This window comes from Pseudomonas sp. NFACC45 (assembly GCF_900113505.1).
In the GTDB taxonomy this organism is placed as follows: domain Bacteria; phylum Pseudomonadota; class Gammaproteobacteria; order Pseudomonadales; family Pseudomonadaceae; genus Aquipseudomonas; species Aquipseudomonas tehranensis.
In genome coordinates, this window is the sequence record NZ_FOPO01000014.1 from 1 (window position 1) to 189,598 (window position 189,598).

Here is a 189,598-nt window from a genome sequence, read left to right on the forward strand (position 1 = left end):
CATCAGTTTGCACCGCAGGCCCTTATTGAAGGCGTCGGCGGTTCGGCGGCAGATCAGCTCATGGCGGTGGGAACATCCCTGCTTCGCACGTTGTTGAGCCCCGACGTGCGCAGTGTCGAAGCCATGATCATGGCCGACAAGACGAATCAAAAGTCGTTAAGCAAGCGCCAATACGAAGCCGGCCCTGCCTATGTCATTGCCCAGATCGAGGCACTGTTGCGTCAGTTGCACGCGAAGGCGGTTCTGAACGTGCCCGATCCTCTCCAGTCCGCCCGCTTGTTTGCCGCGCTTTTCAAAGATCCGATCTCCTGATTATCGCGCTCTTCGATGAGGTAAGAGCAGAGGACAACAATGAAATCGAATCCTATTGCCGGTCGGCCGTCGCCATCATCAACGTTGCTACAATTGAGCCGCGCCTAAACCGACAGCGTCCCGGTAAAAGGAGCCTTGGTTGTTATGATGAAACAAGCTTAAATATCCCTCCCTCGAACTCCGCCCGCGATAAACGCTCAAGCAAATCGGCATCCAATCTCGAATCCTCGGGCCGGTACAATCGAGTCCGCCTCAGCGCCTCCTCCTGATCAATATGGGTGCCCAAGAAAGCCCACACCACGCGCGTGCATACTGGTGCTCGTTGGTCAGTAGCCGATACGCCTAGCTTCAGTCCATTGAGCCGAGACAAACGGCTTTTGTAGCTAGGAATGAGGATGGTCTGGGTGATCTCATTGCTCGTCAGGGTTTCGTAATCGAGAAGAAACATTCGGTCCCGCAGGTAGTAGGCAATTCCCTTGTAAAGATATCGCTCAAAGATTTCCTCTCCCGCCTCAATCGTCTGCACTCGCTCATGACGCTCATACACCACCTGTCCAGCTTCCTCACGCAGATGGACCAATGAGCAAAGTACTTGGCTTGGTTCGCTCATGGCGTAGTAGTACTCGTGGTAGTACCCCAGCAAGGTCGAAAACCGATCCGACGAGCATTTGCATAGATGGTCGAACATTCTCATCGAGGCGCTCAGCGGTACGGCCGAGCGCGAGCGCGATTGGACACCAATAAGAGGGAGAAACAGCTCGGTTGGCAACGCGATCTCGCACTCCTCCACGCCAAAGAAATCACAAATGCGCTTGAGGTTGTAAGGCGTGGGGCGACTGCTGCCGTTCAAGTACTTGGTGAACTGCCCTCGGTTGATCTTCAGTTTTCGGCACACCTCCGCGACAGATCGGTAATGACAGCATAGGTGGTACAAGTTTGACGAAAAATGATCAGACATACATGAAGGCTTTCAATCCCAGAGCGACAAGCCCATTAAAGTAGCAGCAACTCGCATCAGATAATGGCGTTTGGAGCACTTGCTTATGAGAAGACATTAACGAAATATTGCGCTCGCAAACCTTCGCGAAACCTCTTCACGTAAGTCACTGCAACATATGGTAAGGAATACCACATGCACGAAGTCACAAACGACTTCCTCTCAGGGAAAGATTTAGTTGCTGTCAACTTCATACCCGTTTCAACATGTGTAATGAATACGCAACTTTCTACAAACCGTTTCTGCCTATCGCCCGCACTGCAACCCCATCATGCTCAATTCATGCATCAGCTGGGGCATCAAAGTGACAGTGCCCTGGCAGTGAATCCATATAGGGTCTGGCCTGATATCCGGCGTCTTGGAGTACCCGCTCATAACACCGACGCTCCGCGAGCGGCGCAAAGTCGCCCCCCCCAACACAAAGTCTAGAAACCATCAGCCGTCCACCAGTTAAACGGGTAACTGCCATGACGCATTGAATCTTTCGTCGCTCCACAGTCTGCAGTTCCATAGACGGACATTGCACGCTATGGAAAGACTCATGATTCAACATGATCAGCTTAACGGCACCAAGGCTTACTACCGTGTGTTAGAGACGGCAATTCGATCTAACAGGCTGCCTGAACAACCAGCATGTATTATTGAGTTCATTGCACCCATGACACATTTGCAAACAGCTAAAGCACTTCAGTCGCCATCCGTTGCCCTGATAGTCGGTCAACTGGACGCCGCCACTCGTTACACAACATCACTCTGGGCAGTACCGCTCACGCCTGATCAGAACAAATCGACTACCTCCCAGCTTGGCACCAGCACGCTTAATCCAGACCCACGGGTTAGGGAAATCTACCTGAATACCATCGGAGGTCTGTTGACCGTGATGCTGGGTCAATCCCCCAGCGGTGTTCGCTATTCGACGTTCAACACCCTCATGTCGGTCATCAGCGCTCTGATCGCCTTCCATGGTGACCGCCCTGGCATTAGCGCACCCGCACTGCGGAAAACGTTCGCTGACGTTAGGCGCCATTTCTGCAAATGACTATGACGTGACCACCGCAAACAAAACCGCTCATTAGCGGCGCTCGTTTGCCCCGAAGAAACCATTACCCGTGCGCCAACAGGCGCGGTCCATCGTTAAGGAGTGTCCATCATGCCTACGCATATTGATTCGCAACCTCCCCTTCATGAACGCCGCATATTGCGACTTTCAGACGTTGAGCAGAAAACGGGGCTCAAGCGCTCATTCCTCTACAGCCTAATGAACCTCGGTAAGTTTCCAAAATCCGTTCGCCTGGGCGTCCGGGCCGTAGGCTGGGATGCCGAGGAAGTCGACCAATGGATTGCCGATCGTTTAAGCGATCGCGGCTAAGGAGTTACGTGAGCGTGGCATCCACCTATCCCACACAAGATGAAGCATCCAAACAAAATTCAAAAGCGCCTTGCGAACGAGCTGCCTCGGCATGCCCGAGCGATCCAGAGGTCGAGATGCCCCTGATCGTCACACTGGACTGCTTGAAGCCCTACGACCTGGACCCGAGGGTTACGCGCAACCCAAAGTACGATGAAATCAAGGCGTCCATTCGTCAGCGTGGGCTTGATGCGCCACCCCCAATCACCCGACGGCCAGGTGAGCCTTATTTTCGGGTTCGCAACGGGGGCAACACGCGGCTGTCGATACTGCGTGAGCTCTGGTCTGAAACAAAGGACGAGCAATATTTCCACCTGAACTGCATGTTCCGCCCCTGGCCAGAACGCGGTGAGATCATTTCACTGACCGGCCATCTGGCCGAGAACGAAATGCGCGGAGGCCTGACATTTATTGAGCGCGCGCTCGGGGTTGAGAAAGCCAGGGAGCTCTATGAGCTTGAAAGCGGTACTTCTCTTTCCCAGTCAGAGCTGTCCAGGCGGTTGACCGCGGACGGCTACCCTGTCCACCAATCCCACATTAGCCGTATGCGAGATGCGGTTCACTACTTACTGCCGGCCATCCCCAACGTCCTATATGGAGGACTGGGCCGCCATCAAGTCGAGCGGCTGGCCGTGCTGCGGCGAACCTGTGTCAAGATTTGGGAGGAGCACGCAAAAACAAAAATCCTGACCATCGATTTTGCGTCCCTTTTCCAAGAAGCGCTGATGTTGTTTGATGGGACCACAGCCGACTTTTCCATCGACCGCGCTCAGGATGAGGTCATTGGACAAATGGCTCATTACTTGGGCGTTGACTACGACACGCTCGCACTAGCGTCTGAGGCAGGCGAGAAGCGTGAGCAGGCATTGACTCATGTTCCGATGAAGGCCTCCCTGCCCTGCCCACGAACAGCGACAGCATTGGATACCGGGCTCGACCGTCCAGCCGTCCCGTCTATCCTGGCCGACTCTGCAGCAAAAATTGTTCAGGCAGTCAAAGAGCCCAACCTTCCGGAGGTATCTGATTCTGATCGCCTGCAGTCCATCCAAGCGTTGGTGGCCAGACATGCTGGCGATGGCCCCTCATTGGCATCAGACGTCCTGCCGTTTGCGCAGGGTAGCCTCTTCCCCATTTCGGACATCTGGAACATTGATCCGGCACTGGATGAGCCACAGCGTCTGCGAATTCACATCAGCCAATTCGCTCGTGAAATATGTCAGGACGTTGCCAAGGCTGACGTCATTACTGAAGTGGATGAAGGGATCGGCTTCCGCTGTTGCTTCGAAACGGTACCCGAACATCCGTCACCGTTAACTTTGGTCGCCTTACTGGAAACGTTGACAACCAATTCCTCTGCATCAAGCGTCCCGTTGGAAATCGGCGCTCTACTGTTAGGTACCACACAACCGGATGCCCAGGCATGCCGATTGAGTGACGCCAATCTGATCAAGTTGTTTCGCTTAATTCGTTTAGCCCGACGCTTGATTGACCTCAAATCAGAATTTGGCACTGATCAGGACATGCATACCAAGGAGGAATTATGACGACGCCCCATCCGATCAACCAAGCCGTTATAGCCCAGGCGCTGCATGATCTGCGCAACGGCCAACTCAGACGCTGCAAAACCATGGGATTTGCTGATGAAGATTTGGCCGCCCTAAAGGAGCCCGGGCTGATCAGCGTTCTGCTCAATGCTCGTGTGCCTTGGTGTACGGTCCAGATCAACCGTGGTGTGCTGCAGAAGATCCTCGGTCAAGCAGAAGACGTCGACTTGGAAATCTCCAGTATTGACCGCATGCTGCGCCTGGGCGCCAGTACGGAGATGGTCAGTAGATTCTACGGTCTGACTCATCAGGAAGTGGCCCTGCGCCGAAACATTTTGGGACTGCCCAAGCGTAAAGGCCGGCATCACGTCCTCAGTGAAGCACAAGACACACTGCTCTGGGAGCGTTGGCATCCTCAATTCAAGGCACGAAAAATTTCGGTGGATGACGACCGGGCCTTACTGGACCTGACGCTTGATCTGGCAGAGGAGCTTTCGTACCCGGCCTCCGTGATTTGGGCATCTCTGCGTGATTGGATCGATCAAGGGTTGGTCTAGCGCGGTGAAAAGCTCGGACCCCAAACCTCTCTCCTCCGTACTTGATAGCGCCCTGAAGAGTTTGTGTGCCCAGAGCACGCAAGGGAATGGGGACGGTTTCCTGTTCAGTGGCAACCGCCATGAAACCGTCCCCAGGGCGTTGCTTCTTGACCAGCGTTTGACCCCGCTTGAACGCAATGCCTGGCAAGTTTTTCGGCTGCTGCTCAACGACGACGGAGTCACCGCTTTTCCGACCTATGACCAGTTACGTAAGTACCTGGCCTCCGTACCCTGCGGCGCCCTGGCCTCCCATGAATCAGTTGCGAAGACCTTGACACTCCTGCGTCTGACGAGGTGGTTGAGCTTGGCCCGCCGACGGCGAGACGCCCGTACCGGACGTGTGCTCGGTAACTTGTATGTCCTGCACGATCGCCCTTTGACGCCCTTTGAAGCTATGCAGATCGATCCCGAATACATGGTATTGGTCAGCCACACGCTCAAGCACGCCAATAAGGGTATTCAGCGCGTCGGATTGGCGGTGCTCGAAGAAATTAGCCATGACCCCAGTGTCCAAACTCAATTGCTGCCCAGCCATCTACAGGTTTTAGCTGTGCGTCTACAACAAGCGCAGACCACCGATGTGACGCCAGATATGCAAACCGAAGAACGTACCCCTGAAGCTCTTCGGAAACTAAACGCCCAGTCTTCGGTATCCGAACCGAGGTCCAAAGCCCCGCCGGACCACTCTCTTCGGCATCCGAAGCCTGCGAGTACGTTAAGTACAAAAGCGTTAAAAATACTACGTACTGGCGAGAGTTCGCAGGCAGGTTCCGAGCTGATTCTCCCTACCCGCTTTTCATCGCTCACGTCCACACAGCAAGCGGGTGCCAAAGTGGCCTTGCAGCAATTGCCCGTCGAGTTGCGGCAGGCAGTTCTGGATGAATGGGCGGCTCGGTGCCGAGAAGCCCATATACGCAATCCGGCCGGCTACCTATTTGGCATTCTGCAGAGAGCATTGCAGGGTCAATTCACCGTCTGGGCAGCCAAGGAACAAACGCCTGAATCGAGCGGATCGAAGCCCAGCCCCAAGCAAACTCAGAAAACGGAACGAGATCCTGCCGTCGCTCACGCCTACCTAGACGAACTCAAGGGTCTGTTGAAGGAACGATAACAGTAAGCCTCTGAAGCTATCCCCTGGGGATAGCTGCCGCCCCTACCTTCGCAGACACCAATCAGGCTCGCACAGCCTGCGCTTTGTTCAATGACAGAGTCCCGCCGTGCCGCAAAGCTGGGCGCCCTCCCACAGTCCCTGAGTGACTTCCCATGGCGAACGACCTGCAACTGAACCTCGGTACATTGCGCAGTAGCGTGCAATTGACCCTGCACACCCATCACGCATCTCGCATCTGGCACGGGCGAGACGCCTCCCAAGGCCGAGCAACGATCATCGGCCTGAACGGTTTCATTGCCGTCATGAACAAAATGAAACGTGGCGCGGAACTGGATGACCCCTACGCCGACGTCTGGATGCTAAGAATCGAAGACAAGCTCAACGCTACCAAAGACATCCTCAAAGCCTTGAATGAGCAGGTGAACCTGGCACTTTCGGAAGTGCCTTCCGCCTTGAGCCTGGGCGAGAACCTCAATGTGCAGCCAGTCAAATTACCACTCTTCGTCAACGCTCAACTTGGCTTCATGGCGGTGTATCTGTTGGCGGACTATGACGACCTGGCGCGACGTCTGATCCTGGCTCATCACACCGCATTGATTGATCGCTCCAGCTTAGAACGCTGGCTTAACGAAGGGGCGCACGCTTTGCGAAGCCTGTTCAGCCTGGCTCAACAGTACAAATCATCCGGCTTGAACCGTGAGGATTATCAGGCGAATACCCCCCTGGCGATATCCGCCAAAGAACGTTTTGGTGAGATTGATCAAGACATTCTGGAAGGCACCCGTCGCTCACGCTTTGCCCCGCCCTTGGTGCGCCGGCTCACGATCAGCGCCCCTCAAAAGGATGAAGAAAAAACTCTGGACGTCGCCATCGACAGTGAAACGCTCAGTCCTCATGAACCTGCCTCCTGCGCTCGGGAGCAGCCAGCAGAGGACGAGCGCTGATGGCCTTGCACTATTTCAAACCCTTGGTTCATTCAGAGCTAGAGCAACTGCAGCATGCGGCCTACCTAAAAGGCCTTTTACAGCCTTTTAAAGGTAAGGGCTGTTTGGAGGACTGGGCCAGCGATTGCCATGCACTTCGTGACGGTCTGATTGAGCTAGCGCAGACAAGAATCCTGACCCAGGCTCGGCGTTATCCCTTCAACCTGCTGGCGGCCCAGCTGACCCGACACAGCACGGGGGCCGGGACGACTTTTCTGCGCTGGCGTAACCCCGACCGCACCAACATGGGGGTGTCCCTCTGGCAGCAATGCATTGAACACGAGGCCACCCCCAATCTGCTGATTGACGATCTCTACGCACTGGAGCAACAGCGGATCGTGCTGAATATGCAAATCAGCATGAGCCACATCCTGGCCCGCCAAGCCAATGACTGCGCCATCAAGATGTCGCACGCCGAAGCGGTCTATCAACGCTGCATTCAACAACGCGCCCTTGTATAAGCGAGCCCCTCATGAGCACTCATTTTTTCGGTGAAGGTAATATTGGATCGGCGCCCGAATTTCGGGAATTCAACAACCGCAATGACGAGCCCAGGCGTCTGCTGAGGCTCAATGTTTATTTCGACAACCCTGTTCCTGTCAAAGACGGCTATGAAGATCGAGGCGGCTTCTGGGCGCCGGTTGAAATCTGGCACCGTGAAGCAGAACACTGGAGCACGCTGTATCAAAAAGGCATGCGGGTGATGGTCGAAGGACGCTTGGTTAAGGAGGAATGGGCCGATGCGGATGAGAACGCACGAGTGACGTTCAAAATCGAGGCGCGGCGCGTGGGCATACTGCCCTACCGAGTCGAACGGGTCAGATTGGGTGGCAAATCATCTGCCGCCGCCGATGGCGATGACCATCCAAATTGATTCTTGAAACCGCGAGAGCGGCTGGCCCAGTCGTCAGTCGCTCTTTTGCGCCAAAACGCTCGCAACCCCTACTGCGTCGTGAGCGTCCACTGACGTCCATCCTGTCCCAGTCGGCGGCACATGACGAATTCGCTGGTGCAAAGACCGCTGCGCCCATACCTGGCTCAGGGTCGCCTCTGCCGACTGATCATCAATACGCTCTGATGCAGAATCGCTTTGAGAGTCGCGCGCACCGTCTCCCCTCATGCATCTTCCTGCCCTCTCAACTGCTTTGCTGGGCATGACATGCGACTCTTTCTGTGTGAAAAACCTTCCCAGGGCAAAGACATTGCCAGGGTACTTGGCGCTCGACAACGTGGCAGCGGCTGCTTCAAAGGCGTGGGTATCAGTGTGACCTGGTGCATCGGACACTTGGTCGAAGCGGCACCACCTGAAGCTTATGATGAACGCTTCAAACAGTGGTCGCTGGACCATCTGCCCATCATTCCGAGCTCGTGGCGTGTCCAAGTCAAAGCGAACACGGCGGCTCAGTACAAAATCGTCAAACAGCTACTGGCCCAAACATCTGAATTGGTGATCGCCACTGATGCTGATCGCGAAGGCGAGATGATTGCTCGCGAGATGCTTGAGCTGTGTCAGTACCGCGGTTCTATCCAACGGCTGTGGCTGTCAGCACTTAACGAGGCCTCCATCCGTAAAGCCCTGGGTCAGTTACGACAGGCAGAAGAAACTCAGTCCCTCTACCATTCTGCCCTCGCCCGCTCACGAGCGGATTGGCTAATCGGCATGAACATGAGCCGACTGTTTACACTCCTTGGCCGCCAGGCAGGGCTCAACGGGGTGTTGTCGGTGGGACGTGTGCAAACGCCGACCTTACGCTTAGTGGTTGATCGGGATCGCGAGATCGAACGATTTGTACCAACGCCTTACTGGGTTATCCAGGTGAAGCTTGAAGTACTGGGGCAAGCGTTTACAGCGCAGTGGGTGGCGCCCGACACTACCACTGACGAAGCAGGCCGGTGCATCAGGCAAACGGTCGCTTTGCAGGCGCAGCAGAGCTTCAGAGCGACAGGGTTTGCACAGGTATTGGAGGTTGAGACGCAACGAACTCGAGAGGCACCGCCGCTACCCTTCGACTTGAGCACCTTGCAAGAAGTTTGTTCAAGACGCTTGGGCTTCGGCGTGCAGGAAACACTGGACATTGCTCAATCGCTTTATGAGACCCACAAAGCGACCACCTATCCGCGCACAGACTCAGGTTACCTACCCGAAAGCATGTTGCTCGAGGCAAAAGCGGTCTTCGCTGCACTGATAAAGAGCGATCCTGGCGTGGGCCCTTTGGTGCAATCCGCCGATCCCACGCTACGCTCCCGGGCTTGGAACGACAGCCAAGTCAGCGCGCATCACGGCATTATCCCGACACTTGAACCGTTTAATCGGTTGGCCTTAAGCGAACACGAATGCGCGGTCTATGAGTTGATTAGGGCCCGTTATCTGGCGCAGTTTCTGCTCCATCATGAGTACGACCGCACTACCGTGCGGCTCACCTGTGGCAACCATGTATTGAAAGCCCATGGCAAACACGTCGTGGAATCAGGTTGGCACCGGGTATTGGGTAGCGAATGCCCCCCCAACGACGACGAAGCGTCGCCACGCAGCCAAGCGCTGCCAGACCTCCACTCGGGTGTGTGCTGCAACATGGCGAACGTGGAGCTAAAGTCCCTCAAGACTCAGCCCCCCAAAGCTTATACCCAGGGTGAGCTGATCAAGGCCATGAAAGGCGCGGCCAAACTGGTGACAGACCCAAGGCTGAAGCAGGTTCTCAAGGAGACGACAGGCATCGGCACAGAAGCCACAAGAGCTAATATCATCAGCGGTTTGCTGAGCCGAGGGTATCTGTACATCAAAGGGCGATCTGTACGGGCTTCTGAGGCGGCCTTCACCTTGATTGATTCGGTACCTCCCGCCATAGCAGATCCGGCCACCACCGCCATCTGGGAGCAGGCGTTCGACATGATCGAGGCCGGCCAACTGACGCTCGAGGATTTCCTCGCAAAGCAAACCGCCTGGATCAGCCAACTGGTCGAGCACTACCGTACGACGACCTTGGCGCTCCATAGCCCCGGCGGCCCGAATTGCCCTTTGTGTGGGGCGCCAATGCGTCAACGTGACGGCAAGCACAACAAGTTTTGGTCCTGTACACGCTACCCAGAATGTCGGGGGGCTTTACCCATCGCCTCGCAAGAGAGAGCGTCCCCACGCCACCGAAAGCCGCGTCGTTCAAAACCTGGAAACTCCTGAACGACCTTGCCCAAGCTCGCTTCTCCTTCTGAAACAGCGAGCGCGCCCAAGCCGAGCAACAGCCGGTGGCACGGAGGAACACATCGTCTGAGCTGTGCCTACAGCATGATGGTTCAGTAGGACAGTGCTGCGCTGAAGGGTCCCCTGATCGCCTCCCCGGGGCGATCAGGAGACCCTTCAGGGTGGACATAATCGATACCGGACCCCGCCGGTCAAACAACGAGCTCCTTTTGTACGCGGATGTGTGCCTGACGATACCGACCCACGCCACGAAACGGGTCGGGTGAGATGCTTGTGAAGGCGCCTGGCCTGACGACCGCCAAGCCCGGAACAGCCCCACGGGTGGCCTCCCTGTTCAAGCCGAAGGTCGCCTTCGGCGCCTTTGTCCTTTCTCCCACTTTGCGCCGTGCCTGACACCGCTCGGGCACAGAAATGCGCGCCTGCAAAGGACATACCCCTATGATTCAAACCTCCTCGCCACTGCAATACGCCAGCGTTTGCAGCGGGATCGAAGCGGTGACTGTCGCCTGGAAGCCTTTAGGTCTCACCCCAGCTTGGTTTTCCGAAATAGCACCGTTCCCTTGTGCGGTGCTGGCCCATCACTACCCAACCGTACCTAATCTAGGCGACATGAAGCGACTGGCCCTCCAAGCACTCGACCGAGCCATTGCTGCTCCTGCCATTCTGATTGGAGGCACACCATGCCAGGCATTCAGTGTGGCGGGTTTTCGTGAAGGCTTGGCAGATGCTCGAGGAGCTCTGTCTCTTACATTTGTGGAGCTCGCCAATGCGATCGACCAAGTCCGAATGCAACGAAAGGAACCTGAAGCCATCATCGTCTGGGAAAACGTTCTCGGCGTGCTCACCGATAGAGGCAACGCCTTCGGATGTTTTCTCGCAGCATTGGCTGGCGAAGAACATGAACTCGTCTCCCCAAGGGAGACTTGGTCGCACGCAGGTGTTGTGTTTGGCCCCCAAAGAACAATCGCGTGGCGCGTCCTGGATGCCCAATATTTCGGCCTGGCCCAACGACGCCGTCGCGTGTTCCTTGTCGCAAGTGCTCGTGTGGGATTCGATCCCGCCGCGGTACTTTTTGAGCGCCAAGGCCCGCGCCGGGATAATGCGCCGCACCGCACGCTACAAACGGAGACTGCCTGCCCTGTTGGCGCTGGCCTTGCAGCCTTAAGTGCCCCCTTCCGCGCCGTCGCGTTCAACAATGCCTATGGCATGGCCAACGGCCAAGGCGGGGCTGAGGCAGCGTTGGAGTGCTGCCCAACACTGACCTGCAATCACGACGTTGCGATTGTGGTGTGTGGCACAGCACATAGCTCCGTCTGTGCAACCTCAACTCCCCATCTGCTGCACCAAGACGTTATCGCACGCAGCAGCTGCCACGTGCGTCCTAGAGCCAGGCGCCTGCTTCCCATTGAGTGTGAGCGCTTGCAGGGGCTACCCGATAACTACACACGCATTCCCAGGCGTCATTACGCAATAAGGCGCATCAGCCATCGTCGTCCTCCGGACATGTGGGAAGCCACTCACAATGGCTGGATGCTGATGGCTGCTGACGGCCCCCGTTACAAGGTCATAGGCAACTCAATGGCCGTCCCCTGCCTGACTTGGCTTGGTAAACGTTTGCTCGATGTGCTTAGAAATCCGGAGTCTTTCAGCGAGGTATTGATCACTGACAGGCAGGCTAAGAAAAACCATTCTTGACCACGCAAGACTGATCACTGATCAGCGCATGCCCAGGCAGCTAGGGTCTTCAAAGCTGCGTCGTGAAATGTTTCACGCTGGCCCCGTCCCAGTCCGCCCAGCATCGTTTCTTGCGGACGTGCGCCTCCAAAGGCGCTGATGCCTGTCTTTCGCCGTGAGGGTTACCCACACCTTTCACTTAAATCAGATCCAAGGAGTCATTAGCATGAAAAACGCTCCCATTACTCAACTGTCGTCCCTGTCCCAGCCTAAGCCCGCCGCACATCTTGTTGATGTCGACAATACCGCAGCCGCTTTTTTCTTCGCCTGGAAACAAGGCGTGGACTTAGCCGGTTTCACCTATTTTGGTGACGGTTCTAAAGCAGGCTTCAATAAGGCCAATTGCCGATGGGATCTGCGTCCCATCCTGCGAATGGTCGATAAAAACTTCGAAGTCCTGAGCAATCAGGAACGGGTATTCCTAGCTGCGATGGTGAGCTTCCATGACACGCAAAAAGGTTGTGAGTTGCTCAAGCAGGCGGGGGTCAAAGGCCTGGCTGATCTGGGCCTTTTAGACCCTGTACAGCGAGACATTATTGCTTCGCTGATCCTTCATTACCACGGCTGGTAATCAGCCTCTGTATTCACTGGGGCCTGGAAGTTTTCCCCACTTATCAAACCAATCACCCATCGGGGGCGACTGCCCCTTCGGGAGAGGCGCCTCCATCGTTATTCCTAGCCTGGAGGCATGTCATGAATCCTACGTTTGATGAAACGACCTATTTTGACCTTCACATCACTGGACTGGGTTATCTCAATCGCATTCGTGAAGTGAAGCTCAAGAAAGGTGAATCATTCCTAGCTTGCGACATCGCAGCGCTCAATGGTCCGACCGACTGCGCTGAGTATCGGCGTTTTGACGTTCGTGTCACAGGCGAAGATGCTCAGGTACTGGTACGGCGCTGTGCCAGAGCCGTTGAGTTGGACCGTAAGGTCCTGGTTGGTTTTCGTCTGGGAGATCCCTGGGTCGATACGTTCACTTACTCCAAAGGCATTAACCAGGGACAGTTGGGTGTGAGCTTCAAGGCCCGATTGCTCTTGTTGAACTGGATCAAGATCGACGGTGTTTTGGTGCATAAGCGCGAACCTTCGAATCAAGACAGCCTGAAATCCGAAGCGACAACTCAACCAGTGAATGCAACTCCTCCATCACTCGAAGAGGACTTTGCATTCTGATCTCAGATCCGGCTACGGGTCTTGGTTTTTCCTCAACGTCTTCATTCAACGTCGACGTTTGAAGCTCCCCCCTCCCTCGTAAGCCATGACGCCCGAGGGGGGTGTCATGGCCCCACTTTTTGAATAGGAAGCAGACCATGATTGTTATCAAATTTGGAGATTCGGCCAAACCCTGGTCCGAGCACGGCGCTTTGGTTATGACCCCTGGCGTTGATGCACTGATGAGGACGAAACGATTAGATCCGTTCCACTACTTCGGCCGCCACATCTTGGGCGACTGGGGCGATATCTGTGATGAAGATCGTCAGCTCAATGAAGATGCGCTGCAATCGGGCTATCGTCTGATGTCTGCCTACGATGTTGAACCTGGCTTGAGATTGTGGGTTATCACCGAAGCTGATCGTACCGTGACCACCATTCTTCTGCCTGAGGAATATTGAGGCCTGCGGCCAGACCTCTCTAGCACTTCAGTTAATCCTCGCAACGGCCTCCTCGGAGGCCGTTTTCTTTGATGGCATTGAAACAGGTAACGGGTCATTACCTATTGATGGCTGCTACTGAGGCATCTGCTTGAGATCGTTCGCATATCCCATTCAGGAACTCCTCGTATGCCCGCGATACAGATACGTCTGCTGCCCTTCATGCTGTTCACTCACCTAACCCTGACTGCGTGCCTCTCTACAGAACGAACTTCCGTAGAACAGGCGGTACCGAGTGTGCCCCAGCCCTCTTCCGACCACTCCATCCCCGTTCAACGATATGGTCGATACACCCTGGTCGAACTGGCGCCGCACGTCGCACAACAAAACCTTCTGCTTCAAGTGATCGATATCGATCTTCCCGGCAATTGGTCCATCTCAGTTGCTGATGCGCTGCGCTATGTCCTTTTGCGCTCGGGGTATCGACTTTGTGATCGCACACCAGAAAACGCGGCACTGTTTGCCCTACCCCTCCCTGCACCTCACCTGAAGCTCGGCCCTGTTCAACTTCGCGACGCGTTACAGACGCTGGCGGGGCCAGCCTGGGCGCTGCAAACCGATGATCATCTTCGTCTGGTCTGCTTCAGTCCTGTTGTCGGGACTGCCAAGCCCAGCCCTACAGCACAAGCGGCAGTCAATCTGGAGGTCACACCATGATATACGCCACCCTTCCTGGACCTCGCTTGCAAAGTCGCCTTAAACGCTGGACACCTCCGCTTGTATTGACGCTGATGAGCTGCGTGCTCGCTTCTCATCAGGTGTCGTTGTCGAAGCTGGCCCAGGGTCTGAGCGGTTACCCTGACGTTAATCGCCTGGAGCATCTTGAAAGTACGGTGTTAGGGCTAGAGCAATCTGTCCTCCAAGTGCAACAGACGGCGAGATACGTACCGAATCGTAACGACCTGGAGGCTCTGCAGGTTGATCTGAACAAGCGCCTGGCAAACTTGGAGAACTCCTCAGCAACACATACAGCGCAGCAGGATCTGCGACCATTGCTGCAACGATTGGAGCGGCTCGAATCCAGCCAGAAATCAATCACTCAAACTCCCACTCCCAAACAAGCCAAGCCCTCTATTCAAAAACCGAAGAAAGGCGCAGAGCCTAGCTTCCAGATCTTGGGTCTGGAGCTACGAGGCGCAGTGCAGTTTCTGTCTGTCGCACCAGTAGGTGTTCAAGCGCTGGATCAAAGCCAACTTTTGAGGATCGGCGATACCTATCTCGGCTGGAAGCTTGATCGCCTCGACGAGCAGACGGCGGTGTTTTCTGCCAACGGCATCACACACCGACTGAACATTCGATAGGGGTGGCTATGTTCCGCTTGCATTTACTGCCCTTGCTGGCCCTGTCGCTATGTTGTGGGGTTCAGGCACAACACCTCACTCCGAGTACCCTCGCGGGGCTCAAGTCCAAGCCACAAAACGATACGACAGCCTCTCTTGAAAGCGCTTTGTTGGCTCAACAATGGGGTTTGGAGCAAGAAGAATACGACCGTTTCACTGCACTGATGCGCGGCCCACTGGGTACGTACTCCCCTCACCTGGACCCATTGAGCGCTCTGGGGATCGAGGCCCGAACTGATGCGGAACGGCAGCGCTATGCCCAGCTTCAGGTTGAAGCTGAAGCTGTACGTGTCGAGAAGTTGCTCTCCTATCAACGTGCCTATGACCAAGCATGGAAAAACCGATTTCCGGGGATGGTATTGATCAATCCTCCTCCGTTGCACAGTCCACTATTGACCAAGACCGCCGGAAGAAAATCTGTCTTCGTGCGCCTTGACTGTACTGAATGCGAGCATCGGGTCAGGCAACTCCAAGTCTCTGGAACAGCGTTCGATCTTTACATCGTTGATAGCCAACATGACGACAACGGCATTCGTCAGTGGGCCCAAAAAGTCGGGATCAGGCCCATCAAGGTTCGAGACGGAACCATTTCAATCAACCATGACAAAGGACGCTGGATATCGATCGGTGATGCCGGGGAACTGCCGGCTGTGATGCAGGAGGTCAACGGCAGATGGTTGCGACAGTGAATACTTGCAGTTCATTGCTGCGCCTCCTGAGCTTCGCCACTCTTTTTGAGATGGGTTTTGCCGAAGGGGCCGTACCCGTTCTGGAGCCTCCCCCAGCCTACGGTTTAGCTGCGCAGCGAATGGGAGTGCCTGCGGAGCTGTTGTTTGCAGTGGCATTACAGGAAAGCGGCATCATGCTGCGTGGCCAACGACTGCCATGGCCCTGGACGCTCAACGTTGCAGGGGGCTCCCGTTACTTTTACAGAGAATCTGATGCCTGCGACACGCTTCAAAGAGCCCTCAAGCAACACCCTACCTTACAAATAGACGCCGGACTGACCCAGATCAACCTGGGTCACCAACGCCATTTTTATCGGCACCCTTGTGAGTTGCTGCGACCTCATCGAAATGTGGAGGTTGCCGCCACCATCCTACGTAACCATCACCGCCAGGGCGAAGATTGGCTCCTGGCTGCTGGCCGTTATCACCGTCCGGCAGGCGGACCGTTGGCTGCACGCTACCGACATCGCATCCGCAAACACCTGGACCAATTGGCTTCAAAGAGGAGACTGCAACCATGAGAAATGCTGTTGTGTGGATATGCATTCTTTTAGCACTCGATTGCACTCCATGCATGGCGGACAGAGCGATGCCTCAGTACGCAGAGGACCGCTTTCGCGAAGACGACTTACTGCCGGTTCGCTCCAAAGCCTTGTCCCCCGGAACCGTTAAACGCAGGCTCCTGAACGCCTCTGGTTTGCCGGCGTTCTTCCTGATCGGAGACGACGCGCTTTCACGATCTTGGCTCAGGCAGCGACTGCCCCAACTGACCAGGCTCAAAGCCGCTGGGTTGGTCGTTAATGTGGAGTCCAACGCGTCACTCACCCACCTTCGTCAATTAGCGCCAGGTCTTACCTTGTCCCCCGTATCCGCTGATGATCTGGCCCAACGACTGCAACTTCAGCACTACCCCGTTTTAGTCACGGCTAGCAGTATCGAGCAGTAGCCATGACGCACAACCATGGCATTGAAACGCTGCTACGACCGGCGGTGGAGTTGTACAGCGTCGCTGCATGCAGCTCCGGGGCGATTCTATGTATCTCGGCACCGTGGTCATTGGCCTTGGCGCCTGGTATCGGTGCAGCCGCGGCCTGCGCCTTCGCGGTTCTAGGCGTCATTCGCCTAAACCAGGCATGCACCGTTTTGCGCTATCGCAGGCAGATGAGGCGATTGCCACGCTATATGATGACCAGCCGTGAAATCCCAGTCAGTCATCAGCGCCTGTTTGTGGGAAAAGGATTTCGTTGGGATCAACGCCATACCCACCGACTGATGCAGACTTACCGACCGGAATTCCGACGTTATGTAGAACCCTCGATTCTGCACAAGTGGGCACGCCGGCTGGAAGCAAGACTTGAATTTTCCTCTCACCCGTTGAGCCAGCTCCCCCGTCTCACTGGCTGGGACCATCCGCTGAACCCGATGAGACCATTACCGCCAGTGGGGGGTATGCCACGGCTCCATGCTGTAGAGCTTCAAGAGTTGGATGTCACCCTCCCCTTGGGTGAGAGGGTCGGTCACACGCTGGTGCTAGGCACAACTCGAGTTGGAAAAACTCGACTTGCCGAGCTATTCATCAGCCAGGACATTCGTCGCGGCGAGGTCTGCATCGTTTTTGATCCAAAGGGTGATGCCGAGCTGCTCAAGCGCATGTACGTTGAGACCCAACGTGCAGGTCGCGATGACGAATTCTATGTCTTTCACCTAGGACAACCCACAATCTCAGCCCGATACAACGCCATCGGCCGTTTCGGGCGTATCACTGAGGTGGCATCCCGAATTGCCGGACAACTATCCGGTGAAGGTAACTCTGCTGCTTTCAGGGAGTTTGCCTGGCGCTTCGTCAACATCATCGCTCGTGCCCTGGTTGAACTGGGCCAACGTCCGGATTATTTGCTGATCCAACGGCACGTGATCAACATCGACGCGCTGTTCATCGAATATGCGGCTCACTTCTTTGCCGAAAAAGCTCCCAAGGCTTGGGACGTCATCGTGCAACTGGAAGCCAGAATCAATGAAAAAAACACTCCGCGGCACATGATGGGTCGTGAGAAACGGGTCGTGGCGATTGAGCAATACCTGGCGCAGGCACGCCTGTATGATCCTGTGCTCGACGGACTGCGTTCAGCCGTGCGCTATGACCGGACCTATTTCGACAAGATCGTCGCCTCCCTACTGCCTCTGCTGGAAAAACTCACCACGGGTGAGATCGCCCATCTATTGGCTCCCGACTACACCAATCTGAATGACTCGCGACCGATCTTTGACTGGATGGAAGTCATGCGCAAACGTGCTGTCGTTTACGTTGGCCTCGATGCACTTTCGGATGCCGAGGTGGCCTCTGCCGTGGGCAACTCCATGTTTTCGGACCTGGTGTCTGTGGCCGGTCACATCTACAAGTTCGGGGTGGACTTTGGGTTGGATAAAGCAGTGCCAGATAAGAAAATCCCCATCAACCTCCATGCCGATGAATTCAACGAGCTGATGGGAGACGAATTCATCCCGATGATTAACAAAGGTGGTGGTGCCGGGATTCAGGTCACGGCCTACACCCAGACGCTCAGTGATATCGAGGCACGAATCGGAAACCGGGCCAAGGCGGGCCAGGTCATCGGCAACTTCAATAATCTGTTCATGTTGCGCGTTCGTGAAACGGCCACAGCTGAGTTACTCACCAACCAGTTGCCCAAGGTGGAGGTGTATACGGCGTCGGTGATGAGCGCTGCTACCGACAGCTCAGACCCGCATGGCAACACTGCCTTCACTTCAAATACCCAGGATCGAGTCACCGCGACCTCAGTACCCATGATTGAGCCTGCCCATGTGGTCGCCCTGCCCAAAGGGCAGGCCTTCGGATTGATTGAAGGCGGTCAGCTTTGGAAGATTCGCATGCCACTCCCGGCACCAGATCCCGATGAAGTGATGCCCAGGGACCTCCAAATGATGGCCAGCTACATGCGTAAACGTTACGTCGCGGCGGATGATTGGTTGAATTTGGCAGCCGAGCTTTATCAAGATGCCCCACTGCCAACGGATTTACTCGAAGAATCTGCACCGTCTGAGCAGACCGAAGAATGAGCGAACCGTCATCGACAGCGCAACGTCAGCAGCGGCAGCAACAGGGATTTGTGTTCGGTTTGATTACGCTGCCCTTCCGGTTTGTCGCTGTGTTGTTTGGATCGCTGCTGCTGAACATCGTAATCGAGTGCATCGGTATGTATGCCTTCTGGCCTGAAGATGGCTGGCGGCATTCAAGACAGATGTTTGAATATGAGCTGACCCAATTGTCCAGTGACTTCAAACGCAGCGCATTGGTGCAAGAACCAGGTCGCAGCGCCAATGCAATTGTCCAGCTGGTGTATGACGGTGTGCTGATCAAAACCGGAATCATCAGGTCCCTGAAAGAAACATCGGAGGGTGCGGCCCGAGCCCACGCTGAAGCGACTCACCAGCCTCATTACTACATTGCGCTGCTGTATATGCACCTGGAAAACAACCTGATCGCTGCGGCATTTTGCGTCCTGGTGTTCGTCGTTCGGCTGATGGTGCTGTTTCTCTCAGTGCCGCTGTTGTTTATGGCGGCCTTCATCGGCTTGGTGGATGGGCTCGTACAACGTGACATCCGTCGCTTCGGTGCAGGTCGTGAGTCAGGCTACGTCTACCATCGAGCCAAGGCCTGTGTGATGCCGTTGCTGACATGGCCCTGGGTCATTTACCTGGCGCTGCCGGTGAGCTTGAATGCTGCCTGGATTCTGTTACCTGGTGCGATTCTTCTGGCAATCACTCTTTCCCTAGCAGCCAGTAGATTCAAGAAATATCTCTGACCGCTGCTAGTGATATATCGCTGATCAATAGGGGTTTCTCCCATGACGTATTGATCGCAGCATCAGTACGTCCCCCCTAGCACTATCGAGCCGTCTGACTGAACGAGCTCAACCATGATCACTCCCTCACCTCCAACACTCACAAAAGCTACTGGCCTGCTCTTCGCACTCCTAGGAGCAGCCACTGCAACAGCCAATCAGATCGTTGATGAACATACCCGCCTAGCCACCGTCCTTCGCGAGCTGAAGGCTATCGAGCGGCTCGTCGCTGCCGATGATTTCATCAAAGCCCCCGAGACGGCTCGCTATCACTTTGACTATGTCCGTTTACGTATGGATATCCATCGTGTCAGTACGGGAATCAAAGACTACCTGTCTCCCAAGCGAGCCTCCCCTCGCGACGCCGGGGCGTTGTACGGCAGTTATTTCGATGAAACGGTGCCTCATCAATGAGCACCGCCCAGATCGCTGCTTTTCAAGCAAACGGTGGCTTCTCACCTTCAATCACCGCCCTGGTTCTGACTTCAACCGTCTTTGCGGTGCTGTTGCTCTGGGGCACCTGGGCTATACGAACCGCCTATTCCGGCTGGGCTGAGCAACGGCTGAACCAACGCCAGTTCCTCGGCGTGGTGATCCGTTTCATGGCGATGTACCTGGCCCTGACCTACCTCCTCCTTTCGTAAGCCAATGGAATCTTCCATGAACTTTTATCTCTCGTGCTCCAAAAGATTCACTGTCGTACCAGCCCTTTGGACCAGCGCACTGCCCTCCTTGGCTTCGGCCAAAGGCAAGTTACCGACGATGGAGGACCCATCCCGCGGTGCGGGCAAAGGCATCATGGATACGATGCAAAACTATGGCTACGACATCGTGATGCTCGTGGCGCTGCTAGTGGTTGCTTCCATGTTCATCGGTGTCTGCTATCACGCTTACACCCGTTACTCCGAAATTCATACAGGACGATCTACCTGGGGTCAGTTCGGCCTGAGCATCGCGGTGGGTGCAGTCATGCTGGTGGTCGGCATTTGGCTGCTGACCAAAGCCACCGGAATTTTGTGAGGACGACGCACCATGGAGTCTCTACAGAGTGCGCCTAAGGCCACCATCACCTTCCTGCCCCACCGCTTGAATCGACAACCTGTTGTCGTTCGAGGATTGACCGCAGATGAACTCTGGATCTGCACCGGATTATCAGCGGCAATTGGCCTGATTCTGGGCGTACCGCTAGTCTGCCTCACCAGCAGCATCGCCATGGTCCCCACCATGATCGTACTGTCGATTGCAGCCGGACTCTTCTTCGGCGGAGGGTTATTACGTCGACAGAAGCGCGGTCGACCGGAGACTTGGCTTTATCGACATCTCCAATGGAGGCTCGCCACAAAATACCCTCACGTGGGCCGCCAATTGGGTATTCATGGACTCATTACCTACTCCGGCTTCTGGGTAACGCGTCGAGGTGACGCATGAGCCGGTTTAAAAATGAGGTCCTGCACCTGCAATCTCATGTCAGGACGCTGAGGCTCTGCACTGGTGGGTTATTTCTCGTTGTCGTCGGGTTAGGCGCCGGATGGTGGAGTGCCCCACGAGATTTAACCATCCATGTCCCCCCGGACCTGCGCTCTGGCAGCACTCGTAAGTGGTGGGAGATCCCTCCCGAATCTGTCTACGCATTCACCTTCTACATCTTCCAGCAGCTCAACCGCTGGCCCAACGACGGTGAAGAAGACTACAGCCGTAACCTGCAATCACTGGCGGCCTATCTGACTCCGGCGTGCCGATCGTTCTTTCAACAGGACTATGACCAACGCCATCGATTAGGTGAGCTCAGAAAGCGTATGCGCGGGGTGTATGAGATTCCTGGACGCGGCTACGGGGACGACCCGGAAACCCGAGTCAAAGTAATCTCAGACAATGATTGGCTGGTCACCTTGGACATCAATGCCGATGAGTACCACGGCGCCGAGCAGGTTAAGCGTGCACTCGTTCGCTATCCCATCAAGGTCGTACGCCTCGACATCGACCCGGAGCTCAATCCCTTCGGACTGGCCCTGGATTGCTACGAAGGCACGCCTCAACGCATAACACTGCCCACGTCCTCAACACCTGCTACACGATCCCTGGACCGTCCGTTGGGAGATGCCCCATGAATCCATTCGCAACGTCCGTTGTGCTGGGGCTAACGCTGATTCTTCCCCTCTTCAAATGCCAAGCAGTGGAGCTAATGCGCTGGGAGCGGCTGCCTTTGACAGTCCCGCTGGCTGTTGGCGAAGAGCGCGTGCTGTTTGTTGAACGTAACGTACGGGTCGGTATGCCGGCCGGGCTGGGAGATCGCTTACGAGTCCAAAGTGCTGGAGGAACCGTGTACCTGCGGGCCAATGAACCGATCGAGCCGACACGTTTGCAACTACAAGACGCGGCAACGGGAGAGCTGATTCTCCTGGATATCACTGCTGAGGTAGCTCAAGCGGGTCAGCCGCCGTTGGAAGCGATAAAGATCGTCGAATCCCCCATAAACCCAGCACACACGAAAGATGGCCATTCCGAGACGACTGCCTCTGTCCATGAACCTGTACCACAAACACCGGTACCAGTCGTGCTGACCCGGTATGCAGCCCAAAACCTGTACGCACCGCTTAGAACTGTAGAACCTTTAACCGGCGTCAGACCCGTTAACCTGCCGGCCGATCTTTCGCTCGACCTATTAATGCCTAGCCTATCAATCAGTGCCAAAGCGCTCGCTGCGTGGCGGTTGGATGATTACTGGGTTACGGCCATTCGGCTCAGCAATCAAACCCAAGCTCATGTTGATCTGGATCCTCGATATCTGTTGGGAGATTTCACGACGGCCACCTTCCAACATCAGTTCCTTGGCCCCAGGGGCACTCCCTCAGACACCACGGTGCTGTACCTCACCACTCGTGGACAAGGCATTGCGGCTGCGTTGATTCCCACGATTAGCCCGATCGATGCCGCCCTGAACCTGCCTCAAGCACTTGGAGCATCGCCGAAGGAGAGACCAAATGAAAAGTAACGGGCTGCTCAAATGGTTAATGGTTCCGATGGTGCTGCTTGTGGTGCTGATCCTTGTGAAAGTGTTCTCCAATAAGCCCTCCCCAGCCGAACCGCCAGAGTTAGAAAGCCAGCTCACCGCCGAAGAAATGAAGGCACTGGGGCTGGAGGGCGACACGCCAAGCGATACGGTGGCCACACTGGTTGCTCAGGTCAGGCAGCTTCGGGCGGAGTTGAAAAGAACCATAAGCGAAAACGAGCTTCGCACGGCTGCACCCGAATCGTTGGGCCAATTCACAGATGTCATCGAGCAACGCATTCAACTCGCGCTGGAGAATGAACGACAACGAATCCAGGAGGAAAAAAGCACTACCAATGACGGTAACGCTGAGACTCAATGGCTTCTACAAGATCTTCAACGGCAGCTGAGTACCTTGCAGCAGCCGGATGATCCGTCGGACCTGCCGCTGGGACTAGGCTTGCAGGATGGCGACGGCACGGCATTCAAGAACGGTACTCGCTGGATTGAGCCCGATGATGCAATACCAAAAGAATCTGCGAACACCTCCAACGAGCCGGGTTTCAGCTTCCCGACACGTTTCGGTCCCGCTCAGAACCCTCTGGGCGATATAGCAAACAATTTCGCCACACGAGCTATCGGAGACCCTGGTAGCCGGCAGCTGAAGCCCACCTATACCGTTCCATCCAATGCCACGCTGATGGGTTCCGTGGCAATGACAGCGCTCATTGGAAGAATCCCCATCGACGGCACCGTTAATGACCCCTACCCGTTCAAGGTACTGATTGGGGCCGACAACCTGACGGCCAACGGCATTGATCTCCCTGAGGTCGCAGGTGCTGTCGTCAGTGGTACTGCGTCGGGTGATTGGACACTGTCTTGCGTCAGAGGTCAGATCCGCTCCATCACCTTCGTTTTCCACGACGGCACTATCCGAACCCTACCGGGTGACAGTCGTGAGGAGTCTGCTGGACAGTCCAGGAGCGACTCAAATCATCAGCAAGAAGGTCTCGGCTGGATCAGTGATCAACATGGCATTCCGTGTGTATCGGGCAAACGGCGAAGCAACGCTCAGCAGTATTTGGGCTCACAGGCCCTGATCACGGCCGCCGGGGTTGGCGCAGCCTCTTTGATCAAGTCAGACAGCACGACCCTCTATGCCGGCAATGGCGGCGGTGCAATGGGGACCGTAGGGATCTCCAGCGGTGAAGCCATGAATCGATTACTGGCCAGCGGTGTGCAGGACATCTCGCAATGGGTCAACAAACTCTACGGACAAGCCTTCGCCGCCGTGTACGTGGAGCCTGGCGCACAGATCGCCGTTCATATCGAACAACCACTGACTCTCGACTACGAACCTCAAGGACGCAAAGTCGATCACACCCTCGGAGGTCGCCATGACACCACGGACCTGGATTGAAGCAATGGCGGCTGCGCTGGCCGTTATCGCGCTGACTGGATGCGCAACCAATACTCAAGACCTGCTCAGCCATGACGGCAGCACCATGTTGGAGGTCTGGAATCGACAAACAACCGGCTCGCGTAACGGCCAATCGAGTCAACGATTGCTTGAGGCGCGGCAAGCCTTGAGACGTCCGCTGACAGAACCTTTGGTGTCCTCCTTTTCGGCTCCCTATACACGGACCGCACAAAACGAAATCCAGCGTCAGTTCCATCGGCTACCCAATCCGGATCTCGTGATGTACGTCTTTCCTCACCGGGCTGGCACAGAAGCCGTACCGGTGCCTGGGTACAGCACCGTTTTTCCACTGCACCAACGTGTGCAATACGCCCTGCCTGGTGAACGCCTGGAGGACTACTGATGGCCTGGTTTTTTTCTCAGGACACATGTCATGAGTCAACGTCGGAGCCTACGGAACAGGATGCCTGGAGCCGGCACATTGCGAAACTCGCTGAGCGAGGTATTGCGGGGCCCGGTGGCTGGCACAACAAACCCGTAACTGAAGCAGACGACACCACCTTTTACGACGTGGCGCCGTCCTTTGTGGAGCGGCTGCCATGGGTTGAATTCCTGCCCCAATCCAAGTGCATGCTGCTGGAGGATGGCGTTTCAGTTGCGGCCTTTTTCGAGCTGATGCCACTGGGTACCGAAGGCCGGGAAACCGCCTGGCTGTTGCAGGCCAGGGATACGCTCGAAAACGTGTTGCAGGACAGCTTCGACGAACTGGACAGCAACCCATGGGTGGTGCAGCTCTATGCCCAAGACGAAACCAACTGGGACGCTTACCTGAATACGCTGGGTCAGTACCTTCGACCACGAGCACGAGACAGCGCCTTCAGTGATTTCTATTTACGGTTCTTTGCTCACCACCTCAAGGCGATTGCCAAGCCTGGGGGACTCTTTGAGGACACCACGCTCACTCGTCTACCCTGGAAGGGAAAGAATCGGCGGGTACGAATGGTTGTTTACCGACGGGCCTCCGTCGCGACATCCAGAAAGGGCCACTCCGCAGAACAAGCCCTGAGCAATGTTTGCGATAGGCTGACGGCCGGCTTGAGCAGTGCTGGACTCAAGACGCAACGCCTTGAGGCAAAGGATATTTACGACTGGCTACTGCGCTGGTTCAACCCCAATCCCACGCTTTTGGGGGATGCGGCAAGTGATCGGGACAGGTTCTATCAGTTAACCGCCTACCCTGAGGAAACAGCCCCCGGGGAAGTCGAATTGGCCAGCGGCACAGACTTCTCTCAACGTCTGTTCTTCAGCCAACCTCACTCTGATGCAGCCCACGGCACATGGTCCTTCAACAGCATGCCGCATCGGGTCATGTTGATGGACCGTATGCGCTCAGTGCCCCACACAGGCCATTTGACGGGTGAGACGCGCAAGGGTGATGCCATCAACAGTTACTTCGACCAGATGCCAGAAGACACCATGATGTGTCTGACCTTGGTGGCCACACCTCAGGATGTACTGGAAGCTCACCTCAACCACCTCAGCAAGAAATCCGTGGGTGACACACTGGCCTCGGAGCAAACCCGCCAAGATGTCCAGCAGGCTCGATCAATTATCGGATGCGCTCACAAACTGTATCGCGGATCCCTCGCGTTTTTCCTACGTGGCAAAGACATTGCGGAACTGGATGCCCGCGGCTTGCAATTGGCCAACGTGATGCTCAATGCCGGATTGCAGCCAGTACGAGAGGACGACGAAGTAGCCCCCCTCAATAGCTACCTACGTTGGCTGCCGTGTGTCTTCGACCCGGCCAAGGACAAACGGCAGTGGTACAGCCAACTGATGTTCGCACAGCACGCGGCGAACCTGGCCCCGGTGTGGGGCCGCAGCCAAGGGACGGGGCACCCAGGCATCACATTCTTCAATCGCGGCGGCGGTACCCTCTCCTTCGATCCGCTGAACCGCCTCGATCGGCAAATGAATGCCCATCTGTTTTTGTTTGGGCCTACCGGTTCCGGCAAGTCAGCGACGCTCAACAATATTCTCAACCAGATCACTGCCATTTATCGACCACGGTTGTTCATCGTAGAGGCCGGCAACTCCTTTGGGCTGTTTGCTGAGTTCGCCAAGCGCCTGGGCCTGACGGTGCATCATATGAAGCTCTCGCCCGGGGCCGGCGTAAGCCTGGCGCCGTTTGCAGATGCTCGTCGCTTGATTGAAACGCCTGAGGAAATCGAGACATTGGATGCTGAGCGGCTAGAGGCGACGGTCGCTCCTCAGGAGGGTGATGAGCAGCGAGACGTCCTTGGAGAGTTGGAGATCACGGCGCGTCTGATGATCACTGGGGGCGAAGACAAAGAAGAGGCTCGTCTGACCCGGGCAGACCGTAGTCTGATTCGTCAGAGCATTCTCGACGCGGCACAACGCTGCACCGATGAGCATCGATCCGTGCTGACTCAGGACGTGCGCGACGCATTGCGTGATCGTGGCCGAGACACTGGCTTGCCTGAGTCGCGGCGGACGCGATTACTCGAGATGGCTGAGGCCATGGATCTGTTCTGTCAGGGGCTGGATGGCGAATTATTCAACCGCCCCGGTACTCCTTGGCCGGAGGCGGACATTACCATTGTCGACCTGGCCACCTTTGCTCGTGAGGGTTACAACGCTCAACTCTCCATTGCTTACCTTTCGTTGCTCAACACAGTGAACAACATCGCTGAACGTGACCAATTCCAGGGTCGGCCCATTATCAACGTCACGGACGAAGGACACATCATCACCAAGAATCCCCTGCTGTCACCCTACGTCGTAAAGATCACCAAGATGTGGCGAAAACTCGGTGCCTGGTTCTGGCTGGCCACACAAAATCTTGACGACTTACCCAAAGCCGCAGAGCCAATGCTTAACATGATCGAGTGGTGGATTTGCCTGAGCATGCCACCTGACGAAGTCGAGAAGATCGCGCGTTTCCGCGAGCTCAGCCCTGCCCAAAAAACGATGATGATGTCAGCCCGCAAAGAGGCTGGAAAATACTGCGAAGGCGTCGTGCTCTCCAAGTCGATGGAGGCGCTCTTTCGCGCCGTGCCACCTAGCCTGTATCTAGCCATGGCCATGACCGAACCTGAGGAGAAAGCTGCGAGGTTCAAGCTCATGCAAGAACATGGAATAAGCGAACTCGATGCCGCCATTCTAATGGCAGAAAACATAGACCGGGCTCGAGGAATTGAACCGTTACAATTTCATAGCGATGGTTAACACCATCATCGTGGCGACCATTCTCCATACTGTGTGAATCTCATGCCCCCAAGCCTTCAAGAGGTCAGTCAATGAGCCGAGTACAAGCGTCTCTTTCAGAGGCATCGTTGCCAAAAATCGAAGTGTCTAAAGACGGGAAGTATTTCAGAGTGGACTGGGACTATCAGGAAGCGCCTGAAAGCCGTGTTCTCTTTGATAATCAATTCTTGGACGGGTACCTATGGGGCGTGATCTCCTCGCTCCGTATCGCTGAGAAAACTATCAGTTGCGCCACCCCTAGGACGGGGACAATCAGAAGATTGGAGCAGGACGTGGCTTTACGACTTGCGGATCTTTTGACGGAAGCGCTCCACTCAACAGTGGCCAAAGAAAGCTTGCGAATGAATCGACAGGCTAGCTGACCGCGTGCCAGACACCCAGATGAGCGCTCCTCCATTTAATACTGGTCCACGCCACATGGGTGATCGAGCCGAGGGACGATGTTGAAGTACGAATGAAAAGTGGGGAGCTGTCAGGACGGTTTAAATCGGGACAGCGACCTTCATTCTCATAACAATGATCCGGCAACGACGTGTCACCTCTGACACCCTTAGCAACTGCCCAGGTAGCTCTGGTCCTTAAGGCTACGGCGCAGCGTCACTGCGCAGACCAAAGTCTTTCGCTGAGCATCCTTTTTAGCGAATCTCCGCTCAAGCGGTGGTGGATGCACCTTTCTCCCTTCCGAGTCAGCTCGGTCTTCTATTTCACACAGTCCCTTGGGGTTTCCGCCCTTTGGGACGGGAGCCTCTTTTCGTCAACGGAGTCTCCCATGACAATAGTTTTTCCACCGGCCCAGCCCTCCATTCAAGAGAATGAACCCTTTAATCATGATGACCTGCTGGTCGAAAAAGCGATCTCCATTCTGGAGCAGCGTATGTTCAAGCGCGGTCCTTACCTCGAAAGGCCGCACGACGTTCGCCAATATTTAAAGCTCCAACTTGCAGGGGAACCTCAAGAGGTGTTTTCTGCGCTTTTCCTAGACAGCGCTCATCGAGTGGTGGCCTATGAACCGCTGTTCTACGGCACCATTGACTCGGTGAGCGTCTATCCAAGACGGATACTGCAACGCGCTCTGGAGCATAACTGCGCAGCGATCATCGTCGCCCATAATCACCCGTCTGGCGAAACTCACCCGAGCAACGTGGATAAAGAAATCACCAAGGTGCTAAACGACCTGCTGCCAAGGCTCAATGTCCGTCTGTTGGATCATTTCGTCATCGGAGAAGGTGAGCCCTACTCTTTCGCTGAAGCTGGCTTGCTCTGAACTATCAGGCAGCCTGATCCTTCCTCTACCTCCTAGCCGAAGCGCCCTTTCAGGGCGCTTTTTTTCTGGGTTAACACCTATGCGGGATGCAGCTGAATCCGTTTTTCGCGGGTATGGGCTTCCGACCATTGATTCACTGCGCAGATAACCCTGCACAGGATCAACTCATGCCGTACTACCGCTCGACAACCTTTCGCTTCATTGCAGTCACTCTGGCCGTCGGACTTCCGCTCTCTGCAAACGCTTTGAATACCGCAACCATCACTGCCTCCAGCTTGTCGCCAGATTGCATTGCCTATCGCGTGGTAGGCATTTGTTACTGGCTCTTCTGCACCCCACTCGGATGCAGTGTTAAAACCTCTTCGAAGATTCACCACTACGTCCCTGACGCAGTAGTGTCGAGCTACAGCACCACTGGCGAGAACCCTTGGACGGAAGTACGAGCCATGAGCTCAGCCAATGCCTCTGCCCAGGGCGGCGGCGATGGCAGTGCAGGTATCAGCCATGAAAATGATCTCGCCAAATTTAAGAATGCCGATGTAATCGGCCATCCTGGCGGAGCCACCTTCAGCCAGTTTGCGGGTCAGTCGGGATACTCCTGTCCAGGTGCTGGGCAGCTGTTGATGCCTTACTTCTTGAGCACCTTGGACAGCGTTGCCTGGCGCTACAACATTCCGGAGCTGGTCTTCCCTGAGTCTGTCACGCCGGGTATGAGAGAGATCGGCAGTCGCGCTGCCGGAAACCTGTGGGGAGCGGTCTATCCCCGTGGAGGTTTTTTGCATGGCGTCGACGACTACAAAAGCGCAGCTGTTGTCGCTCAACGCGCGGGAGACATCGTCACCCGTCGAGGCCAGGCACACGTATACCAGCCGCTGCTGGGCTCCAAGCGGGATGGATACTGGCCAGCCGGGCCGCTGAAAGAAAGTGATGCAAGCACCGGGAAATGGCAGGAGCTGATGCCCAGCCAATCCCCAACCTGCGTTGTCTTTCCTAACAACGCTGTGCATGTTCAATCACCACGTGGTGACTACGCCTGGGCCCTCTGGCGACCTTACAGCTGCTGCGAACGCAAGGGGCAGATCTTCCTGGGCAGTACCGATTTCGCAGGAGCAAGCGAATGAAAACAGCCCACTTTCGCGCTCCAGTCTCACCTCGTTCCGTCACCAGAATCGTCATCACCACCCTCCTTCTCACGGCCCACAACGCATACGCTGCTCAAACCCAGATCAATAAAGACGGCATCAATCACAGCGGTTCGATTGGAGACGATGTGCTCTACAGCATTGGCGGCGGACGTGCTGTGTCCATGGGGGGATCGGCGTCCATGGACAGCATTTCGGTGGGGGCCGGCTGGGACACCAACTTGATCTGCGGCGACATGAGCCTGGACACCACGCTGCAGAACCAACTCAACGGTGCCACACGCGGCTTCAAATCCATCATGGGCAATATCATCCAGAACGCTACCAGCGCAGTAGCCTCTCTCCCAGCCTTGATCATCCAGCGTGCTGACCCCGGTCTCTACAACCTACTCACCAACGGCATTCTCCAAGCACGGCTGGACTTTGACCGATCCAAGTCGACGTGCAGAGCTGTCGCCGAACGAATGGCCGATATCGCCGGCGGACAGCTCGGCTGGGGACAATTGGCCGAAGGGATGGCACTGAGTCATACCGTCAAAAACCACGACGCCGTTGCGGCGGTTGAGCAGGCCGAGGCCAATCGAGGCAACAACGGCGTCCCCTGGATTGGAGGTCAGTCGGCTGGAGGCAAACGACAACCGCCCATCAAAGTTGTCTCTGACGTCACTCGCGCCGGTTTCAACTTGCTCAATGGCCGTGACGCCGGCAACCGTACCCCTGTCCCCAAAAACAGCTGCGGCAACCGCCTAAGTTGCCAGACCTGGTCGTCACCCCAGGAGGCCGAAGCCTGGGCAACCCGTGTCCTGGGAGAACGAGAACACCAGACTTGCGACAACTGCACCAAAACTCAAACCAAACCTGGCGTAGGTCTCACTCCACTCATCCAGGAGGAGTACGAAGCCAAGCTGCAAGTCCTTGATGCCTTGGTCAAAGGCAACAAGCCCACTTCCGCTGAACACCTCATGGCAGCGGGCAGCCAATCATTGCCCATCACCCGCGGCGTCATCGAAGCACTGCGCGATGAACCTGATCAAGACTTGCTGGCAAAACGTCTTGCCTCAGAAATAGCCCTCTCCAGCGTCCTGGAAAAAGCTCTGCTGCTGCAACGAACCTTATTCACCGGGCGCAAAGAGCCCAACGTGGCGGCCAACCAACTGGCTCAGCAAGCTATCAACACCGAAAGCGAATCCCTGACTCAGGAAATCAACAACCTCAAAACCGAACTCGAGCTGCGTCGCACCCTGGCGAGCAACTCACCCATGATGCTGATCCAGCGTCAGAGTGAACGCGCCGCTGCCTCTCGCGGTGTTTATCAGGGGGATCCTGTCCGCAACCGCCTGGATCTGATCCAGCAGGCGGTACCGGAGGGCCAATCTCGATGATGCGTCCATCAAAGACACGGCTTGTAATCGCTCACCTGGTTCTATGGGGCGTCATCCTTGGCCTGGCATTCATCGTCGTCGGATTGCTAACCCTGGAAGCGGCCAACGACTTGAACGGTTGGTACTCCTGGCTGGACAAGAACAAAACAGCCCTGCTGATCTGGCGGCTGACCCTATACGGCGCTACTGCGGTGGCGTGGTACCGAATGCGTCAGCGCCTGGCCCGTCGCGGGCTCACAACCGAACAGCATCGACGCCTGCTGTGCGCCGAGGTCACCGCCATGGGTGTCCTCACACTGCTTGAGTTGTTAGCCGTCACCGACGAAAGCCGGCCTTGGACACGCCCATGACGCTCTATACGAACGATTATCTGGAGTATTACCTGACCCTGGTCGGATGGATCGTCAACAACGGAATATGGGAGATGCTCGTCGCTAGCGGAGTCTTCACCCTGCCTTTCCTGGCGATCATCATTCAGGAGTGGCTCAGGGCCCGTAGTGAAGGTGCTGACGAAGGCAACAAGGGCGTACTCTCCTCGCTGCGTATCGAAAATCGGGTTTGGGTCGCCATCGTCGTGATCATGTTCGCGGGCGTACCGTTCATTGATGTGGACTTGAACACCATTGAGTTCGACGACACACGCTCTACACAGTGCCAGGTCAACGTGGCCACACCTCAGGACACGCGCTGGTCCAACACGTTCACCACGCTGAACAACCAAAGCGCGAAGGTGCCCGTTTGGTGGTTCTTCATGCACTCGTTGTCCAAAGCGCTGACGAGCGGAGCCGCTGCTGCGATCCCCTGCGGTACAGATCTGCGACAGATACGCATCGACATCGATGCAGCGCGCATCGACGATCCTCTCCTGGCTCAGGAAGTGGCTGACTTTAGCCAAGACTGCTACGGCCCGGCCCGGGCCAAGCTGTTCATGAACCGGCCTACGTTGAGCGAAGCGTTGATGGATGACATCAACTGGATTGGCTCAAAATACTTGCTCGATACCCACGGTTACTACGACGCGTACCGCTCAAAAACACCTCGCAGCCGCTGGCCCTACAACAGCGCACGTGATGCAGGCCTTTTGCAGGTTCCGGGCGGTGGCGGCTATCCGAGTTGCAAGCAGTGGTGGTCAGATGTCGGTCACGGACTACGGGGCAGGCTGCTGCGGCAGGTTGATCCCAATCTACTGTTTCGACTGACCCAGTGGGCACGCTTCCTCAGCATGGCCCAAGCCGAGGACGCCGTTGTTCGGTCCGTCGCTTCACCACGTCAGCAGACGCTGAACCAAGGCCAAGTCTATTCCAGCTACGCAGGCCAGATCGACATGAGTGCCTCCAACCTGACCGCACGCTTAGCCTCAGATCTGGGCCTGACCGTAGGTGCAACGGCGTACTTCCCCGCGATGGATGTCGTACGCCAAGCCCTGCCCATGGTCCTGTCTTTTCTGAAGATGGCGCTGACCATCAGCATCCCACTGATCCTGGTCATCGGCACCTACGAGCTCAAAGCACTGGTCACCATCAGCTGCGTGCAATTCGCCCTGTTCTTCGTCGACTTCTGGTTCCAGCTCGCACGCTGGCTCGACAGCACCATCCTCGATGCCCTCTACGGCTGGAACTCACCCCACAGCAATTTCAACGTACTCCTAGGCGCGAACAACTCTTTCGGGGACATGCTGCTGAATTATGTGATGGGAGCATTGTTCATAATGTTGCCGACATTCTGGATAACTGCACTTTCGTGGATAGGTATTCGCGCAGGCGGATTGGTTCAAGGTCTTGCCCAAGGCTCTTCAGATGCGAAATCACAAGGTGCAAAAGGTGCAAACATTGCTTGGAACAAATTCAAATCATAACTACGACACCTCATCTGGATCATGAGGATCTATTCGCACGCCAGATTGATCATAAATGCCGAAGCCTGATGGTCCATTCTTCCAATCAGCATTCAAATCGTCTGTGCCGCGAGGGCTGAATAGGCCGCTAGCTCCTAATAAAACAAACATGCCAATTATGGTTATCCAAAATGCAACGCACAGCAGAGCGATCAAGACAACGGCCTGCAAACTCACCCCAATCATCCGACACAGAACATAAGGAATGCCCGCTCGTTGTAGGCAACGCGAGAACCTATCCAGAATCCGCGAGTATCCCTTCCAGCATCGTCCGAGGTAATTGCCGAATTTTTCTGCGCTCGAAGATTGCTCCTGCTCGCTCATCAACATCTCCTTTGCCCGTAGTGTCCCCTGCTGTGCAAAGGAGTCAAATGGCAGCTCCATAGCCTACCGCTCCCTCAAAAGGTAAATGGGAAAAAGGGGTAAACCAAGGGAATGGAACAGAAGGGGAAAGGCCCTACCCGAAAAGCAGAAAAGGCCTTCCTGCAAACCCAGTCGAAAGGATCAATCATGTTCTCGCTGTTTCATCGCAAGTCACGACCCGCTCCAAAACACATCGATTCAACCGAGCCAACGGCACCTGCAGGACTGACACGTCCTCAGTCAGCAAAGTCTCTCTTGGCCACACCGCGCCGGGAAAAATTGCTGAAGCTAATATGGCAGCACACCGCCGTCTCCCGCCCACAATTCAACGAGATCTACCTCGACCCGATCAGCCGCTACGCCGAACTGGTTCAGCTCCTTCCCGCCTCTGAAAGTCATCACCACGCATACCCCGGCGGCATGCTTGATCATGGGCTTGAAGTCGTTATCTACGCGTTGAAGCTAAGGCAATCTTATCTGCTTCCCTCTGGTGCTCAGCCTGAAGTACAAATCATCCAGGCTGAGGCCTGGACTGCCGCCCTTGTATACGCGGCCCTGGGCCATGACCTGGGCAAGATCGCTGTAGACGTGCATGTCGAGTATGGTGACGGCCGTATCTGGCACCCCTGGCAGGGACCACTCTCAGCCCCCTACCGTGCGCGCTATAAAAAAAACCGCCAATACCGACTCCACGGCATCGTAGCCGGAGTACTCATCCATAAGATTCTGAACAGCGAAATAATGGATTGGCTCAGCACCTTCCCTGAGCTATGGATAGCTTTGATGTTCAACTGCGCAGGACAAAACGAACATGCGGGCGAGCTCGGCATTCTGATCTCAAAAGCGGACCAGGCCTCAGTTGCTCAAGCACTCGGCGGTGACCCTACCAAGGCCATGGCAGCCCCCAAACATGCTCTGCAACGTAAGTTGTTGGAAGGTCTGCGCTATTTGCTAAGCGAAGAACTCAAGCTCAATCAGCCTCAAGCCTCAGATGGCTGGCTTACTCAAGAAGCCCTCTGGCTGGTCAGTAAAACCGTCTCAGACAAACTACGCGCTCATCTGCTTTCGCAAGGTGTCGATGGGATTCCGGAGCAAAACATCGCCATTTTCAATGTGCTCCAGGAGCACGGCATTGCCCTCCCCAACACCAATGGCAAAGCCATCTGGAAAGCGACCGTCACCAGCGAAACAGGCTGGTCCCATAGTTTTACGTTCCTAAAGCTGTCCCCAGCCATGATCTGGGACCGTGAAGAGCGTCCAGACGTATTCACAGGCTCGGTGGCGGTTATACCGCTAGAGAGCGCCACAACACTCTCCGACGACGCTTCTACCCACCCTCAAGCTCCTCCCTCAGTCAGGGAATCGTCGGCTGGGTCGCACATGCCCCCTACCCCACCATCAAACTCAATCGCGATGGATTCATCTGCACCGAATTCACTCGATTCACTCATGGATCTTTTTGGTGGGCCTCCGGCACTACCCGATAATTTCGCCCCGCCATTTGAAGAGGCTGACCATTCGCCATCTGATGCGTCTCCCCAGGGCAGCAAGGCCGTTGAGCTGTCCGGCGCTCATTTCATGGAGTGGCTGACCAATGGGCTGCGATCTCATCGAATTATCATGAATGACGCCAACGCCCTGGTGCATACAGTCAGCGACACCCTCTATTTGGTGACCCCAGGCGTCTTCCTACGCTATGCCCAGGAACATCCCCATCTGGCACGCATTGCCAAGAAAGAAAAGCTTTTGGACTGGGAGTGGATTCAAAAGCGGTTCGAGGAATTGAAGCTGCATCGGAAGCAACCCAACGACCTGAACATCTGGATCTGCGAAGTCAGTGGTGCGCGCAAAACCCGAAGGCTGTACGGATACCTACTCAAGTCGCACGAAGGACTCATGAACGACCTGGCGCTGAACAACCCTTACCTCAAGCTGCTGGATTCGATGCCGAGGAAACGCAAGACTCCAACTTTAGGAAACACTCGGTAACCGGTTTTTGGGTTGACAGCCAACCGCCAGGGAAGCAATTTATGTACGCGTTCTGCTGACAAAGTCAGCTACATGCCCAGCCGCCAAGGATCTTTCAGACGGCGCTACGGAGATTATCCGTAGGATCCTTCCCAATGACCGCTTCGTTTCCTGCAGTGCGGTTAGGTCGACTTAACGGTCGATTCGGAAACACAGTATTTCTCACCCACGACGGGCCTTTTCCCGTCGTGGGACAAGGCCCTAATTTTTTTGGAGGCCTTAATGAAAATGGAACTGGCTCTGTACCAAGCGTTGATGTCGATCAGCGTCCCTGAGCAGAAAGCCCATGCCGTAATCGAAGCATTGGAGTCTGACATGCATACCTTTCTAGCAACCAAAAGCGATATCGCTCAAGTGAGGTCAGAGATCTCTCAGCTTCGTTCAGAAATTTCGCACCTTGATGTAAAGCTGACAGTCCGCATGGGCGTCATGCTCTCAGCCACGATTGGTATCTTGATCACAGCAATGAAATTTATTCATTGATCCCTCGATCACCTTGGATGTACTGAAAACCACCTGTCCATGACAGGTGGTTTTTCTATGCGGCGCTAGCTGCTGGATAGCTCTGCTGTCGCACTGCAGCCGATTTTCTGGGACAACTGCCCTTTCTTCGCTTTCAGCTCTGTCTGGACGTCCTGAGGCAATGCGCTCCAGAGGGTCAATCCCGAGCGCACCTCGATTTCATTTACCGCCACCTGGAAGTCGCAGAAATTGGCGGAGCGCGGTGTGCTCTGCTCCATGATGAATGCCGCGTACAGTCCATTTTCAGGCGTGCTGCCAGTGAAGATGACCTTCCAGTATCCACTTGGGATCGTATGGACTTTGTTTGTGCCTGGTAGCGAGCCGATGTACTTTTCGTAGAGAGGGCCCGTGATCACGTAGACAGCATCAATATCAGGTGCCTTGCTAAGGCTGCGCTCTTGATCCTCCAAGCGTGCCCAGGCGCCTTGATTCAAGTCCGCTTTTTGAGGCGTTATGTTGGTGAGATAGTTCAGCGTTTGCCAATCCGATACACCGCCCATCGAAGCAAGGTTCGCTTGGTGGCCCCTGTCTATTTTCAGAGCGACGCTGGCTCCTTTGTAATCGACTGGGCTCAGTGTTTGGTCAGCAGGAACGTCCGGGTCGGTTTTCCAGTTTCTCGAACGCCCGCTGGCTGGGGTTTCCTTGGTGATTTTGTAAGCGACCCAGTGCGCGAACTTCGTGGAGCCGTTGTTGTTTAGCGTATAGGCCTGCCGGTTGAGCGTGACATCGCTTCCACCGGATGGGCAGCCGACTGCGCAGCTGTCGATGGTTGTCGGTTGGGTGAGGAGGCGCTTGGGTGTGCCAGGGGCATCTGTTGGTCCAGGGGTGGTGCAGGCAGCTACCAGTGGGAAGATGAGGAGTGAGGCCAGTTTTATGTTGTGCATTCCTTGCATTGAGGTTGTTTCCTGGAAAATGGCCCGTGAGCATAAGGATCAATTTCTAGCGAAACCACTCCTGTAGCCTTTCAAAGCGTGTATTAGAAAGTCATTGCCCGTTTTCCGACATATGCCCCGGGCTTCCGACATGATGAGCTAAGGTGCCCCTGCCCGGGTTCATCCACGGTCATGCGTTAAGCAGATCACAAACGCCACATTTTTTTACATCCCACCTAGCCGCACGAATTAACAAAGCTGGGACCAGTGCCGGTTCTAGGCGACTATGCAATCCTTCATAGGCAGCAATCAGCGAGGAGCAGATATGCGCAGACGACTGCGTTCGGCCCAGAGCTGACGACGGCAACGGGCAGAAATCGGCCAAAAACGGTCCTTAGTTTTGCCCTGAAAAGCCCTAAGCGAAAGCTAACTACAGACAAAGCACTTAGTGCGGGCGCATCTTGTGCCAATGATGGATCGGATGGATTGGTCGCTGTACCCAGCGCCCAGCTTGCTTAGCACCGCTTTCTTTGTCCTTCCTGTAGCAAATATTTAGCAACCGCAGCATGGCGTCTTTCAGCCGTGCGGCGCTGGCTGAGAATTACACCGAGATTGTTCATGCGATAAGGGCTGCGTCGCATATCCGTCTCAGCGCAGGTTACAAGGTGCTTTGGGCCGTATGCGGACGCCAGGGTCTGATAGTAAAGCAATAAACTGCTTCTGGATGCACCTATGCGTGTAAGCCATTCCTGTACGAACTGTGTTTCAAATAGCGCTAGGCTTTATATTAGCCCGTTCCAAGTGACGAGCATGAATCTCATCAAGTAACCAGGGATGCCTGCCCAAATAACGGATCATCGCATCGCTCATCCTTTTGACCTCGCTAAATGCGTTTGGTCCCCATAGAGCAACCTGACTCGCAACAAACCTTTCATGAGTTTCGAGCTGGACCAGAATTGCTGACCGGGTCAAATTGACACTCCGCTTGAGCGAGAGGAACGCATCCGCAACGTCTGAATCATCGATGCGGGCGTAGCTAATCTCTTTTAAATCCTCAAGGGCTATGTCCAACAAATTCGAGTGATATTTTAGCATTGGCGGGGTGGGCGCCCCCTCCAGGATGTACCGACTTGCCCCCGCGATCACCTCGCTCGCATAGGCAGCGACTCCATGAGCTTTCTCCATATAACCGTAGCCCTCTAGAAGCTTGTCCTCCTTTTGCTGCCACACTCCTCGCCGTGCAATTGCGATGGCGGCCAATATAGCACCAATACTTCCTATGCCTTGCACCCACGCCGCCATGTCTTTGAGCGATCCGGCAGCTTCTAGAACTACCCAGAGCCCCCAGCCCAAAACACCCATCGAGAGAAAACTCCATACCACCCAGATAGCGGCAAGCTTCATTCCTTCAGGAATTTGTAGCGCTTTCATCATCGACGCCTAATGGTAAAAATTGGAGCTTGACTGGGTTTCATCCACCGGTCCAGCACGGCCCCCTTCACTTGGTCCCGAGAGAGCTATCACTGTGTGGCTGTCCACTCAATTGGGTTTTGAACGTTTCAGGCAATAGACCGCACAGCATAGGCGCCGCATAAAGCTGCGCTCTGTTGCGCCCTTCGAATCTAGCGATCACCGGCAAGATGCACATACGAAGCGTATTGAAGACTGCTAGTATCTGCCGGCTACCACTATGCCCCCTCACCTAAGCTCAGGGCCATGATAAGGTAGCCTCAAGGAAGATCGTTACCATCCAACAGGGCGCCGAACGTGGCTTTAGACCAACGAATTTTTTGGAAAAACGAGAGGATCGCCTTCCTCGCCTTAGCCACTCTGAAGGGTGTTGGCTTCTGGACGCTGCATCAGCTTGCCACATCTAAAGCGGGTTTCAAAAATACGTTCAAATCCAATTTTGATAAATATATAAAGCTAGAAGAAGGTGCGGTTACCCCTTTAGCAGAAATCAAGAAAAAGCTATGGCAACGCGGCATCAGGATATTAGAAGAGCTGGCCAAAGAAAACATTGCATTAATATTCCACGAAGAAGATCGCTTTCCTGCGAAACTGAGAAACATCCATGACGCTCCCCAATGGCTCTTTGTGCAGGGTAATTTAAGCATCCTTAACACTGAATCCATTGCAATTGTCGGAACAAGAAAGCCCACCGAAGAGGGCATGTTTCTTACAAGGCTAATTCTTGCGACACTTTATAAATCTCGCTTTTCTACTGTAAGTGGTTTAGCACTTGGCATCGACCAACTTGCTCATCTCGAATCTATAAAATACGGACTTCCCACGATAGCTGTCTTAGGCACAGGTATCAGAGAAAGCTATCCAAAGGGGTCCGAGCCTATTCGCAAGATGATTCTTGAAAGCGGCGGCGCAGTTATCACTGAATATCTGCCTACTCAAACCTATAGCAGTGAAAATTTTGTAAGGCGCAACCGAATACAAGCCGCACTATCCAACATTCTTATTCCTGTCGAATGGAAAATTAAAAGCGGTACAGCTCACACCGTAGGATTCGCCGCAAAATATAATAAAAAGATAATCAATATATACTTACCAAAAACCTTACAAGCTCGCCCCGAGATAATATTTTCAAGAAACACCTATGGGGCAACTGAATATGAAATGCCTTTAGAGATCCCGGAACTCTTAAGCACAATTTCGTCACCTCTTGAAGAAAGCGCTACGCCAACTATCGAGCCCAACGGCCAGCTAGGCCTTGAACTTTAAGCAAGGATGCAGTTAATGCCTAAATTAAAAGGTGTGATTCTGAGCATTGAGGATGTACTAGTTCGACAAGGACCGGGAGATCCTTTGATTTTTTCTGAAGTAACGAAACTCATAAAATACTTAAAAAAAACCGGCACTCAGTTCGTCGTCATGACGAATAGGCAATGGACGACAGATAATGGCGCTCGGCCTCTTGTAGACGCGCTCAAGGAGGTTTGGGGAGAATTCACTTATTTGTGTCGTGCGACAGATGGCCGGATACCTGCAAAGCCACGCGCAGAAGCAACCGAATACGTCCTAAATCTAATGAACTGGAAGAGCAATGAGGTTTTGTATATCGGCGCGTCCGAAAGTGATATGCAAACAGCTGTAAACGGAGGACTATTATTTCTCAGGGCGACCTGGTACGCCAACAAAACCGACTACGGATTTGAATTTGATGCACCTAAAGACATTGCTAGGTTTATAGACACGTTCTGTTTCAGAGACCATTTATGGTGCCATGAAATACATGATGACAGCTTTGAGTATTACGCGCTTGCCCCGTTCAGCACTATGAAGGCAGAGTATACTCTATATTCCGAGGATGCGAGAAAAGCCGCAAAACAAGGTCTAGGTCATCCTGACTTTTGGGTGGGCGCCATAGTTTCGAGCCTTTACTTCAGTGGAATTCACAAACGCATAAACTACATTACAGTATATCCAGGCCACAAAGCAGGCTCAGGGAATGAAGTAATGAACGACGCGATGGCAATTTTTGGGAAATGCTTTAGAAAAAACTATCTTCCAGACCTGATAGTACGTCACACCACCGCGCAGAAATCGCAAACTGCGCGTAATCAGGGCATAGCTGTTGACCACCTTAACCAACTCAACACTATCGTACTTAATAGAGCCCCAATGAAGACAGCCACTTCAAGATATAAAAGCCCACCACTTGGTAAAGGCAAGTCGATTCTTATCATCGATGACATTTGCACGCGGGGTTACTCACTCGAAGCTGCTCGAACTTTTGTAGAGCAAACAGGGGCTAAAGCCATTCTTGTATCATGGCTCAAGACCATAAACACAGACATTGTCGAGCTCTCTCCATTTAACAAATTCGACCCTTACAAGCCTGCAACCTTCAGATCTCAGCACGTCCATAAAATACACTCGTACTATGAGAACATAGTCGACCACTTAGCCCCCGGTGAACTATCCAAGATTTTTGCACATTACAAAAACTGGGAATGGCCAGCATAATTAGCTATTTTAAGTCCTATACCATAATCAAACTTAACCTCTTACGGTTCTCGGCAGATCCAACATCAGGATCTGCTACAGCTTTCCAATAAGCTTCCTTCCGCTGAGAATCATCTACAGGACACCTGCCACAGCTGGTCAAGCCTGGTCGTGTAACTTTGGCTCATCATTTCCCGAGGCATGCCCCAGTCTGGATTCACTGGCACGCTCGCAGATCGTAGCGTTCCTCTACCCCAGCGTCCGTTAATCTGGTCCAACACCGTCATCGGTTTCGTGGCGTCGGTAGGCTGAGAGATCGCAAACAGATCGTCGGTGTACTCCCCCTGTCGGCAGAGATTCATCAACAGCACCTCAGCCTTGCTGTAGTTGAACCCCGGCCGGAAAACCCGGTCGAGCGCCTCAACCGCCGTTTTGGTCAGCAGCCGCACATCATCAGTCGGGTATGGCAGATCAATCAGCGCGCCATTGGCATACTTCGCCTCCTCCGGATTGAACATGCCGGTGCGGATGCTGACGCGAATCTTCTTGCACAGCGACTTCTGCTCCCTGAGTTTTTCCGAGGCACGCATCATGTAGGTAGCCACCGCTTCCTTGATGAGTGCCAGCTCCGTGAGCCGCTTACCAAACATCCGACTACAGCAGATTTCCTGCTTCGGTGGGTCCGGCTCATCCAGCTCCAGGCACGGCGTGCCGGCCAGCTCCCGGGCGGTCTTCTCGATCACCACGCTGAATTTCTTGCGTAGCGTCCACGGGTCGGCCTTTGCCAGGTCCATCGCAGTCTTGATGCCCATGGTGTCCAAGTGAAGTTTCATCTTGCGACCGACTCCCCAGACCTCGGACACGTCGGTGTTGCGCAGCACCCAGTCGCGCTTGAACGGGTCGCAGATATCGACCACGCCGCCCGTTTGCACCTGGAGCCGCTTGGCGGTGTGATTCGCCAGCTTCGCTAGGGTTTTGGTGTGAGCGATCCCTACCCCGACTGGGATGCCCGTGCAACGCAGCACGTGGCTGCGAATCTTGCGGCCAAGGGCATCCCGGCCGTCGATGCCAGTGAGATCCGCGAAGGCTTCATCAATGCTGTACACCTCAACCGCAGGCACCATCGATTCAATAAGCGTCATCACACGCTCACTCATATCGCCGTAGAGCGCGTAGTTTGAAGAGAACGGCACAATCCCATGCTGACGCAGCGTGTCCTTGATCTGAAAGTACGGCGCGCCCATTTTCACGTAGGGCTTGGCGTCATAGCTGCGAGCGATCACACAACCATCGTTGTTGCTCAACACCACGATGGGCACCCGGGCCAGGTCCGGACGGAACACCCGCTCGCAGCTGGCATAGAAGCTGTTGCAATCGATCAGGGCGAAAACCGGCTGGGCTTTAGACATGGCTGCGCACACTGCAGGTGACAACGCCCCAGATAAGCAGCTCATCGCCCTCAAGCACGTACCTCGGTGGGTACTTTGGGTTCTCCGAATGGAGGATCACCTCCCTGCCCCGAATGCACAATCGTTTACAGACGGGCTCGTTGTTCAACAACGCCACGACGATGTGTCCATGCACCGGCTCCAACGCCCGGTCCACTACCGCCAGATCTCCTTCAAAGATTCCAGCACCTTGCATGCTCTCCCCGGCAATCGAGACCAGATACACATGTGGGGCACGGATATTCAGAACCTCATCCAATGAGATATGCGCTTCGATGTGATCCGCCGCAGGGGATGGAAACCCGGCAGGTACACGAAACGAACACAAGGGCAGCTTCAAGCCACCCACGGCGATAGGACCGAGAATTGAAAAGCTCATGACGCACGACACCAAAACAACTGTACGAACATACAGTTAACGTTGTACAAGTATGTCGGTCAATTTGTATAGGAATTATCAGACAAGCGGAATCGGAAGGACGGAGGCTAGGTACGTCTTCCCGATTTGAAGGAGGTGCCAAGCGTGTCGCTAACTTGGTACTCAAGACCGATGAGCTTTCCCATCTAAACGATCAACCACCGTGAGCGGCAGGATCAAGCGACTCAGGTTAATTTCAAAATGCCATTGCTTTTTCTAAACGCTGAACTAGTGTCACATCGTACTGGACGCGCTACAGAATCGTAGACGCTTGATCTGCCCTAGGTCATGGAATGAAGACCAATCATGAACATGAAAATGTTCAAACCGCTGTGCATACGATGTGTACGTGGGGCCCAAGATGGCTCTGGTTCACAGGGAGGTGCTTATGGTGGCTTCAGGTTTAAAACTTCAAAAAATAATGTTGAGTATCCAATGGATTGATACGAAACATTCTCCATTTTTCCGCGATCTTATCGGCCCTCGTGCCTCTCGACTCCAGTCCACCAAGCACCAGAACTGAGCATGCGCACCATGCGCGGTTTGAGCATGTGCTTGTTGCTGCTACCGGGCACAATGGTCGTGGCCGACTCAGCGCTTCGTTTGTCAGCTGGGTGTGCTGAGCAAACTGCAGATCATCTGCTGGGGCTTCCAGCGGTTACTGAAATCCCGTTACCCAATCATCTGACAGACAAAGCCGAACTTGGCAAAAAACTCTTCTTTGATAAGCAACTGAGTTCCGATGGCTCGATCAGTTGCGCCACTTGTCACAGCCCAGAACGCGGCTTTATTGATGGTTTGCCACGTGCTCAGGGCATTCATGGTCAGTTGGGTACACGCAATACCCCTACCCTCATCAATGCAGCATATGCCAGCACTCAGTTCTGGGACGGACGACGCGAAAGCCTCGAGACGCAAGCGACGGATCCCCTCTTTAACCCAATCGAACACAACGTAAAGGATGAGGCGCAGCTCCTCCAAACCATTCGGCAGGACAGTTACTACGCAGCGGCTTTCGAGAAGGTATTTTCGACAGCCCCTGAGGCATTAACGACCATGCAGGTTGCGCAAGCTATTTCTGCCTACGAGCGCACCCTGGTGGCAGGTAACTCTGCGTTTGATCGCTACCTCTACGGACACGACAAAACGGCCCTGGCGACAGATGCTTTGCGCGGCCTGGCGCTATTTCGTGGTCGTGCCCAATGCGAGCAATGCCATGTCATCGGCGAGACCAGCGCATTGTTCACCGATCAACAATTTCACACCCTGGGTGTTGGATTCAGGTATCTGGCGGATCGCTTGGCTCCAGCGGCGATTCAATTTGCAAAGCTGACTGCAACGGAACGCCAGGCTCTCGTGCAATCTGACCCTGCCTCGGCCGAGCTGGGTCGTTTCAGCGTCACTCTCAATCCAATCGATCTCGGTCGCTTTCGCACTCCCAGCCTACGCAATGCGGCTGAGACAGCGCCCTATATGCACGACGGCAGCGTTGCAACGCTTGAAGAAGCCGTAGATCTGGAAGCGTATTACCGCAGTATCCAAGCCAGTCGCCCTTTGGTTCTGACACCGACGGAAAAAAACGATTTGGTGGCGTTTCTCAAAGCCCTGACCAGTCCTCATTTCAAGCAAGACCCTGCATGTGAATCAGCCCACACACAACAGAACCGAGGATAGGGATATGTCGCAGCAAGTGTCGGAGTGGTATCGGCTCGTTGTGATGACAGGGTGGATGCTGAGCATGGCGTTTACCGGCCAACTCTCTGCCGCCCCTACGGTGACCTTAACGACGCCGGCAAGTGGCGCCTCGTTTATCGTACCAGCGACAATCAGCTTGGCCGCAAACGCAGCTACAAGTGTTGGAAGCATTTCAAAAGTAGAGTTCTATCAGGGTACCACCCTACTGAGCACGGCCACCCTTGCGCCATTTGCTTTCAAGTGGACGAATGTTTCACCAGGCACCTACAGCCTCACGGCCAAAGCCACAGACTCCCAAAACGTCTCCACAACCTCGCCCGCCGTCAGCATCACTGTAGGCACCGGTTCCATTGGTTATAGCTACGACGTGGCCGGTCACCTCGCTGGCGTCACCAATAGCACGGCATCGGCTGAATACAATTACGACGTGGTAGGTAATATCACCGCCATCAAGGCCTATGCTGCGGGCAATCCCAGCATCTTGACCTTCTCACCCGTGCGGGGTTCGGTCGGCACAACCGTCACCATTGACGGTAACAACTTCAGTAGCACGGCAAGTCAGAATACCGTGCAGTTCAATGGCGTAACCGCCAGCTCAGTGACCATCGATTCCAGTTATCCGAACCGTCTGACCGTGGTGGTTCCAAGCGGCGCCACTACGGGATCGGTCAACGTGACCACGCCGGCGGGCAGTGCCACCTCGACGGTCAATTTCACCGTTGCAGCGAGTCCAGCTCCTACCATTTCAAACTTGTCACCGATTATCGGCACAGCCGGCACCGCGCTGACCATCTCAGGAAGTAACTTCCAGAGCGACAAATTCAAAGAAAAAGCGATTTTGAACAACAGCCCGTTGATCATCACTTCCACCAGTACAAGCACCATCGCAACGAGCATTCCCACCAAAACCATGGGCGGTAAAGTCAGTGTTACCACGGCCTATGGCTCGGCCGTCAGCGCGCAGGATCTATTCATTCCGCCCTCTCCATTGCTAGCGACGGACATTCAATACATGGATCGTCTGGCCGTTGGGGTGAGCAAGACAGCCAGTATCACCACCGGGGGTAAAAAGGGACTGCTTCTCTTTGATGCCACACAAAACCAGCGCTTTTATCTGAATGTAACGGGGGCGACCTTTTCGGCTTGTATTACCCTCGCCATTTACACTCCCGATGGCAGCCTCCTAACCACTACGCCATGTTCCTTCTCCCCTGGCGATATCGACACCACCTCATTGCCGTCCGCCGGCACCTATACAATTTTGATCAACCCAAACAGTAACGCCACGGGCAATGTCACCCTCAAACTGTATGACGTGCCGCCAGACTCAACTGGGATCATGAGTATTGACGGCCCTGACGCCACACTGGCATCGGCCTCCGTCGGTCAAAACGGCAGCCTGACGTTCAGTGGCACCGCCGGCCAACGTATCTATCTCAGTGCCACCAATTCCACCTATCCCCGCAGTGAAGGACTCAATCTCTATAAGCCGGACGCCAGCGGGAATGCCAACACCAATAACGCCAACATCATCTATAGCAATCCTTGGTCGACAGGTTCCTACACGGACACCCTGACACTTCCGGCCACGGGCACCTACACCATCTTTCTCAACCCGAACGGCGCAGACACCGGCAGCATGACGTTCCACCTGGTCAGTGTGCCTGCGGATGCCACAGGTACTATCAGCGTCGGTGGGAGCGATACCACCTTGACCACCACCGTTGGCCAAAATGGCAGCCTGACTTTCAGCGGCACTGCCGGGCAACGCATCTACCTCAGCGCCCCCAATTCCACCTATCCCCGCAGCGAAGGGCTCAATCTCTATAAGCCGGACGCCAGCGGGAATGCCAACACCAATAACGCCAACATCATCTACAGCAGCCCATGGTCAACGGGCTCCTACACGGACACCTTGACGCTCCCAGCGACCGGCACCTACACCATCTACCTCAACCCTAACGGGGCTGACACCGGCAGCATGACGTTCCATCTGATCAGCGTGCCCGCTGATGCCACAGGCACGATCAGCATTGATGGGGCCGACGCCACCCTGACCACCACCGTCGGCCAAAATGGCAGCCTGACCTTCAGCGGCACTGCCGGGCAACGCATCTACCTCAGCGCCCCCAATTCCACCTATCCCCGCAGCGAAGGGCTCAATCTCTATAAGCCGGACGCCAGCGGGAATGCCAACACCAATAGCGCCAACATCATCTACAGCAGCCCATGGTCAACGGGCTCCTACACCGACACCCTGACGCTCCCAGCGACCGGCACCTATACCATCTACCTCAACCCGATCGGCGCCGACACTGGCAGCATGACGTTCCACTTGATCAGCGTGCCCGCTGATGCCACAGGCACGATCAGCATTGATGGGGCCGACGCCACTCTGACTACAACCGCCATTGGCCAGAACGGCAGCCTTACTTTCAGTGGCACCTCCGGCCAACGTATTTACCTCAGCGTACCGAACTCAACCTATCCCCGCAGCGAAGGGGTCAACCTCTATAAACCGGACGCCAGCGGAAATGCCAACACCAACAGCGGCAACATTATTTATAGCAATCCATGGTCGACAGGTTCCTACACGAACACTCTTACGCTTCCGGCTACGGGCACCTACACCATCTATCTCAACCCTAACGGGGCTGACACCGGCAGCATGACATTTCATCTGACCAGTGTGCCGGCAGATGTAACCGGCACAGTCACGATCAATGGCTCAGCCTTTACCGTCACCACAACGGCAGAGGGACAAAATGCCAGTGTGACGTTCAGCGGTACATCGAGTCAGGTGGCAACGGTTCACCTGACCACTAACAGTATTGGCAATGTGACCGTCACCTTAAAAAGACCCGACAACACAGCCCTTACATCGACGACGTCCAGCAGCTCCAGTTTTAATTTATCGCCTCAGACTCTTCCCACCACCGGCACCTATACGATCTATGTCGATCCGTCCGCTGCCAATGTGGGCTCCATTAGCGTCAGCGTGACCAATCCTTGAGGTAATACACCATGAAAGGGAATTACTCCGGTTGTGGTGCATTCTCTAAAACCAAGATCTGGTTACGGCAGATGACACATTGCTCGTTACTGCTGATTGCCTGGCTTGCGCTAAGCATGATGAATTCCCAAGCGAGCGCCGCTTCGGCAATTGGCGGCGCTGCTGGTAGCGTGCCTACGCGTCACGCAGGTGAAGCCGCTACGTTGTTGCCTGATGGACGTTGGTTGCTCAGCGGAGGTTCGGAAAAAGGCGTGACACTCGCGACATTGACCGTGGTTGATCCAGTGACAAACACTGAAACGCTGTTCCCGGGCAACCTGAATACCCCACGCCAGGACCATACGGCCACCTTGCTGCCCGATGGAACAGTACTCATTTTTGGCGGTGTGGGTGCAGACGGCAGCACACTTAGCCAGGCCGAGCGCATCAACATTGAGAAACAGCAGACCCAATTTGTTACCGGTGCGGCCTTTACGCCTCGCTCTCGGCATACGGCTACCCTATTGCTCGATGGACACGTTCTGTTAGTCGCAGGCTTGTCACCTCAAAAAACGACGGTGACTAGCGCCGAACTGTGGGATCCACGTACGGGGACGGTGAATACGCTACCGGTTAGCTTATCGACTGCCCGTTATTGGCATACCGCGCAAACATTGCCTTCCGGTTCCATCTTGATCCAGGGCGGCAAAGACCTAAGTGACAAACCAGTGGCGGGTAGCGAGCTTTATGACCCGTCCGGGCAAAAATTCTCTTCGCAGGAGGAGAACCGATCCGGCTTGCCAGCGACGTCAACCTCCCTGCAGGGTCCGCCAGAAACGCAAGCCAGTCTGCCTGCGGCTAACGCTAACGCTGTCGGTCTCAACAGCTGGATCAGCCTGCATTTTTCCAAGCCGATGGCAGTGACGTCGCTGAACAGCAGCACGATGACGGTGATCGGCCCAACCGGGCAAATCAGCGGCCGAGTAACGCCTGTAGAAAACGGGCAAGCAGTGTTTTTTGTCCCGACGCAGGAGCTATTACCCGATACGCATTACAGTGTGTTTGTCAGCGGCGCCACAGATGCGAGCGGCACTCAACTTCCACTGGCGGGGTACACCTTTACTACGCAGGCCCTGACCGCCAACAGTGCATCAACCAGCCCCCCCCCCTCTAGCACTGTTGATGAGCAAACCAAGCCGCTGGCCCCACCTACCGACTCTGAGATGGTTAACGCCGGCCCTGAGGACTGGGTCCCCGGCCATGAGCATTTAACCGGTGACTGGCGCGCCAAACGTCCACCTTCTCCTTTGCAGGACCTCCCCCCTTTACAAGCCCCTTTGGGAGTCACGGCACTGGCGGGCCAGGTGCTGTTGATGAATGGAAAGGCAGCTGTAGGTGTGAAACTAAAAATGGGAGAGCTAACCGCCGTTACGGACGCTACTGGTCGCTTTCTCCTGAGTGGTATCGGTACCGGAAATCAAACGCTCAGAATCGATGGCTCTGGTGCCAACAAACCAGGTCGTCAATATGGATTTTTTGATGATTTGGTCGTCATCTTTGAGAATGGCAAAACCCAGTCCCTGCAATACACCATTTGGCTGCCCCGTACCGACACACAACACGCGGTAAGCCTGCCATCTCCGACAACAAGTGAGGTGACTGTCACCACGCCTCATATTCCAGGTTTGGAGTTACACATTCCCCAAGGAACAGTCATCCGCGATATCGACGGCAAGGTAGTCACCTCGGTCAGTATCACCGCTATCCCTGTTGATCGGCCGCCATTTCCGCTGCCCACACACGGCATCCCTGTGTACTTCACTATCCAACCAGGCAGCGCGAATCTACAAGCTATCGACCCAAAGAGTTTTAAAGCGGCACAGATCATTTATCCCAACTACAACAGCCGCCCGGCCGGCTCCGCGATGGACTTCTGGACTTACGACCCCGTCTATAAAGGTTGGTATGTCTATGGTGAGGGGCTTGTCTCACAAAATGGAAAACAAGTTATTCCGGGAGATGGGGTTGGCGTTTATGAGTTCACTGGAGCCATGGTCAGTGTGCCGTCTCTAGCGCCCGCAAAGAATCCAACGGCCGGTGGAGGCAGCCAATTGCTGGGGGTTGCTTCGAGTGACAAGGCCGAGCCAGTGGATACGTCCACGGGCTTGTTCACATACCCGCACACCGACCTGGTTGTCACCGATACCCTTCCACTGATCTTAACTCGCACCTACCTCTCCGAGGACACGCGGTCACGAGCCTTCGGCATCGGTACCAATCACGTCTATGACATTTTCATGGTCGGCGATACCAGCCCCTGGACCTATCAGGATCTGATTCTTTCAAACGGTGAACGCATTCACTTCAACCGGACTTCGTCGGGTACCAGTTACGGGGATGCTGTGTACCAACACAATGGGTCACCCTCGGATCGATTCCAGGGGGCAACCATCTCATGGGTCGGCGGCACATGGCCGTGGCTGCTCAAGCTCAAAGATGGCTCAAAAATGTGGTTCCCGGACGCAGAGAACAACACTCGTCTGCAAAATGCAGCGATGACCCAAGCCATGGATCGATTTGGTAACACGGTCACACTGACACGAGACTCCCTTAACAACTTGCAGCGAGTGACATCCCCCAATGGGCACTGGATAAGTTTCACCTATGACTCCAGCGACCGCATTACGCAGGCCAGTGACAACATGGGCCGCACAGTCAGCTATACCTACGACAGCAACGGAAATCTTTGGAAGGTCACTGACGCCAATGGAGGCGTAGAAACCTATACCTATGACAGCTCCCACCAGATGCTGACCATCACACGACCCAACGGCAATGTACTGCTGAGCAACAGTTACGATGCCAATGGCCGGGTCTCACAACAAATTCTTGGACCTGGGAGTTCCGTTGCAGGCACCTACCAATTTGCGTACACCCTCAGTGGCAGCCAAGTGACCCAGACGGACGTAACAGATCCCCGCGGTAATATCGAACGCTTGGCATTCAATGGAGCAGGCTACGTCACAACGAACACCTATGGCCTGGGTCAACCCGAACAACAAAGCTATAGCCTCCAACGTAACGCCACCACCAATTTGGTGACCTCCGTCACTGATGCCTTGGGTCGAGTGACTGGTTATGCATACGATGGATTGGGCAATCTCACCAGCGTGACCCGGCTACAAGGGACCTCGCAGGCAGTGACGCAGAGCTATACCTACGACTCCACCTTCAATCAACTCACCAGCTATACCGATGGACTCAGCCATACCACTAACTACGGCTACGATAGTTTGGGGCGTCTGACGCAAATTACCGATCCCTTGGGCAATACTGTGAAATTCACATCAGATAGCCAAGGGCGCTTGACACAGATCACCGACCCCATCGGAGCGAACACGACCCTGAGCTATTCTCTTGGAGACCTTGCGAGCGTTACCGACCCACTAGGGCGAACCACCAGCTACTTCACCGACAACGTAGGGCGCGTCATGGCAATAACTGACGCCGTGGGGCGTCGTACCATGACGGAATATGACCCACTGGACCGTAAAATCAAGGTTACGGACCCGTTAGGAAGCGTGACCAACTTTGCTTATGACACGAACAGTAATCTCCTGAGTGTCACTGACGCTAAGAACGGAGTGCATGCGTACACCTACGACGCTCGCGATCGCCGAGTGTCTTACACCGACCCACTGAACGCGACGCAAAGCTACGGCCTCGACGGCCTGGATAATGTGACACAGTGGACCGCCCGCAATGGCGTGATCGCCAGCTACACCTATGATGCCTTGAATCGGCGCACGCAATCAGCTTTTGGGCAAACCTTGATCGGCAGCGGCCCGTCGTTGACCGCACCCGATGCCACCGTTGGCTACACCTTCGATGGTGGTAACCGTCTGACGCAGGTTGTGGACACCCAGGGCGGCACAATCACCCGCGGGTACGATGATCTGGATCGCCTGCTCAGCGAAGCAACACCGCAAGGCACCGTCTCCTACACCTACGATGCTGCTGATCGTCGTACCAGCATGACGGTGACAGGCCAGCCCTCGGTTAACTACACCTATGACGTCGGCAATCGTCTGACCAATCTGAGCAACGGCAGTCAAAGCGCGGCCTTCACTTATGATGCGGACAGCCGTCGTGCCACCTTGACGCTGCCCAACGGGGTGACCGTTAGTTACGGTTACGATAATGCCGGCCAGTTGATCAGCCTCAGTTACGCCAAGGGCGGCACCAACCTTGGCAATTTGAGCTACGGCTACGATGGCGCCGGTCAGAGAGTGCAGCTTGGCGGCAGCTTGGCCCGCACCACCCTCCCCGGCGCTGTGAGCAGTACCAGCTACAACGCGGCTAACCAATTGACGGCCTGGAGCGGCGCCTCCTTGTTGTATGACACCAACGGCAACATGACCAGTGACGGCAGCAATACCTACACTTGGGATTCGCGTCAGCGCCTAAGCACGCTCACGGGCACCGTATCCGGGAGCTTCAGTTATGACGCGGCCAACAGGCGCAGCCAGAAAACGATTGCCAGCCAAACCACCAGCTATGTCTTTGACGGCCTCAACCTGGTGCAAGAGCTGACCGGTACTGTCACCCCCACGGTCCAGGCCAATCTACTCACGGGCGGTTTAGATGAAGTACTCAGTCGCACCGAGGCCAGTGGCAGCACCTACAGCTACCTGACTGATGCACTGGGTTCAACCCAAGCGCTCACCGATGGCAGTGGAACATCCACCACGCAATACACCTATGATCCTTATGGCCAGACCAGCAACAGCGGCTCCGCCAGTGCCAATAGTCAGCAGTACACCGGTCGGGAAAATGATGGATCGGGCCTCTACTACTATCGTGCGCGGTATTACTCCCCTAGCTTAGGTCGGTTTATCTCGGAAGATCCAATTGGTCTTGCTGGAGGAGCTAATACCTACTCCTATGCTGGCGGGGACCCCATTAAAAAAACAGACCCATTGGGCTTATATGAATTAACTTTAACTGGAGGGATCCACATACCAATTGCACCAGGACTTGCTATTGGTCCGGTAGCCTCTATCGCCACCAAAGACATTAGTCAATTTCCAAACTCTAGTCTTGGTATTCGTCCACTACAGGCAGAGATTGCCCTTGGGATAATAGCGGACTATGGGGCGGCTTTCGGAATCTCTGACATCAGTGGCACAGGAGGAGCATGTGAAGGATATTCCATCAATGTTGGTGTTGGTCGCTTCCTCGGCATCCAAGTGGTCTTAAGGACCTCTCAAGATACATCGAGATCTGTAGTAAACCCATTCAGATATGTAGATGGAGTTTCCTTAGGCGCTGGTGCAGGCATATCCCTCCCAATAAACATAACTAGAGGTTTAAAATGAACTCAAACTCAATAAGCCTATTGCTTCTATCGGCAATTGCCTTGGCATTTTTACTTACAATATTCATCCTCCCTAGGCGTAGGGCCCCTGAAGAGATAGGAAAATCAGCGATTCACGAAGAAAAATGCTTCGTCTACTGGAAACTTAAAGCTGGGTTTATTTCGATGTCCAGCTCCCCCTCCAGACTTTCACTTTATAACGATTTTTTTATAGTTGCACTTATTAACCCAACCAAAATACATTACTCACAAATAAAATCACACTCTTACAAGGCAGGCCTATTAGGCAACTCACTAAAGCTAAACCTCACAAATGGAAAAAGTCTGGTAATCCATTCAAAAAACGCTAAAAAAATACAATCCATCATAGAGACCACCTAAAATAACCAAATACACCTCTAAATACTACAACTAATAAACACCCCAATTTTAGGTCAACTTCAAACTATAGATCATCTCTTAGAAAAATTCAAAACCCAGACACTGGGAGCCATTGCTAGGCACACATCAAAAAGACCACGAGCATTGTAGCTAGCAGATTAGTTATTGAAACGCTTACCGCTTAAATCGCTTATAGGGACGTATCTGGTTGCTCTTCCCGCTGCTGCCAAAACCAGCGTCCGCTTAGGGGGTGGAAGTGGTCACTCATGAACGTATGTCTCTGTCCGATACCGCCCGATCTCGGCCGAGGACAGTTATCGTAACGCAGGGGCCACTACCTGCCTCCTAGCCGCTCGAAACCTAGCTACTGACAATGAACTCGCCACAACTCGCCCAACTTGGTCGTATAGCTCTGACTCATCATTTGCAAAGTGTCCTTGATCTGAAAATACGGCTCGCCCATCTTCACGCAGGGTTTGGCCTCGTAGCTGCGCGCAATCACACAGCCGTCGTTGTTGCTCAGCACCACAATGGGTACTCGCGCCAGGTCCGGACGAAACACCCGCTCGCAGCTGGCGTAAAAGCTGTTGCAATCGATCAGAGCGAAAACCGGCTGGGCTTTAGGCATGGCTGCGCACGCTGTAGCGTGATAACACCCCAGATGACCAACTCATCACCCTCGAGCACATACCTGGGCGGGTACTTTGGGTTCTCCGAAAGGAGGATCACCTCCCTGCCCCGTACGCATAACCGCTTGCACATGGGTTCATTGTTCAGCAGTGCAACAACGACGTGCCCATGGGCCGGCTCCAGTGCACGATCTACCACCACCAGATCACCTTCAAAGATTCCAGCCCCCCCTGCATGCTATCCCCGGCGATCGAGACAAAATAAACGTGCGACGCACGGAAACTGTACGAACACACAGCTAATCTTGTCCAAGTTTTCGGGTCAATTTGTATAGGAACAATCTGACACGCGGAAACACCAGGTCGGAAATCCATCAGCGAATCTCAGGCAATAAAAAACCCGACGCGGAGGCCGGGTTCCCACCTCTTAAAAACGCAGCCCCAAATGAGAGGATGGAGAACTGACAATAAGAATGTGAGGAGCACGATATTGCCAAAATGGTGAAAGCTTAAGCAACAGGATCGGCCTGAGAAGGTGGGCAGCCTTCACTAGTTAAAACTCACCGATTCAGGGCTTCATGGCTCGATGAAAATGGGCCTGTCTGCCAACCGGCAACAAGGCAACAAGGCAACAAGGCAACAAGGCAACAAGGCAACAATGAGGCCGCATGTCCCTGAAGGACATTCTAGCGATGTCGAAATCGCACGCCATCAACCAGCTGGAACACTGCTGATCAGTTAGTAATCACACCGTGGAAATCGAGCTACTCCGGGGCACGTAGAGCTTTATCCACAGATATACCCACGCTTTTCGTGAATAACTTTACGGCTCGCTTCCGAGAGCCATCTCGAAAGCTGCACGCGCCACAGACGGTTGATTTTCAGTTATCCAGGTTCTCTGCCAGAAATCCAACCAGATCAAGAGGACTTCGGCTGTCGATTACCTTGTAGATCAGGTCGCGTTTGCTGCGCGGCAACTTCTTGACCACGCTCTTCGCTGAAGCCCTGACGGCCTCGTCTGTTCCATGGATACGCGCTGCCAGGAGCAGCACGAGCGTAGCGTCAGTAAGGTTCATTGCTAGACCCAAAAATGATGCACCGCAGTGTACCCACTCTTCTCTTCTCCATACCAATCAAGAAGACGTACCACGTCAGGCGTCATCGCGCCTGGCGGACGACATGATTGAAGTATCCGACATCTGCATGACGTCGTAGATGGGCAACCGCATCTGCCAACGCTTGATCACAAACGCTGAGCCCACGCCTAAGCACCAAATTCCAGGCAAAAAAAAGCCACTCATCTGAGTGGCTTTTTTCTGAATCTTGGAGCGGGAAACGAGACTCGAACTCGCGACCCCGACCTTGGCAAGGTCGTGCTCTACCAACTGAGCTATTCCCGCGTCTTGGTGTGGCGCATTCTATAGACTCAGAATACGCCGTCAACCCTTTGATTCAAAAAAGTTTTATTTCGGGTCTACGTCGGTGCGCAGATGTGGCCAGGCGGCGCGTAGGTACTGGACCATTGACCACAGCGTCAGGCCTGCGGAGATCAGCAGCAGTGCATAGCCCAGCAACACCCAGAAATTGAAATTGGCCGGGTTACCCAGCAGGATCACCAGTGCAAGCATTTGCGCGGCGGTTTTCCATTTGCCGAGGTTCGAGACGGCGACTTGAGCGCGGGCGCCCAGTTCGGCCATCCATTCGCGCAGTGCCGATACGACGATTTCGCGACCGATGATCACTGCCGCCGGCAAGGTCAGCCAGAGATTGCCGTGTTCCTGTACCAGCAGCACCAGGGCCACTGCGACCATCAGCTTGTCGGCCACAGGGTCCAGGAAGGCGCCGAAAGGCGTGCTCTGCTCCAGGCGTCGGGCCAGGTAACCGTCCAGCCAGTCAGTGGCGGCGGCGAAGGCGAAGACCGAGGCGGAGGCTACATAGCTCCAGTGGTACGGCAAATAGAACAACAAAATGAAGATCGGGATGAGCAGGACGCGGAGTACGGTAATCAGATTTGGGATATTCATCGGCACAACTGGCTGCGAGGTTGACGGGCATTCTACTCGCTATGCAGGCTTGCATAAATCGACTCAGCGAGCTTTTTACTGATACCGGGAGCTTTGGCTATCTCTTCGATGCTGGCACGAGACAGCTCCTGCAATCCACCAAAATGTTTCAATAGATCGCGACGTCGCGTTGGCCCGACCCCTGCCACCCCTTCCAGCGTCGATGTGCGGCGGGTCTTGCCCCGGCGAGCGCGGTGTCCGGTGATGGCAAAACGGTGAGCTTCGTCACGGATCTGCTGGATCAGGTGCAGCGCCGGGGAATCCCCTTTCAGGGTGAACTCATGGGCCGCATCGTTCAGGTACAAGGTTTCGAAACCGGCCTTGCGGGTTGCACCCTTGGCCACGCCCAGCAGGATCAGGTCGGGGACCATCAGCTCATTCAATACGTCGCGGGCCATGGACAGTTGGCCTTTGCCGCCGTCCACCAGCAGGATGTCCGGCAGCTTGCCCTCCCCGTCCTTGAGCTTGCCGAACCGGCGCATCAGCGCCTGATGCATCGCCGCATAGTCATCGCCCGGGGTCACGCCTTCGATGTTGTAGCGCCGGTAATCGGACTTGATCGGCCCCTCCGGACCAAACACCACACAAGACGCCACGGTCGCTTCGCCACTGGAATGGCTGATGTCGTAGCACTCCAGCCGCTGCGGTGGCTCGTCCAGGTTGAGGACGTCGGCCAGGGCATCGAACCGTGCCGCCACATGCTGGCGGTTGGCCAAGCGTGCGCCAAGGGCCTGCTCGGCGTTGGTCACGGCCAGTTGCTGCCAGCGCGCCCGGGTGCCACGCACGCGATGGCTGATGGTCAGTTCACGACCACGAAGCTTGTCGATGGCCTCGACCAGGGCCGGGAAGTCATCGTGGACCACATTGACGATCAACTCGGCAGGCAGGTCGCGTTCCGGGCTGCTGATGTAGTACTGACCCAAAAACGCCGCCATGACTTCGGCGACGTCCTCCTCGATACCCACCTGGGGGAAGAAGTTCTTGCTGCCCAATACCCGGCCGCCGCGCACGCTGATCAGGTGAACGCAGGCGCCGCCCGGGTTGATGAACGCGGCAATCACGTCAACGTCGCCGCTGCCGCCTTCCATGCTCTGCTGGTCCTGCACCCGGCGCAGCAGCCCGATCTGGTCGCGCAGCTCGGCGGCCCGCTCGAATTCAAGGTTGACCGCCGCATCTTCCATCGCCGCTGACAGCTCGTCAGTCAACGCGTTGCTGCGCCCCTCAAGAAACATCACCGAGTGCCGCACGTCTTCGGCGTAGACCTCTGGCTCGACAAACCCGACACACGGCGCTTTGCAGCGCTTGATCTGGTATTGCAGGCAGGGTCGGGTACGGTTCTTGTAATAGCTGTCTTCGCATTGGCGAACGAAGAAGGTCTTCTGCAGCAGACTGAGGCTTTCACGGATCGCCCCGGCGCTGGGGTACGGACCGAAATACCGACCCTTGGCCTTCTTGGCCCCGCGGTGAATGCTCAGGCGCGGAAATGCCCCGTCCGACAGAAACACGTACGGGTAGGACTTGTCGTCCCGCAACAGAATATTGTACGGCGGCCGCCATTCCTTGATCAGCGTCTGCTCGAGCAGCAAGGCCTCGGTTTCATTGGCGGTGATGGTGGTTTCGACTTGCGCGATGCGCCCCACCAGGGCGGCGGTCTTTGGTGCGAGACCGGTTTTACGAAAGTAGCTGGCCAGACGCTTCTTGAGGTTCTTGGCCTTGCCGACGTAAAGCAGGCGCGCATCGCTGTCGAACATGCGATAGACGCCTGGGCGGCCGCTGCACGTGGACAGGAAAGCACTTGGATCAAACAGTTCAGTCATTATCAGGCGCTGGCATCGACCATGCCGTGGCGCACCGCCAGCAGCGTCAACTCGACATCGCTGCTGATCGACAGCTTCTCGAAGATTCGGTAACGGTAGGTGTTGACGGTTTTAGGCGACAAGCACAGCTTATCGGAGATGATCTGCACCTTTTGGCAACCGACAATCATCAAGGCAATCTGGATTTCCCGCTCCGATAGCGCATCGAAGGGCGACTCATTGGTCGGCTGGAACGACTTGATTGCCAACTGCTGGGCAATTTGCGGGCTGATGTAACGCTGACCGGCAAATACCAGGCGAATGGCCTGGACCATCTCGTTCAGACCGGCGCCCTTGGTGAGATAACCCGCAGCGCCCGCCTGCAACAACCGGGTCGGGAACGGATCTTCTTCACACACGGTCACCGCGACCACCTTGATGTCCGGGTGGCTGCGCAGCAGTTTACGCGTGGCTTCAAGACCGCCGATGCCTGGCATCTTGACGTCCATCAGGACCACGTCGGGTTTCAGTTCACGCGCCTTGATAAGGGACTCTTCCCCGGATTCAGCCTGGCCAACTACCTGCAGACCGTCAATATCAGCCAGCATTCGTGTAATGCCCGTACGGACGAGATCATGGTCGTCGACCACTAACACCCTAATCAAGCAGACACCTCACGATTTGGTCTTATTTGGGTTGCCCAACACCTTAGCAAAAACCATCCGACAGACCTAGCGCAAAGGGACATATAAAAGTTACAACGCGTCTTTCAGAGGCGCACTCTGCGCGGCCTCAAGCCCTGGCATCCCGCTCCATCCTCAGGAAACATTCATCCTCGCCGACCACCCGCAAGCCCAGGCGCTCGTAGAGCACCCTGGCCGGATTGTTCTTGAAAACCGTCAGGCGCAGAGCCGGGCGTCGCTCCTGCACCACCATGTCCCAAACCTGACCGATCGCCCAAGTGCCGGCACCCTGCCCCCGAAACGCCTCGGCAATCTGTAGCTCCCGGATATACAACGCCCGCGCATCACGACTAAGGCTGACAAAACCCAGCGCTTGCCCCTCGCGGCAGATGATCCAGTTCTGGCGAATGATCCAGGCCAGATCGAATGCTTCGTCCTGCCATAACAAATCGTGCTGCAAGTAATAGGGCAGCATGTTGACGCACGTCAGTTGCCGGGCAAAAGCGATGTCCTCGGCCGTTGCCGCACGCCACTGGAAATTCATGGGTACCTCGTCAAAGCGTCGCCACCGACACGACTTGCCCTGCCCAACCATTGGCATCGCGGCGGGCAATCACCAACAGCTCACCCGGACCTGGGGCCGCCGCAATCAGCGAGCCGTCAGGGCCCCAGATCGCGCTGCGGCCGGCCGACTCCCAGCCACCCGTGATGCCACCGTGATTGGCCATCAGGACCGTCATGGCATGTTGCTTGGCATAACCTTGCAACAACGTCGTATCGGGCAGGTAACCACCCTCGGTGATCAATACGCCAGCTGCATACAACGTAGCGCCCTGTCCGGCCGCTGCGGCGGCATGGCTGGGGTGAGAGAAATCGGCACACACCGCCAGCGCGATATGCTCCTGCCCCATCTGCAACATTGAGCCGCCATGGCCCGGGGCGAAAGCGACTTCTTCCCCAGGGTGCAAATGTTGCTTGCTGTACACCCCGAGGGAGCCGTCGGCGCCGAGCACCAATGCGCCGATCAATACCGGCGCGTCTACCGCCAGGCGAATCGGCATGCCAACCACTGCGGTCAGGCCAAGCTCACGCGCCAGATCACGCAACGGTTGCAGTACGGCATCCTGCGGCGGGATAGCCAGGTCCGCCGCCAGGCCACGTTCGTAGCCAGTGAGTGACAGTTCGGGAAATACCAGCAACTGCACATTCTGTTCAGCGGCTGCCTGCATGAAACGCTGATGACGCAAGAGATTGGCGTGAACATCCCCCGCGATGGAAATCGACTGGGCGGCGGCGAAGGCTGGAGCGATCATGGATATCCCTGGAAGGCAGCGCGAGCTTGAAGTTTGTCACAAAGCCCGTCGGACTCAAGCCAGAATGAACAATCCATAGCCACGATAGAATTTTCTGATTGAACCGGCCCGCCCTGCTCGAGTAAGCTCAGGTCCATTCATCGGAGACAGACCATGTTCAACACCCTCGCATCGCTTCAAACCGCCAGCGCCCAGCGCTCGGTTGCGGCTGCCTGGGCGAACAGTGTTCAGACTCCGGTCAGCTTTTATTTTGGGTATTGGTTTAGCCACTGGCGCGCCTGATACCCAACCGGCGCCCAATTTAAACGGGTCGCCTTCCAGAGTTTTCTAACCCCCGGTCGGCCTCCCGACCGGGGGTTTTGTTTTTTCAGCCCCACACATTTTTGCGACACCCGACAAACTTGAGGATTGAGCCATGAACGACGCCACTTATTACCGTTACGACAGTTTTTCCGCCTGGCGATTTACCAGCCACCGCTCGGGCCAGCCTGCCGCCTCCGATCGGTCACCTACCGGTGGCAAGCCTCAGTTGCGGGCCAATACGGCCAATTGTCGAACACCCCAATAGGGCCGGCGCGCGGGAATGAACCCGCTGTCCGCCCAGGAAACCAGATCATGAATTCGTCCGTCTCTGCTTTGCCGCTGTCCACGCTCAACCCCGCCAATGAAGCCCTGACCCTGCGTCTGCCCAGCTCATTGCAGCTCAAGCAACAATTGCCCCTCAGCTCGGCGCTGAGCCAACAGGTCAATGCCCATCGCCAGGCAATCCGCGCGATCCTCGACGGCGAGGACTCCCGTCTATTGGTGATTGTCGGCCCCTGCTCCATCCACGACCCGAAATCGGCCCTCGAATACGCCGCCAACCTCGCTCGCCTGGCCCATGAAGTCAGCGACAGCATGCTGCTGGTGATGCGCGCCTACGTGGAAAAACCCCGCACGACCGTAGGCTGGAAAGGCCTGGCTTACGACCCTGGCCTGGATGGTAGCGATGACATGGCCGCCGGCCTGACGCTGTCGCGAGAGTTGATGCGCGAGATGCTCCAGCTTGGCCTGCCTGTAGCCACCGAACTGCTGCAACCCGTGGCCGCCAACTATTTCGATGACCTGCTCAGTTGGGTCGCCATCGGCGCGCGTACCACCGAATCGCAGATCCACCGGGAAATGGCCAGCGGCCTGGGCATGCCGGTCGGTTTCAAGAACGGCACGGACGGCGGCGTGGGCATCGCCTGCGATGCCATGCGCTCGGCAGCCCACCCTCATCGACATTTCGGCGTCGACAGCCAGGGGCATCCGGCGATCATCCAGACCCAGGGCAACCCCGACACTCATCTGGTGCTGCGCGGCGGCCATCGCGGGCCGAACTATGACCGCCAGAGTGTCACGCAGATACACAATGACCTGACCCGCCTGAAAATACCGGCCCGGATCATGGTGGATTGCAGCCACGCCAACAGCGGCAAAGACCCGTTACGGCAGCCGCAGGTGTTCAGCGACGTCCTAGAGCAGCGCTTGCAAGGAAACCGCTCCCTCATCGGCATGATGCTGGAAAGCCACTTGTTCGAAGGTTGCCAGTCGTTGGGCCCGTCGCTGCGTTACGGCGTATCGGTGACCGATGGTTGCCTGGGTTGGGCATCCACCGAGCAACTGCTGCGTCAGGCCCATCGTCAGCTGGTGTCGGCCTGAATCCTGAAAGCGCCCTCCCCAGCGAGGGCGCTCAGCTTTTTGTCTCGGAGCGAACTTGGACGGTGACCCACTCCGAATGCTGGCTCACATCGTCCAGGCGCTCGACCTGATAAAACAAGTGCACCGACCTGCCGCGCTGGTCCTGCCAGAACGCCGCGGGCACTACAAAGGTCAGCGCTTGACCTGCCGTCGCCGCGGTGATTTCGCGCTCGGCGACATGCGCGTAATTGCCGTTGCACTGCAGCCAGACCAGCTCGCCAGCCTCAAGCCCGGCTCCGTCGATGACGACACTCACCCCTTCCTGTAACCCGTCGACATCCAGCCCGCCCTCGTTCAATCCCGTAATCCACGGCGCTTTCAGCGCAGGACGTCGCAAAGGCCCCAGGTGCAACGACAGGGGCTCGGCGCGGCGCACCGAATGTCCGCGCCTGACGACATAGGTCAGGCTCAGGCTTTGACCCGCGTGAGGGGCAATCAGCGAATGATCGATCCAGAACGCTACCTCGCGGCCGACGGCATGAGCCTCGATATCCAGCACATCGCGCCAAACGGCCTTGGAGTCGTTGCTGGCAATCAGGATCAACCGGTCGCCGACGGCCATTCTGGAATAGGGCCTGATGGTCACGTACGTTCCTTCGGGCACCCGCGCCGGATCCAGGCTGCCACCCACGGCATCGTTGGCAACGGCGGCCGGCAGTTGCAAGGGAACATCGCCGATATCCAGTTGCAAAGGCTGGGAAACCAGCGCGGCCGGCAGGCGTTTGCTCGTCACCTGGTAGCTGATCTCCAGCGAACCGCCATCCAGCTCGGCGATATGCGGCTCGCGCACGACAAAAACGACCTCTCGCCCCACCTGTCGCTCCGTGATGAACCTTCGCACTTCATGTCGATAGGGCTCGGCATCTGAGTTAAGCCCATGCCAGAACAGCAGCACTTCATCGCCGCACGTCATCATTGGATAGGGCTTGACGGTGATGACGACCTTGCGCCAAGCGGGGTTGATCACCCCTCCCTTGGCCGCTGCCAGAGACGGTGGTGGCAATTTCGTCAGGGGTGCGAGCCGGGCTCGCGAGGCAGATGGATAAGTGGTCATACATAGGCTCCAGTCCTTGGATAAAGGCACCGCCTTCACATCGCGGCACCCGATGAAGCCATTAAACCTCGACCGTCCCAAACCCACAGTCAGACAAGACGACCGCGGGAGTGGCCTGGTGCCCGTGAAGTTGTAGCCGCAAGCGCCAAGGGCTATCGGAAGTATCCCGATACGCTCAGGTCCGTCCGGTTTCCAATCTGACCCTTCCCACTTCTTCTATTCCGTTTTCAGCAGATCACTGCGGTTTCTTCCTACACCGCCCAGCACAAGCCTGCATTAGAGTGTGGTCGCGAATTCAATAGGAACCTCTTCGAAAAAGGTACGAACATGCAACGGAATGCAACCACTCAATTTCCCATCCTGCTGGTCCATGGGTTGTTCGGGTTTGACAGGGTCGGCGGCTTCGAACTTTTCCACGGGATCAAACAGGCATTACGCGCCGCCGGTGCCCGGGTGTTCATCCCCTATTTGTCGGCGACACATTCCAATGAAGCCCGTGGCGAACAACTGCTGGCACAGATCGATCGGATCCTGAGCGGCACCGGCGCCACCAGGGTCAACCTGATCGGCCACAGCCAGGGCGCGCTGGCCGCCCGATACGCCGGCGCTGTTGCCCCCGACAGGGTGGCCTCGGTGACCTCGGTCAGCGGCCCCAATCATGGCTCCGAACTGATTGACTTCCTCTACAAAGCCCTGACCCCGGGGCGCTTGCCAGAGCATGTGGCGGATAGAGTCGCCACGCTTTTTGCAGACTTCATCTCGTTGCTGGGCGGCCAAACGCAACTGCCGCACGCCGCCATTGCAGCACTGGCGGCGCTGACCACCGAAGGCGTAGGCGCGTTCAATGACAAATACCCCCAAGGCCTGCCCAAACACTGGGGCGGCAACGGAGCACAAAGGGTCAACGGGGTGCGCTACTACTCATGGAGCGGCACGTTGCCGGACTCCGAGAACGGCGCATGCAATGCGATGGATCCTCTGCAGGGTTTTTGCAGGGCCTTTTCCGAGTACTTCATCACCGAAGCCGGGCAGAACGACGGCCTGGTGGGACGCTTCAGCTCGCACCTGGGCAAGGTCATTCGCTCTGACTATCCACTGGACCACATGGACGCCATCAACCAGACAGCCGGTTGCAGCCGCAAGGGTACAGACCCGGTGGAGCTTTACGTGCGCCACGCCGAACGCCTGCGCAAAGCCGGCCTTTGATCGACAGACTCAAGGTTTTGACGCATTTTTGACAACAACCGGTCAGTGATTCCGGTAGGCTCAACACCTTTAAAGCTATTGAAAGGAATTTTACCCATGGCCAAAGCCACTGCCCGCCACATCCTGGTTTCCAGCGAAGAAAAGTGCAACGAACTCAAGGCCCAGATCGAAGCCGGCGCCGATTTCGCTGAAGTCGCCAAGACCAACTCCTCGTGCCCGTCCAGCCGTCAGGGCGGCGACCTGGGTTCGTTTGGTCCAGGCCAGATGGTCAAGGAATTCGACACCGTGGTATTCAGCGCCCCGATCAATGTGGTGCAGGGTCCGGTCAAGACCCAGTTCGGCTATCACCTGCTGGAAGTGACCAGCCGCCAGGACTGATCCCGGTTTATCGACATAACGGCCCGCCCTTCGGTGGGCCGTTGTGTTTGTGTCAGGCCAAGGGGCTAGCGATCAAGGCGTAGCTCGCGTACAAATCGTGGTCATCTATCACCCGGCTTTAAGGCTGACAATGCGACTGGCGTTCCCTTCACTGCTGTTCACTGCCGTGGTCCTGCTGACAGGTGCCGCCGGTGTGGATGCCACACCGCAACATGCCCTGACGGTGTATGGCGAACCGGCCAAGTACCCCCAAGGCTTCAGCCACTTCGCCTATACCAATCCCCAGGCCCCCAAAGGCGGCACCATGCGCCGCTCGGCCATCGAGATCGGCCATTTCGACCACGTCCTGCCCTACATCGACAAAGGCATCGGCGTCAGCCAGATCGACGGAATGCTGTATTCCCCGCTGGCTCAGCGCTCGCTGGACGAGCCCTACACCGTCTATGGCCTGGTGGCGCAGAAGATGGAACGCGCCGACGATGGCCTGTCCTTGCGCTTCTACCTCAATCCCAAGGCCCGGTTTGCCGATGGTAAGCCCATCACCGCCGAGGACGTGCGCTACACCTTCGAGCTGTTGATGACCCAGGGCAGCCTGCGGTATCGCACCCAGTTCGCGGCCGTCAAAGGCGTCGAAGTGGAATCCGAGCACACTGTTCGCTTCGACTTCAAGAACAACGAAAACCGTACCCTGCCCCTGGACATCGCCACACTGCCGGTCTTTCCCGAACACTGGTGGAAAACTCGCGATTTTGCCAGTGGAGGTGGCTACGAAGCACCGCTGGGCAGTGGCCCCTATCGGGTGGGCCGGATCGACTCGGGGCGCAGCATCACCTTCGAGCGCAACCCCAACTGGTGGGGCAAGGATCTGCCGGTCAGTCGCGGGCTCTACAATTTCGACCATTTCAGCATCGAGTATTTCGGTGATACCGATGTGGCGCGGCAGGTCTTGCGTGGCGGCGCCTACGACTACAATCGCGAGTTCTCCGCCACCGGTTATTCCATCGGCTATGACAGCCCGGCCCTGCGTGACGGTCGCCTGCAAAAGGCTCACTTGGCCACCGAGGCGCCCCAGACGGCCCAGGGCTTTGTGTTCAACCTGCAAAAACCGCAGTTCCAGGATCGGCGTGTCCGCCAGGCCCTGGCCATGCTCTGGGATTTCGAGTGGAGCAACCGCCAGATGATGCGCAACCTCTATGTGCGCCAGCAGAGCTTTTTCTCCAACACCGACCTGGCCGCCCGGCAACTGCCCGATGCCGATGAACTGGCGATTCTCGAACCGTTGCGAGGGAAAGTACCCGAGGAAGTCTTCACCCAGGTATTCCACGCGCCGAAAACCGACGGCAGCGGCGTGATCCGCGACAAACAATTGCAAGCCTTGGCACTGCTGCAACAGGCCGGCTGGAAACCCGATGGCGACCGCCTGGTGAATGCCGACGGTGAACCGCTGAGTTTCACGTTCCTGATCAGTCAGAACGGCCTCGAACGGCTGTTGCTGCCCTACAAGCGCACGCTAAAACAGATCGGAATCGACATGAACATCCGGCGCATCGACGCCTCCCAATACGTCAACCGCCTGATGAGTCGCGACTACGACATGATCATCACCGGCTACCCCGTCAGCACCTCGCCGGGCATGGAGCTCTACAACTACTTCGGCTCGGCGGCGGCCAACGATCCGGGCGCGAACAATTACATGGCCCTGCAAAATCCCGCTGTCGACAGCCTGATCGACGGCCTGGTCAAAGCCACCACCCAAGGCGACATGCTCCGCCATGCCCACGCCCTGGACCGCGTGCTGCAATGGAATTACTACTGGATCCCCAACTATTACCCGCCGGGCAGCTCCACCGTCTGGTGGAACCGTTTTGGTCGACCCAAAGTGCAGGCTAGCAATGACGAAGCCATCGAGAGCTGGTGGGAGATGAGCACCACGCCACTGACCAACGAGCAGATGGCCGCCGAACGCCTCAAACGCGGCGCCCCTGGAGGGCGGCATTGATGTGGGCCTATATCGCGCGGCGCTTGCTGCTGATCATTCCAACGCTGGTGATCATCCTGCTGGTGAACTTCGTCATCGTCCAGGCTGCTCCGGGCGGGCCGGTGGAACAGGCCATCGCCCAGCTGCAAGGCATCGGCGGCGCCAGCGTCGGCAGTTCGGGCAATGCCATGACCGGCAGTTCGCGAGCCAGTCGCGGCCTTGATCCACAGCTGATCAAGGACATCGAAAAACAATACGGCTTCGACAAACCGGCCCACGAGCGTTTGTGGTTGATGCTCAGCAACTATGCCCGGCTGGACTTCGGCAAGAGCTTCTTTCGCGGCGCCACCGTGACCGACCTGATCCTGGAAAAGCTGCCGGTGACCATTTCCCTCGGGCTCTGGGCCACGCTGATCACCTATCTGGTGTCGATCCCCCTGGGCATCCGCAAGGCCGTGCGCCATGGTTCGGCCTTCGATGTGTGGAGCAGCACGGCGATCATCATCGGCTATGCCATGCCGGCATTTCTGTTCGCCATGTTCCTGATCGTGATATTTGCCGGCGGCACGTCGTTGAACTGGTTTCCGGTGCGCGGGCTGGTGTCGGACAACTTCGAGTCGCTGTCGACACTGGGCAAGATCACCGACTATTTCTGGCACTTGGTCCTGCCGGTCACCTCGTTGGTGATCGGCGGTTTCGCCACCTTGACGATCCTGACCAAGAACTCGTTTCTCAACGAAATCACCCGCCAGTACGTGGTCACCGCGCGGGCCAAGGGCATGAGCGAACGACGCGTGCTGTATGGCCATGTGTTCCGCAATGCGATGCTGCTGGTGGTGTCGGGGATTCCCCAGGCGTTCATCAGCGTGTTTTTCGCCGGCTCCTTGCTGATCGAGGTGATTTTTTCCCTCGATGGCCTGGGCCGCATGAGCTATGAGGCCGCGGTGTCTCGGGACTATCCGGTGGTGTTCGGTTCGCTGTTCATCTTCACGCTGTTCGGCTTGCTGATCAAACTCATCGGCGACCTGTGCTACACCCTGGTGGACCCGCGTATCGACTTCGCCGCGAGGAACGCCTGATGTTCAAGTTATCTCCCTTGGGCCGTCGGCGTTTTGAGCGCTTCAAGAAAAATCGCCGGGGTTGGTGGTCGCTGTGGCTGTTCATCGGCCTGTTCATGCTGACTCTGGGCGGCGAATTGATCGCCAATGACAGGCCGCTGGTGGTGAGTTACCAGGGGTCGCTGTATTTCCCGGTATTCAAGCGCTACACCGAACAGGAATTCGGCGGGCAGCTGCCGTTCCAGGCCGATTACCGCAGCAGCTACGTGCAGGATCTGATCCACAAGGACGGCGGCTGGCTGTTGTTCCCGCCGATCCCGTTCAGCGACGACACACCCAACTACGACCTGAACCAGCCAACCCCAAGCCCGCCCTCCCCAGTGAACTGGCTGGGCACCGATGATCAGGCCCGGGACGTGCTGGCCCGGGTCATATTCGGGGCACGGGTGTCGATTCTGTTCGCCCTGGCCCTGACGGCCATCAGCGCGCTGATCGGCATCACCGCCGGTGCGTTGCAGGGTTACTACGGCGGCTGGGTGGACCTGCTGGGGCAACGCCTGCTGGAGGTCTGGTCGGGGCTGCCGGTGCTTTATCTGCTGATTATTCTGTCCGGCTTCGTCGAGCCGAATTTCTGGTGGCTGCTGGGAATCATGGCGCTGTTTTCCTGGCTGGCCCTGGTGGACGTGGTGCGCGCCGAGTTCCTGCGCGGGCGCAACCTTGAATACGTCAAGGCTGCCAGAGCCCTGGGTCTGTCCGACCGCAAGGTGATCGTGCGACATATCCTGCCCAACGCGATGAACGCCACCCTGAGTTATCTGCCGTTCATCCTCACCGGGGCGATTTCCACCCTCACCGCCCTGGACTTCCTCGGCTTCGGCATGCCGGCGGGCAGTGCGTCGCTGGGCGAACTGATCGGCCAGGGCAAACAGAACCTGCAAGCGCCGTGGCTGGGCCTGACGGCGTTCTTCACCCTGGCGCTGATTCTTTCTCTGCTGGTGTTTATTGGCGAGGCGTTGCGCGATGCGTTCGACCCCCGATCCTGAGCCACGGCCATGAAGCGGAACCCTGAGATGAGCGACAACCTGATCGAAATCCGCGACTTGAGCGTGGCCTTCAACGACCAAACCGTGGTGCGCAACCTGTGCCTGGACATCCGCCCCGGCGAATGCCTGGCCCTGGTGGGCGAGTCAGGTTCCGGCAAGTCGGTCACGGCCCATTCGATCCTGCAACTGCTGCCGCAAACCGGCAGCCGTACCACCGGCAGCATTCGCTATCGCGGTCAGGAACTGGTGGGCGCCGAGGCCAGGGTCCTGCGCGAACTGCGAGGGGACCGGATCGCGATGATCTTCCAGGAGCCCATGACTTCGCTAAACCCGCTGCACAGCGTCGAAAAGCAGATTGGCGAAACCCTGATGCTGCACAAGGGCCTGGGCGGCAAAGCGGCGCGTCAGCGCATTCTGGAGTTGCTGGCCCTGGTGGGCATCCAGAAACCCACCGAGCGCCTCAAGGCCTATCCGCATCAACTCTCCGGCGGCCAACGACAGCGGGTGATAATTGCCATGGCCCTGGCCTGCGAACCGGAACTGTTGATTGCCGACGAACCGACCACCGCGCTCGACGTGACGGTGCAACGCAAGATTCTGCTGCTGCTCAAGTCTTTGCAGCAACGACTCGGCATGTCATTGCTGCTGATCAGCCACGACCTGAACCTGGTGCGCAGCATCGCGCAACGGGTGTGTGTGATGAAGGCCGGGGAAATTGTCGAACAGGCGCCCTGCGAAACACTCTTCAGCGCACCGAAACACCCCTACAGCTGCGAGCTGTTACGCGCCGAGCCGGAAGGTGAAGCGCTACCTCGAGACGAACGCGAGGAGGTGTTGCAAGTGCAGGATCTGCGGGTGAGCTTCGCCCTGGGTGGCGGGCTGTTCCAGCGCAAGGAATACTTGCGCGCCGTGGACGGTATCAGTCTGGACGTTCAGCGCGGCAAGACCCTGGGTATCGTCGGCGAATCCGGCTCCGGCAAGTCGACTCTCGGCCAGGCGATCCTGCGGCTGATCGAATCCGAAGGCAGCATACGCTTCCAGGGACAAGCCCTTGATCATCTGTCGCAGAAAGACCTGCGACCGTGGCGCAAGCAAATGCAGGTGGTGTTCCAGGACCCGTTCGGCAGCCTCAGTCCACGGATGTCGGTGCAGCAGATCATCAGCGAAGGCCTTGAGATCCACAACTCGTCCAGTTCCGAGCAATGCGAAGCACAAGTGATCAAGGCCCTCAAGGAAGTCGGCCTCGACCCGCAGAGCCGCCATCGCTACCCCCACGAGTTCTCCGGCGGTCAGCGCCAACGCATCGCCATCGCCCGTGCGCTGGTGCTCAAGCCGGCCCTGATCCTGCTGGACGAACCGACCTCAGCCCTGGACCGCACCGTGCAGAAGCAAGTGGTCGCCCTGCTCCGCCACCTCCAGGAAAAGTACGACCTGACCTATCTGTTCATCAGCCATGACCTGGCCGTGGTTCGCGCTCTGGCCCATGACATGATCGTGATCAAGGACGGTAAAGTGGTTGAGCGCGGCGCCTGCCGTGACGTGTTCGACTCGCCTCAACACCCCTATACCAAGGAGCTGTTGGCGGCGGCATTTGTGCAGTAAACCCTGATTCGCTCAGGCGCCACGTCGTTGATCCAGCGCTTGAGCGAATTCACCCATCACTTCCACAACCTGCTGCGCGCCTCGATGAATATCCAGAATGACAGTGCCGGCCTGGTTAGCCAGTTTCACGCCCTGCTCTGCCTTGAGCGTGCTCGATTGCATGCTGCTCACCGCTTGCCTGGCCAATTCACGGTTCTTGGCGACGACCTGAGTAATGGCCACGGTTGACTGACTTGTCCGTCGCGCCAGGTTGCGCACCTCATCGGCCACCACCGCAAAACCGCGTCCCTGCTCCCCAGCGCGAGCCGCTTCGATGGCGGCATTGAGGGCAAGCAGATTGGTCTGTTCGGCGATGCCGCGGATGGCGTCGACGATGCTGCCGATTTCCTCGGACTGCGCACTCAGGGCCGCTATCCCGGCAGACACCTGCAGAAGTTCATCAGCGATGCTTTGCACCACCGTAACGGTTTGCTGAACCACACACGTGCCCAGCCGGGTTTGCTCATCGGTCTGCCGGGACGTTTCGAAAGCAAGTCCCGCCGCTCTTGATTCGCTTTGGCGCTGCTCGACTTCGCGAGTGCTGTCGGTGGCGAACTTGACCACTCCGTACAAACGCCCCTGGGCATCGTAGAGAGGATTGTAGGTCGCCTGCAGCCAGACAGTCGCGCCTCGATTGTCGACGCGTTCGAAAAGGCCGCTCTTGTACTCTCCGCGATTGAGCCCGGCCCAGAAGCCACGATAGGCTTCGCTCTGGACCTCGCTTGGCTTACAGAAAATCCGGTGGTGCTGGCCTCGAATCTCTTGCAGGTGGTACCCCATGACGCTCATGAAGTTGCCATTGGCATTGACGACCTGGCCGCTCAGATCAAATTCGATAACCGCCATGGAGCGGTCGATCGCTTGCATAAAGCTGGTTTCGGCCTGGGCGCGCAACACCCGCTCGTTGATATCGCGAACGAACATGATGATGCGCTGCACCCTTGCATGCTGATCGAGCACGGGGACACAGCTCGCTTGCACCCACAGCCAGCTTCCATCACGCCGCAAATGCAGAAACTGGCTGTCGACAGAAGAGCCCTGACCCAACTGCTGCCATAACGCTGAGCACTCGGCGCTGCGTGAATAGGCAGGCTCACAAAACATCGAATGATGCTGGCCGAGGGTTTCGCTAAGTGAATACCCCATCATGTGCAAAAAAGCCGGGCTGACCTCGAGTACCTCACCCGTCAGGGTGAACTCGATGATCGCCATGGCCTGATGCAAAGCCGTTCGTTCGGCTTCAAGGATGGCCTGTCTGGCCTGGGTTTCGTGCAAGGCGTCCTGATGCTTGCGAGTACGAATGAACATGGATGGCGCTCCCGGTGGCTTTGAATGCGTGGCCGTCACAACACGAAGGCAGAGATGCCCATCGCTAGATAGCCGCCATTAAGCCACTACTGCGGGAATAGTTGTACAGATTTTTAATTATGTATAACTATCAACAACCATCCCGATCTCTATGACACCACCCAAGCCAATCAGCACCAGCCCATTTTCCAATGCTTGCTGTCGCGTAGTTCACGCCAGTCGAGCAGCGCCACACGGCCGCTATATACAGCCTCAATCTCAACCTGAACGGGCGTTCCCTGCTCATCACAGAGCAGTTGGGTGACGAGAAAATGCTTTTCCCGATCGGTTGGCTCGCAGGCCGTCCATTTGGAGAGCTTGAGCTTGTGTGGATTGATTTTATTCATAAATGCGCTCATAAAAATGTACAGACTGAAAACAACTGTACAACTTTATCGATCTGCCCACTACTGAGCAGATCCGTCGACGCTCAGGGTTTGACCTCAACGCTCGCCATGGCAAAGAATGCCGGCGGAGTATTGCCGGGGCAGCCCCTCCCGGCATAATGCCGCTCTTTGGCAACCCCTTTGATCGGAGGATGCCGGCAAATCCCACCTTCTGGAAATGCCCGATGAACCCCACCGAAAGCCTCAAGGATTACAAGCGCGTGCGCACGCTGGCGATCCGTTCGTTGTTCGAGATCATCGAGCAGTCCAGCGAAGGCACGGTGATTGTCGACCGTGACGCGAACATCGTCTGGATGAACGAACGTTATGCCCGGCGCTTCGGCCTGAACTCGGCCCAAGAAGCCATCGGCCGAGCGTGCGAGAGCGTGATCCCCGGCAGCCTGCTGCGCGAGGTGGTGCGCACGGGCCGGCCTATTCTGCTGGACATGCAGGACACGCCCAAGGAGCCGCTGGTGGTGATGCGCCTGCCGATCCACGACAGCGCGGGCGCGGTGATCGGCGCCATCGGTTTTGCCTTGTTCGATGAACTTCGCAGCCTGTCGCCGATGCTCAAGCGCTACCTGAGCATGCAGGAAGAACTGGCCTCCACCCGCTCGCTATTGCGGGCACGCCAGACCCGCTACAACTTCGCCCATTTCATCGGCACCAGTCGCGCCAGCCTGGAGGTCAAGCGTCGTGCCCGGCGCAGCGCCAGCGCCGATTCACCGGTGCTGCTGCTCGGTGAAACCGGGACCGGCAAGGAACTGTTGGCCCAAGCGATCCACGGTGCTTCGCCGAGGGCGCACAAGGCGTTCGTCAGCATCAACAGCGCGGCAATCCCGGAGGCCCTGCTGGAAGCCGAGTTCTTCGGCACCGCCCCGGGGGCCTTCACCGGCGCCGACCGCAAAGGCCGCGCTGGCAAACTGCAGATCGCCCAGGGCGGCACACTGTTCCTGGACGAAATTGGCGACATGCCGCTGCCGCTGCAAAGCAAACTGCTGCGGGTCTTGCAGGAAAAAGAATACGAACCGGTGGGCTCCAACGAGGTGCTGCAAAGCGACGTGCGGATCATCGCTGCCACGTCCATGGATCTGGAAGCGGCGATCAAACGCGGAGAGTTCCGCGCCGACCTGTATTACCGCCTCAACGTGTTGCCGATCCAGGTTCCGCCGCTGCGCGAACGCCTGGATGATTTGCCGGCCCTGAGCGAGGCGATCCTCGAAGAACTGCGCAGCCAGCACGAACTGGACCGCGACGCACTCGAGCTGCTGGCGCAGCACGCTTGGCCGGGCAACATCCGGGAGCTGCGCAATGTGCTGGAACGAACCGCGCTGCTCAGTGACGACCTGCTACTCACTGCCGCCGATATTCGAGCGGCCATTGGGACTTTCACGCCGGTCGCCCGTACGTTGAATCCAGATCAGGAACCGCTGCCGCAAGAAACCTTCAGCCAGGCGCGGGCACGATTCGACCGCCATTTGATTGAAACCACCCTGGCGCAGTGCGGCGGCAAGGTGACCGAAGCGGCCGAGCGATTGGGGCTGGGAAGATCGACCTTGTACAAGAAGATGGTGGCGTTGGGGATTGCAGAGTCTCAATAAAGAGACTTACATCTCTATTTTGAGATAAAACAAGATCGCAGCCTTCGGCAGCTCCTACGCGGCATTTGCAATGCCTCTGTAGGAGCTGCCGAAGGCTGCGATCTTTTTAGTGTCTCAACTAAGAGAAAATTTTCATTATCTTTTTAAAAAAATATAAATAATTTCTTATATTTCAATAGCTTACACACCTGGCACAAAACTCGCTAAAGCCCCTCCCACCGTTTCACCACAAAAATAACAATCCAGGAGACACACCATGAGTGTGATCATTGCCTTGGCAGCCCTCACGCTGCTGATGGTCGCCGCCTACCGTGGCTACAGCGTTATTCTTTTTGCCCCCATCGCCGCCCTCGGCGCCGTCCTGCTCACTGATCCTTCCGCCGTCGCGCCTGCCTTCACCGGGGTGTTCATGGAGAAGATGGTCGGCTTCATCAAACTGTATTTCCCGGTGTTCCTGCTCGGCGCGGTGTTCGGCAAGCTGATCGAGCTGTCGGGCTTCTCCCGCTCTATCGTCGCGGCAGCGATTCGCCTATTGGGCACGCGCCAGGCCATGTTGGTGATCGTACTGGTCTGCGCTTTGCTGACCTATGGCGGCGTGTCGCTGTTCGTCGTGGTGTTCGCGGTGTATCCGTTCGCCGCCGAGATGTTCCGCCAGAGCAATATTCCCAAGCGGCTGATCCCGGCCACCATTGCCCTTGGCGCGTTCTCGTTCACCATGGACGCCCTGCCCGGTACGCCGCAGATCCAGAACATCATCCCCAGCACCTTCTTCAACACCACCGCCTGGGCCGCGCCATGGCTGGGTGTGATCGGCACGATCTTCGTGTTCAGCTTCGGCATGCTGTTCCTGCAACGCCAGCGCAACAAGGCCCAGCGCGTCGGCGAAGGCTACGGCACCGAGCTGCGCAACGAGCCGGAGACCGCCGAAGACATCAAGCTGCCCAATCCCTGGCTCGCCATTTCACCGCTTCTGGCGGTCGGGATCATGAACCTGCTGTTCACCCAGTGGATTCCCCAGTGGTATGGCAAGACCCACAGCCTGGCATTGCCGGGCATGACTGCACCGGTGACCAGCGACATCGCCAAGCTCACCGCGATCTGGGCCGTGCAGGCCGCGCTGCTGGTGGGTATTGTGCTGGTGCTGCTGTTCGCCTTCAGCACCATTCGCAGCAAGCTGGCCGAAGGCAGCAAGAGCGCGGTGGGCGGTGCGCTGCTGGCGGCAATGAACACCGCCTCGGAATATGGTTTCGGTGCGGTCATCGCGTCCTTGCCGGGCTTTCTGGTGCTGGCCGACTGGCTCAAGAACATCCCCAATCCGCTGGTCAATGAAGCTGTGACCGTGACCCTGCTGGCGGGCATCACCGGTTCTGCTTCGGGCGGCATGAGCATCGCCCTGGCAGCGATGTCCGAAACGTTCATCAGTGCCGCCAACGCCGCCAACATTCCCTTGGAAGTGCTGCACCGCGTCGCGTCCATGGCCAGCGGTGGCATGGACACCCTGCCCCACAACGGCGCGGTGATCACCCTGCTGGCGGTGACCGGCCTGACCCACCGTGAAGCCTACAAAGACATTTTCTGTATTACGCTGATCAAGACCCTCGCGGTTTTCGTGGTGATCGGTGTGTTCTACGCCACTGGCATAGTGTGAGGTTCTTATGACAACTCTTTCCGGCAAAACCGCCCTGGTCACCGGTTCTACCAGCGGTATCGGCCTGGGCATCGCCCTGAGCCTGGCCAAGGCCGGCGCCAACCTGATCCTCAACGGCTTCGGCGATGCCTCGGCGGTGATCGCCGAGGTGAAACAGTTTGGCGGCAAGGTCGGCCATCATCCCGCCGATGTCAGCGACCCGGCGCAGATCGCCGACATGCTCGCCTACGCCGAGCGCGAGTTCGGCGGCGTGGACATCCTGGTGAACAACGCCGGGATCCAACACGTGGCCGCCGTGGAAGATTTTCCGGTGGAGCGCTGGGACTCGATCATCGCCATCAACCTGTCCTCGGTGTTCCATGCCACGCGCTTGAGCCTGCCGGGCATGCGCACCAAGGGCTGGGGGCGGATCATCAACGTCGCCTCGGTGCACGGCCAGGTCGGCTCGGTGGGCAAGGCCGCCTACGTCGCGGCCAAGCACGGGGTGATTGGCCTGACCAAAGTCGTCGGCCTGGAAACCGCCACCAGCAACGTGACGTGCAACGCCATCTGCCCTGGCTGGGTGCTGACACCGCTGGTGCAGAAACAGATCGACGACCGCATTGCCACGGGTGTCGATCCGCAACAGGCGCAGCATGACCTGCTGGCCGAGAAGCAGCCTTCCCTGGAGTTCGTCACCCCGCCGCAACTGGGGGAACTGGTGCTGTTCCTGTGCAGCGAAGCCGGCAGCCAGGTACGCGGCGCGGCGTGGAATATTGATGGTGGGTGGTTGGCTCAGTGAATTTTTTGCGATCCCTTGTGGCGAGGGGATTTATCCCCGACTTGTGGGAGCAAGGCTTGCCCGCGATGAACGAAAACGCGGTTTAGCTGTTAAACCTCGGCGCGGCCATCGCGGGCAAGCCTTGCTCCCACAGATAAATCCCCTCGCCACAAGATTGGGTCGTTCTATAGTTTATTTGTACATAAAAACAAGAGGCACCCCATGTCCGACATCCTCTGGCAACCCACCCCCGATCGCATCGCCCAGTCACGCATGGACGCCTTCCGCCGGTTCATCAACGAGCGGCATCAACAGCAACTGAGCGATTATCCCGCCCTGCACGCCTGGAGCATCGACCAGCGTGAAGCCTTCTGGCAGGCCATCGTCGACTTCTTCGAGATCCGTTTTCAGCAGGCGCCCCGCGAAGTGCTGGTGGAAGGTGAGCACATGCCCAGTGCCCAGTGGTTCCCAGGCGCAACCTTGAACTTTGCCGAACACCTGTTACGCCGCCGTGATGACGCCGCGGCTGTGGTGGCGATCGATGAGCACGGCGATCAGGAACAACTGACCTGGGCCGAACTCGCCGCCCATGTCGCCGGCCTGCAAAAGAGCCTGCAAGCGGCGGGGGTGAGCAAGGGCGACCGGGTCGCGGCGTGCATGCCCAACACCTGGCAGACGCTGGTGGGCATGCTCGCCACCACCAGCCTGGGGGCGATCTGGTCGTGCTCCTCGCCTGACTTCGGCACCCAAGGCGTCATCGACCGGTTCGGCCAGATCGAGCCCAAGGTGCTGATCACCTGCGCCGGTTACCGCTACGCCGGCAAGGTCATCGACCAGCGAGCCAAGGTCAACGAAATCCTCGAACGCCTGCCTTCGCTGCAGCAACTGATCATCCTGCCCTACGCATGCCCTAACGCCCACGTCGAAGACTTCAAGACAGCGGCCAGCGTCGCGTTGTGGAGCGACTTCTACCGCTGTGGCGGCGACCCGGCGTTCGTCGACGTGCCGTTCGATCATCCGCTGTACATCCTCTATTCCAGTGGCACCACCGGCGTGCCGAAGTGCATCGTCCACAGCACCGGCGGCGTGTTGCTGCAACACCTCAAGGAGCATGGCCTGCATGTGGACCTTGGCCCGGAAGATCGGCTGTTCTACTACACCACGTGTGGCTGGATGATGTGGAACTGGCTGGTGTCGGCCCTCGCCGTGGGCAGTGCGGTGGTGCTCTACGACGGCTCACCGTTTCACCCTGGCCCCGAGCGCCTGCTGGACCTGATCGACCAGCAGCGCATCAGCGTATTCGGCACCAGCCCCAAATACCTGGCGGCCCTGGAAAACCAGGGTTTGAAACCGCGACACACCCACGACTTAGGCAGCCTGAAAACCATCCTGTCCACCGGTTCGGCTCTGGCGCCCCACAGCTACGACTACGTGTACCGCGACTTCAAGCCCCAGGTGTGCCTGGCCTCGATGTCCGGTGGCACCGACATTGTGTCGTGCTTCGTCAATGGCAATCCGTTGTCCGCCGTTCGCCGCGGCGAGATGCAGGGCAAGAGCCTGGGCATGGCGGTGCAGGTCTGGAACGAGGCAGGCCAAGCGGTCATCGGTGAGAAAGGTGAACTGGTCTGCACCCGGCACTTCCCCGCCATGCCCATTGGCCTGTGGAATGATCCGCAGCAGGAAAAACTGAGGGCCTCCTACTTCAGCCAGTTCCCCGGAGTGTGGGCCCAGGGGGACTACGCCGAGGAACTGCCTCACGGCGGTTTCTTGATCCACGGGCGTTCGGATGCCGTGCTCAACCCCGGTGGTGTGCGCATCGGCACGGCGGAAATCTATCGACAGGTGGAAAAAGTCGAGGCGGTAGTGGACAGCGTCGCCATCGGCCAGCAATGGCAGGGTGATGTGCGAGTGGTGCTGTTTGTACGCCTGCGCGACGGGGTGACCCTGGATGAGGCCCTGGAGCAGCAGATCCGCCAGGTGATCCGCGCCAATACCACCCCGCGCCATGTGCCGGCGAAGATCCTAGCAGTCAGCGACATCCCGCGGACCATCAGCGGCAAGGTGGTGGAATTGGCGGTGCGCAACGTGGTGCATGGCGAGGCGGTAAAAAACACCGACGCCCTGGCCAATCCCGAGGCGCTGGAGCAGTTTAGAGATCGGGTGGAGCTTGCCACTTAAGCACAGCGGCTCTTGTGGCGAGGGGATTTATCCCCGCTGGGCTGCGAAGCAGCCCTAAAACCTGACACCTCAGTGTGTCAGACGGAGTGAGTTGACTGAATGTGGGACTGCTCCGCAGTCCAGCGGGGATAAATCCCCTCGCCACAGTGCCCAATACATTCAATCCATCAACCCCCACTCCCCCGCCGCCGGATCGGGCGGCGGCGCGGCGTCGGACTCGGCATGCAACTTCAACCGCAACCGCAGATTGTTCGCCGAGTCGGCGTTTTTCAGCGCTTCCTCCTCATCGATAGCGCCCTCCACCACCAGGTTGTACAGGGCATGATCGAAGGTTTGCATCCCCAGTTCTTCTGACTTTTCCATGATGCCCTTGAGCTCGCCAAACTCATTGCGGCGGATCAGGTCGGCCACCGTGGGCGAACCCAGCATGACCTCCACCGCGGCCCGGCGCTGGCCGGTACGCGTGCGCACCAGGCGTTGCGACACGAACGCCTTGAGGTTGTTGCCCAGATCATTGAGCAGTTGCGGCCGGCGTTCTTCCGGGAAGAAATTGATCACCCGGTCCAGCGCCTGGTTGGCATTGTGAGCATGCAGGGTGGAGATCACCAGATGCCCGGTATCGGCGAACGCCAGGGCATGCTCCATGGTTTCGCGATCACGAATTTCGCCGATCAGCACCACGTCCGGCGCCTGGCGCAAGGTGTTCTTCAGGGCGGCATGAAAGCTGCGGGTGTCGACACCGACTTCCCGTTGATTGATGATCGATTTCTTGTGTCGATGGATATACTCCACCGGGTCTTCGATGGTGATGATATGGCCGCTGCTGTTGCGATTACGGTAATCGATCAGCGCCGCCAGGGAGGTCGACTTGCCCGACCCTGTCGCACCGACGAACAGCATCAACCCCTGTTTCTGCATGATGGTGTCCAGCAACACATTCGGCAGTTTCAGGTCCTCGAACCGCGGGATGTCCAGCTTGACGTTACGGATCACCATGGACACGTCATTGCGCTGCTTGAAGATATTGACGCGAAACCGCCCGACCCCGGCCAGGGAGATGGCCAGGTTCATTTCCAGTTCCCGATCGAACTCAAGGCGCTGTTCGGCGTCCATCAAAGACTCGGCGAGCCCGGCGATGTCGCCCACCTTGAAGGGCTGGTTGCTCAAGGGTTTGAGCACCCCCTCGAAACGCGCGCACGGCGGCGCACCGGTGGACATGTAGAGGTCGGAGCCATCCTGGCTCGCCAGGATGCGTAACAAGGGATCGATTTCCATGGCCTGATTGACTTCCGCGAGACTTCAATGAAACAAGCTGACCCGATGAACAAACCTTTCAGACCAACCCGCGCTTACCTTCTTCAGAGGATAGTAGACACCGTGGCTGCGACACGATTTGCAGGGCTAGCGTGATGAACGCAACACCCGCCGGCATTGACATACAGAGCCTGTTCGCCCGACGAGACTGGGCCAACAGCCCGCTGGGCACTGCCCAAACCTGGCCCCAGAGCCTGCGTACCGCCCTGGATATCGTGCTCCACTCGCCGCTGCCGATGTCCCTGCTGTGGGGGCCACAGCTGATTCATTTCTACAACGACGCCTTTAGCCGACTGACTGGCGACAAACACCCCCAGGCGTTCGGCCAACCGACCCATTCAGCATGGCCCGAACTCAAAGACGTGAGCGGGCCGATTTATCACAACGTGTTGCAAGGGCGCACGCACACCTGTCGCGATCAGCATTGGCGGGTGCCCTTCGCCGGTCGCCTCTGCGATGTCTGGCTGGACCTGACCTACAGCCCCGTGCACGACGAAGACGGCGCGGTGGCCGGGATTCTGGTCACGGCCATCGAGACCGGTGAACGGCGACGCCTGGCCCTGGAGTTCGAGCGACGCTCAGAGGCCAGCCTCAAGGCCCAGCAGGAAAGCGAGGAACGCCTGCAACTGGCCCTGGCCGCCGCCGACACACTCGGCACCTGGGATTGGGACATCAGCGAGGACCGTTTCATTGCCGACGAGCACTTCGCGGCGCTGCATGGCGTCGACCCGAACCTGTCGCGTCAGTTGCCCATCAGCGCCTACCTTGAAGGCGTGCATCCGCAAGACCGGGCCATGGTCACCCGCAGCATCAAGCATTGCATCACCCACGGCACCGAATATGCCGAGGAATATCGTCTCCTGCGGCCTGATGGCGAACTGCGCTGGGTGTTCGTCCGTGGTCGCTGCTACAAGGATCGCCACGGCCGGCCCAAACGCTTCCTCGGTGCGGCCCTGGACCTGACCGAACGCAAGCGTACCGAGCAGGCCCTGCGCCAGAGCCAGACCGAACTGCAGCTGATCATCAATGCCATGCCGATCCTCATCAGCTATGTGGACCGGGAAGAACGTTTTCGCCTCAACAACAGCGCCTATCTGGACTGGTATGGCCTGACACCCCAGGAGCTTTACGGCAAGACCATTCGCGAAGTGCTCGGCGACTCAGCCTACGCCGCCCGAGCCGAGCAGATCGCCGGCGCCCTGGCAGGCAAGCCGTGCAGCTTCACCGCGCAGTCGGATCATCGCGACGGCCGCCCCCGCCATGCCTTGATCAACTACCTGCCGCGCCATGGCGCCGACGGCGCGGTGAACGGTTTCTACATCTTTGTGATCGACGAGACCGAGCGCAAGAAAACCGAAGAGGCCCTGCGCAACCTCAACGAAACGCTCGAAGAACGCGTCATCGCCCGCACCCAGCAACTGGCTGAAGCCAACCACCGCCTGCAAAACGAGATGTTCGAACGCGAACGTGCCGAGGAGGCGCTGCGCCACGCCCAGAAAATGGAGGCCGTGGGCCAACTCACCGGCGGCATTGCCCATGACTTCAACAACATGCTCACCGGCATTCTCGGCAGCCTCGACCTGATGCAGCGCTACATTGCCAGCGGCCGCACCGCCGAGATCGGTCGTTTTACCGAAGCGGCGGTCGCCTCGGCCAACCGTGCGGCGTCCTTGACGCACCGCCTGCTGGCGTTTTCCCGACGCCAGTCGCTGGACCGCAAACCGCTGGACCCCAATGACCTGGTGCGTTCACTTGAAGACTTGCTGAGCCGAACCACCGGCGATCACATCGTGCTGCGCCTGCAGTTGGCCGATGAACTGTGGCCGGTCAGCACCGATGCCAGCCAGTTGGAAAACGCCCTGCTCAATCTGGTGATCAACGCTCGGGACGCGATGCCAGAAGGTGGCGAGTTGACCATCGAAACCGCCAACGTCTACCTCGACCGTGATGACCTCAATGCCTTGGAACCGGTCAAGGCCGGTGATTACGTGATGATTGCCGTCAGCGACAACGGCAGCGGCATGACTCCTTCCGTGCTGGCCAAGGCCTTTGATCCGTTCTTCACCACCAAACCCATCGGCCAGGGCACCGGCCTGGGCCTGTCGATGATCTACGGGTTTGCCCAACAGTCGGGTGGGCTGCTGAGCCTGGACAGTGTGCCGGACCAGGGCACGCGGGTGCAGTTGTACCTGCCGCGGCTGTACGTCGCGTCTGTCCAGCAGACTGCGGTGCCGGTAGCGCAGAATGCGCCGGCCGCAATCGCCGGGGAAACCGTATTGCTGGTCGAAGACGAACCGGCCGTGCGCATGCTGGTGCTCGATCTGCTCGACTCCCTGGGTTACACCGCCCTTGAAGCCCAGGACGCCAAGGCCGCCCTTGCGCTACTGGATTCCAGCCGGCGCATCGACTTGCTGGTGACCGATGTCGGCCTGCCAGGCATGAATGGCCGGCAACTGGCAGAAATAGCCCGTCAGCATCGGCCCGATCTGAAGGTGCTGTTCATGACCGGTTATGCGCAAAAAGCCGCCGAGCGCCAGGGCTTTCTCGAGCAGGGCATGGACATGGTTGCCAAGCCGTTCACCCTTGACCTGCTGGCGAACAAGATTCGGACGATGATCAACCATGGCGCCTGACTTGAGGCATAATCGCCGGCCCGTCGCACCGTTCAGGTCACTGCTGCAATGAAAGCCCAAGCCCGCCATATCCTGGTGAAAACCGCCGAAGAAGCCGAACAGCTCAAGCAACGCATCGCCAAGGGCGAAGCCTTCGATGTACTGGCCAAGAAATACTCCACCTGCCCCTCGGGCAAACGCGGCGGTGATCTGGGTGAAGTGCGGCCCGGGCAGATGGTCGGTGCAATCGACGCCGTGATCTTCAAAAAGCCTCTGCGGGTGGTGCATGGGCCGATCAAGAGCAAGTTCGGGTATCACCTGGTGCAGGTGTTTTACCGGGACTGACCCTGAGCCTGGCTCTTGTGGGAGCGAGCCTGCTCGCGATGGCGGCGGCACAGTCAATATTTCTGCAAGCTGACCCACCGCTATCGCGAGCAGGCTCGCTCCCACAGGTTTTGTGCCCAGCTATTACTTGGGCATCAACGCCCCCGGCACCTGGATGACCCGGCTCGCGAGAAGGTGTCCAGCCTCGGCGGCCTCCACCGGGCTGCCACCCAGCAAACGGCTTGCCAAGTAAGCGGCACTGAATGAGTCCCCCGCCGCCGTCGTGTCCACTACCCGCTCCACCCGCCGGGCAGGAATCTGGAAAGACTCCCCATCACAACAGATCAGACAGGGTTCGGCACCGCGCTTGAGCACCACTTCCGAAGTGCCTAGCTGCGCGTACGCGGCGAACACTTCATCGCTGTCGGCATAACCGAACAGCGCCTGTTCGTCGTCCACCGTCAGCAGCGCCAGTTCCACGTAAGGCAATACACTGCGATAGGCCGCACGGGCAGCCTCCACCGAAGCCCAGAGCCTTGGCCGGTAGTTATTGTCGAACACCACCTCTGCCCCGCGCCGGCGGGCCTGGATCAGGGTTTCGATGAGTTTGCTGCGGCCTTGCTCGCCGAGCACGGCCAGGGTGATGCCGCTGAAGTACAGCACGTCATAGTCCGGCAGCGCCGCCAGGATCGGTGCGGCGGCCGGGGTGGTGAAGCAATCACGCACCGCCGCCTCGTTGCGCCAGTACAAAAACCGCCGCTCGCCCGCCGCGTCGGTCTGGATGCAATACAAACCCGGCAAGCGGCCGGGCAGGCGCTGAACCCTGTCCAGGCCGATATTTTCAGCCGCCCAGCTCTGGCACATGGCGTCGCTGAAACTGTCGTCACCCAGGGCAGTCACGTAATCCACCGCGCCCTTGTCGCCGAGGGCGCGGGACAAATACACAGCGGTGTTCAGGGTGTCGCCGCCGAAGCTTTGTTGCAGGCTGCCATCGGCGCGTTGCTGCAGTTCGATCATGCACTCGCCGATCAGGGCAATGCGGGGTTTCGGGTTGGGGTAGCTCATGGGCGATCCTGATATTTCGATAGTGTCTGCCAGGCCGCTATCGCGAGCAGGCTCGCTCCCACAGGGGATATTGGTGAACATAAATCCTGTGTTCACCACCGCCCCCACTGTGGGAGCGAGCCTGCTCGCGATAGCCGCGACTCGGTTTCAAGGCTAGAAACAAGTCTCCATGCACTCGACCACCCGCAACTGCTCATCCACCAGGCACGCCACCCGCCACTTGTCGAAGGTCAGGCACGGATGCGACGTGCCGAACGAGATGATGTCGCCAACCCGCAACGCCACCCCCGGCGCCACGCTCATGAACGCATGCTGGTCCATCACCGCCGTCACCTTGCAACCGCTCAGCGCTTGCCCCGCTACCGAGTCCGAACCGGGCTGGTAACGCTTGAGCGGCACCGGCAGTCCGGCATCAAAGGCCACGTCGCGTTTACCCAGGGCGATCACCGCAAAGCCAGGCTCGGGGAGCGATTGCACGTGGGCCCAAACCTCCAGGGCCGGGCGCAGGCCTTCGTGCAGGTCGCTACGCCGTTCCAGCACGCAGCACTGGGCCTCTTTGTAGATGCCATGGTCATGGGCCACATAACTGCCGGGGCGCAACACACTGAGGAAACGTCCGTGGGCGTTCCGCTCCTCGAAAGACTCGGCGATCAGGTCGTACCAGGCTGAACCCGAGGCGGTGATGATCGGCTTGTCGATGGCGAACGCACCGTTGTCCTGCAGTTGCACCGCCAGCCCCACCAGGGACGCGGCAAACGCGCGGATGCCACTGATGGCGTGGTCACCATGGATCACGCCTTCGTAGCCTTCGATACCGGTCAGCGCCAGCGCCGGTTGCGCTCCGATCGCCTCGGCCAGGGCCAGCACCTCGGCCTCGGTCCGGCAGCCACATCGGCCACCCACTACACCGTACTCAATCATCACGTTCAACTTCGCCCCGCGAGAGGCGAAGAACGCCCCCAGGTCGGCAACGTTGTCGGGATGGTCGACCATGCAATGGAATTCGAACGCTGGATCTGTCAGCAAATCCGCGATCAGCGCCATGTTTGGCGTGCCCACCAATTGGTTGGCCATCAGCACCCGGCGCACGCCATGGGCGTAAGCGGCACGGGTCTGCACCGCGGTGGCCAGGGTCAGTCCCCAAGCGCCGGCCTCCAGTTGGCGGCGAAACAGCGCCGGGGTCATGCTGGTCTTGCCGTGGGGCGCCAGTTCGGCGCCACTGTCGCTGACGAACTTTTGCATCCAGCCAATGTTGTGCTCCAACGCTTGGCGATGCAAAACCAGCGCCGGCAAGCTGATGTCCCGCAGCAGGTGATCACCCGCTTGGGCGGCCCCCTTCTCCACGCCAGCGTTATGAATGGCAGAAGACATGTTCACACTCCTCACACAGCCGTGGCTGTCTATTCATTGATGCGACGGGCCAGGTTGTTGGCGCTTTCGATCAGCACCCGGCGGTAGTCGGCGTAGTTGTTCTTGGCGTCGGCCCGTGGGGCGACGATGCACAGGGTCGCGATGGCCACGCCATTGGCGTCTTTGACCGGCGCGGCGAAGCAGTGGGTAAAGGTGTCGGCCACACTGTCGAAGGAGAAAAATCCATCAAGGCCGGCCTGGCGGATTTCCGCGAGAAACCGCTCCAGAGGCAGGCGCTCGCCGTCCGGCAGGATGAAGTCATCGGGGTCGATCAGATCGATGATCTGCTGGTCACTCAGATGCGCCAGCAGCAGGCGTCCGGATGCGGTCCAGGGAATCGGCGCGTTCTCGCCGATGTCCGAGGAAATGCGGAAATGCCGCTCCCCTTCCTTCATCAGCGCCACCGTGTATTTGCGCCCGTTGAGCAGGCACATCTGCGCGGTTTCCCGGGTTTGGCTGACAATTTCCTGCAAGGCGTGATCGGCCTCGCGACTCAGGTCGAAATGCCGCAGGTGCGCCTGCCCGAGAAAGTACAACTGGCGACCCAGATAGACGTGACCGTCCTTGCCCACCGGCTCCAGGATGCGTCGCTCCAGCAGCGACGCCACCAGTTCGTAGACCGTGGACTTGGGGCTGCCGATGCCGCTGGCGATGTCATTGGGGCGCAACGGCTGGCCGATTTCCTTGAGGAAATCGAGGATATCGAACGCCCGGTCCAACCCTCGGGCCCGGCGCTTGATGGTGTCTTCGGTCATTTATTGCATTCCCGTTCATTGGTCGTAGGCGCTGTCGAGTGTAACGAGGCTGGGATCTTTCCCCAGTCAATTGAGCCTTGAGCGAAAGCCCGACAGATCAAGATCAAAAGATCGCAGCCTTCGGCAGCTCCTACAACGGTTCAAGCCTTTTTCTTGTAGGCGATGCAATCGATCTCGACCTTGCAATCAACCATCATATTGGCCTGCACACAAGCCCGGGCCGGGGCATGTTCGGGGCTGAAGTATTCGCCAAATACTTTGTTGAAACTCCAGAAGTCCCGCGGGTCCTCCAGCCACACACCGCAGCGCACCACATCTTCAAGGCCATAACCGGCCTCTTCAAGAATCGCGATCAGGTTCTTCATGGTCTGGTGGGTCTGCTCGACGATCCCGCCGACAATAATCTCGCCGTTCACCGCCGGCACCTGACCGGACACGTGCAGCCAGCCGTCGGCCTCCACGGCCCGGGCGAAGGGTCGTGGCTGGCCGCCGCCTGCGGTGCTGCCGGTGCCGTAGCGCGTAATGCTCATGGGTGTTTCTCCTTGCTTGTAGCCATCAAAGGTTCAATAGAATTAAAAACGGGTGTTCTTGAGAAATTCAGCCAGCCGCGGCGACTGCGGCCGTTCGAACAGTTCCTTCGGCGGGCCCTGCTCTTCGATGCGGCCCTGGTTCATGAACACGATCTTGTCGGACACCTCGAAGGCAAAGCGCATCTCGTGGGTCACCAGCAGCATGGTCATGCCATCTTCGGCCAGCCCCTTGATCACGTTCAGCACTTCGCCCACCAGTTCCGGGTCCAGGGCCGAGGTCACTTCGTCGAACAGCATCAGGCTAGGGTTCATGGCAATCGCCCGGGCGATTGCCACACGCTGCTGCTGGCCGCCGGACAACTGACCGGGAAAATGATCGCGCCGCTCCAGCAGGCCGACCCGCTCCAGCCATTTCTCGGCCAGGGCCACGGCCTGATCCTTGGGCAGTTTTTTCACCTTGAGCAGGCCCAGGGTGACGTTCTGCAACGCCGTCAAATGAGGGAACAGGTTGAATTGCTGGAAGGCCATGCCGGTCATGGCCCGGTGCCGGGCGATGACTTTCTCCGGGTGGCGCACGCGCTTGCCGTCCACCTCGTCGTAGCCGATGGCCTCGCCATCGAGCACGATCTGCCCGCCCTGGAATTCTTCGAGCATGTTCACGCAACGCAGCAGCGTGGTTTTACCCGAGCCGCTGGAGCCGATCAGGGTGACCACATTGCCGCGCTGCATGCTCAGGTCCACACCCTTGAGCACTTCCACCGGGCCGTATTGTTTGCGCAGACCGCGAATGTCCAGCAGCGGTTGGGTGTTGGAGGTTTCTGTGTTGGAGAGCCCCGTATGGGAGAGATTCGAAACGTCAGTCATGGCAAAGCCACCCGCTTTTCAATGTGCCGCCCGAGCAATTCGATGGCGTAGTTGATGATGAAAAAGAGAAAACCGGCGAACAGGTAAAACTCCAGGGTCATGAAGGTCCGGGCGATGATCTGCTGAGTGCTGAGCAGCAGTTCGGCAACGCCGATCACCGACAACAGGGTCGAAGCCTTGACGATTTCGGTGGAGGAATTGACCCAGGTCGGCAAGATCTGCCGCAGCGCCTGGGGCAACAGCACGTAACCCAGCGCCTGGAAGAACGTCAGGCCGATGGCCTGGCTTGCCTCCATCTGCCCACGGGGCAAGGCCTGCAAGGCACCGCGCACGATCTCGGCCACATGAGAGCCGCAAAACAGTGTCAAGCCCAAGGCGCCGGCCTCGAATGCGCCGATCTGCCAGCCCAGGGCCGGGGCCATGTAGAAGCAGGCCAGCACCAACACGAACACCGGGGTGCCGCGAATCACGTCGACGTAGAAACGAAACGGCGCGCGCATCCAGAAGCGGCCGTAAGTCAGCACCAGCCCGGCGAACAGGCCGATCAGCGTGCCTAACAAAATCGCCAGCACCGAGCACTGCACGCTGGTCAGGAACCCGGCCCACAGCGTCTCCCGGGCGACCCACAACTCATGTAACCAACTGGGGGATTCGTACATGGAACACTCCTAACGGCGGATCGCCAGGCGCTGCTCGAAATAGCGCAACAGCATGGCAATGAGGTAACAGGCCGCGACATACAGGGCCGTGGTCACCAGCCAGGTCTCAATGACCCGGTAGCTTTCCACGTTGATCTTGCGGGCGTAATAGGTCAGCTCCGGCACGGCAATCGCCGCCGCCAATGAGGTGTCCTTGAACAGCGAAATGAAGTTGTTCGACAAGGCCGGCAACACGTTGCGCAGCATCACCGGCACGGTGACGTAGGCCTTGACTTGCCACTCGCCCAAACCGATGGCCAGCCCCGCTTCACGCTGGCCCTTGTGAATGCTCAGCAGCCCGCCACGGAACACTTCGGTCAGATAGGCTCCGGCGTACAGCGAGAGCGTGATGACGAATGAGGGGATTTTGTCCAGGCGAATACCCAGGCTTGGTAACGCGAAGTAGAACAGCAGGATCAGCACCAGGATCGGCGTATTGCGGATCACCGTGACATAGACCGAGGCCAGCACCCGCAACGCGCGGTGCTTGCTCAGCAGCGCGAAGGCCATCAGCAGGCCGATCACGCAACCGATGGCGATGGACACCAGCGCCAGGGAAAGCCCCAGGCCGAGCCCCGCCAGCAAGGTGTCGAAATCGCGCCAGACGGCGGCAAAGTTCAACTGATAATTCATGGTCGACAGTACCTTCAACAGGGCGCCTTCAAAGGACGCCCCGGGCTCACGGGATCATTTGAACTCGACGGGGAAACCAATGGCCGGCGACGGCAGCTCGACGCCAAACCATTGCTTGAACGATGCCGCATAGGTGGGGAATTCCACACCGGTCATGGCTTCATGCAGGGTGGTATTGACGAAGTTCAGCCAGTCCTGATCGCCTCGCTTGACCGCGCAGGCGTAGGTTTGCGGGCTCCAGGCATAGGCCGGGCTGCGGTAGCGGCCGGGGTTCTGCACCATCAGGTATTTGACCGACGACTGGTCGGTAGCGGCGGCATCTGCACGGCCGGAGTTCACCGCCTGGTACATCAGATCGACGCTGTCGTACTGGTCGACCTTGGCGTTGGGCAGTGCCTGGTGCACCAACTCCTCGGCGTAGACGTTCTGCAGCACAGCCACGGTGACGTCATCGCCGGCGGCCTTGAGGTCTTCGATCTCCTTGTACTTGCTGTTGGCCGGCAGCAGCAGGCCCACCCCTTCACGGTAGTACGGCAGGGTAAACGCCACTTGTTGGGCGCGACTGGCGGTGACGGTGATGAACTGGCAGCTCATGTCGACCTTGTCAGTCAACAGGTTCGGAATGCGCGCATCGGACGACTGCACCACAAATTCGACCTTTTCCGGGTCATTGAACAGGCCCTTGGCGACCATCCGCGCGATGTCGATATCAAAACCCTGCAACTTGCCATCCGCTCCCTGGAAGTGCCACGGCGCATTGGTGCTGCCCGTGCCGACGATCAATTTGCCGCGCTGCAGCACGCTATCAAGCTTGCTGTCCGCCGCTTGAGCGACACCCATGGCAGCCGTCGTGGCCGCGAAGATAAAAACACACGCTTTGAACAAGGAAGGTCGGCGATGCATGGCAAGCACTCCTGAGTCAGTTTATTCCGCTATACCGGAACTTAGTATGTAACAACGGAATAGACAGCAGAAAGTGTGCCACAGGCTGGCGGCGGGGAGGTAAGAAAAATGGAAAGCCAATGAAATCAGAAAGATGGCAGGCGCAGAGGGATCAACAGGGGCGCCGGCACATGCCCCGGGACTGCTACTGTTGGCTACAGCCGCCGGGTAGCAAGGCCCCATACAGGGTGCCGACGATACTTTTTCGCACCAAAACGGAGCCGCTGAACTGTCAACTCTGACAGTAGCGACGCCCGACCGTGTTGCTTATGGTTGCGAGTACCCGTGTCGATGAAGGGAAGCGAGCCATGAGCTCATTCATCACTCACATCGCCTCAGCCAAGGACTATCGCAAGGCGCTCAAGACCTGGCGCCCGGTGGTCTTCTATTTCGGCCATCCGCAATGCTACGCCTGTAGCTGGGCCGGGCCGCTGTTTAGCAAGGTGGCCGAGACGTTCAAGGATCGGGCGGTGATCTACAAATTGAGTACCGACGAATCACCCCGGCACCCGGACGTCACCGGGACACCCACTGTGCTGTTCTATAAGGATGGCAAGTTACGCCGCAAGCTCAAGGGCGTCGGCGATCAGGGCTCGCTGACCCGGAACTTTGCCGAACACATCGGCCGAACCAAACCCAGGCGGCCGCCTCGTTCGCCGCGTCGTGACTTGCACTGGTTACGTCAGCGACTGCGAACCGTGTGCACCACCCGCCGGGCAAGGAAGCTCGTAAGGTTGCGAGCAACGCTTCGATAACGGCGTGGTTATCTTGCACTAGCAGACAAGTATTCTGTGGGAGCGAGCCTGCTCGCGATGACGGAGTCTCAGTCAGTGTTGATGTTGAATGACCTGACGCTATCGCGAGCAGGCTCGCTCCCACAATTGGTCGGCGATGTTCCAGGAAATGCAAATCATCGCTCTATTTGCGTTTGTAACTTTTGTTTCCACCAGGTGTGAGGCAATAGACCCGCCCCGGGGTCGACGCCTGCACCTAGCGTCCGCAAAACCTCACTCTGGACAACTTCCGCAAATCCCCCTCGCGGTAATAGTCGTCCGTCCAGCTGTCATCCACCGCTAGCGGCTTGACCTGCTTGAGCGCCAGTTTTTTTGCGAAATAGCGAAAGCGGTAATGCTCATAGAAGCGCAGCAACTCAAGCCCGTAGCGGTCGGCCAGGTCGGTGTCGCCCTGGATGATGAGGTAGTTCTCGTCGTTGCCGCTGCTGGCCGCGGCACTCAGGTTGTGGCTGCCGCTGATGATGGTCGGCGTGTCGCTGGTGAAGTCGGTGACGACCGCTTTGGTGTGCACCAGCAGATTGCCTTTCTGGCCTTTCATGTTTTCCCTGAGCCAGCCCTCCAGGCCGGTATTGAGCAGCGCGGTGGCGGCGAATTCGGCGGTGCGGTCGGCATGAAAGCCAGTGATGCGGCTGGTGGTGTTCTGCAGGCCGTAACGCAGCACGTCGTCGTTGGGTTGGCCGAGCAAGGCATCGAGGATCCGGTCGGGCAAGGCGAAGGCGGTGACGAACAGCAGGTCCTTGCGAGCGCCATTGATGATATCGACGAAACGATCCAGATCGCCCTCTCCGGTACGCGGTGAGAACCCGGTGAACAATGGCTCCTCGGGAGCCATGGGGTTGTTCCGATTGATCCACTGACGCGTGGCCCCCACGTCCTCGGGTGCGGCCCAGATCTGCTCGAACACCTGGCGATAGCTGTCGCTGACCCGCGGGTCGTCGAGCACATGAATAACGTTGGCCTGGCGGTAGACGCCATTGGCGGTGAAATTGGTACTGCCGCACAGCACGGCCTCGGGGTGTAATGAACCGGTGTCGTCGACCTTGCTCAGCACGATGAACTTGTCGTGGAAAATATTGTGCGTGACACGCCCGCGCTTGTTGGCCGCCGGCAGTGCTGCGAGGCTGGCTTCGTTGCGCAATGTGCCGTCGTCTCCCGGCTCGGCGTGGTACAGCACCCGTACCCGCGCGCCCCGTGCGAAAGCGGCGTTCACAGCCGCGACGATCACCGGCAGTTCATATTCATAAATCGCAACGTCCAGGGCCCAGCTGGCGTTCAGGGCCCGGTCGATGAAACCGGTCAAGCGTCCCAGCAGACCATTTTCCAGCCAGCGGCGCGGCGCGTCGGGCCAGTCATCGATGGACAGGTTTTTGTTGGCGTCGATCAACGCGTCCAACTCGGGAAATTTGCGCTGGAAGGCCTGGCTGGCGGCCACGGCACGGTTGAAGATGACCCCCTGGTTGCTTGGCTGACCATCGTCACTGGTCACTGACACCTCAAGTGATTCCCCCAGTTGCGGCGCGTCAGGGCTGCCATAGGCCAGGTGCACGCGGTAGTGAATGGCCACGCCGGGGTTGATGGCGTAGTCGGCCCAGCGAAACTTCTGCAGCGGTGCTTTATCGCTCGGCGTAGCGCGAAACTGCGGGAACGTGTGCACTTTGTCGGGGAAGGTCAGGCTGTTAAACAGGAACAGCCAGGGTTTGGTGCCGTGCTGCTTCTCGATGGCAAAGCCGAGCAACCCTTTGCGCCGGGGTTCAGCCAGGTCCATGGCGAGCAATACACCGTTGGTGCCAGCATAGGCCTTGACCCGAAAATCGTCCTGGGCGTTGGTGACGAGTACGCGCATGGTTCACTCCTGTGAGGGACTGCCTGAGCATAGAGCAGTGATGCTTATTGAGCGTGCGGATCTGACACCAAGGCGATGCTATCGCGAGCAGGCTCGCTCCCACAGGGGATTCATCGATCCGTGTGTTCACCACAGAACAAATGTGGGAGCGAGCCTGCTCGCGATGAGGCCCTGTCAGTCAGCGAACATCCGAGCCCGGTAGCCCTTCATCAATATGCCGATACAGCGCCCCCAACTGCCCCGCCAATTGCCGAGCCCGGCCCAGGCGAATCGGGCCGCGTTCGATGTCGATCAACAGGCATGGGCAATCAAGGGGCGGCAGTGTCAGTTGCTCTTTGACTCGCCCATCGGTCATCAGCAACACCCGCTGTTGCTCTGTCGGGTAGCGCTTGCGCCGGGCCGCCAACCAGCGTCCGGCCTCGTTCAGCGCCGCCAGCAACGGCGTGCCACCGCCGGCGCCCAACCCGTCAAGCCAGTCCCGTAGCCCGGCCGAGGCCTTGAGCCCTTGCACCTGCCAGGCCGGTGCGCTGCCGCTGGCCGTCAGCAGCGCCAGCCGGGCGCGTTGGCGGTAGGCGTCATCGAACAGTTGCGCCAGCAGGCCTTTGCCATCGCTCAAGGCTTGATGACGACGAGTCGAGGCCGAGGCGTCGACGATGACCAGCCACAGCTCATGGGTCGAACGATGGCGTTGCTGAAAACGCAGGTCTTCGCGCAGGCGTGGACGGCCAACGAGCAAGGTGCCCGGCCAGTTCACCGCCCCGCTGGCCGCCGCTTTGCTGCGGCCCTGGCGCCCCTGATCCAAGCGTCCCGCACGGGGTCTGGCATTCACCCCCGCGGGCGAACGGGGGCGAATGCCTAGGGCTTTTTTGGCCAACTCGGCACGTCACGCCGATCACCGGTGGGCAATGCCCGGGCCGGCAGGTCACCCCACTGCCCCTGGCCTTCGTCAGGCCTGGCGGTTTGATCGGCGCTGGCTGGCGGCGCCTGGGACGGCGCAGGGGCCGAAGGCTCGCGCCGGCGATGACGCAAGGCAAACTCGGCGACCGCATCAATGTCTTCAACGGCAATGGCCTCCGCCCCGCGCCACGCAGCATGGGCGCGGGCGGCCCGCAGCCAGACCAGGTCGGCGCGCAAGCCATCGACCCCGTCAGCAAAACAACGCTCGGTGATCTGCGCCAACGCCTGGTCATCCAGAGGAATTTGCACCAACCGGTCGCGAGCCTGCTGGCAGCGTTCGCGCAGTTGCTGTTGGGTCGGTTCCCACTCCGCGCAGAACGCTGCCGGATCGCTGTCAAAATCCAGCCGTCGACGAATGATCTGCCCGCGCTCCACCGGTGCGGTGCGACCGTCCAAGACCACGTTCAAGCCGAAACGGTCGAGCAACTGCGGACGCAATTCACCCTCTTCCGGGTTCATGGTGCCGATCAATACAAAACGCGCCGGATGCCGGTGTGAGAGACCGTCGCGCTCGATCAGGTTGGTGCCGCTGGCGGCCACGTCCAACAACAGGTCCACCAGATGATCAGGCAGCAGGTTCACTTCATCGACGTACAACACGCCACCGTCGGCCTTGGCTAGCACGCCCGGAGAGAACTGCGCGCGCCCTTCCCCCAGGGCCACGTCCAGATCCAGGGTGCCCACCAAACGTTCCTCGGTGGCGCCCAGGGGCAAGGTGACGAACTGACCGCTGGCCAGCAGATCCGCCAGGCCCCGGGCCAGCGTGGATTTGGCCATGCCGCGCGGGCCTTCAATCAGCACTCCGCCGATTTTCGGATCGATCGCCGCCAGGCACAGGGCCAGTTTCAGGTCATCGGCCCCGACCACGGCGCAGAGCGGGAAATGGGGGGTGTCGGTCATGTTGAAGGCCTCATGAATGTGCGAGATTCCTCTGTGGCGAGGGAGCTTGCTCCCGCTGGGGCGCGTACAGGAGCGCGTAGGAGCTGTCGAGCGAAGCGAGGCTGCGATCTTTCCATTGTCCATTGAGTCGTGAGCGAACGATAAAGGTCAAAAGATCGCAGGCTTCGCCAGCTCCTACACAGCCGAGCGGGAGCAAGCTCCCTCGCCACAAGGGCGCGTCTGTTGTCCTCATTTCAGCCATCCTCCTCGATGTCCAACAACAAGTTCTCCAGCGCCTCTCGATACTCCCCGGGCTCCTGCCACATCCCTCGCTGCTGCGCTTCGAGCATGCGCTCGGTCATGTCGCGCAGGGCATCCGGGTTGTGCTGGCGGACGAAATCCCGAGTGTCCGGGTCCAGCAGATAAGCCTCGGCCAGCAAGGCGTACTGATGATCGTCGATCAACTGCGTGGTGGCGTCGAAGGCGAACAGGTTGTCCACCGTCGCCGCCAGTTCAAACGCACCTTTATAGCCGTGGCGCTTGACCCCTTCGATCCACTTCGGATTGGCCGCCCGGGAACGAATCACGCGGTTGAGCTCTTCTTTCAACGTGCGGATCTTGGGCAAGTCCGGCTGGCTGTGATCGCCGTGGTAACTGGCCGCCGTTTCGCCCCCAAGGGTCTCCACCGCCGCCAGCATGCCGCCCTGGAACTGGTAGTAATCGTTGGAATCGAGCAGGTCGTGTTCGCGATTGTCCTGGTTCTGCAACACCGCCTGCACCTGGCTCAAGCGCCGGGAAAACTGCTCCCGGGCGGCAGTGCCTTCATCGCCGGCGCCGTAGGCGTAGCCGCCCCAATTCAGGTAGACCTGCGCCAGGTCTTCGCGACTCTGCCACAAACGACCGTCGACAGCGCCCTGCACACCCGCGCCGTAGGCGCCGGGTTTGGCGCCGAAGATCCTCCAGCCGGCCTGACGGGCCGCGACCTCGGGCTCAAGGCCCGATTCCAACAAGGCCTGGCGCTCGCTGCGCACCTTCGTCGCCAAAGGATTCATGTCGTCCGGTTCGTCGAGGGCGGCGACGGCCTGCACCGCCGCATCGAACAGGCGGATCAGATTGGCAAAGGCGTCCCGGAAGAACCCGGAGACCCGCAGCGTGACATCGACCCGAGGCCGGTCCAGCAGAGTCAACGGCAGTATCTCGAAATCATCGACTCGCTGGCTGCCCGTGGCCCACACCGGACGCACGCCCATCAACGCCATGGCCTGGGCAATGTCGTCGCCGCCGGTGCGCATGGTGGCGGTGCCCCACACCGACAGACCGAGCTGGCGCAGGTGATCACCGTGATCCTGCAAGTGCCGTTCGAGGATCAGGTTCGCCGACTGAAAACCGATACGCCACGCAGTGGTGGTGGGCAGGTTGCGCACGTCCACCGAGAAGAAGTTGCGCCCGGTGGGCAGCACATCCAGGCGTCCGCGACTGGGGGCACCGCTGGGGCCGGCCGGCACGAAGCGCCCGCTCAAGGCATCGAGCAAACCGCGCATTTCCGCCGGACCGCAGGCGTCCAGACGCGGCGCCACGACGCCGCGCAGGTTTTCAATAATGCTGTTCACCGTCTCCCAACCCGGTGCCTGAAGTTGCTCGACCACCCCTTCCAGCGCCTGCTCGATCAATTGCCCGGCGAACAATTCCAAACGTTCACGAGTATCGCCAGCAGTACGCCAAGGTTCGTCGCTGATCCCACGCAAGGCGTCAGGACAAGCGCCGGTCCAGGGTTCGGCCAGCGCACAATCCAGCGGATCGAAACCCAACGCGAAGGCCTTGGCCAGCGCCCGCAGCAAACTCGACTGCGCGCCCTTGCCATCGCCCCGAGGAATGCGCAGCAATGCCAGCAAGGTGTCGATACGCAACCGTGCGGTAGGTGACTCGCCGAAAATGTGCAGGCCGTCGCGGATCTGCGACTCCTTCAGATCGCACAAGTAGGTGTCCAGGCGCGGCAGCCAGATTGCCACGTCAGCGTCGCCGTCCAGTTGCAACTCGCGGTCGATGTGGGTTTCGCGCACCAGATTCAGAATGTCTCGCTGCAATTCCCGGGCGCGGCGGGGGTCGAGCAGTTGCGCTTCGTAGTATTCGTCAGCCAACAGCTCAAGGTTACGCAGCGGCCCATAGGTTTCGGCCCGGGTCAGCGGCGGCATCAAGTGATCGATGATCACAGCCTGGGTGCGACGCTTGGCCTGGGCGCCCTCGCCCGGGTCATTGACGATGAACGGATAGATGTTCGGCAACGGTCCCAGCAGCGCATCCGGCCAGCAGTTTTCCGACAGCCCGACGCCCTTGCCCGGCAGCCATTCGAGGTTGCCATGCTTGCCGACATGAATCAGCGCGTGGACGCCGTAGGTGTGCCGCAGCCAGAAATAAAACGCCAGGTAGCCATGGGGCGGCACCAGGTCCGGGTCGTGGTAAACGGCACTCGGATCGACTTGGTAACCCCGGGCCGGCTGGATGCCGACAAACGTCAGGCTCAGGCGCACACCCGCGATCATCAGCCGGCCATCGCGGAACATCGGATCCTGTTCGGGCGAGCCCCAGCGCTCCAGCACTGCTTGGCGATTGGCCTCGGGCAGCGCGTCGAACATGGCCTGGTAGGCATCGAGGGCCAGGCTCTGGTGACATGGACGCAGGTCGAGGCTGTCCAGATCATTGCTGACCCCACCGAGCAACTGCTGGATCAGCGCAGTGCCGCTTGCCGGCAGTTCGGCCGGCAGAGGGTAGCCCTCGGCCTGCATGGCCCGCAGGATATTCACCGCCGCCGCTGGGGTGTCCAGGCCGACACCGTTACCGATGCGCCCATCCCGGGTCGGGTAGTTGGCGAGAATCAGCGCCACGCGCTTCTGCGAATTGGGCAGGCACGCCAGGGTGGTCCAGCGCCGCGCCAACTCAGCGACAAAATCCATGCGCTCGGGCACGGCCCGGTAGCAGACCACATCGCTCTGGCTACGCTCGCTGCGCCAGGCCAGGTCCTTGAAACTGATGGGGCGACTGATGATCCGCCCGTCCAGTTCCGGCAGGGCAATGTGCATCGCCAGATCCCGCGGGCCCAGGCCTTGCTCACTGGTGCGCCAGCCGGGCTCGTTGTCCTGGGCGCAGATCGCCTGGATCACCGGGATATTGCGGCGAAACGGTCGCACGTGCGGCGCTTCGGGGCTCGATTGGGCGAAGCCGGTGGTGTTGAGGATCACCCCCGCCGCCGCCTCATCCAGCCAGTCTTCAACCAAGGCCAGGCAACCGGGCTCCTTGAGGCTCGCCACGGCAATGGGCAAGGGATTGAGCCCCGCCGCTTGCAGGCGCTGGCAAAACACGTCGATGAACGCCGTGTTCGCCGCTTGCAGGTGAGAGCGATAAAACAGGACCGCCGCCACCGGCTGCCCAGCCCGCCAGTCGCTTTGCCAATCGCTCAGGGTGGCGTTGGTTGTTTGCGGATGGTAGATCGCCGTACGCGGCAGGGCTTGGGGTTCGCTCCAAGGATAGTCGCGAGCGAACCATTGGCTGGCCAGGTTACGGAACAGATCCAGGGCATTGCCCAAACCACCCTGGCGCAGGAACTGCCAGAGCCGGTCCCGATCCTCATTGGGCACGTTGCTCAAGTCGCTGAGTTCCGGGTCCGGTCGATCGTCCCCCGGCACCAGGATCAGCTTCACCCCACGCCCGGTCAGCTCCATCAGGCGTTCAATGCCGTAGCGCCAATAGCCGATGCCGCCATGCAGGGAGAGCAGGATGACCTTGGCGTGACGCAACACGTCGTCGAAATACAGATCCACCGAGGCGTGGTTCTGCACCTGCATCGGGTTGGCGAGGCGAAACTGCGGATAGTCGTCGGGCAACTGCCGCGCCGCTTCGGCCAGCAACGCCAGGCTGGAGTCGCCGCTGCACAGGATCACCAGCTCGGCGGGGGTTTGTCCGAGATCGGCAATGTTGTCGTCCGACACGAATCCGCCGGGCTGGGTCCTGAGCAGGTGCATGGCTTAGACGCTGAGGGCGGCGCGCAATTGCGCTTCGAGCAGCTCGGCATCCAGCGCCTGGCCGATCAGCACCAGGCGGGTCACCCGAGCTTCATCGGCGCCCCACTGGCGGTCGAAATGTTTGTCGAAGCGCGTGCCCACACCCTGGATCAGCAAACGCATCGGCTTGCCGGGAATTGCCGCGAACCCCTTGACCCGCAGCACGCCGTGCTGGACCACCAGTTGAGTCAGTGCGTCCAGCAGCAGGCTTTCGTCGGCCTGGGGCAGTTCGATGGAAATGGAGTCGAACGCGTCATGATCATGGTCATCATCGTCGCCGTCATGGTGATGATCGTGATGGCTGTGGCGGCTGTCGATGTGCTCCTCGGAGCCAGCGCCCAGGCCGATCAGCACTTCCAGGGGCAGGCGACCGCTACTGGCTTCGATGACCTTGACCGCCGGCGGCAGCTCCTCGGCCACTTCCAGGCGCACCTTGGCCAGGTCTTCAGGGCTGATCAGGTCGGCTTTGTTGAGGATCACCAGGTCGGCGCTCGCCAGTTGATCGGCGAACAACTCGTGTAGCGGTGATTCATGGTCCAGATTCGGGTCAAGTTTGCGCTGGGCATCGACCTGGTCCGGGAACGCGGCGAACGTGCCGGCGGCCACGGCTGGGCTGTCGACCACGGTGATCACCGCATCGACGGTGCAGGCGCTGCGGATCTCCGGCCACTGGAAAGCCTGGACCAGCGGTTTGGGCAGGGCCAGGCCGGAAGTTTCGATGAGGATGTGATCGAGGTCACCGCGCCGCGCCACCAACTCGCGCATCACCGGGAAAAACTCTTCCTGCACGGTGCAGCACAGGCAACCGTTGGCCAATTCATAGACGCGACCGCTGGCTTCTTCTTCGGTGCAGCCGATCGAGCACTGCTTGAGGATCTCGCCGTCGATGCCCAGCTCGCCGAACTCATTGACGATCACGGCGATGCGGCGGCCCTGGGCGTTGTCGAGCATGTGCCGCAGCAAGGTGGTTTTACCCGAGCCGAGGAAACCGGTGACGATGGTGACAGGGAGTTTGGCCAGTGTTTTCATCGGATGCCCTTTGGCAAGGTGGCGGGCAAACGGGACGACAACCCGCACGCATAGGCGCACGCGGAAGATTTCGCCACCGGATCACCCCGCCCGGTTGTAGTGAGAATCTGTGTCGAGGCAGGTCTCCTGGCTGACGGCGGGCCAGTCATTCGACTGGCAGTGGCTGCGCCTTCCCGTGCACCCTTGGTAAAAGAGCATGCGCAGTGGCTTTGCAACAACATCACCGTTCACAGTTGCGGGGGCAGCCGCGGCTTGGACCGCGTTCCCTTCTTAGCTTCGGCCAATGCCGAAGAACCTCGAAGGCGCAAGGCTACGCAGGGTGTGGGGGCGGGTCAATGTCCGCAGGTGAGTTCTGTGGTGTCTTGCGGGCCCTATCGCGAGCAGGCTCGCTCCCACAGTAAATTTCGCCGTTCACAAAATTCATGTTCAACAAAGCTCAACTGTGGGAGCGAGCCTGCTCGCGATGGGCGCAACGGGGTATCAGCCAATTGACGCCCCGCCCCCGCCCATGCTCTCCTGTGCGCCTAGTTACGGGTGCCCTTCACAGGGTGAAACGGGAAACCGGTGAATCGTGTGCTTTACTTCAAGGCCACGTCAGTCCGGTGCTGCCCCCGCAACGGTAAGCGAGAGAAGCGTCAGATCCACTGTGCCTCACGGCATGGGAAGGTGACGCTTGTCGGCCAGGCACAAGCCCTGCCCCTCGCGAGCCCGGAGACCGGCCCATGACTCATGCATCAACAAACCCGCGGTGGGCGGGCGCTGTTCGAACCTTGGCGGGCCTGCGCCCGGGGTTTCATTGCGCTCGCTTCACCCAATGACAAGACCATAGGGAAGCGCCATGTCGACCATCAGCACCGCCCGTACCGCCAGCAGCTCCACAACCCTGAGCCAGCGCCTGAGCGCGGCGATCTTCGCCTCGATCCTCGGCGCGGGCCTGGTCTATTTCGCCGGCTTCTCCCACATCGAAGCGGTGCACAACGCGGCCCACGACACCCGCCACAGCGCCGCATTCCCGTGCCATTGAGACCTGACGACATGATCAAGCGTATCGCCCAAACTGCCGGTTTCAGCGGGTTGCTGGCCGCCCTGCTGCTGACCCTCCTCCAGAGTTTCTGGGTATCGCCGCTGATTCTGCAGGCCGAAACCTACGAAAGCGCACCGGCTACCGAGCTCCATGAGCACGCCCCCGGGGTTGCTCATGCCCATGACGGCGAAGCGTGGGAACCGGAAGACGGTTGGCAGCGAGTGCTCTCCACTACCGGTGGCAATCTGGTGGTCGCGGTGGGTTTCGCCCTGATGTTGGCCGGCTTGTACACCTTGCGTGCGCCGACTCGCACGTCCCAAGGCTTGCTCTGGGGGCTGGCCGGCTACGCCACCTTCGTTCTGGCACCGACCCTTGGCCTGCCACCGGAGTTGCCCGGTACGGCGGCGGCCGATCTAGCCCAGCGACAGATGTGGTGGATCGGCACGGCGGCCTCCACGGCGGTGGGCATCGCCCTGATGGTCTTCGGCAGGCATTGGTTGCTCAAACTGTTGGGCGTGGCCACCTTGCTGGTGCCCCATGTCATCGGCGCACCGCAGCCTGAGGTCCACTCGATGCTGGCGCCCGAAGCACTTGAAAGCCAATTCAAGCTCGCCTCGCAAGTGACCAACGTCGCGTTCTGGCTGGCCTTGGGCCTGGTTAGCGCGTGGTTGTTCCGTCGCGGCGACCAGGCTCACCACGACGCATGAGTGCTGGGCCGATCCTGGTGGTCGGCCTGGGCTGTCAGCGCGGCTGCCCGGCCAGCACATTGCGGGCATTGCTTGATCAGACCTTACTGGCGCATGGCATTGAGCTCTCCCGGGTTCGCGCCTTGGCCAGTATTGACCTCAAGCGTGACGAGCCGGGTCTGCTGGAACTGGCCGAGCAACTGAAGTTGCCGCTGACCTGCTTCAATGCCGGGCAACTGTCCAGCTACCAGCAGCGGCTCAGTCACCGCTCCGAAATCGCGTTTGAGCACACCGGTTGCTATGGCGTCGCCGAAAGCGCCGCCCTGGCGCTGGCCGACCGGTTGGGCGCGATGCCTGCGACGCTGCTGATTCCTCGCCAAAAGACCCCAAGCGCCACGCTGGCATTGGCGGTCACGTCGTAAACCCCGATAATTCGCGCCCTGGATCATGAGCGATCTTCATTCAAAGGGTCGCCCACTCACCTTAGGAACCGGTCATGACCGTTTATTTCATTGGCGCCGGCCCTGGCGACCCGGAACTGATCACTGTCAAAGGCCAGCGACTGATCCGCAGCTGCGCGGTGATCATTTACGCCGGCTCCCTGGTGCCCACAGCCGTGCTGGAAGGCCACAGCGCCGAACAGGTGATCAACAGCGCCGAGCTGCACCTGGAGCAGATTATCGAGTTGATCAAGGCCGCTCATTTCAAGGGCCAGGACGTGGCCAGGGTGCACTCCGGCGACCCGAGCCTGTACGGCGCCATTGGCGAGCAGATTCGCTGCCTGCGGGAACTGGACATCCCATTCGAGATCATCCCAGGCGTGACCGCGACCTCAGCCTGCGCCGCCCTGCTGGGCACCGAACTGACCTTGCCGGACGTGTCCCAAAGCCTGATCCTCACCCGTTACGCGGACAAAACTGCGATGCCCGCCGGCGAAGAACTGGGCAGCCTGGCGCAGCACGGGGCGAGCATGGCGATTCACTTGGGCGTCAATCATCTGGAAAAAATCGTCAGCGAACTGCTGCCCCACTACGGCGCGGATTGCCCGATCGCGGTAATTCACCGGGCGACATGGCCGGATCAGGATTGGGTGGTGGGTACGCTGGCTGATATTGCCGAAAAGGTCCAGGCCAAGGGCTTTCGGCGCACGGCGCTGATCCTGGTGGGGCGTGTGCTGGGCAATGATGTGTTCAGTGACTCGTCGCTGTACCGCGCCGGGCATGCGCATCTCTACAGGCCCTGAAAAATACAACTTTGAGAGCGAGCTTGCTCGCGATAGCAGTGGGTCAGATAGCTGCTGATGTTGAATGTGACGCAGCCTTCGCGAGCAAGCCCGCTCCCACAGGGATTTGCGGCGATTAAAAACATCGAACATCACCGCGGACCCAATGTGGGAGCGGGCTTGCTCGCGAAAGCGGTGGGTCAGCTTGCGGGGATGTCGGATCCGCGCCCATAAAAAACGGCGCTCACGGGCGCCGTTTTCTGTATTCGCAGCGAACACCTATCAGTAGTAGGCGTTTTCTTTCTGCGTGTGGTCGGTCACGTCGCGCACGCCCTTGAGCTCCGGGATACGCTCGAGCAAGGTGCGCTCGATGCCTTCCTTCAAGGTCACGTCGGCCTGGCCGCAGCCCTGGCAACCGCCGCCGAACTGGAGCACGGCGATGCCGTCTTCCACCACGTCAATCAGCGAAACCTGGCCGCCGTGACTGGCCAGCCCCGGATTGATTTCAGTTTGCAGGTAATAATTGATGCGTTCGTTGACCGGGCTGTCGGCGTTGACCATCGGCACCTTGGCGTTCGGCGCCTTGATGGTCAGCTGGCCGCCCATGCGGTCGGTGGCGTAGTCGACCACCGCATCGTCCAGGAACGCTTCGCTGAACGAGTCGATGTACGCGGTGAAGCTCTTGAGCCCCAGCGCGGTGTCTTCAGGTTTCTCTTCCCCCGGCTTGCAGTAGGCAATGCAAGTTTCAGCGTACTGGGTGCCGGGCTGGGTGATGAAGATGCGGATCCCGATACCTGGGGTGTTCTGCTTGGACAGCAGGTCAGCCAGGTAATCGTGGGCGGCATCGGTAATGGTAATGGCGGTCATGGAAACTCCTCGCAGGCTTGTCGGCAGTTTACGCCAATCATCGCCCCGGACAAAGTCCTAGTATTTTTGTCGGGAAAGCGCCCGGATATCCTGGTCAGAGGTTCTGGTAACGGTTCATATCCAGCACGCCGGTCTCCAGTGGCTCCGTCTCCTGGATATACCGGCTCAGGTCGTGGAAGTACTGCCAGAACTGCGGATGACTGCGCCTGATCCCCCAACGCTCGACAATCCGCTCGAACGCCTGCCCGTCCCGGGCGCTTTCCATGGCGTCGACAAAGGCCGGAACCTGCTCGGCGGGGATGTTGAACATGAAGTTCGGATAGCTGCTGAGCACGCCCGGATAGACTGTCAAGGTGTCCAGCCCCGGCTGGTATCGCAGCGCCTCGCCCAGCAAAAATGCCACGTTACTGTGAGCGCGGTTGCGCAGCAGGCTGTAGACCTCACGGCGACCGCTGACGGTTTCGACGCGCAGCATGGTCGCTTCCGGCAACTGATGGATGACGCTCAGACCCGCCGCCGGTCGCGAAACCAGGCGACTGAGGGCCTGTTCGGCGTTCTGCAGAGCCAGGTCGATGTTCGGGCGCGAGCAATAGGCGCCGTCGCAACGGTTGATCGGATCGGGCCAAGCGTTCAAGTCGCCGTAACGGAGCAGCAATTGCCGGGCGAAGTCACGCTTGGGATCACGCTCGTCGAGTATGAGTGCCGTCGGTTTGTCGTCGTCGATGGCCTCGTAATCAAGCCACATCTTGAATTTTCCGCCCGACTGATACCAATCGTTGAGGTAGTCCTCGCGGGAATCGGCTGGCATCAGGCGCAGGAAGTTCTGCTCCGCACCGTTGCGAATCAGGTCGAAATACAGTCGCGTCTGGGCCTGGTGGGACACGTTGCCGAACACGTCGAAGTTCACCGCCAACTGATAATACGTGCGTTCCAGCAATGGAAAGTCGAACAGCCACATCGTCTGCGGCACTTCGCCAATCAGGCCCTTGGTGACCGAAGCACTGTCGAAATGCCGAAAAATGCTCAGCAAGGCATTGTCGTTGCCGGCCCACAGCGTCGACCAACTGGGCGCAGGCAGGTCGGCGTAGTTGTCGCGACGCAAGGCTTCGTACTCGTTGCGCTTGTCCCGGTAGTCCAGCCACAGGCTCAGGACGCTGCCCACGTCGTCATTCTGCCCAGGCATCGCCAACAATGGCGTGGCCTGGCCGCGGTAGTTCGGGTCGGTGATGTACAGGTCATGTTCGGGGGCCTGGAACAACGCCCAGAAGTTGTCGCGAATCACGTCCGTGGCGATCTGGCCCCGGCAAACCGGGCCGCGGATAAACGTGCGTACGAAATACTCGGCGTTATCGAGCATGAACTGATAGCGGGCCTGGGCCGGGATCGCTTCGAAGGTGGAGAACGGATTGGCCCGGCGCTCCGGCCCGTACCCCGGCAACGCAGTGACCTGCCATCTGCCGCTGTAGAACAGGCTTTTGATCCGCGCCATTTTCGCCGCGCTCAAGCCGTAGGTGATATGGGTTTTATGCACGATCACCCCTTGTACCGGCCAGAGTCGGTAATACACGTGGGTACCGGGGTCATCGTTCGGGCGGCGGGTGTTGATCAAGTCGATAGGCTGGCCGGTAGGCGTACGCGAACGTACCCACTGGAAGAAATGCCCCGGCTCGCCATCCTTGAAATAAATGTGCGCCAGAAACCAGTGTTCGAACAGCCACCGGCCCACCAGGCTTTCCCGGGCGCCGGGGGCGTTGAGTAGGTTTTCCCACTGCACCACCTGCAAGGCTTCGGCGGCGCTCGGCGCCAGCGCCTGCTGATCGATGGGTGCGCCCGCGGCCAGCCAGCGCTGCAAGGTCTGATATTGCTGGTCGGTCAGGCCAGTGACCGCCAGGGGCATGCCTTCCTTGGGATGCGCGGCGGCGTACTCGTCGAATTGCCCCGGCATCGGGCAACTGTTGTCACGGTTCAGGCCCAGCACGATTTCCTCCGGCAGCTTGGCGTTAGGCTGCAGCGGCGTGCGATGCCCCAGCTCAAGCATGCGCGCCATCAGCGCGGCCTGACTGCCCTGGGCATCGAGCACGGAATAGAAACCCATGCGCTGCCACGCCTGCGGGCCAGAGGCGTCATAGAACAAGCGGGTCGGGTCAGCGGCCTTGCGCCGCTCGCCGTCGTACACCGACAGTTTGCTCGCACCGCGGGCTGCGCCTTCGCCACTGCCCAGATTCAACTGACAGGCGGAGTCGTAGCAGGCGTGGCAGGCCACGCATTTTTCCGTGAAGATCGGCTGAATGTCGCGAGTATAGGAGATCGCGGGAGCAGGTCCCCCGGCGGCTGCGCTAAAAGACAACGACAGCAACAGACTGCCGAATAAGACGCGGTACGGCATGTCTCGGGTCCCTAAGAGATAGTCCGGCGATTCTACCGGCGCGGCAACGCCTTGCAAACATGAGCGATATTCATGCAAAAGCCACCCATGATCAAATCCTGCACAGGTTTGCTATCATCCCCGCCTTCGTAATGGTCTTTTCCAGGTAGTCCTATGTCCGATCGCAGCGCTCGCCTTTATCTTCTCCAGCAAGCCCTCAAGGAACGCATTCTGATCCTCGACGGCGGCATGGGTACGATGATCCAGAGCTACAAGCTTGAGGAACAGGACTATCGCGGCAAGCGTTTCGCCGACTGGCCGAGCGACGTCAAGGGCAACAACGATTTGCTGGTACTGAGCCGCCCGGATGTGATCGGCGCCATCGAAAAAGCCTACCTGGATGCCGGTGCCGACATTCTGGAAACCAACACCTTCAACGCCACCCAGGTGTCCCAGGCCGACTACGGCATGCAGGCCCTGGCCTACGAGCTGAACCTGGAAGGCGCGCGCCTGGCCCGAAAGGTGGCCGACGCCAAGACCCTGGAAACCCCGGACAAGCCGCGCTTCGTCGCCGGCGTGCTGGGCCCGACCAGCCGTACCTGCTCGCTGTCGCCAGACGTGAACAACCCCGGCTATCGCAACGTGACCTTCGACGAGTTGGTGGAAAATTACACCGAGGCCACCAAGGGCCTGATCGAAGGCGGCGCCGACCTGATCCTCATCGAAACCATTTTCGACACGCTCAATGCCAAGGCAGCGATTTTCGCCGTGCAAGGGGTATACGAGGAATTAGGCGTCGAACTGCCGATCATGATCTCCGGCACTATCACCGACGCGTCAGGCCGCACCCTGTCCGGCCAGACCACCGAAGCCTTCTGGAACTCCGTCGCTCACGCCAAGCCGATTTCCGTTGGGTTGAACTGTGCCCTCGGTGCCAGCGAACTGCGCCCGTACCTCGAAGAACTGTCGAACAAGGCCAGCACCCACGTATCGGCGCACCCGAACGCCGGTCTGCCCAATGAATTCGGTGAATACGATGAACTGCCGGTGGACACCGCCAAGGTCATCGAAGAGTTTGCCCAAAGCGGCTTCCTGAACATCGTCGGCGGCTGCTGCGGCACCACCCCGGCGCACATCGAAGCCATCGCCAAGGCCGTGGCCGGCTACGCACCGCGGCAGATTCCGGAGATCCCGCGGGCTTGCCGCCTGTCGGGCCTGGAACCGTTCACCATCGATCGAAGCTCCTTGTTCGTCAACGTCGGCGAGCGGACCAACATCACCGGCTCGGCCAAGTTCGCCCGGCTTATCCGCGAAGACAATTACACTGAAGCCCTGGAAGTGGCCCTGCAGCAGGTCGAGGCCGGCGCCCAGGTGATCGACATCAACATGGACGAGGGCATGCTCGATTCGAAGAAGGCCATGGTGACCTTCCTCAATCTGATTGCCGGTGAACCGGACATCTCTCGCGTTCCGATCATGATCGACTCCTCGAAATGGGAAGTGATCGAAGCGGGCCTCAAGTGCATCCAGGGCAAGGGCATCGTCAACTCCATCAGCATGAAGGAAGGCGTCGAGCAGTTCATTCATCACGCCAAGCTGTGCAAACGCTACGGCGCCGCCGTGGTGGTGATGGCCTTCGACGAAGCCGGCCAGGCCGACACCGAAGCGCGCAAGAAGGAAATCTGCAAGCGATCCTACGACATCCTGGTCAATGAAGTCGGCTTCCCGCCGGAAGACATCATCTTCGATCCGAACATCTTCGCCGTCGCCACCGGCATCGAAGAGCACAACAACTATGCCGTGGATTTCATCAACGCCTGCGCCTACATCCGCGACGAACTGCCTTATGCGCTGACCTCCGGTGGCGTGTCCAACGTGTCCTTCTCGTTCCGGGGCAACAACCCGGTGCGCGAGGCGATTCATTCGGTGTTCCTGCTGTACGCAATCCGCTCGGGCCTGACCATGGGCATCGTCAACGCCGGCCAACTGGAGATCTACGACCAGATCCCGGTGGAACTGCGCGACGCGGTGGAAGACGTGATCCTCAACCGCACGCCTGAAGGCACCGATGCCCTGCTCGCCATTGCCGACAAGTACAAGGGCGACGGCAGCGTCAAGGAAGCGGAAACCGAAGAGTGGCGTGGCTGGGAAGTGAACAAGCGCCTGGAACACGCGCTGGTCAAGGGCATCACTACGCACATCGTCGAAGACACCGAAGAGTCTCGCCAGTCGTTCGCCCGTCCGATTGAAGTCATCGAAGGCCCGTTGATGGCCGGCATGAACATCGTCGGCGACCTGTTCGGCGCCGGCAAAATGTTCCTGCCCCAAGTGGTGAAATCCGCCCGGGTGATGAAGCAGGCCGTGGCCCACCTGATTCCCTTCATCGAGGCGGAAAAAGGCGACAAGCCGGAAGCCAAAGGCAAGATCCTGATGGCCACGGTCAAGGGCGACGTCCATGACATTGGCAAGAACATCGTGGGTGTGGTTTTGGGTTGCAACGGCTATGACGTGGTCGACCTGGGCGTGATGGTGCCGGCAGAGAAGATCCTGCAGGTAGCCAAGGAGCAAAAGTGCGACATCATCGGGCTGTCCGGCCTGATCACTCCGTCCCTGGACGAGATGGTGCATGTGGCCCGCGAGATGCAGCGCCAGGATTTCCACCTGCCCCTGATGATCGGTGGCGCCACGACCTCCAAAGCCCATACGGCGGTGAAGATCGAACCCAAGTACAGCAACGACGCGGTGATCTACGTCACCGATGCCTCGCGCGCCGTGGGCGTGGCCACCCAGTTGCTGTCCAAGGAACTCAAGCCGGCCTTCGTCGAGAAAACCCGCCTGGAGTACATCGACGTTCGCGAGCGCACCGCCAACCGCAGCGCCCGTACCGAACGCCTGAGCTACCCCGCCGCCGTGGCGAAGAAGCCGCAGTTCGACTGGAGCAGCTACCAGCCGGTCAAGCCGACCTTTACCGGCGCCCGAGTGCTGGAGGATATCGACCTCAACGTCCTGGCCGAATACATCGACTGGACACCGTTCTTCATTTCCTGGGACCTGGCCGGCAAGTACCCGCGCATCCTCACCGACGAAGTGGTCGGCGAAGCAGCCACCGCGCTGTACGCCGATGCCCGGGCGATGCTGCGAAAGCTCATCGACGAGAAACTCATCAGCGCCCGCGCGGTGTTCGGCTTCTGGCCGGCCAACCAGGTGCATGACGACGATCTGGAAGTCTATGGCGAGGATGGCAAGCTACTGGCCCGCTTGCATCACCTGCGCCAGCAGATCATCAAGACCGACGGCAAACCGAACTTCTCCCTGGCCGACTTTGTTGCGCCCAAGGACAGCGGCGTGACCGACTACGTGGGCGGCTTCATCACCACCGCTGGCATCGGCGCCGAAGAAGTCGCCAAGGCCTACCAGGAAGCCGGCGACGACTACAACTCGATCATGGTCAAGGCTCTGGCCGACCGCTTGGCCGAGGCCTGTGCCGAATGGCTGCACCAGCAGGTGCGCAAGGAACATTGGGGCTACGCCAAGGACGAAAGCCTGGACAACGACGCCCTGATCAAAGAGCAGTACACCGGCATCCGCCCTGCCCCTGGTTACCCGGCCTGCCCGGATCACACCGAGAAGGCCACCTTGTTCCGCCTGCTCGACCCCGCGGCCAGCGAACTGAAGGCTGGACGCAGCGGCGTGTTCCTCACCGAGCATTACGCCATGTTCCCGGCGGCAGCCGTCAGCGGCTGGTATTTCGCCCATCCCCAGGCGCAATACTTTGCCGTGGGCAAGATCGACAAGGATCAGGTCCAGAGCTATACCGCGCGCAAAGGTCAGGACTTGAGCGTGACTGAGCGCTGGTTGGCGCCGAATTTGGGTTACGACAACTAGTAGGATTGCGTCGGACAAAAAGATCGCAGCCTGCGGCAGCTCCTACGGGTATTGGTGTCCCCCTGTAGGCGCTGGCGAAGCCTGCGATCTTTTTTCGCGGGTTGTCTATGCTTGTTCCAAACCCATGGCAGACGAGGGATTTATGGACGATCCAGTCGACAACAAGCCGCCGACCCTGTGGCAGATGATGCACAGCGTGCTGGCTGCCGCTTTCGGCGTGCAGAGCGGCAAAAATCGCGCCCGTGACTTCACCCACGGCAAGCCGAGTCACTTCGTGGTATTGGGCATCGTCTTCACGGTGATCTTCGCCCTGACGCTGTTTGGCATCGTCAAGCTGGTGGTGCATCTGGCGGGATTGTAAAAACATCGCCAGCAATAAATAACCCTGTGGGAGCGAGCCTGCTCGCGATAGCGGCGTGTCAGTCGACATGATCATCGGCTGAACCACCGCTATCGCGAGCAGGCTCGCTCCCACATGAATGGGTATTGGGTTCGACGAAAGATTATTGGTGACTGACCCAGAACACCGCGGTGCCCACCACCAGGATAATCAGGAACAAAATGGCCCAGGCATCAACAGTACTGTCGCTTTTCCTTGCTTTGGTCGGATTGCTCATTGCATCGCCTCTTGTCGGTTTTGTAGGTGATTGCATAGGGACTCGACCACAGTTAAGACGATGATTGCCCGCACGACAAATGTGGGTTAGGCAATAATCAATCCCATTAGTCGATTTGGTTCTTTATATATACTCAAACATCACTTTTGCGCATAACTCAAAACAGGTATCTTGCACCGGCTCCTGTAGGAGTGCGCGGCCGTGCGCGTAGAATTGCCGAGGCAGAATCCGATTTCAGCGAGCCAACACGCAGCTGTTTCTGATCGGCCCAAGCCTGAGAACGAGACTTATATGTACGTATATGACGAGTACGATCAGCGGATCATCGAGGACCGCGTCAAGCAGTTCCGTGATCAGACCCGACGCTATCTGGCAGGCGAGCTGAGCGAAGAAGAATTCCGCCCTCTGCGTTTGCAGAATGGCCTGTATATCCAGCGCTTCGCCCCGATGCTGCGCGTAGCGGTGCCCTATGGCCAACTGACCTCGCGTCAGGTGCGCATGCTGGCCAAGATTGCCCGCGACTACGACAAAGGCTATGCCCACATCAGTACCCGCCAGAACGTCCAGTACAACTGGCCGGCCCTGGAAGATGTGCCCCAGATCCTGGCTGAATTGGCCACTGTCCAGATGCACGCGATCCAGACCAGCGGTAACTGCCTGCGCAACGTCACCACCGACCAGTTCGCCGGTGTCGCGGCCGATGAGTTGATCGATCCGCGCCCCTGGTGCGAGATTGTTCGCCAGTGGACCACCTTCCACCCGGAATTCGCCTACCTGCCGCGCAAGTTCAAGATCGCCATCAACGGCTCGACCTCGGACCGTGCGGCCATTGAAGTCCACGACATCGGCCTGGAGACGGTCTACAACGCCGCGGGCGAGCTGGGCTTCCGTGTGCTGGTGGGCGGCGGTCTGGGCCGTACGCCGGTGGTCGGCGCGTTCATCAACGAATTCTTGCCATGGCAGGACCTGCTGAGCTACCTCGACGCCATCTTGCGGGTGTACAACCGCTACGGCCGTCGTGACAACAAGTACAAGGCGCGGATCAAGATCCTGGTCAAGGCCCTTACGCCAGAAGTGTTCGCCGAAAAGGTCGAGGCCGAAATGGCTCACCTGCGCGGCGGCCAGACTACCCTGACCGAAGCCGAAGTCCATCGCGTGGCCAAGCATTTCGTCGACCCGGACTACAAGGCCCTGAGCAACCAGGACGCCGAGCTGGCCGCGCTCGACAAAGAACATCCGGGCTTCGCCCGCTGGCGCACCCGCAACACCCTGGCCCACAAGAAGCCGGGCTACGTCGCGGTGACCCTGTCCCTGAAGCCGACCGGCGTCGCGCCGGGCGACATCACCGACAAGCAACTGGACGCCGTGGCCGACCTGGCTGAGCGCTACAGCTTCGGTCAACTGCGCACCTCCCACGAACAGAACATCATCCTGGCGGACGTTGAACAGAGCCAATTGTTCACCCTGTGGGGCGAGTTGCGCGAGCAAGGCTTCGCCACCCCGAACATCGGCCTGCTGACCGACATCATCTGCTGCCCGGGCGGTGATTTCTGCTCCCTGGCCAACGCCAAGTCGATCCCTATCGCCGAGTCGATCCAGCGTCGTTTCGACGACCTGGATTATCTGTTCGACATCGGCGAGTTGGACCTGAACATTTCTGGTTGCATGAACGCCTGTGGTCACCACCACGTCGGTCACATCGGCATTCTGGGCGTGGACAAGAAAGGTGAGGAGTTCTACCAGGTCTCCCTGGGCGGCAGCGGCAGCCGCGACGCCAGCCTGGGCAAGATCCTCGGCCCGTCGTTTGCCCAGGACGACATGCCTGACGTGATCGAGAAGCTGATCGACGTGTACATCGAACAACGTACTGAAGACGAGCGTTTCATCGACACTTATCAACGTATCGGCATCGACCTCTTCAAGGAACGCGTCTATGCAGCGAATAATTAAGAACGACGAGGTTATCGACGAAACCTGGCACCTGCTGCCCAAGGACGCGACCCTCGATGGTATTTCCAACTGCGACGACCTGATCGTGCCCCTGGCCCTGTGGCGCGATCATGCTCACGCCCTCAAGGCCCGCGATGGCGGCCTGGGTGTGTGGCTGGACGCCGACGAAGAGGCTGAAGAAATCGGTGATGACGCCAACCAGTTCCAGGTCATCGCCCTGAACTTCCCGGCCTTCACCGACGGGCGCAGCTACTCCAACGCTCGCCTGCTGCGTGACCGCTATGGCTTCAAGGGCGAATTGCGGGCGATTGGCGATGTGCTGCGCGACCAATTGTTCTACATGCGCCGTTGCGGTTTCGACGCCTTTGCCTTGCGCGCCGACAAGGACCCCTTTGAAGCCCTGGAAAGCCTCAAGGACTTCTCGGTGACCTACCAGGCCGCCACTGACGAACCGTTGCCGTTGTTTCGTCGTCGCTGAAACCTGATGCATGAAAAAGCCCTGATCCGGGTACTCCGGTTCAGGGCTTTTTTATAGGCGGTTGGTGAGTGGTGAACCCGGATCTTCAGCCACCCGGAAAACTCTGTGGGAGCGGGCTTGCTCGCGAAAGCGGTGTCACAGCCAACATTATTAGTCAGGCAGACCGCCTTCGCGAGCAAGCCCGCTCCCACAGTGATTGGCGGTGAAGCCAGATCTTCGCGGGCTACCAGAACCGCTGCTGGGTCAGCCGACTCCACCAGTTCAGCAGCACCCGGTCCACCGAACCGCTGGCCGCCATGCCAATGCGCTCCTGCAAACTTTTGCGTTCGGCGTAGTGCAGGTGGTACAGCTCGGCACTCTTGGCTCGTTCGGCCAGGTATTCATCGCTGGTTTTCAGCTCGTCCACCAGGCGTTTGTCCAGTGCCGCGACGCCCAGCCAGACTTCACCGGTCGCCACTTCATCAATGGCCAGTTGCGGACGGTAGTTGGACACGAAGTTCTTGAACAGCTCATGGGTGATGTCCAGGTCTTCCTGGAACTTCTCCCGACCCTTCTCGGTGTTTTCGCCAAACACCGTCAACGTGCGCTTGTATTCACCGGCCGTCAGCACTTCAAAATCGATATCGTGCTTCTTCAGCAGACGGTTGACGTTGGGCAACTGGGCCACGACGCCAATAGAGCCAAGAATGGCAAAAGGCGCGCTGATGATCTTCTCTCCGATGCACGCCATCATGTAGCCGCCGCTGGCCGCGACCTTGTCGATGCACACCGTCAACGGCACGCCGGCCTGTCGGATCCGGGCCAGTTGCGAGGAGGCCAGGCCGTAGCTGTGGACCATGCCGCCACCGCTTTCCAGACGCAACACCACTTCATCCTTAGGGGTCGCCAGGGTTAGCAATGCGGTGATTTCATGACGAAGGCTCTCGGTGGCCGAGGCTTTGATGTCACCGTCAAAATCCAGCACGAATACCCGAGACTTGGCCGCCGGTTTGTCCTTGGTTTTCTTTGCGGCCTTTTCAGCCTTGCCTTCGGTCTTGCGCAGGGCCTTGAGCTGATCTTTATCCAGCAGCGTCTGCTCCAGGCGCTCACGCAGCCCCTTGTAGAAGTCGTTGAGTTTGCTCACCTGCAACTGGCCGGCTGACTTGCGCCGGCCCTTGCTGCGCAGGGCAGCAAAACTGGCCAGCACCACCAGGATGGCGATCACCAGCGTCACGGTCTTGGCCAGAAAACTGGCGTATTCGATGAAAAACTCCACGATGGCTCCTAATAAATTCAAAACGCCGCTCAAGGGCGGGCACTCAACACGTTCAGCATACCCATGCGCCTGCGCCGCGACCAGCCGTGAAACCTGTGGTTACCTTAACGGGAGCGCAGTTGAACAAAGCTGTAACGGGCATTTCAAACAAGCGTATGTTTTTTCATTGACAGCTCACCGCCATCCTCATAACCTCGCCAAACCTTCAACGTACCGGGATGACGCGGACGTGGGCAGTATCTATCTGATTCGACATGGCCAGGCCTCCTTTGGTGCGGACGACTACGATGTCCTTTCGCCAAACGGTGTACGCCAGGCGCAAGTGCTGGGCAGCCACCTGGCCGAACTGGGTGTCGTGTTCGATCGCTGCCTCTCCGGCGACCTGCGTCGTCAGCAGGATACCGCCACCGGTGCGCTGGGCCAGATGTCCGCCGCCGGGCTGCCGGTTCCCGGGCTGGAGATCGATTCGGCGTTCAATGAATTCGACGCCGACGCGGTGATCCGCGCCCTGTTGCCGGACATGCTCGCCCAGGAACCCGAAGCCCTGTACATCCTGCGCAACGCCGCACAGAACCGCGCCGAGTTCCAGCGCATCTTCGCGTTGATCATCGAACGCTGGCTCGGCGGCCAATACGACCCGCCCGGGCTGGAAAGCTGGCTGGGTTTCGTCGACCGCGTCCAGGCCGGCCTGCAGCGCATTCTGGAGCAAGCCGACAATTCTCAGAAAATCGCCGTATTCACCTCCGGCGGGACCATCACCGCCCTGCTCCACCTGATCACCCAGATGCCTGCGCGGCAGGCCTTTGAATTGAACTGGCAAATCGTCAACACCTCGCTCAACCACTTGAAATTCAGGGGCCGCGAGGTGGCCCTGGCTTCCTTCAACAGTCATGCCCACCTGCAACTGCTGAAGGCCCCGGATCTCATCACCTTTCGCTGAGTCCGGATTACTGTAGACCCTTGCTGTATAACCCAAATAAGGATCGAAACCATGACCTCCGTAGCCGACGCCGTACAATCCATGAAAGCCAAGTTCAACCCGGAAGCCGCCAAGGGCCTGGACCTGGTATTCGGTTTCCGCATCGACGACACCCAGAATTTCTCACTGATCGTCAAGGATGGCACTTGCGAACTGCAGGAAGGTGAAAACCCGGACGCCCAGGTGACCCTGGTGATGGAAGGCGAAACCCTTAAAGGCATCGTCGACGGCAGCACCGACGGCATGCAGGCATTCATGGGCGGCAAACTGCAGGCCGAAGGCGACATGATGCTGGCGATGAAATTGTCCGAGCTGTTCCCAGGTTGAGACTACTCGCCTTCTCCGGGCGCCCTGGCTGCAAACGAATCCCGCCTCTGTGGCGGGATTTGTGTTTTTACTTGAGCATTTCCACTGACCGGCCCATCGCTATCGCGAGCAGGCTGGTTGGCTGGTTGGCTGGCTGGCTGGCTGGCTGGCTGGCTCCCACAATTGCTCCGGTTTCAAGATTGAGCGTCGCCCCAGATCCCTTGTGGGGCGAGCCTGCTAGCGATAGCGCCGGTACATACAGCAAAGGGCCCTGCGATTATTCGCAGGTATCGTACAATCCCCGCTTTTCTCGCATCGGCCTGACCATGGACATTGACCTTGCCCGCACCTTTCTGGAAATCGTCCGTCACGGCAGCCTCGCCGCCGCAGCCGACAAGCTGCACGTCACCCAGACGGCTATCACAGCGCGGGTGCAGAAGCTTGAAAGCCAGCTTGGCTGTGTGCTGTTTGTGCGCAACCGTGCCGGCGCGCGCCTGACCGCCGACGGTGAAACCTTCGTGGTGTATGCCAACCAACTGGTGCAGACCTGGGAAGCGGCCCGCCGGGACCTTCCCTTACCCGAAGGCTTTCGCAACGTTTTGCACCTCGGTGGTGAAGTCAGCCTGTGCAATCCCTTGATGCTCGCCTGGGCTGAGGAACTGCGCCAGAAAATCCCCGGCCATGCCCTGCGCATGGACATCCGCGATGGCGAAAAACTGCTGCAACAACTGGAACTGGGCCTGCTGGATGCCGCCGTGGTGTATCAGCCCGAATACTGGCCGAGGCTGCAAGTGGAACAGTTACTGGAAGAGAAACTGATCCTGGTGCGCCTGGCCACCTGTCCCGAGCCCTACGTGTACATCGACTGGAGTGCCGACTTCCGTCGTCAGCACGACACTGCACTGCCGGACAAGGCCAAGGCAGCCGTGACGTTCAATCTCGGCCCCCTGGCCCTGCAGTACATTCTGGAGAACGGCGGCAGCGGATACTTCCGTACCCGGGTCGTGCAGAGTTACCTGGACAGCGGCATTCTGGAGCGAGTGCCCAAGGCGCCGGAATTCAACTACCCGACGTACCTGGTGTACTCCCGGGATCGGGATTCGGCGGCGTTGCAGCAAGCCTTCGAAGTGCTGCGTCAGATCGTCACCGCCGGCAGCGACTGGTCCCAGCGCTGGAACCCGCTGACCTGACAGATTCGCGGTGGATGTGTGGCGAGAGGGCCCTTCACGAAACAAAGGGCTCCTCACAAACAGCCCAGCCTTATGGCTCTTCCTGCAAGTACCCCGCGATCTCGTCTTTGACCTGCAATCGTTTCTCCTTGAGCGCCTTCAGGGCAACATCGGAAAGTGCGGCGGACGACGGTTTCTCGGCGTCGACCACCTCGGCATCAAGTTGGGAGTATTTTTGAAGTAACGAGTCGAGCCTTGGATTCTCGCTGCGTTTTTGCTGGATGTGGTCTTTTGTGCATTGAAGATCCTGGCACAAATCGTGAGTCACGGGCATGGAACACCTCCTTTGGCAGAACGATGGCAGACGCCTTCTACGGCGTTCGTCGACCATCAGAATGGCCTCGCCGACGGGGTTCTGTCGACCGCCAATCCGACCAGCGGTGACCGTTCGTCGTACCGGCCCGCTGTGCAATCAAACCTTTGTCCGCCCGCCGCTCTCCATTGAACAGGACGACACAAGTCCCTTGTACAACCTGTGTGGAGACTTACCTATGGACGGATTTACCCTGCGTCAACTCGGCCTGGCAGTTGCCTTGAGCACCAGCATGGGCATGGCTTGGGCCGCAACTTCCAACGACTTCGTCGACAACGCGGCGGCCGGCGGTATCGCAGAAATCGAAACCAGCAAACTGGCCCTGGAAAAAAGCAGCTCGGCGGACGTCAAGGACTTCGCCAACATGATGATTTCCGACCACACCAAAGCCAACGAGGAGTTAATCTCACTGGCGAAAAAACACGACATCGAAGTGCCGGACGAACCCACGCTGGTGAAAAAGGCCAAGGCCAAGATTCTCGATATGCGCGATGAGTCGTTTGATGCGGCCTACGCCAACAACCAGGTGATGGCCCACGAAGAAACCATCGCCCTGTTCAAGAAAGAAGCCGAGACCGTCACGGACGACAAGAAGCCCGGTAACACCGAGCTGAAGGCGTTCGCGCAAAAAATGCTTCCAGACTTGGAAAAACATCTGGAAATGGCCAAGAAACTCCAGGCCGCTCATCCAAGTAAATAGCAGAGAATGTAAAAAAAGCCCGATCATAACGTAGGGTTTAACGAGATCATCAGCCTGACCGAGAAGCCCTGCTGGTTTAATCTGGCAGGGCATTCTTGGTTTCAAACGTGAGGATCTCTCAGCATACCGAAATGCCTCTGAGCAACTTCGAGAAGCGCCCCCTTGATATTTTACTTCACCAAAAAGAGAGCATTAGTCCTGCCCCAGTGAGGAGTTGCTCTCTTTGCCAGACGCCGTTATTAAGGTTATTGAGTTAGGGGGCTGACATTGGCCGCTGGGCTAAGAAAATCAATGTGATAACCACTGGAGCCATCGTGTGCCTGGCTGAACTTAACTTGTATGCTGATCATGAAATATTTTAACTATTTTTTAGACCGACAGCCTATTAATGAAGCAGATAGATTACTTATGCAGGAAGTGTCTGTAGTAGATTTCTGAAAACACCAAAATCCGCCTTATTAAGTTGTTTGTTTGGTCTAGTGTTGATAGGTTTTTCCTCCGACTGTTCAAGCCGTAGCAAACACTGATTCAAAGGGGCCAATAATGGGTGTTACCAAGAAATACCTGACTGACGTCGCGCTTCAGCAGGCGTTATCCATTACAGATCTGACTGAGGCGCACTCACCCGCACATGCAGTCCGCCTGATCATGAACGAAATCATTGAAGGGCTGGTCAGTGCTGGTTGGCCGCAGGCTCTAATACAAACCGGCCCACGAATCGTATCCGCCGAAGAGAACTACGGACTACTCGGTTATGACCCGGCAGAAATCACTTTAGGCAGCGAACACACCCGGTGGATAGACGAACATTCACTGCTGCGTACACAAACCACTAGCCAGATTCCAATTGTGCTGCAACGTTCGGCCCAGGAACGCAAACCTGGAGAGGTCATTTTGCTGGCCGCACCGGGCATCACGTTCCGCCGCGACAGTCGTGATCGTTGGCACTGCGCCGAGCCACATCAGATGGATATATGGGTGCTGGGTGAACCCGAGCTCTCGGCGCGCGGACACCTTTTGCGCTTGGTCGGCGATATCCTTGGGGTCGCCGTCCCCGATAAACCTTGGGTTTACAGCGACAGTCCGCATCATTACACCGAAGGTGGCATTGAGGTGAATGTGATCAACGATGGTTCTGCTGTCGAAGTGCTGGAGTGTGGGCTTATTGCCACTTCGTTATTACAACGGCTGGGAATCGATGCGCAGCGTCATGGCGGTCTGGCATTGGGAATGGGGCTGGATCGGTTGACTATGCTACGAAAGGGAATCCCGGATATTCGCCTGTTGCGTGACCCTAATGAGCGAGTTCAGGCCCAGATGCAAGATTTACGTCCTTGGAGTACGGTTTCGCGCTTGCCTTCAATCACTCGGGACATTTCAGTGGCCGTGACTCCGGGTTTGAGTGAGGAAGTACTGACTGAGAAAATGCTCCAGGCGGCTGGCGACTGCTCTGGTTGGATTGAGGAGATGCAAGTCAAAGGTCGTTGGACTTCGTCTGAATTACCACCACAGGCCATCGAGCGACTCGGGCTGTTACCCGGCCAGGAAAATGCTCTGTTGCGCGTCGTATTGCGGGATTGCTCGCGGTCAATCACGACTGCCGAGGCCAATGCATTGTATGAAAGAATCCAGTCGGCATTACATGAAGGCAAGCCGGGGGCTGGGTATCGGATGGACCTGTCGCCTCACTCATCCACTCAATAGCTGCGCCAGCCACCCAACGGCGTCGTGAAATCCGAAAGCCCAGCTTCAAGAAAAGAAGCAGGGCTCATTGGCTAACCGCCATCCGTATCGATATCAGCGTCAGTGCTCTCCCCGGATTCCGGGCGGTCCGGGTCAGGCTTGAAGCCAGGGCTGAAGGTGTTGTCGTTGTCTTGGTGGTGATTCTTTTGATCGACTTCGCTGTCGGCGCTTTGGGCTTTGCCTGCTCCAGCCGGGCTGACTGGCTGGGTGCCAGCGGGCTCAGGGGAAACCTGAGGATCGATCGCCGGATCATTGCGCGGTGACGGGGCCTGCGTCTGGCCTTGTTGCTGGGTGTTTGCAGGATCTTGGTTCATAGGCACCTCATTCATGACAGGCCGGATTGATGACCGGTCATGGTCATTTGAAGGTGGCATGGCGGCTTCGGTTCCATTTGTTTAACGCACCGCGATCAACTGCCCAACACAGTCCTCACCATGGTGATCAAGGCATCCGGGCCGTAAGGTTTGCTCAGCAGATGGGTATCGGGGCTCAATTGGTGGTTGCGGGAAATGATGTCCCGAGTGTGGCCCGAGGTGAACAGTACGGGCATAGGCGGAGTCTGTACCCTGGCCCAGGCCGCCAGGTCGGAGCTCTTGATCAGGCCAGGCATGACCACATCGGTAAAAATCAGATCCACCGAGGCACCTTCGAGCAAAAGCGCCATGGCCGCATCAGCGTTGGCGGCCGTGAGGGTTCGATAACCGGACTGCTCCAGCAGCTCCACCGAGGCGCTGCGCACCTCTTCGTTATCTTCCACCACCAGAATCGTCTCTTGCCCACCGGCCAGAAGCGGGCCGTGGGGCGCCTCTTCACCTGTTTCAGGTTGCCGACTGCGGGGGAAATACATTTGCGCCCGCGTGCCCTCTCCCACGTCACTGGCAATCTCGATATGCCCGCCACTTTGCTTGACGAACCCGAACACCATACTCAACCCAAGCCCGGTGCCCTGGCCATCGGTCTTGGTGGTGAAAAACGGCTCGAACACATGATTCAGCACATCGGGAGGCATGCCCGCGCCGCGGTCGTTCACCGACAGACGCACATAGTCACCGGCCGGAATGTCTTTACCGGCGCAGAACGATTCGTCGAGCACGATGTTTTCGCCGATCAGGCCGATGGTGCCCTCACCGCCCATGGCATCGCGGGCATTGATCGCCAGGTTCAGCAAAGCGTTTTCAAGCTGGTTGCGATCGACGTGGATGCACCAGGGCTCGGCGGGCAAGGCCACTTCGATCTGGATGGTTTCGCCCAAGGCCCGCTGCAGCAATTCGCCCAGGCCGTCGAAGATCCGCCGTGGGTTGTAGACCGCCGGTGACAAAGGCTGGCGCCGGGCAAACGCCAGCAATTGCGAGGACAGTTTGGCGCCCCGCTCCACCGCTTCGATGGAGGCACTGACCCGCCGCTGCACATTGACGTTGTCCGGTTCGTGGCGAGCCAACAGGTGCAGGTTGCCGGCGATCACCTGCAGCAAGTTGTTGAAGTCATGAGCCACACCGCCGGTGAGTCCGCCAATGGCTTCGAGCTTCTGCGACTGGCGCAACTGTTCTTCAGCCGTCAATCGCGCATGCACTTCCTCGGCGACACGTTGCTCCAGATCACGGGTGAACTTGAGCAGTGATGCTTCAGCCGCCTTGCGTTCGTGGATATCAATCAGCACACCGGGAAAACGCAAGGGCGTGCCCAACGTATCGAACTCACATCGCCCGCTCGCCAGCACCCACAGGTAATCACCGCCCAGGCGGCGCACCCGATACTCAGCGTTGTAGGGGGTCCCGGTGCGCAAGGTTAGTTCGACCCGCCGGTTCACTTCCTCAAGGTCATCGGGGTGGATGTTCTGGCGGGCAATCTCGACAGGCAATGCATCCAGGGGTGTGTCCGGCGGGTAATTGAACGTGCGGGAAAAACGCTCATCGCCGGAAAGCGTGTCGTTCTGGATGTCCCAGACAAACGATCCCAGCAAGGGCCCAGCCGAGAGGGCCAACTGAATGCGCTCGTTGACGGCGCGGTAGCTGCGTTCCGCCTCCTGGCGGGCACGCTCGGTCAGCACAAGCTCGGTGGTTTCCACGACGATCGCCAACACGCCGCCCGGTGACTGATCATCGTCGGGCACCGGGCTGTAGTAAAGATCCATCCATACATCTTCAGGTTTGCCATTGCGTAGCAATACCAGCTCTTTGCTGCGATAGGACAAGGTGCCGCCGGCCAGGCAGACATCTAGGACGTGACGATTGAATTCGGCCACTTCTGGCCAACCCAACTCTACCGCGCAGCCCAGCAGGTATGGATGGCGCCCGCCGGCGAACTCGGCGTAGGCATCGTTGTAGACCATGAAACCCTGACGCCCCCACAACATGACCATCGGCAAAGGCGAAGCCAGCAGCATCTGGACTGCGCTGCGCAGGCTGGCGGACCAGTGCTCGATGGCGCCCAGTTCGGTCTGGCTCCAATCAAACGCGCGGATACGCCCGGCCATTTCACCACCCCAACCGGGGCATCCATGATTCTGGGATAAGAACTGCATGAGTCGATTCTGAACCTCGAAAATGCCAGCAGGGAATCGGCCTACCACAAGTCCCTTGTGCTCAGAGCTTCGAGCGCTGGGTTGGCGTTTGGTTTCATGGTGGGGTCATGGTGAGGTCATGCTGCAAACCTGCTCGGACTAGGGGCATGCTTGCTGTGTGGCGGCTGGGTTCAGCGGAAATCGCGGCTATGCACCTGGATACCCGCCAGCAACTCGGTCAGGTCGCTCAAGCGGCCGGCGATCAGATGACGAACTTCACCGACACTTTCCCAACGTCCGTCGACCCTGAGCAATTGCGAACCCACCAACGCTTTGCGTTGGCGCTCGGCCAGGTCGCGCCAGACCACCACATTGAGGTTACCAAACTCATCTTCCAGGGTGACGAACGTCACGCCGCTGGCCGTGCCTGGCCGTTGGCGGCCGGTGACCAGCCCGGCCACGCTGACGTTGCGGCCATGTGCCACGTCCTGCAGCTCCCGTGAGCTGCGACAGCGCCGGGCGCGCAGTTCGGGGCGCAACAAGGCCATCGGATGGGGGCCCAGTGTGGTACCGATGCTGGCGTAATCGGCGAACAGATTCTCCCCCACCGTGGGTTTTGGCAGGTCCACGGGCGGTTCTTCCTCAGCGGGCAAACTGGCGAACAAGCCCAGTTGTTTCTGTACCCCGGCCACTTCCCAGCGGGCGCGATGACGATCACCGGCCAGGCCCCGCAAGGCACCGGCGTCGGCCAGTTGTGCCTGGGCCCGGGCATCGAGTTGCGCGCGCTCGCCAAGGTCGGCCACGTCACTGAAAGGCCGATGCCGACGGGCCGCTTCGATACGCTGGGCATCGTCCTGGCGAAAGCCCTTGATCATGCGCAGACCCAGGCGAAGCGCCGGTTGTCGGCCCTCCATGGGTTCAAGGCTGCAATCCCAGTCACTGGCACGCACGTCCACCGGGCGGATCTGCAACTGATGCCGACGGGCATCCTGAAGGATCTGGTCCGGGCTGTAGAACCCCATCGGCCAGCTGTTGATCAGGGCACAGGCGAAGGCCGCCGGTTCATGGCATTTGAGCCAACTGCTGGCGTAGGTCAGCAAAGCGAAACTGGCGGCGTGGGATTCAGGAAAACCGTAATTGCCGAAGCCTTTGATCTGCTCAAAGATCTGCGCGGCGAATTCGGCGGTATAGCCGTTTCTCGCCATCCCCGCCGCCAGGCGTTCCCGATGCGGTTCCAGGCCACCGTGGCGTTTCCAGGCGGCCATGGAGCGACGCAACTGGTCAGCTTCGCCGGGACTGTAATCCGCCGCAACGATGGCGATCTGCATGACCTGCTCCTGAAACAGAGGCACGCCCAAGGTTCGCTTGAGCACTTCTTCCAATGCTGTGGAGGGATAAGTCACCGCTTCTTCCTTGTTTTTACGCCGCAGATACGGATGCACCATCCCTCCCTGGATCGGCCCCGGTCGCACAATGGCCACTTCAATAACCAGGTCATAAAAAGACTCGGGTTTGAGCCTAGGCAACATCGCCATCTGCGCGCGCGACTCGATCTGGAACACGCCGATGGTGTCGGCGCGAGTGATCATTTCGTAGGTGGCCGCGTCGTCCTTGGGCAACGTCGCCAAGGTGTAGTGCTGGCCACGGTACTGCGCGATCAGATCAAAACAGCGACGAATTGCACTGAGCATACCCAGGGCCAGGATATCCACCTTGAGCAACCCGACCGCGTCCAGGTCGTCCTTGTCCCACTGGATGATGGTGCGCTCGGCCATGGCGGCGTTTTCCACCGGCACCAGGGTGTCCAGGGGCTGTTCGGAAATCACGAAGCCGCCAGGGTGCTGGGACAGATGCCGGGGAAAACCGATCAGTTGTCGGGTCAGGCTCAGGATCCGGCGCAACACCGGGCTGTCCGGGTCGAAACCACCTTCGCGCAGGCGCTCCACGGGCGGTGCCTCGTCACTCCAGCGCCCACAACAGTCGGCCAGCGCGTTGACCTGATCCGGGGGCAGGCCCAAGGCCTTGGCGACGTCGCGCACCGCGCCGGCACCGTGGTAGCTGCTGACCACCGCCGTCAATGCCGCACGATGGCGACCGTAGCGCTGGAACACGTACTGCAGCACTTCTTCACGACGCTCGTGTTCAAAATCGACGTCAATGTCCGGCGGCTCGTTGCGCTCCCTGGACAGGAATCGCTCGAACAGCATGCTGGTCTGGCTCGGGTCGATTTCGGTGATACCCAAGGCGTAGCACACCGCTGAGTTGGCCGCCGAACCACGACCCTGGCAGAGAATATGCCGCTCGCGGGCGAAGCTGACGATGTCCTGCACGGTCAGGAAATAGCTGTCGTAGCCCAGCTCGGCGATCAGGGCCAACTCCTTGTCGATCTGCTGGCGGACCTTGTCCTGCAGACCTTTTTCCCATCGCTGACGCATGCCGCGCTCGGTCAACTCCCGCAGCCAGGACGCCGGATCATGCCCCTCAGGCACCAGTTCACGGGGGTATTGATAACGCAGTTGGCCAAGGTCGAAGGTACAGCGCCGGGCGATGTTCAACGTTTCGTCGAGCAAGGCGCGCGGGTAGATGTCGGCCAGGGCCTGGAGACTGCGCAGATGGCGCTCGCCGTTGGGGTGCAGGCGCTGGCCGGCCTCGGCCACCGTGACGTGGTACCGGATGGCGGTCATGGTGTCCTGCAGGGCGCGCCGGCCACGTGCGTGCATGTGCACGTCCCCCGTGGCGACGGCCGCAACGTTCAACCGTTGCGCCAGCGCCAGCAAGTCCGCCAGCCGACGCCGGTCGTCCTGCCCGCAATGCAACTGGACCGACAGCCACAAGCGCTCGGCAAATATCTGCCGCAGCCAGCGCCCCTGACCTTCGGGATCGCTGTCACCGGGCACCCACAACGCAAGTAACCCCGGCAAGGGCTCGTCGAAGTCTTCGCGCACGATGCGATAGCGACCTTTCTCGCTGCGTCGACGGGCGCGGGTGATCAGCCGGCACAGGGCTTGATAGCCTTGCAGATTCTCCACCAGCAGCACCAGTTTCGGCCCGCTCTCGATCTGGATCTCACTGCCAATGATCAAGTGCAGGCCCAGTTCCCTGGCAGCCTGCCAGGCTCGGACAATCCCGGCCAGGGTGCACTCATCGGTGATTGCCAGGGCCTTGTAACCCTGTTGTTGCGCACGACGGCACAGCTCCAGGGCGCTGGAGGCACCGCGCTGAAAACTGAAGTTCGACAGGCAATGCAGCTCGGCATAGTCGATGTTCATGCGAACCAACCTTGCAGCCACAACGGCCCGCCCTCGCCCACCGGTCGATAGGCCCAGCCCCGTTGGCCCGCGCGGGTTTCAATCAGATAGTAATCACGGCGTACGTCGGCGCCGTCCCACCAGCCGGACTCGATGCGCTCCGGGCCCATGAGGATTCGCGCCTGGCTCTCCTGCAAGGCCTGGGGTTCGTCCAGCAGCCAGCCGGGACGCCGGACGCCCTCGCGCACCGGACATGCCTGGGGCTGGCGTTCAGAGGTCATCTGCCAGGCACATTCAGGCCGATGGTCATCGCGAAACCCCAGGCCCTGCACTGAGTCGTCCCCCAGCCGGGCCCGCAGCCGCTCGCGCAATTGCTCCCAAGGCAAGGACTGCTGAGGACGCTCGTCGAACAGCTCCAGGCGTTGGGGCACGAAACTGGGCAGGTCTTCGGCACACAAGCGAAAGCCACGTACCGGCGCCTCGACCTGCACCTGCTCCAGCCGACCACGGGCCAGCTCGAAAAGCATCGCAGGATCCCGCTCGGCGCTGAGCAGGCCGACCTTGATCAGCGTGTCAGGCAACCCGGCGTGTTCCAGGTGCAGGTCAAAGCGTTGCACGCCGCTGTCGCGACCGCACAGGAAAGCCGAGAGATCACCGGTCAATCGGCGCAACGGAAACAACAACGCCTGGTGGGATTGCACGTCGTAGTTGAGTTCGATGCGCACATCAAAACGGTCCGGCGGCAGGTAAAACGACAGCGCCAGGGTGCGGCTGCCCGTCAGCGCGTCAAGATGCTTGAGCACCTGGGCTTCAAAACGCCGCGCCAGGGTGTGTCGGGGCAAGGCCTGGACCTGACTCAACTGACGCAGTCCCATGCGTGACAGTGCCGTGGCGACGTCGGGCTCCAGACCGATGCGGTCCACCGGCATCTGCCCCAGGCAGGCTTGCAGGGTTTCAATATCGGGCACCACCAGAGCGTCGTAGGCATTGGCCAGCACCCGCGCTGCCACCGGGTTCGGGGCGGCGACAATGCGATGCCGGAATCCCAGTTGCGTCAGCTCGGCCCGCAGGCGCTTCTCGAACACCGGCCAGGGGCCGAACAGGCCCAGGCTCGACTCGATCTCGAATACCACCGTGCGTGGGTAATGCACGCTGACCTGGGAGCTGAAACGGTAGGCCCAGGCCGCCAGAAACTGCTGCCAGTATTGGATCTGCGCTGCGTCGTATTCGGCCGTGGCAAACCCTTTGCTCAGGGCTTGGGCGGCCGTCATGGTCTGGCCGGGACGCAAGCCCAGGGCCCGTGCCGGCTCATTGACCGCCTGCAGCACCCGGCGCTGGGCCGGGCCGGTCAGCAGCGCCAACGGCTCGCCAGGATCGGGACGCTGACGCAGCGCAGCGTCCAGCGCCAATTGCGGGAAGAGAATGCAGACCCAGCGCATCGCAACCTCAATGCTCTGTCTGTGGCGTGAGCGTGGCGAAGGCAATGGGCGTTGAACGGGCCAGCCCGCCTCGACACTTGAGCACCCGCAATTGTCCTGGCCGGCCATCGATGGCGATGCGCAGGGCCGCCGGTGACGGGTTAATGGCTTCCTGGATCGAGCGCCAGGCGAACGCCAGGGTCTGGCCGGTTTCCGCCGCCACTTGCAAGCGGCGCAAAGCCCGGTCGTCAGCCTGGCGGGGCCAGCACAACACCGCGCCGCAACTGCCCGAACGCAGGCACTGTTCGGCGGCCCACAAGGCATCGCGCTCATCGGCCCGGATTACTGACAGTTGGCGCAGGTCCACCCCGGCGTTCTGCCAGGCCTGGGGATAGGGCACGAACGGCGGCGCCACCAGCACGATCCGCTCCCCCGCCGCCGTCAGCCGCGCCAGGGTCGGCCAGACCAGTTGCAACTCACCCACGCCTGGCGCGGCAACGAGCAGTTCCGTCAGCGCCGCTTCCGGCCAACCACCGCTGGGCAACGCTGCGTCCAATGCCGCATGACCGGTGGGTTGCGGGCTGGCGGCCGGTGGCGCGGGTCGACCTTTCCAGACCTGGCCACCGTTGAACAGCGTGTCCAGCGCAACGACAGCGCCCATCAGCCTTGCCTCAGCAAGCCACAGAACACGCCTTCGATGGCCAGGTCCTGGTCGGCTTCGACAATGATCGGCTGATAGGCCGGGTTGCGCGGCAGCAAACGTACCCGCTCGCCGATTCGCTCGAAGCGCTTGATGGTGACTTCACCGTCCAGGCGCGCCACGACGATCTGGCCATTGAAGGCTTGGGGCGTACGCTGCACGCCCACCAGGTCGCCGTCGAGAATGCCATCCTCGATCATCGAGTCACCCTGGACCCGTAGCAGGTAATCCGGCGCCTTGGTGAACATCGCCGGGTCCAGCATCAGACGGCTGTGGACCTCTGCATCAGCACCGATCGGCAGACCGGCGGCCACTCGCCCCAGCACCGGTACGTCCAGTAGCTCGGGACGCGGCGGCTGGTTCAGCAAGCGGATACCCCGGGCCTGGTGCGGATTGACTTCGATGAAACCGGCTTCGGTCAACGCCAGCACATGCTTGCGCGCCACGCTGCGGGAGGCGAAACCGAACGCCGCGCTGATTTCAGCGAGGCTGGGAGGCTGGCCCTGCTCGGCGATGCGTTCGCGAATGAAGGTCAGGATGGCGGTACGGCGGGGAGTGAGAGTGGTCATGGAGTACATTTGTACTCTTGTCGGTTTTTTCTGACAAGCACCGCCAGTCAGTCAACCATAGGAAGCCGATCGCTGGCCGTCCCGACTACACCGTCGTCATCCCCTCGCTGCGAAATGCGCTGGGGCTCATCCCGGTCCAGCGCCGGAACGCCCGGCGGAAACTGCGCACATCGCTGTAGCCGACCTCTTCGGTGATCCGTTCGATGGACCAGTCGGGATTGGCCAACAGGTTCAGGGTCCGGCCACGACGCACCTGTTCAAGCAAGGCCTCGAAGGTCAGGCTGTGCTCGGTCAAGCGCCGACGCAGGGTGCGGCTGCTCATGTTGAGGTCGCTGGCGATTTTCTCGATGTGGCTGCCACGGGTCAGGTCCCGGGCAATCGCCCGCTCCACCGCCTGGATCAGATCGATCTTGCGATGGACCTCAGTGGCCTCCTGCTCCAGCAAGGCCAGGGCCTGACGCAGGGCCAGCGGGTGATGATTGGGCAGGCGTACGCCGAGCCAGGAGGCATCGATCAGCATGCGATTGTGACGACAACCGAAACGCACATCCGGCCCCAGGACCCGTTGGTATTGCTGGGCATAAGACGGTGCAACGTGCATGAACTCCACGGCCTGGGGCCTGAAGTCAGGACCTGCCAACGCTCTGCCGTACACCATCAGGCTGGCGAAGAATTCTTCGACCGCAAACACCTGGACCTCGGCAAAAGGCAGGCGGCAAGTCGCCTCGACCATGATCCGGTCACTGGCCTCTTCAACACTCGAGACCGCGATACCGCCGGTGGTGTGTTGATAGCGAATCCCCAGGGCAAAGGCATCGCGCAGGGTTTCGCACAGCGACAACACGTGGCCCAGCAGGCCCAAGGTACCCAACACATTGCGATCGCCAACCCACAAGCCCAGGCCCCGATCAGGCAACAGCTTGAGCGCCCGCTGGATCATGACCACGGCCTGGCGATAGGAAATCCGCTGGGCAGGATCCTGCAGATCGTCGAGCCCGAAACCAAGGCCGCGACACAGGCTGGCGGCATCGAAACCCTGGTCTGCCACCACGTCGGCCAAGGTTTGCAAAAGAAACGGCGACACCAGCGCCAGTTCATAGGTCGGGTCGATGACTTTCATCTGCATGGGCGGGTTCCGGGGTACGTTAGGTGGCGTTTTTGTAACCGGTTGTTTCATAAACGTTAGCATGACCCAGCGCATAGAGGGGCACAAAAATCTGGCCGCCCATGTCCCCTGTGTGGCCGCCAATACCCTGCCCCGCCGGCGGCGAACGGCTTATTTGTATGGCTCGGACCTTTGGTGCATCTCCAACAATAATAATGAGCCCCCACATGAACCCGACCCGCACGACATTCGCCTTGCAACTGACCCTCGGCCTGGCCTGTGCCCTGCCGGCCCTGGCCACCGAAACCGGAGTCGACAACATCGGCACCGGCACCGACGGTTTCTTCGTGTTGCCGCTGGACGTCGACAACCTTCCAGACCACATGTTCGCGTTCAACCTTTACTACAACCATTACAAGGCCAGGAAATTCAACATCAGTTCGTTGGGCGGCGAAGTCCCGGATGTCGAGATCGAATCCACAGCGGTGGTCCCCCGGATCGATTACCTGAGCCCATTGCGGGTGGCCGGTGGACGCCTGGGCATCTACGTTGGCCAGCCCTGGATCAAACAGGAAATCTCGGTGTTCGGCCTGCAGGACACTCGCGAAGGCATGGGCGACACCACCATCTCGCCGATCGTGCTGTGGGACATGGGCAAAAACCTGACCCTGGCCGCCGCGCTGGAAATCACCGTGCCGACCGGCGAATACAGCACCGACCGCCTGGCCAACACCAGCACCAATTTCTACACCTATAAGCCGTTGTTTTCCTTCACCTGGTTGCCCACGGAAAACACCGAGGTGTCGGTGAAAACCACTTACAGCTTCAATCGCGAGAACAAGGACACCGACTACCGCTCAGGGCAGATCTTTCACTTCGATTATTCCGCCAGTTATCGGCTGACGGATAACGTGATGCTGGGGCTCAACGGTTACTACCTCAAGCAGACCACCGACGACAAACAATACGGCCGCACCGTGCAGTTCGCCGGTCAGGATGTGGATGACGGCGTGCGCGGCCAGGTGTTCGCCATCGGTCCGGCGCTGCACCTGACCTTTCTCAAATATGCCAGCGCCGAGATCCGCTGGGCCAAGGAGTTCAACGTTGAGAATCGTCCGGAAGGCGAAATGCTCTGGGCCAAGATCAGTATTCCGTTTGCGTTGTGAACATCTGATCGAATCCAGCAAGCTCATCACCAATCCCTTGTGGGAGCGAGCCTGCTCGCGATAGCGGTGGGTCAGCCTGCATTGATGCTGAATGTACCGCCGTCATCGCGAGCAGGCTCGCTCCCACAGGGTCCGCGATCAGCTATAGACCGGCCAGGTCTCGACTATCCGCCCTCCGCGCACGACCAGCAGATCACCGAACTGCAACAGCACCGACTCGCTCTGGGTCGGTCGCAGGAACACCTGGTCCTCCACCGCCAGGCCCACCGTTTCTGAACCGTTGACCATTTCCTGATTGGAGCTGCGCCCGTAGAGGTCGTTGTGCTTCAAGCCGGGGGGTGATTCGAGATCGGCCATCCAGTTGCCGCCGTAGATGAAAAAAGTCCCGCGCTGGTTCACGTCCCACCAAGAAAAAATCCGCGACTTGTCGTCCAGTGCCGGGATGTTGACCGGGCCGGTGCGCTTCAAGACCGGCGTGGCGATGTAGGCCGCCGGAACGTGCTCGTTCAACGATGGCAGGTCGTAGTGACTGGGTTTGAGCATGGCCGTGCCCACCGAGACTTCACTGCTCAGTTTCTCTCGTTCGTGCAAGCGATAGCTGGGGCTGCCGGCGGTGTTGAGGGTCAGGCCAGGACGCCAGAGATCGGGATAGCGCAAACGCACGAAGTCCACCCGTGTGTTGTAGATCGCCATGACCCGCGCCAGTAGCGCTTCAGGTGTGGCGAGAATTTCGGGCACGCCCATGCCCACGAACGGGTCGTAGCCCATGAACCCGGCGAACTCCAAGTGCGTCGGGTTCGCCCGGATCAGCTTGAGCATCGCCTCCAGCGTGGCATCGTCGGCTACCCCGCCTCGGTGCAGGCCTACATCCAGTTCGATATTGATCCGCAAACGAGTACCAAGCCCCTGAGCCAGGGCCCGGTATTGCTCAAGCCGTTCTGGCGTGTCCAGCAACCACTGCAACTGGCGTGACGGATCGAAGGGGCCTTTGTGAAGCTCATAGAACAACGCGGCGCAACGCACCGGCAGAGGCTTGCCCAGCAGGATATCAGCCGTGGGAAACTGCAACGCATCGTGGTTGAGAAACGGCTGGTGGAACGACATCAACCGTCGCGTCTCGGCTCGCTGGCCGATGTAGTTCAACAGCCCCGGCGATGGCAGGGACTTTTCCACCAACCGCAGCTGTTTGCCGGCGCGCCGGACCGAGCCCATTACCACGTCGATGTTGTGATCGAGTCGGTCCAGGTCAATCACCATCACCGGTCGCATGGGACCGTGGGCCTTGAGTTCCCGGTTCAACTGGCGGAAATAATCGCTGTACGGTCCGCCCTGGTCCCGCGGCCGCAGCCAGGCCCCGACGCCGGCCAGTAACACCCCGGCACCCACTGTTCCGGCCAGGAAACTTCGACGATTGAACCCCATCAGCTCGCTCCCAGAAGCGTTGAAAGATGCCCGTTGAGGAATTTGCCGCCAGGGTCCAGGGCCTGGCGCACCTGGGCAAACTCATTCCAGCGCGGGTAAAGCGCCTGGAGCGTCCTGGCGTTCAAGGAGTGCAGTTTTCCCCAATGCGGGCGACCCTGGTATTTCCAGAAGACCGGCTCGATGGCGGCGAAGAAATGGTGATGGTCCATCTGGTAATGCTGGTGCACGGAAATCGAACAACTGTCACGGCCTTCGAACATGCTCAGGGCGATGTCATCGGCCTTCACGTAGCGGTATTCAATGGGAAACCAGGTGCGCAGGTCTTTGTCGCGGATCAGCTTGAGGATTTCCCGCAGGCAGGCCGGACCGTGTTCAGCCGGCACCGAATACTCCATCTCGTTGAAGCGCACGGTGCGCACGTTGGCGTAGATGTCGTGGGAATCACCAACCCGCTCATCGAAGTCGGCCAGCAGTCGCAGGCTGTTGAGCAAGGTTCGCCGGATCGTCGGAAAGTCGCTGCCATACTTGTCGAGCTTTTCGATCAGGGTGACGAATTCGTTGCCGCCCTCCTCCTCGGGACTCACCGGTGCAGTGACCGGATCAGTGGTTTCGTTCAAGGCAATCGACAACGCATAGTCGGAATGGGTGACCACCTGCATTTCCCAATGCTGGTTGTCCCGGGTGTGGGTGTCCAGGTCCTCGAGCAACTCTTCGGTTTTCGCCACCCACTGGCGCTCGCGCAGCCGATAAGCGGGGCGGTTTTGCAAACGCACACGGGTCACCAGCCCCAGCGCGCCCAGTGAGACCCGCCCGGCCTTGAATACTTCGGGGTGGTGGTTGGCATCGCAATCAAGCACCTCGCCGCCGGCCGTCACCAGTTGCAGCCCGACCACCTGCGCCGAATACGAACCGAATGCCTTGCCGGTGCCGTGGGTCGAGGTGGCGATGGCCCCGGCCAGGGTCTGGTAATCCACGTCGGCCATGTTCGGCAGTGCCTGACCGACGGTCTTGAGTGCCGGCCCCATGCGCGACATGGGCGTGCCGCCACCGAACTCGGCCTGCAGGCTGGAGACGTCATGATCCAGCAGACCGCTGAAAAAACTCAGCGACAGCAAAGTCCCGTCCGTGGGCACCAGGGCGCTGAAGGAATGGCCTGAACCCACCGGACGAATCCGCCCTTCGGCGCGGGCCACGATTTGCACCAGTTCATCCAGATTCTTGGGAGCCAGACGCGCTGCCGGCAGGCAACTTTGCGCACCGGACCAATTGCGCCACGGGATCAGTCGCGGGGCGCGCATCAACTCGGCCAGGGCGCCCTGGCTGCCCAGCGCCGTGAAGGCCGCGACAGCGGCGGCTCGTTGCAGCCACTGGCGCCGTGAATAGTCCATCGTCATGCCGTCGTCCCCCTGTTGGTCATTGCAATGGCTGGCCGGACATGAAGCCGATCAGGGCCAGGAACTGCTCTTCGGAACAGTGCATGCACAGGCCCATCGGCGGCATGCCGTTGTAGCCGTTGATCGTGTGATCAAGCAGGGTCTCGCTGCCCTGGGCTACGCGCGGCGCCCAGGCGTTGGCGTCGCCGGTCAGGGGCGCTCCGGCGCCGGGGTTGGCGTGGCAGAGCTTGCAACTGCTGTCGTAGATGTGTGCCAGCGCTCCGTCGGCGGGCACACTCGTTAAGGCCCTGGGCGGGCTCGTTGTGGCCTCTTCGCCGCAACCGGCGAGCAATACGCCAAGCGAAAGAATCGCCGCGGCGTGAGTCCAGGCTGAAGACGTTGGTACCAACATGGGGCCCCTCTTGGTGGCGCAATGAGCACGCCTTTGTTGTGATGGGTCAGACAGACTCACACTAAGGCACCCCCGCGCGTTGGCTTGAGGTCATTGGGGGCCAGAAAAGGGGACTTGGGCGGCCAGCACTTGCCCAGTCCGCGGCTCCCCGGTGTGCGCCCGTAGGAGCTGTCGAGTGCAACGAGGCTGCGATCTTTCCCCTACCGCTTGAATCTCAAGCGAAAGACCAAGATCAAAAGACCGCAGTCTTCGGCAGCTCCTACGCCACGGCATAACAAGATCAGGGCAGCAACAGCCCCTGCTCGCGCTCGCACAACTGCACCACGTAATCCCAGAGCACCCGCAGGCGCACGGATTTGTGCAGTTCGCGGCGGGTGCTGATCCAGTAACTGCGGCGGATGGTTTCATCGGGCAGCAATGGGACCAGGGCCGGGTCGCCGCTGGCCATGTAGCAAGGCAGTACGGCAATCCCCAATCCCGAGCGTGCGGCCTGTTGCTGGGCGATGACGCTGGTGCTGTGGAACACCACCCGAGGGTTGCGGCAAAAGCTGTTGAGAAACATCAGTTCCTGGCTGAACAGCAGGTCGTCGACATAACCGATCCAGGCGTGGCGGGCCAGGTCCTCGCGACTGCGCAGCGGCGGCGAGCGGTCCAGGTAAGCCTGGCTGGCGTAAAGCGCCAGGCTGTAGTCGGTCAGTTTGCGGGTCACCAGCAGGTCGGCCACCGGGCGTTCAAGGTGAATGCTGATTTCCGCTTCGCGGTTGAGGATGCTGACAAAACGCGGCACTGCCACCAACTCCACTTCCAGCCCCGGATAGCGCTGGAACAGTCCGTCCATGCGACTGGCTAAAAACATGATGCCCAGCCCTTCCGTCACCCCCACGCGGATCTTGCCCAAGGGCGCGCTGGACTGGGTGATGTCCTCCTGAGCCAGTAGCGCCACGTTTTCCATGGCTTCGGCGTGCTTGAGCAACGATTCGCCGGCGGGGGTCAGCTCATACCCCTGGGCATGCTGGACAAACAGCGCGGTGCCCAGGCTTTTCTCGATGGCTTCGATGTGCCGGGCCACGGTGGCATGGGTGGTGTTCAGGCGTCGTGCGGCCGTGAGCAAACGGCCGCTGCGTTGCAGTTCCAGAAAGTAGCGCAGGTCATTCCAGTCGAACATGGGCCATCCTTGAACACGCCTGAAGACAGGACTGTTTAAAAACGCACAGCGGTTGCGCAAAAACTAACATTCTTTTGACGAAACCTAACAACTAGGATGCATCCCACAAGAACAAAAATGAGGTCGCGAATGCAACCTGTCGTCGATGAATACGATTACGTGATAGTAGGCGCCGGCCCTGCCGGATGCCTGTTGGCCAACCGGCTTAGCGCCAACGCGCAACACCGGGTGCTGTTGCTCGAAGCCGGCGGACGCGACAACTATCCGTGGATTCACATCCCGGTCGGCTACCTGTTCTGCATCGGCAACCCGCGCACCGACTGGTGCTTCAAGACCGAGGCGCAACCGGGTCTGCAAGGGCGCGCCCTGAGTTACCCACGGGGCAAGGTGCTGGGTGGCTGCTCCTCCATCAACGGCATGATCTACATGCGCGGCCAGGCCGCGGATTACGACAGCTGGGCCGCCGAGGGCAATCCTGGCTGGGCCTGGAAAGACGTGCTGCCGTTGTTCAGACAGAGCGAAAACCACTTTGCCGGGGACTCCGAGTTCCATGGCGCCGCCGGAGAATGGCGGGTCGAACGCCAGCGCCTGTCATGGCCGATTCTCGATGCGTTTCGCACCGCCGCCGAACAGAGCGGTATCCCCAGCGTCGACGACTTCAACGGCGGCGACAACGAAGGCTGCGGCTACTTCCAGGTCAACCAGAAAGCCGGGGTGCGCTGGAACGCGGCCAAGGCCTTCCTCAAACCGGTTCGCCAGCGCCCCAATCTCACGGTAATGACCGATGTCGAAGTCGACCGCGTGCTGTTGCGTGACAACCGGGCCCACGCCGTCAGCGCCCGTTGGCAAGGCAAAGGCATGACGTTCAAGGCGCGCAAGGAAATCATGCTGTGCGCCGGCGCCGTCGGCTCGCCGGGTATTTTGCAGCGCTCGGGGATCGGCCCGCGCAACCTGTTGCAACGCCTGGGCATTGGCGTGGTTCATGAGCTGCCCGGTGTGGGCGGCAACTTGCAGGACCACCTGCAACTGCGGCTGATCTACCAGTTGGAAAACGCCCGTACCCTGAACCAGATCGCCGGTACTTTATGGGGCAAGATGGGCATGGGGCTGCGCTACCTCTATGATCGCAGCGGCCCGCTGTCCATGGCCCCCAGCCAACTCGGCGCGTTCGCCCGCTCGGGGCCGGAACAGGCCTCGGCCAACCTCGAATACCACGTGCAGCCCTTGTCCCTGGAACGCTTTGGCGAACCACTGCACAGTTTCCCGGCGTTCACTACGTCGGTCTGTGACCTGCGTCCGCAAAGCCGTGGCCGGGTGGACATTCGCTCGGTCGACCCGCACGAGGCGCCGCTGATCCAGCCCAATTACCTGAGCCATCCCGAAGACTTGCGGGTCGCTGCCGACGCCATCCGCCTGACCCGACGCATCGTCGCCGCCCCGGCATTGAGCGCCTTCAAGCCGGTGGAATACCTGCCGGGACCAAGCCTGCAAACCGAGGAAGAACTGCACCAGGCCGCCGCCCGTATAGGCACGACGATTTTCCACCCGGTGGGCACCTGCCGCATGGGCCAGGACCGCGACGCGGTGGTGGATGCGCAACTGCGGGTCCACGGCATCAACGGCCTGCGCGTCGTCGACGCCTCGATCATGCCGCGCATCACCTCGGGCAACACCTGCTCGCCAACGCTGATGATTGCCGAGAAGGCCGCGCAGATGATCCTCGAGGCGGACATCCGCAGCACCACGCCCCAAAAGGAACCGGCCGCGGTCTGAAGAACAAGTAAGTCCCCCTGTGGGAGCGAGCCTGCTCGCGATAGCGGTCTATCTGACACATATAGGTTGAATGTGCGGCCGTCATCGCGAGCAGGCTCGCTCCCACAGGGGAAAAGTTTGAACTCAAGGTATGCAGCAGAACAGGAGACGCTGTACCGGCGTCGACAGTGGAACAACAAAAACAATCACTGTGAGGGATACCCAAATGTCTGAACATGTTCAGTCCCTGGAAGCCACGCGCAGCGCCGGCACCAGCCAGGAAACCCAGAAAGTCATCTTTGCCTCGTCCTTGGGGACGGTGTTCGAGTGGTACGACTTTTTCCTCTATGGCGCTCTGGCGGCGGTCATCAGCAAGCAGTTCTTTGCCGGGGTCAACGACACCACGGCTTTCATCTTCGCCCTGATGGCGTTCGCCGCCGGCTTTATCGTGCGGCCTTTCGGCGCACTGGTATTCGGACGGCTGGGAGACATGATCGGACGCAAATACACCTTCCTGGCCACCATCATTCTCATGGGCGTGGCGACGTTCTGCGTCGGCCTGTTGCCCAACTACGCCAGCATCGGCATTGCCGCGCCCATCATCCTCGTGGTGCTGCGCATGCTCCAGGGCCTGGCCTTGGGCGGTGAGTACGGCGGCGCTGCCACCTACGTCGCCGAACACGCGCCGATGGGCAAGCGCGGTTTCCACACCAGCTGGATTCAGTCCACCGCCACCCTCGGCCTGCTGCTCTCGCTGCTGGTGGTACTGGGCTGTCGTTATTTCACGGGCGATCAGTTCGAAGTCTGGGGCTGGCGCATTCCGTTTCTGCTGTCGATCGTGTTGCTGGGCATCTCCACCTGGATTCGCCTGAGCCTGCATGAGTCGCCGTCCTTCTTGAAAATGAAAGAAGAAGGCAAGTCCAGCAAGGCGCCGATCCGAGAGTCTTTTGGCAAATGGGAAAATCTGAAGGTGGTGCTGATCGCCCTTTTCAGCATCAACGCCGGCCAAGCGGTGACCTTCTACGCCGCGCAATTCTACGTGCTGTTTTTCCTTACCCAGTTCCTGAAGATGGACCCGGCTCTGGCTAACAGTTTGCTGATCGTCAGTGTGGTGATCGGCGCGCCGTTCTTCATCTTTTTTGGCTGGCTGTCGGACAAGGTCGGACGCAAACCGGTGCTGATGATCGGTCTATTGCTGGCGACGGCGTTGTACTTCCCGATCTTCAAGACACTGGCCCACTACGCCAACCCGGCCATTGACCTGGCGAGCCGTCAGGCGCCAATCACCGTAATCGCCGATCCGGCCACGTGCACCTTCCAGTTCGACCCGGTAGGCAAGGCGCGTTTCGATAGCCCATGCGACAAGGTCAAGACCTTCCTGGTCAAGCAAGGCCTGCCCTACAGCAGTGTCGCGGCGCCAGCCGGCAGTGATGTGCAAGTCAGCATCGGCGATGTGAAACTTGACGGCTACGACGAAGCTGCCCTGCGCGGCGCAGTAACCCTGGCAGGCTACCCGCAACAGGCCGACGCCCAGCAGATCAACCGGCCGATGATCGTGGCGCTGATCGTCGCACTGATCATCATTTCAGCCATGTGCTACGGCCCACTGGCGGCGCTGATGGTCGAACTGTTTCCGACCCGCATCCGCTACACCTCCATGTCCCTGCCCTACCACATTGGCAACGGCTGGTTCGGCGGTTTCCTGCCCACTGTGTCGTTTGCCCTGGTGGTCTACACCGGGGACATTTTCTACGGGCTGTGGTACCCCGTGGTGATCACCGGGGTGAGCCTGGTGGTGGGCATGATTTGCCTGCGCGAAACCCGGAACGTGGACCTGGATAAAAACTGAGGCTAGCGAGCCCTGCACACCATTTTGTGGCGAGGGGATTTATCCCCGCCGGGGCGCGTAGCGCCCCTCTATGCCAGCGATCTCGGTATTTCAGGCCCTATTGGTAGCGTCGGCCTTAGGGTTGCTGCGCAACCCAGCGGGGATAAATCCCCTCGCCACAAAGTCCGCGCCTGACACCACTTTCAGGGTCAAGCCATCAATGCACAGAATGATCTTTGACCGTACTTTCCACCAGATCCAGCATCTGCCCCAGCGCCCAGGGCTTGGCGATGAACGAGGCGTGGTGCTTGATCCCAGCGCTTTCCGGGGTTTCGAAACCGGACATGATCAACAAGGGTATCTGTGGCCACTGGTCGCCGGTCAAATTGGCCAGGTCCGCGCCGTTCAGTTTGCCGGGCATGGTGATATCGGTGAGTAACAAGTCCACATCGTCAGCACTCTGCTTGAGGAATTCCAGCGCCGCGTCGGCGCTTTCCCGGGGCTCCACGGCAAAGCCCTCGTCCTGCAGGATCTCACACAGGAACTCCAGAATGGTCTGATCATCTTCAACGACGAGAATCAAACGCGCGGCCGCCTGTCCGTTGCCCTTTGGCATCGAATTCATGTAAGTGACTCTCCTTGACCCCATAAACGTTCTTTGCGGTTTCAACCGCTCTGCAAGTTATGAGCGATGCCCTGGCGAGAAATTCATTCTGCGTGCAAATACACCGCCAAACGTTGCGATAACCGCCCTGGAGCAACGCATCGCAACGTTTTATCTGTATATCCATACAGATAAAACTTGCTCCGACGCCCATCCATGACCATGCTACAGCCCCATGAAATCTGCTTAGGAAAAGGGCGCTATGCAGCTGTACCTGTGTGAAAAACCGTCCCAGGCCAAGGACATCGCAGCCGTACTCGGTGCCACGCGGCGCGGTGATGGTTGCTGGCTGGGCGCGAACATCACAGTCACCTGGTGCATCGGCCATCTGCTGGAAACCGCCCCGCCCGACGCCTACGATGCCCGCTACAAGCGCTGGGTACTGGCAGACCTGCCTATCGTGCCGACGCACTGGAAAATGACCGTCAAACCGAAAACCGCGAGCCAGTACAAGGCGGTCAAGCGCCTGTTGGGGGAAGCCAAGACGCTGGTCATCGCCACCGACGCCGACCGCGAGGGCGAAATGATTGCCCGGGAACTGGTGGAGCATTGCCGCTACCGTGGGCCGATCCAGCGGCTGTGGCTGTCGGCCCTGGACGAAGCGTCGATCCGCAAGGCCCTGGCAGCACTCAAGCCGGGCGCCGAAACCTTCAACCTCTACCATTCGGCCCTCGGCCGCTCCCGGGCCGACTGGCTGATCGGCATGAACATGAGCCGACTGTTCACGCTGCTGGGGCGCCAGTCCGGTTATCAGGGCGTGCTGCCGGTGGGCCGCGTGCAGACACCCACCCTGCGACTGGTGGTGGATCGCGACCGCAGCATTGCGGATTTCGTGCCGGTCGCCTATTGGGCCATCGACGTGCAACTGCGCCACGACGGCACTGTGTTCACCGCTCAGTGGCGCGCCGACCCGGATGCCTGCGACGACCAGGAACGGTGTTTGAACCAGGCCCTCGCCCGGGACGCCGCCCAAGCCATGGGCAACGCCGCCACCGCCCGGGTGATGAAAGTGCGTACCGAGCGCTTGCGCGAAGCGGCGCCGTTGCCGTTCGACCTGGGCACCCTGCAGGAAGTCTGCTCGAAGAAACTCGGCCTCGGCGCCCAGGAAACCCTGGACATTGCCCAGTCGCTCTACGAGACCTACAAGCTCATCACCTATCCGCGCAGCGATTGCGGTTTTCTGCCTTTGAGCCAGCACTGCGAAGCTCCGGCCATCCTCGCCGCCCTCGCCCAGGCCGACCCGGGTCTTGCGCCGCTGCGCGAGCACTTGCAGCCACAACGCAAATCCCGGGCCTGGAACGACGCCAAGGTCAGCGCCCACCACGGCATCATCCCTACCGCTGCGGCGAAGAACCTCGACAAGCTCGCCGGCAAGCAGCGGGCCGTCTATACGCTGATACGGGCGCGGTATCTGGCCCAGTTCCTGCCCAACTACGAATACGACCGAACCCAGGCCGACTTCGACTGCGCCGCCCAGACATTGCGGGCCGTGGGCAAGCAAATCGTCGAACCCGGCTGGAAACGCGCCCTGCCCGAAGCGCTGGCCCCGGCACGAGGCCGTGAAGCACCGGTACCACAAACCTTGCCGGCCCTGGTCGAAGGTCGCGACTGCACCGTGGACGAGGTCAAACCCAAGGACCTGTGGACCCAGCCCCCCAAGCCGTTCACCGAGGGCGACCTGATCAAGGCGATGAAGAACGTTGCCCGACTAGTGGAGGATCCGCTGCTCAAGCAAAAGCTCAAGGACACCACCGGCATCGGCACCGAAGCAACCCGGGCCTCGATCATCCAGGGCCTGCTCGACCGCGGTTACCTGGTGAAAAACGGCAAGGCCCTGTCCGCCACACCGGCGGCCTTCAGCCTGATCGATGCGGTGCCCCGCGCCATCGCCGACCCCGGCACCACCGCCATCTGGGAGCAGGCGCTGGACATGGTACAAAGCGGTGAGATGAGCCTGGAAGAGTTCGTGACCCGCCAGGCCGCCTGGATGAGCAAACACATCGCCCGCTGCCAGGGCATGAGCCTGACCATCAACGGCCCGGCCAGCCCTGCCGGGCGAGGCGCAACGCCGTGGAAGAACAAGCGCAAGCCGGCCAAGCGCAAGGCCGGCGGTACACCGCGCAAGACGAGCAAAGCCAAGGCGACCTGAGCGTGGCGAGAATCTCCCTGTGGCGAGGGAATTTAGCGAAACGTCGCACCGCCCCGCTGGGGCGCGAAGCGGCCCTAAACCCCAACACCTCGGTGTATCAGGCAGATTGAGTCGACTCACTTGGGGCTGCTTCGCAGCCCAGCGGGGATAAATCCCCTCGCCACAACGACCGCCCTACACACCCTTTCGCCAATTTTTCATACCCAAACCATTTTGTCCGACAATATGTAGTGACCAAAAAAAATCACTACAAAACCGTTGACGCCTCCGATTTGGCCTTGCATGATGCAGACGTCTCCCCGATCGGGAGTACAGGTAAATGCTTGAGCAAGCTCGTCTGACCGCCGAGCTGTTTTTTGGATAAGGGACTGCCCACAAGGCAGATTGAAGGTGCTGACCTGGCATGACCGTCCGGTGACAAGGACGAGAAACGTCGGCGAAGATCCTCATGATGCGCGTGGTCGACCCTCGAAAGTTGACAATGCCTGAAGGTTCTTCGCTGTTTCTCTTCGTTGTAGCGCATTTGCGTAGCAGCCCTTCGATAACACTACACAACCGATGCACGACCCCGTCGACGTTTGACGGCCGGATGCTGACGGCCTGGTTTCGGTGCTAGCCATACAGCACTGGGCAGGCGCTTACCGAAAGAAGCGAAGTTTTTGCGAACCACCAGACAGATCAACCAAATGGTCAAGGGGCTTACACATGAATCTGAATAATCAACCATCTATTGATGAACTGGCTCGCATATTCGCAGCGCACAAGGACACCCTGGACAGCCATATCCTGTGGATCAGCAAGAATGGCCAAGTCCACATGGATTGCCTGTCGCCGTTCACCCAGGAAGACGAATTCGAGAAAAACCAGCAAGACCTGTGTGCCCGACTGAAGATGTACCGCCGCGGCCAAGGTTATGTTGGCAAGAAGGCCGCAGCCGACAAAGACTTCATTGGCAGCGTGCTGCAAACGCTGACTCAGGCCTGGCAGTCGATGCAAAACACCTCCAAAGTGCAGGTCATCGACCGCTTGTGCTGATCGCGCTTAAGACAAAGGCCCGTTCCTGATCAGGAACGGGCCTTTCTTGTGCGTTAGAACACTGACCAGCCGATCCGCTGACTGAGCAATTCCAGCGCCGCCATGCCCGCCAGGGAATTGCCGGCGACATTGAGTTCCGGCGACCAGACGCACACCGTAAAACGCCCCGGCACCACCGCGACAATCCCGCCGCCCACCCCACTCTTGCCCGGCAGGCCAACGCGATAGGCAAAATTGCCGGCCTCATCGTACAGCCCACTGGTGGCCATGATGGAATTGACCTGCTGGGTCTGGCGAGCACTGAGTATCTGTTCGCCGCTGTGCTTGCAGAAGCCGTCGTTGGCCAGGAAGCAGAACGCCCGAGCCAGATCGATGCAGCTCATGCGCAACGCGCAGTGACTGAAATAGCTGCGCAGCACCGCTTCCACGTCGTTATGAAAATTACCGAAGGACTGCATCAGGTAAGCCATCGCGGCATTACGGGCGCGGTGCTGGTATTCCGACTCTGCGACCTTGCCGTCCACCATGACCTGTGGATTGCCCGACAGGCGCCGTACGAAATCACGCATCGACAGGGCTGGTGCGGCAAAACGCGACTGATTGATGTCGCAGATCACCAAGGCGCCAGCGTTGATGAACGGGTTGCGCGGCCGACCGCGTTCGAATTCCAGCTGCACCAGGGAATTGAAGGGCTGGCCGGACGGCTCATGGCCCAATCGCTCCCAGATTGCCTCGCCGGAATGGCCGATGGCCTGCACCAGGCTGAAAACCTTGGAAATACTCTGCACCGAAAACGGTGTTTCAGCGTCGCCTGAGCAATACATCTCGCCGTCGTTGCCGTAGACGGCAATGCCCAACTGGTTAGCCGCAACGGTGCCAAGGGCGGGAATGTAGTCGGCCACCTTGCCCTGACCGATCAGGGGGCGAACCGCATCGAGGATTTCGTTCAACAATGCTTGCATATGCGCATGGGTCCAGTCATTCCCCGTTCGAGTGCGGGGATACAGACGCTAGACGCTGATGGGTGCGATCAGAGCACACTCAATAGACCAGCAACATCTGTTGCGAGGCGATCCGTGGGAGCAAAGCTTGCTCGCGATGAAGCTTACGCAGTCTGCCTGGAACCGAATCGCCTGCTTCGCGGGCAAGCCTTGCTCCCACACAATTCAAGAGATGTCACGGGCGCTTGTCTTCAAATCGAGGGGTCTATAGTTGAAGGGATCAATCGGCAGGAGACATCGATGCGACAGATCATGCAGAAAGAGCCTTGGTGGGCCTCGCCCCCCAGGCCCGGGCAGGATGAAAAAGAACTGGAATGGGGCTGGCTGGTGATTTACAGCGAAGGTGAGCCGCGCTTTGAATTCATCAAGGAGCGGCCCTCGGACGAACAGATCCGTCATCGCAAGGGTTGCCGCGTCACCCTTGGGGCAGAATGAACCGTCCGTCACGGTTTGATGAGCGGCAACTCCACTGCCCGATTGGCCAAGTCCGCCGCCACCAGGCTGCCTTCGATTTCCTCAGCCAGATAGTACACCGGTGCCATCACCCCGCTGAGGGGATGCTTGAGCGACTGGAACCAGGCCTCGTCGAACGCGGCGCTCAGGCTCTTGCGGATTTGTGTTTCCATTTCCGGGCGCTCGCCCTCATGAATGATCGCGCGAATCCCCGCCACGCCAACTGAAATCAACGCCCCCGCCGCTTTCCCGGCCACGGCTGCGGCCGCACCGGCCGCACCTCGCGTGGCGAATTGCGCTTCGATCTTTTCACTGGTGCGTTGTGCCACCGTAGCGATGACCGCATCCGATGGCCCCGAACCTGTCACGGCGGCCTTGTTGACGTGGTCGATCAACGCGGCGTACGCCGGCAATGTATTGAGTGGCTCGGTATATGCCATCTCATACAACGAAGCGTTACGCGCCGCTGGCGGACCCAAGCTGACAGCGGGAATGCCGTGCAGGCGCCGATTCATCAGCTCCGGCGGGATTCGGTGCTGCCGGGCAATCACTTGGATCTGTTGATTGAGCAGGCGTACGTAATAGCCTGTCGCGTTGGCCCTGATCGCCTCGGGGTCGATTTCCACCGCCACAGGTGCCAGCACCTGCTCGCGGTACTGCTCTTGCAGATAAACCGCCAGGCGCCTGGCCGCCGAGTCCTCTTCGCCTTCGGCACTGGCGGCATACCAACTGACCTTCACCGCCAGCCATTCCTGGGTCCAGTAGCTGCTGAACCAGGGGATGAATTGAATCTCGGTGCGCTCGTACACGAGCCGGCGCCAATGCTCCATCGAACCGCGCGCGTAGAGCCCGGCCTGTTCGATAGCGCTTTTCGACGCGGCGACGATCTGCCGGTCAACCTGCCGCCAGATGTCCTGGGAAACCGCCACGGTGGCGACCTGCTGCTCGCGCGGCGACGTGGCGCACCCCGCCAGAACCAACAAAACGGCCAGCATGAGCGAACGCAGCACGGTTGCGCCATCCCGAGGTCAAGTCATCCACGGGGTTGAGTATAGGTCGCGAGGAACATGGGCTTGGAGGAAACACACAAAACCAATGTGGGAGCGGGCCTGTTCGCGATGGCGGGTCAAAAACGCGTGAAATGCTCGAACTGCCAATCATCCGCTGCTGCGTCTTGGGAGGACTTAGGCACCACGCCGCTCGGCCTCCAGTCGGTCTGCTTGCCCACCAGGGTGCCGAGGTAAGGCCTGGCCACTTCCAGCACACGTTCGTAGCCCATTTGCTCTGGCTCGACGATGCCGCGATCGGGGTTTTCCACCGCCCAGACAATCCCCGACAGAACCCCCGCCGCCACTTGCAAACTGGTGGCATTGTTGAAGGGCAAGAGCGCCCGGGCTTCATCGATGGTCAATACCGAGCCGAACCAGTAGGCATTGAGTTCATGCCCCATCAGTAAGACGCCCAGCGCATCGGCGCCGATGCTGTCGACTTCACCGTTGAGAATGCGTTGCTGATGCTGGCTCTGCCAGCCTCGACCGATCAACTCATGGATGGACAGCAAGGCATCGTTGCACGGGTGATAGGCGTAATGCAGCGTGGGGCGATAGATCAGTTTCTGCTGATCCTTGAGTGTCAGCAGGTCGGCGGTCGAGGCGGTTTCATGATGGGTGATCATCAGCCCCAGGCACGGCCCGCCCAACGGTGTCCAGGTCTTGACCGGCACGGTGGCGCTCGGGCGCTCGAGGTAGATGGCATTGCGGCTGCCGAAGCGATGGCGCCTGGCGGATGTCGGCCAGGTACGCTCGTGGGTGCCCCAACCCAACTCGGCCGGTTGGTGGCCCTCGCTGATCAGGCCTTCCACCGACCACGTATTGACGAACTCATCGTCCTGCTTGAGCCGGCTGGAGCGCTGGGTGTCGCGCTCGGCAAAATGAATCACCTTGATGCCTGTCTCCATGCACAGCCTGGCCCAATCCACGCCTTCGCGGTTCTGCGGCAAGCGATGGTTCAATTGCACCGCCAGTTCCACCAGGCCAGCCTTGAGCAGATGACTGATCAAGCCGGGGTTGGCACCATGGGCCACGACGGCGGTCGGGCCATTGCCCAATTTTTTGCGCAGGCCCAGCATCTGGTAGCGCAACGCGTAATTGGTGCGATGCGATAAATCCAATGAAGGGTCATCGTAGCCACCGGCCCAAGGCTCAATGCAGGTATCCAGGTACAGCGCGCCCTTGCCGAAGGCATAGGTCATCAGGGCCAGCGAACTGACTTCCACCGACAGGTTGACGATGAAGTCGCCGGGGTTGATGAGGCGGTCCAGGGTTTGAGTGAAGGTGTGTTCAGTCAGCGCTTTGCGGACAAAACAAATGCCCCGCTCCTTGAACCAGATATTTTTCTCGATCACGGGCGCGATGACCGTGATCTGATTGACCGGGAGATGATCCTGGCGCAACAACAACGGCAGCGTGGCCCGGGTAATGGAGCCAAAGCCGATGAAGATCAGATGCCCGGTAAACGTGACCCGGTGTTGCATATGCTGTCTCCCGCGCTAAACACCTTCGTGGGTGCAGTGTTCGGGGGGTGCTAACCCAGTGCCGTGTCGAGGAACATCATCACCGCAAACCCCATCATCAACCCCAGCGTGGCTGGCGTTTCGTGGCCGTTGCGGTGGGTTTCCGGAATCACTTCGTGGGACACCACGAAGATCATGGCCCCCGCCGCCAACCCCAGGCTGATGGGATACGCCACGGCCACGCCCGAGGACATGCCCAGCCCAATCACCGCGCCCAGCGGCTCCATCAGCCCCGAGCCCACCGCGATCAGCGCAGCCCGCAGCGCACTGATCCCGGTAACCCGCAGCGCCATGGCGATGGCAAGTCCTTCGGGGATGTCCTGGATCGCAATGGCAGTGGTCAGGGGCATGCCGACCCTCAGATCACCGTTAGCAAAACTGACGCCGATGGCCATGCCCTCGGGCAAATTGTGCAAGGTGATGGCGAGCACGAACAACCAGACACGGTTGATACGTTCCGATTGTGGACCGCGCCTGCCACTCACTTCATGTTCGTGGGGCACGAAACGGTCAAGGCCGATCATCAGGAGCACGCCCAGACCCAGGCCGAGCACCACGACAAACGCGGCGAGCAGTTGATTGCCCACGATACTTTGTGCCGCTTCGATACCCGGCAGGATCAGGGAAAACGAACTGGCGGCGAGCATCATGCCCGCGGCAAAACCAAGCATGATGTCCTGGGTCCGCGAGGAGATATCACGCAGCACCACCGCCATCAACGCGCCCAGGGCCGTGGCGGCGAAACCGGCGGTGCCGCCCAGAACGGCGTAGCCCAGGTTGTGCCGATCGGCCCCCACCAATGCGTTGTAACCGCTGTAGAGCAACAACGCGGCGATCACCACCAGCCCCAGCCAGAAGCTCACCCCCAGCAGCAGGTTGTTTTGCACAGGATCCAGCCAGGTACGCCAGGGCGATCGGATCCGGGAGGTGGGCTGGTCCATCGAATATCCTTACTGGTTTTGCGCCAGGTCATGTCTGATCGTTCCCGCAACGAGGGGGACGATCAAACGCGATGTTCAGGCGAAGGAGCCAGGCCCCCTCGCCGGTTTCCTACAGTTTGTCACCTTGCATCCCTGAACCCAAGTCGGCACCTGTCATGGGGTCGCTTTCCGGGTTGGACATTGTCCGCGCCTTCATGTCCATCAGCAGCGCCTCGTCTTTTTTACTCAGTTGCACACTCGCCAGACCATCACCGCCATCCACCGCCGGCGTTGGGTTCTCGACGAATTCCCACTCATCGCCCTGGTTCCATGGGCCACGCACCGTAGGCTCGCCTTGGGACATGTTGAAGTACACGTTGGTGAACTCTGGCATGCCTGGCAATTTACCTTGAGGGAAATTTGGCTGGATCGAGTGCAGGGCTTTTTCGAAGGACATCTGGTGCGCGATTTCACGGGTCATCAAAAAGCCCAGCGCTTCTTTTACCCCAGGATCATCGGTGAGATTCATCAGACGCTCATAGATGATTTTCGCCCGTGCCTCGGCGGCGATGTTGGACCGCATGTCCGCTGTCGGCTCGCCTATGGTGTCGACGTAAGCGGCTGTCCAAGGTACACCCGCCGAATTGGTCAGCGGGGAACCGGCTCCATAAAGCAGGCTGGTGATGTGAGAGTCGTTGCCGGCGCCGTTGATGTCCCGGTACAACTGGCCTTCCTTTTCCACACCCTCGGCCATTCTGCCCTTGGCGCCTTTATTGAGCATCACGATGATCGAGCCGATCACCTCCAGATGACTGAGCTCTTCGGTGGCGATGTCCATCAACAGATCCTTGCGGCCGGGATCATCCTCGGACAGGGCCTGGGTGAAGTAGCGCGACGCCGCCGCCAACTCGCCCTGGGCACCGCCAAACTGTTCAAGCAACAGGTTAGCCAGCCCTGGGTTAGGCTCGGCGACACGCACGGTGTACTGCAGTCGTTTGTTATGTAGGAACATGATAAAACTCCTCGTTCAGGACACAATTCAGGGGAACACTGCCGGGGGCAGGCCCACAGAGAATCTGAAGAAGTTAAACAGTTAAAATTTATCTTTATGTTTAATAAACGAGACGAACGGTAATCGGTAACTCGCACTCGCAGAAACGCCAGGCAACTGAACAAGTTACAGTCCCCTTACGCATGAAGATATGCATTGCCGCGATCCTGCTGTATATAAATCCGGCAGACCCCATGCGATTAACACAGGGCCCGTAACATCATTGGGTGTTCAGCGTTGCGCCCATCATCCTGGCTGTTTCCAGGGCCTTTTCGACCTGTTTCGAAAACTGACTAGCGGTCGCTGGTAACGTTGTCGCCGGATGCTTGACCGCCCTTTCGACCGGCCTCGGAGGCCCGCTCAGGGTCTTTGGCAAAATTGCCGCCCGAGGCCTGGCCACCTTTTCGGCCTGCTGCGGCTGCTCGTTCTGGGTCATTGGCGAAATTTCCGCCCGAAGCCTGCCCTCCCTTGCGCCCGGCCTCGGATGCTCGTTGCGGATTATTCGCGAAGTTACCCCCCGACGCGTGGCCGCCCTTCTTCCCGGCTTGCGATGCCTTTTCACGATCGTTAGCGAAATTGCCAGGATTCTTATTTCCTGTGTTAGCCATTTCATTCACCTCGTTAGTTGATGTTGCGAACCTGTTGGCTCGTAGTATTCGGAAAACCTGGCGCCGACAAGGTTTTAAACATATCTTGCAAACGGCGACGAACGGCTCATGCAATCCAACGCGCTGACTGTGGCGTCGAGTTGTAATGGCCTTCCAAGGAAATGACGCCCAATAATGAATTCAAGTACTCAACTTGAGCCATGCCAATCATTAGCGGACCGCAATCCCGATTTATATTCGGGATGAAATGGGATCGCTCGCCGCAAAGGTATCCTCCAGCGCGTCATCCAGTTAATTGCCGTCCACGTCTGGCCCGCCATTCTTGCCGCTGCGTTCGCAATGGCAATCCGCTGCCGGACAAGGTTCACCGTTTGGATGTTGCTCAGCGCAGGCTTGACTGCAATAGGCCTCGCCATCGTGATTGAACACCTGTTGCGGGTCCACATCGCATTGGCAATCGGGGCAACCGCACTTTAACTCGCTCATGTTCGTTCTCCTGGGTTCCGGTTTTAACGCTGTCGTCAGGATCACACCAGCAATTGAACCTCAAGGTTCGCCGCCGCAACGCCATGGTTCGCCACATAGACCTCGGCGGTCCAGCCTTTGGTCAGGTTGCGATAAGACTGAGTGCCCAAGGCCTTGCCACTGTCCCACTCCATGACGTCGCCAATATCGATGTCATTGGCTGAACCGAGCTCAAGGACTGTGTGGTTGTCTTCTTGCTCGACATACACACCGACCATTGCCCTCTGTCGATTGATGGCCCGTACTTCACCGGTGGTCTGTTTCATACGCCTCCTCTTCTCGGTGCCGACACGGCATGCAACACGACAGTTTTGAGTGCCGTACATAGAGGTGGATGTCGCGCAACCGGAGAAAGTTTGAAGAAACAACAACGCAGTGCGACGAAAGGCATTCCCACAGCCCTCTCGACGAACCACGGTGCTAACCTCAACGACTTCAGGCCAGCGGAGCGACATCTATGCCCGACGATTTTCACCGTCAACCGATCGATCAATTGCTGGAGCACATGGCCGGGCGCCGTTTCCTGGTGCTTACCGGCGCTGGCATCAGCACCCCGTCGGGCATTCCCGACTACCGGGACAGCGAAGGTGTGCGACGGGGTCGGCAACCCATGATGTACCAGGAGTTCCTCGCCAAACCCGAAGCACGGCGGCGCTACTGGGCGCGGGCGATGCTGGGCTGGCCGCGGGTTCGCCAGGCCCGGCCGAACGCCGCCCACGAGGCGTTGACGCTGTTGCAGGCACAGCAACGCATCAGCGGCCTGATCACCCAGAATGTCGACACGCTGCATGACCAGGCTGGCAGCCACGACGTGATCGAACTTCACGGAAGCCTGCATCGGGTGTTGTGCCTGGATTGCGAGCAGCGCAGTGAGCGCCAGCAGATCCAGCTGTTGATGCAAGCGCAGAATCCTTACCTGGCCGGTGTCGACGCGGTTCAGGCGCCGGATGGCGATACCCTGCTGGATGCCGCGTTCGAGGCGCGCTTCCAGGTGCCCCGCTGCCCTTATTGCGACGGCGAGCGCTTGAAACCCGACGTGGTGTTTTTCGGCGAAAACGTCGCCGCCGCCACCGCGACCCGCGCCACTGAAGCCGTTCAGGAAGCCGACGGCCTGCTGGTGGTGGGCTCCTCACTGATGGCCTGGTCGGCATTTCGCCTGTGCCGGGCGATCAAGGAACAGGGCAAGCCGCTGCTGGCGATCAACCGGGGCAAGACACGGGCCGATGAGTTGCTGGATCTGAAGCTTGAAGAGCCTTGTGAGCAACTGTTGCCACTATTGATCTGACACCATGCAATACCCCGGTGGGAGCGGGCTTGCTCGCGAAAGCAGTGTGTCAGCTACGCAGATACCGACTGATCTACCGCCTTCGCGAGCAAGCCCGCTCCCACAGGAGATTGTGGTTACTTCGGCGTCAACTGCGCACCGATATCCTGATCCCTGAGCGTATCGAACAACGCCTGCGCCGCCGCCGACAGTTCATGCCCCGGCTTGGTCAGCACACCGATGGCCCGTTCTATCACTGGATCGCTCAAAGTGATGCAGCGGGCGCCCAGCTCATGCATCTGTCCAATACACAGCGCCGGGACCGCACTGACCCCCAACCCGCTGGCGACCATCCGTCCAACCGTTGCCAACTGATGGCTCTCGAATTCCACCGGCAGTTTCATGCCGCGGCTTTGCAAATGCTCCTCCAGCATCACCCGCACGGTGGAGGGCCTTTGCAGCGTGATAAACGGCTGTTCCAGCAGCGTCTGCCACTGGATCTCACTGCGCTGCGCCAGTGGCGAGTCCAGCGGCACCACCGCGACGAAGCGGTCCAGATACAAGGGGGTAAAAGCCAGCGACGAACTCTGCATCGGCTCGAACGCGACCCCCAGTTCGACGTGTCGATCCCGAACCATTTCCAGCACCTGTTCATTGATCACATCGTTGACCGTGACGTTGACATTCGGATAACGGGCGCGAAAGGTCTTGAGGATCGGCGGCAGCAGGTTACCGGCAAAGGACGGCATCGCCGCCAATGTGACGCGCCCCCGCTGCAAGGTGAAGCGTTGGCGCATTTCATCCTCGGCATTGTCCCAGTCGGCAATCAGGCGCCGGGCCAGGGGCAGCAGCGATTCGCCTTCGGGCGTCAGCGCAACGTTACGGGTATTGCGACTGAACAGACGCCCGCCCAAGCCTTCTTCCAGAGCCTTGATGGTCAGGCTCAGGGCCGACTGGGACAGGTGCAGTCGCTCGCAGGCCACAGCGAAGCTCAGGCTTTGGGCCACGGCGAGAAAAGCGCGGATTTGCTTGAGGGTCATGGGCGTCCTGTGTCCGGTTGCGTAGGGGCTGCCGAAGGCTGCGATCTTTTGATCTTTTGCCTGGGATTCAAGTGTTTTTGGGAAGATCGCAGCCTCGTTTGCACTCGACAGCTCCTACAAAGCGCCTACAGAGGGAGGCAATTATTGAGTTTTATCAATCAATCAAATCTAAAAATCAACTTAACAAATATATGACTTGGCGCAACACTGCATTTCATTGCGACCCCATCAAGAATAAAAGAGGTGTCTATGGCAGGTTTCGACAAACGTGTGAGTAGCTACGAAGAAGCGCTGGAAGGCTTGCAAGACGGCATGACGGTGATCGCCGGCGGCTTCGGCCTCTGCGGCATCCCGGAAAACCTGATCGGCGAGATCAAGCGCAAGGGTATCCGCGACCTCACCGTGGTTTCCAATAATTGCGGCGTCGACGGCTTCGGCCTGGGCGTATTGCTGGAAGATCGGCAGATCCGCAAGGTGGTCGCATCTTACGTCGGTGAAAACGCTCTTTTCGAAAAGCAATTGCTAAGCGGCGAAATCGAAGTCGTGCTGACTCCCCAAGGCACCCTCGCCGAAAAAATGCGCGCCGGCGGCGCGGGCATTCCGGCGTTCTTCACCGCCACCGGGGTCGGCACGCCCGTGGCCGACGGCAAGGAAGTGCGTGAATTCCATGGCCGTCAGTACCTGATGGAAGAATCCATCACGGGCGACTTCGCCATCGTCAAAGGCTGGAAAGCCGACCATTTCGGCAATGTGGTCTATCGTCACACCGCCCAGAACTTCAACCCGTTGGCGGCCACGGCCGGCAAGATCACCGTGGTGGAAGTCGAAGAAATCGTTGAACCCGGCGAGCTGGACCCGACGCAGATCCATACCCCAGGCATCTACGTCGACCGGATCATTTGCGGCACGTTCGAAAAGCGTATCGAACAGCGCACCGTGCGCAAGTGACCCCGCCCCCAGCCCGAATGAAGGAATAACAACATGGCACTTTCCCGCGAACAAATGGCTCAACGCGTCGCCCGCGAAATGCAGGACGGCTACTACGTGAACCTGGGCATCGGCATTCCGACCCTGGTCGCCAACTACATCCCCGAAGGCATGGAAGTCATGCTGCAGTCGGAAAACGGCCTGCTCGGCATGGGCGCGTTCCCTACCGAAGCCGAGGTCGATGCCGACATGATCAACGCCGGCAAGCAGACCGTCACCGCGCGCATCGGAGCCTCGATCTTTTCTTCGGCCGAATCCTTTGCCATGATCCGTGGCGGGCACATCGACCTGACCGTGCTGGGCGCCTTTGAGGTAGACGTGGAAGGTAATATTGCCTCGTGGATGATCCCTGGCAAGCTGGTCAAGGGCATGGGCGGCGCGATGGACCTGGTGGCCGGTGCCGAGAACATCATCGTCACCATGACTCACGCGTCCAAGGACGGTGAGTCGAAACTGCTGCCCCGGTGCAGCCTGCCGCTGACCGGTGCCGGCTGCATCAAGCGCGTGCTGACAGACCTGGCCTACCTGGAGATCCAGGACGGCGCCTTCATTCTCAAAGAACGTGCCCCTGGCGTCAGCGTCGAGGAAATCGTTGCCAAGACGGCCGGCAAACTGATCGTGCCGGACCACGTGCCTGAAATGCAGTTCGCTGCCCAGTGAGGAGAGATTCGATGCAAGAAGTCGTGATTGTCGCCGCCACCCGTACCGCCATTGGCAGTTTCCAGGGTTCGCTGGCCTCCATTCCCGCACCGCAACTCGGTGCCGCGGTGATTCGTCGGTTGCTGGAACAGACGGGTCTTTCGGGTGAGCAGGTTGACGAGGTGATCCTTGGCCAGGTGTTGACCGCTGGCAGCGGGCAAAACCCGGCCCGCCAGGCGTCGATCCTCGCTGGCCTGCCCCATGCGGTGCCGGCACTGACCCTGAACAAGGTCTGCGGCTCGGGGCTCAAGGCCTTGCACCTGGGTGCCCAGGCGATCCGCTGTGGCGATGCCGAGGTAATCATTGCCGGCGGCATGGAAAACATGAGCCTGGCACCGTACGTGCTGCCGGCTGCCCGCACTGGCCTGCGCATGGGCCATGCGCAGATGATCGATAGCATGATTACCGATGGTCTTTGGGACGCGTTCAACGATTACCACATGGGCATCACCGCCGAGAACCTGGTGGCCAAATACGACATCAGCCGCGAAGAGCAGGACGCCTTTGCCGCCGCTTCGCAGCAGAAGGCCGTGGCGGCGATTGAGGGTGGCCGGTTTGCCGATGAGATCACGCCGATCCTGATTCCCCAGCGCAAAGGCGATCCTGTGGCCTTCGCCACCGACGAACAACCCCGGGCCGGCACCACCGCCGAATCCCTGGGCAAGCTCAAGCCTGCGTTCAAGAAGGACGGCAGCGTGACCGCCGGCAATGCCTCGTCGCTGAACGATGGCGCCGCCGCCGTGCTGATGATGAGCGCCGAAAAAGCCAAGGCACTGGGCTTGCCGGTCCTGGCGAAAATCAGCGCCTATGCCAATGCCGGCGTTGACCCGGCCATCATGGGCATCGGCCCGGTGTCGGCCACCCGCCGCTGCCTGGACAAGGCCGGCTGGTCTTTGGACCAACTGGACCTGATCGAAGCCAACGAAGCCTTCGCCGCCCAGTCACTGGCCGTGGCCAGAGAGCTGAAATGGGACATGGAGAAGGTCAACGTCAATGGCGGCGCCATCGCCCTGGGCCACCCGATCGGTGCTTCGGGTTGCCGGGTGCTGGTGTCGTTGCTCCATGAAATGATCAAGCGCGACGCCAAAAAAGGCCTCGCCACGCTGTGCATCGGCGGCGGCCAAGGCGTGGCCTTGGCGCTGGAACGAGCGTAAGCGGCAAAGAGCCCGACAGTGAATGCGCGGACCCACGAACATCCGCCCATCCACTGGCAACACCACCGGCGCAACCTGGGTTGCGCCGGTTTTTTTTGCCTGCTGATTCTAAGCACAACGTACCGGCCTCATCGCGAGCAGGCTCGCTCCCACAGGGATCTCGGGCGGTTGCAAGATTGGCGTCCACCACAGATCCACTGTGGGAGCGAGCCTGCTCGCGATGGCGGTGGGTCAGCTTGCATCGATGCTGAATGTGCCGGCCCCTTCGCGAGCAAGCCCGCTCCCACCGGGGCATTGGGTTTTGAGCACAAATCGAAGAACACCATCGATCCATTGTGGGAGCGGGCTTGCTCGCGATGGCGGTGGGTCAGCTTGCATCGATGCTGAATGTGCCGGCCCCTTCGCGAGCAAGCCCGCTCCCACGGGGGCATTGGGTTTTGAGCACAAATCGAAGAACACCATCGATCCATTGTGGGAGCGGGCTTGCTCGCGAAGGCGGTGGGTCAGGCGACGATGAGCCTTCAGGTCCCCGCGCCAAAGCGGTCGCGGCTGTTGGTCAGGTGCAGCCACATGGCGGCGCGGGCGGCGTCCGGGTCCTGGCGTTTGATGGCATTGAAGATCGCCTCATGCTCAAGGTTGGCCAATTGAGCCAGCTTGCCCAAGTCTGCTTGACCGCGCTCGACCACGTTCACTCGGGTTCGCGGAATCATCTCACTGCCCAGATGCTGCATGATTTCAACAAAACAGGTGTTGTCCGTGGCTTGCGCAATGAGCAAATGAAAGCGCCGGTCGGCGTCGACGCAACTGTCGTTATTGCTGAGCAACCGCTGGTAATCATCCAGGGCCTGGCGCATCTGCTGCAGTTGGCGTTCGTTGCGGCGCACGGCTGCCAGGGCCGCTGCCTGGGTTTCCAGGCCCAGGCGCAGTTCCAGAATCCCCCGCACACCGGCGGCGGTGTCGACATTGAGCCGCAGGCCCGGCTCACCGGTCTGCTCCAGCACAAAGGTACCGATGCCATGGCGAGTTTCCACCAGCCCCGAGGCCTGCAGTTTGGAGATCGCCTCGCGCACTACCGTGCGGCTGACCCCATGGGCCTGCACAATGGCACCTTCGGACGGCAGTTTTTCCCCAGGTTTCAACTGCCCCAGCAAAATGCTCTGGCTCAGCTGAGCCACCAAGTCATGGGCCAGGTTGTGGGTGCGTTTGCGCGGCGTTGCCTCGATGTCTGGCTGCATGGGCCATGGGTCCTCGAAACGGAGCAGGCGGGTCGTGAGGTAAAAACTCCACGCCCCTTAGCTTGTATGATAAGTGCAATCATCTCAGTGATCGAACGGTTCCGCCAGCGCTAAACTGATCTCCCGCATGTTCTTTTCCTTGCCAAAAAATCCAGCAAATAAAGGCGTTTCCGAGTTTTCAAGGCAAACCATTCAAAAAAACCGACCAGCCTCCCTTGTAAGATAAAAAAATCAAGTTGTATGATGTCTATCAACATCGCCCTCCTGCGATGCCCCGCATAAAAACAACGAGTGGGAAAAACATGCAGACCCAAGAAGCCACCAAAGCCCCCATCATCACCAGCATGCAGGTCGTGCCGGTGGCCGGTCATGACGGCATGCTGCTGAATCTCAGTGGCGCCCATGGCCCATTCTTTACCCGCAACATCGTCATTCTCAAAGACAACGCCGGCCACACCGGCGTGGGCGAAGTGCCCGGCGGCGAGCGCATTCGCCAGACCCTCGAAGATGCCCGCTCGCTGGTAGTCGGCAGCCCCATCGGCACCTATCAGAAAATTCTCAACACCGTACGCCAGGCCTTCGCCGACCGGGATGCCGGTGGTCGTGGCTTGCAGACGTTCGACCTGCGCATCACCATCCACGCGGTCACCGGCCTGGAAGCGGCGTTGCTGGACCTGTTGGGCCAGCATCTGGATGTACCGGTCGCCGCCCTCCTCGGCGAAGGCCAGCAGCGTGATGAAGTGAAGATGCTGGGTTATCTGTTTTATGTCGGTGATCGCCAGCAGACTGACCTGCCCTACCGCAGCGAGCCGGACGCCGACAACGACTGGTTCCGCGTACGCCACGAAAAAGCCCTGGACGCCGACGCCGTGGTGCGCTTGGCCGAAGCCGCTCATTCGCGTTACGGCTTCCAGGACTTCAAGCTCAAGGGCGGCGTGCTCAAGGGCGACGAAGAAATCGAAGCCGTCACCGCCCTGGCCGAACGTTTCCCTCAGGCACGTATCACCCTGGATCCGAACGGCGCCTGGTCACTCAAGGAGGCCATCCGCCTGTGCCGCGACCAGCACAAGGTCCTGGCTTACGCCGAAGACCCCTGCGGCGCGGAGAATGGTTATTCGGGTCGTGAGGTCATGGCCGAGTTCCGTCGCGCCACCGGTCTTAAAACCGCCACTAACATGATCGCCACCGATTGGCGCGAAATGGGCCATGCCATCACCTTGCAGTCGGTGGACATTCCCCTGGCCGACCCACACTTCTGGACCATGCAAGGTTCGGTTCGAGTGGCGCAGATGTGCAACGAATGGGGCCTGACCTGGGGCTCGCACTCCAACAACCACTTCGACATTTCCCTGGCGATGTTCACCCACGTAGCTGCGGCCGCACCGGGTGACATCACGGCGATCGACACGCACTGGATCTGGCAGGATGGCCAGCGGCTGACCAAGGCGCCGCTGCAGATCCAGGGTGGCTGCGTACAGGTGCCGAAAAAACCGGGACTGGGGATCGAGCTGGACACCGACCAATTGGCCAAGGCTCATGAACTGTACAAAGGCATGGGACTTGGCGCGCGGGATGATGCGGTGGCAATGCAGTACCTGATTCCGGGCTGGACGTTCAACAACAAGCAGCCGTGCCTGGTGCGCTGAGTCGAACCCTCTGGCTGAGCACATACCCATGTGGGAGCGAGCCTGCTCGCGATGACGGCGGCACATCCGACATCTCCTTCTCAGGCAGACCGCATCGCGAGCAGGCTCGCTCCCACAGGATAACTGCGACTAACCCTCCGGCCGCAGAATCAACACCGCCAATGGCGGCAAGTTGAGCTCCAGCGACAGCGCCTGGCCATGGCTGGCCACTTCTTCGGTGAAGGCACCGCCGCTGTTGCCGTAGTTGGAACCGGCATAGGTGTCGGCATCACTGTTGAGCAATTCCACCCAGCGCCCGGCAAACGGTACGCCGATGCGGTAGGCCGCGCGCGGCACAGGGGTGAAGTTGGCAACCACCAGCACCGGCCGGCCTTCCTTGCTCCAACGCAACCAGGCGTAGACGCTGTTGACCGCATCGTCACCAATCAGCCACTGGAAACCCTGAGGCGCATCGTCCTGATCGTGCAGCGCCGGCTCTTCGCGATAGAGACGGTTCAGGTCGCTCACCAGCTTCTGCACCCCACGGTGCTCCGGGTATTGCAACAGGTACCAGTCCAGTTGCTGGTCGTGGTTCCACTCGCGCCATTGGCCGAACTCGCAACCCATGAACAGCAGCTTCTTGCCGGGATGGCCCCACATGAAGCTCAGATAAGCCCGCAAGTTGGCGAATTTCTGCCAGCGATCGCCGGGCATCTTGTCGATCAACGAGCGTTTGCCATGCACCACTTCGTCATGGGAAATCGGCAGGACAAAGCGCTCGGACCACGCATACATCAGGCCGAAACTCAGTTCGTTGTGATGGTGGGCGCGGTACACCGGGTCCTGCTGGATGTAATGCAGCGAATCGTGCATCCAGCCCATGTTCCACTTATAGGCAAAACCCAGGCCGCCCTGTTGCGTGCTCTGGCTGACGCCCGGCCAGGCGGTGGATTCTTCGGCGATCACCAATGCACCGGGGGTTTCCAGCGCCACCACGTCATTGAGGTGCCGCAGAAAATCGATGGCTTCCAGGTTCTCCCGCCCACCGTGGCGATTGGGCACCCACTCGCCGGCCTTGCGTGAATAGTCGCGATACAACATCGAGGCGACGGCATCCACACGCAAACCGTCGATGTGAAAATGCTTTAACCAATGCAGCGCCGAAGCGAGCATGAAACCATGGACCTCAGTGCGCCCCAGGTTGTAGATCAGCGTGTCCCAATCCTGGTGGAAGCCTTCGAGCGGGTTGCCGTATTCGTACAGCGCAGTGCCGTCGAACTGGGCCAGCCCGTGGGTATCGGTAGGAAAATGCGCCGGCACCCAATCGAGAATCACGCCGATGTCGGCCTGGTGACAGGCGTTGACGAAGGCAGCGAAATCGTCCGGCGAGCCGAAACGCGCCGTCGGGGCAAATTGTGACAGCGGCTGGTAACCCCAGGAGCCCCCGAACGGATGCTCCATGATCGGCATCAGCTCAATGTGGGTGAACCCCAGGTCCTTGACGTAAGGAATCAGCCGTTCGGCCATTTCATGCCAGGTGTATTGCCGGGCGACCTCTCCCGCCTCGTCGATTTCGCACTGCCAGGAACCGGCGTGCAATTCATAGATCGACAACGGCGCGCCCGGCAACTGCCGCTCGAGGCGATCCTGCATCCACTGCTCATCCTGCCACTCGATTTTCAGCGGCGAGGCGACCTTGGAAGCGGTATCCGGCGGCATTTGGGTGGCCAGCGCCACCGGGTCAGCCTTGAGCGGCAGAATCCCATGGGCGCCGAGGATTTCATATTTGTAACCCTCGCCTGCGCCAAGCCGCGGGATGAACAACTCCCACACCCCGGATGGATAACGGATGCGCATGGGATGCCGACGCCCGTCCCAGACGTTGAAATCACCCACCACCGAGACGCGCCGCGCATTCGGTGCCCATACGGCAAAGCGCACGCCGTCGACACCATCGACCGTGGTCAACTGCGCGCCCAGACAGGAACTGAGGTCGCGATGATTGCCTTCGGCAAACAGATAAAGGTCCATTTCCCCCAGCAGTGGCCCGAAGCTGTAGGGGTCTTCGGCCACCTGCTCACCGCCGGCCCAGCGGGTGCGCAACAGGTAGGGCTGGGCGCGGTCGAAATGGCCGACGAACAGACCCGGGGTTTCGCTGAGCTGCAAATCGCCCAGTACTTCGCCGCCATCGCGGGCCAGCACTTGCACGCTCAAGGCGCCGGGCAGGTACGCCCGGATGAACTGCCCGCCGGCACCATCGCCGTGGGGACCGAGGATGGAAAACGGGTCCTGATGTTCTGCGCGCACCAGCGCGTCGATGTCATGGGGGGACGGCAGCAACGACTCTTTGGCCTGCCCCTGTGGTTCTTTGTTCGAGACACTCATGATTCTCTCCACTAAATCGGTCCGGCTAAGTCGGAAAAGGGTTTCAGCCCGCTCAATAACCCGTACAGACCGTGCAATGGCACGGGCAGCCAGGCGGGGCGATTCTCGGCTTCATAGGCCACTTCATAGGCCGCCTTCTCCAGGCCGAACAACGCCAGTGCGGCGTCTTCGCCTTCAGCATCCTTCCACTCATGGGCAAGACTAGCTGCCGCCAGCCGATATGCCTCAACAAATGCCTGACGGGCCTCTTTCAAATAACGATCAGCCACCCGTTGCCGCGCCGCATCGGCGTCGGCGGTGCTGTCGACGGTGTTCAGGTGGATCGCCATGGCGGCTGCGTAATCGAAGGAGCGCAGCACGCCGCTGACGTCCTTGTACGGGCTGTGTTTGCCGCGGCGCTCATGCAGTGGTCGTGCCGGCTCGCCCTCGAAGTCGATCAGGTAGGCGTCGCCCTTGATCACCAGTACCTGCCCCAGGTGCAAGTCGCCGTGAACGCGGATGCGCAAGCCACCAACAGCCTTGCCGGCCAGTTCCTGGATGTGCGCCAGAACGGTCTTCTTGTGTTCCAGCAAGCGCGCGACCAAGGCTTGGTCCGCCGGGTTCAATTGGCCCTGGTTCTGCTTGAGCAGGCGTAAGGCGTTTTCTACCTGTGCGGCCACATCCTTGCCGATGGCCTGGGCTTCCTTGGCATTGGTGGCCTGGGGCGCGAAGTCCGGATCATCGGTGGCCTGGGCCAGTACCTCGTGCATTTCCCCCAGGCGCTGGCCGAGCATGCCAGCGAAGTCCTTGAGTTCGCCCAAGGCGTTGTAGTGCTGTTCCTGCTCGGACACGGCATCGGCCAACTCATCACGCAGGGCGCGCTCGAGGTTGTTCTGGGTCCATTCCCAGGCGTCGCCCTGATTGCTCAGGTAGCCTTGGGCGATCATCAACAGCGCATCTTCGCCCTCGCTGTCACGGCGGATCACCGAACCGAGCAGCGGCGAAATATTGCTGAAACCTGCGGCGGTCAGGTAGGCGCTCATTTCCAGCTCCGGGTGTACGCCCGACGCCACTTTGCGGATCAATTTGAGTACAACACTGCCGCCCACCACCACTGAACTGTTGGACTGCTCGGCGGACAGGTAACGCACCTCCGGCTCATCTCCCAGGTTCAATGGGGCCAGGCCTGCGGTGGGCTCAAAGCGCAACTCGCCCTCGCTGCAAGGCAGCACTGTACCGGCCTGCATGCCTTGCAGGACCGCCCGCACAAAACTTTCCAGGCTGAACGCATCGGTGATCAAACCGACCTGACGCACCCGGCGGACCCGAGACAGCGCCAGTTGCTGCGGCAACGCCGCGCCCACCTGGTCCTCGGCCAGCAGACCGAAGGGCAGTTGATAACGCAGTGTCTGGCCAGCGCTGGTGACGTCGACTTCGCTCAGCAGCACCGGATGCTGCGGATCGCCAAAACGTACGCCATAGACAATATTGACCTTCTCGATCGCGCTGTCTTTGCCGGCAAACCAGCGACGGTTTTGCAGCCAGCTCGGCAGGATAGTCTGCTCCAGCGTGGTGCGCGACGGTGCTTCGAGCAACTCTTCCAGGCGTTTCTTCAGGACCAGAGTGGTGAAGTCCGGCAAGCTCTGGGCCGGCTCCACATGCCAGCTCGGCATCTGGTTTTCTGTGGCCAGGGCAAACCAGTAGAAACCATATGGCGGCAGGGTCAGCAGGAAATTCAGCTGGCCGATGGGCGGGAAGGCGTTGCCCCCCAGCATCTCCACCGGAACCATGCCGGCATAGCCCGACAGGTCCAGTTCGGCGGCCTGGGCGCTACGAGACACGTTGGCCACGCACAGGATGATTTCGTGCTTGCCATCGGGGCCGGTGTATTCGCGGGTATAAGCCAGGATCCGTCGGTTGCTCGGTGACAGCATCTTCAGCGTGCCACGGCCAAAGGCCTTGGACTGCTTGCGCACCGCCAGCATCCGCCGGGTCCAGTTAAGCAATGAATGAGGATCGCCGGCCTGGGTCTCGACGTTGACCGACTGATAGCCGTATTGCGGGTCCATGATCGGCGGCAGCACCAGGCTGGCCGGGTCGGCGCGGGAGAAACCACCGTTGCGGTCGATGGACCACTGCATCGGCGTGCGCACGCCGTCGCGGTCGCCCAGGTAGATGTTGTCGCCCATGCCGATTTCATCGCCGTAGTACAAGGTCGGCGTGCCGGGCATCGACAGCAGCAGGCTATTGAGCAACTCGACACGACGGCGGTCGCGCTCCATCAGCGGCGCCAGACGTCGACGGATCCCCAGGTTGATCCGCGCTCGACGGTCGGCCGCGTAGTAATTCCACAGGTAATCGCGCTCCTTGTCGGTGACCATCTCCAAGGTCAACTCATCGTGGTTGCGCAGGAAAATCGCCCATTGGCAATTGGCCGGAATTTCCGGGGTCTGGCGCAGGATGTCGGTGATGGGGAAGCGGTCTTCCTGGGCCAGCGCCATGTACATGCGCGGCATCAGCGGGAAGTGGAACGCCATGTGGCATTCGTCACCGTTCAAACCCTGGGCGTCGACATCGCCGAAGTACAACTGGGTGTCTTCCGGCCACTGGTTGGCCTCGGCCAACAGCATACGGTCAGGGTAGTTGGCATCGATCTCGGCACGGATCTGCTTGAGGACGTCGTGGGTCTCGGGCAGGTTCTCGTTGTTGGTGCCGTCGCGCTCGATCAGGTACGGGATCGCATCCAGGCGCAGGCCGTCGATGCCCATGTCCAGCCAGTAGCGCATCACCGACAGGACGGCTTTGATCACTTGGGGGTTGTCGAAGTTGAGGTCCGGCTGGTGGGAGTAAAAACGGTGCCAGAAGTATTGGCCGGCTACCGGATCCCAGGTCCAGTTGGATTTTTCGGTGTCGAGGAAAATGATCCGCGTGCCATCGTATTTGTGGTCGTCGTCGGACCAGACGTAGAAATCCCGCGCCTTCGAACCCGGCTTGGCTTTGCGCGCGCGCTGGAACCATGGATGCTGGTCGGAAGTGTGGTTGATGACCAGCTCGGTAATCACCCGCAGATTACGCTTGTGGGCTTCAGCGATGAAACGCCGCGCATCGGCCATGGTGCCGTAGTCGGGGCTGACGCCTCGGTACTCGGCGATGTCGTAACCATCATCGCGCCTGGGCGAAGGATAGAACGGCAGCAGCCAGATGGTGTTGACACCCAGATCGGCGATGTAGTCGAGCTTTTCGATCAGACCAGGAAAATCACCGATCCCGTCGTTATTGGAATCGAAATAGGATTTGACGTGGACCTGATAAATCACCGCGTCCTTGTACCACAGCGGGTCTTTGATAAAGGTGGCAGACCGGGGTTTCTTCGCCATTTGCAACTCCTGAGAAATTCTGTAAAGCCGCTGAAACAGGCTTGTGAGGTCTTTTTGTGGAGAGGGGCTTTATCCCCGCTCGGCTGCGTTCCCTGTAGGAGCTGGCGAAGCCTGCGATCTTTTGATCTTGTCTTTTCGCTTGAAACTCAAGCGCCAGAGCAAAGATCGCAGGCTTCGCCAGCTCCTACAGGAGGCACGCCTCAAGAGGCGCTGATCCGCCATATCCCGAACGGTTGGTACGCCGGGTCGATGCGCATGAACTGGTACTTGCCGTACCACGTCCAACGATGCCCGCTCATCAAATCCTCGCCCTGGGTCTGGGCATCGTCCGGCAGCCCCATCTCCCACAGCGGCAATTCGAAGTTGGCCTCCTGCGGGTTGTGCGGGTCGAGACTCACGGCCACCAGGATGAAATTGCTGCCGTCGGCGGTGCGTTTGCCGAAATACAGGATGTTGTCGTTCCAGGCGTTGTAGATCGTCAGGCCCAGGTGCGTATGCAGCGCCGGGTTCTGCCGGCGGATGCGGTTGAGCTGGGCGATTTCGGCAATGATGTTGCCCGGCGCGGTGAAGTCCCGGGGGCGGATCTCATACTTTTCCGAGTCGAGGTACTCCTCCTTGCCCGGCACTGGCGCCGATTCGCACAACTCAAACCCCGAATACATGCCCCACAGGCCCGAGCCCATGGTCGCCAGGGCCGCGCGGATCAGAAACCCGGCGCGCCCCGACTCATGGAGAAACGCCGGGTTGATGTCCGGCGTGTTGACGAAAAAGTTCGGCCGGTAGCACTCGCGTAACGGGGACTGGTTGAGCTCGGTGAAATACGTCGCCAGTTCGGTCTTGGTATTGCGCCAGGTGAAATAGGTGTAGCTCTGGGAATAACCGACCTTGCCCAGGCGCGCCATCATGGCCGGCGTGGTGAAGGCTTCGGCGAGGAACATCACTTCAGGGTGCTGGGCCCGCACATCGGCAATCAACCACTGCCAGAACGGCAACGGCTTGGTGTGGGGATTGTCGACACGGAAGATCTTCACGCCTTCATTGACCCACCCCACCACCACATCCCGCAGTTCCAGCCACAGACTGGGAATCGCATCCGCGGCGTAAAAATCGACGTTGACGATGTCCTGGTATTTCTTCGGCGGGTTTTCCGCGTATTTGATCGTGCCGTCCGGCCGCCAGCTGAACCAGCCCGGATGCTGCTTGAGCCACGGGTGGTCCTGGGAACACTGGATGGCAAAGTCGAGGGCAATTTCCAGGCCGTGGTCGGCCGCTGCCGCCACCAGACGCCGGAAATCCTCGCGCGAGCCCAACTGCGGGTGAATCGCCTCATGACCGCCCTCCTCGCTCCCGATGGCATAAGGGCTGCCCGGATCGTCAGGACCGGCGGTGAGGGAGTTGTTCGGCCCCTTGCGAAAGCTGCGACCGATGGGATGGATCGGCGGGAAGTACAGCACATCAAAACCCATGTCCTGGATCACGGCCAGACGCGAATGCACGTCATTGAAGGTGCCATGCCGCTGGGGATCATCGGTGATCGAGCGGGGAAACAGTTCGTACCAACTGGCGAACTCGGCCAGCTTGCGCTCGACGTCCAGAGGGTATTGCGGGCTGAGACTCAAGTAGGGCCGATGATCGGCCTGGGACATGAGAGCGGCACTGCGCGGCGCCAGGAACAATGCTACCTGCTCGGCGGGTAACAAGCCGGAGAGCTCATGGTGCAACGCGGTCAACTGCTCCCTCAGCTCACCTTCACTACGCTCGGCCGCCATCTGCACCTGATTGCGTCCTTCCTGCAATTCCAGGCTGATGGGCACCCCGGCAGCGAATTTTTTTTCCAGCTCATAGCGGAAACTAGCGAACTGATCGATCCAGGCCTCGATGCGAAACACATAAAAGCCCTGCTCAGGCACATTGAACTGGCCTTGCCAGCCGTTATTGCCCAGCTCGGTCATGGCCGCGCTGTTCCAGGACTCGTCCTTCAGCGCGCGCCAAAGAATATGCACGGCCAGTTTGTCATGGCCATCGGCGAACACTTTACTGGTCACCGTTACGTCCTGCCCGGCCACGGCCTTGGCGGCGAATTGCCCACCCTCGATGACCGGCATGGTGCTTTCAATGGCAATACGTGGCAGTAACAGGGCCTGGGACAGTGGCAAGTGCGGGTTGTACGACAGGTCAGTCGGGTGTTCAGCAGTCATCGAGCATCGCTCCTTTTACGCCCCATGGACGTTGTGGCGGTAAAGGCCCAGTAGTCCTTGAAAAAATGGATCCCTGAAAAAACTCACTTAAACTCCGAACCGAACCCACGGTTAAAAGTTCAGAGTGATTTGCCCTGATGACAGCGGGATCAAACCAGGCGCAAGGTGGTCAACAAGGTTAAGCACGACTCAAGCCATGTGCGTCACGGAGACCCGTCCTGATGAATATTCCCATCCCGGCTGAAACCCCCGACCCCAACATTGACGACCCCACCCTGCCGCCACCCGGCCCTGAGCCGGAACCGATTCCGGAACAAGACCCGCCGCTCGATCCCCAGCCGCCGTTGGGCGACCCACCGAGCGAGGCGCCGCCGGAGCGGGTTTGAACCAACAGCCTAGTGGATAACAAAAAACCCACACTGGGTTATGTGTTCTGGCTGATCGCGGTCACGGTTTTTCCTCCTTCTCCAGCGCCCGGACAATCAGCGGCATCACGCTGAAGATCGCCAGCGCCAACACCGTACTGAGCACTGCCGTCGATTCCCGCCCCAGCCCGGCGGCGACGCCGATGGCGGCGGTCATCCAAAGGCCGGCGGCAGTGGTCAGGCCTTTTACGTGGCTTTCATCACCATCGTTGCCCTTGAGGATAGTGCCCGCGCCAAGAAAGCCGATGCCGGCGATGACCCCTTGCACCACACGGCTCATGGCATCAGCCTCGGAACCGGACATCTGCGGCACCAGCACAAACAGCGCCGCCCCCAAGGCCACCAGCATATGGGTCCGCACCCCGGCGGCCTTGCCCTTGTGTTCGCGCTCGAAACCCAGGATGCCGCCCAACAACGCAGCCATCAGCAGGCGCACGGTGACTCGCGTCATCTGCTGTGCATCGGTGATATCGGCGAATTCCGATTGCAGGGTGATCCAGACTTCATGCCACCAAGCGTCCATGGACGGTCCTCTTTCCAGTCGATAAACGATGGACCGCAAGCCTGGCCAGAGGTGCGCTCGACCGCTGATCAGACGTAACGAACCCCGGCCACGGGCCAGCGCCTAACGTTCAGGACATCCAGAAGGAAGCTTGGCCATGAGTGTAAGTATCGATAGCAACCAAATCTGCTCTTTCGACACCGAAGAGTTCAAGGAACAACGGCCCGCCAGCGAGCTGACCGTTATCACTGTCCCGGACAAAGCCATGTCGGCGGTTGAACTCAACGGTGGTCGGGTCTACATCACCGAGGCCGAAGCCGATGCCCTGACCGGGGCCGGGGCGGCCGATGAACGTAAGCACCTCAGGGCTACCAATAGCGATTCGGTTATCTGAGTGATCTGTGGGAGCAAGGCTTGCCCGCGACGAAAAAACTGGGTGTCCGTGGCACCGAGGAGCCTGTATCGCGAGCAAGCTTTGCTCCCACTGAGATCCTCGCCATAAAGATTTATTCGTCTGACCCCGACTGCATCAAAGTGTCGCAGGGCCGGGGCCTGAGGGGATCTGATCCGGTTTTTATCGAGATACCTGAGTCTGTTATGTAAACAGTTCGGTGGTCATAGTGCGCCGGCCAGTTACAGGCTGAGGAACGACCGACCATGAGCGAAAGAATCCCCGTCCAGTTGATACAACACTTCGACCCCGCGCCGACGAAGATAAAGACCCGGACCACCGATAACCTGATCCACACCCGCAGCTTTACCGGTTTGTTTCGCAGCTTGCGCATCGGCGGTGCGGGGGTTCTGTTCCTGTTGTTTTTCGGCACCGTATGGCTGAACTGGGGCGACCGTCAGGCGGTGCTCTGGGACCTCGCCGACAGCAAATTCCACATTTTCGGCGCGACCTTCTGGCCCCAGGATTTCATCCTGCTGTCGGCACTGCTGATCATAGCCGCCTTCGGCCTGTTCGCAATCACCGTATTTGCCGGTCGGGTGTGGTGCGGTTACACCTGTCCGCAGAGTTCCTGGACCTGGATCTTCATGTGGTGCGAGAAAATCACCGAAGGCGAACGGCACCAGCGAATCAAGTTGCAAGCAGCGCCCTGGAGCTTGAACAAGCTACTGCGTCGCTCAGCCAAACATACGTTGTGGCTGGCAATCAGCCTGCTCACCGGATTGACCTTTGTCGGCTATTTCACGCCGATCCGCCCCCTGGCCGAAGAACTTCTGACCCTGCAAATGGCCGGTGTCAGCCTGTTCTGGGTGCTGTTCTTTACCGGTGCTACCTACCTCAACGCCGGTTGGCTGCGTGAGGCGGTGTGCATGCACATGTGCCCCTATGCACGGTTTCAGAGCGTGATGTTCGATAAAGACACCCTGACCATTTCCTATGACACCGCCCGTGGCGAAATCCGTGGCCCGCGCAAGCGCGAAGTGAACCCGGCCAATGTCGGCTTGGGCGACTGCATCGATTGCCAGATGTGCGTGCAGGTTTGCCCCACCGGCATCGACATTCGCGACGGCCTGCAAATGGAGTGCATCGGCTGCGCCGCCTGCATCGACGCCTGCGACTCGATCATGGACAAGATGGGTTACGCCCGTGGCCTGATCAAGTACACCTCTGAACATCAGTTGCAAGGCGGCAAGACTCACCTGTTGCGGCCCCGGTTGGTTGGCTACACCGCCGTGCTGCTGGTGATGATCGGCGCATTGGTCGTGGCACTGGAAGAACGCCCCATGGTGTCCCTGGACGTGACCAAGGACCGCGGGCTATTCCGCGAAAACAGCCTGGGCCAGATCGAGAACATCTACAGCCTGAAAATCATCAACAAGACCCAGCAGCGCCAGGATTATCAGCTGTCCCTGGCGGACGCCCAAGGTTTTGTCCTGCAGGGCAGAACGCACTTGAGCCTGGCGCCGGGGGAAATCCTCGACGTACCGGTGTCGGTGGCAATGCTCAGCGAACGGCCCCGTAGCGGCTCCCGGGAAATGGTCTTCAAGGTGGCCGACAGTGACGAGCCTGGGACTTTCAGCGAGGCCACAAGCCGCTTTGTGGCGCCGATAAATCGTTGAGGCTTAAGATGCCGAACTTTTGTGGGAGCGGGCTTGCTCGCGAAGACGACGGCACATTCAGCATTGATGCAAGCTGACTCACCGCTTTCGCGAGCAAGCCCGCTCCCACAGGTAACTGCGCAAGCCGTGCGTTACTTTCTGAATCGTTCAAGACCGGGCCGCTATGAAACGCTACGAGAAATTCGCCGATGACATCGCTGAACTGATCCGCTCCGGCGTGCTGGGCCCAGGGCAGCGTGTGCCATCGGTGCGTTATGCCAGCCAGACCTACGGCGTCAGCCCGTCCACGGTGTTCCAGGCCTACTACCTGCTGGAGCGTCGTGGCCTGATCCGGGCTCGTCCGCGCTCCGGCTACTTTGTCAACGCCCATGCCCCCAATCCGTTCGCCGAGCCGGTGATCAGCCCCCAGGTGCATGACAGCACCGAAGTCGACGTCAGCGAGCTGGTGTTTTCAGTGCTGGACTCAATCAAGGATCCGGCCACCGTACCGTTCGGTTCGGCGTTCCCCAGCCCGACGCTGTTCCCCCTGCAACGACTGTCCCGCTCGCTGTCCAGCGCAACCCGGGATATGGACCCCCGAATGGTGGTCACGGACATGTCACCGGGCAATCCGCAATTGCGCCGACAGATCGCCCTGCGCTACATGGTCGGCGGGCTGATGCTGCCCATGGAAGAACTGCTGGTCACCAATGGCGCCCTGGAAGCCTTGAACCTGTGCCTGCAAGCCGTCACCGAGCCCGGCGACCTGGTGGCCATCGAGGCGCCGGCGTTCTACGCCAGTCTGCAAGTGCTGGAGCGGCTCAAGCTCAAGGCAGTGGAAATTCCGGTGCACCCGCGCGACGGCATCGACCTGGATGTATTGGAGCAGACGCTGGAGCGCCACCCGATCAAAGCATGCTGGTGCATGACCAGTTTCCAGAACCCCATGGGCGCCACCATGCCCGAGGAAAGAAAACAGGCGTTGGTGCAGTTGTTACGCCGTCATCAGGTGCCGCTGATCGAGGACGACGTGTACGCAGAACTCTATTACGGCCAGCAGGCACCCAAGCCGGCCAAGGCGTTCGACACCGAAGGGCTGGTGATGCATTGCGGTTCGTTCGCCAAGAGCCTGGCGCCAGGCTATCGCATCGGCTGGGTCGCCGCCGGGCGTTACGCACAGAAGATCGAACGGCTCAAACTCATGACGTCACTGTGCGCCTCAATGCCAGCCCAGGCGGCCATCGCCGATTACCTGCAACACGGTGGTTATGATCGCCATCTGCGCAAACTGCGCTACGCCCTGGAAGAACAGCAAAGCGCCATGCTCGCCGCCATCGCCCGCTATTTCCCCGCCCAGACCCGCGTCAGCCAGCCGGCGGGCGGGTATTTCCTGTGGCTGGAACTGCCCGAGCAGATGGACTCGCTGAAACTGTTCCAGATGGCCTTGGCCCAAGGCATCAGCATCGCTCCGGGGCCGATCTTTTCACCGACCCGGCGTTTCGGCAATTGTATCCGTTTGAACTACGGCAGCCCGTGGACCGAAGTGTCGGAAAAAGCCATGGAGACGTTGGGGCGGATTATTCGGTCGTTTTGAATACTGTATCGATCTGTCTATCGTCTTCGCGAGCAAGCCCGCTCCCACACTGGACTGCGGTGAACCCATGTTTGTGGCCACACAGCAAATCCAGTGTGGGAGCGGGCTTGCTCGCGAAGAGGTCGGTTCTGACAACGACCAACGAAGGGTTTACCGCCCGCCCCCCAAATCCACAAACGTCCCCGTCGCATACGAAGCCTTGTCCGACAGCAACCAGATAATCGCTTCAGCCACTTCATCGGGACGGCCGCCACGGGCCATGGGGATTGCCGACTCCAGCTTGCTGACCCGGTCCGGGTCGCCACTGAGGGCATGGAAATCGGTATAGATATAACCTGGGCGAACCGCATTGACGCGGATTCCTTCCCCGGCCACTTCCTTGGACAGGCCAATGGTGAATGTGTCCAACGCGCCCTTGGAGGCCGCGTAGTCGACATATTCGCCCGGCGCGCCCAGGCGGGCAGCCACCGAGGAGACGTTCACAATACTGCCACCCTGCCCGCCATGCCTGGGCGACATGCGCAGCACCGCGTGCTTGGCGCACAGGATCGGCCCCAGGACGTTGGTCTTCATGATCTTTTGAATGCGAAACTCGGACATTTCGTCAAGCCGGGACTTGTGGGCGACCGTGCCGGCGTTGTTCACCAAAGCGGTGACGCGGCCCAACTCAGCGTCCACACGGTCGAACAGCGCGACCACTTCGTCTTCGATACTGACATCCGCCCGCACGGCAATCGCCTGGGCGCCCTTGGCCCGAACCTGTCCGAGCACATCCTGCGCGGCGCCTTCATCGGACTGGTAATTGATGCAGATCCGATAGCCCAGGTCGGCAGCCAACAGCGCCGTGGCTGCCCCGATCCCGCGCCCGCCACCGGTGATGACGATGACTTTATCCACGTTTGCTCTCCCCATTCACGGATAGACGTGCGGCCCAAGAATAGCGTTCACGCTGCGCTTTTGCACAAGCCGTTGTGCTTGCGCTTGGCTCAGCGGGCCAAAGCCCGTAGATCCAGACGTCCATCCAGCAACGGCGGGCACCAGTAGTAGCCCCCCGTGATCGGCCGGCTCATGCGATACAGGCCGTCGGTGATGCCGTCCTCCAGGCCGCTCATGCGCCGCAGTTGGGCCTCGAAAGCGTCGAGGGAGGAACCGAACGCCAGGAACATCAGACCGGCGCGATCCCCTTCAATCCACGGCATGGAGCGGCGTACGACGAAGGCTTCTGGGGCGAAGCTTTCCTGGGCGGTGCGTTTGACGTGGGCCGACGCCGGGGCATCGTCGATTTCCTCATTGTCGCTCAGGCGCCGGCCCATGATGTTGTCGCGCTCATGGGGCTGCATGGCGGCGAAACCATCCAGGTCGTGTTGCCATTGCTGGATCGCCGCGAAACTGCCGCCGCGCACCCCATCGACACCCTGGGCCAGGGCCGCGGCGATGGCCGCTTCATCGTGAGGGTTCTCAGTGCCGTCTTCATAACCGGTCAGGTCATGGCCGGTCATGTGGCGGAAGGCTTCATTCATCTGCACCAGGCGCAACGCCGGGGCCAGAGCAGCCTCGATGGCACGGCTGCGGTGCAGCAGCTCGCCACGGTCTTCGCCGTGTAGCCAGCACCACAGCGCGTGCTGGGTCGAAGGGTTGTCCACGCCTACGCCGGCCAGGGCCGGAAACGCCCGCAGACCTTCGACCTGCGCGCCCAGCGCCTGGACCAGTGACTCGCCAAAACCGATCACCACTCGATCGTCGACTTGCAACAAGAGCTTATCGATCGCAGCCGGCAGCGCCTCGACCGATTCCAGGGCAAAAAACAAGTGACGGGCCTGAGGCGGAACAGGGGTGGCGAGAATGCCGGGCTGGTAGTAGCTCATGTGGACTCCTTTAGAAAGAGCGCAAGTTTACCCGGCGACCGGTGGTTTGTGTGGTTCGCCATGGGGCTGTCGAAGCCCGGAAGCCAAAGATTTTTGTAGGAAGTCTCTTTCAACCCGGTCAGATGACTCGCAACCCGGTTCGGATCGGCAGACTCCCGATTGCCGGACAACCGAAAACGCCCTAGATTGAGTGCCCCCAAAGCTGCTGGCAGAGCGGCTGGCATCCTCAGGACTCATGGAGAACGGTCAGACATGCACATCGCCAAATCGATACTCACGGGCGTTTTTTTCCTGGCCTGTGGAACGACAACGGGCTTTGCCCAGGAACGCGTTGAAGACACCGTCAATGCCGTGATCCAGCCCTTGATGAAACAACAGGACATCGCCGGCATGGCCGTGGCAATCACTCACAACGGTGAACGTCAGTACTTCAATTACGGGGTGGCCTCCAAGGACACGAAGCAGGCAGTGACCGACCAGACGCTGTTCGAGATCGGCTCGGTCAGCAAGACCTTCACCGCCACCCTCGGTGCCTACGCCCAGGCCCAAGGCAAGCTGTCCCTGTCGGACCCGGCCGGTCGCTTCGCCCCCGAGCTGAGCGGCAGCGCGCTGCAAGGCATCAGCCTGCTCAACCTTGCCACCTACACGCCGGGTGGCCTGCCGTTGCAGTTTCCTGGCGAAGCGGACCATCCGGACCGGATGTTCGGCTACTACCAGACCTGGAAACCACTCTACCCGGCCGGTACCCAGCGGCTCTATTCAAACCCGAGCATCGGCCTGTTCGGCTACCTGGCGGCCCGCAGCCTGGGACGACCGTTTGATGAGGTGATGGAACAGACGCTGATGCCGGGATTGGGCCTCAAGCACAGCTATGTGCGGGTGCCCAAGGATCAACTCAGCCGATACGCCCAAGGCTACGCGAAGGACGGCAAGCCTGTGCGGGTCGGACCTGGAGCGCTGGACTCCGAGGCCTATGGCGTGAAAACCAGTTCATCGGACCTGATCCGCTTCATCGAGGCTAACCTGCGGCCTGAAAAGCTCGACGCCGATTTGCGGCAGGCCATTACCACGACACACACCGGGTTCTACAAGGTCAGTGGCATGACCCAGGGGTTGGGTTGGGAGTTCTATCCCTACCCGGTCACGCTTGACGCGTTATTAGCCGGCAATACACCGCAGATGGCCCTGATGCCACAAAAAGTGGCACCGCTCGACCCACCCTTGCCCGCGCCGGCTGACAGCTGGATCAACAAGACGGGATCGACCGGTGGCTTCGGTGCCTACGCGGCATTCGTCCCTGGGAAGGATATGGGGATCGTGATACTGGCAAACAAAAACTACCCGATCGAGGAACGGGTGAAGGCCGCGCACAAGATCCTGACGGCGCTGGAGAAACAATAGGCGCCACCATCGCCTGCCCGATCCGATCAATCCTCCAGCGGCTTCGGCGCAGTCACCGGCTTGCCCGTCTTGCCAGCCTTGCCCCCCTTGCCTTCCTGGGCCGGCGCGGCTTCAGGCGCGGGAGTCGGGGCTGGCGCCGCCGCTTCCTTTTCTGCTGGAGGCAGTTTATCGACCGTGTCGAAGATGTCCTTCAGCTCAATCGCTCCTGAGTGCTCAAGCTTCTTTTCTCCGTCCTTGCCCACCAGGATGATCTTGGTCTGGGCACCGGCCCCCAACTTGAGTGAACGTATCAGCGCCATGGTGCTTTGCGGGTCCAGGTCTTTGCCGTCACGCTGCCCCATCGTGTTGAGCACGGTGTAAAGCACCAGGTTGCGCTCGGAAAAACCCTGTTTGCCGGCCGGTTCCTCCAGTGCTTTTTTCAAGCCGACCCATGCAGGATCGACGGTGCTCGGCGCGATGACAATCAAGGGGCGGGATTTGCCCTTGTCCGCGGCCAAGGGTGAGTCGCCATCCGCAGCGAACAAGGGACCAGCAATGGCCAGCAAGGTAGCGAAGGTCAACGACCGAATGAGCATGCGCCTCTCCTTTTGATATCTACGCTGTACTGATTGCGCATGGCGGCGATTGTTCCGTGACAGTCGCCCATTACCGCGTCTGCCTGCCTTGAAGCTTAGGCCTGAGGGGTCATTGCGCAACCGTGGCGCAGGAGATGAACAATTTCGTTACAAGAGTCGGGCACAACTTATGTGGGAGCGAGCCTGCTCGCGATGGCGCACAGTCAATCAAGCAGATGTTCTGCTGTACCGGCCTCATCGCGAGCAGGCTCGCTCCCACATTGATTGGTGCGCAGGTGAGTTAGAACGCCAACTTGAACCCGATCATCGCCAGCATCACTGCCAGGCATGGGCGCAGCACCTCATCGGAAATGCGCCCCGACAAGTGACTGCCCAGGTAGATGCCCGGCAACGAGCCGACCAGCAGGTAACCCAGGATGTGCCAGTCCATGTTGCCCATGCTCGCGTGGCCCAGGCCAGCGACCAGGGTCAGCGGTACGGCGTGGGCGATTTCAGTGCCCACCAGGCGCTTGGTGACCAGGAATGGATAGAGAATGAACAGTGCGACGGTGCCCAGCGCGCCAGCGCCAATGGAGGTCAGTGCGACCATGACGCCCAATATCAGGCCAGTGACGACGGTGAGTACATTGAGCCGCGAGCCGGTGGGATTGTAGTGACCGCCTGCACGATCATGGGCAAATTGCAGGAGGCGTTTCTTGAACAGAATCGCCAGGGCGGTGGCGAACAGCACAAAGCCCAAGGCTTGCTTGATGATCGCGTTCATGGCGTCGGGCGAACTGTGCAGACTGCTGAGAAACCACAGCGTCAATCCAACCGCTGGCACACTGCCCAAGGTCAGCCAGCCGGTGATGGCCCAATCGATGTTGCGGTTTTTGGCGTGAACCAATACACCGCCGGACTTGGTAATCGCCGCGTACAGCAGATCGGTACCCACTGCGGTTGCAGGGTTGATACCAAACCACAACAGAATGGGGGTCATCAGCGAACCGCCGCCCACGCCGGTCATACCGACGATAAAACCGACGACCAAGCCCGCTATGACTAAACCGACATTACCGAAATCCATTAAGCGCGACCGCATGAAATAAAATCTGGTCGCGAGCATAGCGATTTTTCTTATAACCACCTATACCGATGTGATCTATCTTTATTCCCTTTTCCTCTGACGTTACTGAACCGGCAGGAAGTTAAGAAAGAGCAGACTCTGGGCATAGTTCAGACCGATCCGCCGGTAGCGCTCGTCCAGCATTTGGGTGAGCAGGTCCAGGCGCGCAACGATTTTTCCAAACTCCACGGCAAAGCTGAGATTGCTGCCCTCCTCCGAAATCTCATTGGAAAACAGCAGCGGTTTGCCGTCTTTGTCCAGTCGTTGGCTGAGTATCCAAGTGGCTTTTTCGATGTTGCGCGCCGCGTTGCTGACAAAGCGCGGGTCGATCGTATCGGTCATGTAGAACTCGAGACGATTGCCATGGGCCGTGACCAGCATGCTGCCAATGGCGTAGATGAACGCCCCCACCCGATCCCCCAGGAACTCAGGGCTCATGGCATAGCTCAGGGCGGCCAGATCCTTCTTGCCGCCCAGGGTCGGTAACGGCTGTTGTTGCTCGATGGCCAGGCGCACCTGCTTTTCAGCGGCTCGGGCGTCGAGAAACCCGGACTTGCGCAACTCTTCGGGGTTGCGCAGATAAAGCTTGTTCATCAGCAGATAGAGGCTTTGCAGGTTGTCATGCATCGCCAGTGTGGCCATGCGGTCAACGCTGGTCTGCAGCAGCTCCTGGGGCCTGGTGTTGCTGAACTGCGTGACCATGTCCTGCCCCTGCTGATGACTGCAACCGCTGCCAAGCAACATCAACACGCCGGCCAACAGCGCTGAACAGCGACGTCGCGACACCATCACGAAATGAAAAACACCGGCCATCGAGTCTCGGTCTGGGCTTGGGGAGGCGGTGGGGCTCGCCGCTTCCTGGCCATGGATAGAGCGGCAAAAAACGTAAAAGTGCGATGGACGAGGGAAAACCCCAAAGACGGGAAAGATCCGCACCACTCAATTAGTATGACTTTTTAATTGATTAATAACGATTAATGGCTATATATCCCTTCTAGCCTTTCAAATAGAAAGACTACTAACCGAATAAACCTTCATCGCTGTCCGACTAAACACCGGACTCGACCCGCGTTCCAAACAACAACAAGACAGGAAGGAAGGTCACACCATGCTTGAATCCAGACATCTGCTCACGGCTCTCGGAGTGTCTCTGATGATCGCCACCTCTGCATCCCAGGCCGCCGGCCTGAGCAATGAACGCGCAGCGTTCGGCAAGACCAACGACGGTACCGCGGTGGAAAAATTCGTACTGCGCAACAGCCACGGCATGGAGGCCACTGTCATCACGTACGGCGGGATCCTCCAGTCACTGATCGTGCCGGACAAGAATGGCCAGACGGCCGATGTGGTGCTGGGCTTCGACGATGTGCAGGGTTACCAGAAGAACGGCAATGTGTATTTCGGCGCAACCATTGGCCGCTTCGGCAATCGCCTGGCGGGCGGTGCATTCGAGTTGGACGGCAAGCGTTACCAGGTGCCGCAGAACGACAAGAGCAACTCCCTGCATGGCGGACCGCAAGGTTTCGACAAGCGCGTCTGGAAGGCCGAACCCCATGATGGCAAGGACTCGGTGGGTGTGACCCTGACCTACCTGTCGGCCGATGGCGAGATGGGTTTCCCTGGTGCACTGAAAACAGATGTCACCTACAGCCTCAATGAACAGAACGAATTACGCATCGAGTACCAAGCCACCACCGACAAACCCACGGTGCTGAACCTGACCAACCACAGCTATTTCAACCTCGCCGGTGCCGGTAACGGCGACATACTGAAACAGGTCGCGACACTGCACGCCGCCCATTACACCCCGGTGACCGACAAGCTTATCCCCACCGGTGAGTTGGCCCCCGTGGCCGGTACGCCGATGGATTTCACCAAGCCCACCGCCATCGGCACCCATATCAAGGCTGATCATCCGCAGCTCAAATTCGCCGAACCCAAACAGGGCGGTTTCGATTTCAACTGGGCGCTTGACGCCAAGGGTGACGTGAGCAAACTGGCCGCTGATGTCCATGATCCACAGTCCGGACGGCGCTTGCAGCTCTACACCACCGAGCCTGGCGTGCAGTTCTATACCAGCAACTTCCTCGACGGCACGGTCAAGGGCAAGCAAGGCAAGGTCTATCCGCATTGGGGCGCGTTCACTCTGGAAACCCAACACTACCCCGACTCGCCCAACCAGCCGAACTTCCCGTCGACCCGGCTTGACCCCGGCCAGACCTACACCCAGACCATGGTGTTGACGTTCTCCGCGCAATAAATCCTGCCCTTCGAAAAGATCGTTCTCACCGCGGTGGGGACGATCAACCTTGAACACCTGGTCTATCCTGCTGCCACACGTCTGATGTTCTGCAAACAGGAGGTAGACATGAGGACTCTGGAACTGGCTGGCGAGGCCGTACCGGTGATTGGCCAGGGCACCTGGCGCATGGGTGAAGAACCGTCCCTTCACAAGAAGGAAGTGGCGGCCCTGCGCCTGGGCATCGAATTGGGCATGACGCTGATCGACACGGCGGAGATGTACGCCGAGGGCGGCGCGGAAGAGGTCGTTGGGGAAGCGATCACCGGCCTGCGGGACCAGGTTTTCCTGGTGAGCAAGGTGTATCCCCACAATGCCAGCCGCAAAGGCATTCCCCAGGCCTGCGAACGCAGCTTGCGGCGACTGGACACCGATTACATCGACCTTTATCTGCTGCATTGGCGCGGGCAATACCCGCTGGAAGAAACCGTCGAAGCGTTCGAACGCCTGCGCGAAGAAGGCAAGATCGGCCGCTGGGGCGTGTCGAACTTTGATGTCGCGGACCTTGAAGAACTGGCGTCACCGGCCTGCGCCACCAACCAGGTGCTGTACAACCTGCAGGAGCGTGGCATCGAGTTCGACCTGTTGCCCTGGTGCCAACAGCAGCGCATGCCAGTCATGGCTTACTGCCCGGTCGGCCAGGGTGGGCAACTGCTCAAGGACCACACCTTGACGCAGATCGCCGAACGCCATGGCGCAACCCCAGCGCAGATAGCCCTGGCCTGGCTGTTGCGTCAGGACAATGTCATTGCCATTCCCAAAGCCGTTCAGACTGAACATGTGCGCCTGAACGCCGAAGCGGCCAACCTGAAGCTCGCCCCCCAGGATCTGGCGGCGCTGGACTTGATGTTCCCGCAACCTGAGGGCAAGCAGCGGTTGGCGATGGTTTAGCACGCCCCGAGCGACGCGCTTTTCGTGGCGAGGGCGCTTGCTCCCGCTGGGGCCGTAGGAGCTGTCGAGTGCAACGAAGCTGCGATCTTTCCCCAGACACTTGAGTCTCAAGCGAAAGATCAAGATCAAAAGATCGCAGGCTTCGCCAGCTCCTACAGAGCGCAGCGGGAGCATTCCCAACAACACTGGCGCATCCGTCAGAACAACCCCATCTGCCCCCCCACCAGGGTCGAGAAATCGTCATCCACAAACGGCAGAATCGCGTCCGCCACCGGTTGCAGCTGTTTGGTCACGTAATGGTCGTAATCGATCGGTGCGCTGCGGGTTTCCAGCGGCTCGGGGCCGGCAACCGTGATCACGTAGCTGATCCACCCGCCGTTCTGGTATTGCCGCGCACGGCCCTGGCGCTGGTTGAACTCGTCAGCCAGTCGCGCGGCCCGCACATGCGGCGGTACGTTGCGTTCGTAGTCTTCCAGAGGCCGGCGCAAGCGCTTGCGGTAAACCAGCCGATCATCGAACGCTCCGGCCAGGGTCTGGTGCACATAATCGCGCACATAATCCTGGTAAGGCTTGCGGTGGAAGATCCGCCCATACAGCTCCTGCTGGAACTGCCGGGCCAGCGGCGACCAGTCGGTGCGCACGGTTTCCAGGCCCTTGTAGACGATTTCGTCACTGCCGTCGGCGCGGGTTACCAACCCGGCATAGCGCTTCTTGCTGCCCTCTTCCGCGCCACGAATGGTGGGCATCAGAAAACGTTTGAAATGGGTTTCGAACTGCAACTCCAGTGCGCTCTCCAGCCCGAACTCATCACGCACGTGTTCGCGCCACCACTGATTGACGTATGCCACCAGTTCCTGGCCAATGGACGCTGCCTCTTGCTGACCGTGGGCCCGGCGCAACCAGACGAACGTGGAGTCGGTATCACCGTAAATCACCACATGCCCCCGGGCTTCGACCAACTGCCGGGTGCGCTGCATGATCTGGTGACCCCGCAGGGTGATGGAGGACGCCAGCCGCGGATCGAAGAAACGGCAGCCACTGGAACCGAGCACGCCATAGAAGGCGTTCATGATGATTTTCAGTGCCTGGGACAGCGGTGCATTGTGTTCACGCTTGGCGGTTTCCCGGCCTTCGGCCACCCGCGCCACGATGGCCGGCAGGCAATGCCGCCTGCGGGAGAAACGTGCCCCGCGAAAGCCCGGCACCGACTGGCTTTCGTCCGGGTGGCGCAGGCCTTCGATCAGGCCTACCGGGTCGATCAGGAAGGTGCGGATGATCGACGGATACAGGCTCTTGTAGTCCAGCACCAGCACCGACTCGTAGAGCCCCGGCTGGGAATCCATGACAAAACCACCCGGGCTGGCCTCGGGCGGGCGCTGGCCTAGGTTCGGCGCGACGAAACCCTGGCGGTGCATGAGCGGCATGTACAAGTGGGTGAAGGCCGCCACCGAACCACCGCTGCGGTCCGCCGGCAGACCGGTGACGCTGGCCCGCTCCAGCAGGAACTTGAGCAGCTCGGTCTTGGCGAAGATCCGCGTCACCAACTCACAGTCCTTGAGGTTGTAACGGGCCAGGGCCGGTTTGTCCTCGGCAAACATGCGGTTGATCTCGTCCATGCGCTGGTACGGGTTGTCGATGGACTTACCCTCTCCCAACAACGTCTGGGCGACATTTTCCAGGCTGAACGAAGGAAAACTCCAGGTCGCCGAACGCAGCGACTCAATGCCGTCGATGATCAGCCGGCCTGCCGCCGAGGCGAAAAAGTGATTATTGCGCGCGCCATGCTCACGCCACTGCATCTCCTCCCCGCCTCGCCCCAGGCGTAGCGGCACGGCCAGGCGCCGGGCGTGCTCATGCAACACGCGCAAATCGAACTGCACCAGGTTCCAGCCAATGATCGCGTCGGGGTCGAAACGGGCAAACCAATCGTTGAGTTTCTTGAGCAGCAAAGTGCGCGATTCACAATATTCGAGCTGGAAATCCACGGCAGTATCGTCGCCATTGGGCGGGCCGAGCATATACACCTGACGTTCGCCGCAGCCTTCAAGGGCAATGGAGTACAAATCGCCCTGGGCGGTGGTTTCGATGTCCAAGGACACCAGACGCAATGGCGGACGATAATCGGGCGCCGGTTTCATCTGGGCGTCCAGCAGCAGGCCATCGGCGGCCTCGATGCCACCGAACCAGACCGGCGCGGTGATGAAACGCTCCATCAGGTAGCGTTCCGGTGGACGGATGTCAGCTTCGAACACATCCACGCCGGCACGACGCAACGTGGTATCCAGGCGCATCAGTTGGGCATGTTGCCGGCAATACAGGCCCAGCACCGGGCGGTGCTCGAAATCCAGCAGGTCCAGGGGGCGTAATTCAACGTCCTTCTCCCCTTGCAGCAAAGCTTCGACCTGACCGCGCTGAATCTGCGGCACGAACGCCACCGAAGGTTGCACCGGCAGGCGCAGGCGACGGGGGCCGGCGTCGGTCGCCAGCCAGAATTCGACTTCGGTGCCGGCCGGGGTATCGCGCCAATGCCGGGTCAGGACGAAGCCCTGCTGTAAATCCACCGCTGCAACCTCGAATTTTGCGTAAGTTGCGATTCTACCTGTGGCGCGGGGATTTATCTGTGGGAGCAAGGCTTGCCCGCGATGAAGACGGCGCAGTCTCCCAGGGAAACGAGGCGCCCGCATCGCGGGCAAGCCTTGCTCCCACCGTGGCGAAAAATCCCCTCGCCCCAACAGTGTATGGCCTCACTTGGGTGGTGAACTCACCGGCTATGACGCTTTTGGACGACTGACTGCCGCTTTAGCGCTTGCTCTGCGCCGTTGGGTCTACGATTCTTAAACCACCCGCAAAAACAACACCTGAGGCTTCCCCATGAAAACCGTCGCGCAGTTGCTCCGGATCAAAGACGAGAAAAACCAGCAAGTGCACACCATCTCACCGGACGACATGGTGCTGCAGGCCCTGATGCGCATGGCCGAGAAAAACGTCGGTGCTTTGCTGGTGGTGAAGAACGGCGAAGTACTGGGGATCATCAGTGAGCGCGACTACGCACGCAAAATGGTCTTGCATGGCCGCTCTTCCGTCGGCACGAAAGTGAGCGACATCATGGTGTCACCCGTGATCACGATAGACCCCCACCAGAATGTCGAAGCCTGCCTGAGCATCATGACCGAAAAGCATCTGCGGCATTTGCCGGTGGTAGAAAACGGCAAGCTTGTCGGTCTGCTGTCCATTGGTGACCTGGTCAAGGAAGCGATTGCCGAGCAGGCCGACCTGATCCGACAACTGGAGCAATACATTCGCGGCGAATGACCCGCTCGGGCGGGTTGCTCAATCTCAACCGCCTTCTATATTGAAGGAGTTGTTCCTGCCGAGCATCCCGATGGCCGATACCGACCGACTGATCATTTGCGAACATTGTGATGCGGTGTACGAGCCGATGGTGCTCGCTGCGCATCAGAAAGCCTCGTGCGTGCGATGTGGCGCGGTGATCCAGCGCTACAACGGCCTGACCATTGAACAGCGCCTGGCCTTGAGCGTAACGGCAGCGGTGTTATGGGCCTTCGCCAACATCTATCCTGTGATGAGCATCCGTCTCCAGGGCCTGAGCAACAGCGCGACGCTGTGGGATTCCATCGTGGCGCTGAGCCAGGGCCCCATCACCTTCATCGCCCTGGTGGCCGCGGTGGCGATCATCATCGCACCGGTCTTTCAGTTGGCTCTGCTGATCTGGGTGCTGGCCTATGCCTACGCCAACCAACGAGCGCCGGGGTTCAGCCTGTGCATGCGCGGCCTGGAAACCCTGCGGCCGTGGAGCATGCTGGAGGTTTGCCTGTTGGGTGCGCTAGTGGCGGTGATCAAACTCGCCGGGCTGCTGGACGTGCTGCCGGGCATCGGCCTGTTTGCCCTGGCCGCCCTGAGTCTGCTGATGATCCGCATCGCCGGACGCGACGTGCGCGATTTGTGGGACAACCTATGAACCGCGAACCGTTGCCTCCCCCGCCCTTGGCCCGCGACCTGAACCTGTGCCTGTGCCACAGCTGCGGCCTGGCCTGTGACATGAGCGACGAGCCCGAAACCTGCCCCCGCTGCGACGCCCCGTTGCACCGGCGCAAACCCGACACGCTCACTCGTACCTGGGCTTACATGCTGGCGGCGTTGGTGTTCTACATTCCGGCCAACCTGCTGCCGGTGATGAATACCCAGATGCTCGGGGATGGCGCCGACAGCACCATCATCAGTGGTGTCATCGAATTCTGGCAAGGCGGCGCCTGGGACATCGCCCTGATCATTTTCATCGCCAGCATCGCGGTGCCAGGCATCAAGTTCGTGGTGTTGACCTTGCTGCTGGTCACCGTGCAGCGGCGCAGCACCTGGGCCCAGGTTCAGCGGGCGAAACTGTATCGGCTGGTGGAAGTCATCGGTTATTGGTCGATGCTCGACGTGCTGGTCGTGGCGCTGGTGGCGGCGCTGGTGAAGTTCCAGGCACTGAGCGATATCGAACCGCGACCGGGCATCCTGTTTTTTGGCCTCGTGGTGCTGTTCACCATGCTGTCGGCCATGAGCTTCGACCCGCGCCTGATCTGGGACACCCCACCATCCGAGGAGGCCATGGATGAAGTCGCAAGCCACTGACGGGCAGCAACCGGCACCCGGTCGCGCCCACGTCACCAGCCGCCGCTGGACGGTGTCGCTGGTATGGATAGTGCCGATCATCGCGGTGCTGGTAGGGCTGTCCCTGGTGGTCAATAACTGGCTGCAGGAAGGTCCGACCATCACCATTACCTTCAAGACCGGCCAGGGCCTGACCGCCAACAAGACACCGGTGAAATACCGCAACGTGGTCATCGGCCAGGTCACCGACGTGCAGTTGAGCGACGACCAGAAGAACGTCACCGCTACGGTCAAGCTGGCCAAGACGGCGGATACCTTCACGCATGAGGACTCGGTGTTCTGGGTCGTACGGCCGCGCATCGGGGCTGGCGGCATTTCCGGGATCGATACCCTGCTGTCGGGGGATTTCATCGGGGCCGACGCCGGTCAGTCGAAGGTTCGTGCCAAGTCCTTTACCGGCCTGGAAGCCCCGCCACCGATCACCTACGGAGAACCGGGCAAGCGCTTCACCCTGCATTCCCAGGACCTCGGCTCACTGGACATCGGCTCGCCAGTGTACCTGCGCAAGATTCCCGTGGGCCAAGTGGTGTCCTATGCGCTGGATGCCGATGGCAAAGGGGTCAACATCGACGTATTCGTCAATGCGCCCAACGATGTCTACGTCACCGAAAACACCCGGTTCTGGAACGTCAGCGGCGTGGATGTGAACGTCGGGGCCAACGGTTTTGCGGTCAAGACCGAATCACTCTCGGCGCTGCTGGTAGGCGGCATCGCGTTTCGGGCACCGGAATACAGCCCCAACGACACCCCGGCCAACGAGGACAAGACGTTCGAGCTGTTTGCCGACCAGCAGAGCGCCCTGGCCCCGCCGGATGGCAAGGCGCAATACCTGGCTTTACGTTTTGATCAGGCACTACGCGGCTTGCGGGTCGGGGCGCCGGTCGAATTCCTGGGCGTCGAAGTGGGCAGGGTTGTAGCCATCAACCTGGATTTCGATGAGAAGCAACGCAGCTTTCCGGTCAACGTCGGCGTGGTGATCTACCCTCAACGCCTGGGGAAAGCCCATGAGAAGCTGCTCAAGTCCCTCAATCACAACCCGGACGACGAAGCGGCCGGCGCTCGCCTGATCGGCAGTTTCGTCGAGCGCGGCCTGCGTGCCCAGGCCCGCAGCGGCAACCTGCTGACCGGGCAGTTGTACATCTCGCTGGACTTCTACCCCAAGGCCGAAAAAGTCGCTTTCGATGCTAACGCTCGCCCCGTCCGCGTGCCGACCATCCCGGGCAGTCTCCAGCAACTGCAAGAACAACTGCAGGCCATGGTCGAGCGAATCAACAAGCTGCCCCTGGAAAGTGTGGCCAGCAACTTGAACGGCAACCTGGTGGAATTGCGCAAAGGCCTGGCCCAGTTCAACAGCAAGACCTTGCCAAGCGTGCAAAACACCTTGCAGGACGTGAGCAAGACCCTGCAATCGGCCAACTCGACCCTGGCCGAAGATTCGCCGCAACGCGAACAACTGACCCAGACCCTGGACGATCTTGGGCGTATGTCGCGTTCGTTGCGCGAGCTGTCCGACTACCTGAGCCGCCATCCCGAATCACTGCTTCGCGGCCGCCCCAAGGATGCACCGGCGCAAAACCTCACATTGCCGGTGAAAGAATGACTACAGGAGCACGCCCCATGCCGCCGATGCTGAAACTTACCCTGGTTGCCTTGGCGCTGCTGCTTGCTGCCTGCCGCGGCGACCCGATTCAGTACCACACCCTCAGCCCCGCTCAACCGGCCGGCCAGCCACGCACGAACATGGACATCCAGCTCGAGCAGGTGAGCGTTCCGCCTCAAGTGGACCGCGCGCAAATGGTCATTCGCCAAGGCAACAGCGGGCTGGCGATTCTGGAAACGCAGTGGTGGGGCGCCAGTCTGGCCGATGAACTGCACAGCAGCCTGGACGAACAACTGAGCAACCCCGGCGCCCCGAAGTTATTGCTGCGGGTGGAAGTGCAGCGCTTTGATTCGATCCCCGGCCAATATGCCCGCATGGACGTGCAATGGCGCCTGCGTGAGCTGAGCAACGAAGCCCGTACCCTGACCTGTCGTAACAGCCTGCAAACGCAGGCAGGAAGCAGCATCGACGAACTGGTGACGGCTCATCAGCAAAATGTCCGGCAGTTTGTCGGCCTCGTTGAGCAAGCTGCTACCCAAAACGCGTGCCCTTGACCAGGGGCGTGCGCTCCTTTTGAACGTTCGCTCCAGGAAAGCTCGCAGCCTCGTTACACTCGTCAGCTCCTACAAGGGCCAGTGCAGCGACAGCACCGGCGCAATGCGCGGATGGCGGTCGATGCGCTCCAGTAGCTCGTAGAACGGTGGCCGGGCCTTTAGCATGGCCTGCCGCGTGTCTTCCCACTTCGTGACCACCGCCGCCAGGATATCCAGTGCGCCCGGCTCGGCACCGCTGAGAAAAGGGCGAGCCGAAAACTGATCGGCAAACAGCGCCCAGTTGCGATACAGCCGCTGCCGGGTGCCCGTTACCAATTGCTGCCGGGTCGCTTCATCAGCGTCGACCAGCCAACGCTCTGGAAAATCGATGATGCCGATGGGCGTGTAGCAATTGGCGACGATATAGACCAGGCCCCGTATGGCTTGCGCACGCTGGGCGGGATCTTCCGGCAGCAACTTCGATTCGGGGAAAACCAGGCCGAGGTGAATCAGAATTGCCGCAGCCTCGGTCAGCACCGAACCGTCCGGTAACTGCAAGGTCGGGACCTGTATTTGAGGATTTAACGTTTTGAGTTCTTTCGCCGCCTCGTTGTCTTCGGTCGAATAGGCATCGACACGGCGATAGGGCACACCACACAGGCACAGAGCGATCTCCACAGCCGAGGAGCCCGATTGCCTGTAGCCGAATAACTGATACATGAACTTGCCTCCTGCGTTGGGATAGCCGGTAGAACCCGCAAGCCGATCAGTGTTCCACCCGGCAGACGACACGCACACTCTTGAGCCTGCCCGCAATGCAGGCTGGACCGATCATTGATGTCGGCTGGCAGCAACTCAACGAGCTATCACCGCCGTCGATATTCACCATCAGGCCAATGAAGTTCTCTTGATTGGCGCCCCGGACAACAATAGCTCCACACCAACCCACTGCATCCCCGGAGCACACCATCATGAAACGTCAAATCATCCTCAGCCTCGCTTTCTCGGTACTGGCAGCCAACGCATTCGCCGCCGCCTCCCACCCGGTCGTTGCCGAAGGTGGCTCTGATCGACTGATCGAAAAACGTGTTGCCGAAGGCGGCTCCGATCGCCTGATCCAGAACCGCGTTGCCGAAGGTGGCTCTGATCGCCTGATCCAGAACCGCGTTGCTGAAGGTGGTTCTGATCGTCTGCAACAGAATCGCGTTGCCGAAGGTGGTTCCGATCGTCTGAAACAGAACCGCGTTGCCGAAGGTGGCTCTGATCGTCTGCAACAGAACCGCGTTGCCGAAGGTGGCTCTGATCGTCTGCAACAGAACCGTGTTGCCGAAGGTGGTTCCGATCGTCTGCAACAGAATCGCGTCGCTGAAGGTGGTTCCGATCGTCTGACTCAGAACCGTGTATGAGTTGTTCAATCCAAATGCGTGACGAAACCCAACTCAATGTGTGGCGAAGGAGCCCCCTCGCCACAATGCTTCAAACACCTCTGGAACCTAACGCATCACAATGAACGCCCGGCCTTATCCGCCGGGCTTTTTCATTGCCCACTGATTACCTAGCGCCCCGCAGCCCGGGTCATACAACGCCGGTAACGCTCATCCACCCGCTTGGCGAACCACGCCGTGGTCAGCTTGCGCGTGATTTTCGGGCTCTTGAGCACGATTCCCGGCAACACCGCCCGGGGTAACTGTTTGCCCTCGGCCTTCTCAGCCAATTCGAATACCCGCTTGTACAGTTTGCTGTCCTCGAATGCCAAGCTGTCGCCCTGCTCCAACTGGTCGCGAATGGTCGGGTTGCGCATCCCCAGCGACTTGCCCAAGGTGCGCACCGCCAACTCGGTGCTGCCTGGCATGATGGAATCATGCAAGATCAAATCGCCGTCGAGGGCCAGGGGGATGCCTGAGGCACGACTCACCGCATGCTGAAATGCCGCGTTACGACTGGCGTACCACCCGGCATTGAAATCGGCGAAACGATACAGCGGTTCGGTGTAGCTCACCGGATACCCCAGCAGATGCGCAATACCGAAATACATCCCGCCGCGACGACTGAACACCTCCCGACGAATCGACCCCTCCACCGCATAGGGATAATCCCGGGCATTGGCCTGGGCAAACGCGATGCTGACCTGCATCGGCCCGCCGGTGTGCACGGGATTGAAGCTGCCGAACAGCGTCTTGCCCAAAGGCACCATGCCAATGAAGTCATCGAAAATCGCACTCAACTCCTTCTCGCTACGCGCGGCATTGAGCCGATCACTGTAGCTTTTGCCATTGGGCGAACGCACCTGGAGCGCGCCGCTGATCAACAGACCTGGAATGTGCATCTTTGCCGCCCGACGGTCGATTTCCTGCCGGGCGATCTTGCCCAACCCCGGCACCGCCGGATCAGCCTGGAATGTCGATTCCTGTTCAGTCACCGCCAGGACAGAACAGATATTCTGCGTCGTGGGTGAGATTTGCTGAGCGGCAAAAGCCACGTAGATATCCGTCGCCCAGCCTTCGCGATCGACGGTCTTGGCCGGCAGCAATCGCACGATCTGCGCCTTGACCTCGGCGGGTTGACGCTCAGGCTCCTGCGCCTGGCGGGTGCCGCAACCGGCCAGGGCCAGCAACGCGGTGAGACTTATCATCAAACGATTGAGTTGCATGTTGCTCCATCAAGTCTGTTATTGCGCAGCAACCATACGATCAAAAGCAGACATGGGCTATGTCCCGTTCATCTGGGCAACAAAATAGTCCGGGAACAACACGAGTTCGACCGCCACCAGAATCCTCCCGGCGAAGCACGCATTGTGGGAGCAAGGCGTGCCCGCGATGTCGGAGGCATAGCCCGCATTGATGCAAGCTGGCCCACCGCTTTCGCGAGCAGGCTCGCTCCCACAAAGGGCGCTGCGGTGAAGATGATTTTGTGCCCGACATTGATCAACTGTGGGAGCGAGCCTGCTCGCGATGACGGTGGCACATCCAGCATTGATGCAAGCTGAGCCGCCGCTATCGCGAGCAAGCTCAGCTCCCACAGAAACTGCAGTTCGACTTCAAATCCCGCTTAACGCCAGATCCATCGCAAAATAGGTGAAGATCAGGTCCGCACCGGCGCGTTTTATCGCGCCAAGACTTTCTCGCACTACGCGGGCTTCGTCGATGGCGCCGGCCTGGGCGGCGAACTTGATCATCGCGTACTCGCCGCTGACCTGATAGGCCGACAGGGGCAGGTTTGAAGCCTGGCGAATGTCGCGGATGATATCCAGGTACGCGCCGGCAGGTTTGACCATCAGTGCATCGGCCCCTTCCTGCTCATCGAGCAATGATTCGCGCAGGGCTTCGCGGCGGTTCATCGGGTTCATCTGGTAGCTTTTGCGGTCGCCTTTCAAAGCACTGCCGCCCGCCTCGCGGAACGGGCCGTAGAGCGCAGACGCGAATTTGGTTGAATAGGCCATGATTGCCGTCTGGCTGAAACCGGCTTCGTCCAGGGCTTTGCGAATGGCCTGGACCTGCCCGTCCATGGCGGCGGACGGCGCAATCACATCGGCCCCGGCACGGGCTGCCGCCACGGCCTGTTTACCCAGGTTGAGCAAGGTCCGGTCATTGTCCACCTCATGCCCATGAAGCACCCCGCAATGGCCGTGATCGGTGTACTCACAAAAACAGGTGTCGGACATCACGATCATTTCCGGTACCGCGTCCTTGCAGATCCCGGCCATGCGCGACACCAGGCCGCGCTCGTTCCAGGTGTCGCTGCCATCGCTGTCCAGGTGATGGGACACGCCAAAGGTCATCACGGCCTTGATACCGGCACGGGCATAGCGCTCGATCTCACCGGCCAGTTTCGATTCAGGAATGCGCGCCACGCCCGGCATGCTCTTGATCGGCACAAAGTCATCGATTTCTTCTTCGACGAAAATCGGCAGCACCAGATCGTTCAGGGTGAACTCGGTTTCCTGGAACAGGCTGCGCAGACTCGCATTGCGACGCAGGCGACGTGGACGTGCTTCGGGGAACTGGCTAGACATGGGACTCCTGGAAAATGGCTGTTCGATCGCAGGGGACAAAGCTTATGCCCTCACCGTCCTTGGGCACAAACGTCGGCCGAAAAACAGAGTTTTACCGGCCGGGCAATAATCGGCTTACAAGGTCAGCGAGCCATTGATGCAGGTCACCACCGCACCACCAATCCAGACGTCCTCGCCCACCTGCTCAACATGAATCCGCCCCGCCCGGCCCATGGTCAAGCCCTGGCTGACCACATAGCGCGACGGAGCCAGTCCCTTGGCCAACATCCACTGGGCCAGCCCGGCGTTCAGGCTGCCGGTGGCAGGATCCTCCGGCATGCCGTCGCCGGCAATGAAACCGCGCACTTCAAATTGCGCCTCGTCGCCATCCACGGCCGGTTGCCAAGGTGCGATGACACCCACGGCCAGATCCAGCAACTGCGGGTAATCGGGCTTGAGTGCCAACACTTGCTGGCGACTCTTGAGCATCAAGGCCAGCCAGCCGGCACCATTATCAACCCACTGCGCCTCGACAATCGCCTCGGCCTGCAACCCCAGCCCCTTGCGCACCCGCTCCAACACTTCAGCCTCTAACGGGCCGGACTTGAGCAAGGGCGGCGCCTGAAAAGCCAAGCCGAAATCGCTGCGGCGAATTCTTACCAGGCCAACGCCACACTCCTGCACGATCTGCGGCCCTTTCGGCACGCCTCCAGCCTCCAACCAGGCATGACAACTGCCCAGAGTCGGATGGCCGGCAAACGGCAGTTCAGTCGAGGTGGTGAAAATGCGCACCCGGTAATCGGCCTCGGGATGCTGCGGCGCCAGCAGAAAAGTGGTTTCGCTGAGATTGGTCCAGTTGGCAAAAGCGGCCATGCGCTCGTCACTGATCTCGTCTGCCCCGAGCACCACCGCCAGCGGATTACCCTTGAGCGGCACTTCACTGAACACATCCAATTGCTTGAAATTGAAACAGCTCGTCATCGGTCCACTCATTCCGGAATTTTCAACCCGCGTGCCACCGCCGGCCGCGCCAGGAAACGCTCCAACACCCGCGTAACATTCGGGAAATTCTGGATACCCACCAACTCCCCCGCTTCATAAAAACCGATCAAGTTGCGCACCCATGGAAACGTGGCGATATCGGCGATGGTGTAGCGCTCACCCATGATCCAGTCCCGGCCTTCAAGACGACCCTCAAGCACCTTGAGCAGACGTTTGCTTTCCTCGACGTAACGGTCACGAGGTCGCTTGTCTTCATAGTCCTTGCCCGCGAACTTGTTGAAGAAACCCAACTGCCCGAACATCGGTCCGATCCCGCCCATCTGAAACATCAGCCATTGGATCGTCTCGTAGCGCGCTGCCGACTCCTGGGCCAGCAACTGTCCGCTCTTGTCCGCCAGATAAATCAGAATCGCCCCGGACTCGAACAACGCCAACGGCTGATCCCCCGGCCCATGAGGGTCGAGAATCGCCGGGATCTTGTTGTTGGGGTTCAAGGAGAGGAACTCCGGGGACAGCTGATCGTTGCTGGCGAAATCCACTTTGTGAGGCTCATAAGGCAGGCCGATTTCCTCCAGCATGATCGAGACTTTCACGCCGTTGGGGGTCGGCAAGGAGTAGAGCTGGATCCACTCCGGGTATTGGGCGGGCCATTTTTGGGTGATGGGGAATGGGGTTAGGTTGGGCATGGAGCGGGTTCCAAAATGAGTGGACAAAGGCAGCATAGTCCAAAATTATTTTAGTGGTGTCAGGCAATCTGTACTTGCACTACTGCTCCGCGAACTAAAAACTCATCTAGCATATACCTATTGATTAGGCTCTCTCAAAGACTCCATCCAGAGAAAAAAATAATCTTTCTGCAGCTGAGGATCACTAACTATATCCTGATCATCATAATCAAATATATTCACGAGATCCAGCCTGGACGCAGGCTTACCCAGAACACATTCATAAGCCACTATTCCAGAGGTCATCTGCGACGACATACTTGAAGGACGCACATTTCGTTTGGCCCCCTTACATAAAAATTTCGAATCTGAATGCTCTTTTATAATCTTCCCAAAACACTCATATACATCTACCCCAGTGTAAATTTTCGACCAGCCACTTTCAAAGGTGAGTTCAATACTTGGCTTTTGCTCATCCACATCGAGAATCACCTCCTCCCGATGTTCACCCTTGATTATTGAAATAATTTGTCTATCCGTCATTTTTATTCCCTCTGAGGGTTAGGCAAAGAATAACCTACGTAAGTACCATCCTTCTTTAGAGGAGTAACACCAATTATATCCTCCGGCTTTACTCGACCAGGAATTGCAATCTCATGCTCATAGCTAAAAGGTAAATACTTTGCTGGAATCTCCTTATTTACATCACGCCCATAGATTTTTTTCAACACATAGAGATACCCTTTCCGGGTTCCATATTTTGTTCCGAAATCAATCCCAACATCAACACTCGTTGACGTACTAACATAATTACTTGGTGGATTTCTGTTATCCAAAGCATGCAGTAGCAAATCGGTACTTTTTCCCAAGCTTACAAAGCCCTCCTTAAAAATTATCTCTGGCCCCCTCAAATCTCCGCGATAAAGATATGCCGGCTTTGGTGGGGGTGCTTCACCCTCCCCCACCAAAACCTTCGTCGTCGGGCTTTCAACCCCAACCGCCGACCTGCACCCACCCTTCCCCGGACAATCCACCAACCCCAACGGATCCACCCACCCCGTCGGGTTCAGGGTGTAGCGATATCCGTTAAGCCCACCCGCCAGTTTGCTCGGGTCGGGCGTCAAGTAACGGCCGGT

At 59.1% G+C, this 189,598-nt stretch carries 165 protein-coding genes, 1 tRNA gene, 4 pseudogenes and 2 riboswitches; of the genes and pseudogenes, 95 read left to right on the forward strand and 75 right to left on the reverse strand.

The genetic code is table 11. The features are described 5' to 3' along the window. Positions 1–401, forward strand: a pseudogene (locus tag BM132_RS23785) (TetR/AcrR family transcriptional regulator C-terminal domain-containing protein); the annotation flags it as partial. Positions 402–454: 53 nt separating this feature from the next. On the opposite strand, the gene BM132_RS23790 reads toward BM132_RS23785, so the two are convergent. Continuing rightward, positions 455–1,270 (reverse strand): helix-turn-helix domain-containing protein, encoded by an 816-nt coding sequence (locus tag BM132_RS23790; RefSeq protein ID WP_092459138.1) that lies wholly within the window; start codon positions 1,268–1,270, stop codon positions 455–457. Between the two features lie 580 nt (positions 1,271–1,850). On the opposite strand from BM132_RS23790, the gene BM132_RS28535 reads away from it, so the two are divergent. The 34 genes from BM132_RS28535 to BM132_RS23965 all read left to right on the forward strand — a co-directional run bounded on the left by BM132_RS28535 (position 1,851) and on the right by BM132_RS23965 (position 32,810). Continuing rightward, positions 1,851–2,348, forward strand: coding sequence for a hypothetical protein (locus BM132_RS28535; protein WP_177218210.1), 498 nt, complete (start codon positions 1,851–1,853; stop codon positions 2,346–2,348). A 111-nt stretch (positions 2,349–2,459) separates the two neighbouring features. Then, complete coding sequence (locus BM132_RS23800; protein WP_092459140.1) at positions 2,460–2,678, forward strand: AlpA family transcriptional regulator; 219 nt, start codon at positions 2,460–2,462, stop codon at positions 2,676–2,678. 8 nt (positions 2,679–2,686) lie between these two features. Further along, positions 2,687–4,261 (forward strand): ParB family protein, encoded by a 1,575-nt coding sequence (locus BM132_RS23805; RefSeq protein WP_092459142.1) that lies wholly within the window; start codon positions 2,687–2,689, stop codon positions 4,259–4,261. Then, positions 4,258–4,818: a DUF2857 domain-containing protein gene (locus BM132_RS23810; RefSeq protein ID WP_092459144.1), complete on the forward strand. Its 561-nt coding sequence runs from the start codon at positions 4,258–4,260 to the stop codon at positions 4,816–4,818. Before BM132_RS23805 ends, BM132_RS23810 begins: the two co-directional genes overlap by 4 nt. Further along, positions 4,790–5,968 (forward strand): STY4528 family pathogenicity island replication protein, encoded by a 1,179-nt coding sequence (locus BM132_RS23815; RefSeq protein ID WP_256244306.1) that lies wholly within the window; start codon positions 4,790–4,792, stop codon positions 5,966–5,968. Before BM132_RS23810 ends, BM132_RS23815 begins: the two co-directional genes overlap by 29 nt. A gap of 152 nt (positions 5,969–6,120) precedes the next feature. Further along, positions 6,121–6,912 (forward strand): PFL_4669 family integrating conjugative element protein, encoded by a 792-nt coding sequence (locus tag BM132_RS23820; protein WP_092459147.1) that lies wholly within the window; start codon positions 6,121–6,123, stop codon positions 6,910–6,912. Beyond that, positions 6,912–7,412 (forward strand): DUF3158 family protein, encoded by a 501-nt coding sequence (locus tag BM132_RS23825; protein WP_092459149.1) that lies wholly within the window; start codon positions 6,912–6,914, stop codon positions 7,410–7,412. The genes BM132_RS23820 and BM132_RS23825 overlap by 1 nt, the downstream gene beginning before the upstream one ends. Before the next feature lie 11 nt (positions 7,413–7,423). Next, the gene (locus BM132_RS23830) at positions 7,424–7,825 is read left to right on the forward strand and encodes a single-stranded DNA-binding protein (RefSeq protein WP_092459152.1); all 402 of its coding nucleotides are present in this window, start codon (positions 7,424–7,426) and stop codon (positions 7,823–7,825) included. Between the two features lie 285 nt (positions 7,826–8,110). Next, positions 8,111–10,126, forward strand: a complete 2,016-nt coding sequence (locus BM132_RS23835) for a DNA topoisomerase III (protein ID WP_092459155.1) — start codon at positions 8,111–8,113, stop codon at positions 10,124–10,126. Positions 10,127–10,585: 459 nt separating this feature from the next. Next, on the forward strand, positions 10,586–11,842 hold the full coding sequence (locus BM132_RS28585; protein WP_256244307.1) for a DNA cytosine methyltransferase: 1,257 nt from the start codon (positions 10,586–10,588) through the stop codon (positions 11,840–11,842). A gap of 205 nt (positions 11,843–12,047) precedes the next feature. Further along, positions 12,048–12,452 (forward strand): hypothetical protein, encoded by a 405-nt coding sequence (locus BM132_RS23845; protein WP_092459157.1) that lies wholly within the window; start codon positions 12,048–12,050, stop codon positions 12,450–12,452. Between the two features lie 122 nt (positions 12,453–12,574). Continuing rightward, entirely contained in the window at positions 12,575–13,057 is a 483-nt protein-coding gene (locus BM132_RS23850; protein ID WP_092459159.1) for an STY4534 family ICE replication protein, read from the forward strand. Positions 13,058–13,194: 137 nt separating this feature from the next. Beyond that, positions 13,195–13,497: a hypothetical protein gene (locus tag BM132_RS23855; RefSeq protein ID WP_063321920.1), complete on the forward strand. Its 303-nt coding sequence runs from the start codon at positions 13,195–13,197 to the stop codon at positions 13,495–13,497. A gap of 168 nt (positions 13,498–13,665) precedes the next feature. After that, a complete protein-coding gene (locus tag BM132_RS23860) occupies positions 13,666–14,193 on the forward strand; it encodes a PFGI-1 class ICE element type IV pilus protein PilL2 (RefSeq protein ID WP_092459161.1) in 528 nt (175 codons plus the stop codon). Next, on the forward strand, positions 14,190–14,837 hold the full coding sequence (locus BM132_RS23865) for a hypothetical protein (RefSeq protein ID WP_092459163.1): 648 nt from the start codon (positions 14,190–14,192) through the stop codon (positions 14,835–14,837). Before BM132_RS23860 ends, BM132_RS23865 begins: the two co-directional genes overlap by 4 nt. A 17-nt stretch (positions 14,838–14,854) precedes the next feature. Continuing rightward, positions 14,855–15,565, forward strand: coding sequence for a TIGR03759 family integrating conjugative element protein (locus BM132_RS23870; RefSeq protein ID WP_371264157.1), 711 nt, complete (start codon positions 14,855–14,857; stop codon positions 15,563–15,565). Beyond that, positions 15,550–16,125 (forward strand): transglycosylase SLT domain-containing protein, encoded by a 576-nt coding sequence (locus tag BM132_RS23875; RefSeq protein ID WP_092459167.1) that lies wholly within the window; start codon positions 15,550–15,552, stop codon positions 16,123–16,125. Before BM132_RS23870 ends, BM132_RS23875 begins: the two co-directional genes overlap by 16 nt. 53 nt (positions 16,126–16,178) lie before the next feature. After that, positions 16,179–16,550, forward strand: coding sequence for an integrating conjugative element protein (locus BM132_RS23880; RefSeq protein WP_256244317.1), 372 nt, complete (start codon positions 16,179–16,181; stop codon positions 16,548–16,550). Between the two features lie 2 nt (positions 16,551–16,552). Beyond that, the gene (traD, locus tag BM132_RS23885; RefSeq protein ID WP_092459171.1) at positions 16,553–18,682 is read left to right on the forward strand and encodes a type IV conjugative transfer system coupling protein TraD; all 2,130 of its coding nucleotides are present in this window, start codon (positions 16,553–16,555) and stop codon (positions 18,680–18,682) included. After that, entirely contained in the window at positions 18,679–19,428 is a 750-nt protein-coding gene (locus tag BM132_RS23890) for a TIGR03747 family integrating conjugative element membrane protein (RefSeq protein ID WP_092459173.1), read from the forward strand. The genes traD and BM132_RS23890 overlap by 4 nt, the downstream gene beginning before the upstream one ends. Before the next feature lie 114 nt (positions 19,429–19,542). Next, positions 19,543–19,881: an integrative conjugative element protein, RAQPRD family gene (locus BM132_RS23895; protein WP_092459175.1), complete on the forward strand. Its 339-nt coding sequence runs from the start codon at positions 19,543–19,545 to the stop codon at positions 19,879–19,881. Continuing rightward, positions 19,878–20,111, forward strand: a complete 234-nt coding sequence (locus tag BM132_RS23900) for a TIGR03758 family integrating conjugative element protein (protein WP_063321928.1) — start codon at positions 19,878–19,880, stop codon at positions 20,109–20,111. Before BM132_RS23895 ends, BM132_RS23900 begins: the two co-directional genes overlap by 4 nt. Positions 20,112–20,127: 16 nt before the next feature. Then, positions 20,128–20,487: a TIGR03745 family integrating conjugative element membrane protein gene (locus BM132_RS23905; protein WP_177218212.1), complete on the forward strand. Its 360-nt coding sequence runs from the start codon at positions 20,128–20,130 to the stop codon at positions 20,485–20,487. A gap of 12 nt (positions 20,488–20,499) precedes the next feature. Beyond that, positions 20,500–20,895: a TIGR03750 family conjugal transfer protein gene (locus BM132_RS23910; protein WP_092459179.1), complete on the forward strand. Its 396-nt coding sequence runs from the start codon at positions 20,500–20,502 to the stop codon at positions 20,893–20,895. After that, a complete protein-coding gene (locus BM132_RS23915) occupies positions 20,892–21,575 on the forward strand; it encodes a PFL_4703 family integrating conjugative element protein (RefSeq protein ID WP_092459181.1) in 684 nt (227 codons plus the stop codon). The genes BM132_RS23910 and BM132_RS23915 overlap by 4 nt, the downstream gene beginning before the upstream one ends. Next, entirely contained in the window at positions 21,572–22,459 is an 888-nt protein-coding gene (locus tag BM132_RS23920; RefSeq protein WP_092459183.1) for a TIGR03749 family integrating conjugative element protein, read from the forward strand. Before BM132_RS23915 ends, BM132_RS23920 begins: the two co-directional genes overlap by 4 nt. Beyond that, entirely contained in the window at positions 22,449–23,876 is a 1,428-nt protein-coding gene (locus BM132_RS23925) for a TIGR03752 family integrating conjugative element protein (protein ID WP_092459185.1), read from the forward strand. The genes BM132_RS23920 and BM132_RS23925 overlap by 11 nt, the downstream gene beginning before the upstream one ends. Continuing rightward, positions 23,854–24,279: a TIGR03751 family conjugal transfer lipoprotein gene (locus BM132_RS23930; protein ID WP_092459187.1), complete on the forward strand. Its 426-nt coding sequence runs from the start codon at positions 23,854–23,856 to the stop codon at positions 24,277–24,279. The genes BM132_RS23925 and BM132_RS23930 overlap by 23 nt, the downstream gene beginning before the upstream one ends. Continuing rightward, positions 24,279–27,128: a conjugative transfer ATPase gene (locus BM132_RS23935; RefSeq protein WP_092459189.1), complete on the forward strand. Its 2,850-nt coding sequence runs from the start codon at positions 24,279–24,281 to the stop codon at positions 27,126–27,128. The genes BM132_RS23930 and BM132_RS23935 overlap by 1 nt, the downstream gene beginning before the upstream one ends. A gap of 808 nt (positions 27,129–27,936) precedes the next feature. Next, a complete protein-coding gene (radC, locus tag BM132_RS23945; protein WP_092459192.1) occupies positions 27,937–28,431 on the forward strand; it encodes a RadC family protein in 495 nt (164 codons plus the stop codon). 167 nt (positions 28,432–28,598) lie between these two features. Further along, positions 28,599–29,552, forward strand: a complete 954-nt coding sequence (locus tag BM132_RS23950) for a TIGR03756 family integrating conjugative element protein (protein WP_092459194.1) — start codon at positions 28,599–28,601, stop codon at positions 29,550–29,552. After that, on the forward strand, positions 29,549–30,955 hold the full coding sequence (locus BM132_RS23955) for an integrating conjugative element protein (RefSeq protein WP_092459196.1): 1,407 nt from the start codon (positions 29,549–29,551) through the stop codon (positions 30,953–30,955). Before BM132_RS23950 ends, BM132_RS23955 begins: the two co-directional genes overlap by 4 nt. Then, positions 30,952–31,305 (forward strand): hypothetical protein, encoded by a 354-nt coding sequence (locus BM132_RS23960; RefSeq protein WP_092459199.1) that lies wholly within the window; start codon positions 30,952–30,954, stop codon positions 31,303–31,305. The genes BM132_RS23955 and BM132_RS23960 overlap by 4 nt, the downstream gene beginning before the upstream one ends. After that, positions 31,302–32,810, forward strand: coding sequence for a conjugal transfer protein TraG N-terminal domain-containing protein (locus BM132_RS23965; RefSeq protein WP_092459201.1), 1,509 nt, complete (start codon positions 31,302–31,304; stop codon positions 32,808–32,810). Before BM132_RS23960 ends, BM132_RS23965 begins: the two co-directional genes overlap by 4 nt. Here BM132_RS23965 and BM132_RS23970 read toward each other — a convergent pair whose 3' ends face one another. After that, a complete protein-coding gene (locus BM132_RS23970; RefSeq protein WP_092459203.1) occupies positions 32,811–33,233 on the reverse strand; it encodes a DUF3742 family protein in 423 nt (140 codons plus the stop codon). Between the two features lie 126 nt (positions 33,234–33,359). On the opposite strand from BM132_RS23970, the gene mobH reads away from it, so the two are divergent. Beyond that, positions 33,360–35,201 (forward strand): MobH family relaxase, encoded by a 1,842-nt coding sequence (gene mobH / locus BM132_RS23975; protein ID WP_092459205.1) that lies wholly within the window; start codon positions 33,360–33,362, stop codon positions 35,199–35,201. Between the two features lie 261 nt (positions 35,202–35,462). Continuing rightward, positions 35,463–35,723, forward strand: a complete 261-nt coding sequence (locus BM132_RS23980; RefSeq protein WP_092459207.1) for a hypothetical protein — start codon at positions 35,463–35,465, stop codon at positions 35,721–35,723. Between the two features lie 65 nt (positions 35,724–35,788). On the opposite strand, the gene BM132_RS23985 is transcribed toward BM132_RS23980, so the two are convergent. Together BM132_RS23985 and BM132_RS23990 are read right to left on the reverse strand one after the other, a co-directional pair. Beyond that, the gene (locus BM132_RS23985; protein ID WP_092459209.1) at positions 35,789–36,655 is read right to left on the reverse strand and encodes a DNA/RNA non-specific endonuclease; all 867 of its coding nucleotides are present in this window, start codon (positions 36,653–36,655) and stop codon (positions 35,789–35,791) included. Between the two features lie 744 nt (positions 36,656–37,399). After that, a complete protein-coding gene (locus tag BM132_RS23990) occupies positions 37,400–38,065 on the reverse strand; it encodes a hypothetical protein (RefSeq protein WP_092459211.1) in 666 nt (221 codons plus the stop codon). Between the two features lie 336 nt (positions 38,066–38,401). On the opposite strand from BM132_RS23990, the gene BM132_RS23995 reads away from it, so the two are divergent. Continuing rightward, positions 38,402–39,370: a DNA-processing protein DprA gene (locus BM132_RS23995; protein WP_092459213.1), complete on the forward strand. Its 969-nt coding sequence runs from the start codon at positions 38,402–38,404 to the stop codon at positions 39,368–39,370. A gap of 15 nt (positions 39,371–39,385) precedes the next feature. Continuing rightward, positions 39,386–40,615, forward strand: coding sequence for an HAD hydrolase-like protein (locus tag BM132_RS24000; RefSeq protein ID WP_092459215.1), 1,230 nt, complete (start codon positions 39,386–39,388; stop codon positions 40,613–40,615). Between the two features lie 110 nt (positions 40,616–40,725). Here BM132_RS24000 and umuC read toward each other — a convergent pair whose 3' ends face one another. Next, the gene (gene umuC / locus BM132_RS24005) at positions 40,726–42,003 is read right to left on the reverse strand and encodes a translesion error-prone DNA polymerase V subunit UmuC (protein WP_092459217.1); all 1,278 of its coding nucleotides are present in this window, start codon (positions 42,001–42,003) and stop codon (positions 40,726–40,728) included. After that, positions 41,996–42,421, reverse strand: coding sequence for a LexA family protein (locus BM132_RS24010; RefSeq protein ID WP_092459219.1), 426 nt, complete (start codon positions 42,419–42,421; stop codon positions 41,996–41,998). The genes umuC and BM132_RS24010 overlap by 8 nt, the downstream gene beginning before the upstream one ends. Before the next feature lie 564 nt (positions 42,422–42,985). On the opposite strand from BM132_RS24010, the gene BM132_RS24015 reads away from it, so the two are divergent. Genes BM132_RS24015 through BM132_RS24025 form a run of 3 tightly spaced genes read left to right on the forward strand, consistent with a single transcriptional unit; the run spans position 42,986 to position 52,525 of the window. Next, positions 42,986–44,134, forward strand: a complete 1,149-nt coding sequence (locus BM132_RS24015; protein WP_092459221.1) for a cytochrome-c peroxidase — start codon at positions 42,986–42,988, stop codon at positions 44,132–44,134. Positions 44,135–44,138: 4 nt separating this feature from the next. Continuing rightward, complete coding sequence (locus BM132_RS24020) at positions 44,139–47,168, forward strand: beta strand repeat-containing protein (RefSeq protein ID WP_092459223.1); 3,030 nt, start codon at positions 44,139–44,141, stop codon at positions 47,166–47,168. Between the two features lie 11 nt (positions 47,169–47,179). Then, positions 47,180–52,525: an RHS repeat-associated core domain-containing protein gene (locus tag BM132_RS24025; protein ID WP_092459225.1), complete on the forward strand. Its 5,346-nt coding sequence runs from the start codon at positions 47,180–47,182 to the stop codon at positions 52,523–52,525. A gap of 804 nt (positions 52,526–53,329) precedes the next feature. On the opposite strand, the pseudogene BM132_RS24030 reads toward BM132_RS24025, so the two are convergent. The 9 genes and pseudogenes from BM132_RS24030 to BM132_RS24070 all read right to left on the reverse strand — a co-directional run. Beyond that, positions 53,330–53,533 (reverse strand): annotated as a pseudogene (locus BM132_RS24030) (DNA polymerase V subunit UmuC); the annotation flags it as partial. Beyond that, a pseudogene (locus tag BM132_RS24035) lies at positions 53,526–53,819 on the reverse strand (LexA family protein); the annotation flags it as partial. The pseudogenes BM132_RS24035 and BM132_RS24030, both read right to left, overlap by 8 nt. 596 nt (positions 53,820–54,415) lie before the next feature. Continuing rightward, entirely contained in the window at positions 54,416–54,610 is a 195-nt protein-coding gene (locus tag BM132_RS24040; RefSeq protein ID WP_047703585.1) for a DUF7740 domain-containing protein, read from the reverse strand. 248 nt (positions 54,611–54,858) lie between these two features. Next, positions 54,859–54,934, reverse strand: a tRNA-Gly gene (locus tag BM132_RS24045). Positions 54,935–54,997: 63 nt separating this feature from the next. After that, positions 54,998–55,558 carry a CDP-diacylglycerol--glycerol-3-phosphate 3-phosphatidyltransferase gene (gene pgsA / locus BM132_RS24050; protein ID WP_047227859.1) on the reverse strand — a complete coding sequence of 187 codons (561 nt, stop codon included), beginning with the start codon at positions 55,556–55,558 and terminating at the stop codon, positions 54,998–55,000. 32 nt (positions 55,559–55,590) lie between these two features. Further along, positions 55,591–57,414 (reverse strand): excinuclease ABC subunit UvrC, encoded by a 1,824-nt coding sequence (gene uvrC / locus BM132_RS24055; protein ID WP_092459228.1) that lies wholly within the window; start codon positions 57,412–57,414, stop codon positions 55,591–55,593. Positions 57,415–57,416: 2 nt separating this feature from the next. After that, on the reverse strand, positions 57,417–58,058 hold the full coding sequence (gene uvrY / locus BM132_RS24060) for a response regulator transcription factor GacA (RefSeq protein ID WP_024781217.1): 642 nt from the start codon (positions 58,056–58,058) through the stop codon (positions 57,417–57,419). 127 nt (positions 58,059–58,185) lie between these two features. Then, positions 58,186–58,620, reverse strand: a complete 435-nt coding sequence (locus BM132_RS24065) for a GNAT family N-acetyltransferase (protein ID WP_092459230.1) — start codon at positions 58,618–58,620, stop codon at positions 58,186–58,188. Positions 58,621–58,630: 10 nt separating this feature from the next. Beyond that, on the reverse strand, positions 58,631–59,389 hold the full coding sequence (locus BM132_RS24070; RefSeq protein ID WP_092459232.1) for a carbon-nitrogen hydrolase family protein: 759 nt from the start codon (positions 59,387–59,389) through the stop codon (positions 58,631–58,633). A gap of 153 nt (positions 59,390–59,542) precedes the next feature. Here BM132_RS24070 and BM132_RS28760 point away from each other — a divergent pair, with 153 nt between their 5' ends. The 3 genes from BM132_RS28760 (at position 59,543) to BM132_RS24075 (ending at position 61,072) form a co-directional block, all read left to right on the forward strand. Then, on the forward strand, positions 59,543–59,671 hold the full coding sequence (locus BM132_RS28760) for a hypothetical protein (RefSeq protein WP_256244308.1): 129 nt from the start codon (positions 59,543–59,545) through the stop codon (positions 59,669–59,671). Positions 59,672–59,804: 133 nt separating this feature from the next. After that, a complete protein-coding gene (locus BM132_RS28550) occupies positions 59,805–59,957 on the forward strand; it encodes a hypothetical protein (protein ID WP_177193312.1) in 153 nt (50 codons plus the stop codon). 47 nt (positions 59,958–60,004) lie between these two features. Beyond that, complete coding sequence (locus BM132_RS24075) at positions 60,005–61,072, forward strand: 3-deoxy-7-phosphoheptulonate synthase (protein WP_092459234.1); 1,068 nt, start codon at positions 60,005–60,007, stop codon at positions 61,070–61,072. A gap of 31 nt (positions 61,073–61,103) precedes the next feature. Here the strand turns inward: BM132_RS24075 and BM132_RS24080 are convergent, their stop codons facing one another. Further along, complete coding sequence (locus BM132_RS24080) at positions 61,104–62,165, reverse strand: hypothetical protein (RefSeq protein WP_256244310.1); 1,062 nt, start codon at positions 62,163–62,165, stop codon at positions 61,104–61,106. Between the two features lie 327 nt (positions 62,166–62,492). On the opposite strand from BM132_RS24080, the gene BM132_RS24085 reads away from it, so the two are divergent. The 6 genes from BM132_RS24085 (at position 62,493) to BM132_RS24110 (ending at position 69,430) form a co-directional block, all read left to right on the forward strand. Then, positions 62,493–63,371 carry an esterase/lipase family protein gene (locus tag BM132_RS24085; protein WP_092396111.1) on the forward strand — a complete coding sequence of 293 codons (879 nt, stop codon included), beginning with the start codon at positions 62,493–62,495 and terminating at the stop codon, positions 63,369–63,371. A 96-nt stretch (positions 63,372–63,467) separates the two neighbouring features. Next, the gene (locus tag BM132_RS24090; protein WP_092396109.1) at positions 63,468–63,749 is read left to right on the forward strand and encodes a peptidylprolyl isomerase; all 282 of its coding nucleotides are present in this window, start codon (positions 63,468–63,470) and stop codon (positions 63,747–63,749) included. 130 nt (positions 63,750–63,879) lie between these two features. Then, positions 63,880–65,748 carry an extracellular solute-binding protein gene (locus BM132_RS24095; protein ID WP_092459236.1) on the forward strand — a complete coding sequence of 623 codons (1,869 nt, stop codon included), beginning with the start codon at positions 63,880–63,882 and terminating at the stop codon, positions 65,746–65,748. Beyond that, complete coding sequence (locus BM132_RS24100) at positions 65,748–66,806, forward strand: microcin C ABC transporter permease YejB (protein WP_092459238.1); 1,059 nt, start codon at positions 65,748–65,750, stop codon at positions 66,804–66,806. Before BM132_RS24095 ends, BM132_RS24100 begins: the two co-directional genes overlap by 1 nt. Beyond that, entirely contained in the window at positions 66,806–67,828 is a 1,023-nt protein-coding gene (locus tag BM132_RS24105) for an ABC transporter permease (protein WP_092396103.1), read from the forward strand. Before BM132_RS24100 ends, BM132_RS24105 begins: the two co-directional genes overlap by 1 nt. Before the next feature lie 27 nt (positions 67,829–67,855). After that, on the forward strand, positions 67,856–69,430 hold the full coding sequence (locus tag BM132_RS24110) for an ABC transporter ATP-binding protein (protein ID WP_092459240.1): 1,575 nt from the start codon (positions 67,856–67,858) through the stop codon (positions 69,428–69,430). 12 nt (positions 69,431–69,442) lie between these two features. Here BM132_RS24110 and BM132_RS24115 read toward each other — a convergent pair whose 3' ends face one another. Then, positions 69,443–70,777 (reverse strand): methyl-accepting chemotaxis protein, encoded by a 1,335-nt coding sequence (locus BM132_RS24115; RefSeq protein WP_092459242.1) that lies wholly within the window; start codon positions 70,775–70,777, stop codon positions 69,443–69,445. Positions 70,778–70,947: 170 nt separating this feature from the next. Next, positions 70,948–71,163 carry a TIGR02450 family Trp-rich protein gene (locus tag BM132_RS24120; RefSeq protein ID WP_092459244.1) on the reverse strand — a complete coding sequence of 72 codons (216 nt, stop codon included), beginning with the start codon at positions 71,161–71,163 and terminating at the stop codon, positions 70,948–70,950. Positions 71,164–71,387: 224 nt separating this feature from the next. Here BM132_RS24120 and BM132_RS24125 point away from each other — a divergent pair, with 224 nt between their 5' ends. The 4 genes from BM132_RS24125 to BM132_RS24140 all read left to right on the forward strand — a co-directional run bounded on the left by BM132_RS24125 (position 71,388) and on the right by BM132_RS24140 (position 77,389). Continuing rightward, the gene (locus BM132_RS24125; RefSeq protein WP_092459246.1) at positions 71,388–72,803 is read left to right on the forward strand and encodes a sigma-54 interaction domain-containing protein; all 1,416 of its coding nucleotides are present in this window, start codon (positions 71,388–71,390) and stop codon (positions 72,801–72,803) included. Positions 72,804–73,059: 256 nt separating this feature from the next. Beyond that, positions 73,060–74,451, forward strand: coding sequence for a GntP family permease (locus tag BM132_RS24130; protein WP_092396093.1), 1,392 nt, complete (start codon positions 73,060–73,062; stop codon positions 74,449–74,451). Between the two features lie 7 nt (positions 74,452–74,458). Then, positions 74,459–75,232 (forward strand): 3-hydroxybutyrate dehydrogenase, encoded by a 774-nt coding sequence (gene hbdH / locus BM132_RS24135; protein WP_092459248.1) that lies wholly within the window; start codon positions 74,459–74,461, stop codon positions 75,230–75,232. Between the two features lie 201 nt (positions 75,233–75,433). Next, on the forward strand, positions 75,434–77,389 hold the full coding sequence (locus tag BM132_RS24140) for an acetoacetate--CoA ligase (RefSeq protein WP_092459250.1): 1,956 nt from the start codon (positions 75,434–75,436) through the stop codon (positions 77,387–77,389). 159 nt (positions 77,390–77,548) lie between these two features. Here the strand turns inward: BM132_RS24140 and BM132_RS24145 are convergent, their stop codons facing one another. Next, complete coding sequence (locus BM132_RS24145) at positions 77,549–78,664, reverse strand: PilT/PilU family type 4a pilus ATPase (protein ID WP_092396087.1); 1,116 nt, start codon at positions 78,662–78,664, stop codon at positions 77,549–77,551. A 134-nt stretch (positions 78,665–78,798) separates the two neighbouring features. Between BM132_RS24145 and BM132_RS24150 the strand changes: the two genes are divergently transcribed. Further along, the gene (locus tag BM132_RS24150; protein ID WP_092459252.1) at positions 78,799–81,336 is read left to right on the forward strand and encodes a PAS domain-containing protein; all 2,538 of its coding nucleotides are present in this window, start codon (positions 78,799–78,801) and stop codon (positions 81,334–81,336) included. Positions 81,337–81,384: 48 nt separating this feature from the next. Beyond that, on the forward strand, positions 81,385–81,660 hold the full coding sequence (locus BM132_RS24155; RefSeq protein ID WP_019690952.1) for a peptidylprolyl isomerase: 276 nt from the start codon (positions 81,385–81,387) through the stop codon (positions 81,658–81,660). A gap of 123 nt (positions 81,661–81,783) precedes the next feature. Here the strand turns inward: BM132_RS24155 and BM132_RS24160 are convergent, their stop codons facing one another. From BM132_RS24160 to BM132_RS24195, 8 genes are all read right to left on the reverse strand, one after another. Further along, positions 81,784–82,704 carry a sugar kinase gene (locus tag BM132_RS24160; RefSeq protein ID WP_092459254.1) on the reverse strand — a complete coding sequence of 307 codons (921 nt, stop codon included), beginning with the start codon at positions 82,702–82,704 and terminating at the stop codon, positions 81,784–81,786. A 153-nt stretch (positions 82,705–82,857) separates the two neighbouring features. Next, positions 82,858–84,075 (reverse strand): amino acid deaminase, encoded by a 1,218-nt coding sequence (locus BM132_RS24165; protein ID WP_092459256.1) that lies wholly within the window; start codon positions 84,073–84,075, stop codon positions 82,858–82,860. 29 nt (positions 84,076–84,104) lie between these two features. Then, positions 84,105–84,869, reverse strand: a complete 765-nt coding sequence (locus BM132_RS24170; protein WP_092396079.1) for an IclR family transcriptional regulator — start codon at positions 84,867–84,869, stop codon at positions 84,105–84,107. A gap of 140 nt (positions 84,870–85,009) precedes the next feature. Next, positions 85,010–85,399: a RidA family protein gene (locus BM132_RS24175; RefSeq protein WP_047227837.1), complete on the reverse strand. Its 390-nt coding sequence runs from the start codon at positions 85,397–85,399 to the stop codon at positions 85,010–85,012. Between the two features lie 42 nt (positions 85,400–85,441). After that, positions 85,442–86,263 carry an amino acid ABC transporter ATP-binding protein gene (locus BM132_RS24180; RefSeq protein WP_092459258.1) on the reverse strand — a complete coding sequence of 274 codons (822 nt, stop codon included), beginning with the start codon at positions 86,261–86,263 and terminating at the stop codon, positions 85,442–85,444. After that, positions 86,260–86,922 (reverse strand): amino acid ABC transporter permease, encoded by a 663-nt coding sequence (locus BM132_RS24185; protein ID WP_047227835.1) that lies wholly within the window; start codon positions 86,920–86,922, stop codon positions 86,260–86,262. The genes BM132_RS24180 and BM132_RS24185 overlap by 4 nt, the downstream gene beginning before the upstream one ends. A gap of 9 nt (positions 86,923–86,931) precedes the next feature. Then, on the reverse strand, positions 86,932–87,594 hold the full coding sequence (locus tag BM132_RS24190; RefSeq protein WP_092459260.1) for an amino acid ABC transporter permease: 663 nt from the start codon (positions 87,592–87,594) through the stop codon (positions 86,932–86,934). A gap of 54 nt (positions 87,595–87,648) precedes the next feature. After that, positions 87,649–88,497 carry a transporter substrate-binding domain-containing protein gene (locus BM132_RS24195; protein ID WP_092396073.1) on the reverse strand — a complete coding sequence of 283 codons (849 nt, stop codon included), beginning with the start codon at positions 88,495–88,497 and terminating at the stop codon, positions 87,649–87,651. Between the two features lie 347 nt (positions 88,498–88,844). Between BM132_RS24195 and BM132_RS24200 the strand changes: the two genes are divergently transcribed. Further along, positions 88,845–89,291, forward strand: coding sequence for a thioredoxin family protein (locus tag BM132_RS24200; RefSeq protein ID WP_092459262.1), 447 nt, complete (start codon positions 88,845–88,847; stop codon positions 89,289–89,291). Positions 89,292–89,526: 235 nt separating this feature from the next. Here the strand turns inward: BM132_RS24200 and BM132_RS24205 are convergent, their stop codons facing one another. From BM132_RS24205 to cobW, 5 genes are all read right to left on the reverse strand, one after another. After that, positions 89,527–91,173: a phospholipase D-like domain-containing protein gene (locus BM132_RS24205; protein WP_092459264.1), complete on the reverse strand. Its 1,647-nt coding sequence runs from the start codon at positions 91,171–91,173 to the stop codon at positions 89,527–89,529. Positions 91,174–91,351: 178 nt separating this feature from the next. Beyond that, on the reverse strand, positions 91,352–92,002 hold the full coding sequence (locus tag BM132_RS24210; RefSeq protein ID WP_256244311.1) for a vWA domain-containing protein: 651 nt from the start codon (positions 92,000–92,002) through the stop codon (positions 91,352–91,354). Between the two features lie 26 nt (positions 92,003–92,028). Then, positions 92,029–93,030: a magnesium chelatase ATPase subunit I gene (locus tag BM132_RS24215; RefSeq protein WP_092459266.1), complete on the reverse strand. Its 1,002-nt coding sequence runs from the start codon at positions 93,028–93,030 to the stop codon at positions 92,029–92,031. Positions 93,031–93,263: 233 nt separating this feature from the next. After that, on the reverse strand, positions 93,264–97,025 hold the full coding sequence (gene cobN / locus BM132_RS24220) for a cobaltochelatase subunit CobN (RefSeq protein ID WP_092459268.1): 3,762 nt from the start codon (positions 97,023–97,025) through the stop codon (positions 93,264–93,266). 3 nt (positions 97,026–97,028) lie between these two features. Then, a complete protein-coding gene (gene cobW, locus BM132_RS24225; RefSeq protein WP_092459270.1) occupies positions 97,029–98,093 on the reverse strand; it encodes a cobalamin biosynthesis protein CobW in 1,065 nt (354 codons plus the stop codon). A 98-nt stretch (positions 98,094–98,191) separates the two neighbouring features. Continuing rightward, a riboswitch (cobalamin riboswitch) is annotated at positions 98,192–98,407 on the reverse strand. A gap of 201 nt (positions 98,408–98,608) precedes the next feature. Then, positions 98,609–98,832, forward strand: a riboswitch (cobalamin riboswitch). 99 nt (positions 98,833–98,931) lie between these two features. Between cobW and BM132_RS24230 the strand changes: the two genes are divergently transcribed. The 4 genes from BM132_RS24230 to cobM all read left to right on the forward strand — a co-directional run bounded on the left by BM132_RS24230 (position 98,932) and on the right by cobM (position 101,046). Beyond that, positions 98,932–99,117 carry a CbtB domain-containing protein gene (locus BM132_RS24230; protein ID WP_092459272.1) on the forward strand — a complete coding sequence of 62 codons (186 nt, stop codon included), beginning with the start codon at positions 98,932–98,934 and terminating at the stop codon, positions 99,115–99,117. Positions 99,118–99,128: 11 nt separating this feature from the next. Then, positions 99,129–99,824 (forward strand): CbtA family protein, encoded by a 696-nt coding sequence (locus BM132_RS24235; RefSeq protein ID WP_092396061.1) that lies wholly within the window; start codon positions 99,129–99,131, stop codon positions 99,822–99,824. After that, positions 99,821–100,225 carry a cobalamin biosynthesis protein gene (locus BM132_RS24240; protein WP_092459274.1) on the forward strand — a complete coding sequence of 135 codons (405 nt, stop codon included), beginning with the start codon at positions 99,821–99,823 and terminating at the stop codon, positions 100,223–100,225. Before BM132_RS24235 ends, BM132_RS24240 begins: the two co-directional genes overlap by 4 nt. Before the next feature lie 74 nt (positions 100,226–100,299). Beyond that, positions 100,300–101,046, forward strand: coding sequence for a precorrin-4 C(11)-methyltransferase (gene cobM, locus BM132_RS24245; RefSeq protein WP_092459276.1), 747 nt, complete (start codon positions 100,300–100,302; stop codon positions 101,044–101,046). A 261-nt stretch (positions 101,047–101,307) separates the two neighbouring features. Here the strand turns inward: cobM and nfuA are convergent, their stop codons facing one another. Then, on the reverse strand, positions 101,308–101,892 hold the full coding sequence (gene nfuA, locus BM132_RS24250) for a Fe-S biogenesis protein NfuA (RefSeq protein WP_003182850.1): 585 nt from the start codon (positions 101,890–101,892) through the stop codon (positions 101,308–101,310). Between the two features lie 94 nt (positions 101,893–101,986). Then, a complete protein-coding gene (locus BM132_RS24255; RefSeq protein ID WP_092459278.1) occupies positions 101,987–104,278 on the reverse strand; it encodes a fatty acid cis/trans isomerase in 2,292 nt (763 codons plus the stop codon). A gap of 153 nt (positions 104,279–104,431) precedes the next feature. On the opposite strand from BM132_RS24255, the gene metH reads away from it, so the two are divergent. The 4 genes from metH to BM132_RS24275 all read left to right on the forward strand — a co-directional run bounded on the left by metH (position 104,432) and on the right by BM132_RS24275 (position 111,187). After that, a complete protein-coding gene (gene metH / locus BM132_RS24260; protein ID WP_092459280.1) occupies positions 104,432–108,142 on the forward strand; it encodes a methionine synthase in 3,711 nt (1,236 codons plus the stop codon). Between the two features lie 142 nt (positions 108,143–108,284). Further along, positions 108,285–108,503 carry a DUF2970 domain-containing protein gene (locus BM132_RS24265; RefSeq protein ID WP_092459282.1) on the forward strand — a complete coding sequence of 73 codons (219 nt, stop codon included), beginning with the start codon at positions 108,285–108,287 and terminating at the stop codon, positions 108,501–108,503. A 547-nt stretch (positions 108,504–109,050) separates the two neighbouring features. Further along, positions 109,051–110,709: a nitrite/sulfite reductase gene (locus BM132_RS24270; protein ID WP_047227821.1), complete on the forward strand. Its 1,659-nt coding sequence runs from the start codon at positions 109,051–109,053 to the stop codon at positions 110,707–110,709. Beyond that, positions 110,693–111,187 carry a DUF934 domain-containing protein gene (locus tag BM132_RS24275; RefSeq protein WP_092396049.1) on the forward strand — a complete coding sequence of 165 codons (495 nt, stop codon included), beginning with the start codon at positions 110,693–110,695 and terminating at the stop codon, positions 111,185–111,187. Before BM132_RS24270 ends, BM132_RS24275 begins: the two co-directional genes overlap by 17 nt. Before the next feature lie 223 nt (positions 111,188–111,410). On the opposite strand, the gene sohB is transcribed toward BM132_RS24275, so the two are convergent. Beyond that, positions 111,411–112,442 carry a protease SohB gene (gene sohB / locus BM132_RS24280; protein ID WP_092396047.1) on the reverse strand — a complete coding sequence of 344 codons (1,032 nt, stop codon included), beginning with the start codon at positions 112,440–112,442 and terminating at the stop codon, positions 111,411–111,413. A 229-nt stretch (positions 112,443–112,671) separates the two neighbouring features. On the opposite strand from sohB, the gene BM132_RS24285 reads away from it, so the two are divergent. From BM132_RS24285 to BM132_RS24295, 3 genes are all read left to right on the forward strand, one after another. Next, positions 112,672–113,382, forward strand: a complete 711-nt coding sequence (locus BM132_RS24285; protein WP_092396045.1) for a histidine phosphatase family protein — start codon at positions 112,672–112,674, stop codon at positions 113,380–113,382. A 51-nt stretch (positions 113,383–113,433) separates the two neighbouring features. Further along, positions 113,434–113,748: an SCP2 sterol-binding domain-containing protein gene (locus tag BM132_RS24290; protein ID WP_092459284.1), complete on the forward strand. Its 315-nt coding sequence runs from the start codon at positions 113,434–113,436 to the stop codon at positions 113,746–113,748. A 305-nt stretch (positions 113,749–114,053) separates the two neighbouring features. Next, positions 114,054–114,917, forward strand: a complete 864-nt coding sequence (locus tag BM132_RS24295; RefSeq protein ID WP_092396041.1) for a LysR family transcriptional regulator — start codon at positions 114,054–114,056, stop codon at positions 114,915–114,917. Positions 114,918–114,987: 70 nt separating this feature from the next. Here the strand turns inward: BM132_RS24295 and BM132_RS24300 are convergent, their stop codons facing one another. Beyond that, positions 114,988–115,230, reverse strand: coding sequence for an HP1242/YdcH family protein (locus tag BM132_RS24300; RefSeq protein WP_092459286.1), 243 nt, complete (start codon positions 115,228–115,230; stop codon positions 114,988–114,990). A 217-nt stretch (positions 115,231–115,447) separates the two neighbouring features. On the opposite strand from BM132_RS24300, the gene BM132_RS24305 reads away from it, so the two are divergent. Next, positions 115,448–115,969, forward strand: coding sequence for a DUF4142 domain-containing protein (locus BM132_RS24305; RefSeq protein ID WP_092396037.1), 522 nt, complete (start codon positions 115,448–115,450; stop codon positions 115,967–115,969). A gap of 543 nt (positions 115,970–116,512) precedes the next feature. After that, positions 116,513–117,673, forward strand: a complete 1,161-nt coding sequence (locus tag BM132_RS24310) for a PheS-related mystery ligase SrmL (RefSeq protein WP_092459287.1) — start codon at positions 116,513–116,515, stop codon at positions 117,671–117,673. A gap of 71 nt (positions 117,674–117,744) precedes the next feature. Here the strand turns inward: BM132_RS24310 and BM132_RS24315 are convergent, their stop codons facing one another. The 7 genes from BM132_RS24315 to BM132_RS24345 all read right to left on the reverse strand — a co-directional run bounded on the left by BM132_RS24315 (position 117,745) and on the right by BM132_RS24345 (position 127,273). Then, a complete protein-coding gene (locus BM132_RS24315; RefSeq protein WP_047227813.1) occupies positions 117,745–118,026 on the reverse strand; it encodes a hypothetical protein in 282 nt (93 codons plus the stop codon). 95 nt (positions 118,027–118,121) lie between these two features. Further along, positions 118,122–120,233 carry a hybrid sensor histidine kinase/response regulator gene (locus tag BM132_RS24320; protein ID WP_092459289.1) on the reverse strand — a complete coding sequence of 704 codons (2,112 nt, stop codon included), beginning with the start codon at positions 120,231–120,233 and terminating at the stop codon, positions 118,122–118,124. 170 nt (positions 120,234–120,403) lie between these two features. Continuing rightward, positions 120,404–123,481, reverse strand: a complete 3,078-nt coding sequence (locus tag BM132_RS24325) for an error-prone DNA polymerase (RefSeq protein WP_092459291.1) — start codon at positions 123,479–123,481, stop codon at positions 120,404–120,406. Further along, positions 123,478–124,899 (reverse strand): Y-family DNA polymerase, encoded by a 1,422-nt coding sequence (locus BM132_RS24330; protein WP_092459293.1) that lies wholly within the window; start codon positions 124,897–124,899, stop codon positions 123,478–123,480. Before BM132_RS24330 ends, BM132_RS24325 begins: the two co-directional genes overlap by 4 nt. Before the next feature lie 7 nt (positions 124,900–124,906). Then, complete coding sequence (gene imuA, locus BM132_RS24335) at positions 124,907–125,539, reverse strand: translesion DNA synthesis-associated protein ImuA (protein ID WP_092459295.1); 633 nt, start codon at positions 125,537–125,539, stop codon at positions 124,907–124,909. Then, positions 125,539–126,156, reverse strand: a complete 618-nt coding sequence (lexA, locus tag BM132_RS24340; RefSeq protein ID WP_092459297.1) for a transcriptional repressor LexA — start codon at positions 126,154–126,156, stop codon at positions 125,539–125,541. Before lexA ends, imuA begins: the two co-directional genes overlap by 1 nt. A gap of 76 nt (positions 126,157–126,232) precedes the next feature. Further along, on the reverse strand, positions 126,233–127,273 hold the full coding sequence (locus BM132_RS24345) for an AraC family transcriptional regulator (protein WP_092459299.1): 1,041 nt from the start codon (positions 127,271–127,273) through the stop codon (positions 126,233–126,235). A gap of 206 nt (positions 127,274–127,479) precedes the next feature. Here BM132_RS24345 and BM132_RS24355 point away from each other — a divergent pair, with 206 nt between their 5' ends. Continuing rightward, entirely contained in the window at positions 127,480–128,418 is a 939-nt protein-coding gene (locus BM132_RS24355; RefSeq protein WP_092459301.1) for a SphA family protein, read from the forward strand. Positions 128,419–128,556: 138 nt separating this feature from the next. Here BM132_RS24355 and BM132_RS24360 read toward each other — a convergent pair whose 3' ends face one another. The 4 genes from BM132_RS24360 to BM132_RS24375 form a co-directional block, all read right to left on the reverse strand. Beyond that, positions 128,557–129,765: a DSD1 family PLP-dependent enzyme gene (locus tag BM132_RS24360; protein WP_177218216.1), complete on the reverse strand. Its 1,209-nt coding sequence runs from the start codon at positions 129,763–129,765 to the stop codon at positions 128,557–128,559. Between the two features lie 74 nt (positions 129,766–129,839). After that, complete coding sequence (locus BM132_RS24365; RefSeq protein ID WP_256244319.1) at positions 129,840–131,138, reverse strand: D-arabinono-1,4-lactone oxidase; 1,299 nt, start codon at positions 131,136–131,138, stop codon at positions 129,840–129,842. 115 nt (positions 131,139–131,253) lie between these two features. Further along, complete coding sequence (locus BM132_RS24370) at positions 131,254–131,625, reverse strand: c-type cytochrome (protein WP_092459307.1); 372 nt, start codon at positions 131,623–131,625, stop codon at positions 131,254–131,256. Positions 131,626–131,905: 280 nt separating this feature from the next. Continuing rightward, the gene (locus BM132_RS24375; RefSeq protein WP_092459309.1) at positions 131,906–132,790 is read right to left on the reverse strand and encodes a LysR family transcriptional regulator; all 885 of its coding nucleotides are present in this window, start codon (positions 132,788–132,790) and stop codon (positions 131,906–131,908) included. Between the two features lie 129 nt (positions 132,791–132,919). On the opposite strand from BM132_RS24375, the gene BM132_RS24380 reads away from it, so the two are divergent. After that, positions 132,920–134,563 carry a GMC family oxidoreductase gene (locus BM132_RS24380; protein WP_092459311.1) on the forward strand — a complete coding sequence of 548 codons (1,644 nt, stop codon included), beginning with the start codon at positions 132,920–132,922 and terminating at the stop codon, positions 134,561–134,563. Positions 134,564–134,768: 205 nt separating this feature from the next. Then, on the forward strand, positions 134,769–136,391 hold the full coding sequence (locus BM132_RS24385) for an MFS transporter (RefSeq protein ID WP_092402880.1): 1,623 nt from the start codon (positions 134,769–134,771) through the stop codon (positions 136,389–136,391). 196 nt (positions 136,392–136,587) lie between these two features. Here BM132_RS24385 and BM132_RS24390 read toward each other — a convergent pair whose 3' ends face one another. After that, a complete protein-coding gene (locus BM132_RS24390) occupies positions 136,588–136,995 on the reverse strand; it encodes a response regulator (protein WP_092459313.1) in 408 nt (135 codons plus the stop codon). Positions 136,996–137,236: 241 nt separating this feature from the next. On the opposite strand from BM132_RS24390, the gene BM132_RS24395 reads away from it, so the two are divergent. After that, positions 137,237–139,183: a DNA topoisomerase III gene (locus tag BM132_RS24395; RefSeq protein WP_092459315.1), complete on the forward strand. Its 1,947-nt coding sequence runs from the start codon at positions 137,237–137,239 to the stop codon at positions 139,181–139,183. A gap of 705 nt (positions 139,184–139,888) precedes the next feature. Continuing rightward, positions 139,889–140,218, forward strand: coding sequence for a hypothetical protein (locus BM132_RS24400; protein ID WP_092402891.1), 330 nt, complete (start codon positions 139,889–139,891; stop codon positions 140,216–140,218). Positions 140,219–140,271: 53 nt separating this feature from the next. On the opposite strand, the gene glsB is transcribed toward BM132_RS24400, so the two are convergent. Then, the gene (gene glsB / locus BM132_RS24405; protein ID WP_047227793.1) at positions 140,272–141,180 is read right to left on the reverse strand and encodes a glutaminase B; all 909 of its coding nucleotides are present in this window, start codon (positions 141,178–141,180) and stop codon (positions 140,272–140,274) included. Positions 141,181–141,459: 279 nt separating this feature from the next. On the opposite strand from glsB, the gene BM132_RS24410 reads away from it, so the two are divergent. Beyond that, entirely contained in the window at positions 141,460–141,654 is a 195-nt protein-coding gene (locus BM132_RS24410; protein WP_092402894.1) for a hypothetical protein, read from the forward strand. Between the two features lie 8 nt (positions 141,655–141,662). On the opposite strand, the gene BM132_RS24415 is transcribed toward BM132_RS24410, so the two are convergent. The 7 genes and pseudogenes from BM132_RS24415 to BM132_RS24445 form a co-directional block, all read right to left on the reverse strand. Next, positions 141,663–142,682 carry a hypothetical protein gene (locus tag BM132_RS24415; RefSeq protein ID WP_092459317.1) on the reverse strand — a complete coding sequence of 340 codons (1,020 nt, stop codon included), beginning with the start codon at positions 142,680–142,682 and terminating at the stop codon, positions 141,663–141,665. Positions 142,683–142,798: 116 nt separating this feature from the next. Next, complete coding sequence (locus tag BM132_RS24420) at positions 142,799–144,205, reverse strand: saccharopine dehydrogenase C-terminal domain-containing protein (RefSeq protein ID WP_092459319.1); 1,407 nt, start codon at positions 144,203–144,205, stop codon at positions 142,799–142,801. Positions 144,206–144,255: 50 nt separating this feature from the next. Then, positions 144,256–145,071, reverse strand: a pseudogene (locus tag BM132_RS24425) (ZIP family metal transporter); the annotation flags it as partial. A 223-nt stretch (positions 145,072–145,294) separates the two neighbouring features. After that, positions 145,295–146,176 carry a manganese catalase family protein gene (locus tag BM132_RS24430; RefSeq protein WP_092402900.1) on the reverse strand — a complete coding sequence of 294 codons (882 nt, stop codon included), beginning with the start codon at positions 146,174–146,176 and terminating at the stop codon, positions 145,295–145,297. Positions 146,177–146,508: 332 nt separating this feature from the next. Continuing rightward, positions 146,509–146,823, reverse strand: a complete 315-nt coding sequence (locus BM132_RS24435) for a con-10 family general stress protein (protein ID WP_092402902.1) — start codon at positions 146,821–146,823, stop codon at positions 146,509–146,511. A gap of 291 nt (positions 146,824–147,114) precedes the next feature. Then, entirely contained in the window at positions 147,115–147,309 is a 195-nt protein-coding gene (locus BM132_RS24440) for a metallothionein (RefSeq protein ID WP_092402904.1), read from the reverse strand. A gap of 41 nt (positions 147,310–147,350) precedes the next feature. Continuing rightward, the gene (locus BM132_RS24445) at positions 147,351–147,614 is read right to left on the reverse strand and encodes a hypothetical protein (protein WP_092402906.1); all 264 of its coding nucleotides are present in this window, start codon (positions 147,612–147,614) and stop codon (positions 147,351–147,353) included. Between the two features lie 191 nt (positions 147,615–147,805). Between BM132_RS24445 and BM132_RS24450 the strand changes: the two genes are divergently transcribed. Beyond that, positions 147,806–148,633 carry an NAD-dependent protein deacetylase gene (locus tag BM132_RS24450; RefSeq protein WP_092459323.1) on the forward strand — a complete coding sequence of 276 codons (828 nt, stop codon included), beginning with the start codon at positions 147,806–147,808 and terminating at the stop codon, positions 148,631–148,633. 116 nt (positions 148,634–148,749) lie between these two features. On the opposite strand, the gene BM132_RS24455 is transcribed toward BM132_RS24450, so the two are convergent. Further along, positions 148,750–149,652, reverse strand: a complete 903-nt coding sequence (locus tag BM132_RS24455; protein ID WP_092459325.1) for a LysR family transcriptional regulator — start codon at positions 149,650–149,652, stop codon at positions 148,750–148,752. Between the two features lie 249 nt (positions 149,653–149,901). Here BM132_RS24455 and BM132_RS24460 point away from each other — a divergent pair, with 249 nt between their 5' ends. From BM132_RS24460 to BM132_RS24470, 3 genes are read left to right on the forward strand one after another with little or no spacing between them, the layout of a single operon-like run. Further along, a complete protein-coding gene (locus tag BM132_RS24460; protein ID WP_092402912.1) occupies positions 149,902–150,600 on the forward strand; it encodes a CoA transferase subunit A in 699 nt (232 codons plus the stop codon). A gap of 33 nt (positions 150,601–150,633) precedes the next feature. Beyond that, entirely contained in the window at positions 150,634–151,299 is a 666-nt protein-coding gene (locus tag BM132_RS24465) for a CoA transferase subunit B (RefSeq protein WP_003180355.1), read from the forward strand. A gap of 11 nt (positions 151,300–151,310) precedes the next feature. Next, positions 151,311–152,492, forward strand: a complete 1,182-nt coding sequence (locus tag BM132_RS24470) for an acetyl-CoA C-acetyltransferase (protein ID WP_092459327.1) — start codon at positions 151,311–151,313, stop codon at positions 152,490–152,492. A 521-nt stretch (positions 152,493–153,013) separates the two neighbouring features. Here the strand turns inward: BM132_RS24470 and BM132_RS24480 are convergent. Beyond that, positions 153,014–153,727, reverse strand: coding sequence for a FadR/GntR family transcriptional regulator (locus BM132_RS24480; protein ID WP_092402922.1), 714 nt, complete (start codon positions 153,725–153,727; stop codon positions 153,014–153,016). A 302-nt stretch (positions 153,728–154,029) separates the two neighbouring features. Here BM132_RS24480 and gudD point away from each other — a divergent pair, with 302 nt between their 5' ends. Further along, positions 154,030–155,373, forward strand: a complete 1,344-nt coding sequence (gudD, locus tag BM132_RS24485; protein ID WP_047227776.1) for a glucarate dehydratase — start codon at positions 154,030–154,032, stop codon at positions 155,371–155,373. A gap of 129 nt (positions 155,374–155,502) precedes the next feature. Here the strand turns inward: gudD and glgB are convergent, their stop codons facing one another. The 3 genes from glgB to BM132_RS24500 all read right to left on the reverse strand — a co-directional run bounded on the left by glgB (position 155,503) and on the right by BM132_RS24500 (position 163,291). Continuing rightward, a complete protein-coding gene (glgB, locus tag BM132_RS24490) occupies positions 155,503–157,737 on the reverse strand; it encodes a 1,4-alpha-glucan branching protein GlgB (RefSeq protein WP_092459331.1) in 2,235 nt (744 codons plus the stop codon). Between the two features lie 11 nt (positions 157,738–157,748). Then, positions 157,749–161,093, reverse strand: a complete 3,345-nt coding sequence (treS, locus tag BM132_RS24495) for a maltose alpha-D-glucosyltransferase (RefSeq protein WP_092459333.1) — start codon at positions 161,091–161,093, stop codon at positions 157,749–157,751. Positions 161,094–161,293: 200 nt separating this feature from the next. Further along, positions 161,294–163,291, reverse strand: coding sequence for an alpha-1,4-glucan--maltose-1-phosphate maltosyltransferase (locus BM132_RS24500; protein WP_092459335.1), 1,998 nt, complete (start codon positions 163,289–163,291; stop codon positions 161,294–161,296). A 221-nt stretch (positions 163,292–163,512) separates the two neighbouring features. Here BM132_RS24500 and BM132_RS28555 point away from each other — a divergent pair, with 221 nt between their 5' ends. Next, positions 163,513–163,677 carry a hypothetical protein gene (locus BM132_RS28555; RefSeq protein WP_177193391.1) on the forward strand — a complete coding sequence of 55 codons (165 nt, stop codon included), beginning with the start codon at positions 163,513–163,515 and terminating at the stop codon, positions 163,675–163,677. A gap of 61 nt (positions 163,678–163,738) precedes the next feature. On the opposite strand, the gene BM132_RS24505 is transcribed toward BM132_RS28555, so the two are convergent. Beyond that, positions 163,739–164,239: an MgtC/SapB family protein gene (locus BM132_RS24505; RefSeq protein ID WP_047227772.1), complete on the reverse strand. Its 501-nt coding sequence runs from the start codon at positions 164,237–164,239 to the stop codon at positions 163,739–163,741. A 136-nt stretch (positions 164,240–164,375) separates the two neighbouring features. Here BM132_RS24505 and BM132_RS24510 point away from each other — a divergent pair, with 136 nt between their 5' ends. The 3 genes from BM132_RS24510 (at position 164,376) to mapR (ending at position 167,861) form a co-directional block, all read left to right on the forward strand. Next, positions 164,376–164,612, forward strand: coding sequence for a DUF3203 family protein (locus BM132_RS24510; protein ID WP_092459337.1), 237 nt, complete (start codon positions 164,376–164,378; stop codon positions 164,610–164,612). A gap of 263 nt (positions 164,613–164,875) precedes the next feature. Then, positions 164,876–166,288, forward strand: coding sequence for a cytochrome c oxidase accessory protein CcoG (ccoG, locus tag BM132_RS24515; protein WP_092459339.1), 1,413 nt, complete (start codon positions 164,876–164,878; stop codon positions 166,286–166,288). Positions 166,289–166,451: 163 nt separating this feature from the next. After that, positions 166,452–167,861: a GntR family transcriptional regulator MpaR gene (mapR, locus tag BM132_RS24520; protein ID WP_092459341.1), complete on the forward strand. Its 1,410-nt coding sequence runs from the start codon at positions 166,452–166,454 to the stop codon at positions 167,859–167,861. A 150-nt stretch (positions 167,862–168,011) separates the two neighbouring features. On the opposite strand, the gene BM132_RS24525 is transcribed toward mapR, so the two are convergent. Continuing rightward, on the reverse strand, positions 168,012–168,758 hold the full coding sequence (locus tag BM132_RS24525) for an SDR family oxidoreductase (RefSeq protein WP_092402936.1): 747 nt from the start codon (positions 168,756–168,758) through the stop codon (positions 168,012–168,014). 89 nt (positions 168,759–168,847) lie between these two features. Then, on the reverse strand, positions 168,848–169,726 hold the full coding sequence (locus tag BM132_RS24530) for a Dyp-type peroxidase (protein ID WP_092459343.1): 879 nt from the start codon (positions 169,724–169,726) through the stop codon (positions 168,848–168,850). A 252-nt stretch (positions 169,727–169,978) separates the two neighbouring features. Here BM132_RS24530 and ampC point away from each other — a divergent pair, with 252 nt between their 5' ends. After that, entirely contained in the window at positions 169,979–171,127 is a 1,149-nt protein-coding gene (ampC, locus tag BM132_RS24535) for a class C beta-lactamase (protein WP_092459345.1), read from the forward strand. Between the two features lie 26 nt (positions 171,128–171,153). Here the strand turns inward: ampC and BM132_RS24540 are convergent, their stop codons facing one another. The 3 genes from BM132_RS24540 to BM132_RS24550 form a co-directional block, all read right to left on the reverse strand. After that, the gene (locus BM132_RS24540) at positions 171,154–171,702 is read right to left on the reverse strand and encodes a DUF4174 domain-containing protein (protein WP_092459347.1); all 549 of its coding nucleotides are present in this window, start codon (positions 171,700–171,702) and stop codon (positions 171,154–171,156) included. A 280-nt stretch (positions 171,703–171,982) separates the two neighbouring features. Continuing rightward, positions 171,983–172,768, reverse strand: coding sequence for a sulfite exporter TauE/SafE family protein (locus tag BM132_RS24545; protein WP_047227884.1), 786 nt, complete (start codon positions 172,766–172,768; stop codon positions 171,983–171,985). Positions 172,769–172,870: 102 nt separating this feature from the next. Beyond that, complete coding sequence (locus BM132_RS24550) at positions 172,871–173,620, reverse strand: hypothetical protein (protein WP_092402944.1); 750 nt, start codon at positions 173,618–173,620, stop codon at positions 172,871–172,873. A gap of 295 nt (positions 173,621–173,915) precedes the next feature. On the opposite strand from BM132_RS24550, the gene BM132_RS24555 reads away from it, so the two are divergent. Beyond that, complete coding sequence (locus BM132_RS24555; RefSeq protein ID WP_092459349.1) at positions 173,916–175,067, forward strand: aldose epimerase family protein; 1,152 nt, start codon at positions 173,916–173,918, stop codon at positions 175,065–175,067. A gap of 108 nt (positions 175,068–175,175) precedes the next feature. Further along, positions 175,176–175,997, forward strand: coding sequence for an aldo/keto reductase (locus BM132_RS24560; protein ID WP_092459351.1), 822 nt, complete (start codon positions 175,176–175,178; stop codon positions 175,995–175,997). A gap of 197 nt (positions 175,998–176,194) precedes the next feature. Here BM132_RS24560 and BM132_RS24565 read toward each other — a convergent pair whose 3' ends face one another. Then, entirely contained in the window at positions 176,195–178,558 is a 2,364-nt protein-coding gene (locus BM132_RS24565; RefSeq protein ID WP_092459353.1) for a DNA polymerase II, read from the reverse strand. A gap of 310 nt (positions 178,559–178,868) precedes the next feature. On the opposite strand from BM132_RS24565, the gene BM132_RS24570 reads away from it, so the two are divergent. The 5 genes from BM132_RS24570 (at position 178,869) to BM132_RS24590 (ending at position 182,825) form a co-directional block, all read left to right on the forward strand. Beyond that, positions 178,869–179,309 carry a CBS domain-containing protein gene (locus BM132_RS24570; protein ID WP_092402952.1) on the forward strand — a complete coding sequence of 147 codons (441 nt, stop codon included), beginning with the start codon at positions 178,869–178,871 and terminating at the stop codon, positions 179,307–179,309. 70 nt (positions 179,310–179,379) lie between these two features. Next, positions 179,380–179,976 (forward strand): paraquat-inducible protein A, encoded by a 597-nt coding sequence (locus BM132_RS24575; protein WP_092402954.1) that lies wholly within the window; start codon positions 179,380–179,382, stop codon positions 179,974–179,976. Beyond that, positions 179,973–180,632: a paraquat-inducible protein A gene (locus BM132_RS24580; RefSeq protein WP_092402956.1), complete on the forward strand. Its 660-nt coding sequence runs from the start codon at positions 179,973–179,975 to the stop codon at positions 180,630–180,632. The genes BM132_RS24575 and BM132_RS24580 overlap by 4 nt, the downstream gene beginning before the upstream one ends. Next, positions 180,613–182,271 (forward strand): PqiB family protein, encoded by a 1,659-nt coding sequence (locus BM132_RS24585; protein ID WP_092402958.1) that lies wholly within the window; start codon positions 180,613–180,615, stop codon positions 182,269–182,271. Before BM132_RS24580 ends, BM132_RS24585 begins: the two co-directional genes overlap by 20 nt. A gap of 17 nt (positions 182,272–182,288) precedes the next feature. After that, positions 182,289–182,825: a PqiC family protein gene (locus BM132_RS24590; protein ID WP_092459355.1), complete on the forward strand. Its 537-nt coding sequence runs from the start codon at positions 182,289–182,291 to the stop codon at positions 182,823–182,825. A gap of 69 nt (positions 182,826–182,894) precedes the next feature. Here the strand turns inward: BM132_RS24590 and BM132_RS24595 are convergent, their stop codons facing one another. Beyond that, positions 182,895–183,524, reverse strand: coding sequence for a glutathione S-transferase family protein (locus tag BM132_RS24595; RefSeq protein WP_092459357.1), 630 nt, complete (start codon positions 183,522–183,524; stop codon positions 182,895–182,897). 251 nt (positions 183,525–183,775) lie between these two features. Between BM132_RS24595 and BM132_RS24600 the strand changes: the two genes are divergently transcribed. After that, positions 183,776–184,210, forward strand: coding sequence for a phage infection protein (locus BM132_RS24600; RefSeq protein ID WP_092459359.1), 435 nt, complete (start codon positions 183,776–183,778; stop codon positions 184,208–184,210). A 149-nt stretch (positions 184,211–184,359) separates the two neighbouring features. Here the strand turns inward: BM132_RS24600 and BM132_RS24605 are convergent, their stop codons facing one another. The 6 genes from BM132_RS24605 to BM132_RS24630 all read right to left on the reverse strand — a co-directional run. Next, the gene (locus BM132_RS24605) at positions 184,360–185,454 is read right to left on the reverse strand and encodes a DUF1615 domain-containing protein (RefSeq protein ID WP_092459361.1); all 1,095 of its coding nucleotides are present in this window, start codon (positions 185,452–185,454) and stop codon (positions 184,360–184,362) included. A gap of 387 nt (positions 185,455–185,841) precedes the next feature. Then, positions 185,842–186,816 carry a porphobilinogen synthase gene (gene hemB / locus BM132_RS24610; RefSeq protein WP_092402966.1) on the reverse strand — a complete coding sequence of 325 codons (975 nt, stop codon included), beginning with the start codon at positions 186,814–186,816 and terminating at the stop codon, positions 185,842–185,844. Between the two features lie 114 nt (positions 186,817–186,930). Continuing rightward, positions 186,931–187,776 carry a PhzF family phenazine biosynthesis protein gene (locus tag BM132_RS24615; RefSeq protein ID WP_092459363.1) on the reverse strand — a complete coding sequence of 282 codons (846 nt, stop codon included), beginning with the start codon at positions 187,774–187,776 and terminating at the stop codon, positions 186,931–186,933. A gap of 8 nt (positions 187,777–187,784) precedes the next feature. After that, on the reverse strand, positions 187,785–188,483 hold the full coding sequence (locus tag BM132_RS24620) for a glutathione S-transferase family protein (protein ID WP_092459365.1): 699 nt from the start codon (positions 188,481–188,483) through the stop codon (positions 187,785–187,787). A 117-nt stretch (positions 188,484–188,600) separates the two neighbouring features. Continuing rightward, entirely contained in the window at positions 188,601–189,005 is a 405-nt protein-coding gene (locus BM132_RS24625; protein ID WP_092459367.1) for a hypothetical protein, read from the reverse strand. A gap of 2 nt (positions 189,006–189,007) precedes the next feature. Next, on the reverse strand, positions 189,008–189,598 hold a 591-nt coding region (locus BM132_RS24630), incomplete at its 5' end, for a scabin-related ADP-ribosyltransferase (RefSeq protein WP_305728330.1).

Excerpts from the sequence above, each read along its gene's own strand:
- BM132_RS23790 (WP_092459138.1), bottom strand. The coding sequence starts at position 1,270 with ATGTCTGATCATTTTTCGTCAAACTTGTACCACCTATGCTGTCATTAC.
- BM132_RS28535 (WP_177218210.1), top strand. The coding sequence starts at position 1,851 with ATGATTCAACATGATCAGCTTAACGGCACCAAGGCTTACTACCGTGTG.
- BM132_RS23800 (WP_092459140.1), top strand. The coding sequence starts at position 2,460 with ATGCCTACGCATATTGATTCGCAACCTCCCCTTCATGAACGCCGCATA.
- BM132_RS23810 (WP_092459144.1), top strand. The coding sequence starts at position 4,258 with ATGACGACGCCCCATCCGATCAACCAAGCCGTTATAGCCCAGGCGCTG.
- BM132_RS23820 (WP_092459147.1), top strand. The coding sequence starts at position 6,121 with ATGGCGAACGACCTGCAACTGAACCTCGGTACATTGCGCAGTAGCGTG.
- BM132_RS23825 (WP_092459149.1), top strand. The coding sequence starts at position 6,912 with ATGGCCTTGCACTATTTCAAACCCTTGGTTCATTCAGAGCTAGAGCAA.
- BM132_RS23830 (WP_092459152.1), top strand. The coding sequence starts at position 7,424 with ATGAGCACTCATTTTTTCGGTGAAGGTAATATTGGATCGGCGCCCGAA.
- BM132_RS23835 (WP_092459155.1), top strand. The coding sequence starts at position 8,111 with ATGCGACTCTTTCTGTGTGAAAAACCTTCCCAGGGCAAAGACATTGCC.
- BM132_RS28585 (WP_256244307.1), top strand. The coding sequence starts at position 10,586 with ATGATTCAAACCTCCTCGCCACTGCAATACGCCAGCGTTTGCAGCGGG.
- BM132_RS23845 (WP_092459157.1), top strand. The coding sequence starts at position 12,048 with ATGAAAAACGCTCCCATTACTCAACTGTCGTCCCTGTCCCAGCCTAAG.
- BM132_RS23850 (WP_092459159.1), top strand. The coding sequence starts at position 12,575 with ATGAATCCTACGTTTGATGAAACGACCTATTTTGACCTTCACATCACT.
- BM132_RS23855 (WP_063321920.1), top strand. The coding sequence starts at position 13,195 with ATGATTGTTATCAAATTTGGAGATTCGGCCAAACCCTGGTCCGAGCAC.
- BM132_RS23860 (WP_092459161.1), top strand. The coding sequence starts at position 13,666 with ATGCCCGCGATACAGATACGTCTGCTGCCCTTCATGCTGTTCACTCAC.
- BM132_RS23865 (WP_092459163.1), top strand. The coding sequence starts at position 14,190 with ATGATATACGCCACCCTTCCTGGACCTCGCTTGCAAAGTCGCCTTAAA.
- BM132_RS23875 (WP_092459167.1), top strand. The coding sequence starts at position 15,550 with ATGGTTGCGACAGTGAATACTTGCAGTTCATTGCTGCGCCTCCTGAGC.
- BM132_RS23880 (WP_256244317.1), top strand. The coding sequence starts at position 16,179 with ATGGCGGACAGAGCGATGCCTCAGTACGCAGAGGACCGCTTTCGCGAA.
- traD (WP_092459171.1), top strand. The coding sequence starts at position 16,553 with ATGACGCACAACCATGGCATTGAAACGCTGCTACGACCGGCGGTGGAG.
- BM132_RS23890 (WP_092459173.1), top strand. The coding sequence starts at position 18,679 with ATGAGCGAACCGTCATCGACAGCGCAACGTCAGCAGCGGCAGCAACAG.
- BM132_RS23895 (WP_092459175.1), top strand. The coding sequence starts at position 19,543 with ATGATCACTCCCTCACCTCCAACACTCACAAAAGCTACTGGCCTGCTC.
- BM132_RS23900 (WP_063321928.1), top strand. The coding sequence starts at position 19,878 with ATGAGCACCGCCCAGATCGCTGCTTTTCAAGCAAACGGTGGCTTCTCA.
- BM132_RS23905 (WP_177218212.1), top strand. The coding sequence starts at position 20,128 with ATGAACTTTTATCTCTCGTGCTCCAAAAGATTCACTGTCGTACCAGCC.
- BM132_RS23910 (WP_092459179.1), top strand. The coding sequence starts at position 20,500 with ATGGAGTCTCTACAGAGTGCGCCTAAGGCCACCATCACCTTCCTGCCC.
- BM132_RS23915 (WP_092459181.1), top strand. The coding sequence starts at position 20,892 with ATGAGCCGGTTTAAAAATGAGGTCCTGCACCTGCAATCTCATGTCAGG.
- BM132_RS23920 (WP_092459183.1), top strand. The coding sequence starts at position 21,572 with ATGAATCCATTCGCAACGTCCGTTGTGCTGGGGCTAACGCTGATTCTT.
- BM132_RS23925 (WP_092459185.1), top strand. The coding sequence starts at position 22,449 with ATGAAAAGTAACGGGCTGCTCAAATGGTTAATGGTTCCGATGGTGCTG.
- BM132_RS23930 (WP_092459187.1), top strand. The coding sequence starts at position 23,854 with ATGACACCACGGACCTGGATTGAAGCAATGGCGGCTGCGCTGGCCGTT.
- BM132_RS23935 (WP_092459189.1), top strand. The coding sequence starts at position 24,279 with ATGGCCTGGTTTTTTTCTCAGGACACATGTCATGAGTCAACGTCGGAG.
- radC (WP_092459192.1), top strand. The coding sequence starts at position 27,937 with ATGACAATAGTTTTTCCACCGGCCCAGCCCTCCATTCAAGAGAATGAA.
- BM132_RS23950 (WP_092459194.1), top strand. The coding sequence starts at position 28,599 with ATGCCGTACTACCGCTCGACAACCTTTCGCTTCATTGCAGTCACTCTG.
- BM132_RS23955 (WP_092459196.1), top strand. The coding sequence starts at position 29,549 with ATGAAAACAGCCCACTTTCGCGCTCCAGTCTCACCTCGTTCCGTCACC.
- BM132_RS23960 (WP_092459199.1), top strand. The coding sequence starts at position 30,952 with ATGATGCGTCCATCAAAGACACGGCTTGTAATCGCTCACCTGGTTCTA.
- BM132_RS23965 (WP_092459201.1), top strand. The coding sequence starts at position 31,302 with ATGACGCTCTATACGAACGATTATCTGGAGTATTACCTGACCCTGGTC.
- BM132_RS23970 (WP_092459203.1), bottom strand. The coding sequence starts at position 33,233 with ATGGAGCTGCCATTTGACTCCTTTGCACAGCAGGGGACACTACGGGCA.
- mobH (WP_092459205.1), top strand. The coding sequence starts at position 33,360 with ATGTTCTCGCTGTTTCATCGCAAGTCACGACCCGCTCCAAAACACATC.
- BM132_RS23980 (WP_092459207.1), top strand. The coding sequence starts at position 35,463 with ATGAAAATGGAACTGGCTCTGTACCAAGCGTTGATGTCGATCAGCGTC.
- BM132_RS23985 (WP_092459209.1), bottom strand. The coding sequence starts at position 36,655 with ATGCAAGGAATGCACAACATAAAACTGGCCTCACTCCTCATCTTCCCA.
- BM132_RS23990 (WP_092459211.1), bottom strand. The coding sequence starts at position 38,065 with ATGAAAGCGCTACAAATTCCTGAAGGAATGAAGCTTGCCGCTATCTGG.
- BM132_RS24000 (WP_092459215.1), top strand. The coding sequence starts at position 39,386 with ATGCCTAAATTAAAAGGTGTGATTCTGAGCATTGAGGATGTACTAGTT.
- umuC (WP_092459217.1), bottom strand. The coding sequence starts at position 42,003 with ATGTCTAAAGCCCAGCCGGTTTTCGCCCTGATCGATTGCAACAGCTTC.
- BM132_RS24010 (WP_092459219.1), bottom strand. The coding sequence starts at position 42,421 with ATGAGCTTTTCAATTCTCGGTCCTATCGCCGTGGGTGGCTTGAAGCTG.
- BM132_RS24015 (WP_092459221.1), top strand. The coding sequence starts at position 42,986 with ATGCGCACCATGCGCGGTTTGAGCATGTGCTTGTTGCTGCTACCGGGC.
- BM132_RS24020 (WP_092459223.1), top strand. The coding sequence starts at position 44,139 with ATGTCGCAGCAAGTGTCGGAGTGGTATCGGCTCGTTGTGATGACAGGG.
- BM132_RS24025 (WP_092459225.1), top strand. The coding sequence starts at position 47,180 with ATGAAAGGGAATTACTCCGGTTGTGGTGCATTCTCTAAAACCAAGATC.
- BM132_RS24040 (WP_047703585.1), bottom strand. The coding sequence starts at position 54,610 with ATGAACCTTACTGACGCTACGCTCGTGCTGCTCCTGGCAGCGCGTATC.
- pgsA (WP_047227859.1), bottom strand. The coding sequence starts at position 55,558 with ATGAATATCCCAAATCTGATTACCGTACTCCGCGTCCTGCTCATCCCG.
- uvrC (WP_092459228.1), bottom strand. The coding sequence starts at position 57,414 with ATGACTGAACTGTTTGATCCAAGTGCTTTCCTGTCCACGTGCAGCGGC.
- BM132_RS24065 (WP_092459230.1), bottom strand. The coding sequence starts at position 58,620 with ATGAATTTCCAGTGGCGTGCGGCAACGGCCGAGGACATCGCTTTTGCC.
- BM132_RS24070 (WP_092459232.1), bottom strand. The coding sequence starts at position 59,389 with ATGATCGCTCCAGCCTTCGCCGCCGCCCAGTCGATTTCCATCGCGGGG.
- BM132_RS28760 (WP_256244308.1), top strand. The coding sequence starts at position 59,543 with ATGTTCAACACCCTCGCATCGCTTCAAACCGCCAGCGCCCAGCGCTCG.
- BM132_RS28550 (WP_177193312.1), top strand. The coding sequence starts at position 59,805 with ATGAACGACGCCACTTATTACCGTTACGACAGTTTTTCCGCCTGGCGA.
- BM132_RS24075 (WP_092459234.1), top strand. The coding sequence starts at position 60,005 with ATGAATTCGTCCGTCTCTGCTTTGCCGCTGTCCACGCTCAACCCCGCC.
- BM132_RS24080 (WP_256244310.1), bottom strand. The coding sequence starts at position 62,165 with ATGACCACTTATCCATCTGCCTCGCGAGCCCGGCTCGCACCCCTGACG.
- BM132_RS24085 (WP_092396111.1), top strand. The coding sequence starts at position 62,493 with ATGCAACGGAATGCAACCACTCAATTTCCCATCCTGCTGGTCCATGGG.
- BM132_RS24090 (WP_092396109.1), top strand. The coding sequence starts at position 63,468 with ATGGCCAAAGCCACTGCCCGCCACATCCTGGTTTCCAGCGAAGAAAAG.
- BM132_RS24095 (WP_092459236.1), top strand. The coding sequence starts at position 63,880 with ATGCGACTGGCGTTCCCTTCACTGCTGTTCACTGCCGTGGTCCTGCTG.
- BM132_RS24100 (WP_092459238.1), top strand. The coding sequence starts at position 65,748 with ATGTGGGCCTATATCGCGCGGCGCTTGCTGCTGATCATTCCAACGCTG.
- BM132_RS24105 (WP_092396103.1), top strand. The coding sequence starts at position 66,806 with ATGTTCAAGTTATCTCCCTTGGGCCGTCGGCGTTTTGAGCGCTTCAAG.
- BM132_RS24110 (WP_092459240.1), top strand. The coding sequence starts at position 67,856 with ATGAGCGACAACCTGATCGAAATCCGCGACTTGAGCGTGGCCTTCAAC.
- BM132_RS24115 (WP_092459242.1), bottom strand. The coding sequence starts at position 70,777 with ATGTTCATTCGTACTCGCAAGCATCAGGACGCCTTGCACGAAACCCAG.
- BM132_RS24120 (WP_092459244.1), bottom strand. The coding sequence starts at position 71,163 with ATGAATAAAATCAATCCACACAAGCTCAAGCTCTCCAAATGGACGGCC.
- BM132_RS24125 (WP_092459246.1), top strand. The coding sequence starts at position 71,388 with ATGAACCCCACCGAAAGCCTCAAGGATTACAAGCGCGTGCGCACGCTG.
- BM132_RS24130 (WP_092396093.1), top strand. The coding sequence starts at position 73,060 with ATGAGTGTGATCATTGCCTTGGCAGCCCTCACGCTGCTGATGGTCGCC.
- hbdH (WP_092459248.1), top strand. The coding sequence starts at position 74,459 with ATGACAACTCTTTCCGGCAAAACCGCCCTGGTCACCGGTTCTACCAGC.
- BM132_RS24140 (WP_092459250.1), top strand. The coding sequence starts at position 75,434 with ATGTCCGACATCCTCTGGCAACCCACCCCCGATCGCATCGCCCAGTCA.
- BM132_RS24145 (WP_092396087.1), bottom strand. The coding sequence starts at position 78,664 with ATGGAAATCGATCCCTTGTTACGCATCCTGGCGAGCCAGGATGGCTCC.
- BM132_RS24150 (WP_092459252.1), top strand. The coding sequence starts at position 78,799 with ATGAACGCAACACCCGCCGGCATTGACATACAGAGCCTGTTCGCCCGA.
- BM132_RS24155 (WP_019690952.1), top strand. The coding sequence starts at position 81,385 with ATGAAAGCCCAAGCCCGCCATATCCTGGTGAAAACCGCCGAAGAAGCC.
- BM132_RS24160 (WP_092459254.1), bottom strand. The coding sequence starts at position 82,704 with ATGAGCTACCCCAACCCGAAACCCCGCATTGCCCTGATCGGCGAGTGC.
- BM132_RS24165 (WP_092459256.1), bottom strand. The coding sequence starts at position 84,075 with ATGTCTTCTGCCATTCATAACGCTGGCGTGGAGAAGGGGGCCGCCCAA.
- BM132_RS24170 (WP_092396079.1), bottom strand. The coding sequence starts at position 84,869 with ATGACCGAAGACACCATCAAGCGCCGGGCCCGAGGGTTGGACCGGGCG.
- BM132_RS24175 (WP_047227837.1), bottom strand. The coding sequence starts at position 85,399 with ATGAGCATTACGCGCTACGGCACCGGCAGCACCGCAGGCGGCGGCCAG.
- BM132_RS24180 (WP_092459258.1), bottom strand. The coding sequence starts at position 86,263 with ATGACTGACGTTTCGAATCTCTCCCATACGGGGCTCTCCAACACAGAA.
- BM132_RS24185 (WP_047227835.1), bottom strand. The coding sequence starts at position 86,922 with ATGTACGAATCCCCCAGTTGGTTACATGAGTTGTGGGTCGCCCGGGAG.
- BM132_RS24190 (WP_092459260.1), bottom strand. The coding sequence starts at position 87,594 with ATGAATTATCAGTTGAACTTTGCCGCCGTCTGGCGCGATTTCGACACC.
- BM132_RS24195 (WP_092396073.1), bottom strand. The coding sequence starts at position 88,497 with ATGCATCGCCGACCTTCCTTGTTCAAAGCGTGTGTTTTTATCTTCGCG.
- BM132_RS24200 (WP_092459262.1), top strand. The coding sequence starts at position 88,845 with ATGAGCTCATTCATCACTCACATCGCCTCAGCCAAGGACTATCGCAAG.
- BM132_RS24205 (WP_092459264.1), bottom strand. The coding sequence starts at position 91,173 with ATGCGCGTACTCGTCACCAACGCCCAGGACGATTTTCGGGTCAAGGCC.
- BM132_RS24215 (WP_092459266.1), bottom strand. The coding sequence starts at position 93,030 with ATGACCGACACCCCCCATTTCCCGCTCTGCGCCGTGGTCGGGGCCGAT.
- cobN (WP_092459268.1), bottom strand. The coding sequence starts at position 97,025 with ATGCACCTGCTCAGGACCCAGCCCGGCGGATTCGTGTCGGACGACAAC.
- cobW (WP_092459270.1), bottom strand. The coding sequence starts at position 98,093 with ATGAAAACACTGGCCAAACTCCCTGTCACCATCGTCACCGGTTTCCTC.
- BM132_RS24230 (WP_092459272.1), top strand. The coding sequence starts at position 98,932 with ATGTCGACCATCAGCACCGCCCGTACCGCCAGCAGCTCCACAACCCTG.
- BM132_RS24235 (WP_092396061.1), top strand. The coding sequence starts at position 99,129 with ATGATCAAGCGTATCGCCCAAACTGCCGGTTTCAGCGGGTTGCTGGCC.
- BM132_RS24240 (WP_092459274.1), top strand. The coding sequence starts at position 99,821 with ATGAGTGCTGGGCCGATCCTGGTGGTCGGCCTGGGCTGTCAGCGCGGC.
- cobM (WP_092459276.1), top strand. The coding sequence starts at position 100,300 with ATGACCGTTTATTTCATTGGCGCCGGCCCTGGCGACCCGGAACTGATC.
- nfuA (WP_003182850.1), bottom strand. The coding sequence starts at position 101,892 with ATGACCGCCATTACCATTACCGATGCCGCCCACGATTACCTGGCTGAC.
- BM132_RS24255 (WP_092459278.1), bottom strand. The coding sequence starts at position 104,278 with ATGCCGTACCGCGTCTTATTCGGCAGTCTGTTGCTGTCGTTGTCTTTT.
- metH (WP_092459280.1), top strand. The coding sequence starts at position 104,432 with ATGTCCGATCGCAGCGCTCGCCTTTATCTTCTCCAGCAAGCCCTCAAG.
- BM132_RS24265 (WP_092459282.1), top strand. The coding sequence starts at position 108,285 with ATGGACGATCCAGTCGACAACAAGCCGCCGACCCTGTGGCAGATGATG.
- BM132_RS24270 (WP_047227821.1), top strand. The coding sequence starts at position 109,051 with ATGTACGTATATGACGAGTACGATCAGCGGATCATCGAGGACCGCGTC.
- BM132_RS24275 (WP_092396049.1), top strand. The coding sequence starts at position 110,693 with ATGCAGCGAATAATTAAGAACGACGAGGTTATCGACGAAACCTGGCAC.
- BM132_RS24290 (WP_092459284.1), top strand. The coding sequence starts at position 113,434 with ATGACCTCCGTAGCCGACGCCGTACAATCCATGAAAGCCAAGTTCAAC.
- BM132_RS24295 (WP_092396041.1), top strand. The coding sequence starts at position 114,054 with ATGGACATTGACCTTGCCCGCACCTTTCTGGAAATCGTCCGTCACGGC.
- BM132_RS24300 (WP_092459286.1), bottom strand. The coding sequence starts at position 115,230 with ATGCCCGTGACTCACGATTTGTGCCAGGATCTTCAATGCACAAAAGAC.
- BM132_RS24305 (WP_092396037.1), top strand. The coding sequence starts at position 115,448 with ATGGACGGATTTACCCTGCGTCAACTCGGCCTGGCAGTTGCCTTGAGC.
- BM132_RS24310 (WP_092459287.1), top strand. The coding sequence starts at position 116,513 with ATGGGTGTTACCAAGAAATACCTGACTGACGTCGCGCTTCAGCAGGCG.
- BM132_RS24315 (WP_047227813.1), bottom strand. The coding sequence starts at position 118,026 with ATGAACCAAGATCCTGCAAACACCCAGCAACAAGGCCAGACGCAGGCC.
- BM132_RS24320 (WP_092459289.1), bottom strand. The coding sequence starts at position 120,233 with ATGCAGTTCTTATCCCAGAATCATGGATGCCCCGGTTGGGGTGGTGAA.
- BM132_RS24325 (WP_092459291.1), bottom strand. The coding sequence starts at position 123,481 with ATGAACATCGACTATGCCGAGCTGCATTGCCTGTCGAACTTCAGTTTT.
- BM132_RS24330 (WP_092459293.1), bottom strand. The coding sequence starts at position 124,899 with ATGCGCTGGGTCTGCATTCTCTTCCCGCAATTGGCGCTGGACGCTGCG.
- imuA (WP_092459295.1), bottom strand. The coding sequence starts at position 125,539 with ATGGGCGCTGTCGTTGCGCTGGACACGCTGTTCAACGGTGGCCAGGTC.
- lexA (WP_092459297.1), bottom strand. The coding sequence starts at position 126,156 with ATGTACTCCATGACCACTCTCACTCCCCGCCGTACCGCCATCCTGACC.
- BM132_RS24345 (WP_092459299.1), bottom strand. The coding sequence starts at position 127,273 with ATGCAGATGAAAGTCATCGACCCGACCTATGAACTGGCGCTGGTGTCG.
- BM132_RS24355 (WP_092459301.1), top strand. The coding sequence starts at position 127,480 with ATGAACCCGACCCGCACGACATTCGCCTTGCAACTGACCCTCGGCCTG.
- BM132_RS24365 (WP_256244319.1), bottom strand. The coding sequence starts at position 131,138 with ATGCGCGCCCCGCGACTGATCCCGTGGCGCAATTGGTCCGGTGCGCAA.
- BM132_RS24370 (WP_092459307.1), bottom strand. The coding sequence starts at position 131,625 with ATGTTGGTACCAACGTCTTCAGCCTGGACTCACGCCGCGGCGATTCTT.
- BM132_RS24375 (WP_092459309.1), bottom strand. The coding sequence starts at position 132,790 with ATGTTCGACTGGAATGACCTGCGCTACTTTCTGGAACTGCAACGCAGC.
- BM132_RS24380 (WP_092459311.1), top strand. The coding sequence starts at position 132,920 with ATGCAACCTGTCGTCGATGAATACGATTACGTGATAGTAGGCGCCGGC.
- BM132_RS24385 (WP_092402880.1), top strand. The coding sequence starts at position 134,769 with ATGTCTGAACATGTTCAGTCCCTGGAAGCCACGCGCAGCGCCGGCACC.
- BM132_RS24390 (WP_092459313.1), bottom strand. The coding sequence starts at position 136,995 with ATGAATTCGATGCCAAAGGGCAACGGACAGGCGGCCGCGCGTTTGATT.
- BM132_RS24395 (WP_092459315.1), top strand. The coding sequence starts at position 137,237 with ATGCAGCTGTACCTGTGTGAAAAACCGTCCCAGGCCAAGGACATCGCA.
- BM132_RS24400 (WP_092402891.1), top strand. The coding sequence starts at position 139,889 with ATGAATCTGAATAATCAACCATCTATTGATGAACTGGCTCGCATATTC.
- glsB (WP_047227793.1), bottom strand. The coding sequence starts at position 141,180 with ATGCAAGCATTGTTGAACGAAATCCTCGATGCGGTTCGCCCCCTGATC.
- BM132_RS24410 (WP_092402894.1), top strand. The coding sequence starts at position 141,460 with ATGCGACAGATCATGCAGAAAGAGCCTTGGTGGGCCTCGCCCCCCAGG.
- BM132_RS24420 (WP_092459319.1), bottom strand. The coding sequence starts at position 144,205 with ATGCAACACCGGGTCACGTTTACCGGGCATCTGATCTTCATCGGCTTT.
- BM132_RS24430 (WP_092402900.1), bottom strand. The coding sequence starts at position 146,176 with ATGTTCCTACATAACAAACGACTGCAGTACACCGTGCGTGTCGCCGAG.
- BM132_RS24435 (WP_092402902.1), bottom strand. The coding sequence starts at position 146,823 with ATGGCTAACACAGGAAATAAGAATCCTGGCAATTTCGCTAACGATCGT.
- BM132_RS24440 (WP_092402904.1), bottom strand. The coding sequence starts at position 147,309 with ATGAGCGAGTTAAAGTGCGGTTGCCCCGATTGCCAATGCGATGTGGAC.
- BM132_RS24445 (WP_092402906.1), bottom strand. The coding sequence starts at position 147,614 with ATGAAACAGACCACCGGTGAAGTACGGGCCATCAATCGACAGAGGGCA.
- BM132_RS24450 (WP_092459323.1), top strand. The coding sequence starts at position 147,806 with ATGCCCGACGATTTTCACCGTCAACCGATCGATCAATTGCTGGAGCAC.
- BM132_RS24455 (WP_092459325.1), bottom strand. The coding sequence starts at position 149,652 with ATGACCCTCAAGCAAATCCGCGCTTTTCTCGCCGTGGCCCAAAGCCTG.
- BM132_RS24460 (WP_092402912.1), top strand. The coding sequence starts at position 149,902 with ATGGCAGGTTTCGACAAACGTGTGAGTAGCTACGAAGAAGCGCTGGAA.
- BM132_RS24465 (WP_003180355.1), top strand. The coding sequence starts at position 150,634 with ATGGCACTTTCCCGCGAACAAATGGCTCAACGCGTCGCCCGCGAAATG.
- BM132_RS24470 (WP_092459327.1), top strand. The coding sequence starts at position 151,311 with ATGCAAGAAGTCGTGATTGTCGCCGCCACCCGTACCGCCATTGGCAGT.
- BM132_RS24480 (WP_092402922.1), bottom strand. The coding sequence starts at position 153,727 with ATGCAGCCAGACATCGAGGCAACGCCGCGCAAACGCACCCACAACCTG.
- gudD (WP_047227776.1), top strand. The coding sequence starts at position 154,030 with ATGCAGACCCAAGAAGCCACCAAAGCCCCCATCATCACCAGCATGCAG.
- glgB (WP_092459331.1), bottom strand. The coding sequence starts at position 157,737 with ATGAGTGTCTCGAACAAAGAACCACAGGGGCAGGCCAAAGAGTCGTTG.
- treS (WP_092459333.1), bottom strand. The coding sequence starts at position 161,093 with ATGGCGAAGAAACCCCGGTCTGCCACCTTTATCAAAGACCCGCTGTGG.
- BM132_RS24500 (WP_092459335.1), bottom strand. The coding sequence starts at position 163,291 with ATGACTGCTGAACACCCGACTGACCTGTCGTACAACCCGCACTTGCCA.
- BM132_RS28555 (WP_177193391.1), top strand. The coding sequence starts at position 163,513 with ATGAATATTCCCATCCCGGCTGAAACCCCCGACCCCAACATTGACGAC.
- BM132_RS24505 (WP_047227772.1), bottom strand. The coding sequence starts at position 164,239 with ATGGACGCTTGGTGGCATGAAGTCTGGATCACCCTGCAATCGGAATTC.
- BM132_RS24510 (WP_092459337.1), top strand. The coding sequence starts at position 164,376 with ATGAGTGTAAGTATCGATAGCAACCAAATCTGCTCTTTCGACACCGAA.
- ccoG (WP_092459339.1), top strand. The coding sequence starts at position 164,876 with ATGAGCGAAAGAATCCCCGTCCAGTTGATACAACACTTCGACCCCGCG.
- mapR (WP_092459341.1), top strand. The coding sequence starts at position 166,452 with ATGAAACGCTACGAGAAATTCGCCGATGACATCGCTGAACTGATCCGC.
- BM132_RS24530 (WP_092459343.1), bottom strand. The coding sequence starts at position 169,726 with ATGAGCTACTACCAGCCCGGCATTCTCGCCACCCCTGTTCCGCCTCAG.
- ampC (WP_092459345.1), top strand. The coding sequence starts at position 169,979 with ATGCACATCGCCAAATCGATACTCACGGGCGTTTTTTTCCTGGCCTGT.
- BM132_RS24540 (WP_092459347.1), bottom strand. The coding sequence starts at position 171,702 with ATGCTCATTCGGTCGTTGACCTTCGCTACCTTGCTGGCCATTGCTGGT.
- BM132_RS24545 (WP_047227884.1), bottom strand. The coding sequence starts at position 172,768 with ATGGATTTCGGTAATGTCGGTTTAGTCATAGCGGGCTTGGTCGTCGGT.
- BM132_RS24550 (WP_092402944.1), bottom strand. The coding sequence starts at position 173,620 with ATGGCCGGTGTTTTTCATTTCGTGATGGTGTCGCGACGTCGCTGTTCA.
- BM132_RS24555 (WP_092459349.1), top strand. The coding sequence starts at position 173,916 with ATGCTTGAATCCAGACATCTGCTCACGGCTCTCGGAGTGTCTCTGATG.
- BM132_RS24560 (WP_092459351.1), top strand. The coding sequence starts at position 175,176 with ATGAGGACTCTGGAACTGGCTGGCGAGGCCGTACCGGTGATTGGCCAG.
- BM132_RS24570 (WP_092402952.1), top strand. The coding sequence starts at position 178,869 with ATGAAAACCGTCGCGCAGTTGCTCCGGATCAAAGACGAGAAAAACCAG.
- BM132_RS24575 (WP_092402954.1), top strand. The coding sequence starts at position 179,380 with ATGGCCGATACCGACCGACTGATCATTTGCGAACATTGTGATGCGGTG.
- BM132_RS24580 (WP_092402956.1), top strand. The coding sequence starts at position 179,973 with ATGAACCGCGAACCGTTGCCTCCCCCGCCCTTGGCCCGCGACCTGAAC.
- BM132_RS24585 (WP_092402958.1), top strand. The coding sequence starts at position 180,613 with ATGAAGTCGCAAGCCACTGACGGGCAGCAACCGGCACCCGGTCGCGCC.
- BM132_RS24590 (WP_092459355.1), top strand. The coding sequence starts at position 182,289 with ATGCCGCCGATGCTGAAACTTACCCTGGTTGCCTTGGCGCTGCTGCTT.
- BM132_RS24595 (WP_092459357.1), bottom strand. The coding sequence starts at position 183,524 with ATGTATCAGTTATTCGGCTACAGGCAATCGGGCTCCTCGGCTGTGGAG.
- BM132_RS24600 (WP_092459359.1), top strand. The coding sequence starts at position 183,776 with ATGAAACGTCAAATCATCCTCAGCCTCGCTTTCTCGGTACTGGCAGCC.
- BM132_RS24605 (WP_092459361.1), bottom strand. The coding sequence starts at position 185,454 with ATGCAACTCAATCGTTTGATGATAAGTCTCACCGCGTTGCTGGCCCTG.
- hemB (WP_092402966.1), bottom strand. The coding sequence starts at position 186,816 with ATGTCTAGCCAGTTCCCCGAAGCACGTCCACGTCGCCTGCGTCGCAAT.
- BM132_RS24615 (WP_092459363.1), bottom strand. The coding sequence starts at position 187,776 with ATGACGAGCTGTTTCAATTTCAAGCAATTGGATGTGTTCAGTGAAGTG.
- BM132_RS24620 (WP_092459365.1), bottom strand. The coding sequence starts at position 188,483 with ATGCCCAACCTAACCCCATTCCCCATCACCCAAAAATGGCCCGCCCAA.
- BM132_RS24625 (WP_092459367.1), bottom strand. The coding sequence starts at position 189,005 with ATGACGGATAGACAAATTATTTCAATAATCAAGGGTGAACATCGGGAG.